The organism is Rossellomorea aquimaris, from assembly GCF_020172085.1.
GTDB lineage: Bacteria > Bacillota > Bacilli > Bacillales > Bacillaceae_B > Rossellomorea > Rossellomorea aquimaris_E.
The window spans coordinates 1-230686 of sequence record NZ_JAIVAT010000008.1 but is presented as its reverse complement, the minus strand read 5'-3'; the positions used below and the strand labels follow the sequence as shown (position 1 = coordinate 230686).

General features: G+C 40.6%; 199 protein-coding genes, 24 tRNA genes, 1 pseudogene and 2 riboswitches (1 of these 226 cut by a window edge). Of the genes and pseudogenes, 171 read left to right on the top strand and 53 right to left on the bottom strand.

The window, feature by feature from the left end; genetic code table 11:
• From speE to LCL96_RS18770, 6 genes are all read left to right on the top strand, one after another.
• Positions 1-222: the final stretch of a spermidine synthase gene (gene speE / locus LCL96_RS18795; RefSeq protein WP_224944055.1), read on the top strand. 609 nt of this gene lie to the left of the window's left edge; only the last 222 of its 831 coding nucleotides appear in the window; the start codon falls outside the window, past its left edge; the stop codon is at positions 220-222.
• A gap of 101 nt (positions 223-323) precedes the next feature.
• Positions 324-1196 carry an agmatinase gene (gene speB, locus LCL96_RS18790; RefSeq protein ID WP_034765069.1) on the top strand — a complete coding sequence of 291 codons (873 nt, stop codon included), beginning with the start codon at positions 324-326 and terminating at the stop codon, positions 1194-1196.
• Between the two features lie 128 nt (positions 1197-1324).
• Positions 1325-2365, top strand: coding sequence for an SDR family oxidoreductase (locus LCL96_RS18785; RefSeq protein WP_224944046.1), 1041 nt, complete (start codon positions 1325-1327; stop codon positions 2363-2365).
• Between the two features lie 208 nt (positions 2366-2573).
• Positions 2574-3011: a DUF1934 domain-containing protein gene (locus tag LCL96_RS18780; protein ID WP_224944043.1), complete on the top strand. Its 438-nt coding sequence runs from the start codon at positions 2574-2576 to the stop codon at positions 3009-3011.
• Positions 3012-3015: 4 nt separating this feature from the next.
• Positions 3016-4686: an arginine--tRNA ligase gene (argS, locus tag LCL96_RS18775; protein WP_224944041.1), complete on the top strand. Its 1671-nt coding sequence runs from the start codon at positions 3016-3018 to the stop codon at positions 4684-4686.
• Positions 4687-4788: 102 nt separating this feature from the next.
• Positions 4789-4968, top strand: a complete 180-nt coding sequence (locus LCL96_RS18770; RefSeq protein WP_032086963.1) for a XapX domain-containing protein — start codon at positions 4789-4791, stop codon at positions 4966-4968.
• A 63-nt stretch (positions 4969-5031) separates the two neighbouring features.
• On the opposite strand, the gene uvsE is transcribed toward LCL96_RS18770, so the two are convergent.
• Complete coding sequence (uvsE, locus tag LCL96_RS18765) at positions 5032-5988, bottom strand: UV DNA damage repair endonuclease UvsE (RefSeq protein ID WP_224944039.1); 957 nt, start codon at positions 5986-5988, stop codon at positions 5032-5034.
• Positions 5989-5999: 11 nt separating this feature from the next.
• Complete coding sequence (gene cls, locus LCL96_RS18760) at positions 6000-7205, bottom strand: cardiolipin synthase (RefSeq protein WP_224944037.1); 1206 nt, start codon at positions 7203-7205, stop codon at positions 6000-6002.
• 302 nt (positions 7206-7507) lie between these two features.
• Between cls and LCL96_RS18755 the strand changes: the two genes are divergently transcribed.
• The 9 genes from LCL96_RS18755 to LCL96_RS18715 all read left to right on the top strand — a co-directional run bounded on the left by LCL96_RS18755 (position 7508) and on the right by LCL96_RS18715 (position 22075).
• Complete coding sequence (locus tag LCL96_RS18755) at positions 7508-9625, top strand: 4Fe-4S dicluster domain-containing protein (protein WP_224944035.1); 2118 nt, start codon at positions 7508-7510, stop codon at positions 9623-9625.
• Positions 9626-9940: 315 nt separating this feature from the next.
• Positions 9941-11128, top strand: coding sequence for an acetyl-CoA C-acetyltransferase (locus LCL96_RS18750; protein WP_224944033.1), 1188 nt, complete (start codon positions 9941-9943; stop codon positions 11126-11128).
• A gap of 194 nt (positions 11129-11322) precedes the next feature.
• On the top strand, positions 11323-12174 hold the full coding sequence (locus LCL96_RS18745; protein ID WP_224944031.1) for a 3-hydroxybutyryl-CoA dehydrogenase: 852 nt from the start codon (positions 11323-11325) through the stop codon (positions 12172-12174).
• A gap of 23 nt (positions 12175-12197) precedes the next feature.
• Positions 12198-13334, top strand: a complete 1137-nt coding sequence (locus LCL96_RS18740) for an acyl-CoA dehydrogenase (RefSeq protein WP_224944028.1) — start codon at positions 12198-12200, stop codon at positions 13332-13334.
• A 147-nt stretch (positions 13335-13481) separates the two neighbouring features.
• Positions 13482-14621 (top strand): acyl-CoA dehydrogenase, encoded by a 1140-nt coding sequence (locus LCL96_RS18735; protein WP_224944025.1) that lies wholly within the window; start codon positions 13482-13484, stop codon positions 14619-14621.
• Between the two features lie 233 nt (positions 14622-14854).
• Positions 14855-15508 (top strand): TetR/AcrR family transcriptional regulator, encoded by a 654-nt coding sequence (locus tag LCL96_RS18730; RefSeq protein WP_224944021.1) that lies wholly within the window; start codon positions 14855-14857, stop codon positions 15506-15508.
• Positions 15505-18771: a fused isobutyryl-CoA mutase/GTPase IcmF gene (gene icmF, locus LCL96_RS18725; RefSeq protein ID WP_224944019.1), complete on the top strand. Its 3267-nt coding sequence runs from the start codon at positions 15505-15507 to the stop codon at positions 18769-18771. Before LCL96_RS18730 ends, icmF begins: the two co-directional genes overlap by 4 nt.
• Positions 18772-19471: 700 nt before the next feature.
• A complete protein-coding gene (gene rpoE / locus LCL96_RS18720; RefSeq protein ID WP_224944017.1) occupies positions 19472-20032 on the top strand; it encodes a DNA-directed RNA polymerase subunit delta in 561 nt (186 codons plus the stop codon).
• A gap of 438 nt (positions 20033-20470) precedes the next feature.
• Positions 20471-22075, top strand: a complete 1605-nt coding sequence (locus LCL96_RS18715) for a CTP synthase (RefSeq protein ID WP_224944013.1) — start codon at positions 20471-20473, stop codon at positions 22073-22075.
• Between the two features lie 269 nt (positions 22076-22344).
• Here LCL96_RS18715 and LCL96_RS18710 read toward each other — a convergent pair whose 3' ends face one another.
• Entirely contained in the window at positions 22345-22869 is a 525-nt protein-coding gene (locus LCL96_RS18710) for a DUF2529 domain-containing protein (RefSeq protein WP_224944011.1), read from the bottom strand.
• Between the two features lie 187 nt (positions 22870-23056).
• On the opposite strand from LCL96_RS18710, the gene LCL96_RS18705 reads away from it, so the two are divergent.
• From LCL96_RS18705 to LCL96_RS18555, 31 genes are all read left to right on the top strand, one after another.
• Positions 23057-23419, top strand: a complete 363-nt coding sequence (locus LCL96_RS18705) for a response regulator (RefSeq protein ID WP_206858194.1) — start codon at positions 23057-23059, stop codon at positions 23417-23419.
• A 180-nt stretch (positions 23420-23599) separates the two neighbouring features.
• Positions 23600-24457 carry a class IIb fructose-bisphosphate aldolase FdaB gene (fdaB, locus tag LCL96_RS18700; protein ID WP_098351487.1) on the top strand — a complete coding sequence of 286 codons (858 nt, stop codon included), beginning with the start codon at positions 23600-23602 and terminating at the stop codon, positions 24455-24457.
• A gap of 178 nt (positions 24458-24635) precedes the next feature.
• Positions 24636-25277, top strand: a complete 642-nt coding sequence (gene fsa, locus LCL96_RS18695; protein WP_224944009.1) for a fructose-6-phosphate aldolase — start codon at positions 24636-24638, stop codon at positions 25275-25277.
• 161 nt (positions 25278-25438) lie between these two features.
• Entirely contained in the window at positions 25439-26722 is a 1284-nt protein-coding gene (locus LCL96_RS18690) for a UDP-N-acetylglucosamine 1-carboxyvinyltransferase (RefSeq protein WP_224944007.1), read from the top strand.
• Positions 26723-26886: 164 nt separating this feature from the next.
• A complete protein-coding gene (glpX, locus tag LCL96_RS18685; RefSeq protein WP_224943997.1) occupies positions 26887-27849 on the top strand; it encodes a class II fructose-bisphosphatase in 963 nt (320 codons plus the stop codon).
• 511 nt (positions 27850-28360) lie between these two features.
• Entirely contained in the window at positions 28361-29623 is a 1263-nt protein-coding gene (rho, locus tag LCL96_RS18680) for a transcription termination factor Rho (RefSeq protein WP_224943995.1), read from the top strand.
• A gap of 222 nt (positions 29624-29845) precedes the next feature.
• Positions 29846-30058 (top strand): 50S ribosomal protein L31, encoded by a 213-nt coding sequence (rpmE, locus tag LCL96_RS18675; RefSeq protein ID WP_224943993.1) that lies wholly within the window; start codon positions 29846-29848, stop codon positions 30056-30058.
• 298 nt (positions 30059-30356) lie between these two features.
• Positions 30357-30968, top strand: coding sequence for a thymidine kinase (locus LCL96_RS18670; protein WP_224943990.1), 612 nt, complete (start codon positions 30357-30359; stop codon positions 30966-30968).
• A gap of 327 nt (positions 30969-31295) precedes the next feature.
• Positions 31296-31748, top strand: a complete 453-nt coding sequence (locus LCL96_RS18665; protein WP_224943982.1) for a hypothetical protein — start codon at positions 31296-31298, stop codon at positions 31746-31748.
• Positions 31749-31881: 133 nt separating this feature from the next.
• Entirely contained in the window at positions 31882-32952 is a 1071-nt protein-coding gene (prfA, locus tag LCL96_RS18660) for a peptide chain release factor 1 (RefSeq protein ID WP_224943980.1), read from the top strand.
• A 2-nt stretch (positions 32953-32954) separates the two neighbouring features.
• Positions 32955-33821: a peptide chain release factor N(5)-glutamine methyltransferase gene (prmC, locus tag LCL96_RS18655; RefSeq protein ID WP_263628246.1), complete on the top strand. Its 867-nt coding sequence runs from the start codon at positions 32955-32957 to the stop codon at positions 33819-33821.
• 307 nt (positions 33822-34128) lie between these two features.
• Entirely contained in the window at positions 34129-34941 is an 813-nt protein-coding gene (gene spoIIR / locus LCL96_RS18650) for a stage II sporulation protein R (RefSeq protein WP_224943977.1), read from the top strand.
• Positions 34942-35068: 127 nt separating this feature from the next.
• Positions 35069-35509, top strand: a complete 441-nt coding sequence (locus LCL96_RS18645) for a GNAT family N-acetyltransferase (RefSeq protein ID WP_224943974.1) — start codon at positions 35069-35071, stop codon at positions 35507-35509.
• Between the two features lie 306 nt (positions 35510-35815).
• Positions 35816-36856 (top strand): L-threonylcarbamoyladenylate synthase, encoded by a 1041-nt coding sequence (locus LCL96_RS18640; protein ID WP_412103605.1) that lies wholly within the window; start codon positions 35816-35818, stop codon positions 36854-36856.
• A gap of 106 nt (positions 36857-36962) precedes the next feature.
• The gene (locus tag LCL96_RS18635) at positions 36963-37517 is read left to right on the top strand and encodes a manganese efflux pump MntP family protein (protein ID WP_224943972.1); all 555 of its coding nucleotides are present in this window, start codon (positions 36963-36965) and stop codon (positions 37515-37517) included.
• A gap of 160 nt (positions 37518-37677) precedes the next feature.
• Entirely contained in the window at positions 37678-38115 is a 438-nt protein-coding gene (locus LCL96_RS18630; protein WP_224943967.1) for a low molecular weight protein arginine phosphatase, read from the top strand.
• A gap of 18 nt (positions 38116-38133) precedes the next feature.
• Entirely contained in the window at positions 38134-39417 is a 1284-nt protein-coding gene (locus LCL96_RS18625; protein WP_224943960.1) for a methyl-accepting chemotaxis protein, read from the top strand.
• Between the two features lie 116 nt (positions 39418-39533).
• The gene (gene rpiB, locus LCL96_RS18620) at positions 39534-39977 is read left to right on the top strand and encodes a ribose 5-phosphate isomerase B (protein WP_224943959.1); all 444 of its coding nucleotides are present in this window, start codon (positions 39534-39536) and stop codon (positions 39975-39977) included.
• Positions 39978-39989: 12 nt separating this feature from the next.
• Positions 39990-40532: a TIGR01440 family protein gene (locus LCL96_RS18615; protein WP_224943958.1), complete on the top strand. Its 543-nt coding sequence runs from the start codon at positions 39990-39992 to the stop codon at positions 40530-40532.
• Positions 40533-40921: 389 nt separating this feature from the next.
• Complete coding sequence (gene glyA, locus LCL96_RS18610) at positions 40922-42163, top strand: serine hydroxymethyltransferase (protein ID WP_079533936.1); 1242 nt, start codon at positions 40922-40924, stop codon at positions 42161-42163.
• A 392-nt stretch (positions 42164-42555) separates the two neighbouring features.
• Positions 42556-43185: a uracil phosphoribosyltransferase gene (gene upp / locus LCL96_RS18605; RefSeq protein WP_224943957.1), complete on the top strand. Its 630-nt coding sequence runs from the start codon at positions 42556-42558 to the stop codon at positions 43183-43185.
• Between the two features lie 777 nt (positions 43186-43962).
• A complete protein-coding gene (locus LCL96_RS18600; RefSeq protein ID WP_098438721.1) occupies positions 43963-44184 on the top strand; it encodes an AtpZ/AtpI family protein in 222 nt (73 codons plus the stop codon).
• A gap of 6 nt (positions 44185-44190) precedes the next feature.
• A complete protein-coding gene (locus LCL96_RS18595; RefSeq protein WP_224943956.1) occupies positions 44191-44565 on the top strand; it encodes an ATP synthase subunit I in 375 nt (124 codons plus the stop codon).
• 22 nt (positions 44566-44587) lie between these two features.
• Positions 44588-45301 (top strand): F0F1 ATP synthase subunit A, encoded by a 714-nt coding sequence (atpB, locus tag LCL96_RS18590; protein WP_224943954.1) that lies wholly within the window; start codon positions 44588-44590, stop codon positions 45299-45301.
• Positions 45302-45378: 77 nt separating this feature from the next.
• Positions 45379-45591: a F0F1 ATP synthase subunit C gene (gene atpE / locus LCL96_RS18585; protein ID WP_032086923.1), complete on the top strand. Its 213-nt coding sequence runs from the start codon at positions 45379-45381 to the stop codon at positions 45589-45591.
• 145 nt (positions 45592-45736) lie between these two features.
• Positions 45737-46261, top strand: coding sequence for a F0F1 ATP synthase subunit B (gene atpF / locus LCL96_RS18580; protein ID WP_224943952.1), 525 nt, complete (start codon positions 45737-45739; stop codon positions 46259-46261).
• On the top strand, positions 46258-46794 hold the full coding sequence (locus tag LCL96_RS18575) for a F0F1 ATP synthase subunit delta (protein ID WP_224943949.1): 537 nt from the start codon (positions 46258-46260) through the stop codon (positions 46792-46794). Before atpF ends, LCL96_RS18575 begins: the two co-directional genes overlap by 4 nt.
• A gap of 27 nt (positions 46795-46821) precedes the next feature.
• Positions 46822-48330 (top strand): F0F1 ATP synthase subunit alpha, encoded by a 1509-nt coding sequence (atpA, locus tag LCL96_RS18570; RefSeq protein ID WP_224943947.1) that lies wholly within the window; start codon positions 46822-46824, stop codon positions 48328-48330.
• A 69-nt stretch (positions 48331-48399) separates the two neighbouring features.
• Positions 48400-49257 carry a F0F1 ATP synthase subunit gamma gene (locus LCL96_RS18565; protein ID WP_098351509.1) on the top strand — a complete coding sequence of 286 codons (858 nt, stop codon included), beginning with the start codon at positions 48400-48402 and terminating at the stop codon, positions 49255-49257.
• A gap of 70 nt (positions 49258-49327) precedes the next feature.
• Positions 49328-50731 (top strand): F0F1 ATP synthase subunit beta, encoded by a 1404-nt coding sequence (gene atpD, locus LCL96_RS18560; protein WP_098351510.1) that lies wholly within the window; start codon positions 49328-49330, stop codon positions 50729-50731.
• Positions 50732-50753: 22 nt separating this feature from the next.
• Positions 50754-51158 (top strand): F0F1 ATP synthase subunit epsilon, encoded by a 405-nt coding sequence (locus tag LCL96_RS18555; RefSeq protein WP_034765168.1) that lies wholly within the window; start codon positions 50754-50756, stop codon positions 51156-51158.
• Between the two features lie 40 nt (positions 51159-51198).
• Here the strand turns inward: LCL96_RS18555 and LCL96_RS18550 are convergent, their stop codons facing one another.
• Together LCL96_RS18550 and LCL96_RS18545 are read right to left on the bottom strand one after the other, a co-directional pair.
• Positions 51199-51870 (bottom strand): DUF2642 domain-containing protein, encoded by a 672-nt coding sequence (locus LCL96_RS18550; RefSeq protein WP_224943944.1) that lies wholly within the window; start codon positions 51868-51870, stop codon positions 51199-51201.
• 374 nt (positions 51871-52244) lie between these two features.
• Entirely contained in the window at positions 52245-52823 is a 579-nt protein-coding gene (locus tag LCL96_RS18545) for a hypothetical protein (protein WP_224943941.1), read from the bottom strand.
• 276 nt (positions 52824-53099) lie between these two features.
• Between LCL96_RS18545 and LCL96_RS18540 the strand changes: the two genes are divergently transcribed.
• From LCL96_RS18540 to spoIID, 5 genes are all read left to right on the top strand, one after another.
• Complete coding sequence (locus LCL96_RS18540; protein ID WP_224943939.1) at positions 53100-53312, top strand: hypothetical protein; 213 nt, start codon at positions 53100-53102, stop codon at positions 53310-53312.
• Positions 53313-53763: 451 nt separating this feature from the next.
• Positions 53764-53964: a DUF1146 family protein gene (locus LCL96_RS18535; RefSeq protein WP_263628254.1), complete on the top strand. Its 201-nt coding sequence runs from the start codon at positions 53764-53766 to the stop codon at positions 53962-53964.
• 221 nt (positions 53965-54185) lie between these two features.
• Positions 54186-54935 carry a YwmB family TATA-box binding protein gene (locus LCL96_RS18530; RefSeq protein ID WP_224943933.1) on the top strand — a complete coding sequence of 250 codons (750 nt, stop codon included), beginning with the start codon at positions 54186-54188 and terminating at the stop codon, positions 54933-54935.
• A gap of 32 nt (positions 54936-54967) precedes the next feature.
• A complete protein-coding gene (murA, locus tag LCL96_RS18525) occupies positions 54968-56269 on the top strand; it encodes a UDP-N-acetylglucosamine 1-carboxyvinyltransferase (RefSeq protein WP_224943931.1) in 1302 nt (433 codons plus the stop codon).
• 461 nt (positions 56270-56730) lie between these two features.
• Positions 56731-57744, top strand: coding sequence for a stage II sporulation protein D (gene spoIID / locus LCL96_RS18520; RefSeq protein WP_224943924.1), 1014 nt, complete (start codon positions 56731-56733; stop codon positions 57742-57744).
• 36 nt (positions 57745-57780) lie between these two features.
• Here spoIID and LCL96_RS18515 read toward each other — a convergent pair whose 3' ends face one another.
• A complete protein-coding gene (locus LCL96_RS18515; protein WP_224943922.1) occupies positions 57781-58218 on the bottom strand; it encodes a VanZ family protein in 438 nt (145 codons plus the stop codon).
• A gap of 276 nt (positions 58219-58494) precedes the next feature.
• Between LCL96_RS18515 and LCL96_RS18510 the strand changes: the two genes are divergently transcribed.
• From LCL96_RS18510 to LCL96_RS18455, 12 genes are all read left to right on the top strand, one after another.
• Positions 58495-59382, top strand: coding sequence for a M23 family metallopeptidase (locus tag LCL96_RS18510; RefSeq protein ID WP_224943920.1), 888 nt, complete (start codon positions 58495-58497; stop codon positions 59380-59382).
• Positions 59383-59672: 290 nt separating this feature from the next.
• Positions 59673-59855 carry a hypothetical protein gene (locus LCL96_RS18505; RefSeq protein ID WP_263628262.1) on the top strand — a complete coding sequence of 61 codons (183 nt, stop codon included), beginning with the start codon at positions 59673-59675 and terminating at the stop codon, positions 59853-59855.
• A gap of 24 nt (positions 59856-59879) precedes the next feature.
• Positions 59880-60182 (top strand): DUF4212 domain-containing protein, encoded by a 303-nt coding sequence (locus tag LCL96_RS18500; protein WP_224943918.1) that lies wholly within the window; start codon positions 59880-59882, stop codon positions 60180-60182.
• 31 nt (positions 60183-60213) lie between these two features.
• Positions 60214-61881, top strand: coding sequence for a sodium:solute symporter family protein (locus LCL96_RS18495; protein WP_224943916.1), 1668 nt, complete (start codon positions 60214-60216; stop codon positions 61879-61881).
• Between the two features lie 505 nt (positions 61882-62386).
• Positions 62387-62647, top strand: coding sequence for a sporulation transcriptional regulator SpoIIID (spoIIID, locus tag LCL96_RS18490; RefSeq protein ID WP_032086905.1), 261 nt, complete (start codon positions 62387-62389; stop codon positions 62645-62647).
• 508 nt (positions 62648-63155) lie between these two features.
• Positions 63156-64166 (top strand): rod shape-determining protein, encoded by a 1011-nt coding sequence (locus tag LCL96_RS18485; RefSeq protein WP_224943914.1) that lies wholly within the window; start codon positions 63156-63158, stop codon positions 64164-64166.
• Positions 64167-64213: 47 nt separating this feature from the next.
• Entirely contained in the window at positions 64214-65056 is an 843-nt protein-coding gene (locus LCL96_RS18480) for a flagellar hook-basal body protein (RefSeq protein WP_224943913.1), read from the top strand.
• A gap of 55 nt (positions 65057-65111) precedes the next feature.
• The gene (locus tag LCL96_RS18475) at positions 65112-65954 is read left to right on the top strand and encodes a flagellar hook-basal body protein (RefSeq protein WP_224943911.1); all 843 of its coding nucleotides are present in this window, start codon (positions 65112-65114) and stop codon (positions 65952-65954) included.
• Positions 65955-65969: 15 nt separating this feature from the next.
• The gene (locus LCL96_RS18470; RefSeq protein ID WP_224943909.1) at positions 65970-66245 is read left to right on the top strand and encodes a DNA-directed RNA polymerase subunit beta; all 276 of its coding nucleotides are present in this window, start codon (positions 65970-65972) and stop codon (positions 66243-66245) included.
• A gap of 334 nt (positions 66246-66579) precedes the next feature.
• Positions 66580-67014 (top strand): 3-hydroxyacyl-ACP dehydratase FabZ, encoded by a 435-nt coding sequence (gene fabZ, locus LCL96_RS18465; protein ID WP_224943908.1) that lies wholly within the window; start codon positions 66580-66582, stop codon positions 67012-67014.
• Positions 67015-67212: 198 nt separating this feature from the next.
• The gene (locus tag LCL96_RS18460; protein ID WP_224943907.1) at positions 67213-67512 is read left to right on the top strand and encodes a hypothetical protein; all 300 of its coding nucleotides are present in this window, start codon (positions 67213-67215) and stop codon (positions 67510-67512) included.
• Between the two features lie 947 nt (positions 67513-68459).
• A riboswitch (cyclic di-GMP riboswitch) is annotated at positions 68460-68604 on the top strand.
• 29 nt (positions 68605-68633) lie between these two features.
• Entirely contained in the window at positions 68634-68774 is a 141-nt protein-coding gene (locus LCL96_RS18455) for an anti-repressor SinI family protein (protein ID WP_224943906.1), read from the top strand.
• A 34-nt stretch (positions 68775-68808) separates the two neighbouring features.
• Here LCL96_RS18455 and LCL96_RS18450 read toward each other — a convergent pair whose 3' ends face one another.
• Together LCL96_RS18450 and LCL96_RS18445 are read right to left on the bottom strand one after the other, a co-directional pair.
• On the bottom strand, positions 68809-69129 hold the full coding sequence (locus LCL96_RS18450; protein ID WP_159363078.1) for a helix-turn-helix domain-containing protein: 321 nt from the start codon (positions 69127-69129) through the stop codon (positions 68809-68811).
• Positions 69130-69223: 94 nt separating this feature from the next.
• Positions 69224-69664 carry a YwpF-like family protein gene (locus tag LCL96_RS18445; protein WP_224943894.1) on the bottom strand — a complete coding sequence of 147 codons (441 nt, stop codon included), beginning with the start codon at positions 69662-69664 and terminating at the stop codon, positions 69224-69226.
• 263 nt (positions 69665-69927) lie between these two features.
• Between LCL96_RS18445 and LCL96_RS18440 the strand changes: the two genes are divergently transcribed.
• Positions 69928-70305 (top strand): single-stranded DNA-binding protein, encoded by a 378-nt coding sequence (locus LCL96_RS18440; RefSeq protein WP_224943891.1) that lies wholly within the window; start codon positions 69928-69930, stop codon positions 70303-70305.
• Positions 70306-70329: 24 nt separating this feature from the next.
• Positions 70330-70494: a hypothetical protein gene (locus LCL96_RS18435; RefSeq protein WP_224943888.1), complete on the top strand. Its 165-nt coding sequence runs from the start codon at positions 70330-70332 to the stop codon at positions 70492-70494.
• A gap of 422 nt (positions 70495-70916) precedes the next feature.
• On the opposite strand, the gene LCL96_RS18430 is transcribed toward LCL96_RS18435, so the two are convergent.
• The 6 genes from LCL96_RS18430 to LCL96_RS18405 form a co-directional block, all read right to left on the bottom strand.
• A complete protein-coding gene (locus LCL96_RS18430; RefSeq protein WP_224943885.1) occupies positions 70917-73742 on the bottom strand; it encodes a DEAD/DEAH box helicase in 2826 nt (941 codons plus the stop codon).
• A complete protein-coding gene (locus tag LCL96_RS18425; RefSeq protein WP_224943882.1) occupies positions 73735-75369 on the bottom strand; it encodes an SWIM zinc finger family protein in 1635 nt (544 codons plus the stop codon). Before LCL96_RS18425 ends, LCL96_RS18430 begins: the two co-directional genes overlap by 8 nt.
• 442 nt (positions 75370-75811) lie before the next feature.
• Entirely contained in the window at positions 75812-77422 is a 1611-nt protein-coding gene (locus LCL96_RS18420; RefSeq protein WP_224943879.1) for an alkaline phosphatase, read from the bottom strand.
• Between the two features lie 93 nt (positions 77423-77515).
• Positions 77516-78031 (bottom strand): hypothetical protein, encoded by a 516-nt coding sequence (locus tag LCL96_RS18415; protein ID WP_224943876.1) that lies wholly within the window; start codon positions 78029-78031, stop codon positions 77516-77518.
• A gap of 69 nt (positions 78032-78100) precedes the next feature.
• Positions 78101-79336 carry an efflux RND transporter periplasmic adaptor subunit gene (locus LCL96_RS18410; protein WP_224943873.1) on the bottom strand — a complete coding sequence of 412 codons (1236 nt, stop codon included), beginning with the start codon at positions 79334-79336 and terminating at the stop codon, positions 78101-78103.
• 23 nt (positions 79337-79359) lie between these two features.
• A complete protein-coding gene (locus tag LCL96_RS18405; RefSeq protein WP_224943870.1) occupies positions 79360-80025 on the bottom strand; it encodes a hypothetical protein in 666 nt (221 codons plus the stop codon).
• Positions 80026-80557: 532 nt separating this feature from the next.
• Between LCL96_RS18405 and LCL96_RS18400 the strand changes: the two genes are divergently transcribed.
• Positions 80558-80719 (top strand): hypothetical protein, encoded by a 162-nt coding sequence (locus LCL96_RS18400; protein ID WP_224943867.1) that lies wholly within the window; start codon positions 80558-80560, stop codon positions 80717-80719.
• Positions 80720-80851: 132 nt separating this feature from the next.
• On the opposite strand, the gene LCL96_RS18395 is transcribed toward LCL96_RS18400, so the two are convergent.
• The gene (locus tag LCL96_RS18395) at positions 80852-81265 is read right to left on the bottom strand and encodes a helix-turn-helix domain-containing protein (RefSeq protein WP_224944500.1); all 414 of its coding nucleotides are present in this window, start codon (positions 81263-81265) and stop codon (positions 80852-80854) included.
• A 501-nt stretch (positions 81266-81766) separates the two neighbouring features.
• Between LCL96_RS18395 and LCL96_RS18390 the strand changes: the two genes are divergently transcribed.
• The 8 genes from LCL96_RS18390 (at position 81767) to LCL96_RS18355 (ending at position 89692) form a co-directional block, all read left to right on the top strand.
• Positions 81767-82339: an REP-associated tyrosine transposase gene (locus LCL96_RS18390; protein ID WP_224943865.1), complete on the top strand. Its 573-nt coding sequence runs from the start codon at positions 81767-81769 to the stop codon at positions 82337-82339.
• Positions 82340-82440: 101 nt separating this feature from the next.
• Positions 82441-82923, top strand: coding sequence for a hypothetical protein (locus tag LCL96_RS18385; RefSeq protein ID WP_224943863.1), 483 nt, complete (start codon positions 82441-82443; stop codon positions 82921-82923).
• Positions 82924-83164: 241 nt separating this feature from the next.
• Positions 83165-83611, top strand: a complete 447-nt coding sequence (gene hutP, locus LCL96_RS18380) for a hut operon transcriptional regulator HutP (RefSeq protein WP_224943861.1) — start codon at positions 83165-83167, stop codon at positions 83609-83611.
• A 230-nt stretch (positions 83612-83841) separates the two neighbouring features.
• Entirely contained in the window at positions 83842-85374 is a 1533-nt protein-coding gene (hutH, locus tag LCL96_RS18375) for a histidine ammonia-lyase (protein WP_224943859.1), read from the top strand.
• A complete protein-coding gene (gene hutU, locus LCL96_RS18370; protein WP_224943857.1) occupies positions 85367-87037 on the top strand; it encodes a urocanate hydratase in 1671 nt (556 codons plus the stop codon). The genes hutH and hutU overlap by 8 nt, the downstream gene beginning before the upstream one ends.
• Position 87038: 1 nt before the next feature.
• Positions 87039-88322 carry an imidazolonepropionase gene (gene hutI, locus LCL96_RS18365; protein ID WP_224943855.1) on the top strand — a complete coding sequence of 428 codons (1284 nt, stop codon included), beginning with the start codon at positions 87039-87041 and terminating at the stop codon, positions 88320-88322.
• The gene (gene hutG / locus LCL96_RS18360; protein WP_224943852.1) at positions 88300-89247 is read left to right on the top strand and encodes a formimidoylglutamase; all 948 of its coding nucleotides are present in this window, start codon (positions 88300-88302) and stop codon (positions 89245-89247) included. Before hutI ends, hutG begins: the two co-directional genes overlap by 23 nt.
• A 124-nt stretch (positions 89248-89371) precedes the next feature.
• Positions 89372-89692, top strand: coding sequence for a hypothetical protein (locus tag LCL96_RS18355; RefSeq protein WP_224943849.1), 321 nt, complete (start codon positions 89372-89374; stop codon positions 89690-89692).
• 68 nt (positions 89693-89760) lie between these two features.
• Here the strand turns inward: LCL96_RS18355 and LCL96_RS18350 are convergent, their stop codons facing one another.
• Positions 89761-90084 (bottom strand): hypothetical protein, encoded by a 324-nt coding sequence (locus tag LCL96_RS18350; protein ID WP_224943846.1) that lies wholly within the window; start codon positions 90082-90084, stop codon positions 89761-89763.
• A 321-nt stretch (positions 90085-90405) separates the two neighbouring features.
• Positions 90406-90645 carry a hypothetical protein gene (locus LCL96_RS18345; protein WP_224943844.1) on the bottom strand — a complete coding sequence of 80 codons (240 nt, stop codon included), beginning with the start codon at positions 90643-90645 and terminating at the stop codon, positions 90406-90408.
• Between the two features lie 199 nt (positions 90646-90844).
• Here LCL96_RS18345 and LCL96_RS18340 point away from each other — a divergent pair, with 199 nt between their 5' ends.
• Both LCL96_RS18340 and LCL96_RS18335 read left to right on the top strand, forming a co-directional pair.
• The gene (locus tag LCL96_RS18340) at positions 90845-91723 is read left to right on the top strand and encodes a helix-turn-helix domain-containing protein (RefSeq protein WP_224943842.1); all 879 of its coding nucleotides are present in this window, start codon (positions 90845-90847) and stop codon (positions 91721-91723) included.
• 50 nt (positions 91724-91773) lie between these two features.
• Entirely contained in the window at positions 91774-92466 is a 693-nt protein-coding gene (locus LCL96_RS18335) for a hypothetical protein (protein ID WP_224943839.1), read from the top strand.
• A gap of 200 nt (positions 92467-92666) precedes the next feature.
• On the opposite strand, the gene LCL96_RS18330 is transcribed toward LCL96_RS18335, so the two are convergent.
• Positions 92667-93614 carry a LytR family transcriptional regulator gene (locus tag LCL96_RS18330; protein ID WP_224943837.1) on the bottom strand — a complete coding sequence of 316 codons (948 nt, stop codon included), beginning with the start codon at positions 93612-93614 and terminating at the stop codon, positions 92667-92669.
• Positions 93615-93818: 204 nt separating this feature from the next.
• On the opposite strand from LCL96_RS18330, the gene LCL96_RS18325 reads away from it, so the two are divergent.
• Complete coding sequence (locus LCL96_RS18325; protein WP_224943833.1) at positions 93819-95561, top strand: cell wall-binding repeat-containing protein; 1743 nt, start codon at positions 93819-93821, stop codon at positions 95559-95561.
• A gap of 115 nt (positions 95562-95676) precedes the next feature.
• On the opposite strand, the gene LCL96_RS18320 is transcribed toward LCL96_RS18325, so the two are convergent.
• From LCL96_RS18320 to LCL96_RS18310, 3 genes are all read right to left on the bottom strand, one after another.
• Positions 95677-96936, bottom strand: a complete 1260-nt coding sequence (locus LCL96_RS18320) for a cell wall-binding repeat-containing protein (protein ID WP_224943830.1) — start codon at positions 96934-96936, stop codon at positions 95677-95679.
• A 182-nt stretch (positions 96937-97118) separates the two neighbouring features.
• Entirely contained in the window at positions 97119-98354 is a 1236-nt protein-coding gene (locus LCL96_RS18315; protein WP_224943827.1) for a LysM peptidoglycan-binding domain-containing protein, read from the bottom strand.
• 99 nt (positions 98355-98453) lie between these two features.
• Complete coding sequence (locus LCL96_RS18310) at positions 98454-99254, bottom strand: SGNH/GDSL hydrolase family protein (RefSeq protein ID WP_224943824.1); 801 nt, start codon at positions 99252-99254, stop codon at positions 98454-98456.
• Positions 99255-99458: 204 nt separating this feature from the next.
• Between LCL96_RS18310 and LCL96_RS18305 the strand changes: the two genes are divergently transcribed.
• The 26 genes from LCL96_RS18305 (at position 99459) to glyA (LCL96_RS18180) (ending at position 128086) form a co-directional block, all read left to right on the top strand.
• Positions 99459-100208, top strand: coding sequence for a YveK family protein (locus LCL96_RS18305; protein WP_224943822.1), 750 nt, complete (start codon positions 99459-99461; stop codon positions 100206-100208).
• Between the two features lie 16 nt (positions 100209-100224).
• The gene (locus LCL96_RS18300) at positions 100225-100896 is read left to right on the top strand and encodes a CpsD/CapB family tyrosine-protein kinase (RefSeq protein ID WP_224944498.1); all 672 of its coding nucleotides are present in this window, start codon (positions 100225-100227) and stop codon (positions 100894-100896) included.
• 104 nt (positions 100897-101000) lie between these two features.
• Positions 101001-101768, top strand: a complete 768-nt coding sequence (locus LCL96_RS18295; protein ID WP_224943820.1) for a tyrosine-protein phosphatase — start codon at positions 101001-101003, stop codon at positions 101766-101768.
• A 528-nt stretch (positions 101769-102296) separates the two neighbouring features.
• Positions 102297-104117 (top strand): polysaccharide biosynthesis protein, encoded by a 1821-nt coding sequence (locus LCL96_RS18290; protein WP_224943817.1) that lies wholly within the window; start codon positions 102297-102299, stop codon positions 104115-104117.
• 12 nt (positions 104118-104129) lie between these two features.
• Complete coding sequence (gene galU / locus LCL96_RS18285; protein ID WP_224943814.1) at positions 104130-105017, top strand: UTP--glucose-1-phosphate uridylyltransferase GalU; 888 nt, start codon at positions 104130-104132, stop codon at positions 105015-105017.
• A 182-nt stretch (positions 105018-105199) separates the two neighbouring features.
• The gene (locus tag LCL96_RS18280) at positions 105200-105829 is read left to right on the top strand and encodes a sugar transferase (protein WP_224943811.1); all 630 of its coding nucleotides are present in this window, start codon (positions 105200-105202) and stop codon (positions 105827-105829) included.
• Positions 105826-106683: an NAD-dependent epimerase/dehydratase family protein gene (locus tag LCL96_RS18275; RefSeq protein ID WP_224943809.1), complete on the top strand. Its 858-nt coding sequence runs from the start codon at positions 105826-105828 to the stop codon at positions 106681-106683. The genes LCL96_RS18280 and LCL96_RS18275 overlap by 4 nt, the downstream gene beginning before the upstream one ends.
• Positions 106684-106703: 20 nt before the next feature.
• On the top strand, positions 106704-107948 hold the full coding sequence (locus tag LCL96_RS18270; RefSeq protein WP_224943807.1) for a glycosyltransferase family 4 protein: 1245 nt from the start codon (positions 106704-106706) through the stop codon (positions 107946-107948).
• Positions 107941-108963, top strand: a complete 1023-nt coding sequence (locus LCL96_RS18265; RefSeq protein ID WP_224943806.1) for a polysaccharide biosynthesis protein — start codon at positions 107941-107943, stop codon at positions 108961-108963. Before LCL96_RS18270 ends, LCL96_RS18265 begins: the two co-directional genes overlap by 8 nt.
• Positions 108960-110069, top strand: a complete 1110-nt coding sequence (locus LCL96_RS18260; protein WP_224943804.1) for a capsular polysaccharide biosynthesis protein CapF — start codon at positions 108960-108962, stop codon at positions 110067-110069. The genes LCL96_RS18265 and LCL96_RS18260 overlap by 4 nt, the downstream gene beginning before the upstream one ends.
• A 3-nt stretch (positions 110070-110072) precedes the next feature.
• Positions 110073-111197 carry a non-hydrolyzing UDP-N-acetylglucosamine 2-epimerase gene (gene wecB / locus LCL96_RS18255; protein ID WP_224943802.1) on the top strand — a complete coding sequence of 375 codons (1125 nt, stop codon included), beginning with the start codon at positions 110073-110075 and terminating at the stop codon, positions 111195-111197.
• Between the two features lie 4 nt (positions 111198-111201).
• Positions 111202-112608 carry a hypothetical protein gene (locus LCL96_RS18250; protein ID WP_224943801.1) on the top strand — a complete coding sequence of 469 codons (1407 nt, stop codon included), beginning with the start codon at positions 111202-111204 and terminating at the stop codon, positions 112606-112608.
• A gap of 19 nt (positions 112609-112627) precedes the next feature.
• On the top strand, positions 112628-114235 hold the full coding sequence (locus LCL96_RS18245) for an aldolase catalytic domain-containing protein (RefSeq protein WP_224943799.1): 1608 nt from the start codon (positions 112628-112630) through the stop codon (positions 114233-114235).
• Positions 114236-114248: 13 nt separating this feature from the next.
• A complete protein-coding gene (locus tag LCL96_RS18240; RefSeq protein ID WP_224943797.1) occupies positions 114249-114983 on the top strand; it encodes a 3-deoxy-manno-octulosonate cytidylyltransferase in 735 nt (244 codons plus the stop codon).
• A 23-nt stretch (positions 114984-115006) separates the two neighbouring features.
• Positions 115007-115666 carry an HAD family hydrolase gene (locus LCL96_RS18235; protein ID WP_224943794.1) on the top strand — a complete coding sequence of 220 codons (660 nt, stop codon included), beginning with the start codon at positions 115007-115009 and terminating at the stop codon, positions 115664-115666.
• A 93-nt stretch (positions 115667-115759) separates the two neighbouring features.
• Positions 115760-116917, top strand: coding sequence for a glycosyltransferase family 4 protein (locus LCL96_RS18230; RefSeq protein ID WP_224943786.1), 1158 nt, complete (start codon positions 115760-115762; stop codon positions 116915-116917).
• Between the two features lie 60 nt (positions 116918-116977).
• Complete coding sequence (locus tag LCL96_RS18225) at positions 116978-118126, top strand: EpsG family protein (protein WP_224943784.1); 1149 nt, start codon at positions 116978-116980, stop codon at positions 118124-118126.
• A 43-nt stretch (positions 118127-118169) separates the two neighbouring features.
• Entirely contained in the window at positions 118170-119225 is a 1056-nt protein-coding gene (locus LCL96_RS18220) for a TDP-N-acetylfucosamine:lipid II N-acetylfucosaminyltransferase (protein WP_224943782.1), read from the top strand.
• Positions 119226-119231: 6 nt separating this feature from the next.
• Entirely contained in the window at positions 119232-120119 is an 888-nt protein-coding gene (locus LCL96_RS18215) for a methionyl-tRNA formyltransferase (protein WP_224943780.1), read from the top strand.
• Positions 120116-121243, top strand: a complete 1128-nt coding sequence (rffA, locus tag LCL96_RS18210; RefSeq protein ID WP_224943778.1) for a dTDP-4-amino-4,6-dideoxygalactose transaminase — start codon at positions 120116-120118, stop codon at positions 121241-121243. Before LCL96_RS18215 ends, rffA begins: the two co-directional genes overlap by 4 nt.
• A gap of 2 nt (positions 121244-121245) precedes the next feature.
• Positions 121246-122673, top strand: coding sequence for a lipopolysaccharide biosynthesis protein (locus LCL96_RS18205; protein ID WP_224943776.1), 1428 nt, complete (start codon positions 121246-121248; stop codon positions 122671-122673).
• Positions 122673-123572, top strand: a complete 900-nt coding sequence (gene rfbA, locus LCL96_RS18200; protein WP_224943775.1) for a glucose-1-phosphate thymidylyltransferase RfbA — start codon at positions 122673-122675, stop codon at positions 123570-123572. Before LCL96_RS18205 ends, rfbA begins: the two co-directional genes overlap by 1 nt.
• Positions 123569-124618 (top strand): dTDP-glucose 4,6-dehydratase, encoded by a 1050-nt coding sequence (rfbB, locus tag LCL96_RS18195; protein ID WP_224943773.1) that lies wholly within the window; start codon positions 123569-123571, stop codon positions 124616-124618. Before rfbA ends, rfbB begins: the two co-directional genes overlap by 4 nt.
• A 71-nt stretch (positions 124619-124689) precedes the next feature.
• Positions 124690-125856: a nucleotide sugar dehydrogenase gene (locus LCL96_RS18190; protein ID WP_224943770.1), complete on the top strand. Its 1167-nt coding sequence runs from the start codon at positions 124690-124692 to the stop codon at positions 125854-125856.
• Positions 125857-125959: 103 nt separating this feature from the next.
• Complete coding sequence (locus LCL96_RS18185; RefSeq protein WP_224943767.1) at positions 125960-126817, top strand: bifunctional 5,10-methylenetetrahydrofolate dehydrogenase/5,10-methenyltetrahydrofolate cyclohydrolase; 858 nt, start codon at positions 125960-125962, stop codon at positions 126815-126817.
• Positions 126818-126844: 27 nt separating this feature from the next.
• Complete coding sequence (gene glyA / locus LCL96_RS18180; RefSeq protein WP_224943764.1) at positions 126845-128086, top strand: serine hydroxymethyltransferase; 1242 nt, start codon at positions 126845-126847, stop codon at positions 128084-128086.
• Between the two features lie 232 nt (positions 128087-128318).
• Here the strand turns inward: glyA (LCL96_RS18180) and LCL96_RS18175 are convergent, their stop codons facing one another.
• Both LCL96_RS18175 and pgaC read right to left on the bottom strand, forming a co-directional pair.
• Positions 128319-128672, bottom strand: coding sequence for a hypothetical protein (locus LCL96_RS18175; RefSeq protein ID WP_224943761.1), 354 nt, complete (start codon positions 128670-128672; stop codon positions 128319-128321).
• A gap of 2 nt (positions 128673-128674) precedes the next feature.
• Positions 128675-129910: a poly-beta-1,6-N-acetyl-D-glucosamine synthase gene (gene pgaC, locus LCL96_RS18170; protein ID WP_224943756.1), complete on the bottom strand. Its 1236-nt coding sequence runs from the start codon at positions 129908-129910 to the stop codon at positions 128675-128677.
• 680 nt (positions 129911-130590) lie between these two features.
• Here pgaC and LCL96_RS18165 point away from each other — a divergent pair.
• The gene (locus tag LCL96_RS18165) at positions 130591-130749 is read left to right on the top strand and encodes a hypothetical protein (RefSeq protein ID WP_224943755.1); all 159 of its coding nucleotides are present in this window, start codon (positions 130591-130593) and stop codon (positions 130747-130749) included.
• A 14-nt stretch (positions 130750-130763) separates the two neighbouring features.
• Here the strand turns inward: LCL96_RS18165 and LCL96_RS18160 are convergent, their stop codons facing one another.
• The 3 genes from LCL96_RS18160 to LCL96_RS18150 form a co-directional block, all read right to left on the bottom strand.
• Positions 130764-131657, bottom strand: coding sequence for a helix-turn-helix domain-containing protein (locus LCL96_RS18160; protein ID WP_224943754.1), 894 nt, complete (start codon positions 131655-131657; stop codon positions 130764-130766).
• Between the two features lie 163 nt (positions 131658-131820).
• Positions 131821-132582, bottom strand: a complete 762-nt coding sequence (locus tag LCL96_RS18155; RefSeq protein ID WP_224943753.1) for an SDR family oxidoreductase — start codon at positions 132580-132582, stop codon at positions 131821-131823.
• Between the two features lie 322 nt (positions 132583-132904).
• Entirely contained in the window at positions 132905-134200 is a 1296-nt protein-coding gene (locus tag LCL96_RS18150; protein WP_224943752.1) for a hypothetical protein, read from the bottom strand.
• Positions 134201-134412: 212 nt separating this feature from the next.
• Here LCL96_RS18150 and LCL96_RS18145 point away from each other — a divergent pair, with 212 nt between their 5' ends.
• Positions 134413-136854 carry a polysaccharide lyase 8 family protein gene (locus tag LCL96_RS18145; protein WP_224943751.1) on the top strand — a complete coding sequence of 814 codons (2442 nt, stop codon included), beginning with the start codon at positions 134413-134415 and terminating at the stop codon, positions 136852-136854.
• A gap of 104 nt (positions 136855-136958) precedes the next feature.
• Here LCL96_RS18145 and LCL96_RS18140 read toward each other — a convergent pair whose 3' ends face one another.
• Positions 136959-137309: a PH domain-containing protein gene (locus LCL96_RS18140; protein WP_224943750.1), complete on the bottom strand. Its 351-nt coding sequence runs from the start codon at positions 137307-137309 to the stop codon at positions 136959-136961.
• A 255-nt stretch (positions 137310-137564) separates the two neighbouring features.
• Here LCL96_RS18140 and sunA point away from each other — a divergent pair, with 255 nt between their 5' ends.
• The 9 genes from sunA (at position 137565) to LCL96_RS18095 (ending at position 145495) form a co-directional block, all read left to right on the top strand.
• Positions 137565-137795, top strand: a complete 231-nt coding sequence (sunA, locus tag LCL96_RS18135; protein ID WP_224943749.1) for a sublancin family glycopeptide — start codon at positions 137565-137567, stop codon at positions 137793-137795.
• A gap of 82 nt (positions 137796-137877) precedes the next feature.
• A complete protein-coding gene (locus tag LCL96_RS18130) occupies positions 137878-140007 on the top strand; it encodes a peptidase domain-containing ABC transporter (RefSeq protein ID WP_224943748.1) in 2130 nt (709 codons plus the stop codon).
• On the top strand, positions 140004-140435 hold the full coding sequence (locus tag LCL96_RS18125; RefSeq protein WP_224943746.1) for a thioredoxin family protein: 432 nt from the start codon (positions 140004-140006) through the stop codon (positions 140433-140435). Before LCL96_RS18130 ends, LCL96_RS18125 begins: the two co-directional genes overlap by 4 nt.
• Entirely contained in the window at positions 140436-141719 is a 1284-nt protein-coding gene (locus LCL96_RS18120; protein ID WP_224943744.1) for a SunS family peptide S-glycosyltransferase, read from the top strand.
• Positions 141719-142117 carry a disulfide bond formation protein B gene (locus LCL96_RS23730; protein WP_224943740.1) on the top strand — a complete coding sequence of 133 codons (399 nt, stop codon included), beginning with the start codon at positions 141719-141721 and terminating at the stop codon, positions 142115-142117. Before LCL96_RS18120 ends, LCL96_RS23730 begins: the two co-directional genes overlap by 1 nt.
• Before the next feature lie 533 nt (positions 142118-142650).
• The gene (locus tag LCL96_RS18110; RefSeq protein ID WP_224943737.1) at positions 142651-142797 is read left to right on the top strand and encodes a cell wall-binding repeat-containing protein; all 147 of its coding nucleotides are present in this window, start codon (positions 142651-142653) and stop codon (positions 142795-142797) included.
• Positions 142757-143026, top strand: coding sequence for a cell wall-binding repeat-containing protein (locus LCL96_RS18105; protein WP_224943735.1), 270 nt, complete (start codon positions 142757-142759; stop codon positions 143024-143026). The genes LCL96_RS18110 and LCL96_RS18105 overlap by 41 nt, the downstream gene beginning before the upstream one ends.
• A 50-nt stretch (positions 143027-143076) precedes the next feature.
• Entirely contained in the window at positions 143077-143247 is a 171-nt protein-coding gene (locus LCL96_RS18100; RefSeq protein ID WP_224943732.1) for a cell wall-binding repeat-containing protein, read from the top strand.
• Positions 143248-143539: 292 nt separating this feature from the next.
• Entirely contained in the window at positions 143540-145495 is a 1956-nt protein-coding gene (locus tag LCL96_RS18095) for an NAD-binding protein (RefSeq protein ID WP_224943730.1), read from the top strand.
• Between the two features lie 103 nt (positions 145496-145598).
• Here LCL96_RS18095 and LCL96_RS18090 read toward each other — a convergent pair whose 3' ends face one another.
• From LCL96_RS18090 to LCL96_RS18070, 5 genes are all read right to left on the bottom strand, one after another.
• Positions 145599-146342 carry a CBS domain-containing protein gene (locus tag LCL96_RS18090; RefSeq protein WP_224943724.1) on the bottom strand — a complete coding sequence of 248 codons (744 nt, stop codon included), beginning with the start codon at positions 146340-146342 and terminating at the stop codon, positions 145599-145601.
• A gap of 110 nt (positions 146343-146452) precedes the next feature.
• Positions 146453-147238 (bottom strand): SH3 domain-containing protein, encoded by a 786-nt coding sequence (locus tag LCL96_RS23645; RefSeq protein WP_224943723.1) that lies wholly within the window; start codon positions 147236-147238, stop codon positions 146453-146455.
• Positions 147238-148140, bottom strand: coding sequence for a hypothetical protein (locus LCL96_RS18080; RefSeq protein WP_224943722.1), 903 nt, complete (start codon positions 148138-148140; stop codon positions 147238-147240). The genes LCL96_RS23645 and LCL96_RS18080 overlap by 1 nt, the downstream gene beginning before the upstream one ends.
• Positions 148137-150413, bottom strand: coding sequence for a toll/interleukin-1 receptor domain-containing protein (locus LCL96_RS18075; protein WP_224943720.1), 2277 nt, complete (start codon positions 150411-150413; stop codon positions 148137-148139). Before LCL96_RS18075 ends, LCL96_RS18080 begins: the two co-directional genes overlap by 4 nt.
• 3 nt (positions 150414-150416) lie before the next feature.
• Positions 150417-151034, bottom strand: coding sequence for a hypothetical protein (locus LCL96_RS18070; RefSeq protein WP_224943718.1), 618 nt, complete (start codon positions 151032-151034; stop codon positions 150417-150419).
• A 501-nt stretch (positions 151035-151535) separates the two neighbouring features.
• Here LCL96_RS18070 and galE point away from each other — a divergent pair.
• The gene (gene galE, locus LCL96_RS18065; protein ID WP_224943716.1) at positions 151536-152567 is read left to right on the top strand and encodes a UDP-glucose 4-epimerase GalE; all 1032 of its coding nucleotides are present in this window, start codon (positions 151536-151538) and stop codon (positions 152565-152567) included.
• A 70-nt stretch (positions 152568-152637) separates the two neighbouring features.
• On the opposite strand, the gene LCL96_RS18060 is transcribed toward galE, so the two are convergent.
• Positions 152638-154125, bottom strand: coding sequence for a glycosyltransferase family 39 protein (locus LCL96_RS18060; protein WP_224943713.1), 1488 nt, complete (start codon positions 154123-154125; stop codon positions 152638-152640).
• 344 nt (positions 154126-154469) lie between these two features.
• Here LCL96_RS18060 and LCL96_RS18055 point away from each other — a divergent pair, with 344 nt between their 5' ends.
• Both LCL96_RS18055 and LCL96_RS18050 read left to right on the top strand, forming a co-directional pair.
• On the top strand, positions 154470-154841 hold the full coding sequence (locus LCL96_RS18055) for a GtrA family protein (protein WP_224943710.1): 372 nt from the start codon (positions 154470-154472) through the stop codon (positions 154839-154841).
• A gap of 25 nt (positions 154842-154866) precedes the next feature.
• Positions 154867-155829 (top strand): glycosyltransferase family 2 protein, encoded by a 963-nt coding sequence (locus LCL96_RS18050; RefSeq protein WP_224943707.1) that lies wholly within the window; start codon positions 154867-154869, stop codon positions 155827-155829.
• A 376-nt stretch (positions 155830-156205) separates the two neighbouring features.
• On the opposite strand, the gene LCL96_RS18045 is transcribed toward LCL96_RS18050, so the two are convergent.
• Positions 156206-157273 (bottom strand): acyltransferase, encoded by a 1068-nt coding sequence (locus LCL96_RS18045; RefSeq protein WP_224943704.1) that lies wholly within the window; start codon positions 157271-157273, stop codon positions 156206-156208.
• Positions 157274-157856: 583 nt separating this feature from the next.
• Here LCL96_RS18045 and LCL96_RS18040 point away from each other — a divergent pair.
• The gene (locus tag LCL96_RS18040; RefSeq protein WP_224943701.1) at positions 157857-159338 is read left to right on the top strand and encodes a cell wall-binding repeat-containing protein; all 1482 of its coding nucleotides are present in this window, start codon (positions 157857-157859) and stop codon (positions 159336-159338) included.
• 311 nt (positions 159339-159649) lie between these two features.
• Here LCL96_RS18040 and LCL96_RS18035 read toward each other — a convergent pair whose 3' ends face one another.
• Positions 159650-160498 carry a zinc metalloprotease HtpX gene (locus tag LCL96_RS18035; protein WP_224943698.1) on the bottom strand — a complete coding sequence of 283 codons (849 nt, stop codon included), beginning with the start codon at positions 160496-160498 and terminating at the stop codon, positions 159650-159652.
• 444 nt (positions 160499-160942) lie between these two features.
• Between LCL96_RS18035 and LCL96_RS18030 the strand changes: the two genes are divergently transcribed.
• The gene (locus LCL96_RS18030; RefSeq protein WP_224943695.1) at positions 160943-162055 is read left to right on the top strand and encodes a heparan-alpha-glucosaminide N-acetyltransferase domain-containing protein; all 1113 of its coding nucleotides are present in this window, start codon (positions 160943-160945) and stop codon (positions 162053-162055) included.
• Between the two features lie 84 nt (positions 162056-162139).
• Here the strand turns inward: LCL96_RS18030 and LCL96_RS18025 are convergent, their stop codons facing one another.
• Positions 162140-162694: a hypothetical protein gene (locus LCL96_RS18025; protein ID WP_224943692.1), complete on the bottom strand. Its 555-nt coding sequence runs from the start codon at positions 162692-162694 to the stop codon at positions 162140-162142.
• A gap of 139 nt (positions 162695-162833) precedes the next feature.
• Complete coding sequence (locus tag LCL96_RS18020) at positions 162834-164234, bottom strand: cell wall-binding repeat-containing protein (RefSeq protein ID WP_224943689.1); 1401 nt, start codon at positions 164232-164234, stop codon at positions 162834-162836.
• Positions 164235-164520: 286 nt separating this feature from the next.
• Between LCL96_RS18020 and LCL96_RS18015 the strand changes: the two genes are divergently transcribed.
• The 3 genes from LCL96_RS18015 to LCL96_RS18005 all read left to right on the top strand — a co-directional run bounded on the left by LCL96_RS18015 (position 164521) and on the right by LCL96_RS18005 (position 171449).
• Positions 164521-165465, top strand: a complete 945-nt coding sequence (locus tag LCL96_RS18015; RefSeq protein ID WP_224943686.1) for an NAD-dependent epimerase/dehydratase family protein — start codon at positions 164521-164523, stop codon at positions 165463-165465.
• Positions 165466-165638: 173 nt separating this feature from the next.
• On the top strand, positions 165639-166952 hold the full coding sequence (locus LCL96_RS18010; protein WP_224943683.1) for a cell wall-binding repeat-containing protein: 1314 nt from the start codon (positions 165639-165641) through the stop codon (positions 166950-166952).
• 261 nt (positions 166953-167213) lie between these two features.
• Positions 167214-171449: a cell wall-binding repeat-containing protein gene (locus LCL96_RS18005; protein ID WP_224943679.1), complete on the top strand. Its 4236-nt coding sequence runs from the start codon at positions 167214-167216 to the stop codon at positions 171447-171449.
• 68 nt (positions 171450-171517) lie between these two features.
• Here the strand turns inward: LCL96_RS18005 and LCL96_RS18000 are convergent, their stop codons facing one another.
• Both LCL96_RS18000 and LCL96_RS17995 read right to left on the bottom strand, forming a co-directional pair.
• The gene (locus LCL96_RS18000; protein ID WP_224943677.1) at positions 171518-171982 is read right to left on the bottom strand and encodes an SRPBCC family protein; all 465 of its coding nucleotides are present in this window, start codon (positions 171980-171982) and stop codon (positions 171518-171520) included.
• A 108-nt stretch (positions 171983-172090) separates the two neighbouring features.
• Positions 172091-172203 (bottom strand): annotated as a pseudogene (locus tag LCL96_RS17995) (IS1595 family transposase); the annotation flags it as partial.
• A 106-nt stretch (positions 172204-172309) separates the two neighbouring features.
• Here LCL96_RS17995 and LCL96_RS17990 point away from each other — a divergent pair.
• The 3 genes from LCL96_RS17990 (at position 172310) to LCL96_RS17980 (ending at position 177476) form a co-directional block, all read left to right on the top strand.
• Positions 172310-174349, top strand: a complete 2040-nt coding sequence (locus LCL96_RS17990) for a cell wall-binding repeat-containing protein (protein WP_224943675.1) — start codon at positions 172310-172312, stop codon at positions 174347-174349.
• Positions 174350-174461: 112 nt separating this feature from the next.
• A complete protein-coding gene (locus LCL96_RS17985; RefSeq protein ID WP_224943669.1) occupies positions 174462-176291 on the top strand; it encodes a cell wall-binding repeat-containing protein in 1830 nt (609 codons plus the stop codon).
• Between the two features lie 168 nt (positions 176292-176459).
• Positions 176460-177476 carry an LCP family protein gene (locus LCL96_RS17980; RefSeq protein ID WP_224943668.1) on the top strand — a complete coding sequence of 339 codons (1017 nt, stop codon included), beginning with the start codon at positions 176460-176462 and terminating at the stop codon, positions 177474-177476.
• A 51-nt stretch (positions 177477-177527) separates the two neighbouring features.
• Here LCL96_RS17980 and LCL96_RS17975 read toward each other — a convergent pair whose 3' ends face one another.
• Positions 177528-178964, bottom strand: coding sequence for an oligosaccharide flippase family protein (locus tag LCL96_RS17975; protein ID WP_224943667.1), 1437 nt, complete (start codon positions 178962-178964; stop codon positions 177528-177530).
• Positions 178965-179159: 195 nt separating this feature from the next.
• Between LCL96_RS17975 and LCL96_RS17970 the strand changes: the two genes are divergently transcribed.
• Both LCL96_RS17970 and LCL96_RS17965 read left to right on the top strand, forming a co-directional pair.
• Positions 179160-180290 carry a glycosyltransferase gene (locus LCL96_RS17970; RefSeq protein ID WP_224944496.1) on the top strand — a complete coding sequence of 377 codons (1131 nt, stop codon included), beginning with the start codon at positions 179160-179162 and terminating at the stop codon, positions 180288-180290.
• Positions 180268-181683, top strand: a complete 1416-nt coding sequence (locus LCL96_RS17965) for an O-antigen ligase family protein (protein WP_224943665.1) — start codon at positions 180268-180270, stop codon at positions 181681-181683. The genes LCL96_RS17970 and LCL96_RS17965 overlap by 23 nt, the downstream gene beginning before the upstream one ends.
• A 17-nt stretch (positions 181684-181700) precedes the next feature.
• On the opposite strand, the gene LCL96_RS17960 is transcribed toward LCL96_RS17965, so the two are convergent.
• Entirely contained in the window at positions 181701-182510 is an 810-nt protein-coding gene (locus LCL96_RS17960; protein WP_224943657.1) for a glycosyltransferase family 2 protein, read from the bottom strand.
• Between the two features lie 152 nt (positions 182511-182662).
• On the opposite strand from LCL96_RS17960, the gene galU (LCL96_RS17955) reads away from it, so the two are divergent.
• The 7 genes from galU (LCL96_RS17955) to LCL96_RS17925 all read left to right on the top strand — a co-directional run bounded on the left by galU (LCL96_RS17955) (position 182663) and on the right by LCL96_RS17925 (position 193397).
• Positions 182663-183535 carry a UTP--glucose-1-phosphate uridylyltransferase GalU gene (galU, locus tag LCL96_RS17955; RefSeq protein ID WP_224943654.1) on the top strand — a complete coding sequence of 291 codons (873 nt, stop codon included), beginning with the start codon at positions 182663-182665 and terminating at the stop codon, positions 183533-183535.
• 18 nt (positions 183536-183553) lie between these two features.
• Positions 183554-184855, top strand: coding sequence for a UDP-glucose dehydrogenase family protein (locus LCL96_RS17950; RefSeq protein ID WP_224943653.1), 1302 nt, complete (start codon positions 183554-183556; stop codon positions 184853-184855).
• A 78-nt stretch (positions 184856-184933) separates the two neighbouring features.
• Positions 184934-186070: a glycosyltransferase family 2 protein gene (locus LCL96_RS17945; RefSeq protein ID WP_224943652.1), complete on the top strand. Its 1137-nt coding sequence runs from the start codon at positions 184934-184936 to the stop codon at positions 186068-186070.
• A 208-nt stretch (positions 186071-186278) separates the two neighbouring features.
• Positions 186279-188084 (top strand): LTA synthase family protein, encoded by a 1806-nt coding sequence (locus LCL96_RS23640; protein WP_224943650.1) that lies wholly within the window; start codon positions 186279-186281, stop codon positions 188082-188084.
• Positions 188085-188222: 138 nt separating this feature from the next.
• Positions 188223-190289: a cell wall-binding repeat-containing protein gene (locus LCL96_RS17935; protein WP_224943647.1), complete on the top strand. Its 2067-nt coding sequence runs from the start codon at positions 188223-188225 to the stop codon at positions 190287-190289.
• A 12-nt stretch (positions 190290-190301) separates the two neighbouring features.
• A complete protein-coding gene (locus LCL96_RS17930) occupies positions 190302-191021 on the top strand; it encodes a hypothetical protein (protein WP_224943645.1) in 720 nt (239 codons plus the stop codon).
• Between the two features lie 105 nt (positions 191022-191126).
• The gene (locus LCL96_RS17925; RefSeq protein ID WP_224943642.1) at positions 191127-193397 is read left to right on the top strand and encodes a SpoIID/LytB domain-containing protein; all 2271 of its coding nucleotides are present in this window, start codon (positions 191127-191129) and stop codon (positions 193395-193397) included.
• Between the two features lie 181 nt (positions 193398-193578).
• On the opposite strand, the gene LCL96_RS17920 is transcribed toward LCL96_RS17925, so the two are convergent.
• Both LCL96_RS17920 and LCL96_RS17915 read right to left on the bottom strand, forming a co-directional pair.
• Complete coding sequence (locus LCL96_RS17920; protein ID WP_224943639.1) at positions 193579-194640, bottom strand: glycosyltransferase family 4 protein; 1062 nt, start codon at positions 194638-194640, stop codon at positions 193579-193581.
• Positions 194641-195001: 361 nt separating this feature from the next.
• Positions 195002-195649, bottom strand: a complete 648-nt coding sequence (locus tag LCL96_RS17915) for a YigZ family protein (RefSeq protein ID WP_224943632.1) — start codon at positions 195647-195649, stop codon at positions 195002-195004.
• A gap of 523 nt (positions 195650-196172) precedes the next feature.
• On the opposite strand from LCL96_RS17915, the gene LCL96_RS17910 reads away from it, so the two are divergent.
• Positions 196173-197315, top strand: coding sequence for a sensor histidine kinase (locus LCL96_RS17910; RefSeq protein WP_224943631.1), 1143 nt, complete (start codon positions 196173-196175; stop codon positions 197313-197315).
• Between the two features lie 29 nt (positions 197316-197344).
• Positions 197345-198022 carry a response regulator gene (locus LCL96_RS17905; RefSeq protein ID WP_061810718.1) on the top strand — a complete coding sequence of 226 codons (678 nt, stop codon included), beginning with the start codon at positions 197345-197347 and terminating at the stop codon, positions 198020-198022.
• Positions 198023-198409: 387 nt separating this feature from the next.
• Here the strand turns inward: LCL96_RS17905 and treR are convergent, their stop codons facing one another.
• Positions 198410-199132 carry a trehalose operon repressor gene (gene treR, locus LCL96_RS17900; protein WP_224943630.1) on the bottom strand — a complete coding sequence of 241 codons (723 nt, stop codon included), beginning with the start codon at positions 199130-199132 and terminating at the stop codon, positions 198410-198412.
• 118 nt (positions 199133-199250) lie between these two features.
• Between treR and LCL96_RS17895 the strand changes: the two genes are divergently transcribed.
• On the top strand, positions 199251-199859 hold the full coding sequence (locus tag LCL96_RS17895; protein ID WP_224943629.1) for a nuclear transport factor 2 family protein: 609 nt from the start codon (positions 199251-199253) through the stop codon (positions 199857-199859).
• A gap of 30 nt (positions 199860-199889) precedes the next feature.
• Here LCL96_RS17895 and LCL96_RS17890 read toward each other — a convergent pair whose 3' ends face one another.
• Positions 199890-200057 carry an aspartyl-phosphate phosphatase Spo0E family protein gene (locus LCL96_RS17890; protein ID WP_224943628.1) on the bottom strand — a complete coding sequence of 56 codons (168 nt, stop codon included), beginning with the start codon at positions 200055-200057 and terminating at the stop codon, positions 199890-199892.
• Between the two features lie 68 nt (positions 200058-200125).
• The gene (locus LCL96_RS17885) at positions 200126-200353 is read right to left on the bottom strand and encodes a hypothetical protein (RefSeq protein ID WP_224943627.1); all 228 of its coding nucleotides are present in this window, start codon (positions 200351-200353) and stop codon (positions 200126-200128) included.
• Positions 200354-200626: 273 nt separating this feature from the next.
• Here LCL96_RS17885 and LCL96_RS17880 point away from each other — a divergent pair, with 273 nt between their 5' ends.
• Entirely contained in the window at positions 200627-201379 is a 753-nt protein-coding gene (locus LCL96_RS17880; protein WP_224943626.1) for a hypothetical protein, read from the top strand.
• A gap of 96 nt (positions 201380-201475) precedes the next feature.
• On the opposite strand, the gene treC is transcribed toward LCL96_RS17880, so the two are convergent.
• The 3 genes from treC to LCL96_RS17865 form a co-directional block, all read right to left on the bottom strand.
• Entirely contained in the window at positions 201476-203161 is a 1686-nt protein-coding gene (gene treC / locus LCL96_RS17875) for an alpha,alpha-phosphotrehalase (protein WP_224943625.1), read from the bottom strand.
• Between the two features lie 332 nt (positions 203162-203493).
• Positions 203494-204909, bottom strand: coding sequence for a PTS system trehalose-specific EIIBC component (treP, locus tag LCL96_RS17870; protein WP_224943622.1), 1416 nt, complete (start codon positions 204907-204909; stop codon positions 203494-203496).
• A gap of 579 nt (positions 204910-205488) precedes the next feature.
• A complete protein-coding gene (locus tag LCL96_RS17865; protein WP_224944494.1) occupies positions 205489-205728 on the bottom strand; it encodes a hypothetical protein in 240 nt (79 codons plus the stop codon).
• 875 nt (positions 205729-206603) lie between these two features.
• Here LCL96_RS17865 and LCL96_RS17860 point away from each other — a divergent pair.
• A complete protein-coding gene (locus LCL96_RS17860; protein ID WP_224943616.1) occupies positions 206604-207506 on the top strand; it encodes a peptidoglycan endopeptidase in 903 nt (300 codons plus the stop codon).
• Positions 207507-207973: 467 nt separating this feature from the next.
• Positions 207974-208504 (top strand): DUF6241 domain-containing protein, encoded by a 531-nt coding sequence (locus tag LCL96_RS17855; RefSeq protein WP_224943613.1) that lies wholly within the window; start codon positions 207974-207976, stop codon positions 208502-208504.
• A gap of 527 nt (positions 208505-209031) precedes the next feature.
• Here the strand turns inward: LCL96_RS17855 and LCL96_RS17850 are convergent.
• Positions 209032-209931, bottom strand: a complete 900-nt coding sequence (locus LCL96_RS17850; protein ID WP_224943610.1) for a helix-turn-helix domain-containing protein — start codon at positions 209929-209931, stop codon at positions 209032-209034.
• 241 nt (positions 209932-210172) lie between these two features.
• On the opposite strand from LCL96_RS17850, the gene LCL96_RS17845 reads away from it, so the two are divergent.
• From LCL96_RS17845 to LCL96_RS17830, 4 genes are all read left to right on the top strand, one after another.
• Positions 210173-211045 carry an ABC transporter permease subunit gene (locus tag LCL96_RS17845; protein ID WP_224943606.1) on the top strand — a complete coding sequence of 291 codons (873 nt, stop codon included), beginning with the start codon at positions 210173-210175 and terminating at the stop codon, positions 211043-211045.
• Positions 211046-212077, top strand: a complete 1032-nt coding sequence (locus tag LCL96_RS17840) for an ABC transporter permease (protein WP_224943603.1) — start codon at positions 211046-211048, stop codon at positions 212075-212077. It abuts the gene before it with no gap.
• Between the two features lie 406 nt (positions 212078-212483).
• On the top strand, positions 212484-213410 hold the full coding sequence (locus LCL96_RS17835; protein WP_224943600.1) for a DUF1672 family protein: 927 nt from the start codon (positions 212484-212486) through the stop codon (positions 213408-213410).
• A gap of 36 nt (positions 213411-213446) precedes the next feature.
• A complete protein-coding gene (locus LCL96_RS17830; protein WP_412103613.1) occupies positions 213447-215543 on the top strand; it encodes an SA1320 family protein in 2097 nt (698 codons plus the stop codon).
• Positions 215544-215711: 168 nt separating this feature from the next.
• Here the strand turns inward: LCL96_RS17830 and LCL96_RS17825 are convergent, their stop codons facing one another.
• Positions 215712-217814 carry a GDYXXLXY domain-containing protein gene (locus LCL96_RS17825; protein ID WP_224943594.1) on the bottom strand — a complete coding sequence of 701 codons (2103 nt, stop codon included), beginning with the start codon at positions 217812-217814 and terminating at the stop codon, positions 215712-215714.
• A gap of 425 nt (positions 217815-218239) precedes the next feature.
• On the opposite strand from LCL96_RS17825, the gene LCL96_RS17820 reads away from it, so the two are divergent.
• The gene (locus LCL96_RS17820; protein WP_224943592.1) at positions 218240-223810 is read left to right on the top strand and encodes a pullulanase; all 5571 of its coding nucleotides are present in this window, start codon (positions 218240-218242) and stop codon (positions 223808-223810) included.
• 251 nt (positions 223811-224061) lie between these two features.
• Positions 224062-224385: a DUF5658 family protein gene (locus LCL96_RS17815; protein WP_224943589.1), complete on the top strand. Its 324-nt coding sequence runs from the start codon at positions 224062-224064 to the stop codon at positions 224383-224385.
• A gap of 46 nt (positions 224386-224431) precedes the next feature.
• On the opposite strand, the gene LCL96_RS17810 is transcribed toward LCL96_RS17815, so the two are convergent.
• Entirely contained in the window at positions 224432-224794 is a 363-nt protein-coding gene (locus tag LCL96_RS17810; RefSeq protein ID WP_224943588.1) for a DUF948 domain-containing protein, read from the bottom strand.
• A gap of 275 nt (positions 224795-225069) precedes the next feature.
• Positions 225070-225155, top strand: a riboswitch (cyclic di-GMP riboswitch).
• Positions 225156-225190: 35 nt separating this feature from the next.
• Between LCL96_RS17810 and LCL96_RS17805 the strand changes: the two genes are divergently transcribed.
• Positions 225191-225358 (top strand): hypothetical protein, encoded by a 168-nt coding sequence (locus LCL96_RS17805; RefSeq protein ID WP_224943586.1) that lies wholly within the window; start codon positions 225191-225193, stop codon positions 225356-225358.
• A 113-nt stretch (positions 225359-225471) separates the two neighbouring features.
• Here LCL96_RS17805 and LCL96_RS17800 read toward each other — a convergent pair whose 3' ends face one another.
• Complete coding sequence (locus LCL96_RS17800; RefSeq protein WP_224943578.1) at positions 225472-227517, bottom strand: hypothetical protein; 2046 nt, start codon at positions 227515-227517, stop codon at positions 225472-225474.
• A 353-nt stretch (positions 227518-227870) separates the two neighbouring features.
• Here LCL96_RS17800 and LCL96_RS17795 point away from each other — a divergent pair.
• The 24 genes from LCL96_RS17795 to LCL96_RS17680 all read left to right on the top strand — a co-directional run bounded on the left by LCL96_RS17795 (position 227871) and on the right by LCL96_RS17680 (position 230353).
• A tRNA-Glu gene (locus tag LCL96_RS17795) sits at positions 227871-227945 on the top strand.
• Between the two features lie 40 nt (positions 227946-227985).
• A tRNA-Val gene (locus LCL96_RS17790) sits at positions 227986-228061 on the top strand.
• Between the two features lie 25 nt (positions 228062-228086).
• Positions 228087-228162, top strand: a tRNA-Thr gene (locus LCL96_RS17785).
• An 11-nt stretch (positions 228163-228173) separates the two neighbouring features.
• Positions 228174-228249: transfer RNA gene (locus LCL96_RS17780), tRNA-Lys, on the top strand.
• Positions 228250-228315: 66 nt separating this feature from the next.
• A tRNA-Leu gene (locus LCL96_RS17775) sits at positions 228316-228400 on the top strand.
• 7 nt (positions 228401-228407) lie between these two features.
• Positions 228408-228482: transfer RNA gene (locus LCL96_RS17770), tRNA-Gly, on the top strand.
• A gap of 7 nt (positions 228483-228489) precedes the next feature.
• Positions 228490-228578 (top strand) — tRNA-Leu (locus tag LCL96_RS17765).
• Between the two features lie 91 nt (positions 228579-228669).
• Positions 228670-228746 (top strand) — tRNA-Arg (locus tag LCL96_RS17760).
• Between the two features lie 5 nt (positions 228747-228751).
• Positions 228752-228828, top strand: a tRNA-Pro gene (locus LCL96_RS17755).
• An 8-nt stretch (positions 228829-228836) separates the two neighbouring features.
• Positions 228837-228912 (top strand) — tRNA-Ala (locus LCL96_RS17750).
• A 68-nt stretch (positions 228913-228980) separates the two neighbouring features.
• A tRNA-Met gene (locus tag LCL96_RS17745) sits at positions 228981-229054 on the top strand.
• A gap of 29 nt (positions 229055-229083) precedes the next feature.
• A tRNA-Ile gene (locus LCL96_RS17740) sits at positions 229084-229157 on the top strand.
• A 7-nt stretch (positions 229158-229164) separates the two neighbouring features.
• A tRNA-Ser gene (locus LCL96_RS17735) sits at positions 229165-229257 on the top strand.
• Positions 229258-229282: 25 nt separating this feature from the next.
• Positions 229283-229356 (top strand) — tRNA-Met (locus LCL96_RS17730).
• Between the two features lie 79 nt (positions 229357-229435).
• A tRNA-Asp gene (locus LCL96_RS17725) sits at positions 229436-229512 on the top strand.
• A gap of 45 nt (positions 229513-229557) precedes the next feature.
• Positions 229558-229633, top strand: a tRNA-Phe gene (locus LCL96_RS17720).
• 36 nt (positions 229634-229669) lie between these two features.
• A tRNA-Tyr gene (locus LCL96_RS17715) sits at positions 229670-229753 on the top strand.
• A 25-nt stretch (positions 229754-229778) separates the two neighbouring features.
• Positions 229779-229852, top strand: a tRNA-Trp gene (locus tag LCL96_RS17710).
• A gap of 17 nt (positions 229853-229869) precedes the next feature.
• Positions 229870-229942, top strand: a tRNA-His gene (locus LCL96_RS17705).
• Positions 229943-229950: 8 nt separating this feature from the next.
• Positions 229951-230025, top strand: a tRNA-Gln gene (locus tag LCL96_RS17700).
• 2 nt (positions 230026-230027) lie between these two features.
• Positions 230028-230098 (top strand) — tRNA-Cys (locus LCL96_RS17695).
• A gap of 12 nt (positions 230099-230110) precedes the next feature.
• Positions 230111-230184: transfer RNA gene (locus LCL96_RS17690), tRNA-Gly, on the top strand.
• Positions 230185-230192: 8 nt separating this feature from the next.
• Positions 230193-230269 (top strand) — tRNA-Ile (locus LCL96_RS17685).
• Positions 230270-230278: 9 nt separating this feature from the next.
• Positions 230279-230353: transfer RNA gene (locus LCL96_RS17680), tRNA-Asn, on the top strand.
• The last annotated feature ends 333 nt before the right edge of the window (positions 230354-230686 follow it).

Sequence of the window (230686 nt, the reverse complement as noted above, 5' to 3'; positions counted from 1 at the left end):
CAAAGCGACGTGAAGGAAATCTTCCCGATCACTCGCCTGTACACAGCAAATATCCCGACATACCCAAGCGGCCTATGGGCATTCACGATCGGTTCCAAAAAGCACGACCCGATTGAAGTACCGGAAGAGCGTTTTCACGACATCGAAACCAAATACTACACACCGGAACTGCACAATGCAGCATTCGCGCTGCCTAAATTCGTTAAAGACCTGACAAAATAAGTTTGAGGGACGGACCTCAAATTTTAAGGTGAAATCCTATAATATCAAGGAGGGACGGGCCTGAACCAAGGTCCGTCCCTCTAATAGAGAGGTTGAAGAATATGCGTTTTGATGAGGCTTATTCAGGTAATGTGTTTATTAAGAGTCATCCTTCTTATGAGGATAGCCAGGTAGTCCTTTACGGGATGCCGATGGATTGGACAGTGAGCTACCGTCCGGGTTCCCGTTTCGGTCCTGCCCGTATCCGCGAAGTGTCGATCGGTCTGGAAGAATACAGTGCGTACCTCGACCGCGAGCTTGAAGAAGTGAAGTATTATGACGCCGGTGACATTCCGCTTCCATTCGGAAACCCGCAGCGAAGCATTGATATGATTGAAGATTATATCGACGGCCTGCTTGGAGATGGGAAGATCCCATTCGGAATGGGTGGGGAGCACCTGGTTTCATGGCCGGTTATGAAAGCCATCGCGAAGAAATATCCGGACCTTGCGATCATCCATATGGACGCTCACACGGATCTTCGTGAAGAATACGAAGGGGAACCGTTATCCCACTCGACTCCGATCCGTAAGATCGCTGAGCATATCGGACCGAAGAACGTTTATTCATTCGGGATCCGTTCCGGAATGAAAGAAGAATTCCAATGGGCGAAAGAAAACGGCATGCACATTTCGAAATTCGAAGTGCTTGAGCCATTGAAGGAGATCCTTCCTCAGCTTGCAGGACGTCCTGTCTATGTGACGATCGATATTGACGTATTGGACCCTGCCCACGCGCCTGGTACAGGAACTGTGGATTGCGGTGGAATCACTTCGAAGGAATTACTGGCATCCATCCATGCAATTGCTCATTCTGACGTCAATGTCGTAGGAGCAGACCTTGTGGAAGTAGCGCCAATCTATGATCCATCTGAGCAAACAGCGAATACGGCCAGTAAGCTGATCCGTGAAATGCTTCTTGGTTGGGTGAAATAATAACCATTAAAAGCCCTTTCTAATTGACAGAAAGGGCTTTTCTTTTATACTATATGTTTAAAGTTTTAAACATATAAACCAACTAGAGGGACGGACCTCTTGTATAAAAAAGAAAGAAGGATGATCATATGAATCCATCAACCGTGCTTGTAACCGGCGGAACAGGTTTTGTAGCCTCCTGGCTCGTGAAAGAATTGCTCGAACAAGGTCACGACGTGAGAACGACCGTCCGCAGCCTGCAAAAAGAAGAAAAATACCAGCATCTAAAAGACATTGAATATTCGACTCCAGGAACATTGACCATTTACGAAGCAGACCTTTTAAAGGAAGGCAGCTTCGATCAAGCCGTCGATGGCTCGGAGTACGTTTTCCATACCGCGTCACCCTTTCTCATCAACGGCATCAAAGACCCTGAAAAAGAACTGGTGGAGCCGGCAAAAAAAGGAACGCAAAACGTGTTAACCTCAGTAAATAAGGCAGAGTCCGTCAAGCGTGTCGTCCTGACCAGCAGCGTCGTGGCGATCTTCGGGGACCACATCGATATGAAAGGGAAGCCACATTTCACAGAAGAGGATTGGAATACGACAAGCTCAACGGATCATCAGCCTTACAATTACTCTAAAACTGTGGCAGAAAAAGAAGCATGGAAGATGATGAAAGATCAGGACCGCTGGGATCTTGTTACCATTAATCCTTCCTTTGTCATGGGTCCTGCCCTGACAAAACGGACGGACTCGACAAGCACATCTACGATTCTATCGTTTCTGACCGGCGGCTTTAAGACCGGGGTGCCAGATCTCGCAACAGGAGTAGTGGACGTGAGGGACATCGCGAAAGCCCATATGCTCGCAGCATTCACCCCTGAAGCCAAAGGACGCTACATCCTTTCAGGCGGGGAAATCACGTTCATCGAAATCGCGAAGCTGATTGAAAAGAACTTCCCTAATGAGTATCCCCTTCCGACCAGGGTCGTTCCTAAGCCTCTCATCTGGCTGATCGCTCCCACAGTGGGCCTCACAAGACCATATGTGAGCAAAAACGTCGGATACCCGGTCAGATTTGAAACAAAGAAAAGCATCGGGGAGCTCGGGATGACCTATAAAAGTCTCGAAACCACATTCACTGATCAAGTGAACCAAATGAAACGGGACGGCCTCATAAAAAAATAGAGATCTAGAAAGAGCCTTGCCTTCTATGAAGTCGAGGCTCTTTCCCATAAATCCGCTTACATTCCCTCCAAAAAATGAAAACTCACCCTGTTCCATTGCAATTTCCCCCAATACTTCTTATACTTAATTAGTTAGAAGGAAGGGACGTCCATTCGAGGGACGGACCCATCACTTGATCGGACCCTAAAAAGAAAAGGATGTGAGTGGTTTGACGGCAAAAGCGGATTCTACACCTGTCAAAGTTCACTTGAAAACCAAGATCACAATAGGAGAGGAAAGTGACTCTTTTGAATTGGTATCATTTGGTCGATACTATGAAAAAGGGGATGCCATTTTTCTAAAGTACGATGAGGTGCAAGAGGAAGGGACCACTCATACGATTGTCAAAGTCACAGATCGACAGGCCCTCATTCTCAGAAGCGGTGCAGTCAAAATGAGAATGGCCTTCAACGAACTCGAGGAACAGAACGGATCTTACGAGAGCCAGCTCGGTACCCTCTTACTTACAACTAAAACGAACACACTTTCACATACACAGAGTGACTCGAAGCTTGAAGGGAACTTCAACCTTTCATACGAGTTAAAGATGCAGGACAGCCCGGTTGGGGATTATGTTATGTCCATTCACTATAAGGAGGAAGCATAGGGATATGAATATCGTCGAAAAAGTACAAGAAAACCTGAAAGCCGAAATCAAAGCAGCGGTTCTGAAAGCAGGACTCGCAACAGAGGATCAGATCCCGGATGTGATTCTTGAAACACCGAAGGAAAAGTCACACGGTGATTATTCAACGAATATGGCGATGCAGCTTGCACGCGTAGCGAAAAAAGCTCCGCGTATGATTGCCGATGACATTGTTGCAAACTTTGACCAGTCCAAAGCTTCCATTGAAAAAATGGAGATTGCAGGACCCGGTTTCATCAATTTCTACATGAACAACGAATACTTAACAGACTTGATCCCGTTGATTCTCGATCAAGATCAGGAATACGGTCAATCAGATGCTGGAAACGGCGAAAGAGTAAACGTCGAGTTCGTTTCTGCCAATCCTACTGGAGATCTTCACCTTGGTCATGCCCGTGGAGCGGCTGTCGGCGATTCCCTATGTAACGTCCTTGAAAAAGCAGGTTATAACGTAACCCGTGAATACTATATCAATGATGCCGGAAATCAGATCCATAACCTGGCAATTTCAGTAGAAGCCCGCTATTTCCAAGCGCTTGGACAAGACAAAGCGATGCCTGAAGACGGGTATCACGGTGCGGACATCATTGAAATCGGAAAGAAATTGGCGGAAGAATTCGGCTCCAAGTATGCGGAAGTAAGTGATGAAGAGCGTTACAAGTTTTTCCGTGAATACGGCCTGAAGATTGAAATGGCCAAGCTTCAAAACGACCTTGAAATGTTCCGTGTTCCATTCAATGTCTGGTACTCTGAAACATCCCTTTATGAAAATGGGAAAATCGATGCAGCATTGAAAACATTGAGAGACAACGGTCACGTATACGAAGAAGACGGTGCTACCTGGTTCCGTTCCACAGAGCTTGGAGATGACAAAGACCGCGTTCTCATCAAGAATGACGGCACTTACACGTACCTGACTCCGGATATTTCCTATCACCAGGATAAATTTGAGCGTGGACATGATGTGTTGATCAATATTTGGGGTGCGGACCATCACGGATACATCCCTCGTATGAAAGCAGCCATTGAAGCACTCGGCTTTAACCGTGACAAACTGGAAGTTGAAGTGATTCAACTTGTTCACCTTTATAAAAATGGTGAAAAAATGAAGATGAGTAAGCGTACAGGGAAAGCCGTTACGTTACGTGAGCTGGTGGAAGAGGTTGGCCTTGATGCGGTCCGTTATTTCTTTGCCATGAGAAGTGCTGACACGCATATGGACTTTGACCTGGACTTAGCCGTATCACAATCCAACGAAAATCCTGTGTACTACGCTCAATATGCTCATGCGCGTATTTGCAGCATCCTGCGTCAGGCAGAAGAACAGGGACTGGCGTCTGAAGACAAGATCGACTTAAATCTGATCGGTACAGAAAAAGAAGTCGACTTATTGAAAAAGCTGGGTGAATTCCCACAAATGATCGCTGATGCAGCAGAGAAGCGCACGCCTCACCGTGTAGCGAACTACATCAATGATCTGGCATCTGCTTTCCACAGCTTCTACAATGCCAACAAAGTTCTTGATGAGGAAAATCGTGAGCTGACGACAGCTCGTCTCGCTTTAGTGAAAGTGGTACGTGTTACGTTGCAAAACGCTCTTGCCTTGATTGGTGTAGCAGCCCCTGAAAAAATGTAAATTCATCTTAAAGGTCCGTCCCTCACAGGATGGACCTTTTTTTCTTATATTTCTCACGGTTTAACGTATAATAATGGTAGATGATTGTAGGAGGAGAATGGTATGAAAACGGTCGTTTTAGCGATTGTCACCGGATTTTTGGTAGGGTTTATTTTTGCATTGTTCAAGCTGCCGATACCGGCACCACCAGCCCTGGCCGGAATTGCCGGAATTGTGGGCATTTACCTTGGGTTTAAAGCCTTTATGGCGATCCAGCCCTGGATTGAGTCTGTGTTCAAATAATCCGTACATAAGAGAAGCCGCAGCTTCCAAACAAAAAAGATGGACACCACGTGTCCATCTTTTTTACGACCATTCAAGCGTACCCCCACTAATCCGCTTTACCCCCCTAATAGAAGAGAGGTCTTCAATCAGTTGCAGCATGGCCTGATCTTTATGCTTCGCTTCCACCATAAAATCAACGTCCTGATCCATTTTCTTCAGCGTTTTGAAGAAGCCTTCCACAAATTCCGGATCAACCAAATCCGCATGTGAACGGAATGCCTTTTCCGATTTAGGAGAAGAGATATGGATTTTAGGAACTAAATCTCTCCTGTCCCAGGTGGCAAAAATACGTTCAAGCTGATCTTCAAGAGGCACATCACCCGGGTTCGCTTCGTGATGATGAATGTCGAGGACCATGGGAATATCCTCTTTCTCGCAAACACCCAACGTTTCGTTGACGGTATACGTCTTGTCGTCATTTTCCAATGTCATGATTTCCTTCACGTCAAGCGGGAGACTCTTCAAATTTTCATGGAAACGGACCAATGTTGCTTCCTTATCCCCATAGCTGCCCCCGATATGAATATTGATGACGGACTTCTTTTCAATCCCCATATACTCAAGCATCCTGTAGTGATACACCATATCCTTCACGGCATTGTCCGTCACATGTTCCTTAGGACTTGTAAACAACGTGAACTGATTCGGATGAAAGCTCGATCGGATTCCGAACTCCTTGATCTGATCACCGAGCTCTTTCCACTCATGTTGAAAAGGAGAGTAGAAATCCCATTCCACTTCCGGATGGGTGGCGAGGGGGACGAGGGAGCTTGATAATCGGTACAGTTTAATTTCATGAGCAGCACACAGATAGAGGATTCGCTTCGTATGCTCCAGATTTAACGCCGTCACTTCCTTCAGGCGATCCATGCGCTCATTTCTAGGTAACTCTGTGTAACGTTTGTATGTCATGGTCTTGGCCGGGCTTGCGTCCCATAAGGAGAGGGAGTTCGCCACGAATCCGAATCGGACTTTCATGTGTCATCCCCCTAAAGTAAGATCGAAATGGATGACCCGATCCGCTCTTTTATACGGGTAAGGAGGGAGACTGATGCAAGATCGTTCTCGCTCAACATATCGGATGCCTCCATGTCTTTTTTCATTTCCTTTTTCAATGTTTGAATGAACCCTTTATCGAAAATTAGATTATTGATTTCAAAATTGATGAAAAAACTTCTCTTATCAAAGTTCGCCGTTCCGATATCACAGAAGTGATCATCGACGACCAGCACCTTGGCATGGTAAAAACCGTTCATGAATTGATACACTTGTGCTCCTTTTGCGAGCAGAGGTCTGAAATACGGAAAGGCCGCTTCCTTCACCAGCATATGATCTGCATTGTTTGGGATGATGATCTTGACGGTGACACCCCTGTCTAATGCACCCAATAGGGCATCCATTAATTTGGGGGTGGGGATGAAGTACGGCGTTCCGATGATAATTTCAACTTGTGCTTCATCGATGAATTTCCCAAAGAAGTCCTCAATATTGATGCCTTCCGTCGGGAAAATCTGATGCTGGATGCTTCCTTTTTCAGCATCTGGGAAATACGTTGCTTCGTCCTTCAGATCCTTTCGTGTTGCTCGGAACCAGTCGACACAGAATTCTGTCTGTAGATCGTGAACGCCTTCCCCTTCAAGGCGGAGGTGATAATCCCTCCAAGGAGAAAGCTCAGGAATATCGTTTTCATCGATGTATTCCTTCCCGATATTATACCCGCCCAAATAACCGATCACGCCGTCGATGACAGTGATCTTCCGGTGATTCCGCTGTTGGGAGGAAAAGAACAGGTAGGGAAGCTTCACCCTGCGGCAGAAATCCACCTCTACACCCGCATCCCGAATTTCCTTCACCTTCGATTTAGGAACGTTATGACTCCCGATCTGATCCATAAGAAGCCTAACCTCGATCCCTTCTTGGGCCTTCCCTTTCAGTAATTCCAAGAACCTCAGGGCAAAATGGTCATCCTGTACGATATAAAATAAAACATGAATGGAGGACTTGGCTTCTTTCATCTCTTTAAACATTTGATCAAAAAGCTCGGGTCCCCTTGAAAACAGTTGAATATCACTCATTCGCTTCTCATAATCTCTTCTTGTCCGCGTCCGGATAAAATGACTTCTTCCTAATTTAAAATCGATCATCAGCCATCCGATGACTGCGGCAACGATCATCAGCAGGATTAACCACCACATAGAATCACTCTCTCATTTGCATTATCTTTAGTATGTCCTGAAATTTATGTACATTGCATTCTTTCTTCTTTTCCCATTTACAAGCGCTTTTGAAACCTGTGGCGGGGACAAATAGTCCTGTTTCTTTTCAGAAAATGAATATCCGTTCATGAAAAGGTTTTCATTTTTCTTAACAAAAACCATTGACTGAATGCTCATTCATAATATAATGGAGATATGAACTATTCAGAATATTAATTTGGTTTGTAAAAGTTTGAACAAAGGGGAAGTTCGACGGACCAAAGAAGGGGGAGTGTTTGTCTATGAATGGGTTACTCATTCTCAATTGGGTCGCATTTGTTCTTGTGACCGTTTATGCACTGAGTCTGTTTGTGTATGTAGTAAAGACGAGAATTGAATATATTAAGCTCGGGAAGAAAGTAGAGTTCGACAAACGATTCAAAGAGCGATTCCAGAAGATCCTGGTCAATGTCTTTGGACAGAAGAAACTTCTGAAGGATAAGAAAAGTGGAGCGATCCACGTCATGTTCTTCTATGGATTCATCCTGGTCCAATTCGGGGCCATTGACTTCATCTGGAAAGGACTGGCACCGGGCAGTCACCTGCCGCTTGGTCCTTTATATCCTGGTTTTACATTCTTCCAGGAAATTGTCACACTGATGATTCTTGTCGCGGTTGTGTGGGCATTCCATCGCCGCTATGTGGAAAAGCTTGTCCGTTTAAAAAGAGGATTCAAATCAGGACTCGTTCTGTTATTCATCGGTGGATTAATGCTTTCCGTCCTTGTTGGGAACGGAATGGGCATCATCTGGCACGGTGAAGAGCTTGCCTGGACGGAGCCGATTGCGTCACTGATTGCAGGGGCTCTTGGAGGCATCGGAGAAACGGCTTCCATCGCCATTTTCTATGTGGCATGGTGGATTCATTTACTATTCTTATTGGCCTTCCTTGTGTATGTGCCGCAATCCAAGCACGCACATTTAATCGCAGGTCCTGCCAATGTTTATTTTAATCGCTTAGACAACCCTGGAAAGCTGAAGCCGATCGACTTTGAAGATGAATCAGCTGAAAGCTTCGGGGTAGGGAAAATTGAAGAATTTACACAGCATCAAATGATCGATTTCTACGCATGTGTGGAATGTGGTCGCTGTACTAATATGTGTCCGGCAACAGGTACAGGGAAAATGCTTTCCCCAATGGACCTGATCGTAAAATTACGTGATAACCTGACAAATCACGGAGCGGTCGTGACACAGAAGAAACCTTGGGTACCGACATTCGCATTCAACGGCACAAAAGGCAACCAGCTTGCCATGGCAAGTGCGACTCAAGCGGCTGAAGAAGCGGCAGCAGGGGCTACGTACAGCCCAAGCTTGATCGGGGATGTCATCACAGAAGAAGAAATCTGGGCATGTACAACGTGCCGTAACTGTGAAGACCAATGTCCGGTGATGAACGAACACGTAGATAAAATCATCGACCTTCGCCGTTACCTCGTACTGACGGAAGGAAAGATGGATGCAGACGCACAGCGCGCCATGCAAAACATCGAGCGCCAGGGGAATCCTTGGGGTCTGAACCGTAAAGAGCGTGAAAATTGGCGTGAAGCGAGAAAAGACGTCACGATCCCTACGGTAAAAGAAATGAAAAAAGCCGGAGAAGACTTCGAATTCCTATTCTGGGTCGGATCCATGGGTTCATTTGATAACCGAAGCCAAAAGATTGCGCTATCCTTTGCCAAGCTGATGAACGAAGCGGGAGTGAAGTTTGCGATCCTTGGAAATAAAGAGAAAAACTCTGGTGATACACCGCGACGTCTCGGAAATGAATTCTTATTCCAAGAGCTTGCCGGTCAAAACATCGCCGAATTCGAAAAGCATGAGATCAAGAAGATTGTCACGATCGATCCACATGCGTACAACATCTTTAAAAATGAGTATCCGGACTTCGGTCTGGAAGCAGAGGTCTACCACCATACAGAACTTCTGCACCAGCTTGTACAGGAAGGTCGCCTGAAACCGCAATACGAAGTGAACGAAACGATCACCTTCCACGACTCTTGTTACCTTGGCCGATATAACGAAGTGTATGATCCACCGCGTGAAATCCTGAAATCGATTTCCGGTGTGAAATTGGTTGAGATCGAACGTAACCGAGAAAAAGGAATGTGCTGTGGAGCAGGTGGAGGACTGATGTGGATGGAAGAAGACGCAGGTCACCGCGTCAACGTCTCCCGTACCGAGCAGGCACTGGCTGTCAGTCCGTCGGTCATCAGCTCAGGTTGTCCTTACTGCCTGACGATGCTATCGGATGGTACGAAAGCGAAGGAAGTGGAAGAAACGGTTTCGACTCTGGACGTAGCAGAAATCCTGGAAAAAGCCGTTTGTGGCGATCAAAAGGATCAGCCGGCAGCTTCTTAAAAAGAATATTATTGATCCAATAATGAATTGAAGTGAACATTCAGGAGTGAAACAAAATAGCCTCTATTGCGTTTCACTCCTATTGTTTTTCTACAATAATAAATTTGATGGAAAAATAAAAACTTTCTAAAAAATCGGGTGCGCTCACACTCAATATGAAGTACAATAGAGATATATTGGGGACAAAAATTGTCCCTTCTCTTGTGAGAATTAGTTGAGCGAGCGTTCAGTCGAAAGTCAGTCAAAATTTTTTAATGTTAATTGAAAGCGTATACAATTTGTCGAATGTAACCCATATAAAGGAGAGCGATGGAGATGGGAAAAACGGTTATTTTAGATGGAGCTAGAACGCCTTTTGGAAAATTTGGAGGAAGTCTCAGCAGTTTTACAGCTTCAGAGCTTGGCGGATTCGCCGTGAAGGAAGCGTTGAAACGTGCAGGCGTAAGCGGAGAAGAAGTGGAAGAAGTCATCCTAGGATCGGTTTTACAAGGCGGCCAGGGGCAAATCCCTTCACGTCAAGCCTCACGCCATGCGGGATTACCGTGGAATGTCAAAACGGAAACGATCAATAAAGTGTGTGCTTCTGGAATGCGGAGCGTCACACTGGGAGACCAGATCATCCGTGCAGGCGACGGCGAAGTGATCGTGGCAGGTGGAATGGAGTCCATGTCCAACGCTCCTTACATCCTGCCGAAAGCGCGCTGGGGATTCAAAATGGGCGACTCACAAGTAAAGGACCTGATGGTTCACGACGGACTGACGTGCAGCTTCAACAACGTCCACATGGGAACGTACGGAAACGAAACAGCGAAAGAATTCGAACTATCAAGGGAAGAACAGGATCAATGGTCACTCAGAAGCCATCAGCTTGCAGTGAAAGCAACGGAAGAAGGCGTACTCGGTGAAGAAATCGTCGCCGTTGAGGTGCCACAGCGTAAAGGCAATCCTGTCATCGTCGATAAAGATGAAGCACCAAGGAAAGAAACGTCCATCGAGGCGCTGGCTAAATTAGGTCCTGTCTTCGGTTCAGAAGGGACGATCACGGCAGGAAACGCACCAGGAGTCAACGACGGAGCGGCTGCCATGGTATTGATGAGCGAAGAAAGAGCAATGAAAGAAGGAAAACAGCCGCTAGCGACGATCCTTGGTCACACAGCGATTGCTGTCGAAGCAAAAGACTTCCCGCAAACACCGGGACTGGTCATCAATGAGCTTCTCAAGAAAACCGGGAAATCACTGGAAGAAATCGATCTGTTTGAAATTAACGAGGCATTTGCTGCGGTTGCATTGACCAGCGGGAAAATCGCCGGACTGGATCCTGAAAAAGTCAACGTAAACGGTGGAGCGGTTGCCCTCGGTCATCCGATTGGAGCAAGTGGAGCGCGTATCATCCTGACCCTGGCATACGAGCTGAAACGCCGCGGCGGAGGCATCGGAATTGCCTCGATCTGCAGCGGAGGCGGTCAAGGGGATGCGATTATGATTGAGGTGGCAAAGCAGTAGGAGGATTGAGTGGTTGTACCAGGTACAAATGAACAGTTTTGTACCTGGTACAAAATGAATGGATTGTACCAGGTACAGTAATTACCGTGATAGGTTCAGCAACTGAAAAAACCACAAAATCAGCAGCTGAATACAAAACGCAAAACCAAACCAACTAGATTACTAGTGTTAACCATAGCAAAGGGGAGAACAAAATGAACATCAAAAACGTAATGGTCATCGGTGCAGGTCAAATGGGCTCCGGAATTGCACAGGTATGTGCTCAAGCTGGATTCAATGTGTATCTGAACGATTTGAAAGAAGAGTTTGTTCAAAAGGGAATGGGCGTCATCACGAAGAACCTGACGCGTTCCGTTGAAAAAGGGAGAATGACGGAAGAAGATAAGACAGCCACGTTGAACCGCCTGAAGGCTTCAACGGATATCCACGATGCCAAGCAGGTTGATATCGTCATTGAAGCGGCCGTTGAAAATATGGACATCAAAACGAAAATTTTTGCTCAACTAGATGAAATTACGCCGGAGCATACAATCCTTGCTTCTAATACGTCATCCCTTCCAATCACGGAAATCGCTGCAGCGACGAAGCGTCCGAAGCAAGTGATCGGGATGCATTTCATGAATCCGGTACCCGTGATGAAGCTTGTGGAGATCATCCGTGGATTGGCGACGACGGATGAAGTGTATCAGGTGATTGAAGACATGACGAAGTCCCTTAATAAAGTGCCGGTGGAAGTGGAAGATTTCCCTGGATTCGTGTCAAACCGTATTTTGATGCCGATGATCAATGAAGCGATCTACACCCTGTATGAAGGAGTGGCGAGCAAAGAAGCAATTGACGAAGTGATGAAGCTCGGTATGAATCACCCGATGGGACCTCTTACGTTAGCTGACTTCATCGGACTCGATACTTGCCTATACATCATGGAAACACTGCACGAAGGCTTCGGTGATGATAAATACCGCCCGTGTCCACTGCTTAGAAAATATGTGAAGGCCGGCTGGCTGGGTAAGAAAACAGGCCGCGGTTTCTATTCGTACGAATAACGAACATCAGGGGGGAAACAGTCATGGAGTTACGATTCACGGAAGAGCAGCAGATGATGAGGAAAATGGTCAGGGATTTTGCTGAAACGGAAATTCAGCCGTTTATAGAAAAAATGGAAGAGGGAGAATTCCCGAGAGAAATCCTGAAAAAAATGGCTGAGCTTGGTTTGATGGGGATCACGACCCCTGAGAAATATGGCGGTTCGGAGATGGATTTCACTTCGTATATCATTGCGATTCACGAGCTGTCGAAAGTAAGTGCCACCATCGGGGTCATCCTATCTGTCCATACGTCGGTGGGAACCAACCCGATCCTTTATTTCGGAAACGAGGAGCAGAAACAAAAGTACCTTCCTAAACTTGCGTCGGGAGAATACCTGGGTGCTTTCTGCCTGACAGAGCCGAGTGCAGGATCTGATGCAAAGAGCCTCAAATCCCGTGCTGAGAAGCGGGGAGATCACTATGTGGTGAACGGATCGAAAGTTTTTATCACCAACGGCGGTGAGGCAGATACGTATATTGTTTTTGCCACAACGGATCCGACAAAAGGAAGCCGCGGGGTGTCTGCCTTCATCGTAGAGAAGGATACACCAGGGCTTGTGATCGGGAAAGATGAACATAAGATGGGTCTTCACGGTTCCCGGACCGTTCAGTTGACCTTTGAAGATATGAAAGTACCTGCTGAAAACCTCCTCGGTGAAGAAGGGGAAGGCTTCAAAATCGCGATGGCCAATCTTGATGTCGGTCGAATCGGAATTGCAGCACAGGCACTGGGAATCGCTGAAGCAGCATTTGACTATTCAACGGCTTATGCCAAAGAACGTGTGCAGTTTGGCAAACCGATTGCCGCTCAGCAGGGAATCGGCTTTAAGCTGGCGGATATGGCGACGGCCGTTGAAGGAGCTAAGCTTCTTGTGTACCGTGCGGCGAATCTTCGTACAAATAACAATTCCTGCGGGAAAGAAGCCAGTATGGCAAAGCTGTTTGCTTCGAAAACAGCGGTTGAAGTGTCGACGGAGGCGATCCAGGTGTATGGCGGATATGGCTACACGAAGGAATATCCGGTTGAGCGCTTGTTCCGTGACGCGAAAGTGACGGAGATTTATGAGGGTACGAGTGAGATTCAGCGGATGGTGATCGGGAAGAATTTGTTGGTGTAATTGAAATCTAGCAAGGGTGTCGCAGAGCACTTATTCTTAGCGTGTCAGGCACCCGATATATACTGAGGTGTTTCGTGGTGTAAAGGGGTTTGCTGCTTTTTGAGGTTGCCGGACCCGGTATGAAGTAGATATGAGGAGGAAGTTGAGATGAATTTTAAATTATCGGAAGAGCATGAAATGATACGGAAGATGGTGCGTGATTTCGCGCGGAATGAGGTGGCTCCGACTGCTGCTGAGCGTGATGAGGAAGAGCGCTTTGATATGGATATATTCAAGAAGATGGCAGAGCTTGGACTGACGGGGATACCTTGGCCGGAAGAATACGGCGGGATCGGCAGTGACTATCTCGCGTACTGTATCGCCGTTGAAGAGCTATCAAGGGTGTGTGCGTCCACGGGAGTTACGCTTTCAGCTCATACATCGCTTGCAGGATGGCCGGTTTACAAATTCGGTACCGAAGAACAAAAGCAGAAATATCTTCGCCCGATGGCTCAAGGTGAGAAAATCGGTGCTTATGGTCTGACAGAGCCAGGTTCAGGATCTGACGCCGGCGGTATGAAGACGACCGCTCGATTAGAAGGCGATCATTATGTATTGAACGGTTCTAAAATTTTCATTACAAACGGTGGAATTGCTGATACGTATATCGTGTTTGCATTAACTGATCCTTCCCAGCGCCAGCGTGGAACGAGTGCGTTCATTGTAGAGGCAGGCTTTGAAGGGTTCTCGGTAGGGAAGAAAGAGAAGAAGCTCGGTATCCGTTCATCGCCAACGACTGAGATTGTATTTGAAGACTGCAAGGTGCCAAAAGAGAACATGCTTGGCAATGAAGGCGACGGATTCAAGATTGCCATGATGACTCTTGATGGCGGCCGTAACGGAATTGCCGCTCAAGCTGTCGGGATTGCTCAAGGGGCCCTTGATGCGTCGGTCGATTATGCCAAAGAGCGTGAGCAGTTCGGTAAGCCGATTGCAGCGAACCAGGGGATTTCATTCAAGATCGCGGATATGGCTACTTCCATCGAAGCTTCCCGTCTATTAACCTACCAAGCTGCGTGGTTGGAGTCTGAAGGGCTTCCATACGGAAAAGAATCGGCGATGTCGAAGCTGATGGCCGGGGATACAGCGATGAAAGTAACGACAGAAGCGGTTCAAATCTTTGGTGGATATGGCTATACGAAGGATTATCCGGTAGAGCGTTATATGCGTGATGCGAAAATCACTCAGATTTATGAGGGGACGCAGGAGATTCAGAGATTGGTTATTTCGCGGATGGTGACGAAGTAAGGGATTGATTTTAAAGAAGATTTTCTTGAAAGTCCTGACGCGTGTCATGCACCCGAAGGATTTCTGCATGTTTCGTGGCGTAAAGGGGTTTGTGTCACGGCTGCTTGAGGGTGCCAGGCCCGGTATGAATTGATATAGAGATAGAGTTCTGATTGCTTCGTTGGGGGATGAAGCAGTTAGATTAGAGGTTAGGGGTCAATGGGAGAAACGGAATATAAAGGCGGTCGATTGTTTTGAATAAGAAGAGGGAAGTTCATGCTTCGGTTAAGGATGAGCGTTTGGTGGAAAAGCGGCGTGATCAGATGATTCGTGGGGCCGTCTCTCTGTTTAAACAAAAAGGGTTTCATCGCACCACGACTAGAGAGATCGCAAAGGCCGCCGGATTCAGTATCGGAACGCTGTATGAATATATACGAACAAAGGAAGATGTACTGTATTTAGTGTGTGACAGCATTTATGAGCAGGTTCGATTGGAGCTTGAGGAGCTGGATGTGGGAAAAGGGACGATTGAGAGCTTACGGCTCGGCATCGCCCATTACTTCAAGGTGATGGACCGGATGCAGGATGAAGTTCTTGTCATGTATCAGGAAGCGAAATCACTCTCAAAGGACGCCCTTCCATATGTCCTGCGCAAGGAGCTTGAAATGGTCGGGATGGTGGAAGACCTGATCAAAGGCTGCGTGGAAAGCGGGAAACTGGATCTTGATGGTAATCAAAGCCACATGCTGGCTCAAAATGTTTTCGTTCAGGGACAGATGTGGGGATTCCGTCGCTGGGCGATGCAGAAGCGATTTACGCTTGAGGAATACATCGATCTTCAAATCGAGCTGCTTTTTACAGGAATCATCGGATTTGAAAAACAAGGGAGAACAGGGGGAGTAGTATGAGCACGGTTGAGATTTATAAACCAAAGCACCATGTTCGTTTTGTCACGGCGTCGAGCCTGTTTGACGGGCATGATGCGTCGATCAACATAATGCGTCGGATTATCCAGGCAAGTGGGGCGGAAGTCATCCACTTGGGACATAACCGTTCTGTAGAAGAAGTTGTCAATGCTGCTATTCAAGAAGATGTTCAGGGGATTGCGATTTCATCTTATCAGGGCGGACACGTCGAATACTTCAAATATATGTACGATCTTTTAAAAGAAAGAGGGGCATCCCACATCCGCATTTATGGCGGAGGCGGCGGGGTGATCATCCCACGTGAAATCAAGGAACTTCACGAATACGGGATCGCCCGCATCTTTTCGCCTGAAGACGGACGTACGCAGGGTCTTCAAGGCATGATAAATAAGATGATCGAGGAATGTGATTTCCCGACCATCAAGGGAAGCGTGAATCAAGAAGTTGAAAAGCTTTCGACTGGAAATGTGAACACGGTTTCGAAGCTGATTTCACTTGCCGAGTACCAAGTCGGGGCCAATGAAGAAGTCGCGGCTACAGCCCAAACCGTTTTTTCCGAGATTAAAAACTTGGCCAAAAAAGTGCCGGTATTAGGGATTACAGGAACAGGTGGAGCAGGGAAGAGTTCATTGACGGATGAGCTGATCCGCCGTTTTATCAATGAACTTCCTGAAAAGAAAATCGCGATTCTATCCATCGATCCCACGAAACAAAAAACGGGCGGTGCCCTGTTAGGTGACCGGATCCGTATGAATGCGATCTTCAATCCGCGTGTTTACATGCGAAGCCTTGCTACTCGTGGGTCGAAAACGGAGCTTTCACTTGCGATCAAGGACGCGATCAATGTCGTGAAGGCGGCAGGGTATGATCTGATCGTCGTGGAAACGAGCGGAATCGGGCAGGGAGATGCGGAAATCGCTGAAATCTGTGATATGTCCATGTACGTCATGACGAGTGAATTCGGTGCCCCGTCCCAGCTTGAGAAAATCGATATGATCGATTTCGCCGACCTGATCGTCATCAATAAATTCGAACGCAAAGGCTCGGAGGATGCGAGACGCCAAGTGCAGAAGCAGTATCAGCGCAGTCATATGCTATTCGATAAAGACCTTGATGACATGCCAGTATACGGCACGATTGCCAGTCAGTTCAATGATCCCGGGACGAACGCCCTGTTTGCGGCTATCATCGAAACCGTGAATAAAAAGATGGAACTGGATTGGGAAACGGGCTTTTCTAAAAACGTCGATGTAGAAAAGCAAAACGTGATCATTCCAAACAATCGCCGTTACTATCTTCGTGAAATTGCCGAAACGGTTCGCAATTATCATAAAAAAGCCGAAGAGCAGGTGGATTTGGCACGTCGGATGTTCCAGCTTGAAGGGGCCATCGAAGCGGTCAATGAGAAAGAAACGAATGACGGGATCGTCACATCCCTTCAAACGTTAAAAGAAGAAGTCGAAAATAAACTAACAGCTGAGTCGAAACAGATTTTACAAAAATGGGATAACCTCAAAGAAACGTACAGCAAGGATCAGTTCATCACGAAAATCCGTGATAGGGAAATCGTCACGGAATTAAAGACGAAGAGTTTATCCGGACTGGACATCCCGAAAGTATCTCTTCCAAAATACAAAGACTACGGTCAGATTCTGGATTGGGTTTACAAAGAGAATGTACCAGGTTCATTCCCTTATACAGCAGGCGTATTTCCTTTTAAACGAAAAGGGGAAGATCCGAAGCGTCAGTTTGCCGGAGAAGGGACACCTGAACGGACGAACCGCCGATTCCACTACCTGTCGAAGGATGATGATGCAAAACGCCTGAGTACGGCATTTGATTCTGTCACGTTATACGGTGAAGATCCGGATCACCGTCCGGACATCTACGGAAAAGTAGGGGAAAGCGGCGTGAGCATCTGTACGCTGGAAGATATGAAAAAGCTGTATGCAGGGTTTGACCTGTGCGCGCCGTCTACGTCGGTTTCCATGACGATCAACGGTCCGGCACCGATCATTCTTGCGATGTATATGAATACAGCCATCGATCAGCAGATCCGCATGAAAGAAGAAGAGCTTGGCCGCGTACTCACAGTCGAAGAATATGTGGAAGTGAAGGAACAAACACTTCAAGTTGTCCGTGGAACGGTGCAGGCAGATATTTTAAAAGAAGATCAGGGCCAAAACACATGTATCTTCTCAACTGAATTCGCACTTCGCATGATGGGTGACATCCAGCAGTACTTCATCGATCACAAAGTACGAAACTATTATTCTGTTTCGATTTCCGGCTATCATATCGCCGAAGCGGGGGCGAACCCGATTTCGCAGCTTGCCTTCACACTAGCGAATGGATTTACGTACGTAGAGTACTACTTAAGCCGTGGAATGGACATCAATGCTTTCGCGCCAAACTTATCGTTCTTCTTCTCGAACGGTTTAGATCCCGAGTATACAGTGATCGGACGTGTAGCGCGCCGCATCTGGTCTACGGTGATGCGAGATAAATATGGTGCGAACGAACGCAGTCAGAAGTTGAAGTATCACATTCAAACATCCGGACGTTCTCTTCATGCTCAGGAGATTGATTTCAATGATATTCGTACAACGCTTCAAGCCTTGATGGCGTTGCAGGATAACTGTAACTCCCTGCATACAAACGCCTATGATGAAGCGATCACAACGCCGACGGAAGAATCCGTTCGCCGTGCCATGGCCATCCAGATGATCATCACAAAAGAACACGGATTATCCAAAAACGAAAATCCGCTTCAAGGTTCATTCATTGTCGAAGAGCTGACGGATCTCGTGGAGGAAATGGTGCTGACTGAATTCGACCGCTTAAATGACCGTGGCGGAGTACTTGGATCAATGGAAACCCAATATCAACGAGGGAAAATCCAGGAAGAATCCATGTACTACGAAATGAAGAAGCATTCCGGTGAGCTCCCGATCGTGGGAGTGAACACCTACCTGAATCCAAATCCTCCTTCTGAGGAACAAATGGACAGCATGGAGCTGGCCCGAGCAACGAAAGAAGAGAAAGAAACTCAGATTCATAATCTGCGTGACTTCCAATCTCAGCACAAAGATCAAACAGAAGAAGCCCTGAACCGATTGAAGCAGGCAGCCGTCGGTGGAGGCAATATCTTCGAAGAGCTGATGGAAACGGTAAAAGTCGCAAGCCTTGGACAAATCACCCGTGCCCTTTACGAAGTAGGCGGACAGTACCGACGTAATATGTAATGGTAATAAAGAAAAAGAGACTACTGTGGGTGCAGTGGTCTCTTTTTTCACAGTGAACATTCTATAAAGTGATGATTAGGCATAGTCTTATCGATGAGGAAAATTCTTTTATGTACTAATAACCAGTTGTTGATTAATATAATAAGTTGATTGAAGCGGAAATCAACAACGCATGTCTCTTAAAAAATGGTAAATTCATTCCGCCAAGTTTAAAAACGTACCAAACCGTCTATCCTTTATACGAACTCAACCAACTTTTAACATGAACTTAATAGTTATAGGGTAAGATTTCCTATATAATAAGAATTATCAGATAAGTGAACGGATAAGACGACACAAACGTTTGGATGTGAGACTGTGAAGGCTGTTTTACGTTACATATTAATGATCCTCACCATATACGCCGCCATCCTTTTATATCAAATTCAACTGGGGGCCATTCCTTTTTTCTTGCTGTCTTTCTATTTATTCTATGAAGCCTTCCGGGTGATCAGGAACGGTCGGAGACAAGAAAAATGGGGGAATGGAAGACCCTCTTAAAACCAGATGTGAAAAAAATACGAGAAAAACCAGATAGGTATAGCATAAAGTGTTTCATATTGTTTATAATGATGAATATGGTTAAAATTGATAATGGAGAATTTTTGCCCTTTTTTACTCTACTTAGTAGAGTGTGAAATAGAGAAAGGAAGTGCGTAAAGTGAGTCTTAAGCAATTATCCAAAGAAGAATTGCGTCAAACATCATTCATTGAGCTGGCACATGAAATTTTAGTAGAGAAGAAGCAAGCAATGGCATTTGAAGAGGTAGTCAAGGAAATCAAAGGTTTGCTTGAAATCTCTGATGACGAAGTACGTAATCGATTGCTTCAATTTTATACAGATCTGAATATTGACGGACGTTTCATTGCCATGGGCGATAATCGTTGGGGATTACGAGAGTGGTACCCGGTTGATCAAATCGAGGAAGAAACGGTACCAACGATGAAATCCAGCAAAAAGAAAAAAGCCAAGAAGAAGGACGAAGATCTGGATCTGGATGATTTCGATGATCTGGACGATGAAGATCTGGATTACGATGATCTTGATGATGCAGACGAGGATGATGACCTCACAGATGATGACGATGATATCGATGTAGACGATGCAGATGAAGATCTGGATATCGATGAAGATGATGATGATGACCTTGAAATCGATGAATTCGACGATGTCGATGAAGAAGAGGACGAGGACTTAGATGAAGAAGAGGAAGAAAAGTAATTTCTTCTGATCCTTATGCCCCCATTAGGCTTTAGGCCTTCGGGGGGCTTTTTTGACACTTAAAATGATTGAAAATTCGATCCTTATTCTATGCTTGACTTCTTTCGTCTAGGAAGGTAGTATTTTATTTGGGCTCCCTAAAAAGGGACGAATAACGTATATCACGCTCCCCTTACATGATTGTAAGCGGGGCGTTTTTTGTTTTTATAAGAAGAATGCTTTGACGTGACTAGAAATAGGCGTATCTATCTTTTAAAGACCCCTTACATCATTATGTATCTTGATAATTAAGAGGCTGTCTTTTAGCTGGTTGATACATGAATTTATTTTAGAAGAATGGACTGGTCCTTCTTTGAACAAGATAATTCATGACATGACTACATAAGAGACACCCTCTACTTTTTTTGAACCAAACTTACTTTGAAGGGGGACATATACATGACTAAGTATATTTTCGTAACAGGCGGCGTAGTGTCGTCACTAGGGAAAGGGATCACAGCAGCGTCCCTTGGCAGACTATTGAAAAATCGTGGAGTGAGTGTCACGATCCAGAAATTCGATCCATACATCAACGTGGATCCGGGGACGATGAGCCCTTATCAACACGGTGAAGTATTCGTAACCGATGACGGTGCGGAAACGGATCTTGACTTAGGTCACTACGAGCGTTTCGTTGATATCAACCTGACGAAATACAGCTCTGTCACAACAGGTAAAATCTATTCAACTGTATTGAAAAAAGAACGCCGCGGGGATTATCTTGGTGGAACCGTGCAGGTTATCCCGCACATCACGAACGAAATCAAAGAGCGCGTATACCGTGCCGGCCGCGAAACGAATTCTGATGTCGTCATCACGGAAATCGGAGGAACGGTTGGGGATATCGAATCTCTACCATTCCTGGAAGCGATCCGCCAAATCAAGAGTGATGTCGGCCGTGACAACGTGATGTACATTCACTGTACGCTTGTTCCTTACATCAAAGCAGCCGGTGAAATGAAAACAAAACCGACTCAGCATAGCGTAAAAGAACTTCGCAGTCTTGGAATCCAGCCAAATGTCATCGTCGTTCGTACAGAAATGCCAATGACCCAGGACATGAAGGACAAAATCGCGTTATTCTGCGATATCGATAAAAATGCGGTAATCGAAGCAATGGACGCAGATACATTATACTCTGTGCCACTGGCTCTTCAGGACCAGAAGCTTGATGAAATCACATGTCAGCACCTGAAGTTGGACTGCCACGAAGCAGACATGACAGAGTGGAATGAACTGGTAGACCGCGTGAAAAACCTTTCCCGCAAAACGACGATTGCCCTTGTCGGGAAATATGTTGAACTGCAGGATGCCTATATTTCTGTAGTGGAAGCCCTTCGTCATGCAGGGTACCATTTCGACAGCGATATCGAAGTAAGATGGTTGAACTCTGAGCTTGTCGACAATGAAAACGTAGCGGAGAAGTTGGCCGATGTAGACGGGATCCTTGTACCAGGAGGCTTCGGTGACCGCGGTGTGGAAGGAAAGATTTCTGCGACGCAATATGCCCGTGAAAACAAGATCCCATTCCTTGGAATCTGCCTTGGTATGCAGCTAGCTTCTGTTGAATACGCACGTAACGTTCTTGGTCTTGAAGGAGCTCACTCTGCTGAATTGAATCCTGAAACGCCATATCCGGTCATCGATCTATTACCGGAACAAAAGGACATCGAAGATCTTGGTGGAACCCTTCGTCTTGGACTGTATCCATGTAAGCTGACAAAAGGTTCAAAAGCCTATACAGCCTACGATGGAGAAGTGGTATACGAACGTCACCGTCACCGCTTCGAATTCAACAATCACTACCGTGAGCAAATGGAAAAAGCCGGCTTCATCTTCTCAGGCACAAGCCCGGATGGCCGTCTAGTGGAAATCATCGAGCTGAGCGACCACCCATGGTTCGTTGCATCCCAATTCCACCCTGAATTCACATCACGCCCGACACGTCCACAGCCTCTATTCAGAGACTTCGTGGAAGCGTCACTTGCGTATGGTGAGAAATAATAGATTGGTTAGGAAAAGCCCTCCCGGATCGGGAGGGCTTTTTTGTTTTATCGACCTTCGTGGGGATTTATCAACCTTTATTTCGATTTATGGACCTCTATACGGTTTTATCAACCGTTCTTTCATTTTATCGACCTTATTTTCACGATATCGACCGTTCTCCTTTTTTCGACAAATTTCGCAGACTGAAGACTCACATCGCAAAAGCACGCCGACGAAAGCCTCCCACCAAAAAAAGCCCCTCCTCTACAGAGAAAGGGCAAACACATCTATTCCTCATACTCCTCCAGCATCTCACGAATCACAAACCCCAGCGCGAAATATAAATAGAGAGCAGCCATGCTCGAAGGGAAGCTCACACGCTCACCGATTTCATCTCCGGGAAGCATTCCTTTGATCACTTTTGTATCCAGGTGAACGTCGGCCTCGTCCAAGAGATTGACTTCTCCCTCGATCACTCCGGACACCGCTACAAATGGTATCCCATCTGCCGCCAGCTTCTTCACAAAGCGAACCGCATCCTCATCCGTTGAGAAGCGTGTGACGACCAAAACCCGATCCGCCTCTGTCAATTCAATAGAAGGATCATATCGTTTGGCAGAAGGAAGGGGTTCTGCACCAAACAAAGCCTCTGACGTCACAGCTTCCATTTCCCCATATGATTGAATATAGATGTTCCCCTGACCGATCGCAGCCTGGGCAAGCAGGCGCGCTCCGTCCTCGATTTCAAATTCCTGTTTATCATAAATCCGTTTGAACAGTCCCGTTAACTGTGTAGTGAACATTTTGATCATAAAGTTCAATCTCCTTCTCAAATTCATCTTCGACATTTTTCTTCATAACGCTTATTATAAAGGGAAAAAGGTCTCAAGCAAAATCTTGAGAAGAAGCAGGATTTTTTACAAAAAAAGAGAATAAGTAATAAATATACAATGACGCCAGAATACATAATCTACTATATAGTGAAGGGGACTGGGATATATGAATGAGAAAATTCTGATTGTGGACGATCAATTTGGTATACGAATACTATTAAATGAAGTGTTGCAAAAAGAAGGGTACCAAACATTTCAAGCGGCGAATGGGATTCAGGCTCTTGAAATCGTAGATAATCACTCCCCTGATTTAGTACTGCTTGACATGAAAATTCCTGGAATGGATGGAATTGAAATCCTGAAGCGGATGAAGCAGAAAGATGCTGATATCCGTGTCATTATCATGACGGCATATGGAGAGCTTGATATGATTCAGGAGGCAAAGGACTTGGGAGCGCTTACTCATTTTGCGAAGCCTTTTGATATTGACGATATAAGAAAAGCCGTCAAGCAATATATTCCAGCTTGATGCTTTTGTGTGAATAGTGAAAATAGTAGTATTTTTAACATTTCGCCTCTTCAGTTGGTAAAATCAATTCTGTTTTGGTATGATACAAGTGAAATTGTAAACAATGTCACAAGGTGCTATAAATAACACCACCATTTCTACTAAAATGGTTCACTGACTGAATAAAAGGAGGAAATAACTATGCCTTTAGTTTCAATGAAAGACATGCTTATTCAAGCAAAAGAAAAAAGCTATGCAGTAGGTCAATTCAACCTGAATAACCTTGAGTTCACTCAAGCGATCCTGCAAGCGGCAGAAGAAGAAAAATCACCTGTCATCCTTGGTGTATCTGAAGGTGCTGCCCGTTACATGAGCGGCTTCAAAACAGTGGTGAAAATGGTTGAAGGTCTTATGGAAGACTTAAACATCACCGTTCCTGTTGCGATTCACTTAGACCACGGTTCAAGCTATGACAAATGTAAAGAAGCAATCGATGCAGGATTCACATCTGTTATGATCGACGCTTCTCACGGTCCTTTCGAAGAGAACATCGAAATCACTTCTAAAGTGGTTGAGTATGCACACTCTAAAGGTGTTTCTGTCGAAGCTGAACTTGGAACAGTTGGTGGACAAGAAGATGACGTAGTAGCTGACGGCGTTATTTATGCAGATCCTAAAGAGTGTCAAGAGCTGGTTGAACGTACTGGCATCGATACACTTGCACCTGCACTTGGTTCTGTCCATGGTCCTTACAAAGGTGAACCAAACCTAGGATTCAAAGAAATGGAAGAAATCGGAGCGGCTACTGGAGTACCTCTAGTCCTTCACGGCGGAACTGGAATCCCTACAAAAGATATCCAAAAAGCGATTTCTTACGGAACAGCTAAAATCAACGTAAACACTGAAAATCAAATTGCTTCTGCAAAAGCGGTACGCGAAGTGCTTGCAGCTGACACAGAAGTATATGATCCACGTAAATACATGGGGCCGGCTCGTGAAGCGATTAAAGCGACAGTTGCTGGTAAAATGCGCGAATTCGGTTCTTCTAACCAGGCGTAAACTTCAGGTAATGTTTGGAAAAGGTATCTTACATAGATTAGATCCTGTCCAATCGTGGTAAATAAAATGATGTAGTAGGATGGGACTGGCACCAGGAGAGGGTTGATACCTTGTTGGGTCAGTCCTTTCCGTTCATTAAAAAAGATTGAAAATTTTGTCGAAAATGGGGTATTTACTAATGAAATTTTTCATAGACACAGCTAACATGAACGAAATCAAGGAAGCATTCTCATGGGGTATTGTATCAGGAGTAACAACGAATCCGTCCCTAGTGGCGAAAGAAAAAGACGTAACATTTGAAGATCGTTTGAAAGAAATCACGGATCTGGTCCCAGGTTCTGTAAGCGCTGAAGTCATTGCAACAGATGCAGAAGGCATGATCAAAGAAGGAAGGGAGCTTGCGAAAATCGCTCCTAATATTACCGTAAAGCTGCCAATGACGCCAGATGGCCTGAAAGCGACCTCTACTTTTGCTAAAGAAGGGATCAAGACAAATGTCACGCTGATTTTCAGTGCGAACCAGGCGCTGTTAGCGGCTCGTGCTGGAGCGACGTACGTTTCGCCTTTTTTAGGAAGATTAGATGATATCGGTCATGATGGTCTTGAGCTAGTATCTAAGATTGCTGAAATCTTTGCCATTCACGGTCTGGAAACAGAAATCATCGCGGCTTCGACCCGTCATCCACAGCATATTACGGAAGCGGCTTTAAGAGGGGCTCACATCGCAACCGTCCCGCTTAAAGTATTAAAACAATTATTCCAGCATCCATTAACGGATAAAGGAATTGACGCGTTCCTGAATGATTGGAACAACCGCTAATCTTAGGTCAATCGATCTAAAGGAAAAAAATTCGATTCTCCTATACATGTTTTGACGAATTATGTATACACTAGTAGACAATACTTCTTAGAACGTCTTCTATTGGAAAAATAATCCTTTTTGTTCATAGTGTCATCTTGAACAGTGGAAGGGAGATTAATATGGAAAAGCTAAAAATTGCAGGAGGTTATCCGCTAGAAGGAACCATTAAAGTCAGTGGGGCCAAAAATAGTGCGGTAGCCTTGATCCCGGCAACCATCCTTGCAGATTCTCCGGTTACGATCGAAGGATTACCGGACATCTCTGATGTGAGAACGCTGAAAGATCTTTTAGAAGAGATCGGCGGTTCTGTCTCATTGGAAGATGGGGATATGAGAGTCGATCCAAGTCAAATGGTGTCCATGCCTTTACCAAGCGGAAAGGTGAAAAAGCTTCGTGCTTCCTACTATTTGATGGGTGCGATGCTCGGACGCTTTAAAAAAGCGGTCATCGGTTTACCAGGTGGATGTCACCTAGGGCCACGTCCGATCGACCAGCATATCAAAGGCTTCGAAGCTCTAGGAGCGGAAGTCACCAATGAACAAGGCGCGATTTATTTGCGTGCCGACGAATTAAAGGGTGCCCGCATTTATCTGGATGTCGTCAGCGTCGGGGCAACGATCAACATCATGCTTGCTGCGGTCCGCGCGAAGGGCAGAACGATCATTGAAAATGCGGCGAAAGAACCTGAAATCATCGATGTTGCGACCCTTTTAAGTAATATGGGTGCGAAGATCAAGGGAGCCGGTACCGATGTGATCCGGATTGATGGGGTGGACGAGCTTCACGGCTGCCGTCATACCATCATCCCAGACCGTATCGAAGCGGGAACCTTTATGATCCTTGCAGCTGCAGTCGGAAAAGGGGTACTTGTCGACAATGTCATCCCATTACATATGGAATCGGTCATTGCCAAACTCCGTGAAATGGGAGTGCCAGTTGAAACAAACGACGATCAGATCTTCATCGGCAGAGCGGATAAGCTCAAATCCGTTGATGTGAAAACACTGGTATATCCAGGTTTCCCGACGGATCTTCAGCAGCCGTTCACCACGTTACTCAATCGGGCAGAAGGGTCTGCCGTTGTAACAGATACCATCTACTCAGCCCGTTTCAAGCATATTGATGAGCTGAGAAGAATGAACGCCACAATCAAAGTCGAAGGACGCTCTGCCATCGTCAACGGTCCTGTTCAATTACAGGGGGCCAAAGTGAAGGCAAGTGACCTCCGCGCAGGAGCAGCCCTTGTCATTGCCGGCTTAATGGCCGAGGGCATCACAGAAGTGACCGGACTCGAGCATATCGACCGCGGTTACAGTGATCTCGTTTCGAAACTCGAGGGTCTCGGCGCAACGATTTGGCGTGAAAAGATGACGGTTGAGGAAATGGAGCAGATGAAGTCATAGGTTTACATTATTTCCAGTAATTTTCTTACCAAACAAACGATTATGTCCTACTTTTTTCGAAAAATAGTCTCTCTAACGTTTTCAATGTGTTACAATAAATCTGTCAATATGTTATACAATTTAAGATTATTGTAAAACTAAAGGGAACACGGGAGGCTATATACATGGAAAGAAGTTTATCAATGGAGCTAGTTCGAGTAACGGAAGGGGCCGCTCTTGCATCGGCCCGCTGGATGGGTCGCGGGAAGAAGGATGAAGCGGATGACGCTGCAACTTCCGCCATGCGCGACGTATTCGATACTGTACCGATGAAGGGAACGGTCGTCATCGGTGAAGGGGAAATGGATGAAGCTCCAATGTTATATATTGGTGAGAAACTGGGGACAGGCTACGGCCCGCGTGTCGATGTAGCTGTCGATCCGCTTGAAGGAACGAATATCGTTGCTTCCGGAGGCTGGAATGCACTGGCTGTACTCGCTGTGGCAGACCACGGAAATCTGCTGAATGCACCCGATATGTATATGGATAAGATTGCTGTTGGACCGGAAGCGGTCGGGGAAATCGACATCAACGCTTCTGTCATCGACAACCTGAAAGCTGTTGCGAAAGCGAAGAACAAGGACATTGAAGATGTTGTAGCGACAGTCTTGAATCGTCCGCGTCATGAACACATCATCCAACAGCTGAGAGAAGCTGGCGCTCGTATCAAACTGATCAATGATGGGGACGTGGCAGGGGCCATGAACACAGCGTTCGATCATACGGGTGTCGATATCCTGTTCGGATCCGGCGGAGCTCCTGAGGGAGTACTGGCTGCCGTTGCCTTGAAATGCCTAGGCGGAGAAATCCAAGGGAAGCTTCTGCCGCAAAACGGTGCGGAACTCGAGCGTTGTATCAGCATGGGCCTTGATGTGGACAAGATCCTTCGGATGGAAGACCTTGTGTGTGGTGACGATGCTATCTTTGCCGCAACAGGTGTAACAGACGGGGAACTCCTAAGAGGTGTACAGCTTAAAGGAGCATACGGTCTGACACATTCTGTCGTCATGCGCGCGAAGTCCGGTACAGTCCGATTTATCGATGGACGCCACAGCCTTCAGAAAAAGCCAAACCTTGTCATGAAATAATAGACACAAGGATACAGAGAGAGAAACCAACTCTTCTTATATAAGAGAACAGGATGGGCAGAACATCTGCCCGTCCACACTCTTATCACTCACTTTTTTTCTTCATAGGTGAAAAAATACTGCCTATCTACCAAATCTACCTTCCTTTTTCTACCCAGTTATTGATTCTTGTTGAAAAGTATGGTTACAATAGATAAGGTTTTTATCTTCAGTATTTTTTCTTTATAGTTATGCTTCAACTTATTTCTTCATTTTTAGAAAAATCTACCCTTTTGGCCTCTTTTGCTAAATAAAATACCTTTAGTGAAAGAGTAAATATCAAAGTTGATTGAAGCGGAAGGTGTTCGACTCCTGCGGGAAAGTTGAGACCCCACAGGGCAGCGCCCGAGGAGGCTCAACTCACGCCCCGCGGTAAGCGAGCACCTGGAGCGGAAATCAACAACTACTCTCTTTGAAAATAAACTAAATTATTTTCTTTTGGTAGGACAAATTAATAAAGCGTGGTGTCATAATGGAAGAACTAACAATTTCTAGCTTAGAAAATATGAAGCTGAAAGAGCTTTACGAGCTAGCCAAACAATACAAAGTTTCTTATTATAGTAAATTAACAAAAAAAGAATTGATTTTCGCTATTCTTAAAGTTCGTGCAGAACAAGAAGGCTTCTTCTTCATGGAAGGTGTTCTTGAAATCATTCAATCAGAAGGATTTGGTTTCTTACGACCGATCAACTATTCTCCAAGCTCTGAGGATATTTACATTTCGGCATCACAGATACGCCGTTTTGACCTTCGTAACGGTGATAAAGTGTCGGGTAAGGTACGTCCTCCGAAAGAAAATGAACGTTATTTCGGATTGCTGCATGTTGAAATGGTGAACGGGGAAGAACCTGATTCTGCGAAAGAACGTGTGCATTTTCCAGGATTGACGCCTTTATACCCTGACCGTCAAATGAAGCTTGAAACAACGCCTAATAAAATTTCCACACGCGTCATGGATCTCATCGCACCAGTCGGCTTTGGACAGCGTGGGTTGATCGTAGCCCCACCTAAAGCGGGTAAGACGATGCTGATCAAAGAAATCGCAAATTCCATCACAACCAATCATCCAGAAGCGGAACTGATCATTCTTCTGATCGATGAGCGTCCAGAGGAAGTAACCGATATCGAACGATCGGTAGAAGCAGAAGTCGTCAGCTCGACATTCGATGAAGTGCCGGAAAACCACATCAAAGTGGCGGAACTCGTTCTTGAGCGCGCGATGCGTCTGGTTGAGCACAAGCGTGACGTCATCATCCTTATGGACAGCATCACTCGTTTGGCCCGTGCGTATAACCTGGTCATCCCGCCAAGTGGGCGAACTCTTTCCGGTGGTATCGATCCTGCCGCATTCCACCGTCCGAAACGATTCTTCGGGGCTGCCCGTAACATTGAAGAGGGCGGAAGCTTGACGGTCCTTGCCACAGCACTTGTGGACACGGGATCCCGTATGGACGATGTCATCTATGAAGAATTCAAAGGAACCGGAAACCTTGAGCTTCACCTTGACCGTTCTCTTGCAGAGCGCCGTATTTTCCCGGCCATCGACATCCGTCGTTCCGGAACGCGTCGTGAAGAGCTTCTGATCAAGCCGGATCATCTTGAAAAATTATGGGCGATCAGAAAAGCCATGTCCGATCAGCCTGATTTCGCTGAGAAGCTGATGCGAAAGCTGAAGCAATCGAAGACGAATGAAGAGTTTTTCAACGTGTTGACAGAAGAGTCCAAGAAGCGTTAATCTAGTAATCGACCGATTTTTCGAGATAAGGGGTGACTGGAATTTCCAATTTTCTATGTTGCAAAAAATCCTTGTCCTTGTTATAATAGTGTCAATGTGTTTTTAAAAACTGGATGTGGTAAGGGGCTGGCTATTACTCTCATGCTTATGCTCATATCACATATATCTTCGTAATAAATTACTCTGTTTCAGATGATTCAGGGCGGAAGGAGATGAAAGAGAATGAAATCAGCAATTCATCCAAAGTACAACATGATCAAAGTTAGCTGTGCTTGCGGTAACGAATTCGAAACTGGTTCTGTAGCAGAAGAAATGCGCGTTGAGGTATGTTCTGAATGCCATCCATTCTACACAGGCCGTCAGAAATTCGCTGATGCAGGTGGACGTGTTGACCGTTTCAACAAAAAATACGGTCTTAAAAATCAACAACAATAATGAAGAGTCAGAAGGCCGCATCCAACTCCTTTGTGCGTAGGTGCGGATCCTTCTCTTCTATTAGAAAAACAGGCAAGGATCTTCATGCTTGCCTGTTTTTTATTACGTTTAAAGCAAATGGTCGATGAAATAGAGGCAGTTCCAATTGAGCTGTGCCTCTTTTTTTCTGCCAAATTCCTGAATTTCAAGCATTATTCCCGTACATAAAGGAATGCTTTATAGTAAGTAGTAGTCCGTTTTTACTAACAGCCAGGCTGTTTTTTTATAGAACAAAGGGTAAGGAAGGAGAGGCGCTTTCGTGTATGTCATGAAACAAACGGGTTGGGTAGAAGTCATTTGCGGCAGCATGTTCTCAGGGAAATCCGAGGAACTGATCCGCCGGGTACGACGCACTCAATTTGCTAAACAAGAAATTGCTGTGTATAAGCCAAAATTAGATAATCGCTATAGTGATGAGTCGGTTGTATCTCATAATGGTACCTCTGTCATCGCCAAAGCAGTAGAGGATTCCAGCGTGATCCTTGATGATCTTAATCCAGAGGTGGATGTCGTTGCGATCGATGAGGTGCAGTTCTTTGATGAAGGCATCGTCAACGTCGTACAAAAATTAGCAAACAGCGGATATCGCGTCATCCTAGCAGGTCTTGATCAGGATTTCCGTGGAGAACCATTCGGACCGATGCCGGACTTGATGTCCATTGCTGAGCAAGTGACAAAACTTCAAGCCGTTTGTGCCGTCTGCGGCTCTCCGGCAAGCCGGACTCAGCGTCTGATCAACGGTGAACCGGCATGCTACGATGATCCCGTCATTCTCGTCGGGGCATCTGAAGCTTACGAGCCAAGATGCCGTCATCACCATGAAGTGCCGACCGGGATGAGTGTTACGCCGGATATGGTGAAGGAAGTTTAAATTTTTGTAAACAAAGTCCTTAGTTGGGGCTTTGTTTTTTTATATTTAAATGCAAAAAGCATGAAAATAGGATGTTTTGCTCATATGCACTGGTTTGAAGGGTGATTTGGCTTGATTGAGGATGGAGCGTTTAATCTAGAAAGGCGTCTGAGGACCGGAATTGCGTCATTTTCGACGGTGATTGCGTCATTTTACGATTTATTGCGTCATTTTTCCGTTATTTGCGTCTTTTTACAAAAATTCCCTCAATACTCACCAGCACCCTCGACCAGACCAATGCATAACCACCTTCCTGCAGGAAAACCTAACATCAGGAGGTGTGAAAGAATGAAAAGATTACTATTAGCTTTATCCTTTACCGTTTTCTTTATTTTGATTACGGCATGTGGTGTAAATCAGGAGTCGGAATACGGTGTGCATAATGATAGCGGCGGGACCCGTTTCATTGATAACCGCAAAGCGGTAATGGATAAGCGCCAAGATGAAAGTGTGCGGGATATCACGGATCAAAACCCCAATTTTCCTAACCTGACGAATTCACCAGGTACGACTTCAACGACAACCGGTGTATATGAAGATAAAGCCCGTGAAGTGGTAAGAGAGAAATCTAAATTTCAGCCTGATGAAGTCTGGATCAATGGGAATCAGATGTGGGTGACCGCTCATACGAAGAAAGAAATGAATATGGAAGAGACTGATAAAGAGGAAGCCATGCTCAAAGACAAATTACAACGAGCGATTCCCCGTTACAATATTAACGTGAAAATTACCGAAAGATAATGGAAGGGGGAGCGAACTTGCTTCCCCTTTTTCGTACGAAATTCCCCTTGTCCCCATACCCGATCCTCCTTGTGTTTACATACACCATATAATATAATTGTACTGTTATGGATTAAAATTGAGGTGAATAGCTGTGTTCGATCGTTTACAAGCAGTGGAAGATCGCTATGATAAGTTAAATGAACTATTGAGTGATCCAGAAATTGTGAATGACCCAAAGAAGCTAAGAGATTATTCAAAAGAACAATCAGACATCCAAGCAACGGTAGAAGCATATCGAGAATATAAAGAACTAACCGGGCAGTATAAAGACGCAAAGGCGATGCTGGATGATAAGCTGGATGCTGATATGCGTGAAATGGTAAAAGAAGAAGTGTCCGAGCTTGAAGAGCAAATCGAAGCGTTGGAAGCCCGTCTGAAAATATTATTGATCCCGAAAGACCCGAACGATGATAAGAACGTAATCATGGAGGTTCGCGGTGCTGCGGGTGGAGATGAAGCCGCCCTGTTCGCCGGTGACTTGTACCGCATGTACAGCCGCTACGCTGAATCCCAAGGCTGGAAGATCGAAATCATGGAAGCGAACTCCACTGGTGTCGGTGGATACAAAGAGATCATTTTCATGATTAACGGTAATGGCGCATTCTCCAAAATGAAGTACGAAAACGGGGCGCACCGTGTGCAACGTGTACCTGAAACCGAATCCGGTGGACGTATCCATACGTCGACGGCAACGGTTGCCTGTCTTCCTGAAGCAGAAGAAGTTGAAGTCGATATCCACGATAAAGATATCCGTGTCGATACCTTTGCTTCAAGCGGACCAGGGGGACAAAGCGTTAATACGACCATGTCTGCTGTGCGTCTGACGCATATGCCGACAGGTGTCGTTGTATCTTGTCAGGATGAAAAGTCTCAAATCAAGAATAAAGAAAAAGCGATGAAAGTATTGCGTGCCCGCGTGTACGATAAATTCCAGCGTGAAGTTCAAGCGGAATACGATGCCAACCGTAAATCGGCCGTTGGTACAGGAGATCGTTCAGAGCGTATCCGTACGTACAATTTCCCACAAAATCGTGTGACGGATCACCGTATCGGCCTGACGATCCAGAAGCTTGATCAGATCCTTGAAGGAAAGATGGATGAAGTTATCGATGCACTGATCATCGAAGATCAGTCCAAACTTCTTGAAAGACTGGAAGAATAGTCATGGTGACGGTATTTGAAGCCCTGAAATGGGCTTCTTCTTTTTTAGTCGAGAAAGGCCGCGATGAGAATGTGGGAGAAATCTATCTGCGGCACTTGTTGGGAATGTCACGATCGCAGCTCTTAGCGGAACAGCGGAGGTCCGTCCCTCAGGAGAAATGGGACGAGTTTCAAGATGGAGTCCGTCGTCATGTCAGCGGCGTACCCATTCAGCACATTATCGGGGTCGAGGAGTTTTATGGCCGTGAATTTGTGGTGAATGAGCACGTTCTGATTCCTCGACCGGAGACGGAAGAGCTCATATATTATGGTCTGGAGAAGATGAAGGATCTGTTTGGTGATGTGGACTCTCATTTGGTGGCTGCAGACGTAGGTACCGGAAGCGGGGCGATTGCCGTTACATTGAAGCTTGAGTCGAAACGGATTCCTCTTGAAATGATGGCCGTCGATATTTCGAGTGAAGCATTGGCCGTTGCGAGGGAGAATGGCACAAGACTCGGTGCAGATGTCCGATTTATGGAAGGGGATCTGTTACAGCCATTGATCGAAGACTGTGTAAAGCTTGATGTTCTGCTATCGAACCCTCCGTATATTCCTCTGACCGATCGCGAAACGCTATCAGATGTTGTGATCGACCATGAACCCGAACTCGCCTTATTCGGTGGGGAAGATGGGTATGATCTGTATAAACGGTTTATGGATGAACTGCCGCTTGTTATGAAGGAAAGATGCTTGATCGGTTTCGAAGTCGGTGTCGGTCAGGGAGAGACGGTAGCGGACCTGCTGCGCGTTACGTTTCCGGATGCCAAGACAGAAGTCGTTTATGACATCAATGGGAAAGATCGTATGGTGTTTTGTGTGAGGAAATAAGGATGTATGCCCCTGATTTTAGCGATCGGGGGTGTTTTTTGTGAAAATATCACTGTTTTTGAGTGAATCTGAGAAAATATAGAGTTTCATTCCTGCTCTAACCCTCTCATCTTCAGGTTTATTTTCAATTCAGGCACATTTGTTTTCAAAAATGGAGTTTTATTTTCAAAAACAGCCAACTTATTTTCAAAACCAAGATTTTATTTTCAAAAATCCTCGCGAGCCAATTTTCCTTCACAAAAATGTTATTTTACTAGTTTAAGATTTCCCCCTTTTGACCAGACTGTTTTACTGAGGGGGAGAGAAAATGAAAACAAAACATACCGTGTTATTGTATATCTTAATTCTATCATTAGGAACGATTCTAAGTTTATATATACCGAAGCAGGAAATGGCGGCCCAGGAGACGATGGTGATCCCGCAGGAAGCGATTCGCCTGCGGATCCTCGCCAATAGCGATCTGGATCAGGATCAAAACGTGAAGAGACTTGTTCGGGATGAAGTAAACAAAGAGATCACAAATTGGGTATCGGCTCTAACATCCCAGGATGAAGCGAAGTCGGTGATCAAAGAGGGACTGCCGGAGCTTCAGAAAATTGCGGAAGACGTTGTTGCTGCTGAAGGCATGGAACAATCAGTAAAAGTAGAGTTTGGAAAAGTGAAATTCCCTACAAAGCTATACGGGCAGTACCTGTATCCTGCTGGTGAATATGAAGCGGTGTTGATCACTCTTGGTAAAGGAGAAGGGGCGAACTGGTGGTGTGTCCTGTATCCGCCACTTTGCTTCCTGGATTTCTCTACTGGAAATGCTGTAAGAAGCACAGGGTTTGAAACAAAGGTGGAGGCTAGTGGCAATGAAGTAACGGAAGTGGATCCTGAAGATGCTGTAGAGGAAGATACGAAGTCGGAACCTGAGATTAGTGAGGATATCATTGCCTATAAGCAAGTTGAAGTAGAGGCAGTAGAAGCCGGTGTGATCGGAGAAGAAAAGGTAGATGCTCCCGATGAGGAAGAAGTCGAAGCGCAAGAAGAACCGGTTTTCGTGGAAGATTCGGAAGAGGAAGAAGTAGAGGTTCGATTCTTTGTAGTAGATTTATTCAAAGGTTTGTTCAATAAGTAAGCTTCATCCAATTGGATGAAGCTTTTTTCTTAGAAAGAAAATCTATTTCTCTATCATTTTTTGTTCTAATCTCCTTCTCTCCTCATACATTGATACTAGAGGATGATAGAAAAGGGAGGATGAAAGAATGTTAAAAGTGATCCGCCAGGCAACGAGTGAGGACATTCATGAAGTCGTGGCCTTCTTGGTGAAAGCCGGGTTAAGCACAGAAGGCATTAAACATAGCATCGATTGTTTTTTAGTAGTGGAGGATGGGGATAACCGGTTGATCGGCACCCTTGGAATCGAGGTGCAGGAGAAGGTCGGACTTCTTCGGTCACTTGTGGTTACCTCTTCGTTCGAAAGTGAAGAGCTTTTTGCGCTATTTCAGGAGATATTAAAGCTGGCAAAAGAAAAGGATCTGACCCGACTTTATTTGATCTCCAATCGAAAAGCTTCCCTGGCATTCTTTGATCTATTAGGTTTTCAACAGGAAGCGAATCCTGTTGTGGATGAGTTGGAGCACTTTGTTCATGCGAAAAAGTTATCCACTGTGGATAATTGCATCACGATGAAGCTGGATTTATAGATATTTCGACAAAAATTTTGTAAGGGAATTCAGGACTGGACCATGCTTCATAAAATGGTCCGGTTTTTTGCGTTGGCCATTCGACAAAATACGAGAAGAGGATAACTATCTCTTTTTTCAGAATTATTCACACCATCCACAGGTTTATCCACAAGTCTCGACGTTTTATTCGCAGTTTGTGGATAATACTTGAGAAATTTCGGGGTTTCTTTTATACTTTCAAAAGTAAAGGAACGTGTGAAGACAGGATTTATGCACATAAAAGTGAACAGATGAAGCTTGGACTTATAAAGGTGGATGACATAGATGATGAAACATTGGATTGTGGAAAGTGATGTGGATAAAAACGAAAGTTATCCACAAATTGTGGATGCAGCGGAGATTCTTCAACAAAATGAGGTGGTGGCCTTCCCGACAGAGACAGTTTATGGACTGGGGGCGAATGCCACTTCGGACCGTGCTGTAGATAAAATCTTCAAAGCGAAAGGCAGACCGTCGGATAATCCACTGATTGTCCACATATCAAATAAAGATCAATTGAATGGCCTCGTGGCAGAGATACCAGTGAATGCGGTAAAGCTGATTGATGCGTATTGGCCGGGTCCATTGACGATCATTTTTAAAAATAAGGAAGGCGTATTTTCGGAAAAAGTGACGGCTGGCCTGGACTCAGTGGGAATCCGGATGCCAGACCATCCTGTGGCGCTCTCCATCATTGAGGCGGCGGGGCTTCCGATTGCTGCACCGAGTGCAAATCGGTCGGGTAAACCGAGTCCGACGACGGCTCAGCATGTGATCGATGACCTCGAAGGCCGGATTGCCGGTGTTGTCGATGGTGGCGAGACGGGAGTCGGAGTGGAATCGACGGTGGTGGATTGTACAGGAGCGACTCCTGTCATCCTACGTCCCGGCGGCATCACGAAAGAGCAGCTGGAGGAAGTGGTCGGGAAAGTGGAAGTGGATCCCTCTTTAAAAGAAGGGAAGGGAGCCCCGAAATCCCCGGGGATGAAATACACCCACTACGCCCCGGACGCCCCTGTCTATTTAGTGGATGGGACGAAGGAAGATCTTCAGCGGTTCGTGGATGAAAAAAAGAATGAAGGACTCAAAGTCGGCGTACTGACGACGGAGGAATCGAAAGATTGGTATCGGGCGGATATGATTCTTACAGTCGGTCGGAGGGACGATCTGAACACCGTGGCGCAGCATCTCTACGATACGCTGCGTGCCTTTAATAGAAGTGACGTGGATATTATTTTTGCGGAAATGTTCCCGGAAGAAGGCGTCGGGCTAGCCATTATGAACCGTCTTCAGAAGGCTGCCGGTTACCGTGTGATAAGACGATAAGTGCTCTCCCCTATGATCTTTCATAGGGGTTTTGTTTTGTATTCTAAATCCCTTTGGACGTGCATAAATTTGTTCTGTAGGCATGTCCGGAGGGGGAAGAAACAAAATGACAACGATTATAGGCGAACTGGTGACTTTGATGTTGATGGCATTTGCTCTTGGGATGGATGCCTTTTCGATCGGGATCGGAATGGGAATGTTTCAGCTGAGATTAAAGCAGGTCTTTTATATAGGGTTGGTCGTTGGAATCTTTCACGTATGGATGCCGCTTCTTGGAATGATGACGGGCAAATTTTTATCAGAAACGTTCGGATCGTTTGCCGCCTACGCTGGTGGTGTTTTGTTGATTGCACTGGGCATCCAGATGTTCATGTCGAGCTTCAAGGAAGAGGAAACGACCCTCATTTCTCCCGTGGGGTTTGGGCTGGTCCTCTTCGCCTTGAGTGTCAGCCTGGACAGCTTTTCAGTCGGATTGACACTCGGGATCTTCGGGGCAAGGACGGCCGTCGCCCTATTCTGTTTCGGGATAGCCGCTACCGTCTTGACATGGTCCGGATTATTGATCGGCCGGAAATTCCAGGGGGTACTCGGAACATACAGCGAGGCGCTTGGAGGAAGTATTTTGTTTGCGTTCGGGGTGAAGCTGCTGCTGCCGATTTAAGAAGAGTGTGTGAGGTCCGTCCCTCGGGGTGGGCTTTTTTGTCTTTGGGGCTCAAGAGCAAAAGGGTGAGCCGCCTTCGCTTTTCTTTTTGAATATAATGTGAATGGTCTATGGACGGAATGGAAAATATTTTATAATAGGCTTTAAGGAGGATGACGCAATGAATATTTTGTTTGTTTGTACGGGAAATACGTGCCGAAGTCCTATGGCAGAGGCAGTTCTGAAGCATAAGGGTGAAGGTAGGTTTGACGTGAAATCTGCCGGTGTTTTTGCCATGGACGGGAGTGATGCTTCATTTCAGGCTAAAGAAGTGCTGAAAGAGAACGATATAATACATAGACACCAATCGAGTTCACTTTCGAAAGAGAATTTGGACTGGGCTTCCTATATATTTACGATGACATCGAATCATAAGCGGGCGATTGTGGATCAGTATCCACATGTGGCGGATAAAATCTTTACATTGAAGGAATTTGTCCACGAAGATCCTGCTGATTTGGATGTATCGGATCCGTATGGGGGAAGTGTGGACATCTATAGACATACATACAAAGAATTGGATTCATTGATTGAAGTGTTAATGAAAAAGCTTGGTTAGAGACAGGGAGAGAGAAAGATGGGGAAAAGTTACAAATCGGGTCTTAGAAAGAAATTAGTCTTCTTTATCACGCTGCTTGCGGTGGTAACGTATACGACAAGTGCACTTTTTATTTATGTTATTAAACCCACTTTTGCACCGGATATGAACGAGCTGTGGTTTACGATCATGACGCTTGGGATGGGTGTATTCTGGTCGGCGGTTCTGGCGTTTTTTGCAGCGGGCTTTATCGTCAAACCGCTTCAGCGTTTGGAGCAGGTTGCGTTGAAAGCAGCTGAAGGGGACATCGCCATCGAAGTGGATGTACCGAAGTCCGATGATGAAATCCGTTCATTGGCCCTTGCGTTCAACCGCATGCTGCACAATCTGAGGGACATGGTATCTAGTATCGATGACAATTTTAACAAAACCAATTCAAATGTCATCGAGCTCTCGAAAGCATCGGAAATCGCGTCCACACAGGCGGATTCGATTTCTAGAACAATCAGCGAAATTTCAGCGGGAGCGGAAAGCTCGGCTGTGGCGATTCAATCGACGGCAGAATCCGTTGAGGATGTCATCCGGATTGCACAGGAAGTTCAGAATCATTCCAAATCGTCGGAGCATATGTCGAAAAACATGGTGACGGAGCTTCAGGGAAGTAAAGAAGTAATCCATTCCCTTGTCGAAGGAATCAGCCGTCTGGCGAAAGGAAATGAAGATTCACTGGATGCGGTTCGTCGATTGGAAGACAACGCTAAGAAAGTGGAGCAAATCATCCAGTTGGTAGGCGATATTGCAAACCAAACAAATCTCCTCGCACTGAATGCTTCCATTGAAGCGGCGCGTGCCGGGGAACACGGAAAAGGTTTCGCCGTCGTCGCAGAAGAAGTCAGAAAGCTGGCAGACGAAAGTGGTAAAGCAGTTCAAGGCATTTCGGAACTGATCAAAAATATTCAAACCGAGGTAGGGAATGTTGTTGGTCAGATCACCGTTCAGGTTGACTCTGCAAACTCTGAAGCGCAAAAAGGGACTCAGACCAATGAAATGATTGAAACCATGACTAAAACGATTCATGAAGTGGCGGATGCGGTTCAAAATATTTCTGTCCTCGTGGATCAGCAGATGGACAGCATTCAGCTCACTTCCCAGCAATCACAGGAAGTGGCCGCTATTGCGGAAGAGACATCGGCGGGAGCGGTGGAAGTATCAGCTTCCACAAAAGAACAGGCTGTCGTCATGAATGACGTGGAAAAGCTTGCCTTGAACCTAAAGGAACAAGCAGAATCACTAAAGAGCACGATCACAAGGTTCCATCTATAAAAATGAACGGGTATGAGGGACGGACCTCATACCCGCTTTTTTATGCCCGAAAAGCTTTATATAATGTAGAGTATGTGGCAAAATAAACGTATCAAAGGCTATGGGAGTGGGAGAACATGAAAATTGCAATTGCATCCGATCACGGTGGAGTCAATATAAGAGAAGAAATTAAGTCCTTATTAGAGGAATTAGGCTTGGAATATGAGGATTTCGGCTGTGAATGTGGAACATCTGTTGACTATCCGGACTATGCTGTACCTGTTGCGGAAAAAGTGGCTAGCGGTGAATTCGATCGCGGCATCCTGATTTGCGGAACGGGGATTGGAATGAGCATCTCGGCCAATAAGGTAAAAGGAATTCGCTGCGCCCTTGTACATGACGTTTTCAGTGCGAAAGCAACGCGTGAACATAATGACAGCAACATGCTTGCTATGGGTGAGCGCGTGATCGGTGCCGGACTGGCCCGTGAGATCGCCAAAACGTGGCTTGGTACAGAATTCGAAGGTGGCCGCCATGCGAATCGTGTAGGAAAGATCACCGCTTACGAAGACAAACAATAAGGAGTGGGTTTCATGGAAATCGCTCAATTGAAAGAAGATCTGCAGACGATCCTGCGGGATTTCAGTCATCAGGTTCCATTGAAAAAAGGACAAGTCTTTGTCGTAGGCTGTTCTACATCTGAAGTCATGGGAGAGCGGATTGGTACGTCTGGTACCATTGAAGTCGCTGAAATGATTTACGATGAGATGAAGAGATGGGCGGATTCAATTGGGGTTTCGTTGGCTTTTCAATGCTGCGAGCACTTGAACCGTGCATTGGTCCTTGAAAGGGAAGTGGCGGAACGAAAGGGGCTCGATGAGGTCACTGTGGTCCCCGTCCGAAAAGCAGGAGGGGCAATGGCAACAAAAGCTTATCATTCCTTCGACGATCCCGTCATGGTCGAACACATCAAAGCCGACGCCGGCATTGACATCGGGGACACCTTCATCGGCATGCACCTGAAACACGTAGCCGTCCCGATCCGCGTCTCACAAAAAAGCCTCGGCGAAGCACACGTCACACTTGCCAAAACAAGACCAAAACTCATCGGCGGAACCCGCGCCGTCTACGAATAACCAAAATAAATAAAGGTCCGTTCCTCTAGAGGGACGGACCTTTATTTTGGTTTGTGGCGAAAAGAGGGTGTCAAAGCCGAACGATAAAGAGGGGCAAGGGGTGTATGATTTTGAAAAGGGTAGATATGCATGGTTGATTAGGGGGCTGAAATACGTTGGTTAGGTTCAGTGGTTGTCAATTTTCGTTGTTCATAAAGGGCTCGACAGGAGGTGGGAGCTTGTTTGTGAACAGACTCACATGAGGTCCGTCCCTCCAAATGGGGTCTAAACACGAACGTTACGATTTGACTAGAGGTTTTTATTTCGTCTTTTGGTGAATCGTGTTAGAATGGGATTGAATGAATCAGTGAGGCGCCGCAGTTGGGCCTATGAATTAAAGGGGGATATGTATGAGTAAGATTGCCAAGCAAGATCCGGAAATTTATGCAGCGATTCAAGATGAGTTAGAGCGTCAACGAACAAAGATCGAGTTAATTGCATCTGAAAACTTTGTCAGTGAAGCCGTAATGGAAGCACAAGGTTCCGTCCTGACAAACAAGTATGCAGAGGGGTACCCAGGTCGTCGCTATTATGGTGGCTGTGAGCACGTGGACGTAGCCGAGAATCTGGCACGCGATCGCGCGAAAGAACTTTTTGGAGCGGAACATGTCAACGTTCAGCCTCACTCAGGAGCACAGGCGAATATGGCAGTCTACTTCACCATCCTTGAACAGGGCGACACGGTTCTTGGTATGAACTTATCTCATGGGGGACATCTGACTCACGGAAGTGCAGTCAACTTCAGTGGAATTCAATATAACTTCGTAGAATACGGTGTGGATGAAGAGAAGCACCTGATCAATTACGAGGATGTTAGACAAAAAGCATTAGAGCACAAGCCGAAGCTGATCGTAGCGGGCGCAAGTGCTTACCCAAGAGCAATCGATTTCGCGAAATTCCGTGAAATTGCTGACGAAGTGGGAGCATACCTAATGGTAGACATGGCTCACATCGCTGGTCTCGTAGCGGCTGGTCTTCATCAAAACCCGGTTCCTTACGCAGATTTCGTGACGACAACGACACACAAAACACTCCGCGGACCACGTGGCGGTATGATCCTTTGCAAAGAAGAATTTGCGAAGAAAATAGACAAGTCCATTTTCCCGGGAATTCAAGGTGGACCTTTAATGCACGTCATCTCTGCAAAAGCGGTGGCATTCGGTGAAGCACTGCAGGATTCTTTCAAAGAATATGCGCAGAACATCATCGACAATGCGAAACGCTTAGGAGAAGGTCTTGTGAAAGAAGGAATCGACCTTGTATCAGGCGGTTCTGATAACCACCTATTACTGATCGACACTCGTTCATTAGGGCTGACTGGTAAAGTGGCGGAGAAAGTCCTTGATGAAATCGGGATCACCGTCAATAAAAATACGATTCCATTCGATCCTGAAAGCCCATTCGTTACTAGCGGTGTCCGTATCGGCACTGCTGCTGTGACGTCCAGAGGATTCGGACTTGAAGATATGGATGAGATTGCTTCGATCATGGCATTGACTCTTAAGAACCATGAAGATGAAGCGAAATTGGAAGAAGCACGCAAACGCGTATTGGATTTAACAAGCAAATTTGAGTTATATCCTGAGAGATAATACTATGTTGACCTCTTCATTAGAGACGGATGTTTCTGGTGGGGAGGTTTTTTGATGGGTATGGGTAATTAGTTCCATAATTTGTTAAAAAACGCAATAACCCAGTGAAATGACGCAATTAATGAAAAAACGACGCAATTACAAGCAAAAATGACGCAATAAACTTTAAAACGACGCAATCACCCCCGTCCAAAGTCTTCTTGTCCTCACCCACTCAACCAAATTAAACAAAAACCCTCATCGCGAGGATCCAAACTTCTCAATTCTAACGATTCCATTACACTTCCCATCTCTTGTTGCTCTTAAATTGTCTTTTATGTACAATAGTCTGAGGTGTAAATGAAGTGGACATACCATTTTTACATAAAACTGAATTTAAAGGAGAGAGTCGAATGGGCAAAGTATATGTATTTGATCATCCATTGATCCAACATAAGTTGACATTTATCCGTGATAAAGAAACTGGTACAAAGGAATTCCGTGAGCTTGTAGATGAGGTTGCAACACTGATGGCCTTTGAAATTACGCGTGATCTGCCATTGGAGGACATTGATGTAGAAACGCCGGTAAGCAAGGCGAAAGCGAAAACCCTTGCAGGGAAAAAGTTAGGGATTGTTCCTATTTTACGTGCCGGTCTTGGGATGGTTGATGGAATCCTTAAATTGATCCCGGCAGCGAAAGTGGGACATGTTGGGTTATATCGTGATCCTGAGACTCTTAAACCGATTGAATATTACGTAAAGCTTCCAAGTGATGTGGAAGAGCGTGACTTCATCCTGGTCGACCCGATGCTTGCAACAGGTGGATCTGCTGTTGAAGCCATCAACTCATTGAAGAAGCGCGGTGCCGTCAACATCAAGTTCATGTGCTTAGTCGCATGTCCGGAAGGTGTAGATGCCATCAAGGAAGCGCATCCTGATGTTGATATCTTCATCGCCGCTCTTGACGAGAAGCTGAATGAAAAAGGCTACATCGTTCCTGGTCTAGGGGACGCGGGAGATCGTTTGTACGGAACGAAATAATGTACGAGACTAAGAAAGCCGGATTATCCTCAGTGATAATTCGGCTTTTAAAATTAGTTGGAAGTATTTACATTAAATTCAAGGGTTACTCAATAAGGGAATCTTCTATATAATGGAGGGGCATGTAAAGTAGGGAACTATGAATTTGTTAATATATTTGGAGGATACGGGATGTTCGTCTGAGGTGGACATGTAGCTCCGTATTTTGAGTTTGAGGTTATTAAGATTGAATAGACCAAAAGGCAAAATGCCTTTCCTGGCATTCCATCCTGTGCTTGTCGGGCCTGACCAGTCGCCTCCGCTTTTCGCGATGTCCAGCTCCGGGGGCTTGGGGCTCGAGGTCATAAGTCAAGCCGACCAAAAAGGCAAAGAACGCCTTTCAGGTCGACTCGCCTTATGCTTGTCGCCCCAGAGCAAGCCCCCTCCGCTTTTCGCGATGTCCAGCTCCGGCGGGTAGAGGCTCGAGAACATAAGCCAAATCCGCCTAAAAGGCAAAGAACGCCTTTTAGGCGGATTCGTCTTATGCTTGTCGCCTCTGACCAACCCCCTCCGCTTTTCTGTAAATGTGTTGAAAATGTGAACAATTTGGAAACACGTGGATAGGTTGTGAACTTTTTAACTTGAACGCATTGACATAGATAAAGCCCTATTGTATGCTTACAAAGGATGTAAAATGATAAGGTTTTCACAATGGGAAAACCCTTATGCAATCGGTTTTGCATCATGTCTGAAACGCTTGCCTCGTGTTCAAATTTCGTTTGAATGGGATGGGTTGAAATGGGTCAAAAAAACGAAAGCCCATATAAAGCAATGGCCATTTATTCGGCCATTTTGGCACAGCTTGTTGGGTCTATCTTAGTAGGGATTTTCCTGGGAAGATGGATTGATCAGCAGGTTGATTCAGCACCACTCTTTTTAATCATCGGATTACTCCTCGGTCTCGCCGCAGGAATTTATGCGATGCTTCGAACAGTACGACATTTCTTCTTAGGAGAATAATAAGATATGCCGGAACTCCATCAAATGTTTAATAGACAGCGGAAATACATATTGTACGTGCTCTCTATTTACGTCCTGGGTTGGGGATTCACCAGCCACAAATCAGTATTCTTAGGGTTAATGTTAGGGACTGCTCTTAGTCTCTTTATGCACTGGGGCATGACCAAGCGGGTCTCGAAGTTCGGGGACGCCGTGGTAGCCGGGCAAAAAGTGAGATCACTTGGAACCACTTCCCGTATGGCCGCAGCCGCCCTTGGAGTCATCATTGCCACACGATTTCCAGAAACATTTCATCTCCTAAGTCTTATTATGGGATTAATGACGACCTATATTGTCATTATGATAGATTATTTTTTCAGCAGTTTCAAAACTAATAAATAGCGGGGAAGAGAGGTGAAGTATTTTGAATCATGGAGCACCTACAGCCCATTTTCTGGGTTTGACTTTTAACCTTGCGAACGTTTTGATGATCACGGTCGCAACGGCCATAGTGTTTATTATTGCCCTCTTATCTACACGTCGCTTAGCCCTGAAGCCTACTGGGATGCAGAACTTTTTCGAGTGGGTCATGGACTTTGTCAAAGGGATCATTAAGAGCAACATGGACTGGAAGACGGGTGGCCGTTTTCATATCTTAGGTCTCACGATTATCATGTATATTTTTGTATCGAATATGCTGGGTCTGCCATTCTCTGTCGTATATGACGGCGAATTATGGTGGAAATCACCTACAGCCGATCCTGCCATCACGATGACCCTTGCGGTTATGGTCGTGGTACTGTCCCATTTCTATGGAATCAGATTAAAGGGATTTGGCGAATACGGGAAGGATTTCTTTAAGCCGATGTGGTGGTTATTCCCGCTAAAAATCATTGAAGAGTTTGCAAACACTCTTACATTGGGTCTTCGTCTTTACGGTAACATCTATGCGGGTGAAATCCTGCTTGCGTTACTTGCGGGTCTTGCCGTTAACCATGGTTTCGGTGGATTGCTAGGAGCCATTGCGCCTATGCTTGCATGGCAAGGGTTCTCTATATTTGTCGGATCGATCCAGGCATTCATTTTCTGTATGTTAACAATGGTCTATATGGCTCACAAAGTAAGCCACGACCATTAATATATACCTGTTCATTACGGTGGACAAACATATATGTAAAAAATATTTTTCTTATACATTAAAGGAGGAACTTTAGAATGAGTCTTATCGCAGCAGCAATTGCAGTTGGTTTAGCAGCACTAGGAGCAGGTATTGGTAACGGTCTTATCGTAGGTCGTACAGTAGAAGGAATTGCACGTCAACCAGAATTACGTGGTACTTTACAAACAACAATGTTCATCGGTATCGCACTAGTTGAGGCACTTCCAATCATCGGTGTAGTTATCGCTTTCATCGCACTAGGAAGCTAATAGAAACTGACACATGTTAAATGGCGAAGTTCGTCTTGACGATTATCTTCGCCATTCCTATGTACTAGAGAATAGATTCTTTGCAAGAACGGTTCATTTATAAAAAAATACGATCCAATCGATTCTTGAAGGGAGTGAATCGAGTATGTTAACTAACGCATTCGTTATCGGTGAGGCAGGTCACAGCGTCCTTAATACAGGGGACATCGTGTTCCAGTTGATCATGTTCCTTGTCCTTATGGCGCTACTTAAGAAGTTTGCCTGGGGTCCATTAATGGGAATCATGCAGCAACGTGAAGACCACATTGCCGGTGAAATCACAGCAGCCGAAAAAAGCCGCACTGAGGCTAACAATATTTTAGAAGAGCAGAAGAAACTTCTGAAAGAAGCTCGCCTTGAAGCGCAAACGATGATTGAAAACTCTAAGAAACAAGGTTCTGAACAACGTGAAGAGATCATCGCAACTGCTCGTCAAGAGGCAGAAAGATTGAAAGAATCTGCAAAACGCGAAATCGAAACACAAAAAGAACAAGCTGTTGCTGCACTTCAGAAACAGGTTGCATCTTTATCAGTACTTATTGCTTCTAAGGTCATTGAGAAGGAACTTTCTGCTGATGATCAACAGAAGTTGATTAACGATTATATTCAAGAGGTAGGGGAAGAGCGATGAGCTACTCTTCAGTTGCAAAGCGCTATGCGTTAGCTCTTTTCGAAATTGCCCAGGAACATAATCAGCTTGAAGGGATCGAAGAAGAGCTGCGTACAGTGAGAGCGGTTTTCCTTGAGAACACCGAATTAACGGTACTCTTTGAAAATCCTAAGCTTACGTTAGATAAGAAGAAGTCATTGATTCAGGAAGCATTTTCAACCGCTTCCCCGTATGTTTTGAACACATTGATGTTGATGACGGACCGTCACCGTACGGGCGAGATCACAGGTGTCGTCGAGGCATTCATTGAATTGACAAACGAAGCACGCGGAATTGCAGATGCCACAGTGTACTCTGTACGTCCGTTAACGGAAGATGAGCAAACAGCATTATCATCTTCTTTTGCAAAAAAAGTCGGAAAACAATCATTAAGAATTACCAATGTGACAGACGAAAATTTACTTGGCGGCATCAAGGTCCAAATCGGAACCCGCATCTATGATGGAAGCCTTCAAGGTAAATTGACTCGTCTTGAGCGTGAACTAATTCGTTAACTTTCGTATAAATGAGGGGTGAAATTCATGAGCATCAAGGCGGAAGAAATCAGCGCGCTGATAAAAAAGCAAATTGAAAACTATCAGTCTGAGATGAAAGTAAGCGATGTAGGTACAGTTATCCAAATCGGTGACGGTATCGCTCGTGCTCATGGCCTCGACAATGTCATGGCTGGAGAGCTTGTTGAATTTTCTAACGGTGTCATGGGTATGGCACAAAACTTAGAAGAAAACAACGTAGGTATCATCATTCTCGGACCATATACTGACATTCGTGAAGGCGATGAGGTTCGTCGTACTGGACGTATCATGGAAGTACCAGTAGGACAAGAACTAGTTGGTCGTGTAGTAAACTCACTTGGACAACCAGTTGATGGATTAGGTCCAATTGCAACAACAAAAACACGTCCGATTGAAAGTGGAGCTCCTGGTGTTATGGATCGTAAATCTGTACACGAGCCACTTCAAACAGGTATCAAAGCGATCGATGCGTTAGTTCCAATCGGTCGTGGACAGCGTGAATTAATCATCGGTGACCGTCAAACAGGTAAAACATCTGTTGCGATCGATGCGATCCTAAACCAAAAAGACCAAGACATGGTGTGTATCTATGTTGCCATCGGTCAAAAAGAATCAACAGTACGTAACGCGGTTGAAACCCTGCGTAAGCATGGTGCATTAGATTACACAATCGTTGTAACTGCATCAGCTGCTTCACCAGCTCCAATGCTATTCTTAGCACCTTACGCTGGTATCACAATGGGTGAAGAATTCATGCATAATGGCAAGCACGTTCTTGTCGTGTATGATGATCTTTCTAAGCAGGCTTCTGCTTACCGTGAGCTTTCCCTATTATTACGTCGTCCTCCAGGCCGTGAAGCATTCCCTGGTGACGTATTCTACTTGCACTCTCGTCTACTCGAGCGTGCGGCGAAATTAAGTGATGCTAAAGGTGGCGGTTCCATCACAGCATTACCATTCGTTGAAACACAAGCAGGAGATATCTCCGCTTATATCCCAACAAACGTTATCTCCATCACGGACGGACAGATTTTCTTACAATCTGACCTATTCTTCTCCGGTGTACGTCCGGCGATCAATGCGGGTCTTTCCGTATCACGTGTTGGTGGATCTGCACAAATCAAAGCGATGAAGAAGGTATCCGGTACGCTACGTCTTGACTTAGCTGCATACCGTGAGCTTGAAGCATTCGCTCAGTTCGGATCAGATCTTGATAAAGCGACTCAAGCGAAACTGAATCGTGGAGCGCGTACAGTAGAAGTACTGAAGCAGGATCTTAACAAACCACTTAAAGTTGAAAAACAAGTAATGATCTTCTATGCACTGACAAAAGGTCATTTAGATGATATTCCAGTAGTAGATATCCGTCGTTTCGAGTCTGAACTTCTAAGCTGGTTAGACCACAACCATACTGAACTGTTAGACCATATCCGCACGACTAAAGGTCTTCCTGAAGACGATGCAATGAAAGCTGCAATCAACGAATTCAAGAAGACGTTCATCAAGTCTGAATAATGGATTATAGGGAGGAAGGGCCAAGCCCGCTCCCTATGTCTGACAATATGTAAAGGGTGGTGAGAACCAGTGGCATCGTTACGCGATATACAAACTCGTATTACTTCTACCAAAAAGACAAGTCAAATCACCAAAGCAATGGAAATGGTATCGGCTTCTAAATTGAATCGTGCTGAGACGAATGCTAAGTCATTCGTTCCTTACATGAACAAGATCCAGGAAGTGGTGACATCCGTTGCAGCGGGCAGTCAAGGTGTGAGGAATCCGATGCTAGTCTCCCGCCCCGTTAAAAGAACCGGGTACCTGGTCATTACATCAGACCGCGGTTTGGCGGGGGCATATAACAGTAGCGTTATCCGCGCTGTTAGCAATCGAATTAAAGAGCGTCACAGCTCGAATGATGAATTCGCCATTATTGCTCTGGGCCGTGTCGGTGCTGATTTCTTCCGTAAAAAAGGCTACAATGTCATGGAATCTGTCGTTGGTCTTCCGGATCAACCGAATTTTGCTGACATTAAAGACATCGCGAACAAAGCGGTTGGTATGTTCTCGGCTGAGGCATACGATGAACTGTACATGTTCTACAACCACTATGTAAGTGCGATCCAACAGGATGTTACGGAGAAAAAAGTATTACCGTTAACGGATCTTACTCCTTCAGGAAAGCTTGCTTCATATGAATTCGAGCCTTCTGCAGAGGAGATCCTTGAGGTATTGCTTCCTCAATACGCTGAAAGCTTGATTTACGGTGCGCTACTTGACGGTAAAGCAAGTGAGCACGCCGCTCGTATGACAGCGATGAGAAACGCAACCGATAATGCGAAAGAAATCATCAGTGACCTTACACTGAAATTTAACCGTGCGCGTCAAGCAGCGATCACTCAGGAAATCACTGAGATCGTCGGCGGGGCAGCTGCACTCGAATAGAACATTAACGGTATTTAGACCGTTTAGACTTCATAAAGTTTTTGTCAAAAGCTAGTTAGGAGGGAAAGAGATGAACAAAGGACACGTTCTTCAAGTAATGGGTCCAGTTGTTGATGTCAAGTTCGCCAGCGGCCAACTTCCTGATATCTACAACTCTTTAAAGGTCCAAATTGCAGATAGAGCTGAACTTACATTAGAGGTTGCCCTTCACCTAGGTGATGATTCTGTACGTACGATCGCAATGGCTTCTACAGATGGTTTACAACGTGGAGCCGATGTACTTGATACAGGCGCGCCAATCTCTGTACCAGTAGGGGATGTTACATTAGGTCGTGTATTCAACGTTCTAGGTGAATCAATCGATTTAGATGAGCCTGTTGATGCAGGCGCTCGTCGCGATCCAATTCACAGACAAGCACCTACATTCGATCAACTTTCTACAGAAGTTGAGATTCTTGAAACAGGTATCAAAGTAGTAGACTTACTTGCTCCATACATCAAGGGTGGTAAGATCGGTCTATTCGGTGGTGCCGGTGTTGGTAAAACCGTATTAATCCAGGAGCTTATCAACAACATCGCTCAAGAGCACGGCGGTATCTCTGTATTCGCCGGTGTAGGAGAGCGTACTCGTGAAGGAAATGACCTTTTCCACGAGATGAGCGACTCTGGCGTTATCAAGAAAACAGCGATGGTATTCGGACAAATGAACGAGCCGCCAGGAGCACGTATGCGTGTTGCCCTGACAGGTCTTACAATGGCTGAATACTTCCGTGATGAGCAAGGTCAAGACGTACTTCTGTTCATCGATAACATCTTCCGTTTCACGCAAGCAGGTTCTGAGGTATCTGCCCTACTAGGCCGTATGCCATCTGCCGTTGGTTACCAGCCGACACTTGCGACAGAAATGGGTCAACTGCAAGAGCGTATCACGTCAACAAACGTAGGTTCTGTAACATCGATCCAAGCGATCTATGTACCTGCCGATGACTACACGGATCCGGCTCCTGCAACGACTTTCGCTCACCTTGATGCAACAACGAACCTTGAGCGTAAGCTTTCTGAAATGGGTATCTATCCTGCGGTAGATCCATTAGCATCGACTTCCCGTGCTCTTTCTCCAGAGATCGTTGGAGAAGAACACTACAATGTTGCACGTAACGTTCAACAAACGTTACAGCGCTATAAAGAACTTCAAGATATCATCGCGATCCTTGGTATGGATGAGCTTTCTGATGATGATAAGCTGACAGTACACCGCGCACGTCGTGTACAATTCTTCTTATCTCAAAACTTCCACGTTGCAGAACAGTTCACTGGCCAACCGGGTTCATACGTACAAGTAAAAGACACGGTTAAAGGTTTCGTTGATATTCTTGCAGGTAAATACGACCACATTCCAGAAGATGCATTCCGTCTAGTAGGTCCGATCGAGGACGTATTGGCTGCAGCTAAAGAAATGGGCGTAGAGGTATAATTAGGGACCAGGAGGGAAGAAAATGAAGACATTAAAAGTCAATATTGTCACTCCCGATGGCCCAGTGTACGATTCAGAAGTGGAAATGGTGAGCACGAAAGCTCAAAGCGGTGAGCTTGGAATCTTACCTGGACACATTCCGATGGTTGCTCCACTACAAATCGGTGCGGTTCGCCTGAAAAAAGGTGGCAACACTGAGCTTGTAGCTGTCAGTGGCGGATTCTTAGAAGTACGTCCTGAACAAGTGACAATTCTAGCACAGTCTGCTGAAACAGCAGAAGCTATCGATGTACAACGCGCGAAAGAAGCAAAAGGCCGTGCAGAAGACCGCATGCAGGCACAACAGGATGATGTAGACTTCCGTCGTGCCGAGCTCGCTCTTAAGCGTGCCATGAACAGAATTAACGTTTCCGAACGTAACTTCTAATAAAGAAGAAACCACCTTTCCTTTTGAAAGGTGGTTTTTTTTATGGCAAGTGAACGGTCTGGATATGCTGCATATTCAGGTAGATAGAATCTCCATTTGCCATAATCAATTCCACGATATTATCTTCAATTCTTTCTATTTTACCTATTAATTCTTCGTCCACTCCCAGATTTAGAACGACAAGAGAACCAATCAGCTTTTCAACCTGAATCTCAAAGCTTCTTGCCAAGGTGATGGAGTTTGTTGGATTGACGGGGAGATTTTCTTTACTCAGACGATATGGTGAAAGGTTTGTTGAATAGGGGATCAGCCATTTTAAATGCTGTAAAGAAACGTACATAGTCTTATATATAGGAGAGTAGAAGGCAAAGTAATTGTTCATGATTCCAGTGATATAACCATGAATCGGTTGATTGCCCATTGTGTAGATTTCAAGAAAGGCACCTTTGGCCGTGGTCAGAATTTTTCGCAGTGACATTTGTTCTTCCTGCTCAAATTGAGGACTCACTGTCGGCTCATCTATCCCGATTGTTTCCTTTGAAACAATCGATAAGTTTTTTATGTGAGACGCAGAAATATAGATGAAGTCTTCACCGTTATACACGATAATGACATCGTTTCCTACATCAATCAAGTATCCTTTTACAATTTTCTTTCCGGTAAGTTCTATGATGATTGCTTCTCCGATAAAGATAGAATAAACATTTTTCATTCGTTTCTTACTCCTTTCTGGTTTCTAAAACCCATTAATCTATTAGTGCAAAAGTATAAACAACATATACGACCAATGGGAACCATTTTTTGAATGTCCACTAGGAAATATTGATACCTTGGGACCATCTACGGTAATGGTGTTAGCAATGCATTTGAAAGAACGTAAGGGATATTCCAGTGGTTTGTCCATTTGTAAAAAATAATAGAGGATTTGAGCTGTTCATTATTTGCATTGTTTATCTTTTAAGAGAAATCTCAGCAGCTTTTAAAAGCGATTATAACCATCATGTTGGGTGCTGAGATTTCTCACAAGCCTGTACATACAGATTGAGTGTATTCCCTTTGATTCTATCGTTTTTTCCAGATGTTTTATTACTTTGAGTAACCGGACTCTGCGCCTTCCATTTCGTCAAGATATAACGCAGATCGATGTCTTTTTTTGGATTTCTTTGAAGACGATTTTTCTTGATTACTTTCTTGGCTTGATGATTGTTCGTTAGACGATTCCTGGCTTTCGGAAGAATCTTCGTCTTTTGCATTTGTATTGTGGCTGATGCTTTTCACATGAAACGTAGCAAGGCGTACAACTTCATCCTGCAGCACCAATGTTACGTAGTCATCATTCACATTGTCCAGGAATCCTTCAAGCTTTTCAGGACCACCACGGTTAATGATCACCTGTTGATTTCTCAAGCTAGTAAATAAAGCCCCAAGAGTATCTTCTTTCAAAAATTCCATACTTTCTTCGGAAGCCTCTTCTACATTTGATTGTAAGTCTTGCGTAATGCTTTTTACATGAGATGAGTTAAAGTAAACCACACCCTCTTTTTCTGTGAGAAGTGCAAAATGATCGTCCCCTCCATACAAAACTTTACCAGTGCGTGATTCAGGACCGCCACGATTCACTTTCACCATCTTACCGACTAATGAAGCCAATAACTCTGTATTCATATACTTTTTCCCTCCAGTTAATATATACCATTTTCACTTTATGTATATGTGTCATGCCGTGACGTCGTACTATTACAGATGCCCTTTTTGTTGGACTAGTTTCCCATCTAAAGAGAAATAGGCAGAAAATCCAAGGGCGACTGTACCCATATACTAGATAGAAAAAGGAAATATACTCCTTTATCACGTAAAAAGGGCGCTAATTCGGGAGGACAACCCAACCACGATCAGACTCTGATACGTACACTAAAGTAAAGTACGAAGGAGGATGAAAAAATGAGTCTAAAAAAAGGTAAAGGCAGGAAAAGGTGCAAAAGGTATGGAGAATACCAATGGATGATGGAAAATGAAATGGATAAACGGGGTCCCAAAGGTGACAAACACCGAAAGCGGTATCATAAATGCAAGAAAAAAAACCGTAACTACAATGGATATTACTACGAATACCTGGAGCATTGCCACAAAGGCAGAGGCAAAAGAAGAAAATAATCCCCGACCCTAATCCTCAAAAAAACTCAGAACATCTCCCCACAAACAAAGCCACCCTGTACATTCCTTAGTACAGGGTGGCTTTCTTAGGGACGGACTTCTACATAACAGTGCAGATCCATTGCAAATAGCGGTATTCATTATGAATATCATGTGATTTTTAGGGACGGACCTTGAATAAGCGGATTGTCCATTTCATTATGTAATGGGGTGTTAAAAACTCATTAAGTGTAAGAAGAGAAATAGAAATAAGCATGGAATTTTAAAGAAGTAAGAAACTCAATTTCCTTATCAAGAATACCAAGAAATTTTACATCAAACCCAACCTTAAATTTTTGTAAAATGGATGTGTTATTACTGAATTATGTGGTAAAATGGTCTATGTGCGTCAAAAAAGATGACAGGAGTGTGAAGAGTGGTGGAAAGCTTTGGTCAACAGGCCCTTATCAGCATGATTGTGCATCTATTCGTATTCGGGATCACGTTTTGGTCGTTGCAAGCCATTCAGCTGGACAAGCTCCTGAAGAAGAATCGAGTCGCACAGGGGAGACTATTGTATATCCTACTAACGGTCGCGATCGGCTCAGCCGTCAGCGGGTTTTTACTGGATTATTACGTGTGGTCTCAGAGTTTGCCCGTTTTCTTTGAGTAAATAGAGTTTCTGACAAAAAATAGGTCTTCCTGCATGTTTTCAAGGCGGACTGATTTGAGTAAGATTAATTTTGTGTTCGTCCCTTTGTGAAAAAGTTTCAAAGTGAAACCCTTTTCATAAGCCGGCATGAAAGCCTCAATAATTGTAAAAAGATGACGACAATTTTCAAGTATGTTCTTCCCCTATTCGGACAGACTTTTAGGTAAGGGGAGGAATGAAAAATGGGTCGGTATCTTTACATTATTTTAATCTTTTTTGTTGGATTAGGTTTTCTTCATGTCATTAATGGGAACAACACTATCGAAGCCAAACATTTATTAGACATTGAAAAGCTTGATCAAGCCATTGTTCATTCTCAAGGTCAGATAACTGAATGGTCTCTATATGCAAGAGAAAACAAAAAAAGCTTCACGAATAAAGGGTTTGCCAAATACAGTACTACTATGCAAGAAACATTTTCTGATTTTGACTGGGTGACGAAAAAGTCAGCGGAAGAAGTAATGGTTGTGGGGCATCGTCAGACGTCTCACGGGGAAGAAACCATTAAATTCCAGAGGACCCTCACAAACGATCATTCTGTTTCGTATATTATGTATGAAATGCGCGGAAATCAGAAAGTGTTGGGAGAAAAGACGAAACATTATATCAAGTCCGAATTTATCCCAAATATGGAAATCATTTTTACTACTAAACCTTTGATTTTCTCTTGTATAAAAGGCGAATTCAATGATAAGCTTGAGAAAGTTTTGTCGAATCAGGCTGTCGAATTAATGTCTAAATTAGACGCAAAAGAACTGGAATCACTTAAAGAAGAAGACTTTTATTCCATTTCAGCTTACTCGGAACAAATGTCACGGACTATACCAACAAAAAATGATGATATGAATATACAACTAGGTCTACGGAAAAGCGGAATGGGCGCTAAGACAACCTTTGTGATTGGCACACCCATCCTAATTATTGAATATTAATATAGAGAAATTGGACGCGGAGGGGAATACTCTTGGAAAAAATTATCGTCCGCGGCGGTCAGCGTTTAAGCGGTACAGTGCAAGTTGAAGGAGCAAAGAATGCCGTTTTACCAGTCATCGCTGCTACATTATTAGCAAGTGAAGGAAAAAGTAAAATTACAAATGTACCACCACTCTCCGATGTATATACGATCAATGAAGTATTACGTCATTTAAATACAGATGTAGAGTTTAACAATGGTGAAGTCATCGTGAATGCATCAAGAGAGTTGTTTATTGAAGCACCGTTTGAATATGTACGCAAAATGCGTGCATCTGTTCTTGTAATGGGTTCACTCTTAGGCCGTACAGGTAAAGCGCGTGTCGCTCTTCCTGGTGGCTGTGCAATTGGATCAAGACCGATTGACCAACACTTAAAAGGCTTTGAAGCAATGGGAGCCAAAGTGAAGGTAGGAAATGGTTTCATCGAAGCTGAAGTAGATGGAAGATTGAAGGGTGCCAAGGTGTATCTGGACTTCCCAAGCGTTGGGGCTACAGAAAACATCATGATGGCAGCGGTTCTTGCAGAAGGAACGACCATCCTTGAAAACGTAGCAAAAGAGCCTGAAATCGTCGACTTAGCGAACTTCCTGAACAAAATGGGAGGAAATGTAGTAGGTGCAGGAACCGGCACAATCCGTATCGAGGGTGTAGACCGTCTATACGGCGTCGAGCACAGCATCATCCCTGACCGTATCGAAGCAGGTACCTTCATGGTTGCAGCTGCGATCACGCAAGGTGATGTCCTTGTAAAAGGTGCTATCCCTGAACACTTATCTTCATTAGTAGCGAAGATGGAAGAGATGGGCGTAACGATCATCGACGAAGGAGAAGGACTTCGTGTCATCGGACCGGAGAAGCTGAAATCCGTCGATATCAAGACGATGCCTCATCCGGGCTTCCCGACAGATATGCAATCCCAAATGATGGCCTTGCTTCTTGCAGCTGACGGTACCAGCGTCATCACGGAAACGGTTTTCGAAAATCGTTTCATGCATGCAGAAGAATTCCGTCGTATGGGAGCAGACATCAAGATCGAAGGACGCTCTGTGATCATGAACGGACCAACACCTCTTCAAGGAGCGGAAGTGGCTGCAACGGATCTACGTGCAGCGGCAGCACTTTCCATCGCTGGTCTCGTAGCAGACGGTTACACTCGTGTAACAGAACTAAAGCATTTAGATCGTGGATATGTGAACTTCCATCAGAAGCTTGCCGGACTTGGTGCCGATATCGAGCGCGTGAAGGAAGTCGAAGAAACACCTGTTTCAGAAGACATGATTAAGGATGCGTAAATAGATGGATGAAAGGTGAGCTCTTTTAGGAGAGCTTGCCTTTTTTTGTTGGAGTTTTGGTTACTTGGTGAAAAATATAAATTGGGTGGATTAACGTTGATTTCGGCCGGATTTTTATGAAAACGGTAAGGTATTGCCGAGTAACGACTCAATTTTCGAAGCAAACGGCTGGATTCAGAATGATAGACACTTGGATCAAAGTGAACTTAGGGCTCATCCAGGATATATTTTCAAAAACCTCACACTTCTTTTCAAAAAACCAATTTTATTTTCAAAACCAAGACATTTATTTTCAATTTCAGGATTTTATTATCAAATCCACTTCCCAACACCCTGCACCCCGTCAAAATTCTCTCCCATTTCACAATCATAATTGCTTGTCCACTACCATACATATGAAAGAGAGTGGAGAAGTGTTCTAGGACATTCTCCTATTTAATCATTTATTGGAGGCCGCGAACATGAAGCAGTTAAAACCCGTAGTGATCATCTTCTCAATCTTTATCAGCATCATCTTTATTGTCCCCACTTTGCTGGTGCTCCCATTTTCATCAGACAAGGAAACGGCCAACCTGGACGAAAATCTGAAGAACCCGCCTTCCGTTGAGGAATTGGCGGACTCGGTGGAGGTGGCGGTCTATCGTTCCAGTCAAGATCTCATCGAAAAGCTTCCCCTAGAGCAGTATGTCGTCGGGGTGGTGGCGGGTGAAATGCCGGCCGATTTTGAAAAGGAAGCGTTGAAGGCACAGGCTCTTGCCGCAAGGACGTATATTGTGAATCAGCTGCTTTCGGATGATTCTTCTGTGCCTAAGGGGGCCGATGTGACGGATACCGTGTCCCATCAGGTGTATAAAAATCAAAAAGAACTTGCCTCTCTATGGGGCTCTGACTACGATTGGAAGATGAAGAAGATCTCAGAAGCGGTTCTTAAGACTAAAGGAAAAGTGCTGACATACGATAACAAGCCGATTACCGCAGCCTTTTTCTCAACAAGCAACGGCTACACGGAAAATTCCGAGGCGTACTGGGCAGATGACATTCCGTATTTACGAAGTGTAGAGAGCCCATGGGACAAATCTTCACCGAAATTCCAAGATCAAAAGATCATTCCCGCCAATGAGTTCCAACAAAAACTGGGCGTCACTCTGCCAAAGGATGGATCGGTCGGGACGATCACATCAAGAACCGAAGGCAAAAGGGTGGCCAGGGTCGAAATTAACGGAAAAGAATTCACCGGACGCGAAATTAGGGATAAATTAGGCCTAAGGTCATCAGACTTCACCTGGTATATGAAGGACGATCACATCGTCATTGCAACAAAGGGGTACGGCCATGGAGTGGGGATGAGCCAATACGGAGCAAACGGTATGGCGAAGGAAGGCAAGAACTATGAGGAAATCGTGACTCATTACTATAAAGATGTCAAAATCACAGAATCAAGTAAACTCCTTCAGAAGGTAACGGCACAAAGATAAGAGAAAAAGGATTGGGTTCGGTCACCGTGACCGGACTCAATCCTTTTTTAAATAGGCTTCAAATCTCTTCATCTTCTTTGTCAGCGAGTGATCTGGATTTCGGAAATAGGTACGGTTCACAATCCAAAACAGGACCGTGACGCCGATCAGATCTTTGGCAGCATCAATCATCGTGGAAGAACGATACGGAACGAAGGACTGATGGATCTCATCGATGAATCCATAAAAGATGGCGATCAGTGCCCCAGCGAAATTCAATGTGAATTGAAGCTTTCCATGTGCCAACAGAGCGATCACGAACAATCCATATAAAATCCCGAACTCGACCAAATGAAGGGATTCCTTAATGAACCGATCCAGCCCTTCATTAGGAAGCCGTAACACGGCATCATCAGGATTACCCGACATAATCCAGATCAGGATCATATATAGAAAAGGTGCAGAAGTCAGAACATAGGTAAGGAATTTTTTCATATCGGGGCCGTCCTTTCTGTTTTTATTATTGTACCATGCTGGGAGATGACTGGAATGTCTTCGATGGATATTTCCGAGGTTTGTCACATGTTTTTTACTATTGGAAAGCGAGTACCTGAAACGCAGCCAACCACTACTCGCTCCTTCAAAAACAATAATTTTAATAAAACATACATAATACTCTCCGTTTTGTCGAACCCTAAGAAATTAAAATTTTTTTTCGAATGTGTATATATTTTCAGAATTCTGTTCAGAATGATTGCTGAGGTGATGAAAATGAGAGAGGAAGAAAAGAAACAACCTTCTCAAAACTTTTTGAAAAGACGTTGGGCATACCCAGCAATCTATTTAGCAAGTGCAGCAATCATTATCACGGGGATTCTGTGGTACCAGGCAGGAAATGATGTAAACGAGAAAGCCAAGGATTACAGCTATGATGGAGTTCCTACTGACAATGAGTTCAACCAGCCTGCAGAAGAAGTCAATCGTTTATTGGAAAACTTCGTAATGCCTGTTTCAAGTCCTGAGGATACAGTGATCGAAAAACAATTCTACGACACTGAAGCTTCAGCGGAAGAACAGGAAGCAGCCCTAGTCGTTTATGGAAACATGTACTACCCGAACCAAGGAATCGACATCTCGAAAGATGGCAAAGAATTCGATGTTCTGGCTGCTATGAGCGGTACAGTCACAAAGGTTCAGGAAGATTCCCTACTTGGTAACACGATTGAGATCGAGCACAGCAAAGGAATCGTGACTCGCTATCAATCAGTCAAAGATTTTGAAGTCGCGGTTGGAGATGTCGTCGATCAAGGACAAGCTATTGCCAAAGCAGGAAAGAGCTTATTCAATGAAGAAGCTGGCGTTCACGTACACTTTGAAATCCGTAAAGCGGATGTCGCTGTGAATCCACTGGAATACTTCAATAAGTCCCTTGCTACCCTTCAAGAAGCACAGCTAGAAGACAAGAAAGTTTCAGGTGAACAGCCGGATGCTGAAGCTGCAGAAGAAAATGCTGTAGAAGACCAAGCTAGCGAAAACAAAGCTACTGAGGATAAAGCTACAGAAGAAAAAGGCGAAGCTGAAGAAAAACAGCCAAAGCAGGATCAAACCGAGCAAAAGCCGAAACAAGAAAGCCAAGACAACGCTAAAGACGAAGAATAATCAAATAAATGAGGGCTGACCGGAATAACGGTCAGCCTTTTTGTTGTTCAAAAAAATTTCCTTGGAAATTCGACAGGATGGAAAGTTTTCCGGGAAAACATTTTCAACATTGTTTCAATTACCGATATGGTCGTCCTCGCACATATCCCTATTTTAGTAAAATGATTGATCAAAGAGTATCGTAGACATGTCGTTTTTTCTTTATTGACCAAGCTATTATCAGTAAAGATAATGAGTGCATAATTAAAATTCAGAAAATTAAGTCATTAACACAAACAGGAGGTGAAACGTTGATTTATTTCATGTTCTTTTTATTTATCACAGGAGGATGTATTATTCTTGCCCTAAGGAAAAAGCGAGCCGTCTTCCTCACCATTCCTTTTCTGTCTTTATTCCTTTATTTCATTGTGCAAATCGCCATTGTACCGGTGCCTTTCTTTGAAACCGTGAAATTCATTTTCAGTTTAAAATAATGAATTCGAAAAGGGGTTACATACATGAAGAAGATTGATAGAGCGAAAGCCGATCAGTATTTTAAAGAAAAAAATCGATTCATTGCATTGTACTTAGTCATCTGGCTTCTGTCCTCCTTTGGGGTGGTACTGTTTGCCGAAAGTCTGTCTACCTTCACCATAAACGGGTTTCCGTTCCACTATTTCATGGGCGCTCAAGGATCGATCCTGATTTTCATTATTCTGCTTTATGTCAATGCCAAGGTGAGTGACCGCATTGATCAAAAATACGGACTCGATGAAAAGAAAAATGAACAAATCAGCTACGGAAAAACGCTGGATCATTAAATAGAAAAAAGCAGATAGGGGGAAGAGATATATGGATACACAGTTTATCGTATCGACGTCTATTATCCTGTTGACGTTTGCGTTATATATCGGAATTGCGGTGTATAACAAAGCGAAAGCGACATCGGATTTTTATGTAGCGGGTCGCGGGGTTCCGCCAGTCTTCAATGGGATGGCCATTGGGGCAGACTGGATGAGTGCGGCTTCATTCATTGGACTGGCTGGTACCGTCATGATCCTCGGCTATGACGGTCTGGCTTACATCATGGGCTGGACGGGAGGATATTTATTATTGACCTTCCTGCTCGCACCACAGCTCAGGAAGTACGGGAGGTACACGGTGCCGGAATTCATCGGGGACCGGTATAACAGTCATACCGCCCGGGTGATTGCTGCCATCTGTACCATCATTATCAGCTTCACGTACTCAATCGGTCAGCTGTCGGGCTCGGGTGTGGTCATTGGCCGTCTCTTCGAAATCGATGCTAAAGTGGGGACGATGATCGGAGTTGTCCTCATTGCCTTTTACGCTGCTTTCGGCGGGATGAAGGGAATCACGTGGACCCAGGTGGCTCAGTATATCGTATTGATCATTGCGTACCTGATCCCCGTCATTTTCATGTCCCTCCAAATCACAGGGAATCCTGCGCCTTGGATCTCCTATGGCGAGCTGGTCGGGAAAATCGGGGAACTCGACCGAGAGCTGGGAGTGTCGGAATATTTTGCTCCATTTACAAACGGGACCAAGTGGCAGTTCATTGCTCTCATGTTTACTCTGATGGCCGGTACAGCGGGGCTTCCACACGTCATCGTCCGTTTCTATACGGTTTCGACGATGAAGGCGGCTCGCTGGTCAGGGGCGTGGGCGCTCCTCTTCATCGGTCTTCTCTATCTATCAGCACCTGCCTATGCGGCGTTTTCCCGGTTTATTTTAATGACCAAAGTAGCCGGAAGTAAAATCAGCAACCTGCCGTCCTGGACGACGTCATGGGTGGACACGGGGAAACTGCAGGTAGCGGATGCGAATGGGGACGGCATCCTTCAATGGAAGGAAATCATCATTTCGAATGATATCGTCGTCATGGCCACCCCTGAGATCGCGAACCTCGGTGTGTTCGTCATCGGGCTTGTGGCAGCAGGAGCCATGGCAGCGGCGCTATCGACGGCCGGTGGATTGATGATTGCGATTTCGTCTTCCTTTGCCCATGATATTTACTACCGCGTATTCAAGCCTGATGCGACCGAACGGAACCGGTTGGCGGTAGCACGTTTGTCGATTGTGGTGGCTACGGTATTGGCAGGATTAGTGGCATTGAACCCTCCAGGGGTCATCACACAAATCGTCGCTTGGGCATTCGCTCTGGCGTCAGGAACATTCTTCCCTGCCCTATTACTCGGTGTTTGGTGGAAGCGCTCCAATGCCCAAGGGGTGATCGCAGGGATGCTTGTCGGACTAGCGGTGACCCTCACCTATATCTTCTTGGCACGATCCGGTGTGACGTTATTTGGAATCATTGATACAGGAGCGGGCGTGTTTGGAGCGACATCAGCAGCGATAGCCAATATCGTCGTCTCCCTTCTCACAAAAGCTCCTTCACAAAAAATTCAGGAGGAAGTCATGGATCTCCGCTATCCGGAACAAATGACCTTTAAAGATGGGGACGTTTGGGTGGATGAAGACGTGGAGTTCAAAGCCTGACCAACTAAGCCGTGCTGAAGCCCAGTACGGCATTTTGTGGTGATTCGAGATAAAGAAAAACATCATAGATCAGACATTTTCTTAAATTCATCGACTCATTTCTCAGGAAATAGTGGAGGGGGTGAACATGATGTCGAATCATCTTAGTTTGGTAAGAAAACCCTTCATACATCTGAAAATTCATGTGAAGGTCCGTCCCTTAAACTTTTTTTCAGAAAATTCAATCGAATCCTTGTCCTTATTGTGTTTTTTGTGCATATATGTGGGCACAAGCTAATAAAATGATACAAACCTATCAAAATAGAGAGTGTTTGAGGTGAGGAATCGTCATTATACCATTGATCATTAGCCGAATATTTGTTTATACGTTGTAACATCAGGAAGCTGCCGTCCTAAATAAGGCTTTCTGCCGTTTGCCTATGTGCAAGGGGTCTGTACTATTCATTGATGCGAAAGCGGGTCTCATTTCACACTTCTCACATCCAATTTAGGGAGGTCGAGTGGTGTGCACGATTACATCAAAGAGAGAACAATCAAGATTGGTAAGTATATCGTGGAGACGAAAAAAACTGTTCGTGTAATTGCGAAGGAGTTTGGCGTGTCCAAAAGTACTGTCCATAAAGATCTAACGGAACGACTGCCAGAAATCAATCCGGAACTCGCAAATGAAGTCAAAACGATACTTGATTACCATAAATCGATCCGGCATCTACGAGGTGGAGAGGCAACCAAACAAAAGTACAAAAAAGAAGAGCTCCACAGCTAACCAAAATACGCCAAGCCCCAGAGTGATGGGTTATGCTTGGTGTGTTTTTGTGTTTTGGGGGAGGTTTGTGGTTTACTTGTTAAAACTTGATGGGGATTTGCCTGCTGATTTTTTTCGGTTTTTTAACAGGAGAATAATGGTGGGATTTCAACAGTCAAATTTTTGTTGAAGTTCAGCAGCTGAACTTCTTTTGAATTTTAACAGCTGAATCCACGATAAAAATATTCATAATTCAGCAACTGAACCCCAGCCAAAAATAAAAAATCCCCCAACCTCACCAAATCTTTACACTCCTGTAACATCCTCCACCAAAGCTCCTATCCTTTTCCAAAATAATAACAATCTCAATACATTTTTTTGACAAATACCATCTCCCTTCGACATATTTATGGTAAAATAATTAATTAGGTGAAAGTTCTGCCTTAACGTTTTAACGTAATGACATAAAAGTGAAATCATAGATGAATGTTGTTCATGAATTTGTAGGAGAAGAAGGGAGAAACACAAGATGTTCGCGAAAGATATTGGGATTGACCTTGGTACGGCTAATGTATTGATTCATGTTAAAGGGAAAGGGATTGTATTGAACGAGCCATCGGTAGTGGCGCTGGATAAAAACACTGGCAAGGTATTGGCAGTCGGAGAAGAAGCGCGCCGCATGGTGGGACGTACTCCTGGAAATATCGTGGCGACCCGTCCATTAAAAGACGGAGTTATCGCCGACTTTGATGTAACAGAAGCAATGTTGAAGCATTTCATTAATAAATTGAATGTAAAGGGTTTCCTTTCGAAGCCACGCATCCTGATCTGCTGCCCTACAAATATCACGAGCGTTGAACAAAAGGCAATCAGGGAAGCGGCTGAAAAGAGCGGCGGGAAGAAAATTTACTTGGAAGAAGAGCCTAAAGTAGCGGCGATCGGTGCCGGCATGGACATCTTCAATCCGACAGGAAACATGGTCGTGGATATCGGTGGAGGAACAACGGATGTAGCGGTTCTTTCCATGGGTGACATCGTAACGAGTCAATCCATCAAAATGGCCGGGGATAAATTTGACCACGAAATTCTGAATTATATTAAAAAAGAGTACAAGCTTCTAATTGGAGAACGTACAGCTGAAGATATCAAAGTGAATATCGGAACGGTATTCTCTGAGACGCTTGATGAAGACCGTAAAGAAATGAGCATCCGCGGACGTGATATGGTATCAGGTCTTCCTCGTACAATCACAGTGACATCCAAGGAAATCGAAGGAGCGCTTCGTGAGTCTGTGGCTGTCATCGTTCAGGCTGCGAAAAACGTTCTTGAGAAGACTCCACCGGAATTATCAGCGGATATCATTGATCGTGGAGTCATTTTAACGGGAGGTGGTGCCCTTCTTCACGGAATGGATACCCTTCTTGCCGAAGAACTGAAAGTACCGGTATTGATCGCGGAGAACCCGATGGATTGCGTCGCGGTTGGAACGGGATTAATGCTTGAGAATATTGATAAAATTTCCAGGAAAAGAATCGGGTAAAACCACTGCACCATTGATCCGATATAACGGTTAAGAGGTGAAGAGAGATGTTTAGAGGATTTTATACAGTAGCATCCGGCATGCTTTCGCAGCAGCGGAAGACCGAAATGCTTACGAACAATATGTCTAATGCCAATACACCGGGATATAAAGCGGATCAGGCTTCGATGCGTGCATTTCCGGAAATGCTGATGGACCGGATGGATTCCACTTCGATTCCCACTGAAAAAACGCTGTCCCTTCCTTTTAACCAAAGGATCGGGAAACTGAATACGGGTGTTTATATGCAGGAAACGATTCCTTCCTTTGTTCAGGGTGACCTGCAGGAAACGGGACGTGGCTTGGATGTGGCGTTATTGGATGCTTCCATGCCAATCGATGAAGAAACAGGTATCCGTGGTTCGGTGTTCCTGACGGTAGAAGGAGCTGACGGCAGCCCCCGATATACGCGTAACGGGAATCTGTCGGTGAACGGAAACGGATTCCTTACGACGAACAGCGGACGATATATCCTGGATGAAAACGGAGATAGAATCCAGCTCGACAGTGATCAGTTCACGGTTGGGGAAAAAGGACAAATCCTTGTGGGTGGCAACCCAGTGGCAACATTGGGAGTGGGATACTCAGATAATCCAAACCAGCTGATTAAGCAGGGAGACGGTCTGTTTGCAAGAGGTGACAATGCTGCTCTTCCTGACGCATATGAAGAGGACAACGTCTCTTTCTCCACAAAACAGGGCTTTCTGGAGCGGTCCAATGTCGATGCCTCCCGTACGATGACAGATATGATGTCAGCGTACAGGGCATTTGAAGCCAATCAGAAAGTGCTTCAGGCGTATGACCGCAGTATGGAAAAGGCGGCCAATGAAATCGGCCGGGTCAATGGATAGCAAGTATTGTAAATGAATTTCGCCACTGAATACCTTATAATAGGGGAGAAGTGTCATGAATCGAACGATGATTACAGCAACCAACACATTAGGGCAGTTGCAGAAACAAATGGATATGATTGGTCATAATCTATCGAACGCAGATACAAACGGGTATAAGCGCCGGGATGCAACATTCTCCGAAATGCTTGTACAGCAGGTGAAAAATCAAAGTGTAGACAAGTTTGAAGCAGGCAGGCTCACCCCTCTTGGAGTCCGGGAAGGGAACGGAGCCAAGCTTTCACAGTCTCAGTTAATTTTGAATCAGGGGACATTGAAAGCAACCGGACGCTCTTTAGACTTTGCCCTGACCAGTGATCGACAGTTCTTCAAAGTGCTGGCGCAGGACGGCAACACAAGCTCAGTTCGATATACGAGGGACGGTGCATTCTATGTCAGCCCAACCGGCAATGGGGAAGCGATGCTCGTTAATAGTAGCGGCTTGCCGATCCTGGATGAGAATGATAATTATATTACGTTCTCTGAAGATGCTGCTGCTTTTGAGCTTGGCAATAATGGGGTTCTCACTGTGAGAGATTCCCGTGGGGGAGTAGAACGATTCAATATGGGCGTCGTAACCGTTGAAAAAGCTCAATTCCTTCAGCAGTTTGGTGGGAATCTGTTAGGTCTTGCAGACAACCTGGATGAGTTGGGCGTGACGGAAGATGAAGTTCTGACGAACGTCACAGGAGGAGCACGATCGGATATTTCAATGGTGCAGAGCTCCCTTGAGGGTTCGAACGTGGATATCAGTAAGGAAATGACGGACATGCTGAATGTCCAACGATCATATCAATTTCAGGCGCGCTCGATCTCCCTTGCAGATCAGATGATGGGCCTTGTAAATGGGATACGCTAAAAGGAGTTAAATGCTATGAGTGAAAAAGAGCTACTGCAAGAAAAAGCGACAAGAGAATCAGTAAAAGCAGAAAAAAAGGCAAAGCAAAAGGACGAAACCAAGCCTGCCCGCTGGGTACGTGTACGTATGCTTCCCATTTGGCTTAGGATCCTTCTGTTCATCCTTCTTCTTGCAGGAAGTCTCGCGCTGGGTGCCGTCATTGGCTTCGCAGGTATAGGCGACGGCAAAGCAGCCGACGTCTTCAAAGCAGAAACCTGGCAGCACATCATTGACATTGTGGTGAAAAAGTAATTCTTTTGAGTTTCTTTTGAGCTCTTATGAGGGACGGACCTCGAATGATTCAGCTTTTTTCGCAAAGAATCCTGATATAAAAGGGTTACGTTGTGAGAGGAGCTCGATTTTCGAGGTCCGTCCCTCTTTCAGGTCGCCGATTTGTTGGGAGGGACGGACCTCAAATTTACTGTTTTAATTTGGTCAAGAATCCCAGTATATAAGGATTCAACACAGCAGCTCGAACCCGATTTTGAGGTCCGTCCCTCCAAAGCAAGGTCCAAGAATTCTTGCTATTCTTAGCTTGGTTTCTGTACAATAAGGTGTACATACATATTGGTAGGAGGAATTATGCATGCTTGATATTAATGAGATTAAAGAGATTATTCCCCATCGTTATCCGTTTTTGCTTGTAGATCGCATCCTTGAGGTTGAGGAAGGAAAGAAGGCCATCGGGATTAAGAATGTAACGGCAAATGAGGAGTTCTTCAATGGTCACTTCCCTGATTATCCTGTAATGCCCGGCGTGTTGATCGTCGAGGCACTGGCTCAGGTTGGAGCGGTAGCGATGCTGAAGGTGGAAGGTAACCGCGGTCGCCTGGCATTCTTCACAGGCATCGACAAATGCCGTTTCAAGCGTCAGGTTAAGCCAGGAGATCAGCTGCGTCTAGAAGTGGAAATGATCCGATTTAAAGGACCGATCGGAAAAGGGAAAGGTGTTGCCACTGTTGACGGTGAAGTCGCTTGCGAATTAGAAATGATGTTTGCCTTAGGGGATAAACAAGAATAGTTTTTATAATGAAACCGGATTTGGTGTGATTTACACACTGGATCCGGTTTTTTTGCATGCTTTTTAATCGAACAGTACCTGTTTTTAACATCCCAAATAATTTCCCCACCATGCAAGTATATTCATTTTCAGGGAAAGCTAACAAAAGACCACGTCACGGTCTTACACCAAAGAACTGACAGAAAGGAGTCATATATCATGAGCAAAAAGCTATTATCGATCCTTGGTGGGTCAGCACTTGCTGCTTTCCTGCTTGTAGGTTGTAATGTTAAACAGGAGCCCCCACCGGAAGACGAGGCGCCAGTCGAAGAGAATGAAAACCTGGATGAAAACGGTGATATGAACGACAACGGGGATATGAATGAAGAGCACTACCCTGAGTCAGAGGATAAAAACGTCCAAGGCGACAAAGATGCAGCGAAGGATAAGAACACGCCTGAAGAAGACGTTATAGAAGATGATATAGATATGAAGGATAAGGATAATAAGGACGAATAATGTGAAGGAGCAGAGGTGACAATGTGTTGTCTCTGCTTTTTCCGTGAAATAAATTTGATATTCAGGACTTCATCTCTGCTTGCCGTTCATACATAAATGAACATGCTTCCTGGTATAAGATTCTCAGTGATTAGACTAAAAATGACGAAGAATTCCATCAAGCATTAGCACTGAAGATCAATGAAACCGTGGAAAAAATCCTATCGGAAGAATCAACGTCTCAACAAATTGAAACGCTTGAAAACTACAGAAGCAATCTGGTACAGACTATGATTATTCTTGTAAGCTGGAAGCGAAATATTTAATTGATTCATTAGAAGAAAATAATTAACGATTTACTTGATAAACCTCGTTTCCTATATGAGAGAGGTTTTTTTCGTTCATAAATGAAAACGGTTATATGTAAAAAAACAGTAGAAAATATTGTAATTTTTAAAGGGTTTCTATTCATTAAAGTAGAATATACTTTTGTATAGATGTTCTTTAATAAGAACAATAATGATTCCTATACAAAACACCTAAAGGGATGTCTAATAGATTGTATAAAACATAAGTATAAAGTAAGAGGTGATTATGTGTATAAAAAAATCTGTAGTCGCTGTAATAGACCATCCTATAGCAGTGCAGAAACAGGTGAATGGATATGTCCTGCCTGTAAGATGGATTTATCAGATAGACCGTTTTACCATCCTACTCATTATCAAAACATCAATGAAAAAGTTGTGCCTCTCAAGAAAAAGCTAGAAAAGTATAAGAATTTTTCTATTTAGGTTTTTCGACATAAGCTCCCAGCAATTTCCCTAATGGATGATTACTTTGGGTATATAGATTGTCGGAAAATGGATTAAAATGTAATAAATTAGTGTAAATAAAATTGACAGAATTGACAAAAAACAACAAGCTGTCAGGATGTTTATTAGTATAATGGGAGTAGTTCGAATAGAAGGGGCAGACAAAGGCAAACTCATTGAAAAATGGGGACGCAAAGTCACAGATCTAAAGTTAAGAAATAAGCATGACCTTATAATGAAACGGAATGGATTGATGAGGGAAATGTGTTTATTTGAAGACTATGATGGCTGGACTGCCTGGAATACGTGTAGGTATTTTGGGAGGGAAGAATGTTGACAAATCGTGAACTCGATCTTGAATGGGTAGAACTAATTAAACAAGCACTGGACGCTGGAATTTCTAAAGAAGAGATCAGGAAATTTCTTAACAACCAATGTCAGGAATTGAAATCCAACTGCAAAGTGATTTAACATAAATAAAGTCTTGCGAAGGATTCGCAAGACTTTATTTATTGCCTAATTTCCATTTATTAAATTCAATGAACTCCCGGAACTGTTCCTTGGTAATACCTGAATCCATCGCTTCTTCTGCAATTTTTAACCACTCATGATCAATATTCTGATCTTCAGGTTGGTCATATAAAAGAGCATCCATAGGAATCCCTAAAGCAGCTGATACTTTCTCAAGAAACTGAATGGAAGGATTCTGTTGAAGGTTACGTTCTATTGAACTCAAATATGACTTTGCAACACCTGCCTTTTCAGCGAGCTCAGTCATGGACATTCTTTTTTCTTGTCTATATTTCTTAACTCTCTCTCCAATCATCAGGAACACCTACCTAAGAAATTCATCATTGAAGTTACAATTATAGTTACAATTATATCATACATTTATTTTTTGATTACATAATTTCGTACCTTTAAACGCTAGGCTTTGCCGTTGCAGGTATCCTTGGTTTGGACACCATCTTCTCGCGGAATTGACGAACCAATTCTTCACCGGAATATCCTTTTTGCACTAAGTCATCAAGCAATATTTCCGCATATTCATTCCGCTGTTTCTTTAACTTTCCTTCAAACATGATGCTGATATGATCATCCATCTCCTTGATGCAGCGAATGGACGTCATGAAAGCTGCGGGGTCATTGGCTTCATGGGAAATCACAACCTGGATTTCCAAATCTTCCTTACCTTGCTGGGCTTCTTGAAAGAATTCGATGTATTCATTAGACAAGTACGTTTCGACAAGCCATGTTTTCTGCCCGTCCTCTTTATTGATAATCAGACCGTCCACAAGATCAAAGTCACGCAGTTCATCGTTCTCCACTACTTGCAGTGAAATCACTTTAAAGGTTTTCATGAACGAACATCTCCAATTTAAAGGTTTTACCAAATTATATCACAGGGCGAAATGTTTCCATAATACATTTCCCTATGGAAAAAAGGGTGAAACTTGTAATTTTATGTATTTCTCCCTGTTTTTGATCTGAAATCACGAAATCTCCCTAGGGGAATTTCCGAAATTCAAGCCCTTTTCGCCTCGAATTTCGGAAATTCACGATTTTACAAGATTTGTATGTTGGTTGTAAGATGAAAACACCTTAACAGAAAGGAGGAGCCGGATTGATCAACCAAGTGACCCTGGTGGGCAGGCTGACGAAAGATCCCGAAGCAAGAAAAACGATGGAAGGAAGATCTGTACTTAGTGTGACGGTTGCCGTAAACCGTCCATATAAAAACCAGCAAGGTCAGATGGATACGGACTTTGTGCTCTGCACGATTTGGAACCGGGCGGCCGACAACACGGAAAAATACTGCAGGAAAGGATCCGTTGTTGGTGTGACAGGAAGGATCCAAACCCGTTATTTTGAAAATGATCAGGGAAAACGAACCTATGTAACGGAAGTCGTAGCTGAAAATGTGCGCTTTCTGGATAGTAAGCCATCTTCTGTCACCACCGCCGAACCAAGTAAGAAAGAGCCGATTGAATTACCGTTCTAATCTGTATATAAGGGAGATGGAGTCGTGACCACACTGCAAGACCTGGAACAAAGAATCGATAGACTGGAAAAACTAGCGGAGGATCTTATTAAAAAAGTAGCTAGAGTCAATGTCGAAAATTTTTACTTATCCCAACGCGTGACCGCCCTTGAACAAGGGTACGAATATCCAATGAAAACCCCATCATAAACCTCAACTTAGAATTCTTTCCATACGCTTTACCCAACCTATAAGCACTGTCTCAAATTCCAATGGTCACCGCAAGATTCCCCTGTTTTGCCTCATTAGACATAAACATGCGCAGCGAGTAAGCAAGTGATGTATTCCCCTTATCGTCTTCATATTGAGCCAGTTTCCTTTTGGGGAGGCTGGTGTTTTTTTATGGTCTGTTATATATGCTGAGGGGGTGTTCTTTCACAATTTGGCACAAAAATTTTAAAAAGTGGCCTAATTAACTGTAAAAGTGGCCCGATAAAGCCCAGAAGTGGCGCAATTATGATGAAAAGTGGCACAATAAATCAATACTTTACAATTATACTTGTAAAGTATCTCAACTAACATCCGCTCACCAGCTAAAAAACCCCTTTCCCACAAAAGGAAAGAGGCTAAATCTACTCCAACACCAACAATGATTCCAAATCTTGATCCGACAATTCCGTCACCCACTGATCGCTGCGGATGATTTCGTCGTTCAATGCCTGCTTCTTCATCAGCATGGCATCTATTTTTTCCTCAAGTGTTCCTGATGATACCAGCTTATGAACGTGCACAAATCGTTTCTGTCCGATCCGGTAAGCACGGTCGGTGGCCTGATTTTCAACAGCCGGGTTCCACCAGCGGTCGTAGTGAACGACGTGGTTGGCAGCCGTTAGGTTCAGTCCCGTACCGCCGGCTTTCAATGACAATAGGAAGACAGGGAATTCGCCATTCTGGAACTTCTCAACGAGCTCATCCCGTTTACCTTTCGCCATGCTTCCGTTTAAAAACGGCACCTTTACATCAAACTCTTCCTTCATCACGTCCTGGATCATTTCACCCATCGAAATATACTGAGTGAAGATGAGACAGGCTTCTCCTGATTCCAACGCGGTTTCCACTATGTCCTTCAGCTTCTGCATTTTTTCAGAACGGGACAGGATCGACTTTGGATCCGGTTCTTTCAGATAGAGAGCAGGATGATTGCACAGCTGCTTCAGCTGATTCAGCATTTGCAGGATCAGACCTTTGCGCTCGAAACCACTCAAGGTTTCAATTTTAGCAAGAGTGTCTTTCACCAGCTGTTCATACAGTGCGGCCTGCTCAGCAGTCAGATGACAATACTCCTTCTGCTCAAGCTTTTCAGGAAGATTCAATTCCACTTCAGGGTCTTTCTTTGTTCGACGCAATAAGAAAGGCTTGATCTTAGCCTGAAGCTCTTTGACCTTTGCTTCGTCCTCGTCTTTTTCGATGGGTGCGATGTAATTCTTCTGGTACTGTGTGAATCCGCCTAGATAGCCGTGGTTCAGGAAATCAAAGATGGACCACAGTTCCGACAGCCGATTCTCCATCGGGGTTCCGGTCAAAGCAATATGATGCTTCCCTTTTAGCTTCCGGATCGCGCGTGATTGTTTCGTATTGGCATTCTTGATATTCTGTGCCTCATCAAGGGAAATCGAACTCCATTCGACAAGTGAAAGCTCTTCATAATCAATATGGGACAACCCGTATGAAGTGAGGACCACATCGACATCCTTGATGGCAGCAGTGAAATCCTTACCCTTCGCACGTGTCGGTCCATAGTGAAGATGAACCTTCAAATCGGGTGCAAACTTCTCCATCTCCCGCTGCCAGTTTCCGAGTACTGAGGTAGGGGTGATAATCAAGGAAGGTGTCGCCGGTTTCTCGGTTTCTTTCACATGCTGAAGGTACGTGATCAGCTGTACCGTTTTTCCAAGTCCCATATCATCGGCGAGACAGGCACCAAATCCAAATTTCCGTAAAAAGAGCATCCAGCTCATACCGAGCTGCTGATAAGGACGAAGCTCACCGTCAAAATCAGCAGGCGTTTCCGTCAGCGGGATTGATGACACATTCGTCAACTGATGGATCATTTTTTTCATTGAACGATTGAGTTCGAGCTGAATGCGGGCATATTTGTAAGGATCATGCTCGTCGTCATCGGGATCCAGGTCTGATTCATCCGCATCACGTGGGACAAGCTCCTGCTCGAGCATATCCTGGATCGAGATTCCTTCCTGTTTTGCTTTCGTCATCATCTGTTGAATGCGTCGAATCATGGTAGGATCTAGTTTCATCCATTGGCCACGGATTTTCACTAATCGACGCTGATCGTCTACGAGTTGATTAAAGTCATCTTCCGATAAGTTCACGCCGTTCATGGACAAGCGCCAGTCGAAGTCGAGCATGGCGTTCAATCCGACGAAGGATGGACGGTAGCTGGTGTCAGTGGTCTTGAGTTTCGCTTTCACCAGCACTTGAGCGTCCTTCATCGCTTCCCACCATGATGGAAGGAGGATTTCAATATCAAGATCAATGAGTTTTTCGCTCAGCACGGATAAGAAATCCCATGCGTCGTGCTCACCAAGTGCCGTCCGAAGGGAGCCATCCATGTCGCGAAGAATCGGCATCATCTTCATCCAGCGTTCTTGTTCCTCCGATACGTCGGTGAGATGTTTTTTCCAGGAAGGAGGGACGGTATCCTCATTCAGGGAAATGATGCGGCTCGTTTTCTTCCGGTCCCGTAATACTGTTTCAAGCTCCCAGGACTCATCTTCATCAAGGGGCTCAGTAATACGGAGTCCGATGGAGAACGGCAGCTCTTCATCACCACCCGAGATCCATTCACTCCAACGTCTCTCATCAAAGTACGCATCCAGCTCCTCAGAAGTAAGCGTACTCTCCTTCAGCTTCTGGATCCGCTTCATCGCACTCGATCCACCTGAAGCCATCGCCTCATTCAATGCACCCTGAAACCAATTTTCTGTTAACGATTTGAGGGACGGACCTCCACCAGGCAGCTCTTCTTCCCAAAATTCGTCGTTGAAATTCGACCAGACTTCATCAGGGATGTGGAACTGGAGTCCTTTTTCCTGCCATTCCTCAAATCGCGGGAGCCAGCGGCCGGCTTCAACCGCTTCATAAATGACCGGAGCAATCGCGATGCACGCCTGCCCGGTCTCATCCCAGTCCCATTGGATCATGCTGCTAAAATGTTCGCCTGCAAGGAGGGTGAGAAACTGCCACTGGGTGACAGGAATTCCGCCATCGGTTTCCTCCAGCAACGTACCATAGTAGCTTTCTTCATGCCAAAGAAACAGCTGGCCCTTCCATTCTTTCGGGGGCAGCAGCTCACCTTCATCGTTTTCCGCAGTGATGAAGAAACGGTCTTCATATTCAGTTGTGTGGACATTGATTTTGACGGAAGACAGTTTAAGCATCGATTAACTTACCCTTTCTGCACTCTTCTTGGAACGCGCGTAATCGCTTGTATTTATCGAGGATATAGGTGAGATACACGTCCCACTTATCCGTTTTCTTCGTTTTTTTATAAATCGTCCGGATTTTTTTCATATACCGGACAGCCTGCTTGTAGCTGTCGCGGTTCTTCTGGTCGATTGATTCTATGACGCCGGTGAAGTAGATCGGAAGGGCAAGCTCCGGGGCTTCCTTCGTCACGTCGCGAAGGCCCATGCCTTCCATCTCACCGATGCTGTAGCTCATGTATTTCTGCAGCTCGACCCACTCACGATAGGCCTTAGCACTGATCAAATACTCATTGTATGAAAAGAAGCTGTACGGCAGCATGGAAAGCAGAAGCTCATTCACAAGGGAGCTGTCCTTTTCCATCAGCCAATCCATCGGCAAAATCCGCACAAACCAGCGGACAAATCGAGTCGCTTCATAATAATCCAGGCTTTCAAGATGATCCGGCATCCTCGAAAGGATATTCCGAACCAGGAAGAGTCCGACTTCGTAACGCTTTCCGACGAAAAATTTACGAAGCCAGAATTCACTGAATGAGACCAGTTCCGTCCCAAGCTCATCCACGACTTCGCTCGCTTTATTCAGATCCTCAAGGAGCAAGTATTGATGAAGGAGAGCGACATTGTAGAAGGTAGTGTCTTCACTGTCCTGTTCTTCGAGTCGCGTCACTTCTTCGCGGCGCCACGACTTCTGTTTGAACAAGTAATACCACAGGAAGCGGTACACTTCCGCCTTCATCATCGTACTGTTCTCCGTGGAATCACTCATATCGATCGTCTGCTTTTTCAAAAAGGCAATATACGGATCAAAGCTGAACGGCATGGCGTGGATTGACAGCTTCTCCACGGCGTCTTCCATTTCTCCCAGAAGGAAATCATACATGCTATACTGCTCCCGGCTCAGTTCGACATTCCTATTTTTCAAATGAAGGTCGATGTGAATCGATAAGAAAAGTGTCGCGAAAAGCTGGTAAAGAGGCTTCCATTCCCGTTCGAACGGTGCTTCCTTCATAAATCGTTTCGTAATATTCTGCACGAGGACATCCATTAAATAGGGCTGTCTTTCAAGTAACTCCAAGTCTTCTTTTTTCAGAAGGGAATCAAAGAACTGCCACCATTCCTCCGGCGTGTTACCCCGCGTTTTCCGTTCGTTCAATAGATCGCTTGCTTTCTTCAGGGTGCCGTGCTTCTTCATTAATTCATCCAGTGATTGGGCTTCCTGAGTGACAGGCTTCGACTGGCTCCGCCAATTCTGGATCCACTCACTCACACGCCCAACCTTGTTATATAGCATAAAAAAGGTCGCCATTTGATGCCGGCACCATTTATCCTGCGGACATGAGCACTTGCTTAACAGGGGAAATGACAGATTCAGCTCAAGGGTCACAGGCGTCACATCCTGAACCTCGGCCGATACTTCTTCATCCCGGACCTTCACGTTCGAAACCAGATTCTGACGGAACAAGAGAAGGCCCTTCGACACAACATTCTTGCTCTCATCCTGATTCGGGTCCAGCTCACCCTGTATCGACTGACTCATGGGAAGTAATTTATCCTTCAACTCCTGAATACGAATCGACATCAACCAACCTCTCCAATCTATAAAATCGCATTCTTTTATTATAACGTAAAAGGAGGGGGAAAAGGAACATGGGGTGGAGGGAGTGGTGGAAAGGGGTGTGGGAAGTTTGTCGGATTGTGTGGGAGAATGTGCTTGGCAGCGCGTCGGGTAGGGGCAGTTGATAATATATTTGGAAAGGTGGTAATAAGAAGACTGAAGTCGATAATAAATCGCCAAGAGTAGATAATATATCTTGAAAGTCGATAATAAAATTGAAGATTGTTTAAGAGATCCCGCCAAAGGTGTCCTCACACCAGACGTTAGAAGGGAATTTGAAAATAAAATCCTGGATTTGAAAATAAAACCCATTGTTTTGAAAATAAATCACCAGAATTGAAAACAAACTGCCCCAAATTGAAAATAAACATGAATATTCCCCATCAAATCCTACCCAATCCCCACCTTACTCCTCTACATGAACGTAAAACGTATCCCCATCATACAAATTCACACTCTTCAACCCCACTTTTTCATCATTTCTCCAATAAAAGTTCTTATTTTCCGGAAAACGTAGCACTTCATCTTCCTTCTTCGCGACCATCACTGGGTTATTAGAGGTCCGTCCCTCAATCTCCACCAAAAATCCCATATCTCGATAAAACTTCTCTCCGTTTACATACCAATCTGCAAATTTCCCCGTCTTTAAGGAAAATCCCATATACTCAGAAATCACCAGTGGAATGTCAGTGTTTTCAATCAGTCCACTTGGCCGACCCGGTCCATAGGCATACAAAAAAACGTCCTCCCCGGTGTGTCCGTTCGTAGTAAAACCGAGATTCGCCCGCTTTGACATCAGCTTTACCATTTCACTCTCGAGGTCATCCATACTCTTAGCATCTTTCATCGTACGATATTCTCCGCTACTCAGGTTCCCCAATCCATAGCTTGAAACAACCTCCTTCAAATTCGAACGATCCTTTTTCAACTGAGAAGTCGCCCCCTTAACAGTAAGCTTGGCTTTCTTCAAAGGTTCAATAAATTTCTCGGCAGGGAGGCTTTTATAATTCTCATTTGTCCCTTGATTTCCAAGTGTCAAACCACTATTTCCATGATCCGTGACGGCAACAACCATGGTGTTCCCGTCTTTCCTGGCAAAGTCCAGTACTTCTCCCACAGCATCGTCAAAGCTCAGGACTTCGCTGATCATTCCAACGGGATCGTTCTTATGAGCGGCCCAATCCACTTTGCTTCCTTCGACCATAAGGAAGAATCCTTTTTCGCCTTGCGAGAGTCGAGCAATGGCCGCATGGGTCATTTCCGACAGAGATGGTTCAGCAGGTTTTAGCGCCTTCCTGTCCAGTTCATAGGAGATGTCTTCAGCGGCAAACACTCCCCACAGTTTAGAAGATTTCCCTTTTCTCAGAAGTTCGTCCCTGTTCAGGATCAAATCATAGCCGGAAGCTCCGATCTCCGTCACCAGATTTTCGCCATCTTCACGGCTGAACTGCTTGGTTTTAAGCATGCCGTCGTCGTCTTTTGTGTGGTCTTTAACCTGAGGCTTGAGCCACGCAGCACCTCCACCCAATACAACATCCAGCCCTTGGTACACCTGCTGCTCACCGATATCGCCGAATTCATCCCTGCTCAAGGTGTGGGAAGTGAAGGCGGCTGGGGTGGCGTGCTGGACCGGGGAGGTGGAGACGATGCCGGTTTTGTAACCCGATAGCTTTGCCCCTTCAAGAACGGTCAACACGGGGTGTCCATCTGGATTCATACTTATATAATCAGCTTTCGTCTTCACACCCGTCGCCATGGCCGAACCGGCTGCAGCGGAATCGGTTATGGCCGATTGGTCGGAGTAGGTCCGAACCCCACCCACCAGAATCTCATCCAGTTGGAGGTCAGTCCCTCGATACCAGCGGGAGAGGGTGAGGATGTCGGAGTTGGTGCCGTCCATGATGAGGAGGATGACGTTTTTGTGGGGTGGCGAAGCTTTTAGGGTTGAAGCGGGGAGGGAGATGGAGAGTAGGGACAGGAGGGTGGTGAGGATGATGAGGCGTTTGAGTGTTTTCATGGTGGGTTGAGCGCTCCTTTTTAATCTGTGTTGTAAGTTTAGTATTTGTTGGTTGGGGAGGAGTATGTACAGAATCAATGAAAAAACGACCCGTCAATGGGACGAGTCGCTCTTTACATCATCTAAGGTGAAATACTTGGAATTTTGATTAGCAAAATCATTAAATTTAAAAAGCAATCTAGTTATATCTTTGTCGCAATCAGATACGTTTCCATAGCCCTCGTATTTTGCTAAGTAGCGCATTTCACTTATATGATCTGCCTCATTAAATACCGAGGCAAGCTCTTTAGCAGGAATGTCTCTTTCCTCTAGATTACGAAGACAACGCAAGATCTCTTCATAATCCTGCGTCTGAACCAATTTAAGGTTTAATAAGCCTAATATTATTTTGACCGGTAATTCATTTTCTTCATGACTACAAGAAAATTGCATATCTGCACACGTTTGATTAATGGTTGTATCTGGATAAAGAGAGAGATCTATAAGCTCACAAGGGGGAGAATCTAATTTCTCGATTTGTTTATCTGCCCAATGAACAACATCATTCTTCGAAAAAAATCCGATGGTTGGGCCTAAGCAATAGACTTTGATTTGTAATTTATTATTCAATTTTATTCTCCAATAAGTGTGTATTTAAAGCGGAATCGCACCTGAAATGAACATCAGGTGCGACTCAACTTATTTTCGTTCAAGTATCCCTAATAATAGGTTTTCCAGGACCGTCTGGCGATCCAGCTTTTTTAGCTCGCGTAACTTGATCTTATCCCAGTCCAGAGCGGTTATAAAGGGAGTGTTATTCTTTAATGCCGGAATTTGATCAGGGTAAACAACATAATATTCGCCTGCTTTCACGCCTGATTTAATTTGTTGTTGCCCATTCACTTTGAGTCCCGTTGTAACGTTGCGTTTTTCTACCGTTCCTTTTTCATTTAGAACCCAAATATAGGTAGCATTTCCGTCTTTCTCGATAGAGGTTACTGGAACAAGCCAAGCTCCTTTGACTTCTTCCGTAATGATCGATAAGTACACATGATGCCCGGGAAGAAGTTTATTGTCTTTATCTTGAAATTTCACTTCTACAGGATACATGCTGTCGGTTTGGATATGTGGATCGTTTTTAGGAAGTGTAGCCACCTTGGTTACGCTCCCTTTTTGCAGCTTTTTTTCAATATCCGATTGGACGGTAACATTCATGTCTTCCTCGACAGTAACAACTTCTTCCTCGGTAAGATCCGATTTAACAATAGTAGACTGTGATGCGATAGTAATCAGTGGATTATCAATGGAATGGGAAAGGTCTTGGATGGTTCCTTCCACACTGCTTTGAACGGTCAGGGTCGTTTCGTATGACTCGATATCTGAAATTTGACGATCTAAATTGTTAATCTGACTTTCTAATCGATCGATTTCTAATTCTTTCGCGATAATCTCTTTCTTGATTTCGTATTCTGATTCAAGGGAACTTGCGTCTATAGGAATATCTTTATCATCAGTTGATTTAGAAGGTAGGGATAACTCCAGTCGTTTTAAAGCTGAAATATTGTCCTCAATATTATCAATCTCACTTTCAAGTTGATCCGCTTCCGATTCTAAGGCATTTTTTTGCTGCGTTTGATCCGTTACTTCATATTCATAAAGAGGTGTTCCTGACTTTACCTGGTCCCCTTCTTTTACAAGGAATTTTTTGAAGGAGCCGAATTGGTCGTTGAAATAGATATAGTTTTCCTCTTCAGGTGCGACTACTCCGGCTTTAGGCAGTTCTCTTACAAGATCACCTTTATGAACAGGGGCCCATTCGGCAATGCGTACTTCCCGATCGATTTTGCTGCTCGCTTTTTCTATAAGATAAGTATTTGTTCCTATAAACAACGTAGCAAGTGTTAGGGTACTAACTAAAATGGTTTTTTTCTTCATTATGTATCACAGCCTTTAGATAGTTAAATTAGGGTTGATATATTTAAGAAAGCTAGTAATGCATTTAGAGACCAAAAGAACAGGTTGGTAAACAGTATCACTAACCAGATAATCCAATTTTTTTGATTGGTTAAGCGTTTGATACCTTTGTATTGAATATAGAAAACCCATACTTTAAATAGTGAAAAACTCCCCAATAAATAGATTACAAAAGAATTGGACGTAAGGTATTGGGAGATGACTCCAAGTGAAAGCGGTGATGAATACCATTCCAGTGAATAAAACAAGGACATTGGGATAAATGTTAGCTTTTCAAGTAATAAAATAATTAACACAAGCCCTTGGGTAATAACGAGTTTACGATATTCACCCTCATTGGAAATAGTCCAGAAAATAAGTGATGAGAAAAACAACATGATGGCTGCATAAAGGCCTCCGGCTATTAATCTACCTAAGAAGAATAAGAATTTTTCCAATTCAAAAGAGGTAGGGGTAAGCTTGATTATTTCATTAGACAGAGAGCCCATTCCAATTCCGAATGAAGATATTAAACCAAATACTGCAATTGATAAAAAGAATAAAGAGAAAATTCGGTTCTTATAACCTTTTATTTCCTCCATTTCACTAAGTTGATAAAAGAAGATTGATGGGTGTTTTAAACCCCTAAAAAGTCTGACTTCTCGATACATAAAATGTTGTCCTCCACCTTTTTAGATTCCTCATCTTATTCTATCGAATATCATCGAACTTTTCCATAAATTGTAGAATGTAATTTGAACTAAAAAAAGCGTCAATAGGACGCTTTTTTACTAAGCTTGGTATGTTAAAAAGGTAGTTCCTGCAATAAGCAAGATGGTTATGATTAAGAAACTTATGTACATGACCACTTTCTGAGTTTTCTTCTTTCTAACCATTTCTTCTGGTGTTAAATATGCCATACTAATTTTCTCCCTCTTTCCTTAACTTTGCTGTTGCAAGACATTTTGAACGAACGGGATTTCTATTTATATTGTTCGCTAATTTTCCCCATACCAACATTATATCGGAAGAATATGTAAAATATTTATAGGTATTAAAGATTATTTATTTGGTATTTGTCGAAAATTCGATAGGGAGATTTTGTAGAAATATGGTAAAATATCAAATAAATAATGTTTGAAATAGTATCTAATTGTGTAATAAAGTGATAGAAACTGTTTGATATTGTAGGAGGTTGACATTTTGAAAGGAAACTATAGTAAGGACCGACATGTTCTATCTATAATACAAAAAGCGTATGATAAAGGCCAGCAGGATAACATGGATACAAACAAAATGATTCACTGGCTAAAGCAAGAGCTACAAACAGAATATTCAGTAGGTCAAAGTAAAAAAGCGTTGTAGATTCAAGTAATCTACAACGCTTTTTTACTTGTTATGGTTAGAGGGACGGACCTCAATTTATTATCAGAAAAGGAACAGAAACCTCATTATATCCGTGTTTTGGTTATCGAATGTAAGGTCCGTCCCTCACCTCTACCAGTCTTTCACCGTTTGGTAAAAGTGGTTAACCTGGGAGATGAACTTCTCTCTGCGCTTTTCAGTGAAATAGGAGAGGGATGAGAGGGTTCGTTTGAGTTTTGGGTGCTCCTGAAGAGTTTTCATGATTTCTCTTGTCTCGTCGTCTTCGAAGTGTTCCCGTAGGATCATGGGATCGTGACTTTGTCCAAGACCGACGCTTTCCTCGCCATACATGATCCGGTTCATCTCATGAGTAGGAATTTTATAGACTTCTTTAAAGGTAAGGAGCATCTTGTAGGGGATGTCCCTTGTGCCATTTTCATAGTTCGATAATGTGCTTTGGTTAATATTTAAACGAAGGGCGGCTTCTCTCTGTGTAAGTTCCAATACGTCATTGCGATAATGCTGTAACTCTACATGTAAATCCATCGTTTTCACCGACTATCCCTTTTTTCTTCAAGATAAAGGTTTTGTGTACCGGGATTATGAAATTACACGATTTGAAATACTTATTTTGATTACGATTTTAAATAAAATGGTAAAAGTATACAATTTTACAATGAAACATATTAAAATGTAAATATAATTGTAATTTTGTCGATTTGGGGGTAAAGGTGGAGATGGAATGGGGGAGCGAGAAAAGGGGAGAGTCGGACTTTTGACCATAAGGGGAGCAGAGAAACAGGTCACTTGGGTCCGTTTGAATTCAAATTCAAACCTTGTACTCAGCACACAACATAATGGAAAACAACTATTAATCTACTACAAAAAGAACAACTACTAGAAGAGGGACGGACCTCTACCCGGTTCATTTATTCGAGACTATAAATGAAATTAAAGGTCCGTCCCTCTAAAAAAAAGAGGATTTTAGGAAGTTATGTCGAATAGGTATTAGTGTACGATTTTAATTGAAAGAAAAGGAGTGATGTTATGGTGCGAATGCCTCGGAATTGGAGTCCGGGTGCCACTTATCATGTGACGGCGAGAGGGAACAGGAAGCAGGACCTGTTTCATGATCAAGAAGACCGCAAGAAGTATTTAATGTATTTGCAAGAGACGAAAGATAAGTATCCATTTACCATCCACGCTTACTGCTTGATGCCCAACCACATTCATCTGCTGATCGAAACCCACGATGTCCCACTCGAAAATATCATACGAACTTTCCATACCCGCTACGCCGTTTATTTCAACAAAAAATACGACTATGTAGGCCATGTTTTCCAAGGACGATATGGATCCACTAAGATCGATACCCCATCGTACTTTATTAAAGCCAGCAGGTATATTCACCAAAATCCCGTTGAAGGGAAGCTCACCCTCCACCCCGAGTCTTACCCATGGAGCAGTTATCCTTTCTATATTCACTCCATCGATCATCCACTTCTTTCAAAGGAACGCACTCTCAATTATTTTCCCGCACCTCAAGTCAAACGGTACAAGAAGTATGTAGAAAAGGAAGTCCAAGACGGCCCAGTCGACAAAAATACAATTAAAAAGTGAAAAATATATATTATTTTTGGAAAATTTTAGAGGATTATCTATAACTGTGTCGAAAATTTAAATGTGTAGGACAAAATAACTATTTCTAGAAGGAGGAACAAATGAGAAAAGAGTATATTTTGGTATTTGAAGATTTTCACGTTTCCAAAAGGAGCATAAAGAAATCAAAAAAGCATTTAGTTGTCTTTCAAGGACAGCATTATCACAGTAAATTAGTCGTCGTGAACCAGCCACCTGGTTTTTCCCATGCACTGGAGAGCATCATGTATTCGGATAAGATTCTCGAAACAATCGGGTTCACCACACTATTCGCCGTACCCATCGATCGACAACACTCCATTCCGTTTAAGTTTGTCCGCATTGGAGACACCGCACCGAAGGACTGCAAGGTGGTACTTGAAAAGAGGAATGGTGTCGAGAAACTGAATATCCTGCCTCTCTATCCTGTGGACGGCCCACTTTCAAGTGAAGACATACAGGACATTCTCTCCTACCTGAGCCTGAAGTCCGAAGATGGCACCGTCACCTACCTCATGAACAGCCCCAAGGTATACAAAGGAAAAGGCAAAAAACAAGAAGAGTAAAGGAGGAATCAGGCGAACCTAATCTGAATAGGTACGTCTTTTTTTGAGGGACGGACATTCGCAGTGTGTTCTATACCTCCGTCGCTCTTATTACACCTCAAAAACCCTTTACCACGCTACCAAACTACCTCTCTAAGTTTCTAAAATCACCACTTTTTTCGTTGACCTCTTTCGATTCAGACCATACAATAATAGTAGTTATTAGTATTTTTAGAATTTTCACTGAAGGTGCGAATGCCACTTGGATAAGACAGATCATACTCGTATCGGAAAGAACGCCATGCTTCTTCTCCTGCTGGACAGGGAGGAAGAGGAATGGAACCGTCATTTTAATGAACTGAATTGGAGTTACTGCACCGGGAAGATCGGATCCATGGACAGTCAGAAAATCGTTGCCGCGATTGAAACAGCGGCGAAGCGGAGTGACCTGGTCCGGGAAGATCTGTACCGGGAGATGCATGCCTTGTACCACGCAATTATGGAAGCTTTAACGGGGGTTACCCGAGGCCATACACAACTGGGAGAGATCCTGCGGACAGTGGGATTACGCTTTTCCGTTGTCAGGGGCACTCCATATGAGAGTGAAGAAGAAGGCGAATGGATCGCAGTTGCGTTATACGGAACGATCGGTGCCCCCATTAAGGGCTTGGAGCACGAGACGATCGGACTTGGAATCAATCATATTTAAAAACTTTAGAGCCTAGAGATATTAGTTGAAAGGAGGCTCGACCAACGGCAGAAGTCTGTCTTTGGTCGAGCCTCCTTTTTGTGTGGGTACGTGCAGGTGTCCGTCCCGCAACAGATTAAAGCGTTAAAGAGAAAATCCCAGTAATAACGGCAAATAGCAGAGGGAACGAACCGAAAATAGGTGATTTTCAGAGGTCCGTCCCTAACAAATAAATTGAAGAGGTGATCAGAATGGTGGAGTTGACGGGTTGTAGTTTGAGTTTGGATGAGGCGAAGCGTGTGATTTATGGGAAGGAGCATGTGGAGCTGTCGCCGCTGAGTATGGAGCGGGTGCGGAAGAGTCGCGCAGCGGTTGAGAAGATCGTGAAGGAGAAGCGCGTGGTGTATGGAATCAACACGGGCTTTGGGAAGTTCAGTGATGTGCTGATCGATGTGGATGATGTGGAGGAGCTTCAGCTCAACCTCATTCATTCCCATGCGTGTGGAGTGGGTGACCCGTTCCCGGAGAATGTTTCACGTGCGATGCTTCTACTAAGATGTAACGCTCTTTTAAAAGGGTATTCCGGGGTTAGACCGGTCATCGTAGAACGTTTGGCTGAATTCCTGAACAAAGGGATCCATCCAGTAATCCCTCAGCAGGGTTCACTTGGTGCAAGCGGAGACTTAGCGCCGCTTTCCCATCTGGCACTTGCTCTAATGGGAGAGGGAGAAGTTCACTATGGGGGTGAAGTTCATCAGACACTCACTGTCCTATCTAAAGAAAACATCTTCCCAATCCAGCTTCAAGCGAAAGAAGGATTGGCACTGATCAACGGAACACAGGCCATGACGGCAATGGGCGTCATCGGTTACCTGGAGGCAGAAGAACTTGCTTTCCAAAGTGAGATGATTGCCAGTCTGACTATGGAAGGATTAAGAGGAATCATGGATGCCTTCGACGAAGATATTCATTTAGTAAGGGGATATCCTCAACAGGTCGCAACAGCTGAACGAATCAGAAACTACCTAGAGGACAGCAAACTCACAACGAAACAGGGAGAGCTACGAGTACAGGACGCCTACTCTCTAAGGTGCATCCCGCAAGTACATGGAGCATCCTGGCAGGCTCTTGATTACGTAAAAGAAAAACTCGAAATCGAAATGAACGCGGCGACGGATAATCCGCTGATCTTCGACGACGGGGAAAAGATCATCTCAGGTGGGAACTTCCACGGCCAACCGATCGCGTTTGCCATGGACTTCATGAAGATCGCCGTCGCAGAGCTCGCCAACATCTCAGAACGACGAATTGAACGTCTCGTAAACCCGCAGCTCAATGACCTGCCACCTTTCTTAAGCCCGCAGCCGGGACTTCAGTCAGGTGCGATGATCATGCAATACTGCGCAGCGTCACTTGTATCCGAAAACAAAACTCTTGCTCACCCGGCGAGCGTTGACTCAATCCCATCATCGGCCAACCAAGAAGATCACGTCAGCATGGGAACAATCGGATCACGTCACGCCTACCAGATCCTGCAGAACACAAGAAGAGTCCTCGCCGTCGAACTCATCTGCAACTTACAGGCAGCGGAACACAGAGGGACGGGCCTCATGGCAAGCAAAACACGCCAATTTTACGAAGAGGCGAGAAAGGTCATTCCTTCCATTACAAAGGACCGCATCTTCTCGAAAGACATAGAAAAAGCCAACGAGTGGCTGCAACAGACAACGCTAAGCACACTGATCAAAACAACCAAAACAAAGGAGGAAACGACAAATGGTTAAGGCAGACAAACGTATCGTACACGTAAAAAGAGGGACGGACCTTGAATGTAAAGGATGGGAGCAGGAAGCGGTTCTTCGCATGCTCTACAATAACCTCGATCCTGAGGTAGCAGAAATCCCTGAGGAGCTCGTTGTCTACGGCGGAATTGGAAAAGCGGCACGTAACTGGGAGTCCTTCGACGCCATCGTCCACACGCTAAGAAACTTAGAGAACGATGAAACCATGCTCGTTCAATCCGGAAAGCCGGTTGGAGTGTTCAAAACCCATAAAGCAGCGCCAAGGGTCCTGCTATCGAACTCAGTCCTCGTGCCAAAATGGGCGAACTGGGAGCACTTCCACGAGCTTGATCAAAAAGGCCTCATGATGTATGGCCAAATGACGGCGGGAAGCTGGATTTATATCGGTACACAAGGAATCCTCCAAGGGACGTACGAAACGTTCGCGGCTCTTGCGAAGAAACACTTCAACAACTCTCTTAAAGGGACGATCACTCTTACAGCCGGATTAGGCGGAATGGGTGGGGCGCAGCCACTGGCTGTTACGATGAACGGAGGAGTTGTGATCGCAGTCGACGTGGATGCAGAACGTATCCAAAAGCGTCTCGACACGAAATACTGTGACGTGAAAACCGATTCCATCGAAGAAGCTCTGATGATGGCGTATGAAGCACGCGACCAAGGCAAGCCACTTTCTATCGCTTTACTAGGAAACGCAGCAGAAGTTCATCATGAACTCCTCAAGCGTGACGTTAAAATCGATATTGTAACCGACCAAACATCAGCCCACGATCCACTGAACGGCTATGTCCCTGAAGGGTATACACTAGAAGCAGCGGCAGAGCTTCGCAAACAGGACCCGAAAGCCTACACGGCACTTTCACAAAAAAGCATGGCCAAGCACGTAGAAGCAATGCTTGAATTCCAGCATAGAGGGTCCATCGTATTCGACTACGGCAACAATATCCGCCAGGTCGCGAAGGATGAAGGAGTCGACAATGCCTTTGATTTCCCTGGCTTCGTACCGGCCTACATCCGTCCGCTATTCTGTGAAGGAAAAGGACCTTTCCGCTGGGCAGCACTTTCTGGCGATCCAGAAGACATCTATAGAACAGATCGCCTGATCAAAGAGCTTTTCCCAGAAAACGAAGCACTAAATCGCTGGATTGATATGGCACAGGAGCAAGTGGCCTTCCAAGGGCTTCCTTCCCGTATCTGCTGGTTAGGCTATGGTGAGCGTGTGAAGATGGGTCTTGCTATCAATGAACTGGTCAAAAACAGTGAGTTAAAAGCACCAATCGTCATCGGTCGTGACCACCTGGACTGTGGATCCGTTGCTTCACCAAACCGTGAAACAGAAAGCATGAAGGACGGCAGTGACGCAGTGGGTGACTGGGCAATCCTGAACGCCCTCATCAACACAGCGGCAGGCGGCTCCTGGATCTCCTTCCACCACGGCGGCGGAGTAGGCATGGGTTACTCATTACATGCCGGAATGGTCGTTGTGGCAGACGGGACGGACCTTGCGCAGGAACGTCTTGAGCGAGTACTAACAACAGACCCTGGAATGGGTGTCATCCGCCACGTTGACGCGGGTTACGACATCGCAGAAAAAACAGCCGAAAAACACAACATCCACATCCCGATGAACAAAGGAGGAGAGTAATATGACCGCAGCGCAATTCGACACAATCATCGACAATATCGGCCAGCTCCTGACAATGGATCACGGGGACGGACCTCTGAAAGGGAAGGCGATGAGCACCCTCCCTGTGAAAGAAAATGCAGCACTAGCCATCAAGGACGGCCTTGTCGCCTGGATCGGCACACATGAAGAAGCGCAAACTCTCAAAGCAACGGAACGTATCGATGCAGAAGGGAAGCTTGTTTCACCAGGTCTAGTAGACCCACATACGCATTTGGTCTTCGGCGGCTCCCGTGAACATGAAATGGCCCTGAAACAGCAGGGAGTTCCATACTTAGAAATCCTAAAGCGGGGAGGCGGCATCCTATCAACTGTAGGTGCCACCCGAGAAGCGTCGGAAGAAGAATTACTAACAAAAGCACGCTTCCATCTGAACAGAATGATCTCATACGGAGTCACGACTGTAGAAGCGAAAAGCGGCTACGGCCTGGACCGTCCGACAGAACTAAAACAGCTGAAAGTGGCAAAAAAACTAAACGAATCCCATCCGGCTGAAATTGTCTCTACATTCCTTGGAGCGCACGCGATCCCACCGGAATTCAAAGGCCGCTCCGATGAATTTTTACAAGAAATGCTCGACCTGCTATCCGACATCGAAAAAGAACAGCTCGCCGAATTCGTCGACATCTTCTGCGAAACAGGCGTATTCACCGTCGAACAGTCACGAGACTTTCTGACCAAAGCGAAAGAAAGAGGCTTCTCCGTCAAAATCCACGCCGACGAAATTGATCCACTAGGCGGAACGGAAATGGCAACGGAAGTCGGAGCTACGAGCGGAGACCACTTAGTAGGGGCTTCCGACAAAGGCATCCAAGCACTAGGAGAAACCGACACAATCGCTGTCCTTCTGCCAGGAACGTCCTTCTACCTAAACAAAGGCAAATTCGCCAACGCAAGAGGCATGATGGAAGCGGGAGCGGCAGTCGCCCTTTCCACTGATTTCAACCCGGGAAGTTCGCCGACAGAGAACCTGCAGTTCATCATGAACCTGGCTTCCTTACAATTAAAAATGACGCCGGAAGAAATCTGGAACGCGGTCACCGTCAACTCCGCCTACGCGATCAACAGGGGAGACTCGGCAGGAAAACTAGTAACAGGCAGAAAAGCGGACATCGTCCTTTGGGATGTACCAAACTATCACTATGTCCCATATCATTACGGAGTCAACCATACCAACACCGTTATGAAAGACGGCCGGATCATCTACCGCAGGGAGAAGCTTCATGAGCACATTTCAACACATTAAGCCGGCAGGAAAGGCACAGTTCAAAGACCGCTACACAACGAAAGCGGCTGAACTCCTAACACCATGGGAAGAAGGGAAGAAAGGGGATATCGCCATCATCGGCGCTCCCCTCTCCAAACCTTCCATCTCCCACTCAGGAGCAAGCTTTGCGCCTGACGCCATCAGACGCTGTCTGAACTCGTTCACAACCTACAACATCGAGAGAGGGACGGACCTCCAAGAAGACAGCAAAACAATCATTGATTTCGGCGACATCACCATGCACCCAACATCAATCGAAGAGTCACATCAACGAATCTATGAATCAACCAAAGCAGCTACCGAAACGAAAGCGGCACCCTTCACCATCATCCTGGGAGGCGACCATTCCATCACCACCTCAACGGTCAAAGCCATCAAGGAAACAACGGGAACGGTCGGGATCATCCAGTTCGACGCTCATCATGATCTCAGGAATACGGAGGATGGAGGGCCGACCAACGGAACGCCTTTCAGAAGGTTAATAGAAGGCGGCTACATCCAAGGGGAGCACCTGATTCAAATCGGCATCCGGAACTATGCCAACGCGAAAGCCTATCATGACTATGCCATCGAGCAGGGTGTTACGGTCTACACGATGAAGGATGTCAGACAACAACCCATCACAAAACTCATCCAAGAATCCCTGGCCCAACTGGAATCTAAAGTCGACACCATCTACCTATCCGTCGATATGGACGTTCTCGACCAGGCATATGCTCCCGGCTGTCCGGCAATCGGTCCAGGAGGAATGCACCCGGACACGCTCGCAGAGGGCATCGAGACCGCCCTCCAGCATCCAAAGGTCCACACCATGGACATCGTCGAAATCGACCCGACCCTCGACATCAGGGACATGACGAGCAGAGTGGCTGCTCATTTTATTCTAGAAACATTCATAAAATAATGAAAAGCTTTGGCAGTGATCCCCGCTGCCAAAGCTTTTTCTATTTCATTCGAAAATAAACAGGAATTTCCATTCCAACAGTAGAAATACAATACTACATACTCTACAGGGGGATCTACACCGAATGATACAAGCGCTAATTGGAATGGTATTTGCATGGTTATTTCTTTTCGCTTCTGCCTATATCGTCTTTACGCTTCCGCCCGTTTTCTTCAAAAAGAGAATGACGTATGAGAAAAAGGTTGTGGTGGAAGCGTTCATATTGAGTGGATGTTCATTGGCAGTACTGGCATTGCACCCTGTATATATACTCCTGAAATCGTTTGCTTTTGCGGCACTCGCACTAAATGTGGTTAAAGTCTTGGCTCTTCCGGTACTAGCCATATTGAAGAAGTCGGACAGAAGGAAGTACATTATTATGAAGCGGTTCGTAAGGAAGTTATAGGGAGGTCCGTCCCTCCAAACCAAAAAATCCACTTCATAGAGTGGATTTTTTGGTGGTTTGCATGGTGACTACATGCTTTCCTGTCTATTTAATTCATAGCCGGCGTGTATTTCTTTCATGCCGATGATTTTAAGGAAGTGCTGGAGTTTTTTCATACAGGGTTCTCCAAGGTCACCTGCGATGTCGAACTGATCGATGACAGCACACTTTTCAACGGTAGCAGTTGTGACTAGCTGGGACTTTCGATACGATACGTTGTTGTTCATAGCATACGTGGAAACCATGGCCTCGCCGATCTTGCAATCACCCTTGGAAAATTCAAATTGAAATACAATCGACAAATCTACATCAGAATATAGAGGATTTACTTTCATGCTTATGTTTTTCATCATGAAGCCCCCTTTCTTTTATTGTACTTTTATCCTATCAGATAAGATCAGAAGAGGTATTTGGAACCACAAAGCAATACGGGGTATATTAGTTTTGATATCTCTATATAAGCTCCTTTTTTCAACATAATTATAACTTCAGGAATATTCTCAAAAGAATATTTTGAGGTAAGCCTCTATGTGGTAACCTTAATTTGAGGATAACAATTTATTAATCGTAGGAAAAATGAAGTTTTTTAGCCCTCGAACACACAAATAAAAACATCCCTGAATGTATTCTTCATAATAAAAAAGTCCCCATCCAGTGGAGACAGTGAATATATATTAATAAACTGGAGGCAGAGGATCCTTCTTTACGTTCACACCAGCACCGGAATAGACGGGTGGAAGCGGGTCAACTGCTACTTCAACGCTCTTAGCAGAGTATACTGGAGGCAGTGGATCATATGCTATATGAGAGGTCGGCTGGTGCCCTTTAGATGTATCGGTTGTCGAATTTATAGCACCAAATCCCCCGAATAACAAGAAAGCGGCAGTCGAGATCATTAATAAACTTTTCTTCATGGGTATTTCCTCCCTTTTTCAAAATGGACGATTTTCGGTATTATTGAGTATATAGTGATATGTATATTAAACCATATATTCAAAATCGCTTCAGAGGTTACCTGTGGTCTTTGGGACCGCTTTTCAGTTAAAATAGTACCCGAAACGCATTATTTGATAAGAAAATATAATTCTAGGAATATTTTTAGGAGAGATGTTAATGGATTTTAGTGTGGTAGGGCAAAAAATAAAAGAATTACGTAAAAACATCGGTCTTTCACAAGAGGAACTAGCTGATGGTATTTGTACTCAGGCCCAGGTAAGCAAAATTGAAAAGGGAGACGTTTTTCCATATGCCTCGACACTATTCTTAATATCCCGCAAATTAGGAGTAGATGTGAACTACTTCTTTGATATCGGAATGACCCCCCGTCTTGATTATGTACAGGAAGTCAGCAAACAGCTGCAAATAGCCAGAAGAAACATGGATTATAATGAAATAAAAGAGATTGTAAATGCAGAAGAAGAAAACCCGCTCTTTTTTAATAATAATCGGAATCTTCAAATACTTCAATGGCATAAAGGCATTTATCAATTTGAACTGAACAAAAACATTGAAAACGCCGAGAATATTCTAAGGAATGCCATTTCTCTTACTCACACTACGGATAAAATTTGGTCTGAGCGAGAAATAGAAATCCTTCTTACCATAGGAGTAATGTATTCAGAGCAGGGACATTTGGAAGAGGCGTTGGAGATTTATCATGAAGTGAAAAACCATATCGTCACACTTCCCAACCTTGCAGACTTCACGCTAAAAACAAGACTCTATTATAATATTGCCAGAGTATTAACGAAGCTGATGGATATTGATGAATCTATACAATTTTGTAACGAGGCCATTGATTGGTGTGTACAGAAGGACAATATGTATCTCCTGGGAGAATTGCATTATCACATTGGTTATAACTACGAACTCAAAGGGGAATTAGAATACGCACAGAAATATATGGAAAAAGCACTCATCGTCTTCGAGCTCCAGGCAGACGATAAATTCATCCAGTACATCCGCAAAAAGATCGAAAGTCTAAGCAAGTAGGGACGGACCTTTAATTATTTGGAAATAATGAAGATGTGGGTGAAGAAGAAATGGAGATGAAAAGTAAAAAGATATCCTTAGGTATAAGTGTTTTATTAACTCTAACCGGTATCGTTATCCTGTTCATAGGGGCGTACTTCCTGATTCAGTCACTGAGAGAGTATCATTACCAAAGCTCATTTGAAAAAAAGTATGAATTCATTCCAATAAAGAATGATCATCATGTTCAAGTGTTTCACGGAGTCAAGATTAATACATTTCTAAAAGAGGAAAACAGAAATAATTTAAATTCTACAATCATACTCGAAATAAAAGATGAAATTGAAGCCGAGATTAAAGCATCTCCTGTAGATACTGACACAGATAGCATGAAAGCCTATTCGGATGTTATTCAATATAAACATATGGTAAATAGAGAAACCAACGAAGAGACTTTCATAATAGCGATGCAAACGACTCCTGCAGGTAAAAGGGTAGATACAAAGCAGTACCGCACTTACTCAATAAATGAAAACGGTGTCATCACTAAAAGTGAATTTACGATCGGTCACCAGTCAAAGGCTGAGACTCAATGGATAAGAGGGATATCCAAACAAAAGCATGGATACTACACAGACCTGCCATATCAAGATGGCGCATGGACCTCTTTGCTGCTTCTAATCGGATTCGGACTTCTGTCTCTGTTTAGTGGAATCAAGTTAGGGCAGAATGCATTCAATCGCTACAGTGGAGCTGCTGTTTAAGTCAGCTGATTTATGGCATCATACTATAAAAGGTAAAATCATAATGTTTACAGCTATTTTCCTTAACAACTGATGTTCATCTATTAGCTTTAGAATGTAAGGTCTCCCAAAAACCTTATCTGCAAATCTATCAGGTGTTGCGTTTATTACATAAGGAAAAGCCAGCCCAATATATTGGGCTGGCTTTTCCTTTCTAATCATCACTCATTCAAATCCAAATGATCCTTCAAATCATCTTGAACCTTTGTTCGTTCTTCTTCTGGCACGATATAATAGTAAATATCCTGAGTACCATTATTGATCATGGCTCCACTGCCGCTAATCTGACTTTGAGAGATGTTCTTGGTGGCACTCTTGTAGTTCTTTTGAATGTCGACCATTTCTTCAAGTGTCAAGTTGGTTTTCACATTTTCACCGATGGCATTGAAGATATCCCCGTAATTCCAAAGAGAGGAAACCTTTGCTCCCTCTTTCAATACGGCCTGGATGACTTGGCGCTGCCGTGCCTGGCGACCGAAGTCTCCCCTAGGGTCTTGCTTTCTCATACGGGCATAAGCTAACGCTTCTTTACCTGTTAAGTCAATTTGACCTTCAGCAAAGGAATATCCACCATCTTTAAAGGCGAATGTATTATCAACTGTAACGCCGCCGACGGCATTGACGATATCTTCAAACCCCTCCATATTGATCTTTGCGTAATAATCAATCGGGATATCAAGAAACTCTTCTACTGTATCCATGGACATTTCAATACCGCCGAACGCGTAGGCGTGATTGATCTTATCCTTGAAACCTTTGCCGATAATATCAACGCGGGTATCACGGGGGATACTCAGCATTTTAGTCGTCTTTTCGTGAGGGTTCACGGTCAGGACAATCATCGTGTCGGAACGCCCTCTGTCTCCGGATCTTTCATCCACTCCTAACAGTAGCACTGAGAAGGGGTGTTTTTTGTCGAATTCGACTTCTTTTTCACGCTTCTCTGATTTCGGACGGTCAATCTTCTCGTTCATCGTTTCAGCTGTCTTACTCAGTGAATGGTAAATGGAATAAGCATATGCTCCGCCTGCAAGCAATAGAAGAAGAAAAAGGATGCCGACGACTTTAGGCCATTTCCGTTTTTTATTATGTTTATCAGCTCTCAACATGTTTCCCACCTAAATGTATTAAATTTGCACATATGAAGAATATACTAGAAATCTCAGGAAAAAGAAATACATTAGTAAAATTTTGTCTTTGTATGTCGGGTTTTAAAGAAAATATGAACTTTTTGTCCATTCTAACTGGAGAGAATGGCTATATTTGGTACAATTACAATGTAATAGATAAAGAGATGGGGGAGGATATTTTTGATGAGAAAGGTGAGAATGTCCATTCTACTGTTCGTCTTTGTTTTCAGTTTTATACTGCTTGATCAGGCAAAGGCGAGCTCGAATGTAGAACGGATCAGGGGTGAAAACAGGTACGATACGGCCGGAATGATTTCATTTTGGGGTTGGAACCAATCAGATGCTGTAGTGGTGGCAAGCGGTGAAACATTCCCGGATGCACTGGCAGGGGGGCCCCTGGCATATAAATTAAACGCGCCGATACTATTAACGTATAAAGACAGATTACCTGAAGAAACGAAAGACCGAATTTCTCAACTGCAGGCCAGTCACGTATACATATTAGGCGGGGCGAGTGCAATATCCGGAAGAGTAGAGAAGGAATTAAAAGATTCTGGTATGAAAATTACCCGGATTGGAGGAGAGGACCGCTTTCAGACAGCGGCTAAGATAGCGGACTATCTGCCATCCGATCAAGCCATTGTGGCAAACGGAAGGAATTTCCCTGACGCTCTGGCAGTAGCACCTTATGCGGCTAAAAATGGCATTCCAATTGTGTTAACAGAATCCGATACATTGCCGGAAGCTACGGAAATGGTAACAAGGGATAAGAAGAAATTGATCTTAGTAGGGGGAGAAAGCGCCATTTCATCCAACGTGGCATCGAAGCTTCCTTCGGTTTCGCGATATGGTGGGGCAGACCGCTATGAAACGGCTCAGAAAATTATTAATGGGCTTCCAATGGCAAAGGAACGAGCTTACGTGTCTACAGGTGCTAATTTTGCAGACGCACTGACAGGGTCGGTACTTGCAGCAAAAGAAAACGCACCGATTTTATTGGTCCAAAAAGATAAGATTCCTTCTTCTATTCATAATTTGGTAGATTCATATGAAACATTTTCAATACTTGGTGGAGCGAATGCTGTTTCCACCAACGTTCAAGAAAGATTAGTGGTAAGCACCGAGGAATTTCAATTCCAAGGGGTTCACGTAAATGCTTCTGAAAATCTACTAAGGTCAACATTAGGTGCCCCTCAAAGAATAGATGAGAGTCGATACAGCTTTGATTGGTTCGTGTACAATAAGGATCCGAAAACATACATTCAATTCGGTGTATTTTATGGGAACGTGGTGGCTGTATATACGAACTCTGACAGCTGGATGTCCAAGTCAGGACTTAAGCTGGGAATGGGTAAAGCCGAGGTTGAGAACACGCTGAAACAAATAGGGGCAGTACCAGATCAGGAAAATGATTATTACTACGACGATCAGATGATAAGGGTATATTATGATGGTATGGATAAGGATTCCTTATCAGGGATTTTATTGATGAGGGAAGACTTTATGACGGTCAATCCGGATGCGGACATGGGAGAATTAAAGACCAGTATGGAGAAGCAGCTTCGCGACCAGGCCAATGCTTTAAGGGCCAGGCATCTTATTGCTCCTTTAAAGGAGGATAAAGAAGCGCGTGAAGTGGCAAGAGCCCATAGTAAAGACATGGCTGTACGAAACTATTTCAGTCATGACAATCCTGAGGGACTATCCCCTTTTCAAAGATTAAGCAAAGCGGGAATCAGCTATACATCAGCAGGAGAAAACATCGCGGCCGGTCAGTTCAATGCAATTGCGGTTCATGATGAATGGGTGAACTCTGCCGGTCATCGTAAAAATATCCTAAGCCCACTCTTTCATAATCTGGGGGCAGGGGTATATATAGGTGGGGAATACGGTATCTACTATACGGAGGATTTCTACACACCCTAAGCAAATCACCAGGGACATGTTAGAAGATAGCAACTTAAATAAAAAAACACCGATAAATTAAGGTATTTATCGGTGTTTTTTTCGCGAAAAGATGTACGGTAGAAACGATAGAGCTTTACTCTAAGCCTAGATCTTGTATTACATCATCAGGGATTGCATTTTCTCCTCCAAGTACAAATACTCTATATGCGTTAAGAGACTGCAAATAATCTTTTATTTCTTCATTAGAACTTGTTGGATGCACTAACAACAGCTTCGTTCCGTATTTATGCGCTAATGCTGAAGCGACAACTGCGTCCGGATAATCTTGCTTTGTTGCAGAAACAGACTCACCACGAACCAAAATGACTTTTAGTAAAGGTCCGTTGTATTGCTTTTCCGCGGCTGCCATACTGGTTTCGTATCGATTTACACCTGCAATCCGATTGACTGTAATCCCTTTGGATTTGATGGAGTTGACCAGGGAGTCGGAAATAACAGAGGTACCTCCATACACATCGACTGAAGTGATATTATCCGGTAAAATGACAGGCGATCTATCTTTCGTTGCTAAATAAATAGGAATTCTTTGAGTAGCCGCAGAAGCAGAAGCAGATAAAGCGTCTGCGACAGTATATCCATTCGCAATGATTGCTTTCGTGTTCTGCTTATTGACTGATAAGACGATATCATTAATCTTAGCGGCTGTTTCAAATCGGTTCGTACCGGAGACACGTTTCACGTTATACCCCAGGTTTTTTAATTTATTTTCCACTGTGCCATTAATAGCAGACGTTCCACCGAGCAAGTAAATATTCTCCGGCTTTAATCGTTTTAACTCATTCAGAACAGATTGTTCAATTTTGTCTGGATAGGTTAATAAAATCGGTGCGTCCTTGGCACCTGATAAGCTGGATGCTGCTAAAGCATCGGCAGGTTCATCTGCACGTGCCAAAATCACCGCCTTTTCAGGAGGGAAGATCAGACCGGTAGGCCACCCTCTATTCGACACTTCAATGGCCGTGTCCAATCGGGATTTACCTGAGAATCGTATGTAATCATTCACCGGTTCACCATTTTGTCCCACAAGATGGACCGTGAGAATTTCATGTACGTTTGGGGAAAAAGGGTTTGAAACCTCAAATTGCTGACCGCTATAGTCCACTTCCCCTGAGTATGTACCACTCAACCAAAAATTCCCTGCTGCGAAATATCCATTTACGACCGGTTCACAATAATTTGTCCCGGGCACACTATTTTCAAAGTAAACATCATCTACCGATATCGTCATTTCACATTCACCATATGTAACTTCGTTTCCGCTTGCAACACCTGTGTAGGTTGAACTAAATAAAACAAGAGCAAGCAAGGTGCTGAATATCTTAGGTATTTTCATTGTTAACTCTTCCTTTCTCTACTAACTTCGGCTAAAAACGGTAAAATAGTAACAATATATGTGGATTCTCGCCATAGTAACAAGAAAACCACTGCATTTAACAAATAAAAACGCCCAGCGTTTGATCTGAGCGTTTTTTACTTGTTATCCCTTACTTTTCTAATTCAGGGTTTTCTATTATTCTACAACTCATAAAATCTCTTAAATCCGTCGAATTTCGACTTCCAGTAGGAATTATTCAAGCTGCTAACCTGTACACCATTGTCCCCGGCATGGATAAATTCATTATTGCCTAAATAAATGCCTAAGTGAGAAATGCCTTTTTTATATGTATTTTCGAAGAATACAATATCTCCGGGCTGTGGCTGGTTCACATAATAAGAGCGATTATAGTACCCTTCGCTTGAGAGACGCTGGATTCCTTGTGCGCCTGCCTGCTTGAATACATAATAGATAAATCCGCTGCAATCGAAGCCGCCAACTGAAGAGCCACCCCACACATAAGGAGTTCCCATATGAGACGTTGCCTCACTTAATAATTTATTAACGGAGAAAGAGGATGAGCTTTCGGGTGCAGAGGGTTTCACCTCTGAACTGGCTGATCCGTTCAATGTAAGAACTTGCCCCACAGAAAGGAAATCACTTGAAAGTCCATTCCAGCTCTTAAGGGAAGAGACGGTTACACCGTATAGCGCCCCTATATAAGATAAAGTATCTCCTGACTTCACTGTATAGCTGGTCTTGGAGTTATCCTGTTTAGGAGGAACAGGCGTAGGGGTCTCTGTTGCAGGCTGAGAACCTGAGTTCGAGACTTTCAAAACTTGACCAATCGATAAGAAATCGCTGGAAAGTCCATTAAGCTTCTTTAACTCGGCTACCGTCACATCAAACTTCACACCGATATGCCCCAATGTATCCCCTGACTGAACCGTATAGGTAGACTGTGAACCAGATGGTGCCGAAGTAGGTGCGGGTTCAGGATTACTTGATGCAGGAGTGTTTCCGGCATTCGCGACCTTCAGTACCTGGCCAGGATAAATCAGATGCCCTTTAAGTCCATTCCAACTCATTAAGTCACTGAGAGAAATCGAATGCTTGTAAGCGATTTGTCCCAATGTGTCCCCTGGTTTGATGGTATATGTTTTGGCTCCTGTCTGAACGGGTGATTCAGTTTTCTCAGGTGGGGCAGTAGTTGCCGTATCCCCTTTTAGAGCAACTTTCAATACCTGGTTAGGGAAAATCATCTCTGATTGCAACTGATTCCAGTTCTTCAGGTTGGAAACAGAAGTATCATACTTATTCGCAATCGACCAGAGGGAGTCTCCCGGTGCAACCTTGTGAGAGTTTGCCAAGGCTGTACCGACAAACGAAGACGAGAGGACAGCCGTAGCTGCTACAGAAACCAATGTCTTTTTCACGTACACTTCTCCTTTATTGTCATAGTTTGATAGATAATACCGTCATTTTATCACAATTATTGGAGAAAAAGACTAAATAATTCCTTAAATAGTAAAAAATTATTGCTTTTTGACTAAGAATTCCGTAATGCCTTTGGCCCATGCTTTGTGTCCTTTTTCATTAGGACTGCTTACACTGTCTAAATATGTTTTGATTTCTTCGTCTTCTACATCGGGCCAGTTAGACCAATGATCGATATATGGAATATCACTGTCTTGAGCATATTCCTGGATGGCCTCTACCTGCGATGCATAATTGGCTGGCTGATAAATCGGCTGAGGAGGCGTAAGGACAAAGGAAACACCGGGAGATAATTTCTTCACCTCGTCCATGATGGTTCCAATACTTTGAAGGGTGTCTTCAATTAGAACGTTTCCATTATCCTTAAATACAAAAGGTTCAAATATGATTAGGTTAGGCTTTAAATCCCCTACTTCTTCGTATTTCTCTTCCTGAATGAATTCCAAGGTGCTGGTCTCAAAGCTCATACTCTCAACAGAAATCGTATCCCCGTAAATCTCTTGAAGAGAGTCTTGAACGATATCGTTCCACCCTTCGTCAATAGAATCCATTTCAGTTGACCCCATTAAGAGAATATGGAAAGCCTCTCCGGCTTTTAACTTCTCTTCATAAAGAGACTGAGCTTCCTCCGGCCAATTCCCTGTGAAAGACAGGTATTTCTGCTCGTCAGAGTCGATAGTTGATGTTTTCTCTTCTTTAGCAGGGGAATCTTCCTTCGCTTGCTTGGAAGAATTTTCAGTAGAAATAGATCCGGCAGTCATCGAATTCCAGTGGGAATTTCCATAGACAATGACTCCACCGCACAAGATCAACAATAGTATTATAAGTGCTTTCTTCATTTCTTACCTCCTATTATTATTAATCTTGGAAAATCAATCCAAATGTGATTGACCCCTTCCAATAATAAACAATCTGTTGTTTAATAGTAATGTAACAAAAGATTTCAATTCTATTAAAATTATGACAAGATTCCCTAAAAATAACAAGAACTTATGATATAATATGACAAGATTTTTATTTTTTGAGAATTTTAGGAGGCTATCATGGAAGAAACCATCAGTTTAAAGGAGCTCATTCAGACGTTGAAGAAACGCATGAGCCTCATCATCATACTGACCCTTGTGGCAGTATTGGTCAGTGCGGCCATCAGTTATTTCGTCCTCACACCAATCTATCAATCGTCCACTCAATTGCTTGTGAATAAATCCAATCAAGACCAGCAGAATTCATTCAATGTAGGGGAAGTGCAAACCAACCTGCAGTTGATCAATACATATAATGTCATCATGAAAAGCCCGGCAATTCTTGATATTGTCATTGATGAATTAAATCTGGATATGACAACAGGTGCGTTAAATGAAAAAGTCACGGTCCAAAGCGAAAAGGACTCCCAGGTCGTGAACATTTCCGTGCAGGATAAAGATCCGAAGCAGGCAGCAGCCATTGCGAACAAGATTGCACAAGTGTTCCAAAAGGAAATTGTCGATATTATGAATGTGGATAACGTAAGTATTCTTGCAAAGGCTGAATTAGGTAAAAATCCTTCACCGATCAAGCCACAGCCATTATTGAACATTGCCATTGCAATGGTAGTAGGCTTAATGGCCGGTGTTGGCCTTGCCTTCTTATTAGAATTCTTGGATAACACGATTAAAACAGAGCAGGATATTGAGAAAAACCTGGAGCTTCCATTATTAGGAGTGATCCCGACGATTTCAGAAAGTGAATTTCAGAGGGTAGCCCACCGCCAGGAAAGAACGTCAAGACGCAGAGGTGAAAGTGTCGGTGTTTAAGAGAAAAAGTAAACCAATGAACTCAAATTCAAGAAAACTGATTGCGAAAGCGAATCCAAAATCGCCGGTTTCCGAGCAATATCGTACCATTCGGACAAATATTCAATTCTCATCTGTAGACCAGGAATACCGTTCCATCATGGTCACATCCGGAGGACCAGGGGAAGGGAAATCCACAACGGCCGCCAATCTGGCCATTGTATTCGCCCAACAGGGGAAAACGGTGCTACTGGTTGACGCTGATATGAGAAAGCCAACCGTCCATTATACCTTTAACTTTCCGAATACAACGGGATTAACGAATGTATTGACACGCCAAATCGAGTTAAAGGAAGCCGTCAAAGACAGCGGTGTAGACAAGTTGCATATCTTATCAAGCGGACCGATTCCACCGAACCCTGCAGAATTATTAAGCTCGAGAGCGATGGAGCAATTCTTTGTGGATGCGTATGAGGAATACGACTTGATCCTATTCGATACACCACCTGTCCTTGTCGTGACAGATGCACAAATCATGGCCAACCAGTGCCAGGGAAGCATTCTGGTCGTTTCCAGCGGGAAGACGGAAATGGAACCGGCGAAGAAAGCGAAGTCACTGTTAGAGGCAACCAATGGAAAGCTGCTTGGAACCGTTCTTAATAATAAGAAATCAACGGAAACCGATTACTACTATTACTACGGAAAATAAAAAGAATTCGACAAATTTCACCTCTTTACAAATATACCTAGTGGTGTAAAATGGAATACGTTGTAAAAATAAGTCGAAAGAACTATATGAAGGAGGAGTTTGTAATGATTGACATTCACAGCCATATCCTGCCGGGGATCGATGACGGCGCCAAGACGATTTATGACAGTATCGACATGGCGAAGCAAGCGGTCTCTGAAGGAATTCATACAATCATTGCAACTCCTCATCATCGGAATGGCAAATACGACAATGTAAAGTCAGACATCCTTCCATTAATAGAAGAAGTGAACAGCCGTTTCAAAGATGAGCAAATTAGTCTTGAAGTACTTCCAGGTCAGGAATGCCGCATTTATGGTGAAATTTTAGAAGATTACGAAAAGGGCGACATCTTGCCGTTAAACCAAGTATCCCAATATCTATTTATTGAATTTCCATCGAGTTCCGTTCCACGATACGCCGAACGGCTACTATATGACATCCAGGTGAAAGGACTTACTCCAGTCATCGTCCACCCGGAGCGAAATGCTGAACTGATTGAGCGGCCTGATAAGCTGTACAAGCTTGTACAAGGGGGAGCCGTTACACAGTTAACTGCATCCAGCCTTGTCGGCTACTTCGGGAAGAACATCCAGAAATTTTCACAGCAAATGATCCAAACCAACCTGACACACTTCATCGCATCGGACGCTCATAACATACATAACCGAACCTTCAAAATGGAAGAAGCAATGGACTATATAGAGAAGAAGTATGGAACCGACATGGTCTATTACTTTATAGAGAATGCAGAATTGCTGGTGGATGGAAAGGCGATTTATAAAGAGATACCTGAATTGATCAAGAAGAAGAAGTTCCTCGGAATCTTCTAACACATTGAGATACAGGTAGTATCCTAACATGCTATTGTCGTTGGTGAATATGAAACAAAGAGTTGCACAACAACAGTAGAATTTTGGGGGATGTCTCCTTACCATTATCAACGGAGGCACTCGAACACACCGTGGGTGAAGAGGGAACTCTTGACCTTAGACGCTCGTCGTCGCTGGTGGGTTGTGAGGAAGGGTTAGATGCCCACATATACTATTTTATTAGTTGAGGTAAAGATAATCAATGTAAACGAATTATGTAATTTATTCTTATGATAGAAAAAATAATCTTAACTGTTAAATCAAGGTGTAAAAATGAAGAATTTCCAAATGATAATAAAAAGCGATTGGGTAATATCTATCAAGATGTACCAATCGACCGTTTAGAGGAAATGTTCATAGTGAAACAAGCGATTGAAAAAAGATTAAATGATCAAAAGTGAATCTAGATGCCTAAGGAAAGGATATACGACAGTATGTTTTCCTTAGGTATTTAATTTGTCAAAATAACGTAGAAAAGAAGGGATTCATGTGAGTTATACAAAACGGGTATCACTGTTGATGCTGCTGGATTCAATTATCGTATTAACAGCCATTTATTTCGGTTATTATCTCCTTCACCCATCCTTCAGCCTGTACACGTTGCCTACACTCATCTTAAGCTCATGTGCATTACTGGTAAGTCATCACCTCTTTGCCTTTATCTATCGCCTTTATCAGAAAGCGTGGGAGTATGCCAGCGTAGGTGAAATGCTTGCCATCATCAGGGCGATCACATTTTCCATTGTAACAACGGGGACTTTTCAATTTGTTGTGAATGGTGATATCTATGTACGGGTGCTTGCCGTGACGTGGATGCTCCACATTATCTTAATAGGCGGATCACGGTTCTCATGGAGAATGTACAGACATTATTACATAAAGCCTAAACAGGAAAAGAAGAGAGCGTTAATTATTGGAGCTGGGTCAGCGGGGTCCATGCTTGTCCGTCAGTTGATCAAAAGTCAGGATACTGACTTGCTTCCTGTTGGATTCATTGATGATGATTCAAAGAAATTCAAACTGCAAATCTATGGCGTAACGGTGCTTGGAGGCACAAAGGAAATTCCTGCTATTGTTGAAAAATACAAGGTTGATAATATCATTATTGCCATTCCTTCCCTTCGAAAAGGCGAAATTCAGGAAGTCTATCAGCAGTGCAGTAAGACAACTGCCAAGACTCAAATCATGCCGATGATTGAAGATATCGTGTCTGGTAAAGTGGCGGTCAATCAATTTCGTGAAGTACAGGTCGAGGATCTACTAGGTCGTGAACCTGTAGAACTTGATACAGATACCATTTCAAAGAAAATATCTGGGAAAACGGTACTAGTTACAGGTGCCGGTGGTTCCATCGGGTCTGAATTATGCCGTCAGGTGAGTAAGTTCAAGCCGGAAAAGCTTGTATTAGTAGGACATGGGGAAAACTCCATCTACACAATTGATATGGAGCTGAGAAATAAATACGGCACAGAATTGAAGGTCATTCCTATTATTGCTGATATTCAGGACCGCAGCCGGATCTTTGAAGTATTTGAAGAGCATACTCCTGATGTTGTGTATCATGCGGCTGCCCATAAGCATGTTCCTTTAATGGAATACAATCCTAAAGAAGCTGTTAAGAACAATGTTCTTGGGACAAAGAATGTTGCTGAAGCTGCGGATACCTTTGGTGTGAATACTTTTGTATTAGTATCTTCAGATAAGGCAGTAAATCCTACGAACGTTATGGGATCTACTAAGAGAATTGCAGAAATGGTTATTCAGAATTTAAATAAAGAAAGTCATACGAATTTTGTTGCAGTACGTTTCGGTAACGTGTTGGGCAGTCGTGGTAGTGTTATCCCATTATTTAAAAAACAGATTCAAGCTGGTGGGCCTGTCACGGTTACTCATCCTGATATGACTAGATACTTTATGACGATTCCAGAAGCATCCCGTTTAGTTATGCAGGCTGGAGCTCTAGCTCGTGGTGGGGAAATCTTTGTTCTTGATATGGGAGAGCCAGTAAAAATTGTAGACCTAGCCAAAAATCTAATCAAATTATCAGGTTATACAATAGAAGAAATAGGTATTAAATATGCAGGAATCCGACCTGGTGAAAAGATGTATGAGGAATTACTCGGAGAGAATGAAGTTCATGGTAAGGCAGTGTTTCCGAAAATCTTTATTGGTAAAACCGTTGATTTTGAATATAAGAGAGTTTTGAACTTGATTGAGAACCATACTGACTTTGATCCCCCATATTTAGCAAACTATGTATTAGATTTAGCAAATAAAAATGATCAGTTGTTAGTGAAAAATGCAAACTAAGGAGTCGGTGACATGCAAAAAGTAAGAAAAGCCATTATTCCTGCGGCAGGACTGGGGACACGATTTTTACCAGCGACCAAAGCTCAGCCGAAAGAAATGCTACCAATCGTAGACAAGCCTACTATTCAATATATTATTGAGGAAGCCGTTGCTTCGGGTATTGAGGATATTATCATTGTGACTGGACGTGGGAAGAGAGCAATTGAGGACCATTTTGATAAGTCTTATGAGCTTGAGGAAACGCTTGCGAAGAAGGGTAAGTATGAGCAGTTAGAAGAAGTCCAAGGGATTTCGAAGCTGGCTAATATCCATTATATACGCCAAAAAGAACCTCTTGGGTTAGGTCATGCGATTTCATGTGCGAGCCGCTTTATAGGGGGAGAGCCGTTTGCGGTTCTCCTTGGGGATGATATTGTACATTCTCAAAATAAACCTTGTCTAAAGCAATTAATAGATATATATGAACGTTATAACTCTTCTGTGATAGGTGTTCAGGAAGTGCCACAGGTAGATGTTTCTAAGTATGGTGTAATCTCCATTAACCAGAATGGGATTGAGGATGGGGTTTATCATATCAATGATTTGGTTGAGAAGCCTAGGGTTGAAGAAGCCCCTTCTAATTATGCGATTATGGGACGCTATGTGTTACGTCCGGAGATTTTTAATATCCTTGAGAACCTTACCCCAGGAGCTGGTGGGGAGATTCAGCTTACTGATGCTATAAAAGAATTGAATGAAATGCAGATGGTTGTTGGGTTTGAGTTTGATGGTGTGCGTCATGATGTTGGGGATAAGTTTGGGTTTATAAAGGCTACTTTGGACTTTGCTCTTGAGCGTGAGGATTTAAAAGGACAGGTTATGGAGTATTTGGAAAGTTTGGTAGTTGGGGTAGAGGGTTGAGGGGGTTACCTCAACCCCTTTCTTGATAAAGTGTTAATTTGAATTTGGTTTTAGTATGAATTATAGATTGATTAATTTAATAGCAAGAGAGAGTATTAGTGATTTAGAAGTTGGTTGGAACGACATAGCTATTCCAAATAAATTCTAACTTACTAAATAACTTTTCAAGGAGTGTTACAGACATGTACATGAAAATAAAAAGAATAATAGATATCATTCTTTCTTTAATTGGACTTTTAGTATTATCGCCGGTTTTTTTTATTCTAATTATTGCTATTAAGCTCGATTCAAAAGGTCCGGTTCTGTTCAAGCAAAAACGTATTGGTGTTAACAAATTACATTTCAATATCTTAAAGTTTCGAACTATGAGGATAGATACACCAAGGGATACTCCTACACATCTGCTAGATAATCCGGAACAATATATTACTAACATGGGTAAGTTTTTGAGGAAAACTTCACTTGATGAGCTACCTCAGATCTGGAATATTTTTGTAGGGGAAATGAGTATCATTGGGCCAAGGCCGGCATTATGGAACCAATATAATCTTATTACTGAACGAGATAAGTATGGTGCTAATGATGTCCCACCTGGTTTAACTGGTTGGGCGCAAATAAATGGTCGTGATGAGCTCCCAATTGAAGTTAAGGCCAAATTAGATGGTGAGTATGTTGATAAACTCGGTATTAGAATGGATATTAAATGTTTCTTTGGAACAATAATTAGTGTTGTAAAGAGTGAGGGGATAGTAGAAGGGGGAACGGGTTTAAAAAAGGGTGTAACCAGTAGCAAGGAGAGTATCTCTAAATGAAAAAAATACTAATAACAGGAAAGAATAGTTATGTGGGTAAGAGTCTTGAGAGTTGGTTCTTAAATTATACTGATCGGTATTCAGTAGATTTTATCAGTCTTAGAAATAAATCATGGAAAGAAGAGGACTTCTCTATTTATGATGTTGTTTTTCATGTAGCTGGTATTGCTCATGTCTCATCAGATCAAAAAATGGAGGATATGTATTATAAAGTAAATCGGGATTTAACAATAGAAACTGCTAAAAAGGCAAAGAGTGAAGGTGTGGAGCAATTTATTTTTATGAGTAGTATTATTGTATACGGTGATAGTAGTAGTGAAGAAAGAGTGATTGATAAAAATACCAAACCTACTCCTAGTAATTTTTATGGAAATAGTAAACTTCAAGCAGAAGAAGGTATAAAATCTTTAGATGGTGAAAACTTCAAAGTCGCTATTATCAGGCCACCAATGATTTATGGGAAAAATTCAAAAGGCAATTACCCTAAGCTTGCTAAAGCTGCGCAAGTTCTCCCTATATTTCCTAATGTAGATAATAAGCGTAGTATGCTTCATATTGATAATCTTTGTGAATTTATTAGGCTTATAATTGACCATAAAGATAGTGGATTATTTTTTCCACAAAATAAAGAATATGTTAACACCAGTGAAATGGTAAAGAATATAGCTGAAATTCACGCTAAGAATATTAAATTTACAAAGATATTCAATCCATTATTGAAGTTAATAGGCTTCAAATTTGGAATTATTAATAAAGTATTCGGGAATTTAGTTTATGAAAAAAGCATGAGTTTATATAAAGAGAATTATCAAGTAAGAGATTTTCAGAAAACTATTGAATTGACTGAGAAATAATTATGGAGGGTTGAAGAAATATGAAAAAGCATATTTTAGTAATTTCACAATATTTCTACCCTGAACAATTTAGGATTAATGATATTTGTACTGAGTGGGTAAAGAAAGGATATAAAGTTACAGTTATAACTGGAATTCCAAATTATCCGAGAGGACAATATTTTGAAGGGTATGGACTTTTTAAAAAAAGAAAGGAAACCTACAATGGAATAAATATTATTAGAATCCCACTGGTTCCTAGAGGGGATAATTCAATGATGCTTGCCTTAAATTATTTATCATTTGTAGTAACAGGATTCTTTTGGAATGTATTCACGAAAATAAAAGCAGACTATGTCTTTATATTTGAAGTATCTCCAATGACTCAAGCCTTGCCAGGTGTATGGTATGCGAAAAAAAGACAGGTGCCTTGTTACTTATATGTTCAAGATCTTTGGCCTGAAAATGTGGAGATTATTACAGGGATAAAAAACAAATATGTCATTGGAGCCATTGGAAAGATGGTTGATTATATATATAAACATTGCACTAAAATTTTCACCACATCAAAAAGTTTTGTAGATTCGATTGTAAAGCGTAATGTGGATAGACAAAAAGTAGAGTACTGGCCACAATATGCAGAAGAGTTTTATAGGCCATTGAACAAAAAAAGTGTTGTTGAGATCCCAAGTGATGATGCATTAAATATAATATTTGCTGGTAATATCGGGAATGCTCAAGGTTTAGATATCTTACCAAAAACGGCTTTATTAATTAAAGAAAAGCAAGTAAATAGAAAAATCCGATTTAATATAGTTGGTGATGGTCGATATAAGGAAACATTAGTTAAAATGGTAGATTCAAAAAATGTATCCGAAATGTTTAATTTTATCGAAAAACAGCCTGCTAGCAGAATTCCAGAACTTATGGCTGCTTGTGACGTTGCTTTCCTTAGTTTAACAAAAAACCCTTTATTTTCTATGACAATTCCTGCAAAGCTACAATCTTATATGGCTTGTGGGATTCCAGTGATTGCATCTGCAGAGGGTGAAACACATCAGATCCTAAAAGAATCAAACGCGGGTGTATCAAGTCCAGCTGGTAATGCAGAGAAACTATCAGAAAATATAATTGAAATGTTATCTAAAACAAATGAGGAATTAAAACAATTAGGTCAGAATGCTAAAGACTACTCTGATAGTAACTTTAACAAAGAAGAATTGTTAAATAGAATGGATTTGAATTTAAAAGATAATTCGAAATTGGAGGAGAAACAAATTGTTTGAAAATAAGACACTACTAATCACGGGTGGCACAGGTTCCTTCGGTAATGCTGTAATGAAAAGATTTTTAGATACAGACATTAAGGAGATTAGAATATTTTCAAGGGACGAAAAAAAACAAGATGATATGAGAAAAGTTTATAAAAATGACAAACTTAAATTCTACATAGGCGATGTAAGAGACTTGTCTAGTGTTAAAAATGCTATGCATGGTGTAGATTACATATTTCACGCTGCTGCATTAAAGCAAGTTCCTTCTTGTGAATTCTTCCCTCTGGAAGCAGTTAAAACTAATGTTCTAGGAACAGAAAACGTTCTTAATGGTGCTATAGAAAGTGGTGTTAAGAAAGTTATTTGCCTCTCTACTGATAAAGCTGCTTATCCAATTAATGCCATGGGAATTTCTAAAGCCATGATGGAAAAGGTGTTTGTAGCCAAGGCGAAAACGGTAGATCCAGAAAGAACTTTAATTTGTGGGACTCGATATGGAAATGTGATGGCTTCAAGAGGTTCTGTAATTCCATTATTTATTGAACAGATTAAGAGTGGCCAACCCATGACGGTTACTGATCCTAATATGACAAGATTCCTTATGAGTTTGGAAGAGGCTGTAGAGCTTGTGATATTTGCTTTTGAAAATGCAGAAGCAGGGGATATTATGGTTCAAAAATCACCAGCATCAACTATTGGAGAATTGGCGCAGGCACTTAAGGAATTATTTAATGTTGATAATGAAATAAAAGTGATTGGTACCCGTCATGGAGAAAAACTATATGAAACATTGCTTACAAGAGAAGAGCATGTAGTTGCAAAAGATTTAGGCGGGTTTTATCGAGTCCCTGCGGATCAAAGAGATCTTAACTATGAAAAGTATTTTGAAAAAGGGGATCAAAAGTTATCTTCTGAAGATGAATATAACTCTCATAACACAGAGCGATTAAGAATTGAAGCGATCAAGGATAAGCTGTTAATGCTTGATTATGTTCATGAAGAGTTGAAAGGTTGGAATAGAAGATGAACATATTAGTAACCGGATCAAAAGGTTTTATTGGTAAAAATCTTATAGCTGAATTAAAAAACCGCAACTATATAAGTATTCAAGAATATAGCAGGGACACTGATCCAGCTCTACTCAATGAGTACTGTAAAAATGCTGATTTTGTATTTCATCTGGCAGGAGTAAATCGACCAAAAGATCAATCTGAATTTATGGATGGAAACTATGGTTTTACATCTACACTATTAGAAACGCTAAAAAAGTACCAAAACAACTGTCCAGTAATGATTTCATCTTCTGTTCAAGCCAATTTAGAAAACCCTTATGGCATTAGTAAAAGAGCAGGTGAAGATTTACTTTTTCAATACAGTAATCAAACAGGAGCAAAAGCGCTGGTATATCGTTTTCCTAATGTCTTTGGGAAATGGTGCAAGCCGAATTATAACAGTGCAATAGCTACTTTTTGTCATAATATTGCTAATGGTTTACCAATCAATGTGAATGATCCGAACGTCAAGATGAATCTAGTATATATTGATGATGTTGTTGAAGAGCTTATTAATGCTTTAAATTGTAATGAAAGTAAAGTTGATGATTTTTGTGAAGTTCCAGTAGTTCACACTATTTCTCTAGGTGAAATTGTTGATTTAATTTATTCTTTTAAACAAAGTCGAGAAGAACGAACAATACCTGATATGTCTAATTCATTTTCTAAAAGTTTATATAGTACATATTTGAGCTATTTGCCCGAAGACCAATTTAGTTATGAACTTAAAATGAATGTAGATAATAGAGGGTCATTTACAGAGTTTATTAAGACTCCAGAAAGAGGTCAAGTTTCCGTTAACATTTCTAAACCTGGCATTACAAAAGGTAACCATTGGCACCATACAAAAAATGAAAAGTTTTTAGTTGTAAGTGGACATGGAGTTATTCGCTTTAGAAAAATTGATTCAAGTGAAGTTATTGAATATTTTGTCAGTGGAAAAAGGTTGGAAGTAGTTGATATACCTACGGGATATACACATAATATTGAGAATCTTGGTGACACAGATATGGTAACAATTATGTGGGCGAATGAACTGTTTGATCCTGAGAAGCCGGATACATACTACCTGGAGGTTTAGCATATGAAAAAATTAAAAGTTATGACAGTCGTTGGTACAAGACCTGAAATTATAAGATTGTCGGCTGTTATTAATAAATTAGAAGAATCAAGCGCAATAGAACATATACTAGTTCATACAGGACAAAATTATGATTATGAATTAAATGAAGTATTCTTTAAAGATTTTAATTTGAAGAAACCAGACTATTTTCTTAATGCAGCTACCGGAACTGCTGTAGAAACAATAGGTAATATCCTTGTTAAAATCGATCCAATTATGGAACAAGTTCAACCAGAGGCTTTATTAGTATTAGGTGATACCAATAGCTGCTTATGTGCAATAGCTGCAAAGAGAAGACAGATTCCAATATTCCATATGGAAGCTGGAAATAGATGCTACGATCAAAGAGTGCCAGAAGAGACTAATAGAAAAATTGTTGATCATACAGCAGATATTAATTTAACGTATAGTGATATTGCTCGAGAGTATCTGTTAAGAGAAGGGCTACCTGCAGATAGAATTATTAAAACTGGAAGTCCAATGTTTGAGGTTGTTGGTTCAAGAAAAGCAGATATTGAAAGATCTGATGTTTTAGAAAGATTAGAACTAGAAGAAGGGAAATATTTTGTGGTTTCTGCTCATAGAGAAGAAAATATCAGCTCCGAGAATAATTTTCTAGATTTAGTTGATAGTTTAAATGCAATTGCAGAAAAATACAAATTACCTGTTATTGTTAGTACACATCCTAGAACTAGAAATATGATAACTGCTAAGGGAGTAGAATTTAACCCATTAGTTAAAACAATGAAACCTCTAGGTTTTAATGATTATATTAAGCTTCAAATTAAATCTAAAGCAGTTTTGAGCGATAGTGGTACTATCAGCGAAGAATCTTCTATTCTAGGTTTTAGGGCACTCAATATTAGACAAGCTCATGAGAGACCCGAAGCTATGGAGGAAGGCGCAGTCATGATGGTTGGTGTAAATAATGATAGAATTTTACAAGGGTTAAGTATTTTAGAATCTCAAGAAAATAATACATTAAGATTAGTAAGTGATTATAGTATGCCAAATGTTTCTGAAAAAGTCCTTAGAATAATTTTGTCTTATACTGATTATATTAATAGAGTTGTTTGGGGGAAATAGCAATTTGAACCAACTATTAATGAGAAGAGACACATTAGTCTTTGAAGGAACAACTTTAGAGATTAATGATTTATTCACTAGTGAATTTTACCAGTTCTGTGATGAAAAAGTTGATCAATTTAAAGGTGATATTCCAGTTATTAATGAAATTTATTTAAGTAAGGTTCAGGTGCACCTAGCACTAATATTATTTTTTAAGAAAAATAATATTCAAGAGATTGTGATAGATGAAGTTGATGATTCTTTATATCCACTAGTAGTCGATACGGCAAAGAAACTAAGTATAAAAGTACATGTGAATAAAAAGTTAATTAATTATAAAAAGGTTTTAAAAGGACATGTGTATATAATTGTTTCTGTATTATTTTTGCTATGGAAAATGTTATTGATAAAACATTCATATACCTTAACCGCAAACCCCAAAAAAATTTCTATTGTTCGATCTCCTGCTTCACGAAAAAAAATGGAGAAATTTGAAGATATTTATATTCTAATTGAGGACTTTAAAAGCGAAAGATCTATATATAAATATTTTAGTAAATTAGATAGGGTATTGTGGTTATTTAAATCATGGGTGAATTCTTATGTAGAACTTAAGAAATATAAAAATTTCACCAAAGAGAAAATCGGAAAAAATAGTGGGATAGATGTGTTTGTTTTTTATAGCAAACGCATAGCTCATACCCTGCTATATCAGCATATATTAAATCATTATTTTACTACAAATAATAGAAGTATTTTTTATACAGGTAACAATTTAGATAGGTATGCATTGGTTGAAGAAATAGTTGCAAGGAAACATAAAGTAAACACTGTGTGTATCCCCCATGGAATAGAATATGGGTTTAAGCTTCCTCATTGTTTTACAGGAAATACCTTTTATACTACTAGTAAAAAGGCAGAGAAATATCTAAATCTTATTTATAAAGAGAATAAATTTAAATATGTAAAGGAAATTTCTGAGAAAATGTTTTCGTTTTCTTTTGAAAATAATTCAAAAGAAAGAGTAGTTTTCTTTACTGAACCTAGAGAGGTTAATGTGAATTTAAAAATCATTGATGAAATACTCCCATTGATGGAGCGGGAGGGTATTCTTCTTTATATAAAACTTCACCCAAAAGATTCAAAAAACAACTATGAAAAATATGGGGATAGATTAAATTTTATTGAAAATATTATAGAAGCCTTAACAGGTAACGTATGTTTCTCTAGAAAATCTACTACTCTTCTTGAAGCTGTGTATAATAATTCAAAAGTTAGTTCAATTATTACTAATGAGAAGGACAAAGCTATCTTCAATACATTTCCTTCATTACAAGATGAAAAAATTGAAGTATTTCATGATACTCTAAATCTTTTTAAATGGATAAAGACACAAGTAAACATTACTAAAAAAAGTAGAGAATTATAAAGAAAAAGGAGCTATTATTTTGGCAAATATAAACCTGCTAGACTGTACATTAAGAGACGGTGGTTACTATAACTCGTGGGATTTTGACGTGGAATTAATTGAAGATTATTTAAAAGCTATGAGAGAGATTTCTGTTGATTACGTTGAATTAGGCCTACGAGGGTTTGGAAATAAAGGATTTAAAGGTGCTTGTGCGTACACATCAGACAACTTCATTCGTAGTTTAATAATACCTGATGACTTAAACCTCGGTGTAATGGTGAATGCTAGTGAGTTAATTAAGCATGAGGGGGGACTAGAACAGGCTTTATCAGAACTCTTCTCCAATGCGAATGAATCGCCAGTTACTCTTGTTCGTATCGCTTGTCACGTTCATGAATTTGAAGAGGCACTACCTGCAGCAAATTGGCTGAAAGAAGAAGGGTATATGGTTGGTTTTAATTTAATGCAAATTGCTGACCGTACCTCTGAAGATATTAAGCGTTTAGCGGGATTAGCGAATGATTATCCTCTTGATGTATTGTACTTTGCTGATAGCATGGGGAGCTTGAATCCTGAAAAGACATCGATTATTATTCAAACAATTCGAGAGGTTTGGAAAGGACCAATGGGGATTCATACTCACGATAACATGGGCTTTGCATTAGCAAATTCAATTAAGGCGGTAGAAGAAGGAACAACTTGGATTGATGGCACAGTTACAGGTATGGGACGAGGACCTGGAAATGCAAAGACTGAATATTTAGCTATTGAACTGCAAAATTATCGAGATGTATCTTTGAATATCACACCATTAATGAAAGTTATAGAAAATTATTTTAAGCCAATGCAAGTAAGTCATGGTTGGGGTACAAATGTATATTACTACTTATCTGGAAAATATGGAATTCACCCTACTTATATTCAGGAAATGATTAGCGATTCAAGGTATGATGAAGAAGATCTTTTGGCAGTGATTGAACACCTAAAACACCAAGGTGGTAAAAAGTTTAATATAAATACTTTGGAAGCTGCTCGGAATTTTTATATTGGTGAGCCTAAGGGGACATGGAGTCCGGTAAATGTGTTGTCTGGAAGAGAAGTTCTGGTTATCGGAGCGGGTCCAAGTATTAATAACCATAAGCAAGCAATTGAAGAATATATCAAAAAGAATAATCCATATGTAATAGTTTTAAATACTAAAACTCCTATTAATTCGAAACTTATTAATGCTAGAGCTGCTAGTCATCCCGTAAGAATACTTGCCGATAGCTCTACCCATGAAGAATTAGATCAACCGGTAATAATGCCACTATCAATGATGTCAGAAAGTGTTAAATGCACTTATGAAAATAAAATAGTTCTTGATTTTGGTATATCTGTAGAAGAAGGAACTTTTAAATTTGAGGAGAATTTTGGAGTTCTACCTAACTCACTTGTATTATCCTATGTTCTTGCAATTGCTGCTAGTGGGAAAGCTACAAGAATTTTGCTTGCTGGATTTGATGGATATGGTGCTGGTGACCCAAGAACAGAGGAAATCAATCTTGTCTTAGAGCAGTTTATCGAGACTAAAAATTCACCAAATATAACAGCAATTACCTCAACGCAATATAAGGTAGAATCAAGCTCAGTATACGCACTTTAACAGGGGGATTAAAATGAATTATTGTGTAATTATTCCTGCTAGATATCAATCAACACGCTTACCAGGTAAACCACTTATAGATTTATGTGGATTACCAATGATTGTAAGGACTTATCAGCAATGTATTGAAGTGTGTCCACCAGAAAAAGTATTTGTAGCAACAGACGATTCGCGAATAGAAGAAGTTTGTCGTTCCTACAATATCCAAACTATTATGACATCAGAGTCATGTTTAACGGGCACTGATAGAATCGCAGAATGTGCCGAAAAAATAGATGCTGAGGTATTTATTAATGTACAAGGGGATGAACCTCTCTTTAATCCAGAGGATTTAAAACATATGATTTCAAGGATAGAAGAGCATCCAGGAGAAATATTAAATGGATACTGTGAAATTTTAGAAGAAAATGAATATCGAAGTAGTTCTATCCCAAAAGTTGTTTTCCGACCTGATGGAAGGCTTTTATACATGTCTAGAGCCTCTATTCCAACGACAAAATCGTTAGGTTTTGAAAAATCGTGGAGGCAAGTATGTGTTTATTCCTTCCCGCGAACGGCACTTAAGGAATTCTCACAAGTTTCTAATAAGACAACATTAGAAAGTATTGAAGACATAGAAATTCTTCGTTTTCTTGAACTTGGTTGGGATGTAAGGATGATTCATTTGTCGAGCCAATCTATTGCAGTGGACAATCCAAGAGATGTTTCTCGTGTTGAAGCTGTAATAAGAGAAAAAGGCTTACTATAGCTTTAGGAAATAGAGGTGAAAAAATGAACAGTTCAATATTAAATAAATATGAAGTAATCATTTTCGATTGTGATGGCGTGATAATGGATGTTAACCTGCTTAAATGTGAAGCTTTTGGAAAAGCGGTTGAAGAATATCCAGAAGAGGTGATTAGGGACTTTGTAGAATACTGTAAAAATTCTTTTGGTATTTCTCGATATATTAAATTCAAAGAATTTTTTACCAAGTTTGCAAATGAACCATTTGATGAAAAAAAATACCAAGTGTTTTTAGATAGATATGCAGCAGAGTGTCAAAAAATTTATGCATTAGCTGATTTTACTCCAGGGTGTGAAGAAATTTTATCTAAATTACAACATGAAAGAAAAACTCTATATATTGCTTCTGGCAGCGATGAACTAGAACTTAATAAAGCTTTTAAAGATAGGGGAATTCATCAATACTTTAAAAGCATTTATGGATCACCTAAGACTAAATCGGATTGCACTTCAGAAATCTTAGCTGATTGTCGAAATAAAAAAGTTGTTTTTATAGGAGATGCACTTTCTGATATGAAAACAGCAAAGGAACATGAAATAGATTTTGTTTACATGTCTAACTATTCAGTTCAGTCAACAGATCAAAATAATAAATGTGTAAAGGAAGCTGTTCAGTGCATCTCTACTCTACAGGATTTACTTTAATAAGAGTTAGAGAAATTTAAGGTCTTTTACGACCTCTTGATCTTTAATTGCGTTGAAATTTGATATACAAGTAACTTTAGGAAGTGTTTATTTATGAGAATTACACATATTTGCTTATGTGGGGCCTTTACTGATGGGTGGACATACCAGGAAAATTATTTGACCAAGTATCATAGAAAATTAGGACATGAAGTGAGTGTCATTACCTCCAAATATATCAGAAATGAAAATGCTGATTTAGTAATAGATAATCGAGATTCTTATGTTAATGAACATGGAGTAAAGGTTATAAGGATAAAAAACAAGTTTAATACTTCAATAAAATCAAAGTTTAAATTGTATGAAAACCTTTATACTACTTTATTAAGAGAAAAACCAGATATTATATTTATTCACAATATTCAATTTTTAAATATCTGGGGTGTAACTAGATATTTAAAGAAACATCCTCAAGTGGTTGCATACGCAGATAATCATACAGATTTTTCTAACAGCGCCAGTAATTGGATTTCAAAGGTTTTGCTACATGGGATAATATGGAGAAGATGTGCTTTAATGATAGAGCCATACTTGAGAAAGTTTTATGGGGTCCTTCCCTCTAGGGTGGATTTTTTAAAAAATGTTTATAAAATCCCTGAACGAAAGATTGAACTATTACTTATGGGCGCTGATGATGAAAAGGTAAAAGAAGCAAACCAAAAAGATCTTATTAATCAAATAAGAAAAAGACACCAAATTAATAATGAAGATTTCTTGATAGTTACGGGAGGTAAAATTGATCAAGCTAAAAAACAAACATTATTGCTAATGGAAGCTATAAAAAATATAGAAAGTCCTAATGTGAAACTTATTGTTTTTGGACCGGTAGTTGAAAGCTTAAAAGAAAAATTTAATTCTTTGGTGGACAACGATAAAGTTAAACATATCGGTTGGATTAATGGGGAAGAAAGTTATAAATATTTTGCAGCCGCTAACTTGGTTGTATTTCCCGGAAGGCATTCAGTGTTTTGGGAGCAAGTAGCCGGACAGGGTATCCCTATGGTTGTTAAACATTGGGAGGGAACTACCCACGTAAATATAGGAGGAAACTGTAAGTTTTTATATGAAGATTCAGTAGAGGAAATTAAACAAAAAATAATTGAAGTTATTAAGAATAAAGAGAAATATGAAAATCAAATTTTTATTTCAAGCACTGTAGCAAAAAAACACTTTTCTTACTACGAAATTTCTAAGAAGAGTATTGAAGAGTAAAAATGTGATGATGAGGAGGAATTTAAATTAATTTAGGTGAAATAAGGAGATTTTACTAAAATGATCAAAATTATTAATGTTTTAACTTTGTGCTTTATTATTTTTATCATTTTCATATTAAGTTTCTTTGAAAAAAAATTAAGTTATAAGATTAAGAAAAGAATTTTATTTTGGATAACCTTGATTATTTCAATTATTTGTGGCACTCGAGTAATAGGATTAGATTTAGAACCGTATAGAGAAATATTTAACAATCAGAGAATGATTCCATTGAATTTTGTGTTTATTAAAAATATGTTAGCTAGTAGACTAGAACCGATATTTGTTATTTTGATTTCTCTAATAAAACAAGTTGGATTGGGTTTTAAAACTTTTCTCTTTATTTCTGCAATTGTGCCAATGTATCTTGTTTATCTCGTTATTCTTAAGAAAGAGAAAGATTTCCCATTAGTAACATTTTTATTTTTTCTTTTAATCTTTTTGTTCAGAGGACCGGTGGATACAGTAAGGCATTTCTTCGCAGCAACTGTATATTTAACTGCACTATATTCTTTATCCAAAGGTAATAAATTTAACTTCTATTCAATGAGTTTAACATCTGTTTTGTTACATTATTCAAACATAGTAGTACTTTTAGTGAAACCTTTATTGAATATTAAGTGGAGTATATTAAAATATCTAACTACTATTATGACCTTCGGGGCACTTGCGTTTCTGGGAAGAGAATTGTTAATAGGTTATATGTCTAGCTTTAACTTTACAAATCCTATTTTGTGGAAATTGCAATTTTACTTGTTATATAGAAGTGAAACCTACCATTACCTTAATGGTTTACACGAAATATTATTATTCTTAATGTCGTATACTATTGTTTTCTTTAATATAATCATTAACTTAATAGGTTTAAAAATGAGGGAGGTAATTGTTAAAGATAATTTTTATAATTTGTTATTAAACTCACAAATTATCGGAACTATTATGGTACTTGTTTTTTCGATATTTGATGCTTCTACACTTGGACTAAGACTTAATTTTTTATTCAGTATAGGAAGCTTTTTTATTATAAAGCAAATTATTTTTAACAATCTCATAAAAAGAAAATTAATAATGTTTATATTTGTCGTATTATTTTTATGCTTATATAACTTTATCATTATTCTATATTTTGGCGGTATCCATGATCCAAAGAGTCCTTTCTTTTTAGGTTAATCAGAGTTAAGTATGAGTTTAGATATTCTTTCAAGGAGTTAATATGAAACATTTACACGTTAGCCACAATGATAAATTTATAAATTCTTATATTGAACTAGTAAATAACAACTTTAATGAGAGTGAACATTTTTTTTTAATATTAGGTAAGGGAATGGGGGGGAGTGTTGTCACCAATAATAACACTATCCACGCAAAAGCACCTATATCTAGCCTTATGCATTTAATAAAGGCGCTGTATCGTAGTGAAAAAATTTATTTACATGGCTTGTTTATTCCACAAATAGTGGTTCTCTTATTCCTCCAACCATGGTTGTTAAGCAAATGTAATTGGGTAATTTGGGGCGGTGACCTTTATCAATATTGTAATGAGAAAAAAACTCTTAAAGCAAAGCTTTATGAAAAAATGCGTAGTTTCACAATTCGGAATATTAGTGGGCTAATTACTCATATTAAAGGAGATTATGAGCTAGCAAAATCTTGGTACAATGCTAAAGGAGATCATTATTACACCTTTTTATATCCAAGTAATTTGTACAAAAAATATGATATATCAAAGATTAGTAAGAATTCAGAAAAGACTTATATTCAAATTGGAAATTCTGCTGATCCAACAAATAATCATATTGAAATTTTTAATGAACTGAAGGAAGTAAAAGGGTTAAAAAATAAAAATTTTGAGATTATTTGTCCACTATCTTATGGTAATAAAGAATATGCAAATACTGTACTTGAAAAAGGAAAAGAACTTTTTGGGGATAAGTTTAAACCATTAATGGAGTTTGTTCCTTTTGAAAATTACCTAGATATCTTAGCGAAGATTGACATCGCTATTTTTAATCATCAGAGACAGCAGGCTGTTGGGAATATTACAACTTTATTAAGTCTTGAGAAGAAGGTTTATATAAGAGATGATATTACGACTTGGAGTTTTTGTGAAGAACATGGACTTAAGGTCTATAGTATTAATGAAGAATTCCAAAATTTATTCGAACCTATTCCTGCAAGCGTTAAGTTAATCAATAAAAATAAAATGATAGAGCAATTCTCATTTGAGAAGTTAGTTAATGATTGGAAGATTATTTTTGAAAGGGAATGAACATTAATGAAGCTTGCATTTTACCTAATGAATTCAAAAGGTTATCAAACACTTAAAGGCTTTCTTAATAACTATGGTGCTGATTCAATTGAATATATTGTGACCGCGAAAGATAAAAATGTGGGGAAGGATTACTACTTAGAAATAAACGAAATCTGCAAATCTTATAATGTTACTATATATAATCGGAAAGATGAATTGCCCAAATTCAATGGTTACAAATTGGCTGTTGGTTGGAGATGGTTAATTCAAGACACATCAAATTTAATTGTGATGCACGATTCTCTACTTCCAAAATACAGAGGCTTCTCTCCTCTAGTAAATATGCTAATCAACGGAGAAAAAGAGATTGGTGTAACTGCATTGTTTGCTTCAAAAAATTACGATGAAGGTAATATAATTATGCAGAAAAAAGTCTCAATAAGTTATCCAATCAAGATTCAAGATGCCATTATGAAAGTTTCATACTTGTATATTGATTTAGTTATTTCCATTTATGAACTATTAATTAATAATAATAAACTAATATCCATTCCACAAGATCACAATCAAGCAACTTATAGTTTATGGAGAGATGAAGAAGATTATATGCTTGATTGGACAAAATCTTCTTCAACTTTAAAGAGAACTATAGATGCAGTATCATTTCCATTCTCTGGAGCAAAAGCTTATTTGAATAATAAAATAATTTCAATAGTTGATGCAGTAGAGGTTGAAGATGTGGTAATTGAGAATAGGGATATTGGTAAGGTATTATTTATTTCTAATGGTCATCCAGTTGTAGTGTGTGGAAAGGGATTATTAAAGATAATAGAAGCGTATGATAGCAATAAAAAAAGTGTATTACCATTAAAGAATTTCAGAAGTAGATTTGAAAAGGAGAAAAAGCAATGATTCCATTTAATAAACCTCCTGTTACTGGAAAAGAAGTTAATTACATAAAACAGGCTGTAGAATTTCAAAAGTTGAGTGGTGATGGTGTATTTACAAAACATTGTCATAATTGGTTTGAAACAAACTTTGACACACCGAAAGCACTCTTGATGACTTCATGTACCCATGCTTTAGAGTTAGCTGCAATATTAATAGACATACAACCTGGTGATGAAGTAATCGCACCTTCATATACGTTTGTTTCAACAGTAAACGCCTTTGTTCTTCGTGGTGCAAAAATAGTCTTTGTTGATATACGTCCAGATACTTTGAATATTGATGAAAGTTTGATAGAAGCAGCAATAACTGATAAAACTAAGGCCATTATTCCTGTTCATTATGCAGGGGTCGCATGTGAAATGGACACTATTATGTCAATTGCTAAGCGTCATAACCTATACGTTATTGAAGATGCTGCACAAGGGGTAATGGCTACTTATAAAGGGAAAGCGCTTGGAACAATTGGTGATTTTGGTTGCTTTAGTTTTCATGAAACCAAGAATTATACGATGGGGGAGGGGGGGGCACTCCTAGTACAAAATGAGAATTTTCAAGAAAGAGCAGAAATCTCTCGAGAAAAAGGAACAAACCGTAGCAAGTTTCTTAGAGGGCAGGTGGATAAATATACTTGGGTAGATGTAGGAAGCTCTTACCTTCCAAGTGAATTGAATGCGGCTTATTTGTATGCTCAATTGGAGGAAGCTGAAAAAATTAATATTAATCGATTGGAAATATGGGAGTATTATTATGAAGGATTGAAAGGATTAAGTGATATTGGTTGGATAGAACTTCCTACTGTGCCAAAAGACTGTAAACACAATGCACACATGTTTTATATTAAATGTCGGGACATAAAAGAAAGAACTGCTTTAATAGAATTTTTAAAAGAAAATGGAGTACAAACAACGTTCCATTATATTCCTCTTCATTCGTCGAATGCGGGTATGAAATTTGGTTATTTTTCAGGTGAGGATCATTTCACTACTAAGGAAAGTGAACGCTTATTGCGATTACCTATGTTTTACGGCTTGGAAAACCAAGAAATATCTAAAATTATTAAACTAATAAATAGATTTTATGTATAAAAATGAATATTAAAAATAGACTGCTTAAAAAATTTATGTCTTTTTCTTACGGAAGTGTTATTGGGGCAGGAATAGCTTTTATTACAACGATGTTTATTACTCGAATCTTGCCACCTGAAGAATTTGGTAAAGCTTCTATGTTTACTCTATTTGTAAGCATTGCAATGATTATAGCTGTTTTTGGAACGGATCAAGCATTTGTTCGCTTCTTCTATGAAGAAAAAGAGGAAAAGCGGGGAGCGCTACTATACAACTGTCTTAATGTAGCGGTACTAATATTACTCCCAGTATTAGTGATTATTGTATTAGTTAGAGTTAAACTTTTGGATTTTTTATTTTCTGAATATAGCATAACAACCTTTTGGGTATTATTAGTGGCAGTTTGCGTTCAAGTACTATACCGATTTGCTACACTAGTGATTCGGATGCAACAAAAAGGTAATTTATACTCAGTCCTAGAGATACTAAACAAGTCGTTTATTTTTCTTGGGGTATTGATTTTTTTTCCGTTATTTGGAAGCACGTATAAAATTTTAATTTATTCCATGGTAGCTACTTTTTTTCTTCTTGTAGCTTTTCTCATTTTTTCTCAGAAAAATTATTGGAGCATCCGTAACCTTGGAGATAATTCAGCAATGCATTCAAAGCGTGATATTCTTAATTACAGCTATCCGTTAGTATTTAATACTGCCCTAATGTGGATTTTTGAAGGGTTTGATAAATTTGCAATCCGTAAGTGGACTGACTTCAATGAATTAGGATTATACGCTGCAGCTTTTAAGATAATTGGAGTTCTTGCAATTATGAAAGCTGCCTTTACAACTTTCTGGACTCCAGTTGCCTATGAAATGTATCATAAAAATCCTTCAAATACTTCATTTTTTTCACGTGTCTCTAAGGTTGTGACTCTAATGATGCTGTTAGTCGCAATTGTGGTTATTATGTTGAAGGATATCATTATTATGTTACTAGGTGAGGGGTATGAAGAGTCAAGTTTAATGCTTTCATTTTTAGTATTTATCCCAATTATGTATACCATTTCAGAAACTACAGTGATTGGTATAAATTTTTATAAGAAAGTAAAATGGCATGTTTTAATTGCAAGTATCGTTTGTTTAGTAAATATAATAAGTAATTGGTGGCTAGTTCCTTTATATGGAGGGATTGGAGCATCTGTATCTACAGGTATCTCTTATATTTTATTTTTTACTCTCAGGACTTTAATTTCTCTGTATTATTATAAAGTGGATTATGGATTGAAAAAAGTTTATGCCTGTACGGCAGTGTTAGTGGCCTATGCAAGCTACACATTATTTACTTATCAACCATTAAACGAGAAGACAGTAGGTTTAGTAGCTATCATATTAATAACTTTAATTTATTCAAGTGATATAAAACAAATTCTTAAATTACGTAATGAGGTGGAATAATGAAAGGAATTATATTAGCTGGGGGATCTGGCACACGTCTTTACCCACTGACCAAAGCGGTTTCAAAACAAATACTGCCGATTTATGATAAGCCAATGATCTACTACCCTTTATCAGTACTAATGTTAGCAGGAATTAAAGAAGTTTTAATAATTTCAACACCAAGAGATGTAGAAATGTTTGAAGACTTACTAGGTGATGGCAGTGACATCGGGATGTCCTTTAATTATATCGTGCAGGAAGAACCGAATGGTTTAGCTGAAGCATTCATAATTGGAGAAGACTTTATCGGAAATTCTCCTGTTGCACTTGTCTTAGGAGATAATATATTTTATGGCTCTAACTTTGGGAATCGCCTTATGGATGTTGCAAAGTTAGAAGAAGGAGCTACAATTTTTGGTTGCTTTGTTAAAGATCCAAGAGCCTATGGCGTAGTTGAAGTCGACGAGAATTCTAAAGCGCTATCAATCGAAGAAAAACCTGAGAAACCAAAGTCTTCTTATGCGGTACCAGGCTTATATTTCTTTGATAATAATGTAGTCAGTGTTGCGAAAAAAGTAATACCATCCGCTAGAGGGGAAAAAGAAATTACTTCTGTTATAAATTATTATTTAGAAAAAGATACCTTAAACGTTGAGCTGGCAGGTAGAGGATTAGCGTGGCTAGATACGGGAACTCATGAATCTCTTCTTGAGGCATCAAATTTTGTAGAGGCGGTTCAAAAACGCCAAGGCCTTTATATTGCATGTATAGAAGAGATTGCTTACAGGAAAGGATATATTGATCATAATCAGTTAAATAAACTTGCGGAGCCATTACTTAAAACGGAGTACGGACAATATTTAAAAGAAATAGCAAGTTCCGCAGAAATTAAAAAAGAGGTGAAAGTAAATTCATGAATATTTTAGTTACAGGCGGAGCTGGTTTTATAGGTTCAAATTTTGTTAGACATATGCTTAGTAATTATGATTACAACATAATTAATTTAGATTTACTAACATATGCTGGGAATTTAAAGAACTTAGCTGATATTGAGAATAATAAAAAGTATCGCTTTGTTAAGGGTGATATCGGTGATAGAGAGCTAATAGATAAACTCTTTAAGTCTTATGACATACAGGTAGTCATTAACTTTGCAGCTGAGTCGCATGTGGATCGTAGTATTACTGATCCAGGGATATTTATGAAAACTAATGCCTTAAACACTCAAGTTTTATTGGATGTATCCAAAAAACACTGGAAAGTTGAACCTGACAATAAATATAGTCGTGAGTTTAAGAATGGAACCAAGTTTATTCAGGTATCTACCGATGAAGTTTATGGATCGTTAGGGAAAGAAGGTTATTTTACAGAAGTTACTCCTCTTGCCCCAAACAGTCCTTATTCTGCTTCGAAAGCATCAGCAGATATGATTGTACGTGCTTATCATGAAACATATGGACTTCCAACTAATATTACTAGATGTTCAAATAATTATGGGCCATTCCAATTTCCAGAGAAGCTAATACCTTTGATGATTAATAATGCTATTAGCGGAAATGACCTTCCAGTATATGGAGATGGCAAACAGGTACGAGATTGGCTACATGTGGAAGATCACTGCAGAGCGATTGATATAGTATTACACAAAGGTGAAGTTGGGGATATATACAATATAGGTGGTAACAATGAAAAAGAAAATATTGAGATTGTTAAGTTGATATTAACTGCTTTAAGAAAAGATAAAGCATTGATTAAACATGTTCAAGATCGTCTAGGACATGATAGAAGGTATGCAATTGATAATAGTAAAATAACTAGGGAATTAGGGTGGGCACCAAAATATACTTTTGAAGAAGGAATTAAACAAACCATTCATTGGTATTTAGAAAACGTTGACTGGATGAATGCGATTCTGACAGGAGATTATGTTAAATACAATAATCAAATGTATCAACAATCTTAATAAATGTGAAATTAATCCAATATTGAATTGGAAAAGGTGTTTAATCTAAATGGATTTTGGAGAGGTTTTAATTGAAAATTACAATTGCAGGTACTGGCTATGTAGGGTTATCCAATGCAGTATTGTTAGCCCAACAAAACGAAGTTATTGCATTGGATATTATCCAAGAAAAAGTAGACTTGATAAATAATAAAAAATCTCCTATCAGTGATTCTGAGATTGAAGAGTTTTTGGCTACAAAAAAGCTAAACCTAACTGCGACTACAAATAAAGACATAGCATATAAGGATGCAGAATTTATAATAATATCTACTCCTACAAATTATGACCCAGAAAAAAACTATTTTGATACCAAGTCTGTAGAAGAAGTTATATCGGATGTTCTGTCGAGAAACACAAATGCAGTTATGGTAATAAAATCAACAATTCCAGTTGGTTATACACAAGAAATCAAAGAGAAGTTTCAAACAGACAAAATTATTTTCTCTCCAGAATTCTTAAGAGAAGGAAATGCTTTATATGATAATTTGTTTCCATCACGCATTATCGTCGGTGAGCAATCAGAAAGAGCAAAAGAATTTGCAAATCTATTGTTAAATGGGGCAATTAAAAAAGATGTTGAAGTTTTATATACCGATTCAACCGAAGCAGAAGCTATCAAGTTATTTTCTAATACATATCTTGCAATGAGAGTAGCATTTATTAATGAGCTAGATTCATATGCAGAGGTACGGGGATTAAACACAAAGCAGATTATCGATGGGGTCAGTTTGGATCCACGTATTGGTAATCATTATAATAATCCTTCATTCGGTTATGGTGGATACTGTCTACCTAAAGACACTAAGCAGCTTTTAGCAAATTACGAAGATGTGCCCAATAATATTATGCAGGCAATAGTAGATGCTAATAGAACTAGGAAAGATCACATTGCCGATATGATTATTAAAAAAAATCCAAAGGTTGTAGGGATTTATAGGTTGACTATGAAAATGGATTCAGATAATTTTAGACAATCAGCCATTCAAGGGGTAATGAAGCGTTTGAAAGCAAAAGGAATAGAAGTAGTAATTTATGAACCCGCGCTGCCGGAGAGGGAATTTTTTAACTCACGAGTAATGAACGACTTTTATGAGTTTAAGCATATTTCAGATGTAATAATGGCGAATAGACTAACTGAAGATTTATATGAAGTAAAGGAAAAGGTTTATACAAGGGATATATTTAGTAGAGATTAGTAGGTTAGAAGCTTGCAGTTGATATAGATTGCAAGCTTCTTTAAATGGGTCTTACATTACTAATAAGCTTGATAAGATAAAGTATTCAAAAAGGATGTTTTAATTGATAGATAAAATTTTGTTAAATGGAAAAGATATTTCAAGTGATATAAAAAAAGATCTACAAGGTAAAATTTCTAATTTATACAAGAATAATATTATTCCTTGTTTAGCTACAATACTAGTAGGTAATGATGCTTCATCTGAGACATATGTAAGGATGAAGGGGAAAGCATGTGAAAAAATAGGTATAAAATCTAAAAAAATTCACCTTCCAGAAAACATCACTACACGGGATTTAACAGACTTAATAGGTAAACTTAACAATGACTCAAATGTACATGGGATACTTTTGCAACACCCAGTACCAAGTCACATTGATGAAAGAATTACCTTTGATACAATTAATATAGAAAAGGACGTAGATGGAGTTACCAGTTGGGGATATGGAAGAACAGCCTTAAATTTGGATGCCTACCCATCATGTACTCCGGCGGGCATAATGAAAATATTAGATACTTATAACATTAAAGTAGAAGGTAAGCACGCTGCAGTTGTTGGGAGAAGTCCTATTTTAGGTAAGCCAGTCTCTAACCTATTATTAAATAAGAATGCCACAGTTACCATTTGTCATTCATACACAGAAAATATTGATAAGATTTTAAAGCAGGCAGATATTATCATAGCTGCAGTTGGAAAACCAAAGTTTATTAAGGGTGAGTGGTTAAAGACAGGTGCAATTGTTATTGATGCAGGTTATAACAAAGGAAATGTAGGAGATGTAGACTTTGAATCTTGTGATGGGATTGTAAAAGCCATTACTCCTGTTCCTGGTGGAGTGGGACCTGTAACTATTGCAATGTTACTTAAACATACAGTTGAGGCGGCAGAAAAGCAATCTCTTAATCTTTTTAATAGATAAAACATGAAAAATTTGAAGGTGAAATGATTGAATAAGTTAAAACAACAAGATCCGGAAATTTATGAAGCGATTCAAGATGAGTTAGAGCGTCAACGAACAAAGATTGAGTTAATTGCGTCTGAAAACTTTGTCAGTGAAGCCGTAATGGAAGCACAAGGTTCCGTCCTTACAAACAAGTATGCAGAAGGATACCCTGATCGTCGCTATTATGGTGGCTGTGAGCATGTAGACGTAGCCGAGAATTTGGCCCGCGACCGTGCGAAAGAACTTTTTGGAGCGGAACATGTCAACGTTCAGCCTCACTCAGGAGCACAGGCGAATATGGCAGTCTACTTCACCATCCTTGATCAGGGCGACACGGTTCTTGGTATGAACTTATCTCATGGGGGACATTTGACTCACGGAAGTGCGGTCAACTTCAGTGGAATTCAATATAACTTCGTAGAGTACGGTGTGGACGAAGAGAAGCACCTGATCAATTTCGAAGATGTTAGACAAAAAGCGTTAGAGTACAAACCGAAGCTGATCGTAGCGGGAGCAAGTGCCTACCCAAGAGCGATCGAATTTGCGAAATTCCGTGAAATCGCAGACGAAGTGGGAGCATACCTAATGGTTGACATGGCTCACATCGCTGGTCTCGTAGCGGCTGGACTTCATCAGAATCCGGTTCCTTACGCAGATTTCGTTACAACAACCACTCACAAAACATTACGCGGACCTCGCGGCGGCATGATCCTTTGTAAAGAAGAATTTGCGAAGAAAATAGACAAGTCTATTTTCCCTGGTATCCAGGGCGGACCGCTTATGCACGTCATCTCTGCCAAAGCTGTGGCTTTCGGTGAAGCACTGCAGGACTCCTTCAAAGAGTACGCGCAGAACATCATCGACAATGCGAAGCGTTTAGGAGAAGGTCTTGTGAAGGAAGGAATCGATCTAGTATCAGGCGGTTCTGATAACCACCTATTATTGATCGACACTCGTTCCCTGGGCTTGACAGGAAAAGTGGCGGAGAAAGTCCTTGATGAAATCGGGATCACCGTTAATAAAAATACGATTCCGTTCGATCCGGAAAGCCCATTCGTTACAAGTGGTGTCCGTATCGGGACAGCGGCTGTGACATCAAGAGGTTTCGGATTTGAAGATATGGACGAAATTGCTTCGATCATGGCGTTGACTCTTAAGAACCATGAAGATGAAGCGAAATTGGAAGAAGCATGCAAGCGCGTCATCGACCTGACAAGCAAATTTGAGTTATATTTTGAAAGATAATATAGTAGAACCTCTTATATTCAGGGCCGCCTGGGAGTTAAACTAACGTTTGCTTGAAGGGTAGAAATGTTGAAATGGAAGGGCATGAAAAGATAAACGTTTGTTTAGGAAATTAATGTATGCGGGTGGGGACGGTTCTCTTTTTGAATAACTAACTAATGGTATTTAAAAGGGTAGAGAGAGAATTGTCCCCATTCTACCCTAGGAAGGAGAAGAATGTCCCCCTGCTTCTTTAACCAATCTCTACCCACTCTTGTGTCTGAAGTTGAGTGAGCGTTCCTCTTCTCTCATCGGTTCTTTCCTCCAAATCTTCCAATGTCACTTCATCTGGCATTGAACGTCTGTTTAATGTGCCGAAGCGTTTCTTATTATATAAGCCCCACCCGTAGGACAGGGTGGTGATAAACATGATGAAGATTGCCGTTAAAGGCAGCGCAAATTGCAGGAATGCACGATTGTTGATGACAATGATGAAGTCGAACATGGATGTGAAAAGAACCCCGATGAAGGTAAAAATGATTAACCACATAACGCCACTGATCAAGTGCTCGAATACCCTCTTTTTCTTCTCTTTTTTTCGTTTCATTTTCATACCTCTTTCCCTCGATCAGGACTATCCCAAGTGGCATATTCCGTTTTATTTGTGGTAAGAATCTTTACGGCTTTCGGGATCGCTGGAATCAATGCTAAGACGCTTATCATCCAATACACCATCGGATACCATCCTGCCCACCAAATGTATTTGACGAGATTGTCTTCGTATTGCCTGTCGATGAATATGGCGACGGTCAGCTGAATTAGCGAGATGAAGGCAATATAGGCGCCATAAAGAAGCATGGAAGGGGAAAAGTCAAAGAATACTAGATACATAAGATAGAACATCCAGGATATAGACCAGAGGATGCTGAGGGTTTGTTCGATATAAACAGGATATAATCTTCTTTGTCTGTAGTCCTTAAAGATTGCGCGATGGCGCAGGAGCACTTCGATTCCGCCTTGCGCCCATCTGATTCTTTGTTGTAATAATCCCTTTACGGTTTCAGGCACGAGCATCCAGCAGAGGGCCCTCGGTTCATAACGTACATCCCAGAACCGTTCCTGGAGTTTCCAGGTGATGCCGATATCATCCGTGATGAGATCTTTGTCCCAGAAGCCGACGTCCAGAAGGGCTTGCTTCCGAAAGGCTGCAAATACGCCTGAAACGGTCATCATTTTGCCTAATATGCGTTGCGAACGTTTAATTAATCCGATGATGGAGGAATACTCCACTACTTGGATCTTTCCCAATAAAGTGCGTCTGTTACGGACACGGGGGTTGCCGGTAACAGCTCCGACCCGTTCACTCTTTCCAGGGGTTGTAAAGTGAGGGACCATATAGCGTAACGCATCTTTATCCAATAGTGCATCACTATCCATCGTCACGACAATTTCACCTTTCGAGGCGATGGTCCCGTAGTATAGGGCGTTGGCTTTCCCTTTGTTTTCACGGATGTTGATGACCTTAAGCCGGTCGATGGAGCGGGATAACCGGGCTAATATTTCCCGCGTTGTATCTGTACTGCCGTCATTGATGACAATGATTTCATAATGCTGGTAATAAAGAGTATCTAAATTCCGTACCGTCTCCTCGATATGAGCGCCTTCATTGTAAGAGGGCAGGAGGATGGAGACGAAAGGGAGTTCTTCTAGGTTATTATCTGCTTCCAGTGGACTTCGCTCTCTTCTGGCGTAGAAAAGGAGACTTGATATGATCCAAACCAGGCTCATGAATAGCGGGTACATGAAGAGAAAGCCGCCAATGGAGTGCATTGTCGTATTGATCAACTTCCTGACCTCCTTCTTGTTGCGATGATTCTCTAGTGTGCAGAGGGTACATAAATGGTCGGAAATATGTGAAGTGAAAAACAGGTTTAACCTGATTGAATCATAGAAAGGAGACGAATAAAAGTCATCGAGCCGTCTTTTGTTCGTACTTGACAGAAATGTTATTGGAGGAATTGGAATAATATGCAGGGGGGCGGATCTCTTGATTCCTTTCTTGAGACTTTACAAGTTTGTGGACTCAGAAGAAACGCCCTATTGTCCCTTCTGTTTCATTCATACATATGGAATATTAATCATGATAACCAAGTGTCCCTTCTTTCCACTTAAAGGAACGGGATGAATCCAATGAATTATGAGGAGGCTTCCATAAATCACCACACGGAGACAGGTTCACTGTCCTTATTTCTGTTTACCAAAAGAAGTAAAATAGAGTGATTAAGAAAAGCACCCTTACTACCGATACAAAGACTAAGATGGAATGTAATGGATCAGTGGACGCGGAGGGGATAATCATAGGTATTAAAATGATTTACCTTATCAAAAGGGAAGTGTTTTATTCGTGATTGTCCTAACTTTACTAGGGGTACTCTTCTTTATTAGTTCCGTGATGGTTGCTACTTCGACGAAAAATTCAGCAGCCTGACCATCCAACTGAAATTCATCCTGAAAGAGTCAAAAGAATGAAAAAGAAATTTATTAATACGTGTTGTTTCATCATGATTTTATGTGTTGGCATTAATTTTCTATATGAAGATTCTGCTATAGCTGGTATTGCTTTTGTGCTTGGCTTCTTCACTCAGGTTGCCCTCGCCATCGGTTTGATTGTTGAAGAGGAATAGAAAATGGTATAGAGTCATGCAGGTTCGATTTGTTTGGCTATTTCCTCAATCTTTGGTGTGAGAAAGGAAACGTAAGGTTCATCTTTCCGAATTTCAAACATATGCAGGGCATGTCGAAAGTAAGGCAGCGCTAGAGCATAATCCTTTTTCAACTCGAAATTGTAGCCGATTTGATAATGAAGCTCACCGAGTCCCCAAAGAAGCTCTTCTTCAAAGCACCATTTAATGGCTTTGAGACAGTAGTCTGTCGACTCTTCAAGTTCTCCTAAACGTGTCAGAACTCTGGCTGTACTATAAAAAATTTTGGTCTTGATTGATTTATCCTGCAGATGTCCGGTTGTATTCATGGCGGCTATCACTTTTTTATAGTAAGGGAGTGCCTCTTCATATTGCTGCATAGAGTAGAGAATGGCACCATTGCTTGAAAGGATTTCCATTTCTCTTTCGGACATGGCCTTTTTCTGATTGGCGGTCAGTTGGTAGGCCTGATCGAAGAGGGAAAAGGCGGCCTCGGCATCCTGCTTTACCTCAAACTGATAGATTCCTTTATGCCAATAAAGTAGCTGGAGATGGTCATTGTCTTTATAAAAGAGGGGATTTTTCTCTTCTAGCCTGACTAAATCCATCATCTCTTCATATTTTCGATACACTCTTAAATACCTCAGTTGTTTCTCCACTTCCATGATGTAATCCAGACGAGGGGTGGTCCCGATTTCAAAGAAATAGTTTACGTCCACTCCCAGTTTGACCGAGATTTGGTATAAAGCAGTGGCACTTGGATAGATGTCCCCTTTTTCAATCCGGCTGATAAGCGCCTGGGTACAGATTCCTTCTGCCAGATCTCCTTGCGTGATTCCAACAGCCTTCCTCAATTCTCTGATTTTTGTTCCGATTACTGAATAGTCCATGGGGTCACCTCCTGAGTATTTTTATATTTTAACAGAAATATATAGGTAGGGGGCAGCCCGTTCTTGCTAAAACTAGTTTATTAAATGGGACATTGAACCTGTCCAAAAATGAAAGAGACGAGGGAGAAATCATCCCCTCGTCGCTCTTATGTTTAATGACTGATTATCTCCCAAGCCATCCTCCATCAACAACGGCTAAATGACCATGCACATAATTCGAAGCATCCGAAGCTAAGTAGACGACGGTTCCCTTGAAATCATCGGGTTCTCCCCAGCGGTCTGCTGGAATTCGATCAAGAATCTGTTTACTTCTTATCGGGTCGTCGATTAAGGCTGTATTCATGTCTGTAGCGATATATCCTGGGACAATCGCGTTCACATTCACACCTTCTTTTGCCCATTCATTGGAGAGTGCTTTCGTGAGCTGTGCCACACCTCCTTTTGCTGCCGCATACGCCGGAACGGTCAATCCTCCTTGATAAGAAAGAAGAGAAGCCGTGTTAATAATTTTCCCTTTTCCTTGGGCAACCATGTGCCGTCCTGCTTCCTGACATAATAACCAGACCATTTTCAGATTAATATTTAGAACATCATCCCAGTCAGATTCAGGGAAATCAACAGAAGGCGATCGACGTTGAATACCTGCATTGTTTACTAAAATATCAATCGTTCCAAACGTCGAAATCACATTGGGAATGGCTGCTTTGACCTCTTCTACCTTTTCAAGGTCACAAGCAATAATGGAGCATTTTCGACCAAGCTGTTCGATTTCTTCTTTCACTTCAGTATGCTCCGGATTCCTTTGAAGTAAGAAAATATCTGCTCCTGCTTCTGCCAGGGCCATCGCCATTGAACGTCCAATCCCACGCGTAGCTCCCGTTATAGCTGCGACTTTTCCGGTTAAATCAAATAAGCTCTTAGACATATTGAAATCTCCTTCTCTATCTTTTTAATATTCATCGATTAAATTAACATAAGTGTCACGAAAGATTGGAATAGCTTGATTAGTAATAGTGCAACACCAAGCAAAAGATCGAATAGTTAACCGGGGGTGGCCGGCCTTACCTCTTCCATGAATATGAGGGAAGAGAATTTCCAAATTATATCAATCGAGGATGTTAGTCCGAACATTCACCTCGGAGACCTTTGTCTACTTTCATCATACTACAAACCACGAGTGTGTTTCGCCCTTGTCAAATCTCTATCCTACATCTTTTCCATAGAGAGGGCCCCTTGATATGTGCATACTAAAGAGGTCGAATACTGTTTACTATATCCTCCTGAAATTTATCTATTTTATTAAACCTTCCCGGATTTGGCTTTTGTAGCAACGTATCCTGGAGCAACCCTTCATATAAAGGAGAAGAGTATTTCTCTTTATTATATAAGTCGGTTACGCTTTTATTTTCTGCAATAAGAATGTTGACTTTGACTAAACCACCTAGTTGATTTTCAAACTCGAAAGCCATTTGTAAGTGAGAAGGAGTATCCTTTTCCAGAATATCATGTAAAAAGATGGTGATTCTTTTCCTTGCTGTCAATGCCTGGTTCATCAGTAATTCCCAGCTTTCACCTTCATACCCCTCTTGTATCAACTGAAGTAAATACGTCGTTCTTGCCTCGTTATACAAAATGAAACCTTCCCACATGATATCTTTTTCACTAACATCCATCGCTTTGTGAAAACATGTCTTGGCCTCTTGCAGATAAATTTGGAAGAGTTCCCTGTCATCGTCAGAGAATAGTGAAATGTCTCGGTGAATTCTCTTCAGCCCCTCTATTGAGAAAACATCCAGATTATCTAAATGAATTGTTCTTCTTAGTACATGGTTAGCTTTCCTATAATAATAGAGTCCCAAATAGTTATAATATACGGTTTGAGTGACGGAGTTCTTCAACATGGTTCCTTTTACTTCTAAAAGGGTTGACTCGACAATGTCACGCTCGTATAAAAGCTTTTGATAATTGATAATGGCATGAATCAATTTAACGGTTTCTTCTATTAATATTAGATTTCCTGTGCTGATTGATATCAATGTGTTTTTACGTTTTTCGATTAATCTTAATAATTTGCTCATTCTATTGATATTCCTACTTCGATAGGCTTCGTCTTTAGAATTGAAGAGGTAAGGGAAGAATACAATGATATCGATGAAATACTGAAGACTAGAGGCAAGTTCGATGGCAGTCTTTGAATGTTTAGTAAACTTTCTTTCAAGATTTTTGAAGATTTCTTCTCCGACTTCATCAGGATCTTCCATATCATATTGCTTCAACAAACTAGTGAAAGACGTGACATAATTCTCGTTCTCGAGCACGTTTCCTTCCATTTGAGTTATGACATTGACGCTATCGATAGATAAGTACGTCTTCATAGCAAATATAAATGCAGAAAAAGATACAACCAAACTGCCAACAGTAGTCACGAATAAGACTAAATCTGCAGTATTTTTTATCGGATAAACTTTTAAACAAGCATAAACAGAAATTACTGCCACAATTGCGATTAAAATATAATGATATGGAAATCTGGATGTCTTCATCTATTCCACCCTTTCTTCACTGTTTTTCTATATTATACCATTATGGATTGCGTGCGAAGCCGGATTGGGCAGTAGTGGTTGTTTTAATGGTTAAGATACAAATAAATATTTCCAATTTCATTCCAAAGATATATATATAAGTAAAAAAATAGTATAATGTTTCATTGATAAACTATAGAAATACTAATTTTCAAAAAACAGAGGTTATATAAATGCCGAAGAAATCACATACCTTTTTGCAAAGTTCTACAACAATATTGCTTTCTATCATCATTATGATTGGGGCGGTGTATCTCCCTTTCTCACCGCATGAAAAATCTGTTACTGAAAACAATCAAGATTCTACTGATTTCATACTAATGAGAGAACGTTGGCTAAGAGGTATCATTGGGGATCGTACTCTTAATGTTAATGACCCGGACATACAGAAATATATTCAAAAGGTAACCAGCGATGCAGAATCCCTGTGGAAAACGCTGAATAAACATAAGGATAGAACATACCTGTGGGAACCCAGACCGTCTGATACCACATCAGCTGAGTACACAACTCAGTTTAACAATATTAGAACATTGGCTGTAGCTTTTGGATTAAAAGGGAGCTCTCTATATGAAAATGAAGAGCTGTATGAAGATATAGTCGATGCACTGGATTTTATGACCATTGATAAGAAATATGATGGATCATACTCAACAGGTAACTGGTGGAATTGGCAAATAGGATCAGCACAGCCATTTGTAGATATAGTAATGATTACTTCTGAGTATATGAGTGAAGACCAAGTTGACAAATATGTAAAGTGTATTAGTGGATATGCCAGTGATCCATCGGTAAGATGGGGCGGAGATAAAGCAACAGGGGCAAACCTTACTGATATAGGATTATCAGTGCTTGGTAGTGCCATTTTAACTAAGGATACAAAGAAGATGGAACTGGTGAAAGATAAACTACCCATCGTCATGAATGTTGTGACAAATGGTGATGGATTTTATGCGGACGGCTCATTTATTCAGCATGGGGCTGTAGCATATACAGGAAGTTATGGTAATGAACTGATAAAAGGAATCGGTAGGATCTTATCTATTACTGCCGGTACAAAATGGGAAATAAATGATCCATCCATTACTAATGTCTATCAAGCCATAGAGAGTGGTTTTTTGCCTTTTATGCACAACGGGAAAATGATGTCTATGATGAATGGCAGGAGTATTTCGAGGGCGCCTGGAACCAATCCATTTACAACGGAATTGGCTACAGGAAGAGAGACGATTGCCAATATCATGAGGATTGCAACGTTTGCACCTGCGAAGTATAAAAGCAAATATGAATCTGTTATAAAGAGTTGGTTGATTGACTCAAAAGAGTATCAGGAATTTTATGAAGAAGCAACGAGTTTAGAGGTAGTACAAAATGCTAAAGATATTATGAATAATCCGAGTATTTCATCTGCCATTCCTTCTTCAGGAATGAAAGTATATGGAGCAATGGACCGGGTACTTCAAGTAACACCAAATTATTCAGCCGGTATAAGCATGTATTCTTCCAGAACCTATAATTTTGAATCATTTAACACTGAAAATACTAGAGGGTGGCATACCGGGGATGGGATGTTTTATTTATATAATAATGATGAAACACAGTTTGGAGAAGGATATTGGCCAACTGTAGATTCTGTAAGATTACCTGGCACTACGGTAGACACAGTCGATCTGCCTCCCGGACAAACACAAGGAAAACCATCCCCCCAGTCATGGGTAGGTGGAGTGACCGACGGGGAATTTGGCGCAGTAGGTATGTACCTTGATAAATCGAATTTAGGTATACCTATGAATGTAAGGGCTAAAAAGTCATGGTTTATGTTAGACGGAGCGATAGTAGCGTTAGGGAGCTCTATTAGCGGCACCACTACAAGTTCTATCGAATCCATTATCGAAAATCGACTATTAAATAATGAAGGATCCAACCTGGTACTGGTCAATGGAAAAACTCAAGGCGGCGCACAAAAAGAAGTTGAACTAAGCCCAAATAGCTGGGTTCACCTCGAGGGAAATAAGAAAGGAACAGATATTGGCTACTACTTCCCCACTGAAACAACCATAAATCTTGAAAAAGAAACCCGTTCAGGGACTTATAAGGATATTAATGGATACTTTCAATCGGATGCAGTCTACAATAAATCATATTTCAAAATGTTGATAAACCATGGACAAGATGTTTCGAATCAAACCTATCAATATGTTTTGCTACCGGGAAAAACGGAGGAAGAAACAAAGGAATTCGCAAAGAAATCCCACATTAAGATAATTGAGAATTCAGATAAAGTACAAGCGGTAGAGGATACCCAAAATGCTGTAATGGTTATGAACGTCTGGAAGGAAGGGTTTACAACTGTGAACGGACTAACGGTTAGTCAACCATCATCTATCATGATGACGATTACAAATGGAAAATTGACAATCGCTGTAGCAGATCCGAAACAACAGAACACAAAAATAAATGTAAAAGTAGATCTTCCATATAGGGAAATCATTTCAAAAGACGATTCTATTGAAGTAGTTAATAAGAATGAAACAAGTAGCATTGAGTTTGTGGTAGATACAACGGGAGCAGCGGGAAGCTCAAGAATGATTTCATTTGATGTTTCGAAGAATTAAGAAAAAGTAAACGAAGGGGAACCTTTCAAAAACCTTTTAAAATTGATAATAAAGTCAAAAAGATCACCACCTTGTGAGTTAGTGGTGATCTTTTTGTATAGGATCTATTGGTTAGCTTTTTTTACAAGATTTACAAAAGTATCAATATTTTCGCTTAAAATATTTTTAAACTTGTAAACGTCACTTTCATATCTAATAACAATCTTTTTATTTAATAATCCTTTTTCAACTTTGATACTAGTGATTTTATCCTTCTCGAATTTCTGAGTTAATTCGTTTCCTGGAATACTATCAGCAATAAATACTAATTTCTCATTAGTCAGGACTAAAATACCGGGTCTTAATACTTGCCTATAAATAAAGACATCCATAGAACATTTAATATAAGAAATAATACTTTCATCTTGATCTAAAACCTTTGCAGTTACTAGTTTTTCTTTTAGTGTATTAGCCATTATCTTCACTCCAATATTTTGTAAATTCTAGTAGTTCATTTGCTTTGATTTTAACACAACCTATTTTGGTGTTCATTAAATATTCTTGAAAGAATAAATTTTAAGAATTTTACAGATTATTAGAGAATTTATCCTATTACATTAGAACTATAATTCCATATCATTCCATATGGAATTTTTTTATATTTGGTAGTTATTGTAGTATAGGAATCGCAGGTGAGATTCACCTAAAAAAAGATAGGGAGAGTGTTAAGTATGAAGGAATTAATGAAGGATTTATGTTTAGAGGAATTAGAAAGCGTTGAAGGTGGAGCAGGGTATACTACAAATGCAGTTGCTGGACCTCCAACAGGTGGCGGTAGCGGCGGTGGAATCGGATCTGCTCAATGTACCTATTTTTGGACACTTTGTTTCACTGGAGCAAGTGATACGTATGGATGTGGTAGCACATATCAAAACTGCAAATATTACGAAGATTATTGCTGATTGATTCATTATTAAAAAGAAATTTTGCCTTTTAGGCAAAATTTCTTTTTATATAAAAATTATAGAGTAAGGAAGTTGAAAGATGAATTATGTTCATACAGTTCAATTAGAGAAGAATGATTGTGGACTTGCCTGTGTATCCTCGATTCTAAAGTTTTACGGAAATAATAAAAGTCTAAGTTATATAAGAGATATGTATATATCAAAAGAAATTTATAACCTAAAAGATCTTATAAATCTATTAAATAAAATAGGTAATATAGAATGTAGAGCTGTCCAAATTAATAAAGAAAAGATACATGAAGTATTCCTGGAAATCAAGAGCCCTTGTATTGCTCATATTAAAACCGAAGAAGATGAAAATCATTACATAATAGTTTATAAAATAAAAAATAATAAAGTAGTTATCAGTGATCCTAGGAATAAAAAGATAACCTCAATAGATATAACAGAATTTAAAAAGGTATTTTCAGGTGTAATGTTGATTACAGATAACTCACAAATAATTGAAAACAAGGGAAATGAAAGTACAGGAAACCCTAATAAACTATTTATAGTGTCGTTACTTAAGTCCAACATGCTAATGATAAGTATTGTTTTTTTACTTTCACTCATATTTGTTGTATTAGCAGTGGTAAATTCCTTCTTTTTTAAAATAGTGACAGATTATATTATTCCCAAAAAATTAGATTCATTTTTATTAACAATCAGTCTTGTGTTCATGGGAATTGGGCTAATAAGAGGGATTACTGAATATTTTAGAACATGGTTTATTATTAAGGTGTCTAATAAAGTGAATGTCTTTCTTTCTAAAGAATATTTCAATAAAATTAGTCAATTACCTATTAAGTTTTTTGAAAATAGGAAAGATGGTGAAATAATATCCCGATTTCAAGATGCAGGGCATATAACTAACACTATCAGTACATCAGTAGTATCAGCTGTTTTGGATACGGTTATTATCTTTGGACTTGGATTTGTATTATTTAAAATTAATGTTCAATTATTCTTAGTCGTTTTATTGTTACTCATTACCCTATTGGTTTTGACAATGTTTTTTTATGAAATACTTAAAAAAAAGAACAGAGTAGTTATGGAACATCAGGCTAATACAAATTCATATTTGGTTCAGTTCATTAAGAATATGCCCACAATATTTGCTTTTAATAAAAATAAATATTTCGTTAAGTCGTTTGAAAATATTTATTCAAAACAGATTAGTGCAAACATTGAAGAAAGTAAAACAGTTAATTTAAATATTTCACTTAAAAATATTGTTCAGAGCTCTGCTTCTATTTTTATTATTTGGGTAGGATCTATACAGATCATTTCAGATTCAATGACATTAGGAGATTTACTATTTGTCAACTCTTTAGTGTTATTCCTAATGGGGTCACTTGAAGGATTAATCAGTCTACAATCCAGTATACAAAAAGCAAATATTGCCATGGAACGGTATTTTGATATCTTCCATTATCCAATTCAAGATGACAAAGGTGATGAACTAGCAGAAATTAGAGAAATAAAAATTAGTGATTTGAGTTATAGCTTTAATGATGAATCAAATGTTCTGGATCAAGTCAATTTCATTTTATCCAAGAATGAAAAAGTCTTATTTGTTGGTGAAAGTGGTTCAGGCAAAAGTACTTTAAGTAAGTTACTGTGTAAGTTTTATGAACCAAATGATAACGAAATTTATATAAATGGAATAGATATTAATCGTTATAGTAATGAAGAAATCAGAAAAAAGATTATTTATCTTAACGAAAATCCTTTTTTATTTAATGGCTCTATTTATGAGAATCTAATTATGGGGGAGAACTTTACTGAAAATGAAATTGATTATGCATGTGAAATGGCAAGAGTACATGACATAATCCATAGACTACCCAATAAGTTTAATTTCACACTTGCTGAAGGCGGAGTGAATTTATCAACTGGACAAAAGCAAAGATTATCATTAGCAAGAGCGATATTACACAGGCCAGAAGTTCTGATATTAGACGAATCATTAAGTAATGTAGATCCCGAAAATTTTCAAATAATTTATAATAATCTTTTGAATATGAATTGTTTAATTATCCTAATTACCCATAGTTTTGAAGAATTACTTAACTATGATAAGAAACTGAAGTTTGATGAAACGGGTAAAATTCATTTAATAGAATATGGAATACAGAAAGAAGAATTTATAGAGGTGATAGGAAGATGAAAAAGAAAATAGTTATTTCATTACTGGCTGCATTATCGATTGGGATTATATTCTTGATTGTGGACTCTAGCACCCTTGATAAACCCATGTACACCAATATTAATCTAGAAGAATATAAAAATAAATTAAATAATGAAGAAAACTTTCTTATTTACGTTTATAAAACTTCATGCCCAGTATGTCAAGAAACAAAACCCTTATTAAACGAAGTAATCGAGAAAGAGAAAGTTACTATATTAGCAATGAACTCAGAAGAAGAAGGAAATCTTGAAAAATCTTTTTTCGAAAAACAAAAATTAGAAAAGTCACCAACCATTATATTTTATAATAATGGCATAGAAGAAGATCGAATAGAAGGTTACCACTCTCAAAAAGAGATAAGTAGCTTTGTGACAAAGTATAAATCCAAAGCTGAAGGAGAGAGTTAGATGGTTCTACTTCATGACTTGGTCAATTTAGTGAGAAGAGACTTCCCAAGTTCAAAGCTCTCTGGAGACTTAGAGATGATTGAGAAAACGAATAATATATCTACTACTGAAGTCAATATGAATTTGAATGATATTCATATATATGTGACTCACTACGAAGTAGGTGAAGAACCTTCCGTCACCTGTGGGATACTTACATATAACGAGGAAAGAAGTATTTCCAGGTGTATTAAATCAATAGAAAATGAATTTGATGAAATTATAGTATTAGATTCATATTCGCAAGATGACACTAAACAAATAATTGAAAAGCATTTTACTAAAGTGAAATTAATACAAGCAGAATGGAATAATAATTTCTCTTATAGTAGAAATAAACTAATTGATATTTCAAATTCTGATTTTATCTTCTTTATAGATGCAGATAATTATCTAGACGAAAAGAGCAAATATAAAATAAAGAGAGTGGCGAAATTAGTAAGTTACTTGAATTTGAAATGTGTCATTAGCCCAATTATCATCGAACATAATGGCCATATCTATACAGATAATAGAAAAATGTTTTTGACCAATAATAGCATTTATTTTAAAGGGAAAGTACATGAAGAACCTTTCATTAATGGAGGGGTCGTTCCACTTAATATTACAGCAGATATAGTAATACATCATGATGGATATGATCCCCAATTTGTAAATCAGGATACGAAAAATAGTAGAAATATTGCCTTAACACAAGAAATGATCAATATTGAACCTGAATCTCCTAAATGGCATTATTTTTACGCCAGAGAACTCTTAAGGGAAAAAGGATCATTAGATAAAGTAGTCTATCATCTAAAAACATCTTTGGAATTATATAAGAAACAAGAAAACAAATATTTTAGGTATCAAGATGAAGCTTTGGTACTAATGTGTAAGGTTCTTTATAATGCAGGAAAAATAAAACAATTAATGGGTTATATAAATGAATTAGAAACATTAAATGAACATTGTATTGATGTTGACTACTTTCGAGGATTGATATTGCTTACAGATATTAGAAGAAGAGTAGAGTCGATAGTCTCCTCATTAAGAATTGAAGAGGTATCAAATAAGTTTAGCTATATTAATAGTCGAAATGAGCATATTCACATGCTGTTGGGGCAATTGTATAGCTATTTAGATAACTGGGAAATGGTAACCGAAAGCTATGAGAATGTTCATTCAAACCATCTTAAAGTGCAAATAATTTCTAATTTTAATCAAATATCCAAAAATATTAATAAATACCGGGAGAAAGTTTAATGTATATATTTATTAATTTAATTGTATCTAGTATTGCTGTATTTGGGAGTCTATATTTGAGTGAGGGGTTAGGGCTGGTACCTTGTAAATTATGTTGGTTTCAGAGAATATTAATGTACCCTTTACCTATATTAATACTTGTTGCAATAATCTTTAAAGATAGAAAGGTAAATATATATCTAATAATTCTTTCGACTATTGGAGGGGTTATAGCACTTTATCATGTGGTCATTCAGAAGCTTCACATTTCGCAAGGCTTTTGCAGTTTTGGAGCAACTGATTGTAGTACGGTGCTTATAAAAATAGGTGGAGTATTTACTATACCGATGCTTTCATTATTCGCTTTTGTCTTAATCATTGTGTTTAGTTTACTCGACCCAAAAAAAGAGACTAATTAAATTGAAAATGAAGTAGCTTAATACATCTTTCGCATTGAGGGTAGAGACAATGGATTCCTTGCCTCTTTTTTTAGTATCATGGTGGAATGGCTATTCCTAATTTGGAAAATTCACCCGATCTTTGACTTAGGGAAGCGACTTACCACACTCTCTCACCCTTTCCTAATTCGTCAATATAATAATTCAGTTTGCCAAATCTTTAGATTTTCTCTCGCCAGCAATGGACTTTCAGAACTTAGCTATCTTATAATAAATTTTATCCTCAGTGGTAATTAATACATGATCAAAAGAAGGCAAAAATAAATTATTAATACTCCATATTTTTCATTTTGACAGTTTTACCTTTTCATTTAGCTAGGGCATCTTAACAAAACAATACCATTTGGCTAACCCCCATATATTTTTAATCATTATTTGCCCCAATGGTAGCAGCTACAAAATAATAAAGTTATAGCTAAAGACAATTATATTGTTTTGATCAAAAAACTGAAGCTTCTAAGCTGAAAAAGTGATCCTCCTCGGGGGAAGCTGCATTGTCTGAGTCTGTAGAGAAATCTCTCATGAATATGGGGCTGGAAGTAGAAAGAATAGCTGGTTCCAACCGATTTGAAACAGCATCCAGGAATGCAGAACGATTGGATGGAACACCTGAAAAGGCGATACTTACTTACGGACTATAACTTCCCGGATGCTTTAGCTGTTGCTTCATATGCCGCATTAAAAGGGTATCCGATTCTATTGACGCAGAAAGATAAGCTTCTAACAGAAACAAAGGATGCCTTATCTGGAATACAAGAAGTGTATGTGATTGGTGGGAAGGCTGTCATTCAAAAATCAGTCACATCCCAATTACACCAGTTTACGAGAATCAGCGGATCAGCGTTACGAAACAGCCGTAAATATTATTGATAAATTACAAATGTAGACGGAAAGAATATATGTCGCTACAGAGGTGAATTTTGCAGACGCTCTCAGGTTCCGTTTTAGCTGCTAAACAACAAGCACCTATCCTTCTTGTAAAGCAGCATGAAATTCCTAAAGTGGTTGTAGAGTTTATTCATCAGAAACAAATGAGTGATTTCACGATACTTGGAGGAGAAAGTGCAGTAGGGAAAATATTTATTCAATAATCCTTAGATTATAAGTGGGAAATAAAACCTACTTTGATAAGTCTATAGAATCTTCAATATATTAAAGCAAAAAAGATCACCACATAATGAGTTAGTGGTGATCTTTTTGTTTAAGATGTTTAATGTCAAATTCAAATATAGATTAGACACATCCGAACTGTAAATATAGTATAATTTAACTAGTATAGAAATATATGGTAGGTATCAGAGGGGAAATATACCTAATTCGTAACCATAGCGCATATATACTGGTTTCTAAAAAAACATAATAATGAAACATAGGAGTTAATTCATGAAAACATTAAAACGGATAAAAAATATTCACTTAGCACTCGCTTTCATTTTTTCAATAGTATTAGCTTGGAAATTCAGACATCATTTCAGGGACGAAAGTACATATTTCATACTCTTTCTCGCGACTGTTTGGGGGACACTTGGGTTATATTTTTTGAAACTTAAGCCGTTAACCATTATTCGAACGATTTTGTTGATCATTACTTTTGCATTTGGGATGTACGGGTTTTACTATGAATCTTATCCAGGTTATTCAGAATCTTTCTTCGATGCTATTTACTCCACAGTACACCTATTTATTCTCACACTGGATCCTGTTTTTAACAGTGCTGCAAATCCCTATGGTGAGATTCCTATGTCAATTGAAGTGGCACGGTGGACGGCGGCTTTATATACCATTTCAACCATTAGTCTAATCGTCCTTCGTATTTTTGGTCAATCTGTAAGAGGTACCTTTCAACGGTATTGGGGTGGGCATATTATTATTGCAGGCTTTAGTAAGAAAGCTGCTAGTCTCATCGAAAACCTTAAGAGAGAAGGCTATTCTGTTACAGTCATTCAGGAGAATTTAGTAAAAGAAGATCAGGAATGGCTTCATGAACTGGGTGTTGCGTTTTATACCGGAGAAAAGAGGGAGTACTTCTTGTATAGGAAGAGTGGTCTTTCCAAGGCTGAACATGTTGTTATCATCCATGAAGATGATTCAATGAATCTGGATAACTATCTTTCAATGAGAGAGTATTTAGAGCATTACCCTCCAACAGAGAAGCTTGCTTTCCTTAAAAAGAAGCTTAAGAATTCTTCAGAGAAAACTACACAGCTGACGATTCATATTCATCTAAATCATACGAAGTCATTACAGGTCTTTGAAGGGTTAACAAAAGAAGAGTCTGGCCCGATTCGTGCTTATTCGTTTTCATCTCATCAATTAATAGCAGAAAAAATGTTGGAGAACTATCCACTATATAAAGGGTATGAGAATCAGCTTAGGAAACCGGATGGTGAGCCCTTACATTTGCTATTTATCGGTTTTGGTAGGACAAATCAACAATTAGCCTTCCAGGCATTGAATCTATCACACTTTTTAACAAAGAAAAAAATCCGTCTTACGATTCTGGATAAGGATATTGATAAAGCAAAGAAAGAATGGGGCTATTTAGCAAAATTCGCAGATGAAATAGCGGTGGTTGATTTTAGAAAGGCAGATCTTTCAGCGATTAGCATAAAAGATGAGCTTCCCACAATAGGATATGATATTACACACGTGTTCTTAGCTCTCCGTGACGATTACCTGGACATGGTAGAGGGGCTTGAAGCAGCGGAAACATGGCCGGATATTCCAATCTTTATCAAGATGAAAGATGACCTTAAATTAAGTTTGGCACTGCATGAAGACAATAGTGAGTATAAGCATATTCAAAAATATATATATGATAGTGAGGTTTTAAATAGTGAATCAATCTTAAAGGTTAATTCTAACAAGCTTGCAGAAGAGGCACATGGGAATTACATGAAAAGAAGGGACGAATTAAAGTTATCCGTGAGTAAACCATGGCATTCACTAGACGAATTTAAGCAGGAATCGACACGTTATCAAATGCTTCACAGTGATACTAAATTAATGTTACTTGGTTTAAAAAAGGTAGTACTTGGAGATTCGAACTATTCAGAAGAAATTTTGTCTGCAGAGCAGTATGCAGAATATATTAAGGATTATATTAATCCCATTGCTTATGTTGAACATGAGCGGTGGAATGCTTTTCACTTTCTTAGGGGGTGGCAGCCGGCTGGAGACTCTCGTGCGACAAGAGAAGAGTTGGACAAGCTGAAGCTCCACAAATACTTGGTACGGTTTGAGGACCTTGAAGAAGAGATAAAGGACTACGATCGCGATAGTATCATTTATCTTAATGAGTATTACTATGCACAGGGTTATGGGTTGGTTATTAAATAAAAGGAAGAGACCTGAAGAAATTTTCAGGTCTCTTATTTAGTTTGTATAGTATAACGGTTACACAAAGCCTCCGATACCTTAAATGAGATAGATGGTTGCTGTATTAATCTCCTTCCACATCCATAACGTAATCAACTTCAATCAAGTCCCATGCCGTTATGACACCTAAAGGCGTTTCATCATTTCTTCCATTTTCAGTAATGATGATCATTTCAAGATCCCTCTTGTGTTGGTGAAACTCTTTATAGATATCTTCTGCTTCAAGTATATTGAGGGCCTTAGATGCAAAAGTGATGGGGTGGTTCTGCTCATATTCAAAGATGTCGCTGATCGTAATATCGGAAAGGTCGACAAAACTTCGGGTCATATGATCGGCCATCCAATTTACAATCCCCCTGGTGGTTAACAGCCCTACACATTTTCTACCATTGTAAACAGGGTACTGGGCATAGGGGAACCTTTTCATTTTTCTGATCACTTCATCTAATTTTTCTACCGTTTCTAGATAGATCACTTCTTTTGAAGCAATGGTTAATGCGTAATTTGGCATTTCTAAAAGGTTTGCCATTCGTTCTATTTTAAGGACCACTTCATGATGTGGTTCTGCTATGTAATGGCCAATCGACTTTTTTTCATGAACGAGTGCATTTCGTAACTTTGCGTATTGAAAAAGGTCATCTTGAAAAGCCTGGATGATGCGGTGATGACTGCTTAAACGGAGCAGATGTGTGAATTGATCTGTTGAATTTTTTTTAGCTAGTTTTTTTAGAGAATCATGTATTCGATTAAAGGCGACTTCAAACCTTTCGGAGTGCAATACCTTAAGGCCCTCAAGGGATGTTTTCAAGATTGTTCCTCCCTGGAATATGTAATTGATGTATCGAGTAGTTCCCTGAAAGGGGATTTATTTGAATAAGAAAAAATAAAAAGCCGGCTGAAATATTCAGCCAAGCAACTTTATTTTTCTTCAACGATGCGGCTGGAAATCCAACCCTCCACTCCATCATCCGTTCTTACCTTTAGCCATCTGATGTTATTTTCTCCTACCTGTTCTTCTTCTAAGAAAATAACGGTTTCATTCATTGAAATTTCACCTATAGGTTGACTGTTTATGGAGGGTGCTTCTCTTATGCGACCACCGGCTTTAAACTCGTCGGTAAGGGTTAACTCAGTGGAGTTTGAGGCTGTGGTTGTGTTTTCAAAGTTCGATTGAAGGGTTGCCAATACTTCATCTCGGTTGAAATCAAGCTCTTTTATCATTTTTTCTTGGTTGATCCAATTTTCACTTTCTTTCCACTTAACGGCATACCATTCCTCCGGATTCTTGGTAATCGCTAAAGATACAAGGATTGCTACAATAAGAGCAGTCATTCTTACAGCTTTTTTTATTTTCATAAGATTTTTGGGTTGTTTTTCAGTAAGGGCAATCACTTTACTGAAGAATATTTCAAGAATGGTAAAGAACCCCTCTATAAAATCTATCCATAACGGGGTATTTTCAATTCCTTTAGCTCTCCTGGTCGTTTGAATTGAACTAATTAATTTCATTATGGGATAGCTCAACCAGTAAAGCATTTTACTGAAGAACTTCATTATTTTATTTACTAGAAAGGGCAACAGCTTTAAAATGATCGGCCTTATCACTAATATCGCAATAAAAACAATTAAACCAATTCTCAGCCACTCCGGCAGCAGGGATATAGGGGCCCAAAACCAATAAAGCAGATTTAAAATTGATTCCACTAAATTTGTTCTCCTTTACTGATATACGCTTCAAACATATCATCCAGTTCTTCCTGACCATCAGAATCTTTGGATAGAGATTCGAGTATATCGAGGTCCACGTTGAGTGAAGGAAGTAGCATTTTCAACTTTGATAATTGCTCTCTCGCTTCAAAGGCATCTACTGACGTGTTCATCAACGTTTTGACTTGAGTGATGACTTCATGACGGATCATTTCATCTTCCCTAACTTGAGAATCAACCATTTTTCTGGCCATTTCATTCTCTTTTGCTATATCATAAGCGACGATAAAGTCACCTTCGGCCATAGCTGCTCTTACTGTAGCAGAGATTTTCTTCGCCAATTCTGCCTTTCTATCAATGTCCACCAAATTCCCGTCTTGTTCTTGATCAATCAAACTTGGTTTAATCATGACGCGTATGTCACGTACGGTTACTCCCGCTTCTTTTAATACACTCACTAATGAAGAGGTAAGAAATAAATCCTCTATTTGACTGCGAAAATGTTTATCCGCATGGATATCATAATTAGCAGCTTCTGACTCCACCCAGAAGGGAAGATACTTATTAAAGATCACGCTGATTTCTCCTGCGTTCTGCTGAACCAATAATTCTGGTTTTTCAACATAGTAATCGACATACAATTGAACAAGGAATTTACGCCCTCTGGTAGCAGTCAATACCTCGTCTTTATAAAAGAAAGTGTGTTGTTGGACGTTCACTGTACACATCTTATGGAACTTTTTTGTTCTTATTTCACTCTTAGTTAGTCTGTCACCATTTTTCACAGTAAGATATTCATTGTTCTGATTTATATATACCAGAGCATGTGTCATAGTCGACGCTGGTGGTTTATCAAAGAAACTGAATTTTACAGGTTCTACTTTTTCAATTAAGGTCATCGTTTCGTTCCCCCTTGGACTTTTTTAACTTCACTATATAAATTCATATATATATTCTTTTCGTGAGACTGCATGCCTTTTTTTATCCAGAAGTGCATTCTCTCTTTCACAACTCCTTGTGAATCTAAGAGGAGTTCATTAACAAGCGGTGCTATTAGGCTTGGTTCTTTGGTGGCCATTCTAAGGAGATAATCCTCAGCCAAGGTTTTTGTTTCCCCTTTTGCTAAAGCAGTTTGGATATAAGGATACATGAATCCTGATATCCTATCGGCTGGAAGGAGAGTAGAGACGCGATTACCCAAGATTGAGAAGAAAAATAATAAATAAGTTTTTGGCATGCCTCCATTTTCTTTCAGCATTTCTTCCTTCATCCAATCCATGAAGAATTGGAATAAGTGTTCATCATAACTTGGGTTATATTCCCCTAATTTTGACAAGTTAATGAAGCTCTGTCGTGCTGATACCCTTAATTTTTTCGGATGAGCTAAGATCATTCTTTTTAAGAGGTCTAGACTGTATGGATACATTAATAGTCCAATTTCGCTGCCAAGTGCTCTTACGGCAGTGAAGAGCAAGTTGATGTTGTTTTTTTGGCTTCCCCAACTCTTAATAAGGTTTGTAATCTCTTGGGTTCGGATGTTTTCGGTCGCTAAAATCGATAGCACTTTAACTGCATTCACTCTCAGGTTAATATCGTCGTCTTTCGCCCATTGCTGTAAAAGCTCCTGACGGATATGCAGAAAATCTCTGGATGCCAGAAGGGAGATTGCTTCTAGAAAGCAATGATTATTGGTTGTCTTACGTGCCTGAGAATCCAACCATTGAAGAAAGTACGGGCGAACTTCCCGAAAGAGTTCCCAGAAAGTAAGGATTATTCCGTTGCCTTCATCATGATGTTTAAGGCGTATTCCTTCTTCTAAGGTCACACCAATATCAGTATTTACTCTTACTTCATGTTTCTCAGCAAACAGATTAACCGCAGTACTATGATCAAACATAGGTAAAGAGGAGGATGGTTGCCATTGCCACAAGTGCTTTAATGCTTCCTTTAAATTAGCTGCTAGTTCTATATATTCTCTTTCAGTTGCTTCTTTCACAATTGCTAAAGTAATATATTGAGAAACTAAATCAATCGAATGCCCATTCTCTTTAAACCATTTAGTGATTCTGTTCTTCACATTGGTTTGAAATCGGTTCTCTGCTTCTTCAAAGCGTTGTTTTCCTTTTGCTACTGGGACGAGTTGTTTAATCATACCTTCAATTTCTTCCGGGGTTCGTCCTTCAATATATGGTAGTATCCTCGAAAGATATGTAGGGAGTACCTGATCTATTCCATAATAATTTGCATATCTCTCCACGAGGGCTGTTAAATCAGGAAGGTGCATGTGATGAATATGCTCATTCGAACTCTCAATCGTTGTGGTTATGACTAAGAAGCTGTTTGCCTGTTGAAGCTGATCGACAAGCTCCGACCACATCCTCATAGTACTTTCTTCAAAAAACGTTAAACCCGCTCCATCTACAATATATCCACTGGAAGGTTTAAGGGATGATTTCAATAACTCAAGAAGCGAAACATTAGGAAGCAATTCAATAATGGAATTACAGTTAAGCTTTTGAAGAAGAGATAAAGCAGTCGTGTATTTACCGGTTTTCTGGTTGCTTTGGAGAATCAACAGATTTTCATCGTGTAAACTGGTCATAAGTTCAGGGAAAGAAGGAACGGGTACATATATGTCCTTAATTTTTTCTAAATGACTTTGTTTCACTTTAAAGCCGTTAAGAGCACCAAGTTGTACTGAATTTGAAACAGAGATTTTTTTATCAAAGCTGTTATTCCAACTGGAAGAAGCATCTTGTTTTGCAGACATGTATTCCTCCATATGTCGCTGCAACTCATCCACGGCCGCGGTAATGGAAAGAAAGTTATTTAATGACAGCATTTGCATGGTATTAATGATTAGTTGTAGATGCCTTGAAACATCTGCGTCATCAATCATTAACGGAATGATTAACTTATTCAGGCTATCAGCATATTGTATTTCTCGATAGACATACTTAGAATCATGGACTTCACGTGAATGGAATAAAACGACCACGTCAATTTCATCAATTGCATCAATGATTTCTGTTAAATAATTCTTACCATAAGGTATATTTCTAGGTGCATACCAGCATAAGTGCCCTCTGGATTCTAATTCATTTGCGAATTCCAGCATTTTCTCGAAATTATTGCTCGAATGACTTAAAAATATTTTAATGGGCTCTTTCACATGTTACTCCCCCTTTATATCTGCATATGTTGACGGTTTAAGCTGGATAAACTCGTTGTTGAACTCCCAATTAGAAGCGGAAGATCGTGGTGTTTGAAGCCAAAACGTTTTTCTATCACCTACAGGCTGTTTAATAACCAATTCTTCAGGGAAATCAGTGAGCTGATACCGAATAATATGAGCAGTCCCTCCTTCTAGCTCGGGGGTTATATGACCGTCCCATAAAGCAAGCAGGGCATGGGAAGACTGTGCAATGTATGCTCCAACGGTAAGGTATCGATTCTCTATAGTTGGCTTAGCTGAGACTGTAAAAAAAGAATTCACTTGCCCTAATAATGAAGAGAACATTTTTACCTCTGAATCATCAAAATCTTTTTTATAACGTTCTACGGGAAAAGGGAGAGGAGCGATTGTTTTCACGCCCTTTTCAATTGCCAGTTGGGCAACAAGCTGATCAGCACCGGCGGCCAGAGGGGATTGAATAATTAAGTTAGATCCGCCATAAGAGAGGATTTGCTGGTCAAGCCAGTTACTGATGACTTCCTTGATTTGCTTAAACGCATGAGGATGAATATCGCGGTGTCCAGTAACACCAATTATGTATGTTTCGTTTTTTAGCACTGAGCACTGCCTCCACAATGAACTTTTTACTATTCTAAATGAGTCACCTATTGGATGTATTCATTAAATCTCTCAAAAACAAAATAGGAAAATGGAACCGAAAGAAATGGTAAAAATAACACAATTAATAAATATTATACAAAAAAAGAGTATATTTTCCTATATATAATCAGGGATTCCTTAAACTATTCTTACTCATTTTCATTTCCAGCGTATTTTCTAATTATTCATTCAGTTAATCGTAGACGATCATAAAGTGTATACTTCCTAAAAATAGAGGATGAGTGAATTTACCTGGTTAAATTAACAGGTATTGCGTTGATTTAGAAAATGTGGCTATTTTAGATTAGATGATAGCATGAAGAACAAATGGTATAATAGGCAGGGTTAAAAAGTGTAAAATGACATGTATCTTGAATGCATGTAACAAACAAATTGACATCTAACCATTTATTGGTGCACACTTGGATCACAATTACACACATTGGAAGGGTGAATAAAATGCCAATCTTAGTTACAGGCGGCGCAGGGTTTATCGGTACTCATACCTGTATCGAACTGCTTAACTCAAATTATGACATTATCGTACTAGATAATTTTCTGAATAGTGACCCGGAATCCTTAAACAGAGTAAAGGAAATAACGGGAAAAGACTTTAAGGTATATGATATTGATTTACTTGAGAAAGAGAAGGTTGAGAAAGTTTTTAATGAGAATGCCATTGAAGCTGTCATTCATTTTGCAGGATTGAAAGCGGTTGGAGAATCCGTGGAAAAGCCCCTTTATTATTATCATAATAATATTACGGGTACCCTCATGCTTTCGGAGGTTATGGAAAAATACAACGTGCACCATTTGGTGTTTAGTTCCTCTGCTACCGTGTACGGTGTTCCTGAAGAAGTTCCAATCTCTGAGAACTTTCCTTTAAGTGCGACCAATCCATACGGACGGACAAAGTTAATGATTGAAGAAATTTTAAGGGACCTTTATGTATCAAATAAGAATTGGAGTATCGCGTCTTTAAGGTATTTTAATCCGATAGGAGCACACGAAAGCGGCCGGATTGGGGAAGACCCTAAAGGAATTCCTAATAACCTTATGCCATACATCACTCAGGTTGCAACCGGGAAATTAAAAGAGTTGAATGTATTCGGTGATGATTATCCAACATCTGATGGAACTGGTGTAAGGGACTATATTCATGTAGTCGATCTTGCCAAGGGACATATTAAAGCATTGGAAAAGATAGTATCAACTAATGGGGTAGAGGCATATAACCTTGGAACGGGTAAAGGGTATAGTGTCCTTGAAATAGTGGATGCATTTGAAAAGGCATCAGGTAAAAAGATTCCTTACAAGATTGCACCCCGTCGCTCTGGTGATATTGCTGAATGCTATGCCAACCCATCTAAGGCCGAGAAAGAACTGGGCTGGAAAGCGGAAAAAGGCATAGATGAAATGTGCAGGGATTCATGGAAATGGCAGTCTGAAAATCCTGATGGTTATCGAGTAAAGGGTAGTGCTTTGTCCTGATTTAAGACATATTATGTAGGAAAGGGGTACGGTCACATAGCTATGTGACCGTACCCCTTTGTTCATTTCTTTAGTGAGATATTTTGTTATTTTCTGAAAGGCCTTTCTGATCATTCTTATTATCCAAATACCCCATGCAACTTAACATGATCATCAATGGAGTTAAACTTACTAAGTATCTGGATCGAGTTTCCCATATGATAAAGAAGAGGAAAAAACCGATGACGGAAAGCTTCGTAAATGAAATAATGGATTTTTTTTCCTTCAATCGAAGAGCTAGCAGTAGCCCTAACAATATTACGAGATGCTGCACCCTGGCGTATCCCTGGAGAATATGACCGGATTTATGATCCATCAAATGTTCAAAGTGTTCCGGGTGTTCAGGAAATCTTCTTAGTTTATTTAATGAATAGTAGGTGCCATCTGTCCACGTATGACCGATTTTCTCTATATTAAATTGGATGTTCCCCGCAAATCCCTTTTCTGCAATCCGATTTTTAAATTCCTGAAAATGAAGTTCAGTGACTTTACTTCTTGGGTACTTTTCAAGAAGTGATTTTGTCCAGTCTACATCTTCTTGTGAATATTTCCCTAAGTGATCTTCATTTTGACTCATTACAATCCAGTGCGTTACAGGCATACTTCTTTCTTCTACTTTTTCCTTATCGAGAATATTAAACTGATACAAACCGCTGCTGAATAATGATTTCACTACTAAAAGGATAATAAATGGAATGATAAAGTAGACTTTCCTCCACTTTTTCTGGTTTAGTAATAGCACAATACTGAATGCGATAGTGAAAATGATAAGTGAACCTTTTAACAGCATTCCGAAAGAAAAAAGGATGGAGGCTGCTATGATAAAAAAGATATCTTCTTTAAATTCCCCTTCTTTATTGATTAATAAATTTAAAGGCAACAGCAAAAAGACTAGGGAAAAAGTATCTGTATATACAACAGGGGAGTAGAAGAAATAAGGAAAGAACAAGACACTCATTAGTAAGCTTGCTATTCCCACGGCTTTTCCTGCCACTTTTGTGGCGATTCGATAAATTAAGAACTGACTTAGAGTTATGACGATCACATTCAAGATCTGAAAAACGATTAAGTCCGGTGAAATAATTTTCCCAATGACAACGAGGATACAGGTCAACAGAATATTATTAGGGTAAATGGTGTAATATTCTCCCATGTCCCCCGTTTCGACAAAGCGTGTTGCGCTGTCTACGACTGCTCTGAAATCCCATGAAGGGTTAACGTTAAGCTCTTTAACAACGATTAATTGTAAAGCTAAACTTATACCCAATAAGCCAACAACAGCAAGGGAAGGAGGCACGATTTCAAAAAACGTTCTTACCTTCTCTCTAAATCGAAACAAACAAACGGCAATAAGGACGGCAACTATTAATGTGATGATATTAAAATATTCCGGCATGTGCATACTCAGTGAACTGTAACCTCTACTCATGTAGATGTTCAATCCCACTAAAAATAAAAGTAACGCAAAAAAGATCACATATATGAATCTATGTAAAAAGTGAATAATTTTGAAGCCCATGTGTTTCCCTCCTTCATGAAGTACCTTTTATACTATAACAAATAGTATAAAAATTTGAACGTCTTTTTCATTTTTTCACTATTAAAATTATACAGTAAATTCCTTTTAGAATAGTAATATGAATAGGCTTATCAGGTAAGATTCTTGCCCCAATGATAGACGGATTTATTGAAAATCGTTGATTCGACATGAACGTTGAAGGTGAAATTTAGAGATGGGATTTTGTTGATATATCGTGCAGATTTTGGTATCTTTAACCGGGTGGATTGAAATAGTGGCTATCAGATGTTGCCTGAATTCGCTTTGTACACTTTTAGAAGAATGAATATATAGGAGATAGTAGAATGAAAAAGTTCCTTAAATTTGGGACAGTGGGCGTGTTCAATACATTGATTACGCTAGGGAGCTATACGCTCTTTGTGTCTTTGGGTATGAATTATTTGTTAGCCAATGTTTTAGGATACGGTTTAGGTGTCCTTAACAGCTATTATTGGAATAAAAAATGGGTATTTCAGATAAAGGAAGGCAGAGCAAATGTCTTTCTGAAATTTGTTGCTGTCAATTTACTTACTCTTGCGTTTAATACGTCCATTTTGTATTTTCTGGTAAATGGAGCAGGGCTTCATCCTGTTATTGCCAATGTCATGGCAGTGGGATGTGGGTTAGTCCTGAACTACATCCTGAATTATAAATGGACTTTCAACAAAGCTCAGTAACGAATATGAATTATTGGAGGAAATAATGAAAGAATTAATATCAGTTGTCGTTCCCATGTATTATGAAGAGGAAGTGGCACAGGAATGTTATAATCGATTAAAAAAAGTCATGATTGAAAACAATATCCACTATGAGTTTATCTTTGTAAATGATGGAAGTACCGATAAAACCCTGGATATATTAAATGAAATTGCAGAAGAAGACAGTCAGGCGAAAATTGTCAATTTTGCCCGCAATTTCGGTCATCAGACAGCAGTGACAGCTGGGATCGACTATGCTGAGGGTGACGCGATCGTCATTATCGATGCAGACCTCCAAGATCCTCCAGAAGTCATCCCCACTCTCATTTCAAAGTGGCGAGAGGGCTATGAAATCGTCTATGCAAAACGAAAAAAGCGTTCTGGCGAAACCAAGTTCAAACTGCTTACGGCAAAGTATTTCTATAAATTCCTTAATTATATGTCGGATATTGACATTCCAAAAGATACAGGTGATTTCAGAATTATCGATCGTAAAGCGGCCGATGTGTTCAAGACGATGACTGAGCGTAACCGCTTTGTCAGAGGGATGTTTTCCTGGATAGGATTTAAACAGACGTTTATCGAATATGAAAGAGATGAAAGGTTTGCAGGAGAAACGAAATACCCACTGAAAAAAATGATCAAGTTTGCTTCAGATGGAATCATTGCATTCTCGACTAAACCCTTGAAACTCGTCATGACAATCGGCTTCTTTTCAGTTTTAATCTCCTTCCTGGTCCTGGTGTATGCGATTTTAGTTAAGCTATTTGGACGAGAAGTGGAAACGGGTTGGGCTTCCATCATGGTGGCCATCACTTTCTTTAGTGGCGTTCAATTGCTTGGTATGGGAATAGTAGGCGAGTATATTGCGAGAATATATGATGAAAGTAAAAATAGACCGATTTATATTGTAAAAGAAACAACAAATATAAATGATTCTCAAGAAGTTAATCAACTAAAATTATGACTTGGAAAATGACGTAATCGATTTTATTCTGACACTTCTTGTGGTAGAAAAAACCATTACTTCATCTTAATCCAGATTAAAACGATCACAAAATTATTCACAGCAGAAAAAGGTTCAATCATGTAAAAATACATGATTGAACCTTTTTCGTCGTAAACTTTAGATTGATTCATCTCTCCTCAACAGTGACTTACCCAACGGGCCCGAGGAAAGCGAATTCTTCCTTGGAAATCAACAGCTTGAATGGCAGATACTAAAAGTATTATTTGTTGTTACCTTTATACTGAAGTGTATTTGTTTTGTCCCATCCTCAGAATAGCATTCCTCAGAGAGGAAATGTTTTTCTTATTTCTCTTAAATCTATGACATATTTGAATCAGGTTTGTTGAGTAGGGAGTTTCATTCTTGGAACGGTAAGGATATATTGATTCCCAGGTATCAACTGAATACCTTTAATGATAAGAATCGTTGTAGCTAAAATGACACCAAATACGATCGGGAAAAAAGACGTTTTCCAAACAAATGCAGGAGCTATTTCTTGAAAAATGAACAAGACAAATGGATGTACCAGGTAGATTGCCATTGAAAACGTACCGATTTTTGCAAAGAAGCCGTTCACCCATTTTAAATCCGTAATATTGCTCCCAATTCCCATCACGAAAAGAGTGAGAATTGGCAGGTTAATGATGTTAGTAGTTCTGTTAGATGAAATCGAACCATTGAGCTTATATTCCCAAACAGCTCCAAGGATAATGAATAAAGCAGCAATACTCAAGAAAACCTTGGATTTTTTAGAGAAACTCAGTAAAGGTTCCCAGTAATAGGCTAAAAATCCGCCAAAAATAAAATAAAAAATCCAGTTAGGTAAAAAAGCACGTTGAGTCAACATCACTCTCCAAATTCCATCTGCCTGATCAGGTGAAAACCAGTTTAAGAAATAAATATTAATCATAACTGCGATGCTCATTAAAACCGTCCAGCTTAATTTTGAGCGAAACCGTTGTAAAAATAGAAACAATAAGTAAAATTGGAAAACAATCGACATAAAGTATAAATGATAGGCAGAATTTCCGAAAGCAAAATTGACCAAAAAGGGTTTTATACCGAACTTAAACGGATTTTCACCATTTAATAGATACATAAATAATAAGTAGAAGATGCTCCAAAATAAAAATGGGAGGCCAATTTTAGTGAATCTGCTAGATACAAATCTTCTTAAATTAAAACCTTTCTTACGAATTTGATAGGTAAGGAGGAAAGCACTGATCAGTGAAAACATAGGTGTTCCAAATCGGCTGATTTGATTAATAAATAATGTATATTCATTAAAGTGTTGGCCTTGTTGATGGAAATATGATCCTGATACATGGACAAGAACAACTAATAAACAGGCAATAGCTCGTAAAAAATGTATTTCAAAAATATGGTGTTTTGTTTTACTCATATATTTCACATCCTAAGATCGTTAGTACACTTCTTCTTACCCAATGGTAGACGAAATGTAGTTGTAAATCTTAGATGTAAGAATACTTTAACGAAAAAGTAGGAGAGAGTAATAATCTATCCAGATGATAGTAAAGATGTAAAACAAAACAAAATCATCCACATCGCATATCAAAGTGGGGGACAGACCTCAAAAGTTGTCGAGAAGTCTTTGCTTATAAAGTATGGTAGGACTATTATAATAGAGTTATATACGTTCTTGTTCTTAGATGAATCAAAAGGAGGGATACGGCAAATTTTATTTATTTTTGTGTAACATTCCTTTTTAACTAAAAAGTCAATGTCATATGATGTTAGACCTTATCTTAATTAGTAGCTTGTGAAACCTATGATACAAATCACTACTATGCTGTTAATCTGCCCCGCATATATTTTGTTTTAATACACTCTTATAGTCACCTCTCATAATCAGTTCGATTCCAAAATAAAAAATTGATCAAAATTTCACTTCTATTTTTCCATCTTTAGACTATGTATACAGTTATAATCAATCTGTTTTTCATATTAGAGGGGGATGGATTTATTTGAAAACATTATTTGTCTGTATCATCGCAACTGTTTTATCCTTTAGCATGATTCTACCTGTAAGTGCGGAATCCAATGACACTATAAGTGTAGAGTCCATAAAGCAACAAATCGAGAAGTTTCCGAAGCAGTCTACATTGAAGAAGATCGAAAGTGAACAGTTTACTTACATGAAAGAAACACTCATGAAGAATCAAAGAACAGATAAAATCTCAGAAATGGGAGAAGTGTTTGAGCAAGAGCCCAACGATACTCTTGAGCAAGCAGACAACGTTTTGTTGGAGGATATTGCTCTGGGTTCCTTCTGGTGGGCTGGAGACTTGGATCTTTATCGACTTAACACAACTAAAGAACAGGATATCTATCTTGTTGGGACAACCTTTTCCGCTTTAAATGATCTTGGATTTGCTCTGGTCAATTCATCAGGGGAGGTATTGTATCCAAGTGACGGGATCATAGACGGAAGTGATAAACTCTTGGTTTATTACTCAATGCCGCCAGGGGAATATTACATAGCTGCCCTTGATCTAAATGAATATGGTGCAGGTGGGACTTACGGGTTATCAGCATTTTCAGGTGATGATAAGCCGGGAGATACTGAGAGGAGTTTCTTTAGGATTTCAGGGAAGGACCGTTATGAAACGGCAATAGAAATTTCAAGGGCTGGGTGGCCGGAAGGTGCTGATAATGTTGTTCTTGCCAGAGACAATACTTTTCCCGATGCACTGGCGGGAGCGCCGTTAGCTTATCAAATGGATGCTCCAATATTATTGAATCCAAAAGATAAACTTCATCCCGGAGTAATGAACCGAATTAAAGAATTAGGAGCAAGGAAGGTCATAATTCTTGGAGGGGAGGGAGCCATATCCGGCAAAGTTCAAACTCAATTAGAACAAAGCGGGTTAGAGGTTAAACGAATAGGCGGCCAAACAAGATATGAAACAGCGGCAAAAATAGCAGCCGAACTTGGTTATTACAGCGAAGCAATTATTGCATATGGTGATAACTTTCCTGACGCTTTGTCAATCGCCTCTTATGCAGCCTTTAACCGAATTCCTATCCTCCTGACTCCGAGGGACACATTGGATCCTGCAACACGGGGAGCGCTGGTAAACGTAACGGATACGATTATAGTGGGTGGCAAAGCGGTCATATCGAGTAGTGTGGAGAAGCAATTATCTGGAAAGAATCCTTATAGAATTTCTGGAAGTGATCGTTATGAAACATCAGTTCAAATCGCCACCAAGCTGGGTATGCCAGGGGAAATGATCACCATTGCAACTGGTCAGAATTTCGCAGATGCCCTCACAGGTTCGGTTTTGGCAGCTAAATATTTCGAACCTATTATTCTTGTCGAGAAAAATTCAGTACCAGCTTCGGTTTTAAACTATATAGATGCTAATGGTACTTGGTACTACACAATCTTGGGAGGAGAAGGTGCGGTTTCAGATAAAGTAGTTGACCAATTGTATAGTCATTAATATGTGATTTTAAAAATCTCTAATTTGAGGTTCAGTTTTCAAAGCGAAGCCCTATCCGACATTGTATATTCCAAGTGCATTCTTAAATGAAAAAGAGTGACTTTCCTCTTTGTGACAGTAAAAATTGAGTAGGGTAGGGGATATAATAAACAGTAACTTTCTAAGAAATATATATGTGTTAAGTGTGATTAACAGAGAACCCCCTTTCATTTAATAAGGGGGTTCTACGTTAAGGTTAAAAGTTCAAAAGATAAGAATACCAACGTTTAGTATCACCGCATTGTGGGTGTTTAGTGTATTACCCTTAAACGTTAAGCTGCCTCTTGCAAGTCTTGCAGCTTACCTATACGTTGATCTGGATCTGGATGGCTTGAAGCTAAGTTAGCCCATAATCCTTTTGCAGATTGGACGTCAATTTCATTTAGGCGGTCAAGGGCGTGGATTAATGAATTACCAAATCCACACTTGTGGGCAAACGCGTCAGCTTCATATTCATTTTTTCTGACAGAGTGCATAACCAAAACAATTCCAAATTTTGTCCATAACCACATTACTCCAACTAGGACAACATCGATTAAGAAAGTCATCAGTAAGGTGCTTAGACTATTATTAATCATACTTAATACTATACCTACAAATGAAATGAATAATCTATATATCACAAAGAGTGCAGTGACAATCATGTTCCCAACTGCAACAATCAAGATAAAATCAGTATCTTTCGCTGATAAGTGTCCAAATTCGTGAGCTAGAATGGCCTTTATTTCCTCATCGTTATACTCTAATATCCCTTTTGTAAGACAAATTGTCTTACGGCCTGTTGCAAATGCATTTGGAGTGGAGTCATTACTAATAAATAACTTTACTCCTTCAGGAATGGACGGATCTATTGCTTTAGCTCTACTAGATACCTCATTAAACAGAGGGGTTAATCTTTCTTTATGTTCCTTTCGGGATAATGGTTTGCACCCTTGCTGTAATCGTAAAATCCATTCTCCAAAAGGAGACAGGGCCAACCCTAAAGAAATAAGATAAATGATAAAGCCGGTTATAGGGTTTTTAAATATAGCCATTACCAATAAGGTGTTTAAGATAAGATAAATGAAAATGCCGATATTCTGTTTTTTCGTTAAACGTTTTGCAAAATCTAAAATGTACAATATGCTTCCCTCCTATGTAAATTAAAAGAATTCCAACTCCAAAATTAGATAATTTTTCTTCTCCTCTCAAAAAAATCCATTTTAGTATATCATAGAATAATAGAAGGAATGTGGAAAAATGTAGATTTTTATCGATTTTGATTTTTCCGTTTATACAAGGGAATCGATTGTACACAGTGAGAATAAAGTAACGCTGGTATGCTTTCGTCAATTAAGTTGCAGAGGTAGAGTGAGTCCAAACTGAGTCTATGGAGCAAGGGGAGTTGGGTTTCTTATCATCAATGATAAGTTCCAATAAGGTAGGCGGAATTGGTAAGCATAAATGAAGAAAATTATGTATAAATTTTTTATATTAAATGATCAAGCGTTTCATATCTAGTGTATACTTACTTATAAGGGAAAAATAGGAAGCTAATTTTCGGAAGGATTATGGTGCAAGAACGAATGTTAATCAAAAAAAATAGAGTGTATTCGCTTGATATTCTGAGAGGGATCATTGTGGTCTTATCCGTTTATTTGAGTATGATTCCTTATGGGGAATATGAGTTTGCCTATTCCCGTCACGCTGAATGGTATGGTCTGACACTGGTAGATATTATTTTGCCATCCTTTATTACGATATTTGGAGCAAGTATGGCCATTGCTTATCAGCACGGGGTTAAATGGGGGAAAATACTAAAAAGAACGGTTCGTTTAATCCTATATGGGCTTATTTTCACAATTATTGTGTCCTGGAGCTTGGACCTTTCCATATTAAGGTTCACTGGTGTACTTCAAATGTTTGGAATTCTGGGTTTAGTTACATATATGATTACTCGTAAGATTCAATCTCCTTTGATATTGATATTGATTGCCCTAGGCATTTCTACTGTATATGGTTCCGGGCTTTTAATCTGGGGGCAAGGATGTGAAAATCAACTACCTCAGCCAAGTTGTAATCTTTCGGGTATAGTGGATGGTAAAGTGTTCGGAGAGAACCATATCTATCATCAGGGGGAGCGAGGATTTGACCCTGAAGGTTTGATGTCATCATTTTCGGCACTTTCGAATGTTTTGTTAGGTTATGCATTTGGGAGACTTCTTTTGACCAGAAAGGAAACAGGGGCCTGGAAAGAGTTAATCGGAATATCCTTAGTATTATTTGCTTTATCTTTTCTATGGAATCAGTATCTTCCATTTAATAAGCGTATTTGGGATCCTGCATTTTCATTGCTAATTGCAGGGATTATTTCGAGTACATTATCCCTTTTATATCTTATATTTGATAAAAGAGAGATAGATGCGAAGGAAACAGCACTTAAGCCAATCGTTTTCTACTTTGAGGCCTTTGGTCGAAATAGTTTCTTAGTATATTTCGGTAAATATATTCTTTCTTCCATTCTGCTCCATGTGACTTTCAGGATTAGGAATGAAGAACTAACGCTCTATAGAAGCCTCGTAAACTGGGTGGATACCTTCACTGCTTATCCACAAATCACTTATGCTCTATTGATGGTAGGTTTATGGACGGCTGTAGCATTAATTCTTCATAAGATGAGATGGTATTTGAAAGTTTAATGAAGTGCAGTGTGAATGATCCAAACGCTTAAATAAGAAAAAAGGTGACTCTATCGGGAAAATAGACTCACCTTTTTTCTTGTTTTATGTACTTAGCTCTTTTTTGAATAGTAACGTAGAATAGGTAGAAATATATGCTAGTACTGTTTTTCCGACTTCTTGAGCCGGGTGGTGAAAAAGAGCTTCAAAAAGCTCTTTATTAGTATCAGAACCAAAGGAATTAAAGAAATCAAAGAATAATTGAAGCTCTAGCAGACTCGTAGTATAGTATATTTCCAGCTGAGTTACTTTATCATAATCTAATTGTTCTATTTTCATCTCTTCTGTATAAACAGGCAACAAGTTAGGCATATTACGATTAATTGTTGCTTGTGTTTTTTTGATTGATTTATGTACAACAGGTAAATGTGGATACTCACCATTATTAATAAATTGATGTAATATAGCGCATGACGCTTTAGTCGATTCAATATTAAGAACGATTTGTTTCGTAAGGTTAGCGATATATTGAGTTTCATTCTGGGACTGTTCCAGTAGATCTAATAAACTATTATTTACATTATCTCTGAGAATATTTCGATTACCGTTTGCTAGAATACGCTTAAATATATTTGCTACGGATACGTTCAATGAATTCATTTTTTTCCTTCTTTCTTATGGAATCTTTACCTTTCTTCTTATTCTAGCATGAGTTCTAAAAGGTGAGTGGGTAAATTTAGAAAATTCTGCTATTTAAACAGTGTACTCCCTGTTATAGGAGTACACTGTGCGTTGAATTTTAATCTCTTTGGAGGATTAACCTAATTTCATCTTCTAGGCTTTTATTCATTACACTTGTGCCGCCTAGTATCGTGACACCATAGGTATTTTCTGAAATAATGTCCCTGACTTGCGAGTTTAGCTTGCTGGGAGGGGTTAGTAGTAAGGGTTCTCCCCAATAGGCAGCTAGTACTGAACCAGTTAATGCATCAGCAAATTTTGTACCTGTAGCAAGAAATAAGTAGGTTGTATCCATATTAAGCTGACTTACCACATTTACTGATGTTTCGTACCGGTCCTGACCTGAAATGCGAATAGGTTTATTAAGTTTGCTGAAAACCAAGTTATTAATTGCATCAGTTCCTCCAATTACATAACTGGAAGAATAAGATTTTGATTGATCTAATGTTGCAGAAGGAATCTTAGCTTTTTCAGATAAGAGTATCGGGTATCCGTATTGGGCTGCAAAAGAAGCCACTGATAAAGCATCGGGGAAGTTCGTTCCACTTACGACAATAGCTGTATCACTTTGAGGAAGTTTCTTTGAAATGGCGACTGCAGTTTCATAACGATCCACTCCGGAAATACGCATGGTCCTTACTCCATATTTGTTTTTCAAATCATCTTCCACATTCTTAGAAATCGCTCCTGTACCACCTATAATGGTTACCTTTTCTATTCCAAGTTCATAAATGGCCTCTTTCACTGTTTCATGAAGCGCATCTTTAGTTGTTAATAAAATAGGCGCATCTTTATAATATGCTAATGGAGCGCCAGCTAATGCATCGGGGAAATTGTCTCCTGTTGCCAGAAGAATTTCGTCTGTTCCTCCAAACCATCCTCTGTATGCGATGGCAAGGGCGGTCTCATAGCGGTCCATACCGGCTAATCGATCCACGTAAGTATCCATAGTATATTGACTGGAAATGAAGAAATACTCCTCTTCATTTCCAGCATTGTTGTGGTCTTTAACCTCAATATAGTAGGTGCCAGAAGAAATGGAATACTCTGCATAAACCCCTCCAGTTTCATCTTTTTCGAACGCCGAAGGTGAAATTGCATGATACTCTTCATCGTAGAGGGTTACATCTAAATTCAGGGAGGAATTTTCTACAAAAGAACCGCCGTATAAATAAAATGGATCATCCGATTCAAGTGTTATTTTAAATACATCAATGTCTTCTTTGGTGAGACGGCCAGTAACTGCATCTTCTAAAACAATGGCATTGGCTGCTTCAAATAAGTTATTAGGTTCTTCTTCTACATAAAAGCCATTTTGGTCGTATCCCAATAAAGCCATTTTTCTTTCAACTTTATCTGGTATTGAGTGAGTATTATTTGCTGCCATTGCATTTTCCCCAAATGAAGGTGATAAAATAAATAATAAAATGCATAGACAAACAAGCCCTTTTTTCATCATCTTTTTCCTCCAAAACCTTAATAGGTGAATTCATTATTATTATGCCTGAGTGCATACCTCCCTGCAAAATTGATTTTGGTAATATCTAGAATATTATAATTTGCGTAGGTGATTATTACTAGACAAATATTGAACTATTTTTCTACAAAAAGTGACATCTTCCATGTAGCAATATAGTAGCTGTATTACAATTTAATGACGAGTTAGATTACCGATTTTCTTTTTGATATACTTTCAATTAGTGATAAAAACTTATCTCTCCATTTTGAAAGGGGAATTGATATACATGAAAATTCTCGTAACGGGAGGAGCTGGATTTATAGGCTCTCATATCGTAGAGGAACTATTAAGGCAGGGCGAGCAGGTAGTTGTAATAGACGATTTTTCAATGGGTTCTTTGGGTAACCTGCCGAAGAGTGAAAGGCTAACCATAATAGAAGGGGATATATCTTGTTCTAACACCGTTCAGTCGTTGTTTAAAGAGTCCCATTTTAAGAAGGTCTTTCATTTAGGTGCGATTGCGAGTGTTGCAGCCTCTGTTGAAAATCCTCTCCATACACATCAGACAAATCTGGAAGCAACTTTGTTATTGTTAGAAGAAACACGTAATCAAGGTGGCATTGAACGTTTTGTATTCGCTTCTTCTGCTGCTGTATATGGAGACGAGCCGACACTACCTAAGACTGAATCATCAGTCATCAAGCCCCTAACTCCATATGCAATTGATAAATTTGCATCAGAACAGTATGTGTTAGCCTATAATAGGCTATATGGTATGCCGACAACAGCTGTACGTTTCTTCAATGTTTTTGGGAATAGGCAGAATCCCTCTTCACCTTATTCAGGCGTAGTTTCAATCTTGACCGATAAATTTAAGCAATTGGCTAATAAAGAGGAAGTTTCTTTTACTCTTTATGGAGATGGAGAACAAACTAGAGACTTCGTTTATGTAAAAGATGTGGTTCGAGCCAATCTTCTGGTTTCAGAAAAACAAGGAGCTATTGGCAAAGTATTCAATGTAGGGACAGGGGTACCAACTAGTTTAAACGAGCTTATACAGATGTATGAAAAGGTTACCCAAACTACCTTGCCCGTTGAACATTTGAGTGAACGCACTGGAGATATTCAAGAATCTTTCTCTGATATATCGGAATTGAAATCCTTAGGGTTTAATCCGCAATATTCTATGAGAGAAGGTCTATTAGAGTATTGGGAACAATTGAATAGATAAGGTAAAATGCCCATCTCTTCATTTTGAGATGGGCATTTTTGCGTCTGTTTGTCATCATTTCGTGCAAAAAAGAAGGAGAATATGACGAATTTTGTTACATAACTGTAAAATTTATTCGAAAATTTTAATGATATGATAGTTTTTGTAGATTTATAGAGAAGGGGAATTGAGAAATGTCAAATTATCGCAAACCTGTATCTATTACTTTCGTCACGGTAGTAAGCATCATATTTCTAATAATATTTCAAACTCCTGCAGCTGCTGCAGGGACACAGATAGATAGGGTAAGTGGTGTTGACCGTTATGAGACAGCTATTAAAGTATCTAAGCAGGGATGGAACAGTGCGGATACAGTAGTAATAGCTGTAGGAAATAATTTTCCTGATGCACTTGCTGGGGCTCCCCTGGCAGATAAATATAATGCACCGATCCTATTAGTAACAGAAGATAGTGTTCCTTATAGCGTCAAAGAAGAATTAAAAAGATTAAATCCAAATAAGGCATACATATTGGGGGGAGACTCAGTCATTGCACCCTCCGTTGAAAATCAGATAAAGAATTTAGGAATCAAAAGCATAAGGGTCGCTGGAGAAAACAGATATGAAACAGCGGCAAAAATTGCTGAATTAGTTGGCGGTTCTCAAGTGATTGTAACATACGGAAAGGATTTTCCTGACAGCTTAGCCATTGCACCCGTTGCTGCTAGTAAGTCGATGCCCATATTATTAACCGAAAAAAATTACGTTCCTGAAGAAACAAAAAAAGCTTTGAGTAAATATCAATCCTCAATTCTTGTTGGTGGCACAGGGGTGGTAAGTGAAAACGTTAAAAATCAACTGCCGCGTGCAACTCGAATCTCTGGAAAAGATCGTTACGAAACCGCAACGAAAGTTGCAGAAAAATATTACTCTGGATCAAATAGTACAGTCATTGCGGCAGGAGATAGCTATGCAGACGCATTAACAGGATCAGTTCTCGCTGCTAAAAAGGGCTCACCGGTGATGCTGGTTCAATCGAATAATGTCCCAACATCTGTCAAATCAACCGTTGATAAACTCGGGATAAATCAGTTTACTATTATTGGTGGGACATCAGTGATTTCAGAAAAAGCTCAAAGCCTATTCGGGTTTGATACAGATTCTTTGATCAGAACTGCAAAGCAATATATAGGAACACCTTATAAATGGGGTGGAACAACACCCAGCGGGTTTGATTGCAGCGGTTATTTAAACTTTGTATATGATAAATATGATATTGACTTACCTAGAACGACATCGGACATCTGGAATTTTGGAAGCCGATCAAATTCTCCAGAGGTTGGAGATATCGTAATGTTTGAAACCTATAAACCAGGACCATCTCATGGCGGGATCTATATCGGTGGGAATCAATTCATTCATGCTGGAAATGATGGAGTAGAGATTACCAGTATGGGAAATGTGTATTGGAAACCTCGTTATTTAGGAGCGGTTAAAGTCATAAATTAATAGGTTAAGAAGTTGCTTACTTTTGTAAGTAACTTTTTTTATATTCCCGAAATAGCAATCCTTATACCTCACTACTAAAAAGGATAAAATATTAGGTAGAATATAGTGTTTTTTCTGAAAATATCGTCTACTTTTGTTGACTAAAGAACTAAGTGAGACTAAAATGGAAATTAGAGTTCGAATATTTCCATAATTATATTTTTTTGGAAAGTACGGTGTGTTTCGAACTATTACTATTAATCTATCAAGGGGGAAAAGGGATTGACGTTTAAGAAAAAGGTATTTTCAGTAATGGCTAGTGCTACACTAGTAGCTTCTTCTTTCGCTGGAGTAGCAACCTACAATCCTGAGAAAGCAGATGCTGCTTTACAGGAAACTAAAAAATTCAAGGTTTCAAATCTCTCGGAAGTTGTGGCACTTTCTATGAGTGAACAAGCCGTTCAGGAGCTTGTAATTGTAGGGAACGGAAAGTCGGATGCGACAGGTGAATTAGAGAAGCTTGGAGTTAAGGTCAAGCAAAACTATAAGAATTATGTTTATTTAGCTGATGTACCCACACGTAAAGTAATGGATATTCTCGACTTAAAGAGTGTTCGAACTGTGGGTAAAAATGCTGAAATTCAGCTGGATACTGTAAATGATCCTGAATTGGCAGTGAAAGGTCAAAATACAGTAGTCGAGGATGCTGTGGTAAAGCCTGATCAGGCAGAAACCCATGCACCTACAGGAGTAGATGATTTTCATGATAAGTTTGATGGTAGCGGAGTACGCATCGGTATCATCGATTCGGGCCCGGATCCAGGTCATGAATCTTTTACAGAGGGATTAGAAGAGGGAACACGTAAATATGGTGATTCCAAAATTGTGGCAGTAAGGGATTATACCATTTCGACTCGTAATATTTCGTACGGTATTGAAGACCGTTATAAAAAGTATCTGGGTGATGGAATCAACTTGCTATCTGAAGGTGATGTGCTATTTGATGGTGGGCATGCTGAGGGTGACAGCGTAACTGTTGGAGACTCTACATATAATACTGCAGGTTTAGACGCTTCGGATGATAAGTTTTACTTAGGGATGACGGCATTCGAGCCAAATCCTGAGCCGAAAGGTAGCCCTTACTGGACTAACCAGGATTTAAATGCAGATGGGACCAGTGGTACAGAAGAGAATAATTCTGATAATTTCTCGGTACTACTGGCGGGAGATAAAGTATATATCGATACCGACATGGATATGGACTTTACTGATGAAACAGCGTACATGAACAATGAAACAGGTACGTTTGATATTGATGTAACAGATAAAAAGGCTGGTGCAAACTTCCGTGTAAATGATATGGAGTTAGACTGGTTCGGGGCCGGTTTGAAGAAAATTAACCTATTCACGGATTTCAACGGTCATGGTTCCCACGTATCAGGTATTTCAGCGGCAAATGGTCCGGCTAGGGAGAATGAATTTGGAGCCGTTGCCGGTGAAGGGGTAGCACCTGGGGCTGAGCTTGTAGGGATGCGTGTATTTAAAGCTGAAGGTGGGGCTCCTACATTCAGTATCCAAAAGGCAATGGTTGATGCTGCTTTGCCTGAATCTAAAGGTGGATTTGGTGTCGATGTAGCAAACTTAAGCTTAGGTTCATCTCCTGATTTAAATGATGGCATGGGGTCTTATGGAGAACTGATGTCTGTTCTGAGTGAAGACACCGATATCGTATTTGTTACGTCTGCTGGTAACTCGGGTCCTGGTGCAGATACAGTCGGGTCTCCTGGTGATGTAGCGCCGATTATCTCAGTTGGTGCACATATTACAGCTGATATGTGGGCTAAAGAATACAACTATTACCCTTATGGAAAAAATGCTGACGGTTCTCCTAAAGAAGGACAAGGTTTATGGTACTTTTCTTCTGTAGGACCGAACGAAGCTGGTAATCAAAAGCCTGATATCGTTGGCCCGGGTTCAGCTTATGCTGCACATCCGGTTCAAAATGGTCCTTACGTGGTTATGCAGGGAACTAGTATGTCATCACCATACGTTGCTGGAGCAGTGGCATTGCTTAAATCAGCTGCAGAGAAAGACCGTATTCCATTTAATTATGAAATTGCACGTGAAGCGTTAATTCAAACCGCTAATCATTTGGATGGATATAATCGTGCTCAAGAAGGTGGAGGACTAATTGATGTTCCTGCTGCATATGAGTACCTTAGAAAAAACTTTGTTACAGATATTAAAGAAGTAGACGTAACAGTTTACCATGGAGAGAAAGTTTCAGGTGGTCCAGGACTATATGTACGAAATAAAGAGATTCCTGAAACCGTTGAAGTACTTGTTGAAAATAAATCAGATGAAGATAAAAGTCTAAACGTTTCTCCTACAGGTGATTGGATTAAACCTTCCGTATCTAAAATAGATTTGAAAGCGGGAGAAAGCAAGACGATTACAGTAGATTACGATGCTTCAAAATTAGAGACAGGTGTAAATGCCGAGACATTAATATTTGATGATGCGTCTACCCCTTATGTTGAAGCGAGATCAGCTCAAACAATTATCACTGGTTATGAATTTAACCAAGATAACCGCTTCCGTTTCCGTGAAGAGGGAGAGGTTCAGTCTTCTAAAACAAATGGGTACACATTTGATGTGAAGCCTGGTGTGAGTGAAGTACGATTTTCATTAAATGCCTTAAGTGAAAATAACGATTATAAAGGCCGTGTACGTGCCATCGTATTTAATCCTGATGGAGTTGAGGTAAGCGAATTCCAAGGATATGCAGGATATGGAGCTGGTGGTCTTGGAGTTGAGGACCATGTATTCAAGTCTCCTAAGCCGGGAGTTTGGGAAGTACATGTTTATGGGACATCAGGACCTAAAGAAGGTAAAGAGATTAACAAATATCAATTAGAAGCTGTTGTTCAGGATGTTGTAGCGGAACCGGGGAAAATCGACTTAGGCAAAGCTGCACCGGGCTCTGAATTTAAAAAGTCTGCCACATTCTCAAACTATCTTTCGGAAGCTAGAGATGTGAAGGTTGTAGGAGTTCCATTTAGTACCCCTAAGATTTCATCGGACAAAGTGGAAGTTCCAGGGAAGAACCAGTTCTACCATCAAGAAATCAAAGTGAAGAATAATGTATCCTTAGAGATTCAAACATCCAATCCTTCACATGCAACTGATGATGTAGACTTATATCTGAAGGACTCAAAAGGAAATCGAATCGCCATGTCTGCAGGTGCAACATCTGATGAGAAGATTTCTTTAACTTCTCTAACGGATGGCACATATACAATAGAGATTGAAGGCTACGCTACAATGGACCCAACTACGACATTGGATTTAACAATCAATGAGTTCGGTGTTTTATCCCCAGGTGAAAAGGGTGAAGGTAAAGTAGAAGTAGATGCTGCTCAAACCCTTAAAGTAGGAAAATCCTTAACTGCGGACGTTAACGTTACGACTCCATCTGAGTCAATGAATTCAATCGCTGCTGTATATCTACTGGATACAAAAACAGAGGAAGTATTATCACTGCTTCCAATTAAAGTAGATGGTGACATGATTACAGAGGTATCAGGTGAAGATCGTATTGGAACAGCGATTGAGGTTTCTAAGAAACTTCATAAAGATGGCTTTGCGGAGGATCATAAATACAAGACTGTCATCCTATCCACGGGTTACAACTTCCCGGATTCACTATCTGCAGGTCCACTGGCATCAGCAATCGATGCTCCAATTTTACCTGTCGGAAGTGATGGAAAGCTTTCTAAGGAAGTATTAGATGAAATCAAACGTCTTGGTGCTGAAAATGTGTATATCCTTGGTGGGGAAGCTGCTGTTTCTTCTGAAGTATACACACAATTAAATGGTATAAGCATCAATTCTTCTGACATTGAACGTTTAAAGACAGAAGAAATGCCAAACCGTTACGGTACTAACCTGGCAATCGTTTCAAAACTTAAAGAACTTGGTTTTACAGGCAATGGAGTGTTTGTCGCTACGGGTAAAAACTTTGCGGATGCATTAAGTGCGGCATCAATAGCAGGTGCTAATGAGATGCCAATTATCTTAACAGACGGAGAAGAGTTGTCTGATGAAGCAAAAGCACTTCTTGAAGATGAGAAAGTATTTGTTCTTGGAGGCAAGGAAGCTATTGCTGAAAATGTTGTTACTGAAGCTAAGAAGGTAGCTGTAGATGTAAAACGACTTTCAGGTGTCAACCGATATGGAACTTTAACGGCCATTCTGTCTGAGTTTGCAGGTACCACTGAAAAACTATATGTAGCAAGTGGCCAGAACTTCCCGGATGCGCTATCGGCAGCTCCTCTTGTGACTGACAATGATGGACTACTATTATTAGTGGATCCAAGTGAGTTACCAAAAGAAGTAGATTCTTTCTTAACAAAGTATTTGTACCAAAATAAAATTTCTTCTATCACCGTCCTTGGTGGTAAGGCAGCAGTAAGTGAAGATGCTAGAGAAGATCTTCAGAAAAAAGTAACAAAATAATTAGAATGTAAACGGTAGAGCCATTCACTGGAATTCAGTGAATGGCTCTTTTTTTGACTTAGGCTTTGTTAAATTTTATTGCTTATTTTTTCAGCTATCCTTTTTAACTCTTTTGCACGATATATAATAAAATTTCTCATATATTTTTCTAAAAATAATCTATCAGTAATTACTCCAAGAATGCCAAAAGGAGATTTATAAGAAAAGGTATCTTTCATAATAGTCCCTGTGCCACTTTCTATAAACTCGTGTGTGTGTGTAAATGAGTGAAATGCTCCCTTTACCATAACATCTGTAAATTTATATGGCTTTTCCATCTCTATTATCCTAGCAGTTAATTTTTGTTTTACTCCTAGATGGGTGGCTTCCCAAGTAACTGTATCACCATTTTCCATCAGTCCAACTGTAACACCATCAATCGTTCTTTCCATTGTTTTACTTGTTGTTTCTGTATGTACATCTACGTTTCTCGCAAGGTCAAAACAAACATTGATCGGTGCATTTATAAAAATATCGTGTTTAATTATAGGCATATTTAATTTACCTTTCATTTATTTAGTGTTGAAAAAAGATAAGCGTATCCATTGTTTCATACGAGAATGGAGACCATCTACATTTTAGATGTGATACAAGCATCAAGTAACGAGTACATTATCAGTCGTCAGTTTAGAACCAATCATAGTATCATCCTTAATTCCACAACTCGGCCAATACAAGCAACATTGGAGACGGTTGCTTTTGTTCGGTCTCTGGCCTATCTGATTCTCTTAAAAAATGTAAGAGATTCCATAGACAACCATTCAGCCTTCTTATATACTTTTTACAGATGATGTAAACATTCAGCTGAGAGGTGATGGATCTTGTATAAACTGAGTATTATTGCTTCAATAATACTATTTCTGGCCTTCCTCGTCATTCCTTCTGGGATGAGCCTTGCAAATCAAAAGGAAGTTCGGATTTTAGTTGTACATAAAGATAAGAAAGACGAGGTATCCACATTTTCTAAAGAACCTTTAGAATCTAAGTATGAGGTTCTAACAGTCCCGCAAAGTGAGATACCTGATACCTTATTAAAATTAAAGCAAAATAAAGACATCGATTATGCAGAAGTTGATCAATTGGCTTTTACTCAAAATGTTCCAAATGATACGTATTTTTCAGAGCAAATACAAGATTTTTCATCTATGAATATCTTAGAAGCATGGGAAGAATTCCACCCTAAGGAAGAGGTAACGGTAGCCATTGTAGACTCTGGAATAGATCTTCAGCATCCGGACCTTCATAGTAGATTGGTAGAAGGGAAGAACTTTATTAACGATAAAGAACCCCCTATGGACAATACAGGGCATGGAACGCACGTAGCAGGTTTAGTTGGTGCGATTACCAACAATGGTACGGGCATATCCTCTCCTGCACAAAATGTGAACCTAATGCCTGTTAAAGTATTTGAGGGCAAAACTACGTACATGTCGACCGTTATTGAAGGGATTCGATATGCTGCCGATCATGGAGCGGATATTATAAATTTAAGTTTGGGCAGCTACAGCAATATGAAGTCATTAGAAGATGCTGTTCAATATGCCGTAAACAAAGGGATCCTTGTAGTTAGCGCAGCTGGGAATGATAATGAACATGCTGTCTTATACCCTGCTAATTACCCCAATGTTCTTGCAGTAGGAAGCATTGACTCTTCCTTTCTTACAAAGTCTGATTTCTCAAATTATGGGGGAAATGTAAATGTTTCAGCTCCAGGAACGAATATTTTCAGCACTTGGATAAATGGATATCACTCATTAAGCGGCACCAGCATGTCAACAGCCATAGTGAGCTCCGTATCATCTATTGTTAAGCAGCAATATCCTTTTCTTAAAGGGTTGCAGGTGAAAGAAATTCTTGAGAGCTCCTCAACCCCATTACCTGATGTCGAGCTTCTGGGGAAAGGTCTTATTAACGCTAAATCATCATTGGATTATGTTCAGACTAAAAGACGCATATCTGGAGCTACTTCAGTAGAAACTGCTATTGAAATATCAAAGGCGGGATGGGAGAATTTAAGAGAGAACGAGGTAACCATAAATGGAGAAAGTCAGAAAGGGAAATTCGTCATCTTAGCAAGCGGACTTTCATTTCCGGACAGCTTGGCAGCATCTCCATTAGCCTCTTATCTTGATAGTCCAATCCTTTTAGTGAAAAATGAACTAACCTCTTCTTTAAAAGAGGAGCTAAAACGATTAGCCCCTACGCATGTCCTTATTATTGGTGGGGAAGCAGCAATAGCCAAGGATATTGAAAAAGAGATAAATAATTTAAATATAAAAATAAAACGAATTTATGGGGAAAATCGATATGAAACTGCGGTTGCCATTAATAATTTGATCCCATTTAAAACCAATAAGGCTTTCGTTGTGTCAGGAGAAAATTATCCAGATGCCCTTTCTATAGCTTCCTATAGTGGTAGTAAGCTCTATCCAGTACTGTTCGTGCAAAAAGAAACCATCCCTTCTGATGTTCAAACATATATTAAGGCGAAGGGCATTACCAAACCATATGTCATCGGTGGAGAAGCAGTAATAGGAAAAGGGGTAATGGATGGCCTTCAGGGGGAATTTAGAATTTCCGGTACAGATCGATACGAGACAAATTATAAAGTTCAGCAGACCTTCTCAACAGATGAGGGGGGAGTTCTTTATTTCGCCACTGGTGAAAATTTCCCTGATGGATTAAGCATTAGTCCACTCGCATCACGAACGGGTAGTCCAGTGTTATTGGTCAACAATAATGATACGACAATATTAAAAGACACTACACAGCTTTTGGCAACTCAGAATTACCGTATTCTTGGGGGTGCGGGGGCAATATCCGTTGAAAACGCATGGAAGATTGATGATTATATGAGGTAGGTGGAGAATTCAAGTCTCTATCTATCTTTTTTAATGTGAAATATTGTTAAAGTTTCATATAATATGTGATACGATAGTACTTGGAATAATATAACAGAAACGGAGGATTGAAATGAAATCTACTATAAAGAAAATCGGTTTCAGTCTGGCGGTCGTGATGTTGACTTCTTCGCTCTGCAAATCTGGAGAAGGAAAAGCTTACGCTGCTGAATTCCAAAATCCATCTCCGATTGAACTCAATAAAATGTTGACAGAGGCAGCGTTGGCACAAGATGTTCCACCTGAAATTGTAAAAGCATTAGCTGAGAAAGAAAGTGATTGGAAGCAATTTGAAAATGGAGAGCCTTTTATATCAAGTGATAACGGTATCGGAATCATGCAAGTTACCACTACAGAGGGTTACGATGTTGATCGCTTGAAGACTGACATTCGTTATAATATTCAAGCAGGAATCGAGATTTTAAACAAGAAATGGAATCAGGGAAAAAGTGGATTATCAAATTGGACTTCTTCCAGCATTCCGACTGTGGGAGAAAATGAACGAGATACATTAGAGAACTGGTATTTTGCTCTTCTTGCTTATAATGGTAAAAAGCAAGTCAATAGTCCAATTTATATGTCTAATGGAAATAGAAATTATAGTTCTTATCAGGATGAAGTTTATAAAAAACTTACGAACGGAAATCCAGGGATATTTGATAGAGTTAACATCCCATTTACTACTTCAGATTTCACTTATTCCGGCTCACCTGACTATAATTTGTTATTTAACACAAAACATTTTGAGGTAGAGGGGCGTTCTCATACTACAAAGCATAGATTCCACTCTGGAGATTTAGTCGTTTCAGCAGAAGCATCCCCTTTTAGAAAGTCTCCTTCTTCAGGCTCTGAACAAGTTGGGAAGCTCCCTGTGGGTCAAACAGAGGTACTGGAAGTTTTAAATGACTTCGAATATGATCAGTCCAATAACAAGGCTAACCACTTTGTCTGGTACAATGTGGAAAGGGAAAGTAATATTGAGAAAGCTTACGTTTCTTCTAGTGAATTAACTAGAATAGGAAAAAGATTATCAGGGAAAGAACGCTTTGATACAGCAGTGAAAATTTCACAAGAAGGATGGAATACCTCTAAAACTGTTGTGCTGGCTCAAGGGTATAACTTTCCTGATGCTTTGACTGGTGGTCCTTTAGCATTCAAGCATGATGCCCCTTTATTACTGACGGAGAAAAATAGATTAACAGGTGTAACTAAGGAAGAGATTAAGAGACTACATGCCACTAATGTTATTATACTCGGCGGAACGGGTGCGGTTGGGACAGAGGTGGCAGATGCTTTAAATCAAATGAATATTAGTGTAAAAAGGGTCGGTGGGGAAGATCGGTTCGAGACCGCTCAGTTGATTGCAAGAGAAGTAAATGCCAATGCTAGTAAAGCCGTTATTGCATATGGATATAATTACCCGGATGCCCTTTCAGTTGCTCCGTATGCCTCGAAGAATGCTGTACCTATCTTGTTAACAAATACGAATGACGTTCCAGGCGCGACAATGAAAGCTCTTCTAGGAGTCGAAGAACGAATAGTAGTAGGTGGAGAAGCGGCGGTAAGCAGTGCAGTTATGAAAAAGATGGAAGCGGATCAAAGAATCAGTGGCGTAGACCGCTATGAAACCTCTATTGGTGTAGCGAAGACTCTGCCAATGGGAAATCAGAGTAACAATGTATTAGTGGCAAGTGGCAGTAACTTCCCTGACGCTTTGGCGGGTTCCGTCCTTGCAGCCAAGAAAGATGCTCCACTCATTTTATCCAATCCAGAAGAACTTCCTGTCCCTGTTAAGACGTTTATTACCGAGTCTGAATATAAACAGTACTATTTAATGGGTGGCTACAAGGCATTAAACGTGGAAGGTGAACTGGGGAAAGTGTACAAAAAACTTTTTTATTAAGTGAAACTATTTTATAAGATTAACCTGTAAGACTCTATCATATGATGGTAGGGTCTTTTAGTTGGAAATATAACGGATATTACAATTTTGTTAGAATCTATTCTTTTTTTGTGTTTCATGATAGAATGAATTTTCGTACGAATCTTCAATTTGAAAGGTGAAACGATCATGAATACTCGTAATGACTATAGAAAAAAGATGCGAAGAAGAAAAAGGTTTTTTCGGATTTTCCTGGTTTTATTTTTACTAGTCATAACTATAGGAACTGCTTTTACGCTTTATCAGTACCAAGCAGGAAAAATGCAAGCGGGAGAATCGAAAGCTGTAAACGATAATGTAGCAGCATTTAATGGCGAAAAAGATGAACAAGGAAAGGTTAATGTTCTTTTACTGGGAGTTGATTCCAGAGGGGAAGAGCAATCTCGTACAGATACTATTATGATTGCCCAATATGACCCTGAAAACGAGAAGGCTCGGTTAGTCTCATTAATGAGAGATATTTACGTTGATATTCCTGATCATGGAAAATGGAAATTAAACACTTCATACTTCTTAGGTGGTCCTGAGCTATTACGTCAGACACTGAAAGAGAATTTTGATATAGATGTTCAATATTATGCATTAGTAGATTTCAAAGGGTTTCAAAATGTGGTGGATGTTCTGGCTCCAAATGGAATTGAAATGAATGTAGAAAAACCCATGTCCGAAAAGATAAACGTATCTCTTGAACCTGGTCTGCAAACGCTTGATGGAGAAGAATTACTAGGTTATGCGAGGTTTAGACACGATGCCGAGGGAGATTTCGGTCGTGTCGAACGGCAACAGAAAGTAATCAATGCGTTGAAAGATGAGCTACTTTCATTAAACGGTGTTTCGAAACTACCCAAACTAATGGGAACAATATCTCCTTACATTGAAACAAACATTGGTGGCATGGACCGCATCGGTCTTGTTAAGGAGTTTATTTTAAATCCTGTAAATAATATAGAGACATTCAGGCTGCCCGTTGATAATTCATATACAAATGAAAGATACGAAAAGGCTGGCGCTGTCCTTGAGATTGACTTCGAAGAGAATAAAAAAGCATTAAAAGCTTTCTTGAATGGAGAAGATCCAAGTTTGGCTTCAGAAACAACTAAAAATGAAAATGAAGATGAAGAAGCGCTATCTGACAGTCAGCCTTAATATAGAAAACCCCGATGGGATGAAACCATCGGGGTTTTCTATATTAGTCGATTAGTGTGATGTTTTTCGTAATCTTTTAAAGAACAGATTACGGAAATTGCTTACGTTCAAAATCAATATCACGATTGTATAGACAATCATTCCAATAATAATTTGAGCAATAAATCCTGATATGCCATTTAAAGATAAGGCTGGCCAGATGGTAATACCCATTATTCCCGTTGCTATAATGATTTTCCCTACTTCTTTAATAGGGAAAGTAAGAGGGAAGATTCTCTTACCAATCCATGCGCTTAATAGGACAGAAAGGATGTATGAAATGATGGTAGCATATGCAGACCCGAAAATCCCATATTTAGGAATCAAGAGTAAGTTCAACAGTACATTTAATACGGCGGCAGCAAGAACTGGCCAGATCTGCAGTTTTGTATTTTTTCCAAGTTGAAATGCAAGATCGAAATAATACATTTTAAACCCTTGAATAAAAATAGCGAATGCAATCAGAGAGAATATAATGGCTGCTTTCCCTTGGAATTGCTCTCCCAAAAAGATATCTGTGAAGGAACTACTCAAGAGAATCATCCCTGCAGTAGCAGGGAATGAAACCATTAATAAAAGTGTCGTGTTCTGATTCAACTGTTTTTGACACTCCTTAATGCCTCCGGTTTCAAGAGCTTTAACGACGAGTGGATAGGCAGCTAAGTTTATTATCATCATGAGTAAAAAAAGAATCTGTTTGGCTAAATCGTAAGATACTGCATAAATACCAACTGCTTTGGTATCCATCATCCAGCCAATTAAATAACGGTCTGTATTTAGAATAATGGCTTCCATGGATAATGCCGCAATAAACGGAACTGAATAAATAACAACTTCTCTTATCATTTCTTTATCTATCATTTTAATATTAATTAAGTAAGAATATCTTGGAATGAAGAAAACAATAGAAAAGAAAATTCCAAGTATTAATCCAAGAACTATCCCTTCTCCCCCAAAATCAAAAAATCGGATAAGAAGATAGGAGAAAACTAGAGATAGTACAACTTTTAGGGATGTCACCACCCCAAATAGCTTAGATGCCAGTTCTGAACGTAAGTATTCAGTAAATAAATCAAATATACTTTGCATCGTTAAAAGTCCAATACCCAAGAACCACAAGAGTGCTAGCGAATGGGCAGGTGTATACACGACGAATGCACCGGTACCGAGAAATATCGTCAATATACTCATGGATATGAACGTAGCCGTTACCGAGCTGATAAACATTGTCTTCTGGTTGCCCTCAAATTTAGGGTTGTATCTTAGAAGTCCGAGCCTCAGCCAGTGAAAGAGTGTCGTGTTAACAAAGGTAACTGCAGCGATAACAAGAGCATATTCACCATACTCTTCAGGCGAGAGCAGACGTGTATATAGTGCAATAGCTACAAAATTAATAATCCCAGGAACGCCTTTGGACAAGAAATAAATAAGTGTGTGTTTAAACATCATTAACCCTCTCCAGAATATTACAAAGTGCTAACATTTTTGTACATAAATCAATAAGATTTGACAAAATATTTCTTTTATTCATCTTTTATATTATTATTAGTAATGTTAAATCAATTTGTATATTATATCATAAACTTTTTAATAAAATCATTTTTCTTAACATAGATGAGGATAAGAAAGTGTGGTTCCAAAGTGATGAAAGTTTTACTATTAGCACCAGCTAAAAATGTGCATACGAAAAAGTGGTTAGAATATTATAGTTCTCAAGGTATTAAAGTAGTCAATATAAGTCTAGCAAATCATAAAGATGACCATCCCGACGATACCCTCGAAAATGTAAGAAGGATATATTTGGATTTGAAATTCAACCATAAAGTATCGTATATTTTTACCGTTTCTACATTAAAGAAAATTATTACTGAGGAAAAGCCTGACCTGGTTCATTCTCATTATGCATCAAGCTACGGCTTGATTGGTGCACTTGCCAATTTCAAACCATATATTGTTTCGGTATGGGGATCGGATATTTATGAATTTCCTAAAAAAAATATGCTGACCAAATCTATTCTAACCTTTGCGTTACAAAAGGCAGATTATATTTGTGCAACAAGTCCAGCGCTGGAAAAGGAAACCAGAAAATATTCAAAAGAAGGACAGCCTATACACATTACCCCTTTTGGAGTCGATATGAATAAATTCAAACCAGTTGTAAAAAACATTTCTGGAAAAGGTTTTCGAATTGGTTTAGCCAAAAGGATGGAGCCTAAGTACGGTGTAGATTACCTTTTGAGAGGTTACAAGCTTTTTTTAGACAAACTTGGTGAAGTTGATAAGAGTGAAATCAATCTTTCTTTAGCTGGGGAAGGCGTGTACATGGAGGAATATAAGAAGCTTGCCATTTCACTTGGGATTGATACTAGTGTACAGTTCCTAGGGCAGATTCATCACGGAGACATCCCTGAATTTATTACTTCTATGGATGTAATGGTGATATCTTCTTTAATTGAGAGCTTTGGTGTATCAGCAGTTGAAGCACAAGCATGCGGAGTCCCCGTTGTTGCTACAAATGTAGGCGGTTTGCCTGATGTGGTGATTGACGATCAAACAGGATACATCGTACCGTCAAAAAATCCGGAAGCCATCGCAGAGAAGCTATTCCACTTATACTCTGATGCCTCTAGACGAAAAAGGCTTGGAGAAAATGGAAGAAAGCATGTCATTACCCATTACGATTGGCAAGAGAATTCGAAACGAATGTCGGATCTTTATAATGAAATTGTTTATAAAAAAGGAGAATCAAGTCATGAATATGCGTCTAAGAGATAGTACTCAATTGAACTTATTTCTGTTTATTATTGCATTAATTATCTTCAAGCCTTCCCCTGGAATGTTATTGGGTGGTGGGATTGTAAATATCATTGTATTGGGTGTAGAAATGGTTGCCGGAGTGATCCTTCTTTTGTTCCTAAGAAACCAAACCAAATACCCTATGACAATTTCTCAATATGTGGAGGATAATAGTAAAGATTATGTCACCATCTTTATTCTATTGACCATTATTTCTTTATTTATTTCAAACACCTGGGGAATGTTTAAATCTCCTAAAACCTCATATTTAGTTGATTTCATAGAAGGCTATCGTTTTGTAATGTACTTGATTTTTTATTTAGCTGCTAAATACGTAACACTGCCGGAAAATAGTATAAAAAAGCTGTATAAACCAGCTTTTATTATGATTCTAATCGTTGAAATTATAGGGATTCTTCAATTCTTTAACATCTTCAATTTTAATAATCATATTGGTCTTCTTTATATCTTAAGTGAAAGACACTATGATATGATCCTTGACATTCATAGAATTCCTAGTACGTTCTTTAATCCAAACTTATATGGTACTTTCTTGGTTCTAAGTGCTGCCATCGTAATTGGTTATATGTCTTATAAAGGCAAATTCACCTGGAAGCCATCTTTACTATTATTTACAATTTTTGTAAGTGTTTACTTTACTACTTCCCGTACAGCAGTGTTAACCATTATCGGGATGCTCGCTTATTGGATTATTATCTACTCTTTCTTCATGACAAAGTTTTCTTTTAAGCGTTTGGCCAGCAGTACAATAGTTCTTGTTGTATTCCTAATGATTGGTTCCTTATTGGTACCTCAAATTCGATACTTGGATTATGCTTCAAAGCAAATTACCTCCGATCACGAAGATGAGGAAGTAACTCAGGATAACGCGGATGTTCAAGAAGATGGTAATGGACAGCCTAAGGCGAAGAATCAAAATAATGTTGTTAGAAAAGTTTTTAAGAAGCTGGAATCAGTTAGTAGCTTCCAAAAACGTTTTGAGTTTTGGGAAATGAATTTTGAGAAGTTCATGGATTCTCCAATACTCGGGAATGGATTAATGAAGAACTCATTTATCTCGTTCGCAGATAATCAGTATCTATATGTATTGGCAAGGTATGGACTGGTAGGTTTTATTATTTACGCTGTTTTTTATGTGAGTGCGTTTTTTAAAACTTTATTTATGTTGAAAAAAGAGACTTCGCATGAGAAGAAAACATTAGCTTTAGGTATTAATTTATCTATTGCAGGTTTTGCATTTGCCGGCTTAACCTCAGAGGCATTATTTAATCTGCAGACGATCACTTTATTATTCGTCCTATTTGGACTATTATACAATCGGACACTGAAAAGTGAGAAGGAAATGGCATAAATAAAAGAGCCCGACTTCTAAGAGTTGGGCTCTTTTTTGTACTTGAAGATTTCGGCAAAGCCATTAGTGAAGTAGCGTAAAGGCTTATCTAAATGGTTGTACTTTTTGGCAAAGAAAAGTACAAATAGTATGATGGCTGCAGGAGTGTTGTACATTCTCTTAAACATAGGTCCTTTACCTACAAATGTCCGTAGGTTTAATCTAGTCTGCATTTCAGGTTTCTCATGATTCACCACAATATCAGGTGAATAACTAATGGTTTGACCGTTTTTGGCTAAATCAAACAAAAAGATATTTTCTTCACCAGATGGATAAACGGCACCTAAACCAAAATTTTCATCAAAATGAATTAACTCAGCAGGAATTCGTCTAGTGGCTATGAATATTTCAATAGAAGACTTCTTCAAAATTTTTCTCATTGATACTTGTTTTTGTTCATTTTGATCGTACTGTTTGTAGTAGGATTGACTCAGTGGATCATAAATTTGAAAGCATGCAACATCCGTATTGGAATTGCGCTCAAAATAAGATGAAACAAGTTCAAAAGAGTCTTTATTGTACCAACAGTCATCATCTGAAAAGGTCAATATGCTTCCATTAGCATGCTGAATGCCGATATTTCTGGCTAATGATAACCCTTTTCTATCTATGGTAATATGATTGTATTTAAATGTAACATCATTTAAGGCAAGTGTAATATAATCGTGATTATCTTGTGATACAATTATTACTTCAAAGTCTTGATACGTTTGATGATCCAGACTCTCAAATAATCGTCTTAATTGCTCTGGTTTCGTTCCAAGCGTTGGTACGATCACACTTATCATTTTCTTCATCCTCACATCTGAAATTCTTGCTATATTATAGCATAATTAATTTGAGAGATTAAGAAAAGATCGAACTATGATATAATACACATGATTTTTGTTAGAAATTGAATAGTAATGACATATTAATAATAAACTAAGAGGTGAGTTCGTTGAAAGTAAAAAAAGCGATTATTCCAGCGGCAGGTTTAGGAACAAGATTTTTGCCGGCTACTAAGGCACAGCCTAAAGAGATGTTGCCAATTGTGGATAAACCTACTATACAATACATTATTGAAGAAGCTGTTGAATCGGGAATCGAAGATATTCTGATTGTAACTGGGCGTGGCAAGAGAGCAATTGAAGATCACTTTGACAAATCGTTGGAGCTCGAAGAAATGCTGGCAACGAAAGAAAAATATGATGAGTTGGAAGAAATTAAACAAATCTCAAATCTCGCAGATATTCACTATATTCGTCAAAAAGAACCTAAAGGTCTAGGTCATGCTATTTGGTGTGCAAGGAAGTTTATAGGGAACGATCCTTTTGCCGTTTTACTGGGTGATGACATTGTGATGTCAGAAACACCATGCTTAAAGCAATTAATTAATGAATTTGATGAGAAACAATCGAGTATCATCGGAGTTCAGGAAGTGCCGGATGAGGATGTTTCCAAGTATGGAGTCATTGATGTTGAAAATGCAGACAATCCAGGTCCATTATTTAAAGTAAAGGGCTTGGTTGAGAAGCCGAAGCTTGAAGATGCTCCTTCTAACATGGCGATTATGGGCCGTTATGTATTAACACCAGAAATACTTAGTATATTAGAAAATATTGAACCTGGTAAGGGAAATGAAATTCAATTGACCGATGCCCTGCAAGAATTAAATAAATTACAAAAGGTTTACGGGTATTCATTTGATGGTAAAAGATTTGATATTGGGAATAAATATGGATTCGTACAAGCAACAGTAGAGTTTGCCCTCATGAGAGAAGATCTTAAAGGTCCATTAAAGAGCTGGTTAACAGACATCATTTCAGAATAAACAAGGAGAAATGTCAGGATGAATATATGTGTAATTGGAACAGGTTATGTTGGTCTTGTATCAGGAGTTTGTTTCAGTGATGCAGGAAACAAGGTTACTTGTTTAGATATCGATAAACAAAAAGTGGAAAATCTAAGAAATGGAATCATTCCTATTTATGAACCTGGCTTGACTGAGCTGGTAGAGAAAAATATAAAAGAAAACAGGTTAGCCTTTACGACGGATTATACTGAAGGAATGAAAGATGCTGACGTTGTCATCATTGCTGTAGGAACTCCGCCTAAGGAGAATGGTGAGGCCGATTTGAAGTTTATAAAATCAGCTGCCCGCTCGATTGCTGAGCACCTTACAGATTACAAGGTAATTGTCACGAAGAGTACAGTTCCGGTTGGAACAGGAAAAATCATTAAAAACATCATTCATGATATAGTAGGGCATGACAACTTTGATGTTGCATCTAATCCGGAATTTTTACGAGAAGGATCTGCAATTTACGACACAGTTAATATGGAAAGGGCGGTTATCGGTGTCGAATCTGAGAAAGCGGAATCAATTCTTAAAGAATTACATGCCCCTTTTACCCAAAATGTGGTGGTAGCAAATATTGAAACCTCAGAAATGATCAAGTATGCTTCAAATGCATTTTTGGCGACTAAGATCAGTTTTATTAATGAGGTAGCGAATGTATGTGAGCTTGTTGGAGCAGATGTAACAAAAGTAGCTGAGGGAATGGGTTTTGATAAACGAATAGGTTCTCATTTTCTTAATGCAGGAATTGGTTATGGAGGATCATGTTTCCCTAAAGATACAAGTGCACTTGTGAAGATTGCTGATCAGGTAGGTTATGACTTTAAAATTGTAAAGGATGTAGAGCAAGTAAATAGTCTTCAACGGTTCAAAGTAGTGGACAAGCTCATGGAAGCCTTCAATGGTGATTTAACGAATAAGAAGGTTGCAGTATTGGGACTGTCTTTTAAACCTAACACTGACGATATGAGGGATGCCCCTTCCGTAGATGTTATTCCAAAGCTGCATAATTTAGGTGCTGAGACGTTGGCATATGATCCAATAGCTGAAAAAAATGCCAAAAATATCATCGCGAATCTCCGTACAGGGGGAGAAATTTATGAAGTGATTAGAGGATCTGATGCCATCCTAATTCTAACAGAGTGGGATGAGGTTCGGGAACTTGATTTTGATAAAGTATCTTCTATAGTAGAAAACAAAGTCATAGTGGATGGACGGAACATTTTCAATCCTTCTGATATGAAAGAAAAAGGATTCTATTATGCATCAATAGGAAGACAAACAGTTCAATAATTTTGATTGGTGGGTTCTTAAATGAACCCACCTACAAATGCTTAATTTTACACTTGGTTAAATGGAAGGAAGTCACAAATGGTACTAGAAATTATTTTTTGGCTACTGATTTTGCTTTCTGTTTATATTTACGCTGGATATCCAATCTTATTGAAGATCATTTCTACTATTAAAAGCAAAGAGATGATCACGGATCCAGGATATGAACCGAAAGTTACATTATTTATTGCAGCATACAATGAAGAAAAGGTCATCGCTGATAAGGTGCAAAATAGTGTAGACCTTGATTATCCTAAACATAAACTTGAGATTATTGTCGTATCCGACGACTCTTCTGATCGCACCAATGAAATTGTCAATGAATTCTCTCATAAATATTCAAATGTTAAATTAAATGTTGTTAAAGGAAGGAAGGGAAAGACTGCAGCGTTAAACAAGTCCGTCCCTCTTGCAAGTGGGGATGTACTGGTCTTCTCTGATGCGAACTCTCTATACAATAAGGATTCCCTTCATCATTTAGTAAAGCATTTCAAAGACGAAGAAATAGGTGGGGTTTGTGGGGAGCTACGCTTGATCAATCCTACTAATTCATCGATTGGTGAATCTGAGGGAGCTTATTGGAAGTATGAAAAGCTTCTGAAGCAGCTTGAAACAGCGACTGGAACGTCAATTGTAGCAAACGGTTCAATTTATGCTCTCCGAAAAGAATTATTTAAAGAAATGAATCCGAATGTTGGAGATGATATGCAAAACCCTTTAATTATCATAAACCAACAGAAACGTTTTATATATGAACCAAATGCCATTACAGTAGAAGAAACTTCGCCTAAGTCTTCAGAGGAGTTTGGTCGAAAAGTTCGTATCGTTACAAGAAGTTTTACTGGAATAATGAGTTATAAGTATGTATTGAATCCATTCAAGAATTTCGATTTTTTCTATAAATATATGTCTCATAAATTATTGAGATGGCTTGTGCCTTATTATATGATTGCTGTTTTTATTATTAATCTGTTTTTACTAAATCAGCCTTTATATCAAGTTATGTTCGGGCTGCAAGTACTATTTTATTTATTGGCGATAACAGGGAAAGTGGTCAGTTCCAAAATTACCTATATTCCTTATTATTTCTGCCTAGTCAACTACGCTGCTTTACTTGGAACGCTCCGTGCAATCTCAGGTAAACGTCAGGCAACTTGGACGCCAACTAGTCGATAAGTTTAAAACTCGATTTGAGATCTTGCTCAAATCGAGTTTTTTGTATATTTATATGCCTAAAACAGCAGGACACTATGATGTTGTGCCTGTATTATTTCATATCACCTTTTCATTGATAATATTAGCCATTAACATTATCTGTTTCTTTATTATTTCTTTTAATAATGTTAAAATTTTTTTAATATTATGTAAATGAGGTGTAAATTTTGTGAAGAAATTCTATGATTATTTTTCTTTTGTCAGGAAAGATAAATTATTCTTAATTTCTATTCTTATGGTTTCGATAAAAATACTACTATTCTATCTATTCTTGGGTAAGAATATATTAGAAGTGAAAAGTTTAATCTTCAGTGTTCCCGGAAGTGTATTCGTCTTTTTCTCCATCATATTTCTATTCAAAACATGGGGTAGGAAGGCGGCTATATTTTCTCTGAATCTGGTAGTAACTTTTTTATTACTCGCTCAATTATGGTATATTCGGTACTTTGGTACTCCATTATCGTTCTTTTCTCTTCTACAAACATCTAATCTTTCTGGATTAGGACCCAGTATTATTGAACTTATTGAATGGAAAGATGTTCTCTTTATAGCTGATATAATAATCTTATTTTTCTCCCACAAAAATAAAGCGCTTTCAGTTAAACGACCACAGATTCCTCTTTTTCTGGCGTTCCTTTTACTTGGAATGGTATTGCTTACTTTTAAGCCGCTTAAGAATCACTATGTGGATGGAATTCCATATTCACAAATCTTTAAGATTTATGATCGCTACGAGTTTATGTTGAAGTATAATCCTCTTCAATATTCGATAATAGACATATACCTGACTCAAAAAAATAACCGGAAAATTAATCTTAGCAAAGAAGAAAGGGAATCTATAGAAAGCTGGTACAACAAGAAAGATAAAATACGTGAAGATATGAAGAATCCTCTTGATCAGTATAACGGGATTGCAAAAGGGAAAAACGTTCTCCTTCTACAGGTAGAGTCTCTGGAAAATTGGGTACTGAATAAAAAGGTTAATGGCAAAGATATCACGCCTAATTTAAATAGGTTATTAAGTAACAGCATCTATGCCTCTAATTTTTATCCTCAAACTAATGGAGGAAGGAGTTCTGATGCAGAGTTTGTGGTGAACACCTCGCTCTTTCCTGTAAAAGAGGGAAGTACATTCTTTCGCTTCCCAGGGAATCATTATTCGACTCTGCCAAGCTTGTTAAAAGAAGAAGGGTACTCTACTTTTGCTTTTCATGGTGATGAAGGTTCCTATTGGAATCGTAATGAAGCATATTCACATATGGGTATAGACGATTACCAAGCAATTGAAAAATTCAAGTCAGGTGAAAAAATTGGAATGGGTTTAAGTGATGAAGAGTTTTTTCATCAGACAGTCGACTTTCTTAATAGTGCTAAAAAGCCTTTTTATAGTATGCTGATTACATTGACCAGTCATACCCCATTTATCATACCAGAGAAATATCGAGGATTAGAATTTGAGAATAAATATAGTGAGACATCTTTGGCGAATTATTTACAGTCAATACACTATACTGATATGGCAATTGGAAAATTAATAAATGACCTAAAGACAAGGGATATGCTGGCTGATACGTTAATCGTCATTTATGGAGACCATGCAGGATTTGAAAACAGCTATAAAAAACAAATGATGAAGGAGAACCCCACAGTAGAAGGGATAGATAAAGAGGGACGCGTTCCATTCATCGTTTATAATCCTGAGATAGTTTCCACGGAATTGACATATGCAGTGGGACAAGTGGATGTTTTCCCTACAATTGCTTATATGATGGGTGTGCCAGAAAAGAAATATGCAGATAGAGTTATGGGAAGAAATATCTTAACCACAAATGAGAGTTTTGCAGTTATTCCTTTAGAAGATAAACTTGTGACAACTAATGATATGTCTGAAGAAGAGAAAAGAATTGAATTAAAAGCTTTAAAGATATCCGATTTAATCATTAGAAGTGATTATTTTCAAACCAAGAGCAATTAATCCGGGGGTCCAGTAAAATGTACTGGGCTCTTTTTACTATTCATAGGGACTTTTGCAAAAAGATGTCAAAAACATGACAAAATTGACGATATAAATGATAGAATGAAATGAATATTTTTATTTAAGGAGAAGGATTGAATGATTAAACATTTCATATTGCTTGTTGTCACTGCCGCTTTATTTCTAGTCGCTCCCAGTCTAATATTTGCTGAGAAGAATGTAGTTATAGATCCTGGACACGGTGGTTGGGATACCGGAACCAGTGGTTATTCCGGGAATTCAACCAATTTTTATGAAAAACATGCTAATCTAAAAATCTCCCTTTATCTGCGGGATAAGTTAGAGGCTGAGGGTTTTAAAGTTTATATGACTCGAACCGATAACGATACATACCTTAGTCTGGAAGAACGTGTAAAGAAGGCGAATGGATTCATTAAAGGAGTGAATGATCAATCTGTTTTTGTATCTGTTCACCATAATGCAGCTCCAACTAATCCATACCATCGTGGGTTTGAAACGTATTACTACGATAAAGCAGCTGCCTGGGATCCACAGTGGCCACCGGACCCTATTCAAGTTGGATATGTAAATGATAGTAAACGACTAGCTTATTCCGTACATCCGAATGTTGTCAATCTATTAAATATGAAAGACAACGGAGTAAGAAATTATGAAGCATTCTATGTTATTCGAAATGCTCAGATGCCGTCAGTCCTTTTGGAAATGGGATATTTATCTAATCCTACAGAGGAAGAAATGATCAAGACGCAATGGTTTCAGGAGAACGCTGCTGAGTCTATAAAAAGAGGGATCATCGATTACTTTAAAGTGTTTGAAGTTTATTCTGTGCGCGATGAAAGATTAAAGACATATAAATCAAAAGAAGAGGCAATCAGTTACTCTCAATCAGTTAAAAACACGTATGTTCTCGATAAATATAAACAAGAGAAAATTTATGAAAATACTAATGAGTATTCTGTATATCAAAAGTCAAATGATAAATTAAAAACCTTTACAATTAAGGCAGACGCTATTCATTATGCAGAAGGAATAAAAAATACTAGAGTGGTGGACGAAGATGCAGAAGCCGGTTCTATTCTTTGGTCTAACTACCTACCAAAGAAATACAGCGTTCATACAGATACTGGTCTTCGTCTTAATACTTTTTACGATTTAGCAAGTGCTATTTCTTATGCTAAAACGAAAGACTATCCTACCCAGGTGAAGGATATTAATAGAGTCGAAGTGATTTGGACTAACATTTCAGGTTTAAAGGTTACACGTACGATACAAGATAAGTCTTTAATAGGGAAAGAGCGTTTTCAAACAGCCGTTCAAGTATCTAAAGAGCTATATCCTAATGGGTTTGACAGTACTAAAGAGAGAAAGACCGTTGTTTTGGCTAATGCTTACAATTTTGCAGATGCGCTGTCGGTAGGACCTTTGGCTGCACAATTGGATAACGCACCAATTCTTTTGACAGAAAAAGAAAGATTGCATTCAGATGTTGAAAATGAGATTAAGCGTTTAGGTGCAGAAGAGGTGTACGTGATTGGTGGAACAGCTGCCTTATCACCTACAGTAGAGAATCGATTAAAAGCAATGAATCTTAAAGTTACCAGACTTGGAGCTGCTGATCGCTACCAAACCAATTTACTAATAAATAAACAGCTTAAGGGTGTTCAAGGAGTTTTTGTTGCTTCGGGAACCAATTATGCAGATGCGTTAGGAGCAGCCCCGATTGCTGCAGCAAATAATTGGGCTATATTACTTACTGATCAGAACAAAATTAGTAACGAAGCACTCACCTTTATAAATGGAAAGAAAGTTAAAATCCTTGGAGGAGGAGCTGCTATATCATCAACAGTCGAAGGCTTGGTCAAACAACAGTCCACCAATGTTGTGAGATTGGCTGGGCAAGAGCGATATGAAACATTAGCAAAGATACTTCATGAGTTTTCTAGTGCTATCGACTCTAATCAAGTGGCAGTTTCAACAGGGACGGACTTTCCGGATGCATTAACTGCATCATCCTTATCTGTTAAATCGCGGGCTCCTTTAATATTAGTAGGCGATGAGTTAAGTCCGTATATTTATGACTATATTCTTGAATATACACCGTCAACTAAGGTGAACAAAGTGTTTGAAATCGGCGGTAAGGTTGAAGAATCCCCTATTGAACAGATAAAAAATGTTTTATATTAAGGAGCGTCATTCATGAATCAACTTAAGAAATTTTTCCTTCCGATTACGATTATTCTAAGCATCTTGATTATTTCGGCTTGTAGTTCTGAATCGGAAAATGAAGATGCTCAAGGTACTACGATAGTAAATAAACAAGATAACCAACCAAATGAAGAGGCTTCTAATGAAGCCTCTGAAAAACAAGATGAAAATGAGCCATCTGATAATGAAGAGAATTCTGCACTAACAGGCTTGAAGCCGAGTAAAAAGGTTGAAAAAACCTTTAACCAAAATGATGAATTTACACTTACAGAAACAATTGTCGATATGAATGAAACCTATGTACAGAGAGTCCTTACTCTTGGAGATATGGTGACATTACAAGTATTGAAGTGGAATAAAGAGCAGATGCAGGTAGTTTACGAGGAGAGCAACCCTTCTGAGCCTGATAAAAGCATTTTGGATAACTTTACACCGAATAAAGAAGAACAGCCTTTAGTTGACCTATCCAAGAGGGGAGAGGGGGACTCGCCTGTTTGGGAAATTATTAGTGACAATAAGACAGTGGAAGTTCCATATGCTACATATAATAATGTCTTCGAAGTAAGAAGCACGGTAAAAGAGGGCAATGGAAGTTCCATTCACACCATATATTATGCACCTGGTATTGGAATGATTAAGGAAATTTTCGAAGAAACGGGAGACGACGGATATATTGCTGAGTCAGTTTTAGAAAAAGTTAAGGAACAATAATAAATCTCTGGTCTTATTTTTCTTTTGGAATGTAGATAAGAGAAGAAGACCATAAAATGGAAATCTATTTTTATGGTCTTCTATTATAAATAATGAGGGGGAAACATGTTGTTGAAACGCATATCCATGATTCTTGCTGTTTTTGCTATGACGTTTTCGTTTGTAATGCCAATTGGAGCAAACGCTTCAGGTGAGCCAATATCAGTGAAACTTCAGAATTACATAGGCTCTGTAAGTTCACTTTCTTTCACGACTGTAGGCAGCTATCAAGTTGATGGAACAGATCTATTTATTACTCCAGATACTACCTATACGTTTAAAGTGGAATCAGGTAATCTATCACTCTATAAGGAAGGATCACTTGTGAAAAAGTTTGGAGCAAGTGTGACGGTAATGCCTTCTATTAGAGAGTCCATGGACAGTATTATGAAAATTGACGGGAAAACGGATCGGAAATATTTAGGTGAAGTTGAATTTACTGTTGAATCTGGAAAGTATGTGAGACCTATTAACCATATTACTCTTGAGGATTATTTAAAGGGGGTAGTACCTGCTGAAATGCCTGCTTCATGGGGAAATAATGGTGGGGAGGATGCATTAAAAGCGCAATCTGTTGCTGCAAGAACATTTGTATTGAAAAAAAATAGTTGGTCTATTTATGATGGGCAATCAGATCAAGTATATAAAGGGTATGATTGGCATCCGAATACCACCCTTGCAGTTAATGAAACACAGGGAGATGTATTAAAATCTGGGGAAAACTACGCATCAGCGTTTTATTCTTCCACAAATGGGGGAAGAGTCTTCTCTAATAAAAATATATGGGGTACAACACTTGTTCCTTATTTTCAAACAAAAGAAGATCCATATGATAGTAAAAGAAAAGAATATAAAAATTGGACGTTCTCACTAGAGAAAAGACAAATAGAACTACAAGGATTAGATCTAAAGAAACCGGAAGCTTGGTGGAATGAAAAGAACGAAGAGAACAAAGAAATTGTTTCTACCATGAAATCCTGGTTAAAGAGCAAGAAACATATTGGTGAAAAAAGTGAAATAAAGATTATCGATATAACAGACGTTCAATTAGATATCCCAACAGGTGCTATTTCGTCAAATGATGTATTAAATGGAAAGGTAACTTTTACATACATTGAAAAGAATGATGGTAACTTCGTCAAGGAAGACGATGGGAACATTAAGGTGCTATCTAAGACAATCCAAGAGACTAATTATAACATTCGATATATGTTAGGAACATCAACTATGAAAAGTCCATATATTCAAAAAGTTGATAAAAGTGATAGTCAATACGTCATTCAAGGATCTGGCTTCGGACATGGAATTGGCATGAGTCAATATGGTGCCTTTCAAATGGCGACAGAAGGCCATAATTTTAAACAAATTTTAGATTTTTACTATCCAAATACCAAAGTTGAAAAAGAAATTAACCCAGCACACTATAACAAGAATATTGAAGGCGATGACCGTTATGCAACGAGTGCTGAAGTTTCTAAATTCGGATGGCAAAATAAATCAAAAGCTTTAGTAATCGGTAGAGGGGATGTTTCTATTGACGCACTAACCGGAAGTGTGTTGGCAAAGAAATATGATTCACCATTATTACTCACTAGACCTGGTGATTTACCTGAAACGGTTTTTAACGAGATTAATCGTTTAAAACCTGAGAAAGTTTACTTATTAGGAGGAGAGAGTGCGATTAATACCTCCATTCAGCGAAAAATTGACAATCTTTCTTTTGTAAAAGAAACAATTCGAATAAGCGGTGCAGAACGATATCAAACGGCTGTAGAAGTAGCTAAAGAAATAAAGAACAATAACGAAATATTCGTGGTTACAAAAGATGAAAAATCTCCTGATTCACTTTCTATTGCTTCTTACGCTAGTATGCTACAAATACCAATACTTTACACTACTAAGGACGAATTGCATGAAAGTGTTAGAAATTATATAAATGAAAATAATATAAGCAAAGTCACAATTATTGGTGGAACTGCTGTTGTATCAAGTAAAGTTGAAAATGAGCTGAAGAACCTTGCGAATAGTGTAACAAGAGTGTCTGGTTCAGATCGTTACGACACAAGCTTGAAAATTGCAGAACGCTATAAAATGGATTTTGAAGAAAAAACATTGTTTTTCGCCCGTGGGGACGAATTTATTGATGCATTACCGGCATCTGCATTAGCTGCTGCGATGAAATCTCCTCTCATTTTAACTCAGCAAGATGCTGTCCCAAAAAATGTTAAAACTTGGTTGGATGGACGCACAGTTTTGCCGGATGCATATTTCCTTGGAGGTAATGGTGCAATATCATATCCTGTAAGAGATGAAATAAAAAGATTATTGATGTATTGAGTTTATAAAGAAAGAAGAGATCCATTAGACAATGGATCTCTTCTTTCTTTATGTGATCAGATATTGCCCCACGGAGAGACTCTTATAGCTAATGGTTACATAAAAAAAGAAAACCTTGGATAAATCTCCAAAGTTTTCTATTAATCTATTATTTTTCCTGTATAAATGTAGAGAATCAAATTTATCTTTCACGTATTTTCTTCATAGTATTAATAAGAGGTTTATGCTGTCCCATTAATCCAATAATTTCGGCAGTGACTTGTATAATTAATACAAGGACACCTATAAACAATACTGCACCCCATAGAGTAGAACGAGTAAACAATATCGCACATAATCCGAAAAATGCTCCAATGGCATAAATTAATAATACTGTTTCTTTATGTGAATAACCTAATGCTAATAATCGATGGTGTAAGTGAGATTTATCTGGAGCTGAGATGCTTTGTTTATTTAATATCCTTCGTATTATTGCAAAAAAGGTATCGAAAATCGGAATAGCGAGAATGATAATTGGAACAACTAAGCTAAAGATCGTTACGCTTTTATATAATCCAAGTAAGGAAATAATGGATATACAGTAACCAAGAAATAAAGCACCTGTATCACCCATGAATATTTTAGCGGGATTAAAGTTAAAGAATAAAAATCCAATTGTACCTCCAATGAGGATGACGGTTAATCCAACTACGATAAATTGTCCATTCATTGCGGCTAATGCTGCAATTGACGTCATGGCAATAACCGATACTCCACCTGCAAGCCCATCTAAACCATCAATTAAATTAATGGCATTTGTTATTCCAACAATCCATAGAATACCGAATACGTAACTGAAATTGCCTAAATATATTCGTTCTGTAACAAAAGGTAGTGTAATGAAATCAATTTTAAAGTCAGCGAATACTACAATGAATGCTGCCAAAAATTGACCAACAAGTTTGGCTTTTGGAGATAATGTGAACTTATCGTCAAGAATTCCAACAATAATGATAATTCCTCCACCAATTAATACTGGCCAAAGTGTAGAAATAAGATTATTTAAATACAATAATCCTGCAGTTGCTCCAATGACAATTGATAAACCACCTATTCGAGGCATAAGATTTTTATGAACTTTTCTATAATCTGGTTTATCCACAAATCCATATTTTTTTGCGAACTTAATTACAAATGGAGTCACTGCCAACGAAACAATTAAAGAAATAGCAAAAGCTATTATAAAGTCAATTAGTGAGTACATTATTTCACCTCTTTTTTTGCAAACGGTACTCCAACTGTAAGAATACCACATTTTTATTGTTGTGCAACAATTTTTTTAAGGGAACAATTACTAAAATGCGTAGTGGGTTTACTTTTTGATTAAAAGCAGCGGGGTACATTAGATTAGACGTCGAATATTGGTGAAAAGTTTCAAAGTACAATTATTTTTTTATACCCTTTAAGCATATTACCCTAAACATGAGCATGTTTCATTGATTCCATTATTGTAGGTAAAAAAGGTTCATTTATCTATCGGTCAAAAGAGGTATCTTTGATTTACATCTACTAATTAGTATGGGTTTAATAAATGTTCTGTAAGATAAAAGATTTTTCCAATACTGCTAACGGAGGTTTGTTTTAAATGGTGATTCAAGGTACTCCTGCAGATCTTCGCTAATTACACTCTGTCCATTGGTAAGCTCAGTCATCCAATCCAAAAATTGAAATTTAGAAGCTTCTTCTACATATACTTCGACTTCGACAGCATCGAGATAATGAATGGCTTTTAATTGATAGTGAGAAGACCTCACCTCATTCTCAATCTTCCCCAACCAAGTATAATCAATCTTCGTCTTCATTACCCGCATCAAACGTCTTTCTACTATACCCGTGGCATTCAGTACTTCTGAGGTGGCCCGCCCATACGCACGGATCAGCCCGCCGGCACCCAGTTTGATCCCGCCGAAATAGCGTGTGACGACAACAACCGTATCTTTAAGATCACGCTTCTTTAACACCTCAAGCATGGGAACACCAGCAGTGCCACTCGGTTCCCCGTCATCATTTGCCTTTTGGATCAAGTTATTCTCCCCGATCATATATGCAGAGCAGTTATGATTGGCATCATGATGCTTTTTCTTAATGGAAGCAATGAATTCCAGTGCTTCTTCTTCGGTTTCCACTCGATTCACATATGCGATGAATCTGGACCGTTCGATCGTGATTTCATGTTCTCCGTACCCCTTGACGGTATTATAGTGATGTAACAAACTGCATTCTCCCTTCTCAATTGTCACTAGTTATGACAAAATACGCGCTTTTATCCTATTCTTACTATATCTAAAAATGATGAAGAATGCACAATTTGGGAACTGGGTGGGGTATATTGTCAGGTGAAAACTAGTTCTACGTGAAATAATGGTAATACAATGTAATCAAACTTTAATATCCGACAATATATGACATGGTATAATGGACGCTGATAGTAATACTTCAGTTGTTCCAAAGCTCTTTGGAGGGAAGCCGAATGGTCTATAAAATTCCCATTCATTTTCTTTCATTCCTGGAGCATATGATCCCTTGGTCGAAGTATTACATAGGAATATGCCTAGATGAATAAAGGAATTATGTGACTTTCCATTGAAATGATAATAGGTACTATCTATTATAGATGACCAGTGGGTATATGGACATGATGGAAACATTGTGGACGGAGCTTACTGGACCGATTATTACTATACAAGGATAGTTTTCTAGGTTGACTACTATTGTGGAACAAAAGAGGGGTGTACCGTGTCACTAAAAAAAATAGACACCAAGATGTTAGATAGCATCCTGAAAAAGATGGTCGATACGGTTGACGAAAGTAAGGATGAAATCTTCCAGATTGGCGAGCAATGTCGAACTGATTATGAAGAATTGATGAGTGAATTATTAGAAGTGAAAGAAATGGTCCTGAAGGTGATTGATGAAGGAGATGATCTCCAACAGAAATCGAAGTTTGCCCGGCTAAGGCTATCTGAAGTCAGTAAGCATTTTCAAACCTACTCTGAGGACCAGGTAAGAGAAGCGTATGAGAAGGCACATGATCTTCAAATGAAGCTATCGATGAATAGACAGCAGGAAAAACAGCTTCGGAATCGTCGGGATGAACTGGAGAGACGCTTGCAATCACTCGGGGACACGATTGAACGGGCAGAGAATCTTTGCTCACAGATATCCGTCGTTCTCAATTACTTAAATAGTGACTTAAGGCAGGTAAATGAGGCGTTAGAAGACGCGAAGCAGCGTCAGGATTTCGGTCTCAGGATCATCGAAGCCCAGGAAGATGAGAGGAAACGCTTATCCCGTGAAATTCATGACGGCCCTGCGCAAATGATGGCAAATGTGATGATTCGCTCGGATTTGATTGAACGAGTGTTCCGGGAGAAAAACACAGATGACGCCATCAAGGAGATCCGTGATCTCAAGCGGATGGTCCGCTCAGCACTGTATGAGGTCCGCCGCATCATATATGACCTCAGACCGATGGCGCTAGACGACCTTGGGTTGATACCGACCCTCAAAAAATACTTGAGTACCATCGAAGAGTATAACCAGGAGACCTCGATTCAATTTGTGAATATGGGGCTCGATATCAGACTTCCTCCTAAATACGAAGTCGCTCTGTTCCGATTGGTGCAAGAAAGTGTACAGAATGCCCTTAAGCACGCAGAAGCCACACATATTCAAGTTAAAGTAGAAGTAAAGAAAGACCAAATAATAGTTGTCGTCAAAGACAACGGCAAAGGGTTCGATAAAGATACACAGAAAACAGGATCCTTTGGCATCATGGGGATGAAAGAGCGTGTCGACCTTCTCGAAGGAGACATCACGATTGACTCAAAAGTAGGAGCTGGAACGGTGATCCTGATCCAGGTACCGCTTAATAAGTAAATTTTCCAAGGTTTAGGGAGGCGAAAGACATGGCAACAAATATTGTTATCATTGACGATCATCAGCTTTTCAGAGAAGGGGTTAAACGAATCCTTGAATTCGAACCTTCATTCAACGTAGTAGCAGAAGGTGATGACGGTTCAGAAGCAATGAACCTGGTGGAAACACACGAACCCGACGTTGTCCTTATGGATATTAACATGCCTGAGACAAACGGAGTGGAAGCGACTCGTGAATTAATGGACAAATACCCGGATACGAAAGTCATCATCCTTTCCATTCACGATGACGAAAACTATGTAAACCATGCGCTTAAAACAGGTGCACTTGGTTATCTGTTAAAGGAGATGGACTCAGACGCCCTGGTAGACGCTGTGAAGATTGTGGCTGAAGGCGGATCATACGTCCATCCTAAAGTGACGCACAACCTTGTTGCAGAATATAAGCGCCTGGCAAATGCCCAAAACTCAGGTGGATTCCAACAATCCGAAGTTCGCCGCCCACTTCACTTATTAACGCGACGCGAGTGTGAAGTACTGCAGATGCTTGCTGACGGTAAGAGTAACCGCGGTATAGGTGAAGGTTTATACATCAGTGAAAAGACGGTTAAAAATCATGTAAGTAACATCCTTCAAAAAATGAACGTGAACGACCGTACCCAGGCAGTTGTGACTGCGATTAAGAATGGCTGGGTGGAAGTACGATAAGTACCGGTTGATAGATAGAGTATTGTTAATTTGTTGTTGAGAGAGCGGCCCTTCTTGTAGGAGGGCTGTTTTTTTTTTGCGTGATATTGAATGGATTTTTTAGAGTATTTATCTGGATTAAAGCGGGAATGGGAGCTGATTTGTCCGAATGGCTTCTTGGGATAGGGATAAATAAGTGGAAGAGGTTAGAAAAAGGGGCATCTCTTTATAATTAATCTGTTTTTGGCTAGAATTAATCCTTAATAATTATACCGTCATAAGAAATATTAATCCCATTTCATCATAATGAATCCACTATTAGAATAATTGAACCTAGTTGTCAAATTTTCTTTAATTTTAAATTTAAATTAAAAAATTCCACTTCCTAACCAGGAAGTGGACCCAACCCTAATGCTTTCTCCGTGCAAAATCAACAAATCGGAACATATCCAATCGGTGCCGAGATTCCGTATATTCAAACAAAGTCGCATCCTTCAGATGAACATAGTTCTTCACGACCACCACATGGTCATAATCATTCAAATCAAGATATTCTCTGTCCTCATCCGTGCATTCTTCCACAACAATCTCTTTTTTTGCAAAATCGATGGGCAGATGAAGCTCACCTTCGAGATACTCATAAATCGAGTTCTCGCAGATTTCTTTCGTCAGCAACGGGACCTGTTCTTTCAGAAAATAAGATTTATCAAGAATGATCCGTTCACCGCCGATTTTGCGGGATCGGATGACTTTCCATACTTCGGCGCCTCGAGAAGCCTCGAGCTGATTAGCAACCGCATCTACAGCCAGAACCAGCCCAAATTCGTGGACGAATGTCTCGATATGATCCCGCCCCATGGAAGTCTGCAGCTCTTTGAAGCTGACAAGCCCGGAAATCGGAAAGCTCATACGTGACACATCAAGCACGAGGGAGCCCTTTCCACGCAGCTTTTGAATGAATCCTTTTTGCGCTAATAATGTAAGCGCTTTACGAATAGTCTCACGAGAAGTGCTATAAATGGCCGTCAGCTCGTTCTCCGAAGGAAGGATCGAATTTGCTGTATAGGTACCATTTTGGATTTTTTCAGAAAGATCTTCAAAGATTTGTTTGTATTTATTACTCTTCGTCATAATATCACCTGCTATTATTTTACCATAATTAATAGGAAGAAATGAGATTCAACTTGAGTGTTGTGAATATTTTCAATAGAATGGAGATAGTGCAAATTTTAGAAAAGGGTGAAGAGCATTGTCGAAACAGCATTGGAAGAAAGTCATGTTGGGAATTGGCATGAGCACGTTGTTATTGGGTGCTTGTGGGGCAGACGAAGAGAAGAAGGAAGAGAAAGATACGGCAAAAACGGAAGAGGTCAGCCCGAAAGAAGACCCTGCGACAGATGAAGCGGCATCCTTGAACCAGATGACCCAGGTCGTGGAAGACGCGAGTGCACTTGAGCAAGCGGAAGGGATCCCGGAAGAAGATAAGACGGCGATCAACGCAGCCTTTGATCAATATATCAATGCCTTTAACGAAGAAGATTTCGATTCATACATGAGTGTTATCTCGAAGACACCGGTGAACTTCAAGTACGAAGACGAAGAGCGCTATGTGAAACAGATCTTTGATTCGGTCGATTCCAAGCGTTCGGTGGATAATGTGAAGATCATCAACTATGCAGCCGGTAAGAAAGCGGATGTGTACGCCGAGATCAAGGCAACGACAAAGGACCCGAACAGCGATAAGGAAGTGACTAGATCTGGTAAGCAAGTAACCGTCTTCCATAAGAAAGAGGATGGATGGAAGGTTGCGGCGATCTTCTTCTTGGCTAGTGAAGGGGAAGACGGAGCAACGGAATAAAGAAGAAAGGCTGTGCCTGGGCACAGCCTTTTATTTTTGTGTCATTTGATGGTAAAGATTAAATAGTTCGTCGAGTTCCTGACTGATTTTTACCGTAGCTGGATGTGAGTATCCATGGTATAAAGCAAAGTACTTTAGTTCCAGTCGTTTTGATTCCATTTCTTGAGTGATGTTCTGAACACTTTGTGTGGTAGGCATGGGGAGAACTCCTTTTGACTTTATTATCCCATAAGAGTCACGAAATGTTAACTAAATATTTATGTGGTTTACTTTTTAAAAAGTTTTGAGCGCACCAGGAGTAAGAAGATTGCAAAAGCATAGTTAACCACAGCAATGACCATAAACGCCGGAAGCTGTTCAGGCAGGTGTGAGCCAGTGAAAATAGCAGGACTAATGATGGCAAGTGGCAAGCTTCCGCTGATGAAACCCATAATAGCGAAAATAAGCAGTCCGATCCGGATCATTCTCTTAAGGGGTGGATTATCTGTAAACATTGGCAACCTCCTAATTAGTTTTCCGCTGTTTATCACTTAATGGAAGACGGCATGATACTTTCATCACACTAAATAATAAAGCAACGTGAGAAAGATTGTAAGAATTCTCATCATAAGTGAGGAGTGAACCCATTAAATGTGTACCCAAATATTGGGTTTTTTATCCTCTGCACTTATTTGTGAGGACTTAAGTATCTTCCCTCGTGAAATATTCAGCCAGCTGTCAATATATTATAATAAGTCTACAAACAATCAATGGGAATGGATGATTTCATGAAGTACCTTAATAGGATATTAAAAGGAATAAACTGGACTTTCTTCATTATTGGATGGTTATCCCTTCTTAGTATCGTACCGACTTTTATCAGTTTAGGATGGGAGAGGCATTACCAATCTGCTATGGAAGATAAATACGATATATTCCGGCCGAACGACCTAACTAAAGTAAGTACGAAACAAGACTACCATGGGGTTCAGGTCCAAACGTACTACAAGAATAAGTCTGATGAAATTGAAGTAAACCCTTGGGGCGATTCTGTTAGAAGAGGGGATATTTTTGTTGAAGTTGATGGTGAAGTTGTAACAACCCTTAAAGACTTTGATCTTTATCAAAACTCTGAAATGGGAGCGTTTCGGAGTACAGTTGAATACCTTTTAGTAGAAGAAAATGATACTGGAAAAGAACAATTGGCTATTGCTATTGAAACCACAAGACAAAACCCTCGTAGGGTCGGTAACAGAATGGAAGGAATGGTTGATGATGAAGAATCATCATATCAAGTATATCTTATTAATGAAGATGGGACGATTTCCGAAAACAGTTTTACATTAGAAACGAAAAATAAACTCGAAACACAGTTAATCCGTCATCTAACCTACACAATGCATGGTTACCATAATGATGACTTATATATGTATCCTAGTCCATTACTTCCTTTACAGTTAGGGATTGGGTTATTGCTTGTGATCATATGTGGGGGTATTATGATGGTGAATAGGATAATAAATAATGGTAATACCATTTAAACGCCTATGAAAGAGAATGAGTCTCTTACTCACAACTGATGGAAAAACAAACCGCTCTGTGATGAAATACAGAGCGGTTTGTTTGGCATTTATCTCTTATTCTTTTACAAGGAACACAACAGACTCATAAGGACGAAGCGTCATACGATCATACACATTCTTCGTATCCTCGTAATTAGAGATCAGTATCTCACTCGTCCAACCTTTCGCATTAACCTCATCTGGAAGTGTGAATGACGACTCACGACCATAGAAATTATTCACTACAAGCAATTTCTCATCGTCACCATTCCTCACATAGGCAAAAAGATCAGGGTGATCGTCCAAAATCAGCTGATAGTCACCATCCACGATGATGTCATATTCCTTGCGGAGGCGGTTCAGCTTTTGGTAATGATAGAAGACAGAGTTCTCGTCTGCCAATGCTTGTTCCGCGTTGATATCTTTAAAGTTTTTCGCAACAGGGATCCAAGGTGTGCCACTTGTAAATCCGGCGTTCTCTTTACTGTTCCACTGCACCGGTGTACGTGAGTTATCACGTGATTTATGACGGAGGATCTCTAGGATTTCTTCTTCTGATTTTCCTTGTTCTTTCAAAATATTAAAGATGTTGATGGATTCGACGTCACGGTATTCATCGATACTTGTGAATTTCGGATTCGTCATCCCGAATTCTTCTCCTTGGTAAATATATGGAGTACCCTGCATCAGATGGATTGTTGTCGCGAGCATCTTCGCTGATTCGTTACGGTAATCTCCATCGTTACCATAGCGGGAAACGATCCGCGGCTGATCGTGGTTGCACCAGAAGAGGGCGTTCCAGCCGCCGCCTTTGTGCATTTCACGCTGCCAGGTAGACAGAATGTCCTTCAGCTTAAGGAAATCAAAGTCAGCGACTGACCATTTCTCACCGTTCGGATAATCCACTTTTAAGTGATGGAAGTTGAACGTCATGCTGAGCTCGTTGCGTTCCGGCTTCGAATACTTGATACAATGATCAATCGTAGTAGAAGACATTTCCCCAACCGTCATGATGTCGTATTGGGAGAAGACTTCCTTGTTCATTTCCTGCATGTAGTCATGTACCTTAGGGCCATCTGTGTAAAACTTGCGTCCATCTCCAGGTGCAACGGAGCCGTCGTCATCAGGGAAATCCTGATCTTTGGAAATGAGATTAATCACGTCCAGACGGAAGCCATCGACGCCTTTTTTCAGCCAGAAGTGCATCATGTCATATAGTTTGTTTCTTACTTTATCATTTTCCCAGTTCAAATCGGCCTGAGTGACATCAAAGAGGTGGAGGTAGTATTGACCCGTTTCCTCATCATACTGCCAAGCGTTGCCGCCGAACTTCGACTGCCAGTTGGTGGGCTCGGAGCCGTCGGGCTTGCCGTCCTTCCATATATAGAAGTCACGGTACTCATTGTCCTTAGACTTCCGCGACTCGATGAACCATTGGTTCTCCGTGGACGTATGATTGATCACGATATCCATGATGATCTTGATCCCACGCTCGTGGGCTTCTGCGAGAAGCTCATCAAAATCCTCCATCGTTCCGTACTCATCATGAATATTAAAATAATCACTGATATCATATCCATTATCACGTTGCGGGCTCTTATAAATCGGAGTCAGCCACACTACATCAATCCCAAGCTCCTTCAAATAATCCAGCTTCGCCGTAATCCCCTTAATATCACCAACGCCATTCCCCGACGTATCATAAAAACTCTTCGGATAAATCTGATACACAACCGCCTTCTTCCACCAAGGCTGCTTCATAGAACATGCACCATCCTTCACATATTTTTGAGGAACGGACCTCACTATTTCTTCTTATCCGCCGTTTCTTTTTATACATAATCATTTATTTAATACGACTTGTTACCATGGAGGTCTGTCTTTTGGGAGGGACGGACCTTCCATTTTTCGTCTAAAACCCTTATCTATTGGAAAAGGATGCTCCAAATACCGCTTATTTGAAGGTCCGTCCCTCTAAAAAAGGGGACAAACATCCCCAGCACTAGCCTTTTCAGGAAAGTGGTAAGAATTCATTTGTCCCCCCTTAGTTTAACTTGTATATACAAGTTGTTGCAACTCTTTTTCTCTATTAATTAGACTGCTTCGTTCTTACTGAATTTGGACCATATCAATGTCAGTACGAATGGTACGACGATACAGATGGCCATTCCAATGAAGAATGGTAGCCAGTATTTAGGAATGATGGACAAGAATCCAGGTAATCCACCTACACCGATGGAGAAGGCTTTGGTACCAGTCATCGCCAGCAATACACCACCAAGAGCGGATCCGATTAAGGCGCTAATGAATGGGTAGCGGTAGCGGAGGTTAACCCCGAACATCGCCGGTTCTGTAATTCCTAAATAAGCCGAGATGGCAGATGTGCCTGCAAGACCGCGAAGCTTTTCGTTTTCTTTCTTCGCTACAAACATCATCGCGAGAGCGGCTGAACCTTGTGCGATATTCGATAGTGCCAGGATCGGCCATAGGAATGTTCCACCCTGGCTTCCGACGAGCTGTAAGTCTACTGCAAGGAAGGTATGGTGCATACCAGTGATAACCATCACCGCATACAGGCCACCATACAGTAGTCCACCTAACCATGAAGCAGAATCAAAAACCCATACCACACCATCTGTTAACAGGTTACCGATAAAGAACGTAACCGGCCCGATCAAGATGAAAGAAGCAAATCCAGTAATCAATAATGCCACTGGTGCCACTACTAACAGCTTGATGGAATCATGAACTCTCTTATCCAGGAACATTTCAATTTTTGCTAATAGATAGGAAGCAAATAGAATCGGTAGAACTTGCCCTTGATATCCAATCTTGTCGACTTCTAATCCAAATAAGTTCCACGTAGGAATCTTTTCTGCACTTGCATATGACCATGCGTTAAGTAAGTCCGGATGAACGAGCATAAGACCTAATACGATACCGAGTAATGGACTTCCCCCAAAACGCTTGACCGCTGACCAACCAATCAACCCAGGCAAGAACACAAAGGCGGTGTTGGCTATCAAGTTAATAATCGAAGCGAAATCAGCCCATTGCTTATGAACTTCAATGACTGATTTCTCATCATAGAAAATCCCCGGCCCGGTCAAAATATTGTTCAGACCCATCAATAAACCGGCCGTTACGATCGCCGGCAGGATCGGAATGAAGATATCCGCCAGTACTTTGATCGCACGCTGCAGTGGATTCAGGTTCTGAGTCGCGGCATCCTTGACATCCTGCTTCGACGCCTGCTCGATCCCTGTTTCCTCCGCCAGAATTTGATACGCTTTATTCACAAGACCTTGTCCGATGACAACCTGGAACTGACCATTGGAAGAGAAAGAACCCTTCACCAGATCAATTGCCTCTAATCTTTCCTTATCAACCTTTTTCTCGTCATTCAAAACCAACCGTAGACGAGTCACACAATGAGTGGCCGTGCGGATATTATCCTTGCCGCCAATCGCTTCAATGATTTCGAGAACGTCTTCACGTTTCACGCTCATGAAATTCCCTCCCTTGGAATTGGAAGGTGCCTGGCACCTTCCATAAAAGCGTTGTACCCGCTTTCATTTCTATTAATGGAATTCCCCTAAATAGTATGTGGAAAACGCTTATTGTCAAAACGCTTTCACTTTGTTGGGGGTGTTGTATATACAAGATATATTAATATTGTATTCATGTATATACAAGTTGTCAATGGGAAAGTGTAGGCGTTTTCATTCCGACCATATAGAAAAAGCTTAAGGCAGTCGTAAAGTTCCCTACCTTAAGCTTTTTCATTTTTTATTCAGCCATAAAGTTCACTCATTCTCATATTTCTTCTACATATAATAGTTATACCCAATCTGGACAATGTGTGCTATAAGGCAGATCCCCATTACAATCCACGTATAAAAAAGGTCCAGCCCGATAAATCTTAGTGAAAAATATAGAATCGGAAGAAAAAGAGTCATCCATAACGTTCGGATCAACTTTCTTCTATAACTGAGATTGAAATAGATTGGTTCAAATCCTTTATCGACTTTCCTGCCTTCCCACATCATTCTCCCCTCCAATAATAGAAGAAAAAGGGGTAAGTATGTTTAGTTTGCCGCATTAAATAAACCGAATGCCACGACACCGATGATGCCGAGAACGATCCAAATAATATAAGCGATCAGCACAATCCAGCCCAACACTTTCTTTCCAGTCATAATCCAATAGATTCCCAAAGTGATAAAACTGAAAAGTAGACCAAGGATTCCCCATAACCATCTGTTCTTGTCGTGTTTGGGGGCATCTACAAACAAATAAATGGCAATCAGGATATTCAATGCATACATCAAGACGTCCAAAGTATCCCTCCTTTTTACATCTATATGTAAAATTTCCTATTTATTCTAAAAGTAAACCTTTTTTATAAATCTTTTAAAAAACTAGCAGAATAATTTGCTCCGTGTGTTGAAGATTATAAAATGAAATACATCCGTAGGTTGATTCGTTTCAACATATGTTGGTAATACTTCAGAACAATGAATAGCATAATTTTTAATTGATGCAGGTGGTGACCCACGACTAGATAACACCTTTACGTCGATGAGTGATCTCGTCCAGGCAGTCATAAAAGAATTTAAGGTTGACTTATTTGACTTCAACTCCTTATGGAAAGGAGTCATACCCATCCGGAAAGAATGAATCCATATGAAAGAACTTGTAGAGGACTTCATGGGATTGTGGAACCTGCAAAATGTAAAAAACGATTAATCTACTTCTTTCTATAGATGAGGTTGAAGCACTTGCCAATCCATATGAATAGGACAATTTTAATCAATCTATTAAAAAATGGACGATTGTCGATGGATGAGAGCGTGGGGCATTTTTTCTGGAAGGGATCTTGTTGAAGGAGTAGGTGCTTATTTCCGAAAGATTTTACAGACGAGGATAGAAAACTGAAAATAGAGGGCTTAGGTCGGGGTTACCATTCTGTAGGATTATGGACTAGGTCCATCTGGAACCAAATTTGTACATATTTGCATTTGAATTCTTACCCAATACTTAGAAATGGAAGTGTCACCATAAAGTACCATTTACTATTATACTGGGGTTTCTTCCTGATTTTTCTTCAGATAAGAATTTCAGCCTATTAAAATCTCAATCTCCTTCATCCATAATAGACAAGCAACAAAATTTCGACATTATGAATTAAGGAGACATTTTTTTGAAAAAAACAATCATCGCTTTTACTACTGCTGCTTTACTCTCGACCATGGCTGCCAATTCAACGGAAGCGGCTTCATACCGCGTACAATCAGGGGACTCCCTTTCGTTGATTGCTTATAAATATGATACAACCGTTTCAAACTTGAAATCGTGGAACAACCTGAGCTCGGATGTTATCTACGTGAATCAAGTGCTGGAGGTATCCGTTCCTTCCACTGCAAAGACGTATACCGTTCAGTCAGGCGACTACCTATCAAAGATTGGGGCGAAATTCGATGTCTATGTATCTGAACTAAGATCATGGAACAACCTGACGAGTGATGTGATTTACCCTGGTCAGACGTTAATCGTTTCTTCAGGAGGAACAAACACTCCAACGGGATCGAGTACATACACGGTACAATCCGGAGACACTCTTTCTCATATCGCAGTCCGATACAATGTAAGCGTGACCGATATCAAGTCTTGGAACGGTTTAACCTCTGATTCCATTTATGTTGGTCAGAAACTTACGATTAAAGGAACGTCCACCGGATCTGTTGCACCTGCTTCGAGCGTCATCGACATTGCGAAGAAATACGTAGGGACGCCATACGCATGGGGAGGCACAACACCATCCGGCTTCGACTGTAGCGGTTTCATCTACTATGTCTTCAACCAGGCGGGACAATCGATTGCACGTACGAATACAGAAGGCTACTATAGCAAATCGTTCTTTGTATCAAGTCCGAAAGCAGGGGACCTTGTATTCTTCGAAAATACATATAAAGTTGGCATCAGTCATATGGGCATCTACGTTGGAAACGGGGAGTTCATCCATGCGTCTGATAGTGGAGTTGTGATTTCCAAACTAAGTAATACTTATTGGAATCCGAAATTCGTTGGATTTAAGAGATTTTAAGTTTGATTGGAGCGTCCTGCCACGGAGTGGTAGGGCGTTTTATTATTACATGTGAAGAAAATTCGCATAGGTGTTCAATTATCGAAAAGCCATGGATGAATGAGACGATGAAGGTCATTCTACGCTCCGAATTTCCCTTCTCACACTGGCCCTTATCCCGATATTAGCTAAACAAACAATTTTAAGTCCAAATCGTAAGAGACTCTATTTCAGCATTGAGGAGTCTAGAGCAATTCTAAAGAATTGAAGTGCCAACCACGACTAAATATTCAATTTGTTTAAATTTCCCTTAGGTGATATAGCGTACAAATTTACAAATTCTGAGTTACTAAAAGTCGGCTTGTTACAATTAAGCTACCAATTCTGTAAATTGAAGAAAAATATGCTAATTTAGCAAGGTGAGGAAGGACTTTATTCCTGTAATCTAGAAGAAGAGGGTAGAACAAATTCCATACTGGGGGATAAATATGCTTAGAAAAAAATCATTTTCTATTATAGTAGGAAGTGTTGTACTCCTGACGATCGTGGGCATCTATATTGCAGTAGGAAGTCTCAACTCGGCGGAAAGTAGAGTAGACACCAATCAGAGTGATGAGATATCAACAGCTGGGGTGGAAACGACTTTAGCAAGTCAGGGTTCCAAAGAAAATCCATTCGGTGAAAAAGTGAAAACTCCTCTGAGTGAAGAATTAATCCGACAATACATCCATGCTATGAGCCATCAAAAGGTTAGGGCAAAAGAGAAATGGTCTTTTTTTCAGATTACCGACGAACGAATTGATTTTTTGTTGAATCAATTAAAAATCAATCAGTATGAAGATGAAAATGAATATAAAGCCATCCTTATTAGATGGAAGGAAGGTGATTTTTCCAGAGTTGTAGAGGATCATAATACTATCTGGAAAATGCAGGACGGAAATATTGGAAAAGCAACAGCTCCTTTAAATGCCAAACAGGAAGAGAAGTATATTGAAAGTCAAAAAAGAGAAAACAGATAGAGTTCGAGATAAAACTATCAATAATACAAGATGCAATAGCATTAGTATGTTTCAATGCAGAACTCCTGACAGATTTAAGAACAGAAGAATGGCATAAGCTTCGGGAAGAGGTGAAGTCCAAAAGAGCTACTCTCAGGTTAAGGCTGTTCTGTTTCCTATAGAGAAAGCGATATAGAGAATGTGTGGTGGGAGGCTAGGTTACTTCATCCAGTTGGGGATCGAGCGATTCTGACCACACCTTATTGGAACCCCCAGTAATCAGGAAATCGTAAGGAAGAAGCTTGAGAGGCCATTACCCAAGCTTCTTAATGATTATTAATGATTTTTAATGATATATCTGTCATCTGTGGATACATTCACCCTTCGCTTTTCTGGTCGTGAGCGGAAATTAAACTTGGTTCATGGTGACACGGCAAAAACAAACTGTCCTATCAATAAAATTCAAAGAAAGGTCTTTATGAAATAACAGTTGGAATAAGAATCGTATGTATAATGCGGGGAATTCGAGACAGACAATCTGGCATATATTATTCAACGGGTTTCTGAATCCCGTTTTCCAACGCCTCCAATTTTTCCTTGATGAAAGATGTGTAGAGCTTGTTGTTCCTTAGTTCAAACATGAGGTGTGCTTTCTTCATATTCGGAACGGCTTGTTCGTACTCGTTCATCAGTTCACAGTTGAATCCGATTTGGTAATAACACTCCCCGAGTCCCCACAACAATTCTTCTTCAATGCACCAATGGATGGCTTTCAGGCAGTAAGTTGTAGATGATTCAAAATCCTTTACCCGGGTGAGTACCCTTGCAATATTATAGAGCAGTCGGGTCTTGATCGATTTATCATGTAATTGTTCTGAAGGGTGGATGGCTTTTTCAACCTGTTGATAATAGTCAAGTGCCTTGTCATGGTTACCCAGTTGAGTTTCCCATATACCAAACGTGATTAGAATTTCCATTTCTCTTTCTGACACGGCCTTCTTCTCATGGCTGGTCAAGTTATAGGCTTCGTGAAGAATTGCAAATGCCCTCTCAACATCCTTTTCGACTTCAAAGTAATAGATGCTCTTATGCCAGTAAAGAAGCTGCAATCTTTCGTTATCCTTAAAGAAAAAGGGATTCTTTTCTTCTGTCTTCACGATGTCCATCATTTCGTTGAGAAGTTGTTCGACTCTCAGTTTTGTCAGCTGCCTCTCTACTTCCTGTAGATAATCCAGCCGTGGGGTTGTCCCGATCTCAAAGAAATAGTTTACATCGACTCCTAATTTGTTTGAGATTTGATAAAGGGCTGTGGCGCTTGGATATACATCGCCTTTTTCAATGCGGCTGATCATGGCTTGTGTGCAGATGTCTTGAGCCAAATCGCTTTGTGTTAGCCCAACTGCTTTTCGCAATTCTTTAATTTTCTTTCCGATGACCGAATAATCCATAATGAATAAACCTCCTTGCTGCGACATCATCCACGCCTAAGCGAATGATTGCCTATCGAGTCAATGCTCGAACAATAGAAGTAGTGCTCCATATCAATCTCACTAAACCTCATTATATCTTAAATCCCTGTTTATTTGGCTCTATTAAATAAAGAGATGATGTTGTAAAAAAAAGATTAAAACATGTATAATTTAATAGAATTTTCCAATTTCTGAGATTGATTTTGAAAAAGGAGGGGACATGTTGCAAATTGTCCGAAAACTCGTTCTTTTCAGCTGGAAAATGATGTCCTCTTTCCTGGCCATTATATGTATCAGCTGCATTCCATATCTGTTTGACCACTTCAGACCTGATTTTAACCAGTATGTTCGAAAAATCGTGGAGCTGTTATCAGCTCTGACATCCCTTCAAGACCTGGAATTCAGCACGGGAAGAAATGTATTCCGGCCCATCTTCCCAACGATCCTGCCACCACTGAGGGAATCTTTGGTCCTTGTTGGGGGATCACTTGTTGTATCCATGCTGATCTCCATAGTGATTGCCTTTGCAATCGTCAATTTAAAGAGTAATCGTATCCGTGTTTTTCAGGAAATCTTCACGTATATTCAAGCCGTGCCGGATATCTTTTACATCATCTTATTGCAAATCTTCATTGTATGGCTCTATCAGAAAACGAATATCCAATTCTTGAACTTTGCATCCTTTGGAGAGGAGCAGGCAATCTTCCTCCCGATTCTGTCTTTGAGTATTACCCCCACCATGATCATGACAAAGCTATTCATATCCCAAATCCTCGAAGAACTGACAAAAAGCTATACGAACCTTGCTCTCGCCAAGGGTCTATCCTTTAGAAGAATGATTTTTGTACATGTTCTGAGGAACACCATCTATTCGCTCTTTCACTATTCAAAGACGATCATCCTATTTTTTCTGACGAATCTACTAATCGTCGAGTACCTGTTCAATATTCCGGGCATCATGTCGTTCATCCTCCAGTACCCATATCCGGAAGTCTTCTTTATCGGGATCATGCTGATCTATTATCCGATCTTCCTTCTCTTTCAGTGCTATGAACTATTCGTTCCGAAGGTCATTAAAGAGGGGGGAGCCTGAATGGTGAAGAAGATATTCAAAAATAAACGCTTTTTAGTCGGATTTTCGTTCATAAGTGTGCTGCTCGTGGCAAGCCTGATGAACATGATTCTCAATGATGGGGATATCAGACAGAAGGCAGCGATATATGAGAAGGGGAAGATCGTTGAAACCGCACCGTTCAAACCATCTTTGACTTTTCCTTTAGGAACCGATGCGAGTGGAAACGACTTGCTGCACGTCATCATTGAGGGAGCGAAATATACGATCGGGATCTCACTTTGCATCGCATTCCTACAGATTATACTGGGGGCAGTGATCGGAACGCTTTTCAGTGGATATCTGACCAAAACCTTCAAGTTGATGGAGCATTTTCTCAGTACCTTTTCGGTTATTCCGATCACGCTGATGTCTTATTTCATCCTCATCAACGTCTTATCCATGCCGATTGATGGATTTGCCGAGCCTTTTTCCATGAGAGCCTCTTTTGAGCTGGTGATCTTAGTCTTGCTTCCCTTGCCCAGTGTAATCTTATACATAAGCAAAGAAACTCAGAAAATCATGAACACAGAATTCGTCCTTGCCTCAAGAACGCTTGGGGCCGGTACATTCCGGATCATTGTCTTTCATGTAGTGAAGCACCTGGTTCAAAAGCTCGTGATCCTGTTTATTCAACAGCTGAACCAAATCCTCATCATATTAGCCCACCTTGGCTTATTGAAAATGTTCTTCGGAGGGACGGTCATTGACTTTTCACCAATGCAGGATCCTCCCAAGACGCTTTCTTTCGAATGGTCCGGGTTAATAGGGGATTATTTCGAGATGCTGTATGTCCACCCATTTATTGTGCTCGTGCCGATCACGTTCTTTGCCTTGACGATTGTATCGATGAACCTGATTCTGAACGGGTTGGAGAGTGTATATGAAGAAGCTTATCGGAAGGTAGTGAGTGGGAAACGGGACCACACGTCACATGGAAGAACGGAGATGAGACAGGGTGTTCCGGAGAAGGACTTTCTGTTCGCTAATCCCAGTAAATTTTATCGTAATTAATAAAAAGGCGAGGGGATATCTCATCGCCTTTTTATTTGAATCTATTTGCTGATGTTAAGCTTTTGGACTTATTTAGGAATTTTTGGAGCATAAGAACTGTCCCTATACTTCGGAAATGATTAAACTGAGCAAAGTGCTCATTTTTTAAAGTCTCCATATTAGCAGGTTATAAATTGAATAATTGGGGTAATTATACAAATGTATGAGTCTGAAGACATAAGTTAATTCCAATGATATTAATAGGATAAAAGATACGAAGGACCATATCGTCACCGCTACTTTTCTCCTGTTTTTTCTGATTGATCCAAGGAATTCCTGAATCAACTGTTAATACTTTACAGATTTTTATACAATATAAAGGTAATTCTTTAAAATGAACCTATCCAATTAGGAGGATCAGACATTTATGAACAAAAAAAATAAGTGGATCATATATGGAATCGGACTTTCATTATTACTTGGAGGATGTATGAATATGGATAATGCGAATGGCAATGGTGTGGATGAGAAGAAGAGTACACAGGATGAAGTGAATGATCAGTATGCAAGAGTGCAGGATTATCAAGGTGAAGGTTATTTTTTGAATGATGGTGAGGAGAACGATAAAATTGCTGAGGCTAAAAGTGGAGAAGTGGAAAATGCGGTAAAGGAGTTCTTCCTGGAGAAATATAAAACTGAGGTTAAAGTTCATAATCTAGTGGGGAATGTTGATGGAGTGACGGTATTTGTGGAGTCGACTGGACCTGTGCACTTTTATACTTATGCTATTGTTCCTATAAATCAAGGAACGGAAGAAATAATGACCAAAGAAGTGAGGACCCAAGAAGGTGAAGTTGAAAGAGGGATTCGTGAAGGCTTATACAGGTTGATATTCGAGAAAGAATTTAAGAATCTGGACACGTACCTTGAGAAAATCGTTTCAGAAGAAGAAGTTGTAGGAAGAACCGTTGAGTCCCTTCAAAATGTTGGGGGATCGGGTAGTATGACACCATATTACTCTATGTCCTCCCTAAAAAGCGATGAAGCCATAAAGCCTGTCTATGATCTATACATGGAAGATCACGATGCAACGAACGAGACATTAAAAAAAGCGTATAATGGGGAATTGTTCCATCCTGATAACTTAAGAATTAATATTATGCTTTTTATGAAAGAAAAAAATGTGGAACCGAGTGAAAAGGTTATGAAACGTGTAATAAAAGATATAGAGGAAATGAGCACTCTCCCTAAAGGGACATATAGAGTGGCAGTAAACGATAACGGGGTTCACAAGGAATCATTTGAAGGGTTCAAGGATAATTCAATTGAACAGGAAATTATTCGTAACGAATAGGTGGTTAAAATGACTAATGTACACAAACCCATAACAATGGCCAAAGACATAGCCACAGTAAACCAAGTCGAAATGGATAAGGATTTAGTTGAATTAGCTGGATTAGTGGCTTACCAGAAGCCAGCTAGACATAAAGTTGTTGAGGTGAACGGACATGAATACGAGGTGATAGATACCTTATATGAAGATCCGACTGGACTAGATGCTTTAACCGTTGAAAACGTAAAGACAAAAGAAATCTCCGTCATATATGTTGGCACAGATGCAGGTGCTGTGAACGGTAAACAGGACTTATTAACGGATGTTCAACTTCTAAGCGATTTATCACTACCTCAACTGGAAGCGGCGGGAAGATATTTAACAAAAATAGACAATGAGAATAGTAATAAAGGCGGAGTTAAATATGCTGCTGGGAACTCCTTGGGTGGACCCCTTGCAAACTACGCTGTAAGAAATCGACCAGATATAAGGTCCGTTACTCTAAATCCAGCATTATTCCCAAAGGGTGTAATGGACCCCAACAAAAGCTACGACAACATCACTAACTACTTCAGCAACTATGATGTCCTGACCGGCACGCTCATTGCCTTAAATCTAGACTCACGCATCCCTGGCAAGAGATATGATATTTCAACAGGAATACCAGAGACTGGTGAAGGATTTAACATTTTGAAAAACAATCATACGGGATATGCCGAGGGTGGAAAGTATGAAATTGGTCAACCGGATTCCCCTGGTCATGGCTACATCTTTGACGAAGCTGATGCTCACATCATGACAAGCATCTGGACCGGCGAACCTCTTTATAGCGGTCATTCAGACAGAATCGAAATTAATCGTGACAACCTCAACCTGTTGGCAGCAGCTATGCAAGGGGAGGTTTCAGATAGGCTGGGTCATGCTCAGGAATACTTGACCCATTCAGAAGAGATTGCCCAGCATGAGGGTGACCGATATTCTGAACGACTGAGCCGACTGCAGATGTTCTTTGAGGATTCCTTTGAAAATTTAATTGGTAACCCTTTATTTATAGGCATCACGACAACCAGTCACCGTTTGACCTCCGAAATCGATCATCTCATTTCCCTTGTCGATATGGCTGAAAATGCCAGCCGATCTCTTAATGGAGTGTTGAATTCCCCGCCTGTTGAATTGGTGGAGCACTTGTTCAACAGAAGCATCAGTGTTGAGAGTATTTTCGGGCAGGCACGGAGTCAATTAATGGAGTTCAAAGGGGGCATCACTAATCTGACAGGCTTCCTTCAGAAAATCCTTCATAAAGAAATCCCGGAGCTTTTTAGTGGAGGGAAAGAGACCCTTGAGGATGTTCTTGTAAACGATATTCTCGCACACTATAAAATTATCAATCATAATACTGCGAAGTTGAATAGTAACATTGCAGAGTTCAAACAACAGGTCTCTGATTTGGGAACAAACTTCGGAGAGCGTGATGCCTCCTTAAGTGCCAGTATTACATCTGGAGCTTCCGTTCAACATAATGTGACGATGCCAAAGAAAAACGATTATATCCTGCAAACCTCTGATCATATGCTCTTAGGGATGAAGGTGAAAGATGTTTTATTGGAAGGATCCTTTGAAAGCTTTAAAGGAGTTTCACACGGCCTGCTTCTTCCATTGTTAGGAACCTTGACCGGCATTGCCTTCGCCATTGAGAATACGTTGGAAATGATATCAGCGCAAATCAAGGGAGCGATGAACATAGCCTTAAGCGGGACCTTGCCTGGAAAACTCATCAGCGTATTCTCAGATTTCGATGATAAAATCCGTTCATACGTATCTTCCGCACTGGAGCCGATCGACGAACTGGCTGGCACCATTGAAGGTCTAAGGGATGGGTTAACCAGATTGACCATTGGCTTCCCTGCTTTACTCGAGAGCTTCAAGCCCTATATCGACTCTGCCATCTTTGATTTAACGGGCTATGCCAATATCCACCTTTACAATGTATCGGCCATGGCCATCCATGAAGAAATGGAGCTGCTCTTTGACGATATCGTCTATCAGCTTAGTCATCACAAAGGAAAATCCATTCAAGCTTTATGCGAAATCTCAAAAAGGCTGAAAGATAACATGATCCAACTGCGTGAACAAGTCGATCGTGTCACTTTATAGGGAACAGTTCCTTTACTTGTTCCTTTTTTTTTGCCGATTTATCATATGTCCTTCAACCTCACTGTCAGTTGTAAAGTTCCCGTCTGTTCACTCCAATTATTAGGCGTTTATCCTCCTCGACAAAAGTAGAGGTGGGAAGGTCCCACCTCTATCAGCACTACCAGTCCGCTAATCTTGCAACCGTACCAAAATCCCGTCTCCCTTGTCACTCACCTTCACTTGGGCACCCCTTACATTCCTTTCTACATTCCTTCCTGTTCCTTCAGGGATGAAGAAATGTTCAATCCCGTAAGTGACTTGGACACTGTCATCCCAGGAGCTTGTTACTTTTCCATTCAAAAGCACATCCCCAGGTTTCTTTTCGTAAGGAGCATTCCATCTCCCATTAAATCGATAGACGCCAGTATATTCGTGGATGCCTAATATATTTTGACGTAGCACGATGGTGATCGGGCCGTTTTCATCAATAGCGGTGTCTTCAATTTGAGAAATCGTGTAGTTCAACTCCACGTAGTCGCCCTGTAGGAGAGATCTCGGATCGACAGGTTGAAGCTCTAATAAAATCGTTTCCCCGTTTTGTAGCAAGGTTTCGTTTGAATACACCTGATACCCGATCCACCCTGCTTGAAGGCATATGATGAGAAAGATTTCCAGTTCTTTACCTTTAAAAATGGAGTCCTTTTTCTGATCAGGTCCAGCTTTCCTTTCCAAGTAAACCGCCATCAATAAGAAGAGGATGCCCAACCCGGCAAGGAGCAGGGATTTATGAACAAGCTTCCAGGCCAAATCGTAATACAGCTGAACGAGAAGCATGAACCAGAATACAAGGGATGAAACCCAATAAAAGGTGCGATCCTTCCTTTTGTACAAATAGACGCAGCCTGTAGCGGTTAGAAAGAAGAGAGCGGTATAGATACTATGAAGCGTTAGCGAAAGATTGATGGTCGTTAATGAGAAAAAGGCAAAGAATCCAATAAGAAACGCTCCATACTGAATGACATGTTTGTGATTCAGTAAAAGGTACACTAAAACATTCAAGATCACCATTACAATAAGGAGAGCATGTGCCCCTATATCCAATGTTTGTTCCAAGAAGATCCAAAGGTTAAGTTGAAACAGAAGATAGAATACCAATCTTGCAGCAGACCGTTTCTCAACATAAAACACAAATGCCAGAACCAAAAACATAACAAATGAAAATTCATCAAACACACTTGCCATCATCCCTATGATGATACCCGTTATCATGAGTGAGTACTTTACAGGAGACGGCCAGCTGGTTAACGTACTCGGGATGACGAGAAATACCGTTGCGAATACAAAAAGAGTGACCATCGAGACATTGACCATAAGCAGAGACAGCAGACCGAAAACCGACGCTACGATGAAAATAGAAGCTATCGACGTCACGCTTGCAATGAGTATAGTCTTTACCCAGTGCGTAGATGAGGAATGCTTCCGTAAATAATTCACAAGGAATACACTTCCTGCTAATAATAGAACGGCTGCCAGTAAGAGCCCGACAAAGAAAAGACTGGATACATACTGCATCATCAGCTCGAACATTTTAATAATGATAAAGGACGTTCCGAATATAGAAAGAATGATAAAGGTGGATGTTTCTTTATGGATGAAGCGGTACATCCCGATACCAAGGATGAAAAGATAAAACAAAGTGAAGTAAACGGAATACTCCTGATCGAATGCCGTGACCATAAGAAGGAGATTGGCTGAGAAGAGGCTGAGATAAAGCAAGGGTCTTGAATGGATGTATCCTTTTTTAATAAGGAAAAATAAAAGCAAATTCACGACCCCGACTCCGAACGCGATCCACGTATGGGTGAGGGTCCAGTGCCCAAATGGATTAGACGGGAAAAGATAAAAGTAGATCGTCAAATGAATGAGGATATGGGTTAATGCGTAAAACCCTCCGTATCTTGTGTACAAGCTGAACAGCAAGGCGGGAATAGACCATACAAGAAACAATAAGTAACTGTCCGCGTGGGAATTGTACAGCTGTCCGAGTAAAGCAACGGAAAGACCAAAGGAAATGACCCCGCTCACCAACATCCAGTTTGAAAGGAAATGGGCACTCTTTAAAAAACGATTTAAAAGAAAAGCAGTGCCGTAGAAGAACACAATCAATGCCCCCGCTAAAGCCACTTTCTCGAGCCGCGAAAACACTTGCCAGTTAGAAGCGAATAAATAAAGTGCACTTGCTAAAAGAAACACAACCCCGAATAAATAGGTCAATGAAATGATTTTCTTCATACCGTTCACCTCTGTTATGAAATCCCTACCTGATCATTATATGAAGGAAGAGGGCTATATAGGCATGTAGGAGGTAAAAGCTTGGTTTTTAATCAGGCATACACAATGAAGCCAGGTACTTACTGTCATTGGTATGTTTGGACGGAATATATAGATTACACGACCATTCCCATCCAAAGAATAATAAAATTAATGAAAGTATGGTGCTGGACCAGCTATGTGTCAAAATCCCCCATTTGTCACATAGCCATTCTCCTCCGTTTGTTATAAAATAAAAAAGACAGAATATTGCAATCGTTTGCATTAGTTCGAAATAACTAGAAGAAAGCCAGTCTACATTTTTTTATTCAGTTGTGCAAACGTTTTCACAACCATCAAGAGCACTTCTATTATTCTATTAATCATTTATAAGGGGGAAAGCATGAATGAAGAAAATGACGAAACGTCACTTCTCAATCTTTATGACGTTGATGATGTTGATCAGCCTGTGGTCACCATTCGCACCGGCTGCATCTGCCGTTGCAGATGGAAATGCCTCGGCTGACGCAGCCGATACCGGCGATCGCACCGTGCGTTTCACGTACACCCGTGAAGATCAAACCTACGGTGATTGGAACATATGGGCATGGAGTACAGGTGTGAAGGATGATCAAATTAACTTCGACTCCTATGACAACGGAGTAGCGGTAGCGAACATTGCCGTCGCACCTGGAACGGAGCAGTTCGGATTCGTCCTTCGCAGTACCGAGGACTGGAATACGGCGGAGAAGGAATTCGGCGACCGTTTTATTAAAGTGAACAAGAATGACACCCTCACCAAGGCTTACATAACAAGCGGTGTCGAGGAAATCCGCATCGTCCCGGATGGTTCCGCACCGGTGATTGATCAAGGGGACGCGACATTCTACTATCGTGATAAAGATCTTTTCAAAAACGATCAAATGGATACGATTGATAAAGTGGAATTGAAGTTCAACGGTGAAACGAAGGAAATGACGTATGAGCCGGAGAATGAGCGCTTCATCCTCCCATACGACAACATACCTAATGGTGAAAATGAGTATACCTTTTTAGTGACAAAAAATGGTGTGACCACGGAAGTAAGTGATCCGTACAATACCGTCGATGGAAAATCGGTTCTTGATTTCCAAAAAGCCAATCTGACGGTGACAGGTTCTGTTGCTCCCGAAGCTGTGGACTATAATGAAAACGCTGTCTTGAATGTTAATGTAGAAGGATTGACAGATGGTTTACACATTCAAAAGATTACAGCAGACGTTTCATCATTAGGTGGATCGGATAAGCTTGAAATCGATCCATCGTTGAAAGAAGTGACCTTGTCTGTAGATGACAATATTACGGCTGGAACAAAATCAATTCCTTTAAACGTAGTGGATTCCTACGGAAACGTCTATATAGGAAGCACTGAAATCGAAGTGAAGGCAAGACAGTCTGTCGGTGATTCGGACCTTGATTGGGACGAATCCATTATTTACTTTATGCTGACTGACCGATTCTTCAACGGGGATACGTCAAATGATGATCCTTACAACTTGAATTATGACAAATCGAAACGTGGATCGTATCAAGGTGGAGATTTCAAAGGGATCACGGAGAAACTTGATTACCTTGATAAGCTTGGTGTGAACACGATCTGGATCAGCCCGGTTGTGGAAAATATCAAGTACGATGTGCGAAAAGGAGAAGCGGGGGAGCCTTATTTCGGATACCACGGCTACTGGGCGAGCAATTTCGGTGAACTTAATCCTCATTTCGGAAGCATGGACGATTTTCATAACCTGATCGATGAAGCCCACGACCGCGGGATTAAAATCATGGTGGATGTCGTCTTGAACCATACTGGTTATGGATTGAAAGAAATCGACGGCGAGCTGCCTGCGGATCAACGTCCAGCCGGTTATCCAACCGACGCAGAGCGTGAGAAGTACAGCGATATCCTCCGTCAGGGTAATGTCGGGACAGACGAAGTGGTCGGTGAACTCGCCGGGCTACCGGATGTCATCACGGAAGATCCTGAAGTACGTCAGCAGATCATCGACTGGCAAACCGATTGGATCGAGAAAGCGAAAACAGATAAAGGCAACACCATCGACTATTTCCGTGTCGATACGGTGAAGCATGTGGAAGATGCCACATGGATGGCCTTTAAGAATGCCATTACGGAAAAAATGCCGGAACACAAGCTGATTGGGGAAGCCTGGGGGGCAAGTTCAGATAATGACTACGGCTATCTAGATACGGGGATGATGGATTCCCTCCTTGATTTCGCATTCAAGGATATCGCCCGTGAGTTTGTGAACGGTAACCTGAAAGCGGCCAATGATAAACTGACGGCCCGGAATGGAAAGATCGACAACACCGCCACACTCGGCCAGTTCCTTGGAAGTCATGATGAAGACGGATTCCTGTATTCACTTGGCGGGGACAAGGGGAAGCTGAAACTCGCAGCCTCCCTGCAGGCAACATCGAAAGGTCAGCCTGTCATTTATTACGGTGAAGAGCTTGGGCAGAGCGGTGCCAATAATTATCCTCAGTATGATAACCGTTATGATCTGAACTGGGATGATGTAGAGAATAATGATGTGTTGGATCACTATACGAAAATCCTGAACTTCAGGGGGGCTCATTCTGATGTGTTCGCCAAGGGGGAAAGGCACACAGTAGGTGGTTCGAACAGTGACAAGTTCTTAGTATTCTCACGCGATTACAAAGACGACTCCGTATATGTCGGTTTAAACGTGGCGGACGAAGCGAAAGAAATAACGTTGACAGTGGATTCTCCCGATTCGGTCGTGACCAATGGTTCTTCCGGGGAAACCTATACTACGACTGAATCAGGTAAAGTAATGTTGACCCTACCTTCTAAAGAGGACGGCGGTACTGCATTGCTGACGGTCGAAGGTGGTAAAATCACAGGAGCTGTAGCTGGATCAGGAGGAGGAGAGGATCCTGAAGAGGAACCCGTTCCTGAAAACAACATCCGAATCCACTATAACCGTACGGACGGTAACTACGAAAACTACGGTGCATGGTTGTGGAATGATGTCGCATCCCCATCGGCGAACTGGCCGACAGGCGCTACGATGTTCGAAAAAACGGACAGCTACGGGGCATACATTGATGTACCTCTCGCAGAGGGTGCGAAAAACATCGGATTCCTGGTCATGGATGTATCGAAAGGCGATGCAGGGAAAGATGGGGGAGACAAAGCCTTCACCATCACATCACCTGACGTGAATGAAATCTGGATCGAGCAGGGATCGGATAAAGGGTATACGTATGAGCCGGTAGATCTTCCTGCGAATACGGTACGTATCCATTATGACCGTGAAGACGGGAACTATGAAAACTTCGGTCTATGGACGTGGGGAGATGTGAAATCCCCGACAGACAATTGGCCGACGGGTGCACTGGATTTTTCTAAAAAGGATCGATATGGTGCGTATGTGGACGTTGAATTGAATGAAAATGCGAAGCAGATTGGCTTCTTAGTCGTAAACCAGACAAACGGTGAGAAGGATGGAGGAGACAAATCCTTCAACTTACTGGATAAGTATGATCAACTATGGGTGAAAGAAGGGGAAGATAACGTTTTTATTTCTCCACATGGTGATGTAGCGACGGGGCTGGTTTCATCTGAAGTCATTTCGGATGATACGATCCGCTTGAATTTTACGATGACAGATGGTTTGACTGAAGAGACGTTGATGTCCGGTTTGAGCGTCAAGGATAAGGACGGAGCGGACGTAATGGTGAACAGCGTTAAAATCACCGGTGATAAAACGGTGGAAGTGAAGGCTGATTTTGACTTGAATAAACTCCCGCTTTCCATCACCTACTCTGGAAGAACGGTTTCAGCAGCAGCCGGCTGGAGACTTCTTGATAACAAGTATGCATATGATGGGGATGATTTAGGTGCCACGTACAAAAAAGGAAACGCCACCTTAAAATTATGGGCACCGAAAGCAAGCAAAGTGGTCGCGAACTTCTATGATAAAAAAGATGCGGCGACGAAAATTGGCAGCCTCGAATTGACGCTTGGTGACAAAGGTGTCTGGTCAATAGATGCCAAAGCGAAAGATTTGAAAGTAAAAGACTTGAAAGGCTATTACTATCAATACGAAGTCACCAATGAAGGTGTTACGAAAAAAGTGCTGGATCCGTACGCCAAATCCATGGCGGCATTCACCGTTAACACAGAAGGAGAAACAGGACCTGACGGCGATAACGTCGGAAAAGCGGCAATTGTTGATTTGAAAGGGACGGACCCTAAGAAATTCAGTCATGCCTCCATCGACGGGTATGAAAAAAGGGAGGATGCGGTCATCTACGAAATCCATGTTCGTGACTTTACATCCGATCCGTCCATTGAAAAGGATTTGAAAAAAGAACGATGGGGCACGTATGATGCGTTTATCAAAAAGCTCGATTATATCAAATCAATGGGCGTGACCCACGTCCAACTGCTTCCGATCATGGCGTGGTACTACGGCGATGAGACGAAGATGGGAGAACGAGAGCTTGAGTATTCGGCGGGAGGAAATGAGTATAACTGGGGCTATGATCCTCACAGCTACTTCTCCCCGGACGGTGCGTATTCAGAGGATCCTACTGATCCACAATTACGAATCGAAGAAACGAAGAGATTGATCGATGCGATTCATGACAAAGGGATGGGGGTCGTCCTCGACGTCGTCTACACCCATATGGCGAAAACAAGCACATTGAACGACATCGTTCCAGATTATTATGCGTTTCAGGATGACCAGGGGAACTTCCTGGGAGGCTTCGGGAATAACCTGGCGACAAACCATACGATGGCTGAAAAGCTGATGGTTGACTCGGTGAAATATTGGTTCGATGAATATAAAATTGATGGCATGCGCTTTGACATGATGGGAGATGCAAGCTATCCGGCGGTCCAGAAAGCCTATGACGCAGCAGCTGAAATCAACCCGAAAGCCTTGTTCATCGGTGAAGGTTGGAGAACATTCGCCGGTCATCTGTCGGATCCTTCCTTAAAAGGCATGGGAGCCGACCAGGATTGGATGGACAAAACCGATGATGTTGGAGTCTTCTCTGATGAGATCAGGAACGAATTGAAATCCGGCTTCGGTTCAGAAGGGGAGCCGCGATTCCTTACTGGAGGGGCACGGGATATCAACACTATTTTCAACAACATCAAAGGCCAGCCGGGTAATACGGCGGACGACGATCCTGGCGACATGGTCCAATACATCGCAGCCCATGATAATCTGCCGCTGTATGATGTGATTGCTCAATCGATCAAGAAGGACCCTGCCATTCCGGAGAACAACCTGGAAATCCATAAGCGGATCAGACTCGGAAATTCGATGATCCTGACATCCCAGGGAACGGCCTTTATCCACGCTGGCCAGGAATACGGACGGACCAAACAATGGCTCGGTGACGGCGTGCCGGAGCAGAAATATCATGAGTTAGAGGACGAAAATGGAGATCCATTCGGTTACTTCATCCACGACTCCTACGATTCATCCGACGCCATCAACATGTTTGACTGGGAAAAGGCAACGAACAAGAAGAAATACAACATCAACACAACGACGAGGGAATATACTGAAGGGTTGATCAAGCTAAGAAGGTCAACCAATGCGTTCCGCTTAGGAGAGAAAGAGCTCGTGGATCAGAACGTATCTCTGATGGATATTCCTGAAATGGCTGATTCAGATCTACTCCTTGCTTACAAGAACGTCTCTACAGATGGAACCGGTGAGTACTATGTATTTGTGAATGCAGACAATAAAGCGAGAAAGCTATCCATCGGTGAATATGACTTCTCGAAAGGAAAGGTTATCGTGGATAACGATGAAGCGGGAACTAAGCCTGTTTCGAAGAAGTCCGGGTTTACAATGACGAAAGACACATTGACGTTGGATCCTTTGACCACTGTGGTGATCAAGGTGGATGAGAAGGGAAAGAAAAAGAAGCATTAATAGGATCATGTGACTTTTGATCCATCATCTCAACCTTATTCGTAGGGTTGAGATTTTTTTTGTGGATTTTTAAACAAACGTTTGAATAATAGCACCATCCTTAAAAATACTAATGTTCATAGAGCTAAACAAACGTTTGTTTAAATTTTGAAAGGAATATTCTTTATTAAGAACTTGATATAATGCTATAATGAATATTGCGAACTATTAGATAAAATCTAACATAAATAATGAATAGGAGAATTCACTAAATGAGGTATCTGCTGCTGTATATCTTACTCCTTAACCTCTTAGACGCTTTCCTAACGATGTATGGATTACATTACGGACATATAACGGAAACAAATCCTCTTATGAATACCCTCTATCACACTAATCCATGGCTGTTTCTACTCTTCAAGGGAGCTTTATCTGTTTTCCTGCTCATCCTTCTTTATCACCTCAACCCAGATAAACGATTATCAAAAGCTCTACTACTTGTGTCCATTACAGCAGCAATATCCTATAGCTTTATTTGTCTGATGCATGGTTATTGGCTATGGGAGGTCGTAGGAAGCAGGGCAGGACTGGCTTGAGCATAGACTAAGAGAAAAGAGGCCTCTTCATCGAGGCCTCTTTTTATTACTTTAATTTAATTTGCACCGGCTTGCTTTCCTGAGTATGAATGGTTTTTGGGGTGCGATTTTGCGAAGCGGCCCTTTTCACGGAGCTTGTCACACTTTGGATCATGTCCCCGACATCATGTGCGGATTCGACCAATGGATCAACGGCTTTCATTTTCCCTTTGACATCAACAGAAATTTGGTTAGCGGTATGAATCAGTTCTTCTGCTTCCTCTGTAATGCCATTAACGGCACTTCTCGTGTCAGCAAGTGTCTTTTTCGTCTCGTCCAAGGTGTTCATGACTCTACGTAACGTCAAAATCAAATAAACGACAAGAATGGTAAATGCAACAGCTGCAATGGCAGCACTCCATTCAAGCATTGAGACCAGCTCCCTTCATTTACAATAATTCTATGATGAGGGGGATTCAGACATTCCTTCCCTAGATGGGGGAGAGGATAAAAACTCCTTTTAAAGAGAAGAAGGTGAACCTAAAGAAAGTCTAACCGCCTGGGATGAAATCTTCTTGTATTCTTTTAGGAATATATGGAACGTAAATTTCAAAAGTATGGTACGATTCGGAATATAGTATAAATGGCATGTGTAAAAAGATGGTTTATAGTTACATGTGTTGTAAAAAGAATCTTTCATAATTCGAACGATAAGGGCAAACCCATTGAAAAATGGTGACGCAAAACTATAGGGGCTAATGTCTAATGGACGATGCTTGCCAGTTTTCGAAATGGACTCCGGTGACTTATGAACGTGGAGGAGAGAATGATGAAGATATTAGGAATTTTGCCAAAAATAAAACGAAAATGGCATTCTTTGAGAATTCATTATAACCGTGTTTTACTGCAAGATTGTTTAGACTGCCGGCTTCAAAAGAAGTTGCAAGAAAAAATATCTTATCATGAGATGAAATTAAATAATTTGTTTTATTAGGGAAATTAGGTATAGGAGACCTGTTCTGGTTTAAGGTATGAAAGAAGCTGACAATCTGTTTTTATGAGATTGTCAGTTTTTTTTGACACCTTTTTCTGATGTGAATCCCGATGTTATGGCATGATGACCTTGGATTCTGGACGTCCATCTGAATAAGTCAACAAGCCAATATTATTCTCCGTTTCAATGAGGGCAGAACCCTTTATAGGCTGATAACGAATGCTTTCCTTCCATATATAATCGGGGGATACGCTGTTTTCATGTTCTGCTTGCACAAGGTCAAACTCTTGATTACAGTAGCGGTAGAGCGTGCGATTGGTCCTATCTCTGGCATTCAGGCTCACCATGAATTTTATAAGGGCTCCGGAAAATCCCGAGTAACTCATATTCTTTATCGGACTGCTTGTAAACTGATGGATTTTCAAGCTGCGGCCATCTGGAAAGGAAATATCAGATTGAACCGATGAAGCTGAATGAACATCACCGGATAAAATCATACATTCGCTTGGATTCCAAAGAGATACATGTTGAAGGAATGCGTTGAAGCCCATTCCGTTGTACTTCCAAGCTTCTAGATCAAAGTTGCTTTGCACAGGAAACCCAAGTGTACTTAAAGGAAGCATGTAGGTCTGCAGAAAGTTCTCTATTAAACCAATTCCATAAAGGGGGGAGGGAGATACAAGGATCAGGGGGTCACCTGAATTCCACCCGGATTCTTTCAGCTTGGCCCCTACCGTGTTCCACCCTTCTGAATTAAGTAGGTTTGGTCCATGTTGCCCCTCATCTATGCGCATCCCAACCTTTACCGGTTTTGGTTTATTGGCATAATCCCGCTGTGTTCTAGTATCAAGAAAAACGGCTTGTGGTGCAGTGGGGGCGGTAAATTGCCAAGAATCATAGTTCCATAGGGAATGGACCCAATTCTTGTGAGGGAGTGCCCCAAGGTGAAGGGAGTCAAAATAGGTTTGCATCATTTGGCCGAAATGGGTATACGTATCAGGTTCATTACCCCAGCCTTGGAAAAGCCAATAGGATGACAAACCGTTACTGATGACATGTCTCCCTAATGGTGCATTCCAAACCCCTGCCTTCCACTCCTGTGTCAGGTTCCAATCATCAGTAATATCGTGATCATCAAATATCATATAGGTCGGTGTGTTCGCTAATAATCTTCTAACAGAGTATATTGCTTCCACTACATTAGCCAGGTCTTTCATCTGCTTTTGGTACCGGTCCTGAAGTTGTTTTCTTTCTTTTTTATGCTCATTGGAATATTCATTCTTGAATGCAAAATAGATTTCATCCTGATCCAATGCTTCTTGAAAGGTTTTGAACAGGCCTTCTTCATGGGCGTGCTCCCATAATGAGGGACTCCAGGATAACAGGTACATGGCTGCATAATCACCAAACCTTAACAGATGATTGGCCGCATTTCTGGAAGTGAATTTGCAGAAGTGTTCAGAAATATATTGCCGGCCATTGATTTGTTGAAGCCCCTTCTTAAAAAGATCTTCTTTCAATCGGGGTTCAGCTGAGGCCAGGTCTTCCTCTTGCCCCATTAGCTCTTGACCAAGCCTTGTGATGATCTTGAATACGGGATCTGCTACATCATCGGCATAGATTTGATCTCCCATTAAAAATAGAGAGGAAGGTCTATCGGTTTTGGTGGCGGATGAAGAGATGATCTTATCTGCCTCTGACATTGTATCGAATCCCAAGCCGTGAAGTTTTCGACATGAACCGTAGAGAATATTCGAAGGATTCTCTTTATTGATCATAAAGGTGGGGTAGGCGAGATTTTCGTAGACAATCGAGTGTGGATGAGCAGGAGAAAGTAAGTCAAAGCTATCGAGGTCCAGTGATTCATTACCACTTTCAAAAAATATATTGTAACCAAGTAATTGATCTGTAGGAAAGAGTCCGCTATGTGGAGAAACATTGATCATACTTATAAATAGGTTCCTTCCAGCTTGAATCGTTCTCGTCTCTGTCTTACAGGCTATGTTTGTATAGGCTGTAACTCGCGAATTCACATCACGTTCTATCATAAACAACTGTGCTTTCATATCATATGGTTTGCTTAATGCAATCCAGAAAAAAACTTGTGCAGGGTCCACCCGGCGAACAATTGGGCCGCACAAAATCGTTGGAAGCTCCATGGTTCCATCACCTCATTCATAAACTACTATTATCGTATTCACCGCTTATGGATAATGTGTAAACAAGCTTGCATACGTTAAGAAGTCTTGTTAGCTGTCTATGTATCATGAGGTTGATTGTTTATCCACCGGTTGTTTGTTTGAGCTCAATGAATTCGACCTAAGTTAAATTAGATATTTATTATTTTCCTATTGATTAGTGCTTTGAAAATGTGGTATAATCTTCTTCGGCTTACAAAAATGGATTTGATAAGCACGAAAAAAATCATTCTTTTTTATAAAACAGAAGTTGACTTCTGCGAAATCGGATGATATAGTAATACTTGTCCTTAAGCGGGATGTTCACAAAAAATGGCCCATTGGTCAAGCGGTTAAGACACCGCCCTTTCACGGCGGTAACACGGGTTCGAATCCCGTATGGGTCACCAAAGTTTTTTGCGAAAGTAAAATAACTTACCATTATATTGTGGAGGATTAGCTCAGCTGGGAGAGCATCTGCCTTACAAGCAGAGGGTCGGCGGTTCGATCCCGTCATCCTCCACCATTTTTATTTTCAAAAAATTCATTATGCCGGTGTAGCTCAACTGGTAGAGCAACTGACTTGTAATCAGTAGGTTGGGGGTTCAAGTCCTCTTGCCGGCACCATTTGGTTTTTTGAGCCATTAGCTCAGTTGGTAGAGCATCTGACTTTTAATCAGAGGGTCGAAGGTTCGAGTCCTTCATGGCTCACCAAAGATTTTTGCGTCAGCAAAATATCTTACCTAAGTTTTTCACCAATGTGGACAAACGAAAATATATGCGGGTGTGGCGGAATTGGCAGACGCACCAGACTTAGGATCTGGCGCCGCGAGGCGTGGGGGTTCAAGTCCCTTCACCCGCACCATTTATTCGCGGAAGTAGTTCAGTGGTAGAACACCACCTTGCCAAGGTGGGGGTCGCGGGTTCGAATCCCGTCTTCCGCTCCAAAGACTTGCCGGGGTGGCGGAACTGGCAGACGCACAGGACTTAAAATCCTGCGGTAGGTGACTACCGTACCGGTTCGATTCCGGTCCTCGGCACCAGGATTTTTTGCGGAAGCGAAATAATCTTCATTAATATGCTTTAGCAAAATATCTTACCTTACGTTACTCATTGAAAAAACTATTGCATTTTGCGCCCGTAGCTCAATTGGATAGAGCGTTTGACTACGGATCAAAAGGTTAGGGGTTCGACTCCTCTCGGGCGCGCCATATATCGGGAAGTAGCTCAGCTTGGTAGAGCACTTGGTTTGGGACCAAGGGGTCGCAGGTTCGAATCCTGTCTTCCCGACCACTTCATATGGGGCCTTAGCTCAGCTGGGAGAGCGCCTGCTTTGCACGCAGGAGGTCAGCGGTTCGATCCCGCTAGGCTCCACCAAGTTTTTTTACGACAGTAAAATAAACTTCATTGGTTTTATTGATAAGGCTAATAGCTAGTAGATTCGTGGCGGTGTAGCTCAGCTGGCTAGAGCGTACGGTTCATACCCGTGAGGTCGGGGGTTCGATCCCCTCCGCCGCTATTATTCCATACATAACGAACGATTGATAAGGACCCTTAGCTCAGTTGGTTAGAGCAGACGGCTCATAACCGTCCGGTCGTAGGTTCGAGTCCTACAGGGTCCATTTATACGGAGGAATACCCAAGTCCGGCTGAAGGGATCGGTCTTGAAAACCGACAGGGGTGTAACAGCCCGCGGGGGTTCGAATCCCCCTTCCTCCTCCATTTTTACTTTTGAATATTTTATCGTCGCGGGGTGGAGCAGTTCGGTAGCTCGTCGGGCTCATAACCCGAAGGTCGCAGGTTCAAATCCTGTCCCCGCAATACCATTTTTGACTAAAGATGGGATATTCCTTGATGAGTCACGCATGGATAGTTATTTTGACTGTCGTCAAAAAACTCTGGTCCGGTAGTTCAGTTGGTTAGAATGCCTGCCTGTCACGCAGGAGGTCGCGGGTTCGAGTCCCGTCCGGACCGCCATTTTAAAAATGTTTCTTTGATAATTAAATCTTCTATATATGATATGGCTCAGTAGCTCAGTTGGTAGAGCAATGGACTGAAAATCCATGTGTCGGCGGTTCGATTCCGTCCTGAGCCACCATTTATACTTAAGAACCTTTAAGTATTTATTTTATTTGGAGGGGTAGCGAAGTGGCTAAACGCGGCGGACTGTAAATCCGCTCCTTCGGGTTCGGCAGTTCGAATCTGCCCCCCTCCACCATTTTTGATGAAACTCTCTATTATATAGGGGTATAGTTTAACGGTAGAACGAAGGTCTCCAAAACCTTTGGTGTGGGTTCGATTCCTACTACCCCTGCCAAAAAAATTTCAATCATGGCGATTGTGGCGAAGTGGTTAACGCACCTGATTGTGGTTCAGGCATTCGTGGGTTCGATTCCCATCAGTCGCCCTTTATATTGGGCTATAGCCAAGCGGTAAGGCATCGCACTTTGACTGCGACATGCGTTGGTTCGAATCCAGCTAGCCCAGCCAACGGCGGCATAGCCAAGTGGTAAGGCAGAGGTCTGCAAAACCTTTATCACCGGTTCAAATCCGGTTGCCGCCTTAAAATTTTCATGCGGGTGTAGTTTAGTGGTAAAACCTCAGCCTTCCAAGCTGATGATGAGGGTTCGATTCCCTTCACCCGCTCCAATCTTAATGGGCCTATAGCTCAGCTGGTTAGAGCGCACGCCTGATAAGCGTGAGGTCGGTGGTTCGAGTCCACTTAGGCCCACCATTATATTATTCCGCAGTAGCTCAGTGGTAGAGCTATCGGCTGTTAACCGATCGGTCGCAAGTTCGAATCTTGCCTGCGGAGCCATTTTTATCTATAAGATGAATGGAAGGACGATCTCTTTTTTTTGAGAAAGTTCCAAAAAGAAGTTGACTTCTGCGAAGTTAACTGGTAAAGTATTAAATGTTGCCGCAAACGAGCAACACAACATGAAAACTTGATTAAAACTTCTTTTAAAAAGTTGTTGACAACAAGTTATCAAACATGTAATATAGTAAGGGTCGCTTCGAAAGAAGCACTCACACATTGAACCTTGAAAACTGAACAAAACAAGACAATACGTCAACGTTAATTCTAGATTTATTTTTAAAGAGCTATTCAAACTTTTATCGGAGAGTTTGATCCTGGCTCAGGACGAAC

Bases quoted from the DNA above. Each gene is read 5' to 3' on its own strand.
- LCL96_RS18545 (WP_224943941.1), bottom strand. From the start codon at position 52,823: ATGAATACAGAGTTATTGGCTTCATTAGTCGGTAAGATGGTGAAAGTG.
- LCL96_RS18045 (WP_224943704.1), bottom strand. From the start codon at position 157,273: ATGAGTAAAACAAAACACCATATTTTTGAAATACATTTTTTACGAGCT.
- upp (WP_224943957.1), top strand. From the start codon at position 42,556: ATGGGCAAAGTATATGTATTTGATCATCCATTGATCCAACATAAGTTG.
- LCL96_RS18340 (WP_224943842.1), top strand. From the start codon at position 90,845: ATGGATTTTAGTGTGGTAGGGCAAAAAATAAAAGAATTACGTAAAAAC.
- LCL96_RS18015 (WP_224943686.1), top strand. From the start codon at position 164,521: ATGAAAATTCTCGTAACGGGAGGAGCTGGATTTATAGGCTCTCATATC.
- LCL96_RS18510 (WP_224943920.1), top strand. From the start codon at position 58,495: ATGAGAGAGGAAGAAAAGAAACAACCTTCTCAAAACTTTTTGAAAAGA.
- spoIID (WP_224943924.1), top strand. From the start codon at position 56,731: ATGAAGCAGTTAAAACCCGTAGTGATCATCTTCTCAATCTTTATCAGC.
- LCL96_RS18575 (WP_224943949.1), top strand. From the start codon at position 46,258: ATGAGCTACTCTTCAGTTGCAAAGCGCTATGCGTTAGCTCTTTTCGAA.
- LCL96_RS18460 (WP_224943907.1), top strand. From the start codon at position 67,213: ATGAGCAAAAAGCTATTATCGATCCTTGGTGGGTCAGCACTTGCTGCT.
- LCL96_RS18445 (WP_224943894.1), bottom strand. From the start codon at position 69,664: ATGAAAACCTTTAAAGTGATTTCACTGCAAGTAGTGGAGAACGATGAA.
- LCL96_RS18645 (WP_224943974.1), top strand. From the start codon at position 35,069: ATGTTAAAAGTGATCCGCCAGGCAACGAGTGAGGACATTCATGAAGTC.
- LCL96_RS18280 (WP_224943811.1), top strand. From the start codon at position 105,200: ATGTACATGAAAATAAAAAGAATAATAGATATCATTCTTTCTTTAATT.
- rpiB (WP_224943959.1), top strand. From the start codon at position 39,534: ATGAAAATTGCAATTGCATCCGATCACGGTGGAGTCAATATAAGAGAA.
- LCL96_RS17805 (WP_224943586.1), top strand. From the start codon at position 225,191: ATGATGAAGATATTAGGAATTTTGCCAAAAATAAAACGAAAATGGCAT.
- LCL96_RS18235 (WP_224943794.1), top strand. From the start codon at position 115,007: ATGAACAGTTCAATATTAAATAAATATGAAGTAATCATTTTCGATTGT.
- LCL96_RS18335 (WP_224943839.1), top strand. From the start codon at position 91,774: ATGGAGATGAAAAGTAAAAAGATATCCTTAGGTATAAGTGTTTTATTA.
- treR (WP_224943630.1), bottom strand. From the start codon at position 199,132: ATGACGAAGAGTAATAAATACAAACAAATCTTTGAAGATCTTTCTGAA.
- LCL96_RS18640 (WP_412103605.1), top strand. From the start codon at position 35,816: ATGATGAAACATTGGATTGTGGAAAGTGATGTGGATAAAAACGAAAGT.
- LCL96_RS18480 (WP_224943913.1), top strand. From the start codon at position 64,214: ATGTTTAGAGGATTTTATACAGTAGCATCCGGCATGCTTTCGCAGCAG.
- LCL96_RS17970 (WP_224944496.1), top strand. From the start codon at position 179,160: ATGAAAGTTTTACTATTAGCACCAGCTAAAAATGTGCATACGAAAAAG.
- LCL96_RS18430 (WP_224943885.1), bottom strand. From the start codon at position 73,742: ATGCTTAAACTGTCTTCCGTCAAAATCAATGTCCACACAACTGAATAT.
- LCL96_RS18150 (WP_224943752.1), bottom strand. From the start codon at position 134,200: ATGAAGACATCCAGATTTCCATATCATTATATTTTAATCGCAATTGTG.
- fabZ (WP_224943908.1), top strand. From the start codon at position 66,580: ATGCTTGATATTAATGAGATTAAAGAGATTATTCCCCATCGTTATCCG.
- LCL96_RS18260 (WP_224943804.1), top strand. From the start codon at position 108,960: ATGAACATATTAGTAACCGGATCAAAAGGTTTTATTGGTAAAAATCTT.
- LCL96_RS23730 (WP_224943740.1), top strand. From the start codon at position 141,719: ATGTATATATTTATTAATTTAATTGTATCTAGTATTGCTGTATTTGGG.
- spoIIR (WP_224943977.1), top strand. From the start codon at position 34,129: ATGAAAACAAAACATACCGTGTTATTGTATATCTTAATTCTATCATTA.
- fsa (WP_224944009.1), top strand. From the start codon at position 24,636: ATGAAATTTTTCATAGACACAGCTAACATGAACGAAATCAAGGAAGCA.
- LCL96_RS18345 (WP_224943844.1), bottom strand. From the start codon at position 90,645: ATGAAGAAAAGTTTATTAATGATCTCGACTGCCGCTTTCTTGTTATTC.
- LCL96_RS18125 (WP_224943746.1), top strand. From the start codon at position 140,004: ATGAAAAAGAAAATAGTTATTTCATTACTGGCTGCATTATCGATTGGG.
- LCL96_RS18500 (WP_224943918.1), top strand. From the start codon at position 59,880: ATGAAGAAGATTGATAGAGCGAAAGCCGATCAGTATTTTAAAGAAAAA.
- LCL96_RS18025 (WP_224943692.1), bottom strand. From the start codon at position 162,694: ATGAATTCATTGAACGTATCCGTAGCAAATATATTTAAGCGTATTCTA.
- LCL96_RS18410 (WP_224943873.1), bottom strand. From the start codon at position 79,336: ATGAAGAAAAAAACCATTTTAGTTAGTACCCTAACACTTGCTACGTTG.
- atpA (WP_224943947.1), top strand. From the start codon at position 46,822: ATGAGCATCAAGGCGGAAGAAATCAGCGCGCTGATAAAAAAGCAAATT.
- LCL96_RS17815 (WP_224943589.1), top strand. From the start codon at position 224,062: ATGAGGTATCTGCTGCTGTATATCTTACTCCTTAACCTCTTAGACGCT.
- argS (WP_224944041.1), top strand. From the start codon at position 3,016: ATGAATATCGTCGAAAAAGTACAAGAAAACCTGAAAGCCGAAATCAAA.
- LCL96_RS18595 (WP_224943956.1), top strand. From the start codon at position 44,191: ATGCCGGAACTCCATCAAATGTTTAATAGACAGCGGAAATACATATTG.
- LCL96_RS17945 (WP_224943652.1), top strand. From the start codon at position 184,934: ATGGTACTAGAAATTATTTTTTGGCTACTGATTTTGCTTTCTGTTTAT.
- LCL96_RS18130 (WP_224943748.1), top strand. From the start codon at position 137,878: ATGAATTATGTTCATACAGTTCAATTAGAGAAGAATGATTGTGGACTT.
- LCL96_RS17985 (WP_224943669.1), top strand. From the start codon at position 174,462: ATGAAATCTACTATAAAGAAAATCGGTTTCAGTCTGGCGGTCGTGATG.
- atpE (WP_032086923.1), top strand. From the start codon at position 45,379: ATGAGTCTTATCGCAGCAGCAATTGCAGTTGGTTTAGCAGCACTAGGA.
- LCL96_RS18475 (WP_224943911.1), top strand. From the start codon at position 65,112: ATGAATCGAACGATGATTACAGCAACCAACACATTAGGGCAGTTGCAG.
- LCL96_RS18020 (WP_224943689.1), bottom strand. From the start codon at position 164,234: ATGATGAAAAAAGGGCTTGTTTGTCTATGCATTTTATTATTTATTTTA.
- hutG (WP_224943852.1), top strand. From the start codon at position 88,300: ATGAGCACATTTCAACACATTAAGCCGGCAGGAAAGGCACAGTTCAAA.
- LCL96_RS18350 (WP_224943846.1), bottom strand. From the start codon at position 90,084: ATGATGAAAAACATAAGCATGAAAGTAAATCCTCTATATTCTGATGTA.
- LCL96_RS17800 (WP_224943578.1), bottom strand. From the start codon at position 227,517: ATGGAGCTTCCAACGATTTTGTGCGGCCCAATTGTTCGCCGGGTGGAC.
- LCL96_RS18230 (WP_224943786.1), top strand. From the start codon at position 115,760: ATGAGAATTACACATATTTGCTTATGTGGGGCCTTTACTGATGGGTGG.
- LCL96_RS18540 (WP_224943939.1), top strand. From the start codon at position 53,100: ATGAGTCTAAAAAAAGGTAAAGGCAGGAAAAGGTGCAAAAGGTATGGA.
- LCL96_RS18295 (WP_224943820.1), top strand. From the start codon at position 101,001: ATGATTGACATTCACAGCCATATCCTGCCGGGGATCGATGACGGCGCC.
- LCL96_RS18240 (WP_224943797.1), top strand. From the start codon at position 114,249: ATGAATTATTGTGTAATTATTCCTGCTAGATATCAATCAACACGCTTA.
- LCL96_RS18155 (WP_224943753.1), bottom strand. From the start codon at position 132,582: ATGTCTAAGAGCTTATTTGATTTAACCGGAAAAGTCGCAGCTATAACG.
- uvsE (WP_224944039.1), bottom strand. From the start codon at position 5,988: ATGAAAGTCCGATTCGGATTCGTGGCGAACTCCCTCTCCTTATGGGAC.
- LCL96_RS18515 (WP_224943922.1), bottom strand. From the start codon at position 58,218: ATGAAAAAATTCCTTACCTATGTTCTGACTTCTGCACCTTTTCTATAT.
- LCL96_RS17835 (WP_224943600.1), top strand. From the start codon at position 212,484: ATGAACAAAAAAAATAAGTGGATCATATATGGAATCGGACTTTCATTA.
- LCL96_RS17950 (WP_224943653.1), top strand. From the start codon at position 183,554: ATGAATATATGTGTAATTGGAACAGGTTATGTTGGTCTTGTATCAGGA.
- hutI (WP_224943855.1), top strand. From the start codon at position 87,039: ATGACCGCAGCGCAATTCGACACAATCATCGACAATATCGGCCAGCTC.
- LCL96_RS18010 (WP_224943683.1), top strand. From the start codon at position 165,639: ATGTCAAATTATCGCAAACCTGTATCTATTACTTTCGTCACGGTAGTA.
- LCL96_RS18535 (WP_263628254.1), top strand. From the start codon at position 53,764: ATGATTGTGCATCTATTCGTATTCGGGATCACGTTTTGGTCGTTGCAA.
- rfbA (WP_224943775.1), top strand. From the start codon at position 122,673: ATGAAAGGAATTATATTAGCTGGGGGATCTGGCACACGTCTTTACCCA.
- LCL96_RS18405 (WP_224943870.1), bottom strand. From the start codon at position 80,025: ATGTATCGAGAAGTCAGACTTTTTAGGGGTTTAAAACACCCATCAATC.
- rfbB (WP_224943773.1), top strand. From the start codon at position 123,569: ATGAATATTTTAGTTACAGGCGGAGCTGGTTTTATAGGTTCAAATTTT.
- LCL96_RS17845 (WP_224943606.1), top strand. From the start codon at position 210,173: ATGTTGCAAATTGTCCGAAAACTCGTTCTTTTCAGCTGGAAAATGATG.
- LCL96_RS17920 (WP_224943639.1), bottom strand. From the start codon at position 194,640: ATGTACTCACTAATTGACTTTATAATAGCTTTTGCTATTTCTTTAATT.
- hutH (WP_224943859.1), top strand. From the start codon at position 83,842: ATGGTGGAGTTGACGGGTTGTAGTTTGAGTTTGGATGAGGCGAAGCGT.
- LCL96_RS18105 (WP_224943735.1), top strand. From the start codon at position 142,757: ATGGAACACCTGAAAAGGCGATACTTACTTACGGACTATAACTTCCCG.
- treC (WP_224943625.1), bottom strand. From the start codon at position 203,161: ATGAAGCAGCCTTGGTGGAAGAAGGCGGTTGTGTATCAGATTTATCCG.
- LCL96_RS18735 (WP_224944025.1), top strand. From the start codon at position 13,482: ATGAATTTTAAATTATCGGAAGAGCATGAAATGATACGGAAGATGGTG.
- LCL96_RS17890 (WP_224943628.1), bottom strand. From the start codon at position 200,057: ATGCCTACCACACAAAGTGTTCAGAACATCACTCAAGAAATGGAATCA.
- LCL96_RS18165 (WP_224943755.1), top strand. From the start codon at position 130,591: ATGAAAAAGAAATTTATTAATACGTGTTGTTTCATCATGATTTTATGT.
- LCL96_RS18770 (WP_032086963.1), top strand. From the start codon at position 4,789: ATGAAAACGGTCGTTTTAGCGATTGTCACCGGATTTTTGGTAGGGTTT.
- rffA (WP_224943778.1), top strand. From the start codon at position 120,116: ATGATTCCATTTAATAAACCTCCTGTTACTGGAAAAGAAGTTAATTAC.
- LCL96_RS17885 (WP_224943627.1), bottom strand. From the start codon at position 200,353: ATGTTTACAGATAATCCACCCCTTAAGAGAATGATCCGGATCGGACTG.
- LCL96_RS17935 (WP_224943647.1), top strand. From the start codon at position 188,223: ATGATTAAACATTTCATATTGCTTGTTGTCACTGCCGCTTTATTTCTA.
- LCL96_RS18710 (WP_224944011.1), bottom strand. From the start codon at position 22,869: ATGATCAAAATGTTCACTACACAGTTAACGGGACTGTTCAAACGGATT.
- treP (WP_224943622.1), bottom strand. From the start codon at position 204,909: ATGAGCGTGAAACGTGAAGACGTTCTCGAAATCATTGAAGCGATTGGC.
- LCL96_RS18470 (WP_224943909.1), top strand. From the start codon at position 65,970: ATGAGTGAAAAAGAGCTACTGCAAGAAAAAGCGACAAGAGAATCAGTA.
- galE (WP_224943716.1), top strand. From the start codon at position 151,536: ATGCCAATCTTAGTTACAGGCGGCGCAGGGTTTATCGGTACTCATACC.
- LCL96_RS18615 (WP_224943958.1), top strand. From the start codon at position 39,990: ATGGAAATCGCTCAATTGAAAGAAGATCTGCAGACGATCCTGCGGGAT.
- LCL96_RS18270 (WP_224943807.1), top strand. From the start codon at position 106,704: ATGAAAAAGCATATTTTAGTAATTTCACAATATTTCTACCCTGAACAA.
- LCL96_RS18495 (WP_224943916.1), top strand. From the start codon at position 60,214: ATGGATACACAGTTTATCGTATCGACGTCTATTATCCTGTTGACGTTT.
- prmC (WP_263628246.1), top strand. From the start codon at position 32,955: ATGGTGACGGTATTTGAAGCCCTGAAATGGGCTTCTTCTTTTTTAGTC.
- LCL96_RS17965 (WP_224943665.1), top strand. From the start codon at position 180,268: ATGAATATGCGTCTAAGAGATAGTACTCAATTGAACTTATTTCTGTTT.
- atpF (WP_224943952.1), top strand. From the start codon at position 45,737: ATGTTAACTAACGCATTCGTTATCGGTGAGGCAGGTCACAGCGTCCTT.
- LCL96_RS17850 (WP_224943610.1), bottom strand. From the start codon at position 209,931: ATGGATTATTCGGTCATCGGAAAGAAAATTAAAGAATTGCGAAAAGCA.
- LCL96_RS17880 (WP_224943626.1), top strand. From the start codon at position 200,627: ATGAAGTACCTTAATAGGATATTAAAAGGAATAAACTGGACTTTCTTC.
- atpD (WP_098351510.1), top strand. From the start codon at position 49,328: ATGAACAAAGGACACGTTCTTCAAGTAATGGGTCCAGTTGTTGATGTC.
- LCL96_RS18785 (WP_224944046.1), top strand. From the start codon at position 1,325: ATGAATCCATCAACCGTGCTTGTAACCGGCGGAACAGGTTTTGTAGCC.
- LCL96_RS18635 (WP_224943972.1), top strand. From the start codon at position 36,963: ATGACAACGATTATAGGCGAACTGGTGACTTTGATGTTGATGGCATTT.
- LCL96_RS18600 (WP_098438721.1), top strand. From the start codon at position 43,963: ATGGGTCAAAAAAACGAAAGCCCATATAAAGCAATGGCCATTTATTCG.
- LCL96_RS18755 (WP_224944035.1), top strand. From the start codon at position 7,508: ATGAATGGGTTACTCATTCTCAATTGGGTCGCATTTGTTCTTGTGACC.
- LCL96_RS18095 (WP_224943730.1), top strand. From the start codon at position 143,540: ATGAAAACATTAAAACGGATAAAAAATATTCACTTAGCACTCGCTTTC.
- LCL96_RS18740 (WP_224944028.1), top strand. From the start codon at position 12,198: ATGGAGTTACGATTCACGGAAGAGCAGCAGATGATGAGGAAAATGGTC.
- LCL96_RS18320 (WP_224943830.1), bottom strand. From the start codon at position 96,936: ATGAAAATACCTAAGATATTCAGCACCTTGCTTGCTCTTGTTTTATTT.
- rho (WP_224943995.1), top strand. From the start codon at position 28,361: ATGGAAGAACTAACAATTTCTAGCTTAGAAAATATGAAGCTGAAAGAG.
- LCL96_RS18175 (WP_224943761.1), bottom strand. From the start codon at position 128,672: ATGAAACGAAAAAAAGAGAAGAAAAAGAGGGTATTCGAGCACTTGATC.
- LCL96_RS17905 (WP_061810718.1), top strand. From the start codon at position 197,345: ATGGCAACAAATATTGTTATCATTGACGATCATCAGCTTTTCAGAGAA.
- LCL96_RS18300 (WP_224944498.1), top strand. From the start codon at position 100,225: ATGAACTCAAATTCAAGAAAACTGATTGCGAAAGCGAATCCAAAATCG.
- LCL96_RS18550 (WP_224943944.1), bottom strand. From the start codon at position 51,870: ATGAAAAATGTTTATTCTATCTTTATCGGAGAAGCAATCATCATAGAA.
- LCL96_RS18385 (WP_224943863.1), top strand. From the start codon at position 82,441: ATGAGAAAAGAGTATATTTTGGTATTTGAAGATTTTCACGTTTCCAAA.
- LCL96_RS18450 (WP_159363078.1), bottom strand. From the start codon at position 69,129: ATGATTGGAGAGAGAGTTAAGAAATATAGACAAGAAAAAAGAATGTCC.
- LCL96_RS17825 (WP_224943594.1), bottom strand. From the start codon at position 217,814: ATGAAGAAAATCATTTCATTGACCTATTTATTCGGGGTTGTGTTTCTT.
- LCL96_RS18120 (WP_224943744.1), top strand. From the start codon at position 140,436: ATGGTTCTACTTCATGACTTGGTCAATTTAGTGAGAAGAGACTTCCCA.
- LCL96_RS17980 (WP_224943668.1), top strand. From the start codon at position 176,460: ATGAATACTCGTAATGACTATAGAAAAAAGATGCGAAGAAGAAAAAGG.
- LCL96_RS18325 (WP_224943833.1), top strand. From the start codon at position 93,819: ATGAGAAAGGTGAGAATGTCCATTCTACTGTTCGTCTTTGTTTTCAGT.
- LCL96_RS18485 (WP_224943914.1), top strand. From the start codon at position 63,156: ATGTTCGCGAAAGATATTGGGATTGACCTTGGTACGGCTAATGTATTG.
- LCL96_RS17810 (WP_224943588.1), bottom strand. From the start codon at position 224,794: ATGCTTGAATGGAGTGCTGCCATTGCAGCTGTTGCATTTACCATTCTT.
- LCL96_RS18420 (WP_224943879.1), bottom strand. From the start codon at position 77,422: ATGAAAACACTCAAACGCCTCATCATCCTCACCACCCTCCTGTCCCTA.
- LCL96_RS18750 (WP_224944033.1), top strand. From the start codon at position 9,941: ATGGGAAAAACGGTTATTTTAGATGGAGCTAGAACGCCTTTTGGAAAA.
- LCL96_RS18390 (WP_224943865.1), top strand. From the start codon at position 81,767: ATGGTGCGAATGCCTCGGAATTGGAGTCCGGGTGCCACTTATCATGTG.
- LCL96_RS17840 (WP_224943603.1), top strand. From the start codon at position 211,046: ATGGTGAAGAAGATATTCAAAAATAAACGCTTTTTAGTCGGATTTTCG.
- LCL96_RS18690 (WP_224944007.1), top strand. From the start codon at position 25,439: ATGGAAAAGCTAAAAATTGCAGGAGGTTATCCGCTAGAAGGAACCATT.
- LCL96_RS18745 (WP_224944031.1), top strand. From the start codon at position 11,323: ATGAACATCAAAAACGTAATGGTCATCGGTGCAGGTCAAATGGGCTCC.
- LCL96_RS18630 (WP_224943967.1), top strand. From the start codon at position 37,678: ATGAATATTTTGTTTGTTTGTACGGGAAATACGTGCCGAAGTCCTATG.
- LCL96_RS18455 (WP_224943906.1), top strand. From the start codon at position 68,634: ATGTTGACAAATCGTGAACTCGATCTTGAATGGGTAGAACTAATTAAA.
- sunA (WP_224943749.1), top strand. From the start codon at position 137,565: ATGAAGGAATTAATGAAGGATTTATGTTTAGAGGAATTAGAAAGCGTT.
- galU (WP_224943814.1), top strand. From the start codon at position 104,130: ATGCAAAAAGTAAGAAAAGCCATTATTCCTGCGGCAGGACTGGGGACA.
- LCL96_RS17930 (WP_224943645.1), top strand. From the start codon at position 190,302: ATGAATCAACTTAAGAAATTTTTCCTTCCGATTACGATTATTCTAAGC.
- LCL96_RS18555 (WP_034765168.1), top strand. From the start codon at position 50,754: ATGAAGACATTAAAAGTCAATATTGTCACTCCCGATGGCCCAGTGTAC.
- LCL96_RS18355 (WP_224943849.1), top strand. From the start codon at position 89,372: ATGATACAAGCGCTAATTGGAATGGTATTTGCATGGTTATTTCTTTTC.
- wecB (WP_224943802.1), top strand. From the start codon at position 110,073: ATGAAAAAATTAAAAGTTATGACAGTCGTTGGTACAAGACCTGAAATT.
- LCL96_RS18160 (WP_224943754.1), bottom strand. From the start codon at position 131,657: ATGGACTATTCAGTAATCGGAACAAAAATCAGAGAATTGAGGAAGGCT.
- LCL96_RS18055 (WP_224943710.1), top strand. From the start codon at position 154,470: ATGAAAAAGTTCCTTAAATTTGGGACAGTGGGCGTGTTCAATACATTG.
- LCL96_RS17830 (WP_412103613.1), top strand. From the start codon at position 213,447: ATGGCCAAAGACATAGCCACAGTAAACCAAGTCGAAATGGATAAGGAT.
- icmF (WP_224944019.1), top strand. From the start codon at position 15,505: ATGAGCACGGTTGAGATTTATAAACCAAAGCACCATGTTCGTTTTGTC.
- LCL96_RS17820 (WP_224943592.1), top strand. From the start codon at position 218,240: ATGAAGAAAATGACGAAACGTCACTTCTCAATCTTTATGACGTTGATG.
- fdaB (WP_098351487.1), top strand. From the start codon at position 23,600: ATGCCTTTAGTTTCAATGAAAGACATGCTTATTCAAGCAAAAGAAAAA.
- glpX (WP_224943997.1), top strand. From the start codon at position 26,887: ATGGAAAGAAGTTTATCAATGGAGCTAGTTCGAGTAACGGAAGGGGCC.
- LCL96_RS18000 (WP_224943677.1), bottom strand. From the start codon at position 171,982: ATGCCTATAATTAAACACGATATTTTTATAAATGCACCGATCAATGTT.
- LCL96_RS18220 (WP_224943782.1), top strand. From the start codon at position 118,170: ATGAAACATTTACACGTTAGCCACAATGATAAATTTATAAATTCTTAT.
- LCL96_RS18305 (WP_224943822.1), top strand. From the start codon at position 99,459: ATGGAAGAAACCATCAGTTTAAAGGAGCTCATTCAGACGTTGAAGAAA.
- LCL96_RS18215 (WP_224943780.1), top strand. From the start codon at position 119,232: ATGAAGCTTGCATTTTACCTAATGAATTCAAAAGGTTATCAAACACTT.
- LCL96_RS17855 (WP_224943613.1), top strand. From the start codon at position 207,974: ATGCTTAGAAAAAAATCATTTTCTATTATAGTAGGAAGTGTTGTACTC.
- LCL96_RS17865 (WP_224944494.1), bottom strand. From the start codon at position 205,728: ATGTATGCATTGAATATCCTGATTGCCATTTATTTGTTTGTAGATGCC.
- LCL96_RS18205 (WP_224943776.1), top strand. From the start codon at position 121,246: ATGAATATTAAAAATAGACTGCTTAAAAAATTTATGTCTTTTTCTTAC.
- LCL96_RS18625 (WP_224943960.1), top strand. From the start codon at position 38,134: ATGGGGAAAAGTTACAAATCGGGTCTTAGAAAGAAATTAGTCTTCTTT.
- LCL96_RS18310 (WP_224943824.1), bottom strand. From the start codon at position 99,254: ATGAAGAAAGCACTTATAATACTATTGTTGATCTTGTGCGGTGGAGTC.
- LCL96_RS18060 (WP_224943713.1), bottom strand. From the start codon at position 154,125: ATGGGCTTCAAAATTATTCACTTTTTACATAGATTCATATATGTGATC.
- rpmE (WP_224943993.1), top strand. From the start codon at position 29,846: ATGAAATCAGCAATTCATCCAAAGTACAACATGATCAAAGTTAGCTGT.
- hutU (WP_224943857.1), top strand. From the start codon at position 85,367: ATGGTTAAGGCAGACAAACGTATCGTACACGTAAAAAGAGGGACGGAC.
- speB (WP_034765069.1), top strand. From the start codon at position 324: ATGCGTTTTGATGAGGCTTATTCAGGTAATGTGTTTATTAAGAGTCAT.
- LCL96_RS18275 (WP_224943809.1), top strand. From the start codon at position 105,826: ATGAAAAAAATACTAATAACAGGAAAGAATAGTTATGTGGGTAAGAGT.
- LCL96_RS18145 (WP_224943751.1), top strand. From the start codon at position 134,413: ATGCCGAAGAAATCACATACCTTTTTGCAAAGTTCTACAACAATATTG.
- LCL96_RS17975 (WP_224943667.1), bottom strand. From the start codon at position 178,964: ATGATGTTTAAACACACACTTATTTATTTCTTGTCCAAAGGCGTTCCT.
- LCL96_RS18140 (WP_224943750.1), bottom strand. From the start codon at position 137,309: ATGGCTAATACACTAAAAGAAAAACTAGTAACTGCAAAGGTTTTAGAT.
- LCL96_RS17925 (WP_224943642.1), top strand. From the start codon at position 191,127: ATGTTGTTGAAACGCATATCCATGATTCTTGCTGTTTTTGCTATGACG.
- LCL96_RS18330 (WP_224943837.1), bottom strand. From the start codon at position 93,614: ATGTTGAGAGCTGATAAACATAATAAAAAACGGAAATGGCCTAAAGTC.
- LCL96_RS18050 (WP_224943707.1), top strand. From the start codon at position 154,867: ATGAAAGAATTAATATCAGTTGTCGTTCCCATGTATTATGAAGAGGAA.
- LCL96_RS18030 (WP_224943695.1), top strand. From the start codon at position 160,943: ATGTTAATCAAAAAAAATAGAGTGTATTCGCTTGATATTCTGAGAGGG.
- LCL96_RS18715 (WP_224944013.1), top strand. From the start codon at position 20,471: ATGACTAAGTATATTTTCGTAACAGGCGGCGTAGTGTCGTCACTAGGG.
- LCL96_RS18665 (WP_224943982.1), top strand. From the start codon at position 31,296: ATGAAAAGATTACTATTAGCTTTATCCTTTACCGTTTTCTTTATTTTG.
- LCL96_RS18705 (WP_206858194.1), top strand. From the start codon at position 23,057: ATGAATGAGAAAATTCTGATTGTGGACGATCAATTTGGTATACGAATA.
- LCL96_RS17960 (WP_224943657.1), bottom strand. From the start codon at position 182,510: ATGATAAGTGTGATCGTACCAACGCTTGGAACGAAACCAGAGCAATTA.
- LCL96_RS18530 (WP_224943933.1), top strand. From the start codon at position 54,186: ATGGGTCGGTATCTTTACATTATTTTAATCTTTTTTGTTGGATTAGGT.
- LCL96_RS18225 (WP_224943784.1), top strand. From the start codon at position 116,978: ATGATCAAAATTATTAATGTTTTAACTTTGTGCTTTATTATTTTTATC.
- cls (WP_224944037.1), bottom strand. From the start codon at position 7,205: ATGTGGTGGTTAATCCTGCTGATGATCGTTGCCGCAGTCATCGGATGG.
- LCL96_RS18080 (WP_224943722.1), bottom strand. From the start codon at position 148,140: ATGACCTTAATTGAAAAAGTAGAACCTGTAAAATTCAGTTTCTTTGAT.
- glyA (WP_079533936.1), top strand. From the start codon at position 40,922: ATGAGTAAGATTGCCAAGCAAGATCCGGAAATTTATGCAGCGATTCAA.
- LCL96_RS18395 (WP_224944500.1), bottom strand. From the start codon at position 81,265: ATGGATTTACATGTAGAGTTACAGCATTATCGCAATGACGTATTGGAA.
- LCL96_RS18425 (WP_224943882.1), bottom strand. From the start codon at position 75,369: ATGTCGATTCGTATTCAGGAGTTGAAGGATAAATTACTTCCCATGAGT.